Origin of the sequence: Variovorax guangxiensis (assembly GCF_003952165.1) — a bacterium.
GTDB lineage: Bacteria > Pseudomonadota > Gammaproteobacteria > Burkholderiales > Burkholderiaceae_C > Variovorax > Variovorax guangxiensis.
Map to the genome: position 1 here is coordinate 169,770 of NZ_RXFT01000003.1, position 224,770 is coordinate 394,539.

At 66.6% G+C, this 224,770-nt stretch carries 212 protein-coding genes, 1 other RNA gene, 2 pseudogenes and 1 riboswitch (2 of these 216 only partly in view); of the genes and pseudogenes, 87 read left to right on the plus strand and 128 right to left on the minus strand.

Features of this window, described 5'->3' with window-relative positions; all coding sequences use genetic code 11:
- The 8 genes from EJP67_RS09210 to dksA all read right to left on the minus strand — a co-directional run.
- Positions 1-558: the 5' portion of a peptidoglycan D,D-transpeptidase FtsI family protein gene (locus EJP67_RS09210; RefSeq protein WP_126021416.1), read on the minus strand. 1,197 nt of this gene lie to the left of the window's left edge; 558 of the gene's 1,755 nt are visible here — the first part of the coding sequence; its start codon is at positions 556-558; its stop codon lies beyond the left edge, outside the window.
- Entirely contained in the window at positions 555-929 is a 375-nt protein-coding gene (ftsL, locus tag EJP67_RS09215) for a cell division protein FtsL (protein ID WP_126021417.1), read from the minus strand. Before ftsL ends, EJP67_RS09210 begins: the two co-directional genes overlap by 4 nt.
- Positions 930-1,023: 94 nt before the next feature.
- Entirely contained in the window at positions 1,024-1,947 is a 924-nt protein-coding gene (gene rsmH / locus EJP67_RS09220; protein WP_126021418.1) for a 16S rRNA (cytosine(1402)-N(4))-methyltransferase RsmH, read from the minus strand.
- Positions 1,948-1,955: 8 nt separating this feature from the next.
- On the minus strand, positions 1,956-2,384 hold the full coding sequence (gene mraZ, locus EJP67_RS09225) for a division/cell wall cluster transcriptional repressor MraZ (RefSeq protein WP_026346603.1): 429 nt from the start codon (positions 2,382-2,384) through the stop codon (positions 1,956-1,958).
- 272 nt (positions 2,385-2,656) lie between these two features.
- The gene (hslU, locus tag EJP67_RS09230; RefSeq protein WP_126021419.1) at positions 2,657-3,985 is read right to left on the minus strand and encodes an ATP-dependent protease ATPase subunit HslU; all 1,329 of its coding nucleotides are present in this window, start codon (positions 3,983-3,985) and stop codon (positions 2,657-2,659) included.
- Between the two features lie 2 nt (positions 3,986-3,987).
- Positions 3,988-4,533 carry an ATP-dependent protease subunit HslV gene (gene hslV, locus EJP67_RS09235; RefSeq protein ID WP_019656748.1) on the minus strand — a complete coding sequence of 182 codons (546 nt, stop codon included), beginning with the start codon at positions 4,531-4,533 and terminating at the stop codon, positions 3,988-3,990.
- 56 nt (positions 4,534-4,589) lie between these two features.
- Positions 4,590-6,272, minus strand: coding sequence for an STAS domain-containing protein (locus EJP67_RS09240; protein ID WP_126021420.1), 1,683 nt, complete (start codon positions 6,270-6,272; stop codon positions 4,590-4,592).
- 50 nt (positions 6,273-6,322) lie between these two features.
- A complete protein-coding gene (dksA, locus tag EJP67_RS09245; protein ID WP_240650570.1) occupies positions 6,323-7,285 on the minus strand; it encodes an RNA polymerase-binding protein DksA in 963 nt (320 codons plus the stop codon).
- A 405-nt stretch (positions 7,286-7,690) separates the two neighbouring features.
- Between dksA and EJP67_RS09255 the strand changes: the two genes are divergently transcribed.
- A complete protein-coding gene (locus EJP67_RS09255) occupies positions 7,691-9,199 on the plus strand; it encodes a YdgA family protein (RefSeq protein WP_240650571.1) in 1,509 nt (502 codons plus the stop codon).
- 88 nt (positions 9,200-9,287) lie between these two features.
- Here the strand turns inward: EJP67_RS09255 and EJP67_RS09260 are convergent, their stop codons facing one another.
- Positions 9,288-10,340 (minus strand): CobW family GTP-binding protein, encoded by a 1,053-nt coding sequence (locus EJP67_RS09260; protein WP_126021422.1) that lies wholly within the window; start codon positions 10,338-10,340, stop codon positions 9,288-9,290.
- A gap of 109 nt (positions 10,341-10,449) precedes the next feature.
- Positions 10,450-11,673 (minus strand): class I SAM-dependent rRNA methyltransferase, encoded by a 1,224-nt coding sequence (locus EJP67_RS09265; protein ID WP_126021423.1) that lies wholly within the window; start codon positions 11,671-11,673, stop codon positions 10,450-10,452.
- 141 nt (positions 11,674-11,814) lie between these two features.
- Here EJP67_RS09265 and EJP67_RS09270 point away from each other — a divergent pair, with 141 nt between their 5' ends.
- A complete protein-coding gene (locus EJP67_RS09270; RefSeq protein WP_126021424.1) occupies positions 11,815-13,020 on the plus strand; it encodes an AAA family ATPase in 1,206 nt (401 codons plus the stop codon).
- On the plus strand, positions 13,017-13,607 hold the full coding sequence (locus EJP67_RS09275) for a DUF4276 family protein (protein ID WP_126021425.1): 591 nt from the start codon (positions 13,017-13,019) through the stop codon (positions 13,605-13,607). Before EJP67_RS09270 ends, EJP67_RS09275 begins: the two co-directional genes overlap by 4 nt.
- A 27-nt stretch (positions 13,608-13,634) precedes the next feature.
- On the opposite strand, the gene EJP67_RS09280 is transcribed toward EJP67_RS09275, so the two are convergent.
- The 9 genes from EJP67_RS09280 to EJP67_RS09320 all read right to left on the minus strand — a co-directional run bounded on the left by EJP67_RS09280 (position 13,635) and on the right by EJP67_RS09320 (position 21,871).
- The gene (locus EJP67_RS09280) at positions 13,635-14,627 is read right to left on the minus strand and encodes a tyrosine recombinase XerC (protein WP_126021426.1); all 993 of its coding nucleotides are present in this window, start codon (positions 14,625-14,627) and stop codon (positions 13,635-13,637) included.
- Positions 14,611-15,246, minus strand: a complete 636-nt coding sequence (locus EJP67_RS09285) for a YdcF family protein (RefSeq protein ID WP_126021427.1) — start codon at positions 15,244-15,246, stop codon at positions 14,611-14,613. Before EJP67_RS09285 ends, EJP67_RS09280 begins: the two co-directional genes overlap by 17 nt.
- Positions 15,243-15,947, minus strand: coding sequence for a DUF484 family protein (locus EJP67_RS09290; protein ID WP_126021428.1), 705 nt, complete (start codon positions 15,945-15,947; stop codon positions 15,243-15,245). The genes EJP67_RS09285 and EJP67_RS09290 overlap by 4 nt, the downstream gene beginning before the upstream one ends.
- On the minus strand, positions 15,944-16,819 hold the full coding sequence (dapF, locus tag EJP67_RS09295; RefSeq protein WP_126021429.1) for a diaminopimelate epimerase: 876 nt from the start codon (positions 16,817-16,819) through the stop codon (positions 15,944-15,946). Before dapF ends, EJP67_RS09290 begins: the two co-directional genes overlap by 4 nt.
- A 72-nt stretch (positions 16,820-16,891) precedes the next feature.
- A complete protein-coding gene (locus EJP67_RS09300) occupies positions 16,892-18,493 on the minus strand; it encodes an MFS transporter (protein WP_126021430.1) in 1,602 nt (533 codons plus the stop codon).
- On the minus strand, positions 18,486-18,884 hold the full coding sequence (locus tag EJP67_RS09305; RefSeq protein WP_126021431.1) for a DoxX family protein: 399 nt from the start codon (positions 18,882-18,884) through the stop codon (positions 18,486-18,488). Before EJP67_RS09305 ends, EJP67_RS09300 begins: the two co-directional genes overlap by 8 nt.
- Before the next feature lie 11 nt (positions 18,885-18,895).
- Complete coding sequence (locus EJP67_RS09310; protein ID WP_126021704.1) at positions 18,896-20,788, minus strand: amidohydrolase; 1,893 nt, start codon at positions 20,786-20,788, stop codon at positions 18,896-18,898.
- Between the two features lie 104 nt (positions 20,789-20,892).
- On the minus strand, positions 20,893-21,192 hold the full coding sequence (locus EJP67_RS09315; RefSeq protein ID WP_126021432.1) for a DUF1427 family protein: 300 nt from the start codon (positions 21,190-21,192) through the stop codon (positions 20,893-20,895).
- Between the two features lie 25 nt (positions 21,193-21,217).
- Complete coding sequence (locus EJP67_RS09320; protein WP_126021433.1) at positions 21,218-21,871, minus strand: hydrolase; 654 nt, start codon at positions 21,869-21,871, stop codon at positions 21,218-21,220.
- Positions 21,872-22,062: 191 nt separating this feature from the next.
- Between EJP67_RS09320 and EJP67_RS09325 the strand changes: the two genes are divergently transcribed.
- Together EJP67_RS09325 and EJP67_RS09330 are read left to right on the plus strand one after the other, a co-directional pair.
- Positions 22,063-22,971 carry a LysR family transcriptional regulator gene (locus EJP67_RS09325; protein ID WP_126021434.1) on the plus strand — a complete coding sequence of 303 codons (909 nt, stop codon included), beginning with the start codon at positions 22,063-22,065 and terminating at the stop codon, positions 22,969-22,971.
- A gap of 50 nt (positions 22,972-23,021) precedes the next feature.
- Positions 23,022-24,401: a DUF4303 domain-containing protein gene (locus EJP67_RS09330; protein ID WP_126021435.1), complete on the plus strand. Its 1,380-nt coding sequence runs from the start codon at positions 23,022-23,024 to the stop codon at positions 24,399-24,401.
- A 12-nt stretch (positions 24,402-24,413) separates the two neighbouring features.
- Here the strand turns inward: EJP67_RS09330 and EJP67_RS09335 are convergent, their stop codons facing one another.
- The gene (locus tag EJP67_RS09335) at positions 24,414-25,043 is read right to left on the minus strand and encodes a 2-hydroxychromene-2-carboxylate isomerase (RefSeq protein WP_126021436.1); all 630 of its coding nucleotides are present in this window, start codon (positions 25,041-25,043) and stop codon (positions 24,414-24,416) included.
- 86 nt (positions 25,044-25,129) lie between these two features.
- Here EJP67_RS09335 and EJP67_RS09340 point away from each other — a divergent pair, with 86 nt between their 5' ends.
- Complete coding sequence (locus EJP67_RS09340; RefSeq protein WP_126021437.1) at positions 25,130-26,317, plus strand: MFS transporter; 1,188 nt, start codon at positions 25,130-25,132, stop codon at positions 26,315-26,317.
- On the opposite strand, the gene EJP67_RS09345 is transcribed toward EJP67_RS09340, so the two are convergent.
- From EJP67_RS09345 to EJP67_RS09355, 3 genes are all read right to left on the minus strand, one after another.
- Positions 26,304-27,047 carry an anti-sigma factor gene (locus EJP67_RS09345; RefSeq protein ID WP_126021438.1) on the minus strand — a complete coding sequence of 248 codons (744 nt, stop codon included), beginning with the start codon at positions 27,045-27,047 and terminating at the stop codon, positions 26,304-26,306. The two genes, EJP67_RS09340 and EJP67_RS09345, sit on opposite strands and share 14 nt — an antisense overlap.
- Complete coding sequence (locus tag EJP67_RS09350; RefSeq protein WP_240650596.1) at positions 27,044-27,568, minus strand: sigma-70 family RNA polymerase sigma factor; 525 nt, start codon at positions 27,566-27,568, stop codon at positions 27,044-27,046. The genes EJP67_RS09345 and EJP67_RS09350 overlap by 4 nt, the downstream gene beginning before the upstream one ends.
- Before the next feature lie 97 nt (positions 27,569-27,665).
- Positions 27,666-28,235: a DUF3455 domain-containing protein gene (locus EJP67_RS09355; protein ID WP_126021440.1), complete on the minus strand. Its 570-nt coding sequence runs from the start codon at positions 28,233-28,235 to the stop codon at positions 27,666-27,668.
- A 443-nt stretch (positions 28,236-28,678) separates the two neighbouring features.
- Here EJP67_RS09355 and EJP67_RS09360 point away from each other — a divergent pair, with 443 nt between their 5' ends.
- Complete coding sequence (locus EJP67_RS09360) at positions 28,679-29,224, plus strand: hypothetical protein (RefSeq protein WP_126021441.1); 546 nt, start codon at positions 28,679-28,681, stop codon at positions 29,222-29,224.
- 78 nt (positions 29,225-29,302) lie between these two features.
- On the opposite strand, the gene EJP67_RS33900 is transcribed toward EJP67_RS09360, so the two are convergent.
- Positions 29,303-30,115 carry a lysozyme inhibitor LprI family protein gene (locus EJP67_RS33900; RefSeq protein ID WP_240650573.1) on the minus strand — a complete coding sequence of 271 codons (813 nt, stop codon included), beginning with the start codon at positions 30,113-30,115 and terminating at the stop codon, positions 29,303-29,305.
- Between EJP67_RS33900 and EJP67_RS33580 the strand changes: the two genes are divergently transcribed.
- The 9 genes from EJP67_RS33580 to EJP67_RS09405 all read left to right on the plus strand — a co-directional run bounded on the left by EJP67_RS33580 (position 30,108) and on the right by EJP67_RS09405 (position 34,450).
- The gene (locus tag EJP67_RS33580) at positions 30,108-30,254 is read left to right on the plus strand and encodes a hypothetical protein (protein ID WP_165909591.1); all 147 of its coding nucleotides are present in this window, start codon (positions 30,108-30,110) and stop codon (positions 30,252-30,254) included. The two genes, EJP67_RS33900 and EJP67_RS33580, sit on opposite strands and share 8 nt — an antisense overlap.
- A 67-nt stretch (positions 30,255-30,321) precedes the next feature.
- On the plus strand, positions 30,322-31,353 hold the full coding sequence (locus tag EJP67_RS09370) for a M35 family metalloendopeptidase (RefSeq protein WP_126021442.1): 1,032 nt from the start codon (positions 30,322-30,324) through the stop codon (positions 31,351-31,353).
- A gap of 101 nt (positions 31,354-31,454) precedes the next feature.
- Complete coding sequence (locus tag EJP67_RS09375) at positions 31,455-31,826, plus strand: hypothetical protein (protein WP_126021443.1); 372 nt, start codon at positions 31,455-31,457, stop codon at positions 31,824-31,826.
- Entirely contained in the window at positions 31,823-32,260 is a 438-nt protein-coding gene (locus EJP67_RS09380) for a hypothetical protein (protein ID WP_165909592.1), read from the plus strand. The genes EJP67_RS09375 and EJP67_RS09380 overlap by 4 nt, the downstream gene beginning before the upstream one ends.
- A 13-nt stretch (positions 32,261-32,273) precedes the next feature.
- Positions 32,274-32,744 (plus strand): hypothetical protein, encoded by a 471-nt coding sequence (locus EJP67_RS09385; protein WP_126021445.1) that lies wholly within the window; start codon positions 32,274-32,276, stop codon positions 32,742-32,744.
- A gap of 28 nt (positions 32,745-32,772) precedes the next feature.
- Entirely contained in the window at positions 32,773-33,216 is a 444-nt protein-coding gene (locus tag EJP67_RS09390) for a hypothetical protein (protein WP_126021446.1), read from the plus strand.
- The gene (locus tag EJP67_RS09395) at positions 33,213-33,527 is read left to right on the plus strand and encodes a hypothetical protein (protein WP_126021447.1); all 315 of its coding nucleotides are present in this window, start codon (positions 33,213-33,215) and stop codon (positions 33,525-33,527) included. Before EJP67_RS09390 ends, EJP67_RS09395 begins: the two co-directional genes overlap by 4 nt.
- Positions 33,528-33,631: 104 nt before the next feature.
- Positions 33,632-33,997 carry a hypothetical protein gene (locus EJP67_RS09400; RefSeq protein WP_126021448.1) on the plus strand — a complete coding sequence of 122 codons (366 nt, stop codon included), beginning with the start codon at positions 33,632-33,634 and terminating at the stop codon, positions 33,995-33,997.
- Between the two features lie 15 nt (positions 33,998-34,012).
- Positions 34,013-34,450 (plus strand): hypothetical protein, encoded by a 438-nt coding sequence (locus EJP67_RS09405; protein ID WP_126021449.1) that lies wholly within the window; start codon positions 34,013-34,015, stop codon positions 34,448-34,450.
- Between the two features lie 83 nt (positions 34,451-34,533).
- Here EJP67_RS09405 and EJP67_RS09410 read toward each other — a convergent pair whose 3' ends face one another.
- From EJP67_RS09410 to EJP67_RS33795, 5 genes are all read right to left on the minus strand, one after another.
- Positions 34,534-34,824, minus strand: coding sequence for a putative quinol monooxygenase (locus EJP67_RS09410; RefSeq protein ID WP_126021450.1), 291 nt, complete (start codon positions 34,822-34,824; stop codon positions 34,534-34,536).
- Between the two features lie 155 nt (positions 34,825-34,979).
- Positions 34,980-35,918 (minus strand): AraC family transcriptional regulator, encoded by a 939-nt coding sequence (locus tag EJP67_RS09415; protein ID WP_126021451.1) that lies wholly within the window; start codon positions 35,916-35,918, stop codon positions 34,980-34,982.
- A 106-nt stretch (positions 35,919-36,024) separates the two neighbouring features.
- Entirely contained in the window at positions 36,025-36,336 is a 312-nt protein-coding gene (locus EJP67_RS09420; protein ID WP_126021452.1) for a hypothetical protein, read from the minus strand.
- Positions 36,337-36,649: 313 nt separating this feature from the next.
- Positions 36,650-37,960, minus strand: a complete 1,311-nt coding sequence (locus tag EJP67_RS09425; protein ID WP_276312243.1) for a DNA cytosine methyltransferase — start codon at positions 37,958-37,960, stop codon at positions 36,650-36,652.
- Positions 37,870-39,018, minus strand: coding sequence for a hypothetical protein (locus EJP67_RS33795; RefSeq protein ID WP_206169472.1), 1,149 nt, complete (start codon positions 39,016-39,018; stop codon positions 37,870-37,872). Before EJP67_RS33795 ends, EJP67_RS09425 begins: the two co-directional genes overlap by 91 nt.
- 345 nt (positions 39,019-39,363) lie before the next feature.
- Between EJP67_RS33795 and EJP67_RS09430 the strand changes: the two genes are divergently transcribed.
- Both EJP67_RS09430 and dkgB read left to right on the plus strand, forming a co-directional pair.
- A complete protein-coding gene (locus EJP67_RS09430; protein WP_126021454.1) occupies positions 39,364-40,566 on the plus strand; it encodes an MFS transporter in 1,203 nt (400 codons plus the stop codon).
- Positions 40,567-40,612: 46 nt separating this feature from the next.
- Positions 40,613-41,427 (plus strand): annotated as a pseudogene (gene dkgB / locus EJP67_RS09435) (2,5-didehydrogluconate reductase DkgB).
- A gap of 23 nt (positions 41,428-41,450) precedes the next feature.
- Here dkgB and EJP67_RS09440 read toward each other — a convergent pair.
- The 3 genes from EJP67_RS09440 to EJP67_RS09450 all read right to left on the minus strand — a co-directional run bounded on the left by EJP67_RS09440 (position 41,451) and on the right by EJP67_RS09450 (position 43,495).
- Positions 41,451-41,999 (minus strand): RICIN domain-containing protein, encoded by a 549-nt coding sequence (locus EJP67_RS09440; RefSeq protein WP_126021455.1) that lies wholly within the window; start codon positions 41,997-41,999, stop codon positions 41,451-41,453.
- A 56-nt stretch (positions 42,000-42,055) separates the two neighbouring features.
- Positions 42,056-43,045 (minus strand): patatin-like phospholipase family protein, encoded by a 990-nt coding sequence (locus EJP67_RS09445; RefSeq protein WP_126021456.1) that lies wholly within the window; start codon positions 43,043-43,045, stop codon positions 42,056-42,058.
- A gap of 189 nt (positions 43,046-43,234) precedes the next feature.
- Positions 43,235-43,495 (minus strand): hypothetical protein, encoded by a 261-nt coding sequence (locus EJP67_RS09450; RefSeq protein WP_126021457.1) that lies wholly within the window; start codon positions 43,493-43,495, stop codon positions 43,235-43,237.
- A 239-nt stretch (positions 43,496-43,734) separates the two neighbouring features.
- Between EJP67_RS09450 and EJP67_RS09455 the strand changes: the two genes are divergently transcribed.
- Positions 43,735-44,724, plus strand: a complete 990-nt coding sequence (locus EJP67_RS09455; RefSeq protein WP_126021458.1) for a M35 family metalloendopeptidase — start codon at positions 43,735-43,737, stop codon at positions 44,722-44,724.
- 318 nt (positions 44,725-45,042) lie between these two features.
- On the opposite strand, the gene EJP67_RS34110 is transcribed toward EJP67_RS09455, so the two are convergent.
- From EJP67_RS34110 to EJP67_RS09485, 5 genes are read right to left on the minus strand one after another with little or no spacing between them, the layout of a single operon-like run.
- On the minus strand, positions 45,043-45,741 hold the full coding sequence (locus tag EJP67_RS34110; protein ID WP_276312242.1) for a nucleoside deaminase: 699 nt from the start codon (positions 45,739-45,741) through the stop codon (positions 45,043-45,045).
- Between the two features lie 5 nt (positions 45,742-45,746).
- Positions 45,747-47,027, minus strand: a complete 1,281-nt coding sequence (locus tag EJP67_RS09470) for a cyanate transporter (RefSeq protein ID WP_126021460.1) — start codon at positions 47,025-47,027, stop codon at positions 45,747-45,749.
- Positions 47,024-48,229 (minus strand): amidohydrolase family protein, encoded by a 1,206-nt coding sequence (locus EJP67_RS09475; RefSeq protein ID WP_126021461.1) that lies wholly within the window; start codon positions 48,227-48,229, stop codon positions 47,024-47,026. Before EJP67_RS09475 ends, EJP67_RS09470 begins: the two co-directional genes overlap by 4 nt.
- A gap of 31 nt (positions 48,230-48,260) precedes the next feature.
- Entirely contained in the window at positions 48,261-49,736 is a 1,476-nt protein-coding gene (locus tag EJP67_RS09480; protein ID WP_126021462.1) for a sodium:solute symporter family protein, read from the minus strand.
- Positions 49,733-49,951 carry a DUF3311 domain-containing protein gene (locus tag EJP67_RS09485; RefSeq protein ID WP_126021463.1) on the minus strand — a complete coding sequence of 73 codons (219 nt, stop codon included), beginning with the start codon at positions 49,949-49,951 and terminating at the stop codon, positions 49,733-49,735. The genes EJP67_RS09480 and EJP67_RS09485 overlap by 4 nt, the downstream gene beginning before the upstream one ends.
- Positions 49,952-50,117: 166 nt before the next feature.
- On the opposite strand from EJP67_RS09485, the gene EJP67_RS09490 reads away from it, so the two are divergent.
- The 3 genes from EJP67_RS09490 (at position 50,118) to EJP67_RS09500 (ending at position 52,785) form a co-directional block, all read left to right on the plus strand.
- Entirely contained in the window at positions 50,118-50,891 is a 774-nt protein-coding gene (locus tag EJP67_RS09490; protein ID WP_126021464.1) for a GntR family transcriptional regulator, read from the plus strand.
- A gap of 63 nt (positions 50,892-50,954) precedes the next feature.
- Positions 50,955-51,881, plus strand: a complete 927-nt coding sequence (locus tag EJP67_RS09495) for a DMT family transporter (protein WP_126021465.1) — start codon at positions 50,955-50,957, stop codon at positions 51,879-51,881.
- 73 nt (positions 51,882-51,954) lie between these two features.
- On the plus strand, positions 51,955-52,785 hold the full coding sequence (locus tag EJP67_RS09500; RefSeq protein ID WP_126021466.1) for a TorF family putative porin: 831 nt from the start codon (positions 51,955-51,957) through the stop codon (positions 52,783-52,785).
- A 9-nt stretch (positions 52,786-52,794) separates the two neighbouring features.
- Here EJP67_RS09500 and EJP67_RS09505 read toward each other — a convergent pair whose 3' ends face one another.
- Positions 52,795-53,823: a Bug family tripartite tricarboxylate transporter substrate binding protein gene (locus EJP67_RS09505; RefSeq protein ID WP_126021467.1), complete on the minus strand. Its 1,029-nt coding sequence runs from the start codon at positions 53,821-53,823 to the stop codon at positions 52,795-52,797.
- A gap of 136 nt (positions 53,824-53,959) precedes the next feature.
- Here EJP67_RS09505 and EJP67_RS09510 point away from each other — a divergent pair, with 136 nt between their 5' ends.
- From EJP67_RS09510 to EJP67_RS09530, 5 genes are all read left to right on the plus strand, one after another.
- A complete protein-coding gene (locus EJP67_RS09510) occupies positions 53,960-55,630 on the plus strand; it encodes an MBL fold metallo-hydrolase (RefSeq protein WP_126021468.1) in 1,671 nt (556 codons plus the stop codon).
- Between the two features lie 5 nt (positions 55,631-55,635).
- Positions 55,636-56,355 carry an RNA pseudouridine synthase gene (locus EJP67_RS09515; protein ID WP_126021469.1) on the plus strand — a complete coding sequence of 240 codons (720 nt, stop codon included), beginning with the start codon at positions 55,636-55,638 and terminating at the stop codon, positions 56,353-56,355.
- Positions 56,356-56,495: 140 nt separating this feature from the next.
- Positions 56,496-57,038 carry a hypothetical protein gene (locus tag EJP67_RS09520; protein WP_126021470.1) on the plus strand — a complete coding sequence of 181 codons (543 nt, stop codon included), beginning with the start codon at positions 56,496-56,498 and terminating at the stop codon, positions 57,036-57,038.
- Positions 57,039-57,368: 330 nt separating this feature from the next.
- On the plus strand, positions 57,369-58,358 hold the full coding sequence (locus EJP67_RS09525; RefSeq protein WP_206169473.1) for a hypothetical protein: 990 nt from the start codon (positions 57,369-57,371) through the stop codon (positions 58,356-58,358).
- Complete coding sequence (locus EJP67_RS09530; RefSeq protein WP_126021472.1) at positions 58,355-58,894, plus strand: hypothetical protein; 540 nt, start codon at positions 58,355-58,357, stop codon at positions 58,892-58,894. The genes EJP67_RS09525 and EJP67_RS09530 overlap by 4 nt, the downstream gene beginning before the upstream one ends.
- A gap of 1 nt (position 58,895) precedes the next feature.
- On the opposite strand, the gene EJP67_RS09535 is transcribed toward EJP67_RS09530, so the two are convergent.
- The 8 genes from EJP67_RS09535 to EJP67_RS09570 form a co-directional block, all read right to left on the minus strand.
- Positions 58,896-60,110, minus strand: coding sequence for a multidrug effflux MFS transporter (locus tag EJP67_RS09535; protein ID WP_126021473.1), 1,215 nt, complete (start codon positions 60,108-60,110; stop codon positions 58,896-58,898).
- Complete coding sequence (locus EJP67_RS09540; protein ID WP_126021474.1) at positions 60,107-61,582, minus strand: efflux transporter outer membrane subunit; 1,476 nt, start codon at positions 61,580-61,582, stop codon at positions 60,107-60,109. The genes EJP67_RS09535 and EJP67_RS09540 overlap by 4 nt, the downstream gene beginning before the upstream one ends.
- A complete protein-coding gene (locus EJP67_RS09545) occupies positions 61,579-62,520 on the minus strand; it encodes an efflux RND transporter periplasmic adaptor subunit (protein WP_126021475.1) in 942 nt (313 codons plus the stop codon). Before EJP67_RS09545 ends, EJP67_RS09540 begins: the two co-directional genes overlap by 4 nt.
- 16 nt (positions 62,521-62,536) lie before the next feature.
- Positions 62,537-62,743 (minus strand): DUF1656 domain-containing protein, encoded by a 207-nt coding sequence (locus tag EJP67_RS09550; protein WP_019658367.1) that lies wholly within the window; start codon positions 62,741-62,743, stop codon positions 62,537-62,539.
- Positions 62,740-64,869, minus strand: coding sequence for an FUSC family protein (locus tag EJP67_RS09555; RefSeq protein ID WP_126021476.1), 2,130 nt, complete (start codon positions 64,867-64,869; stop codon positions 62,740-62,742). The genes EJP67_RS09550 and EJP67_RS09555 overlap by 4 nt, the downstream gene beginning before the upstream one ends.
- Before the next feature lie 6 nt (positions 64,870-64,875).
- A complete protein-coding gene (locus tag EJP67_RS09560; RefSeq protein WP_126021706.1) occupies positions 64,876-65,340 on the minus strand; it encodes a MarR family winged helix-turn-helix transcriptional regulator in 465 nt (154 codons plus the stop codon).
- A gap of 171 nt (positions 65,341-65,511) precedes the next feature.
- Positions 65,512-65,840, minus strand: an RNA gene (gene rnpB, locus EJP67_RS09565) — RNase P RNA component class A.
- A 34-nt stretch (positions 65,841-65,874) separates the two neighbouring features.
- On the minus strand, positions 65,875-66,402 hold the full coding sequence (locus EJP67_RS09570; protein ID WP_126021477.1) for a P-loop nucleotide/nucleoside kinase family protein: 528 nt from the start codon (positions 66,400-66,402) through the stop codon (positions 65,875-65,877).
- 122 nt (positions 66,403-66,524) lie between these two features.
- On the opposite strand from EJP67_RS09570, the gene cysK reads away from it, so the two are divergent.
- The 6 genes from cysK to EJP67_RS09600 all read left to right on the plus strand — a co-directional run bounded on the left by cysK (position 66,525) and on the right by EJP67_RS09600 (position 72,653).
- Positions 66,525-67,445 (plus strand): cysteine synthase A, encoded by a 921-nt coding sequence (gene cysK, locus EJP67_RS09575; protein ID WP_019658370.1) that lies wholly within the window; start codon positions 66,525-66,527, stop codon positions 67,443-67,445.
- A gap of 73 nt (positions 67,446-67,518) precedes the next feature.
- Complete coding sequence (locus EJP67_RS09580; RefSeq protein WP_126021478.1) at positions 67,519-69,189, plus strand: NAD(P)/FAD-dependent oxidoreductase; 1,671 nt, start codon at positions 67,519-67,521, stop codon at positions 69,187-69,189.
- A complete protein-coding gene (locus tag EJP67_RS09585) occupies positions 69,189-69,755 on the plus strand; it encodes a VUT family protein (protein WP_126021479.1) in 567 nt (188 codons plus the stop codon). The genes EJP67_RS09580 and EJP67_RS09585 overlap by 1 nt, the downstream gene beginning before the upstream one ends.
- A 120-nt stretch (positions 69,756-69,875) precedes the next feature.
- Positions 69,876-70,829, plus strand: coding sequence for a ProQ/FINO family protein (locus EJP67_RS09590; protein WP_126021480.1), 954 nt, complete (start codon positions 69,876-69,878; stop codon positions 70,827-70,829).
- A gap of 259 nt (positions 70,830-71,088) precedes the next feature.
- Positions 71,089-71,409 carry a helix-turn-helix domain-containing protein gene (locus EJP67_RS09595; RefSeq protein WP_126021481.1) on the plus strand — a complete coding sequence of 107 codons (321 nt, stop codon included), beginning with the start codon at positions 71,089-71,091 and terminating at the stop codon, positions 71,407-71,409.
- A gap of 20 nt (positions 71,410-71,429) precedes the next feature.
- Positions 71,430-72,653, plus strand: a complete 1,224-nt coding sequence (locus EJP67_RS09600; protein ID WP_126021482.1) for a type II toxin-antitoxin system HipA family toxin — start codon at positions 71,430-71,432, stop codon at positions 72,651-72,653.
- 271 nt (positions 72,654-72,924) lie between these two features.
- Here the strand turns inward: EJP67_RS09600 and htpX are convergent, their stop codons facing one another.
- The 8 genes from htpX to EJP67_RS09640 all read right to left on the minus strand — a co-directional run bounded on the left by htpX (position 72,925) and on the right by EJP67_RS09640 (position 80,164).
- Complete coding sequence (htpX, locus tag EJP67_RS09605; RefSeq protein WP_019658374.1) at positions 72,925-73,800, minus strand: protease HtpX; 876 nt, start codon at positions 73,798-73,800, stop codon at positions 72,925-72,927.
- A 161-nt stretch (positions 73,801-73,961) separates the two neighbouring features.
- Positions 73,962-74,723 carry a DUF3025 domain-containing protein gene (locus EJP67_RS09610; protein ID WP_126021483.1) on the minus strand — a complete coding sequence of 254 codons (762 nt, stop codon included), beginning with the start codon at positions 74,721-74,723 and terminating at the stop codon, positions 73,962-73,964.
- Positions 74,720-75,517, minus strand: coding sequence for an NYN domain-containing protein (locus EJP67_RS09615; RefSeq protein ID WP_126021484.1), 798 nt, complete (start codon positions 75,515-75,517; stop codon positions 74,720-74,722). Before EJP67_RS09615 ends, EJP67_RS09610 begins: the two co-directional genes overlap by 4 nt.
- Positions 75,514-76,545 (minus strand): dihydroorotase, encoded by a 1,032-nt coding sequence (pyrC, locus tag EJP67_RS09620; RefSeq protein ID WP_126021485.1) that lies wholly within the window; start codon positions 76,543-76,545, stop codon positions 75,514-75,516. The genes EJP67_RS09615 and pyrC overlap by 4 nt, the downstream gene beginning before the upstream one ends.
- Positions 76,546-76,593: 48 nt before the next feature.
- Positions 76,594-77,121 (minus strand): RNA polymerase sigma factor, encoded by a 528-nt coding sequence (locus tag EJP67_RS09625; protein WP_126021486.1) that lies wholly within the window; start codon positions 77,119-77,121, stop codon positions 76,594-76,596.
- Between the two features lie 3 nt (positions 77,122-77,124).
- On the minus strand, positions 77,125-77,343 hold the full coding sequence (locus EJP67_RS09630; RefSeq protein ID WP_126021487.1) for a YgaP family membrane protein: 219 nt from the start codon (positions 77,341-77,343) through the stop codon (positions 77,125-77,127).
- Positions 77,344-77,449: 106 nt separating this feature from the next.
- Positions 77,450-78,880, minus strand: a complete 1,431-nt coding sequence (locus tag EJP67_RS09635; RefSeq protein WP_126021488.1) for a UdgX family uracil-DNA binding protein — start codon at positions 78,878-78,880, stop codon at positions 77,450-77,452.
- A 21-nt stretch (positions 78,881-78,901) separates the two neighbouring features.
- Positions 78,902-80,164, minus strand: coding sequence for a putative DNA modification/repair radical SAM protein (locus EJP67_RS09640; RefSeq protein WP_126021489.1), 1,263 nt, complete (start codon positions 80,162-80,164; stop codon positions 78,902-78,904).
- Positions 80,165-80,599: 435 nt separating this feature from the next.
- Between EJP67_RS09640 and EJP67_RS09650 the strand changes: the two genes are divergently transcribed.
- The 8 genes from EJP67_RS09650 to EJP67_RS09685 all read left to right on the plus strand — a co-directional run bounded on the left by EJP67_RS09650 (position 80,600) and on the right by EJP67_RS09685 (position 90,709).
- On the plus strand, positions 80,600-82,912 hold the full coding sequence (locus EJP67_RS09650; protein WP_206169474.1) for a DUF6351 family protein: 2,313 nt from the start codon (positions 80,600-80,602) through the stop codon (positions 82,910-82,912).
- 83 nt (positions 82,913-82,995) lie between these two features.
- A complete protein-coding gene (locus EJP67_RS09655; RefSeq protein WP_126021491.1) occupies positions 82,996-83,997 on the plus strand; it encodes a tripartite tricarboxylate transporter substrate-binding protein in 1,002 nt (333 codons plus the stop codon).
- Between the two features lie 122 nt (positions 83,998-84,119).
- The gene (locus EJP67_RS09660; protein ID WP_126021492.1) at positions 84,120-86,159 is read left to right on the plus strand and encodes a sensor histidine kinase; all 2,040 of its coding nucleotides are present in this window, start codon (positions 84,120-84,122) and stop codon (positions 86,157-86,159) included.
- Positions 86,156-87,547: a sigma-54-dependent transcriptional regulator gene (locus tag EJP67_RS09665; protein ID WP_126021493.1), complete on the plus strand. Its 1,392-nt coding sequence runs from the start codon at positions 86,156-86,158 to the stop codon at positions 87,545-87,547. The genes EJP67_RS09660 and EJP67_RS09665 overlap by 4 nt, the downstream gene beginning before the upstream one ends.
- Before the next feature lie 23 nt (positions 87,548-87,570).
- A complete protein-coding gene (locus tag EJP67_RS09670; RefSeq protein WP_126021494.1) occupies positions 87,571-87,945 on the plus strand; it encodes a Rieske (2Fe-2S) protein in 375 nt (124 codons plus the stop codon).
- A 42-nt stretch (positions 87,946-87,987) separates the two neighbouring features.
- On the plus strand, positions 87,988-88,590 hold the full coding sequence (locus EJP67_RS09675) for a YbhB/YbcL family Raf kinase inhibitor-like protein (RefSeq protein WP_126021495.1): 603 nt from the start codon (positions 87,988-87,990) through the stop codon (positions 88,588-88,590).
- 86 nt (positions 88,591-88,676) lie between these two features.
- Entirely contained in the window at positions 88,677-90,179 is a 1,503-nt protein-coding gene (locus tag EJP67_RS09680; protein WP_206169475.1) for a sensor domain-containing diguanylate cyclase, read from the plus strand.
- Between the two features lie 20 nt (positions 90,180-90,199).
- Complete coding sequence (locus EJP67_RS09685; protein ID WP_126021496.1) at positions 90,200-90,709, plus strand: hypothetical protein; 510 nt, start codon at positions 90,200-90,202, stop codon at positions 90,707-90,709.
- Positions 90,710-90,715: 6 nt separating this feature from the next.
- Here EJP67_RS09685 and EJP67_RS09690 read toward each other — a convergent pair whose 3' ends face one another.
- Positions 90,716-91,609, minus strand: a complete 894-nt coding sequence (locus tag EJP67_RS09690; protein ID WP_126021497.1) for a LysR family transcriptional regulator — start codon at positions 91,607-91,609, stop codon at positions 90,716-90,718.
- A 139-nt stretch (positions 91,610-91,748) separates the two neighbouring features.
- On the opposite strand from EJP67_RS09690, the gene EJP67_RS09695 reads away from it, so the two are divergent.
- From EJP67_RS09695 to EJP67_RS09745, 11 genes are all read left to right on the plus strand, one after another.
- Positions 91,749-93,887 carry a 3-hydroxyacyl-CoA dehydrogenase NAD-binding domain-containing protein gene (locus EJP67_RS09695; RefSeq protein WP_126021498.1) on the plus strand — a complete coding sequence of 713 codons (2,139 nt, stop codon included), beginning with the start codon at positions 91,749-91,751 and terminating at the stop codon, positions 93,885-93,887.
- Positions 93,888-93,922: 35 nt separating this feature from the next.
- Positions 93,923-95,113 (plus strand): acetyl-CoA C-acyltransferase, encoded by a 1,191-nt coding sequence (locus EJP67_RS09700; protein WP_126021499.1) that lies wholly within the window; start codon positions 93,923-93,925, stop codon positions 95,111-95,113.
- Positions 95,114-95,126: 13 nt separating this feature from the next.
- Complete coding sequence (locus EJP67_RS09705) at positions 95,127-96,335, plus strand: acyl-CoA dehydrogenase family protein (protein ID WP_126021500.1); 1,209 nt, start codon at positions 95,127-95,129, stop codon at positions 96,333-96,335.
- A gap of 12 nt (positions 96,336-96,347) precedes the next feature.
- Positions 96,348-97,502 carry an acyl-CoA dehydrogenase family protein gene (locus EJP67_RS09710; protein WP_126021501.1) on the plus strand — a complete coding sequence of 385 codons (1,155 nt, stop codon included), beginning with the start codon at positions 96,348-96,350 and terminating at the stop codon, positions 97,500-97,502.
- Positions 97,499-98,314, plus strand: coding sequence for an oxepin-CoA hydrolase, alternative type (locus EJP67_RS09715; RefSeq protein ID WP_126021502.1), 816 nt, complete (start codon positions 97,499-97,501; stop codon positions 98,312-98,314). The genes EJP67_RS09710 and EJP67_RS09715 overlap by 4 nt, the downstream gene beginning before the upstream one ends.
- A gap of 72 nt (positions 98,315-98,386) precedes the next feature.
- Complete coding sequence (locus EJP67_RS09720) at positions 98,387-99,595, plus strand: CaiB/BaiF CoA transferase family protein (RefSeq protein ID WP_126021503.1); 1,209 nt, start codon at positions 98,387-98,389, stop codon at positions 99,593-99,595.
- 45 nt (positions 99,596-99,640) lie between these two features.
- On the plus strand, positions 99,641-100,627 hold the full coding sequence (locus EJP67_RS09725) for a Bug family tripartite tricarboxylate transporter substrate binding protein (protein WP_126021504.1): 987 nt from the start codon (positions 99,641-99,643) through the stop codon (positions 100,625-100,627).
- A gap of 43 nt (positions 100,628-100,670) precedes the next feature.
- Positions 100,671-102,623: an acyl-CoA synthetase gene (locus EJP67_RS09730; protein WP_126021505.1), complete on the plus strand. Its 1,953-nt coding sequence runs from the start codon at positions 100,671-100,673 to the stop codon at positions 102,621-102,623.
- 58 nt (positions 102,624-102,681) lie between these two features.
- Positions 102,682-103,683 carry a Bug family tripartite tricarboxylate transporter substrate binding protein gene (locus EJP67_RS09735; RefSeq protein ID WP_126021506.1) on the plus strand — a complete coding sequence of 334 codons (1,002 nt, stop codon included), beginning with the start codon at positions 102,682-102,684 and terminating at the stop codon, positions 103,681-103,683.
- 46 nt (positions 103,684-103,729) lie between these two features.
- Complete coding sequence (locus EJP67_RS09740; protein WP_126021507.1) at positions 103,730-104,479, plus strand: electron transfer flavoprotein subunit beta/FixA family protein; 750 nt, start codon at positions 103,730-103,732, stop codon at positions 104,477-104,479.
- Between the two features lie 2 nt (positions 104,480-104,481).
- Positions 104,482-105,414 carry an electron transfer flavoprotein subunit alpha/FixB family protein gene (locus EJP67_RS09745; RefSeq protein WP_126021508.1) on the plus strand — a complete coding sequence of 311 codons (933 nt, stop codon included), beginning with the start codon at positions 104,482-104,484 and terminating at the stop codon, positions 105,412-105,414.
- Here the strand turns inward: EJP67_RS09745 and EJP67_RS09750 are convergent.
- The 3 genes and pseudogenes from EJP67_RS09750 to EJP67_RS09760 all read right to left on the minus strand — a co-directional run.
- Complete coding sequence (locus EJP67_RS09750) at positions 105,380-105,856, minus strand: OmpA family protein (RefSeq protein ID WP_165909593.1); 477 nt, start codon at positions 105,854-105,856, stop codon at positions 105,380-105,382. The genes EJP67_RS09745 and EJP67_RS09750 overlap by 35 nt on opposite strands.
- Positions 105,843-106,976 carry a M35 family metalloendopeptidase gene (locus EJP67_RS09755; RefSeq protein WP_240650574.1) on the minus strand — a complete coding sequence of 378 codons (1,134 nt, stop codon included), beginning with the start codon at positions 106,974-106,976 and terminating at the stop codon, positions 105,843-105,845. The genes EJP67_RS09750 and EJP67_RS09755 overlap by 14 nt, the downstream gene beginning before the upstream one ends.
- Positions 106,973-107,101 (minus strand): annotated as a pseudogene (locus tag EJP67_RS09760) (IS5/IS1182 family transposase); the annotation flags it as partial. The pseudogene EJP67_RS09760 and the gene EJP67_RS09755, both read right to left, overlap by 4 nt.
- Before the next feature lie 337 nt (positions 107,102-107,438).
- On the opposite strand from EJP67_RS09760, the gene EJP67_RS09765 reads away from it, so the two are divergent.
- Positions 107,439-107,711, plus strand: a complete 273-nt coding sequence (locus EJP67_RS09765) for a hypothetical protein (RefSeq protein WP_126021511.1) — start codon at positions 107,439-107,441, stop codon at positions 107,709-107,711.
- Between the two features lie 178 nt (positions 107,712-107,889).
- Here the strand turns inward: EJP67_RS09765 and EJP67_RS09770 are convergent, their stop codons facing one another.
- The 5 genes from EJP67_RS09770 to EJP67_RS09790 form a co-directional block, all read right to left on the minus strand.
- Complete coding sequence (locus tag EJP67_RS09770) at positions 107,890-108,849, minus strand: hypothetical protein (protein ID WP_126021512.1); 960 nt, start codon at positions 108,847-108,849, stop codon at positions 107,890-107,892.
- Entirely contained in the window at positions 108,849-109,679 is an 831-nt protein-coding gene (locus EJP67_RS09775) for a hypothetical protein (protein WP_126021513.1), read from the minus strand. Before EJP67_RS09775 ends, EJP67_RS09770 begins: the two co-directional genes overlap by 1 nt.
- A complete protein-coding gene (locus EJP67_RS09780) occupies positions 109,679-110,077 on the minus strand; it encodes a hypothetical protein (protein ID WP_126021514.1) in 399 nt (132 codons plus the stop codon). The genes EJP67_RS09775 and EJP67_RS09780 overlap by 1 nt, the downstream gene beginning before the upstream one ends.
- Before the next feature lie 545 nt (positions 110,078-110,622).
- Positions 110,623-111,276, minus strand: a complete 654-nt coding sequence (locus EJP67_RS09785) for a hypothetical protein (protein WP_206169476.1) — start codon at positions 111,274-111,276, stop codon at positions 110,623-110,625.
- A gap of 99 nt (positions 111,277-111,375) precedes the next feature.
- The gene (locus tag EJP67_RS09790) at positions 111,376-112,590 is read right to left on the minus strand and encodes a PDDEXK family nuclease (RefSeq protein ID WP_126021515.1); all 1,215 of its coding nucleotides are present in this window, start codon (positions 112,588-112,590) and stop codon (positions 111,376-111,378) included.
- A 494-nt stretch (positions 112,591-113,084) separates the two neighbouring features.
- Here EJP67_RS09790 and EJP67_RS09795 point away from each other — a divergent pair, with 494 nt between their 5' ends.
- The 3 genes from EJP67_RS09795 to EJP67_RS09805 all read left to right on the plus strand — a co-directional run bounded on the left by EJP67_RS09795 (position 113,085) and on the right by EJP67_RS09805 (position 116,148).
- Positions 113,085-113,657, plus strand: a complete 573-nt coding sequence (locus EJP67_RS09795; RefSeq protein ID WP_126021516.1) for a TRAP transporter small permease — start codon at positions 113,085-113,087, stop codon at positions 113,655-113,657.
- Entirely contained in the window at positions 113,654-114,952 is a 1,299-nt protein-coding gene (locus EJP67_RS09800) for a TRAP transporter large permease (protein WP_126021517.1), read from the plus strand. Before EJP67_RS09795 ends, EJP67_RS09800 begins: the two co-directional genes overlap by 4 nt.
- A 158-nt stretch (positions 114,953-115,110) precedes the next feature.
- Positions 115,111-116,148 (plus strand): DctP family TRAP transporter solute-binding subunit, encoded by a 1,038-nt coding sequence (locus tag EJP67_RS09805; RefSeq protein ID WP_126021518.1) that lies wholly within the window; start codon positions 115,111-115,113, stop codon positions 116,146-116,148.
- A gap of 34 nt (positions 116,149-116,182) precedes the next feature.
- Here the strand turns inward: EJP67_RS09805 and EJP67_RS09810 are convergent, their stop codons facing one another.
- Positions 116,183-117,148, minus strand: a complete 966-nt coding sequence (locus EJP67_RS09810; RefSeq protein WP_126021519.1) for a GlxA family transcriptional regulator — start codon at positions 117,146-117,148, stop codon at positions 116,183-116,185.
- Positions 117,149-117,267: 119 nt separating this feature from the next.
- On the opposite strand from EJP67_RS09810, the gene EJP67_RS09815 reads away from it, so the two are divergent.
- Together EJP67_RS09815 and EJP67_RS09820 are read left to right on the plus strand one after the other, a co-directional pair.
- The gene (locus EJP67_RS09815; protein WP_126021520.1) at positions 117,268-118,104 is read left to right on the plus strand and encodes a dienelactone hydrolase family protein; all 837 of its coding nucleotides are present in this window, start codon (positions 117,268-117,270) and stop codon (positions 118,102-118,104) included.
- A gap of 246 nt (positions 118,105-118,350) precedes the next feature.
- Positions 118,351-119,445: a nucleoside hydrolase gene (locus EJP67_RS09820; protein ID WP_240650576.1), complete on the plus strand. Its 1,095-nt coding sequence runs from the start codon at positions 118,351-118,353 to the stop codon at positions 119,443-119,445.
- A gap of 42 nt (positions 119,446-119,487) precedes the next feature.
- Here EJP67_RS09820 and EJP67_RS09825 read toward each other — a convergent pair whose 3' ends face one another.
- The 7 genes from EJP67_RS09825 to EJP67_RS09855 all read right to left on the minus strand — a co-directional run bounded on the left by EJP67_RS09825 (position 119,488) and on the right by EJP67_RS09855 (position 126,111).
- A complete protein-coding gene (locus EJP67_RS09825; RefSeq protein WP_126021521.1) occupies positions 119,488-119,934 on the minus strand; it encodes an SRPBCC family protein in 447 nt (148 codons plus the stop codon).
- A 186-nt stretch (positions 119,935-120,120) separates the two neighbouring features.
- Positions 120,121-120,858 (minus strand): amino acid ABC transporter ATP-binding protein, encoded by a 738-nt coding sequence (locus tag EJP67_RS09830; RefSeq protein WP_126021710.1) that lies wholly within the window; start codon positions 120,856-120,858, stop codon positions 120,121-120,123.
- Positions 120,859-120,898: 40 nt separating this feature from the next.
- Positions 120,899-121,567, minus strand: a complete 669-nt coding sequence (locus tag EJP67_RS09835; protein WP_184634543.1) for an amino acid ABC transporter permease — start codon at positions 121,565-121,567, stop codon at positions 120,899-120,901.
- 1 nt (position 121,568) lies between these two features.
- Positions 121,569-122,327 carry an amino acid ABC transporter permease gene (locus tag EJP67_RS09840; protein WP_375792069.1) on the minus strand — a complete coding sequence of 253 codons (759 nt, stop codon included), beginning with the start codon at positions 122,325-122,327 and terminating at the stop codon, positions 121,569-121,571.
- 98 nt (positions 122,328-122,425) lie between these two features.
- Positions 122,426-123,322, minus strand: a complete 897-nt coding sequence (locus EJP67_RS09845; RefSeq protein ID WP_126021523.1) for a transporter substrate-binding domain-containing protein — start codon at positions 123,320-123,322, stop codon at positions 122,426-122,428.
- 146 nt (positions 123,323-123,468) lie between these two features.
- Complete coding sequence (locus EJP67_RS09850) at positions 123,469-124,941, minus strand: aspartate ammonia-lyase (RefSeq protein WP_126021524.1); 1,473 nt, start codon at positions 124,939-124,941, stop codon at positions 123,469-123,471.
- Positions 124,942-125,127: 186 nt separating this feature from the next.
- Entirely contained in the window at positions 125,128-126,111 is a 984-nt protein-coding gene (locus tag EJP67_RS09855) for a LysR substrate-binding domain-containing protein (RefSeq protein WP_126021525.1), read from the minus strand.
- Between the two features lie 61 nt (positions 126,112-126,172).
- Here EJP67_RS09855 and EJP67_RS09860 point away from each other — a divergent pair, with 61 nt between their 5' ends.
- On the plus strand, positions 126,173-127,615 hold the full coding sequence (locus tag EJP67_RS09860) for an amidase (protein ID WP_126021526.1): 1,443 nt from the start codon (positions 126,173-126,175) through the stop codon (positions 127,613-127,615).
- A gap of 33 nt (positions 127,616-127,648) precedes the next feature.
- On the opposite strand, the gene EJP67_RS09865 is transcribed toward EJP67_RS09860, so the two are convergent.
- Both EJP67_RS09865 and EJP67_RS09870 read right to left on the minus strand, forming a co-directional pair.
- On the minus strand, positions 127,649-128,587 hold the full coding sequence (locus EJP67_RS09865; protein ID WP_126021527.1) for a 2-hydroxyacid dehydrogenase: 939 nt from the start codon (positions 128,585-128,587) through the stop codon (positions 127,649-127,651).
- A 46-nt stretch (positions 128,588-128,633) separates the two neighbouring features.
- On the minus strand, positions 128,634-130,478 hold the full coding sequence (locus EJP67_RS09870) for an ABCB family ABC transporter ATP-binding protein/permease (protein WP_126021528.1): 1,845 nt from the start codon (positions 130,476-130,478) through the stop codon (positions 128,634-128,636).
- Positions 130,479-130,519: 41 nt separating this feature from the next.
- On the opposite strand from EJP67_RS09870, the gene EJP67_RS09875 reads away from it, so the two are divergent.
- A complete protein-coding gene (locus tag EJP67_RS09875) occupies positions 130,520-130,954 on the plus strand; it encodes an acyl-CoA thioesterase (RefSeq protein WP_126021529.1) in 435 nt (144 codons plus the stop codon).
- A gap of 161 nt (positions 130,955-131,115) precedes the next feature.
- Here EJP67_RS09875 and EJP67_RS09880 read toward each other — a convergent pair whose 3' ends face one another.
- From EJP67_RS09880 to EJP67_RS09940, 13 genes are all read right to left on the minus strand, one after another.
- A complete protein-coding gene (locus EJP67_RS09880; RefSeq protein WP_126021712.1) occupies positions 131,116-132,222 on the minus strand; it encodes an ABC transporter substrate-binding protein in 1,107 nt (368 codons plus the stop codon).
- A gap of 195 nt (positions 132,223-132,417) precedes the next feature.
- The gene (locus EJP67_RS09885) at positions 132,418-133,182 is read right to left on the minus strand and encodes an enoyl-CoA hydratase (RefSeq protein ID WP_126021530.1); all 765 of its coding nucleotides are present in this window, start codon (positions 133,180-133,182) and stop codon (positions 132,418-132,420) included.
- Between the two features lie 35 nt (positions 133,183-133,217).
- The gene (locus tag EJP67_RS09890; RefSeq protein ID WP_126021531.1) at positions 133,218-133,814 is read right to left on the minus strand and encodes a 2-hydroxychromene-2-carboxylate isomerase; all 597 of its coding nucleotides are present in this window, start codon (positions 133,812-133,814) and stop codon (positions 133,218-133,220) included.
- Positions 133,815-133,840: 26 nt separating this feature from the next.
- On the minus strand, positions 133,841-134,590 hold the full coding sequence (locus EJP67_RS09895) for an SDR family oxidoreductase (protein WP_126021532.1): 750 nt from the start codon (positions 134,588-134,590) through the stop codon (positions 133,841-133,843).
- Positions 134,591-134,594: 4 nt separating this feature from the next.
- Positions 134,595-135,431 carry an acyl-CoA thioesterase gene (locus EJP67_RS09900; RefSeq protein ID WP_126021533.1) on the minus strand — a complete coding sequence of 279 codons (837 nt, stop codon included), beginning with the start codon at positions 135,429-135,431 and terminating at the stop codon, positions 134,595-134,597.
- Positions 135,432-135,460: 29 nt separating this feature from the next.
- Positions 135,461-136,369, minus strand: a complete 909-nt coding sequence (locus EJP67_RS09905) for an alpha/beta hydrolase family protein (protein ID WP_126021534.1) — start codon at positions 136,367-136,369, stop codon at positions 135,461-135,463.
- 55 nt (positions 136,370-136,424) lie between these two features.
- Positions 136,425-137,621 (minus strand): acetyl-CoA C-acyltransferase, encoded by a 1,197-nt coding sequence (locus tag EJP67_RS09910; protein WP_126021535.1) that lies wholly within the window; start codon positions 137,619-137,621, stop codon positions 136,425-136,427.
- The gene (locus EJP67_RS09915) at positions 137,618-138,103 is read right to left on the minus strand and encodes an endonuclease domain-containing protein (RefSeq protein WP_126021536.1); all 486 of its coding nucleotides are present in this window, start codon (positions 138,101-138,103) and stop codon (positions 137,618-137,620) included. The genes EJP67_RS09910 and EJP67_RS09915 overlap by 4 nt, the downstream gene beginning before the upstream one ends.
- 13 nt (positions 138,104-138,116) lie before the next feature.
- Entirely contained in the window at positions 138,117-140,516 is a 2,400-nt protein-coding gene (locus EJP67_RS09920; RefSeq protein WP_126021537.1) for a 3-hydroxyacyl-CoA dehydrogenase/enoyl-CoA hydratase family protein, read from the minus strand.
- 36 nt (positions 140,517-140,552) lie between these two features.
- On the minus strand, positions 140,553-140,996 hold the full coding sequence (locus EJP67_RS09925; RefSeq protein WP_126021538.1) for a DUF2147 domain-containing protein: 444 nt from the start codon (positions 140,994-140,996) through the stop codon (positions 140,553-140,555).
- Between the two features lie 44 nt (positions 140,997-141,040).
- Positions 141,041-142,837 carry an acyl-CoA dehydrogenase C-terminal domain-containing protein gene (locus tag EJP67_RS09930; protein ID WP_126021539.1) on the minus strand — a complete coding sequence of 599 codons (1,797 nt, stop codon included), beginning with the start codon at positions 142,835-142,837 and terminating at the stop codon, positions 141,041-141,043.
- A 69-nt stretch (positions 142,838-142,906) separates the two neighbouring features.
- Complete coding sequence (locus tag EJP67_RS09935; RefSeq protein WP_126021540.1) at positions 142,907-143,590, minus strand: TetR/AcrR family transcriptional regulator; 684 nt, start codon at positions 143,588-143,590, stop codon at positions 142,907-142,909.
- A 153-nt stretch (positions 143,591-143,743) separates the two neighbouring features.
- A complete protein-coding gene (locus EJP67_RS09940; protein ID WP_126021541.1) occupies positions 143,744-144,502 on the minus strand; it encodes an SDR family oxidoreductase in 759 nt (252 codons plus the stop codon).
- Positions 144,503-144,613: 111 nt separating this feature from the next.
- On the opposite strand from EJP67_RS09940, the gene EJP67_RS09945 reads away from it, so the two are divergent.
- Complete coding sequence (locus EJP67_RS09945; RefSeq protein WP_126021542.1) at positions 144,614-145,501, plus strand: LysR family transcriptional regulator; 888 nt, start codon at positions 144,614-144,616, stop codon at positions 145,499-145,501.
- A 12-nt stretch (positions 145,502-145,513) separates the two neighbouring features.
- On the opposite strand, the gene EJP67_RS09950 is transcribed toward EJP67_RS09945, so the two are convergent.
- The 16 genes from EJP67_RS09950 to EJP67_RS10025 form a co-directional block, all read right to left on the minus strand.
- On the minus strand, positions 145,514-146,377 hold the full coding sequence (locus EJP67_RS09950) for an isocitrate lyase/PEP mutase family protein (RefSeq protein ID WP_126021543.1): 864 nt from the start codon (positions 146,375-146,377) through the stop codon (positions 145,514-145,516).
- Positions 146,374-147,783, minus strand: coding sequence for an FAD-dependent oxidoreductase (locus EJP67_RS09955; RefSeq protein ID WP_126021544.1), 1,410 nt, complete (start codon positions 147,781-147,783; stop codon positions 146,374-146,376). The genes EJP67_RS09950 and EJP67_RS09955 overlap by 4 nt, the downstream gene beginning before the upstream one ends.
- Entirely contained in the window at positions 147,780-148,394 is a 615-nt protein-coding gene (locus tag EJP67_RS09960) for a cysteine hydrolase family protein (protein ID WP_126021545.1), read from the minus strand. Before EJP67_RS09960 ends, EJP67_RS09955 begins: the two co-directional genes overlap by 4 nt.
- Positions 148,391-150,445: a hydantoinase/oxoprolinase family protein gene (locus tag EJP67_RS09965; protein ID WP_126021546.1), complete on the minus strand. Its 2,055-nt coding sequence runs from the start codon at positions 150,443-150,445 to the stop codon at positions 148,391-148,393. Before EJP67_RS09965 ends, EJP67_RS09960 begins: the two co-directional genes overlap by 4 nt.
- Complete coding sequence (locus tag EJP67_RS09970) at positions 150,442-152,139, minus strand: hydantoinase B/oxoprolinase family protein (RefSeq protein ID WP_126021547.1); 1,698 nt, start codon at positions 152,137-152,139, stop codon at positions 150,442-150,444. The genes EJP67_RS09965 and EJP67_RS09970 overlap by 4 nt, the downstream gene beginning before the upstream one ends.
- Positions 152,132-152,680, minus strand: a complete 549-nt coding sequence (locus EJP67_RS09975) for a LeuD/DmdB family oxidoreductase small subunit (RefSeq protein ID WP_126021548.1) — start codon at positions 152,678-152,680, stop codon at positions 152,132-152,134. Before EJP67_RS09975 ends, EJP67_RS09970 begins: the two co-directional genes overlap by 8 nt.
- Positions 152,677-153,993, minus strand: a complete 1,317-nt coding sequence (locus EJP67_RS09980) for a 3-isopropylmalate dehydratase large subunit (protein ID WP_165909594.1) — start codon at positions 153,991-153,993, stop codon at positions 152,677-152,679. The genes EJP67_RS09975 and EJP67_RS09980 overlap by 4 nt, the downstream gene beginning before the upstream one ends.
- A complete protein-coding gene (locus EJP67_RS09985) occupies positions 153,990-154,865 on the minus strand; it encodes a tripartite tricarboxylate transporter substrate binding protein (RefSeq protein WP_126021714.1) in 876 nt (291 codons plus the stop codon). The genes EJP67_RS09980 and EJP67_RS09985 overlap by 4 nt, the downstream gene beginning before the upstream one ends.
- A 38-nt stretch (positions 154,866-154,903) precedes the next feature.
- Positions 154,904-155,614, minus strand: a complete 711-nt coding sequence (locus EJP67_RS09990; protein ID WP_126021549.1) for an ABC transporter ATP-binding protein — start codon at positions 155,612-155,614, stop codon at positions 154,904-154,906.
- Positions 155,611-156,372 carry an ABC transporter ATP-binding protein gene (locus tag EJP67_RS09995; protein ID WP_126021550.1) on the minus strand — a complete coding sequence of 254 codons (762 nt, stop codon included), beginning with the start codon at positions 156,370-156,372 and terminating at the stop codon, positions 155,611-155,613. The genes EJP67_RS09990 and EJP67_RS09995 overlap by 4 nt, the downstream gene beginning before the upstream one ends.
- Positions 156,365-157,345 carry a branched-chain amino acid ABC transporter permease gene (locus EJP67_RS10000; protein ID WP_206169477.1) on the minus strand — a complete coding sequence of 327 codons (981 nt, stop codon included), beginning with the start codon at positions 157,343-157,345 and terminating at the stop codon, positions 156,365-156,367. The genes EJP67_RS09995 and EJP67_RS10000 overlap by 8 nt, the downstream gene beginning before the upstream one ends.
- Complete coding sequence (locus EJP67_RS10005) at positions 157,342-158,214, minus strand: branched-chain amino acid ABC transporter permease (RefSeq protein WP_126021551.1); 873 nt, start codon at positions 158,212-158,214, stop codon at positions 157,342-157,344. Before EJP67_RS10005 ends, EJP67_RS10000 begins: the two co-directional genes overlap by 4 nt.
- A gap of 127 nt (positions 158,215-158,341) precedes the next feature.
- The gene (locus EJP67_RS10010; protein ID WP_126021552.1) at positions 158,342-159,544 is read right to left on the minus strand and encodes an ABC transporter substrate-binding protein; all 1,203 of its coding nucleotides are present in this window, start codon (positions 159,542-159,544) and stop codon (positions 158,342-158,344) included.
- A gap of 20 nt (positions 159,545-159,564) precedes the next feature.
- The gene (locus EJP67_RS10015) at positions 159,565-160,344 is read right to left on the minus strand and encodes a GntR family transcriptional regulator (RefSeq protein WP_126021553.1); all 780 of its coding nucleotides are present in this window, start codon (positions 160,342-160,344) and stop codon (positions 159,565-159,567) included.
- A 109-nt stretch (positions 160,345-160,453) separates the two neighbouring features.
- Entirely contained in the window at positions 160,454-161,302 is an 849-nt protein-coding gene (locus tag EJP67_RS10020) for a fumarylacetoacetate hydrolase family protein (RefSeq protein ID WP_126021554.1), read from the minus strand.
- A gap of 25 nt (positions 161,303-161,327) precedes the next feature.
- A complete protein-coding gene (locus EJP67_RS10025) occupies positions 161,328-162,083 on the minus strand; it encodes an SDR family NAD(P)-dependent oxidoreductase (protein ID WP_126021555.1) in 756 nt (251 codons plus the stop codon).
- 150 nt (positions 162,084-162,233) lie between these two features.
- Between EJP67_RS10025 and EJP67_RS10030 the strand changes: the two genes are divergently transcribed.
- From EJP67_RS10030 to EJP67_RS10045, 4 genes are read left to right on the plus strand one after another with little or no spacing between them, the layout of a single operon-like run.
- Positions 162,234-162,950, plus strand: coding sequence for a FadR/GntR family transcriptional regulator (locus tag EJP67_RS10030; protein ID WP_126021556.1), 717 nt, complete (start codon positions 162,234-162,236; stop codon positions 162,948-162,950).
- A 29-nt stretch (positions 162,951-162,979) separates the two neighbouring features.
- Positions 162,980-164,506: a UxaA family hydrolase gene (locus tag EJP67_RS10035; RefSeq protein ID WP_126021557.1), complete on the plus strand. Its 1,527-nt coding sequence runs from the start codon at positions 162,980-162,982 to the stop codon at positions 164,504-164,506.
- A 32-nt stretch (positions 164,507-164,538) separates the two neighbouring features.
- Positions 164,539-165,471 carry an SMP-30/gluconolactonase/LRE family protein gene (locus EJP67_RS10040; RefSeq protein ID WP_126021558.1) on the plus strand — a complete coding sequence of 311 codons (933 nt, stop codon included), beginning with the start codon at positions 164,539-164,541 and terminating at the stop codon, positions 165,469-165,471.
- 3 nt (positions 165,472-165,474) lie between these two features.
- A complete protein-coding gene (locus EJP67_RS10045) occupies positions 165,475-166,533 on the plus strand; it encodes a malate/lactate/ureidoglycolate dehydrogenase (RefSeq protein WP_126021559.1) in 1,059 nt (352 codons plus the stop codon).
- 20 nt (positions 166,534-166,553) lie between these two features.
- Here the strand turns inward: EJP67_RS10045 and EJP67_RS10050 are convergent, their stop codons facing one another.
- From EJP67_RS10050 to EJP67_RS10065, 4 genes are all read right to left on the minus strand, one after another.
- Complete coding sequence (locus EJP67_RS10050; protein WP_126021560.1) at positions 166,554-167,435, minus strand: DMT family transporter; 882 nt, start codon at positions 167,433-167,435, stop codon at positions 166,554-166,556.
- Positions 167,436-167,617: 182 nt separating this feature from the next.
- On the minus strand, positions 167,618-168,268 hold the full coding sequence (gene slmA, locus EJP67_RS10055) for a nucleoid occlusion factor SlmA (protein ID WP_126021561.1): 651 nt from the start codon (positions 168,266-168,268) through the stop codon (positions 167,618-167,620).
- Positions 168,269-168,336: 68 nt separating this feature from the next.
- Positions 168,337-169,230, minus strand: a complete 894-nt coding sequence (gene argB, locus EJP67_RS10060; protein WP_093207312.1) for an acetylglutamate kinase — start codon at positions 169,228-169,230, stop codon at positions 168,337-168,339.
- Between the two features lie 182 nt (positions 169,231-169,412).
- Positions 169,413-170,510 carry a glycosyltransferase family 4 protein gene (locus tag EJP67_RS10065; protein WP_126021562.1) on the minus strand — a complete coding sequence of 366 codons (1,098 nt, stop codon included), beginning with the start codon at positions 170,508-170,510 and terminating at the stop codon, positions 169,413-169,415.
- Between the two features lie 45 nt (positions 170,511-170,555).
- On the opposite strand from EJP67_RS10065, the gene EJP67_RS10070 reads away from it, so the two are divergent.
- Positions 170,556-171,305, plus strand: a complete 750-nt coding sequence (locus EJP67_RS10070; RefSeq protein ID WP_126021563.1) for a glycosyltransferase — start codon at positions 170,556-170,558, stop codon at positions 171,303-171,305.
- A gap of 21 nt (positions 171,306-171,326) precedes the next feature.
- Here the strand turns inward: EJP67_RS10070 and EJP67_RS10075 are convergent, their stop codons facing one another.
- Both EJP67_RS10075 and EJP67_RS10080 read right to left on the minus strand, forming a co-directional pair.
- Positions 171,327-172,310 carry a glycosyltransferase family 2 protein gene (locus EJP67_RS10075; protein WP_126021564.1) on the minus strand — a complete coding sequence of 328 codons (984 nt, stop codon included), beginning with the start codon at positions 172,308-172,310 and terminating at the stop codon, positions 171,327-171,329.
- Complete coding sequence (locus tag EJP67_RS10080; protein ID WP_240650579.1) at positions 172,310-174,181, minus strand: glycosyltransferase family 2 protein; 1,872 nt, start codon at positions 174,179-174,181, stop codon at positions 172,310-172,312. Before EJP67_RS10080 ends, EJP67_RS10075 begins: the two co-directional genes overlap by 1 nt.
- 315 nt (positions 174,182-174,496) lie before the next feature.
- On the opposite strand from EJP67_RS10080, the gene EJP67_RS10085 reads away from it, so the two are divergent.
- Together EJP67_RS10085 and EJP67_RS10090 are read left to right on the plus strand one after the other, a co-directional pair.
- Entirely contained in the window at positions 174,497-175,300 is an 804-nt protein-coding gene (locus EJP67_RS10085; protein ID WP_126021565.1) for an ABC transporter permease, read from the plus strand.
- A 6-nt stretch (positions 175,301-175,306) separates the two neighbouring features.
- Complete coding sequence (locus EJP67_RS10090) at positions 175,307-176,011, plus strand: ABC transporter ATP-binding protein (protein WP_126021566.1); 705 nt, start codon at positions 175,307-175,309, stop codon at positions 176,009-176,011.
- 155 nt (positions 176,012-176,166) lie between these two features.
- On the opposite strand, the gene EJP67_RS10095 is transcribed toward EJP67_RS10090, so the two are convergent.
- The 8 genes from EJP67_RS10095 to rfbB form a co-directional block, all read right to left on the minus strand.
- A complete protein-coding gene (locus tag EJP67_RS10095) occupies positions 176,167-176,856 on the minus strand; it encodes a class I SAM-dependent methyltransferase (protein ID WP_165909595.1) in 690 nt (229 codons plus the stop codon).
- Positions 176,857-177,150: 294 nt separating this feature from the next.
- Positions 177,151-181,428: a rhamnosyltransferase WsaF family glycosyltransferase gene (locus tag EJP67_RS10100; protein WP_165909596.1), complete on the minus strand. Its 4,278-nt coding sequence runs from the start codon at positions 181,426-181,428 to the stop codon at positions 177,151-177,153.
- A 462-nt stretch (positions 181,429-181,890) separates the two neighbouring features.
- Complete coding sequence (locus EJP67_RS10105; protein ID WP_126021569.1) at positions 181,891-182,976, minus strand: glycosyltransferase; 1,086 nt, start codon at positions 182,974-182,976, stop codon at positions 181,891-181,893.
- A complete protein-coding gene (locus EJP67_RS10110; RefSeq protein ID WP_126021570.1) occupies positions 182,973-186,224 on the minus strand; it encodes a class I SAM-dependent methyltransferase in 3,252 nt (1,083 codons plus the stop codon). The genes EJP67_RS10105 and EJP67_RS10110 overlap by 4 nt, the downstream gene beginning before the upstream one ends.
- Before the next feature lie 77 nt (positions 186,225-186,301).
- Positions 186,302-186,853 (minus strand): dTDP-4-dehydrorhamnose 3,5-epimerase, encoded by a 552-nt coding sequence (rfbC, locus tag EJP67_RS10115; protein WP_126021571.1) that lies wholly within the window; start codon positions 186,851-186,853, stop codon positions 186,302-186,304.
- Entirely contained in the window at positions 186,850-187,746 is an 897-nt protein-coding gene (rfbA, locus tag EJP67_RS10120; RefSeq protein WP_126021572.1) for a glucose-1-phosphate thymidylyltransferase RfbA, read from the minus strand. Before rfbA ends, rfbC begins: the two co-directional genes overlap by 4 nt.
- Before the next feature lie 23 nt (positions 187,747-187,769).
- Positions 187,770-188,660: a dTDP-4-dehydrorhamnose reductase gene (gene rfbD / locus EJP67_RS10125; RefSeq protein WP_240650580.1), complete on the minus strand. Its 891-nt coding sequence runs from the start codon at positions 188,658-188,660 to the stop codon at positions 187,770-187,772.
- On the minus strand, positions 188,657-189,733 hold the full coding sequence (gene rfbB, locus EJP67_RS10130; RefSeq protein WP_126021574.1) for a dTDP-glucose 4,6-dehydratase: 1,077 nt from the start codon (positions 189,731-189,733) through the stop codon (positions 188,657-188,659). The genes rfbD and rfbB overlap by 4 nt, the downstream gene beginning before the upstream one ends.
- Positions 189,734-189,985: 252 nt before the next feature.
- Positions 189,986-190,093: riboswitch (glycine riboswitch) on the plus strand.
- Between the two features lie 92 nt (positions 190,094-190,185).
- Here rfbB and EJP67_RS10135 point away from each other — a divergent pair.
- Entirely contained in the window at positions 190,186-191,493 is a 1,308-nt protein-coding gene (locus EJP67_RS10135; protein WP_126021575.1) for a D-amino acid dehydrogenase, read from the plus strand.
- 19 nt (positions 191,494-191,512) lie between these two features.
- Here the strand turns inward: EJP67_RS10135 and EJP67_RS10140 are convergent, their stop codons facing one another.
- The 4 genes from EJP67_RS10140 to EJP67_RS10155 all read right to left on the minus strand — a co-directional run bounded on the left by EJP67_RS10140 (position 191,513) and on the right by EJP67_RS10155 (position 196,745).
- A complete protein-coding gene (locus EJP67_RS10140) occupies positions 191,513-192,919 on the minus strand; it encodes an RtcB family protein (RefSeq protein WP_126021576.1) in 1,407 nt (468 codons plus the stop codon).
- A 209-nt stretch (positions 192,920-193,128) separates the two neighbouring features.
- Positions 193,129-194,409, minus strand: a complete 1,281-nt coding sequence (locus EJP67_RS10145; RefSeq protein WP_126021577.1) for an FIST signal transduction protein — start codon at positions 194,407-194,409, stop codon at positions 193,129-193,131.
- 45 nt (positions 194,410-194,454) lie between these two features.
- A complete protein-coding gene (locus EJP67_RS10150; protein WP_126021578.1) occupies positions 194,455-195,219 on the minus strand; it encodes a PhaM family polyhydroxyalkanoate granule multifunctional regulatory protein in 765 nt (254 codons plus the stop codon).
- Positions 195,220-195,299: 80 nt separating this feature from the next.
- Entirely contained in the window at positions 195,300-196,745 is a 1,446-nt protein-coding gene (locus EJP67_RS10155; protein ID WP_126021579.1) for an aminotransferase-like domain-containing protein, read from the minus strand.
- 122 nt (positions 196,746-196,867) lie between these two features.
- Between EJP67_RS10155 and EJP67_RS10160 the strand changes: the two genes are divergently transcribed.
- The 9 genes from EJP67_RS10160 (at position 196,868) to EJP67_RS10200 (ending at position 204,315) form a co-directional block, all read left to right on the plus strand.
- Positions 196,868-197,467, plus strand: a complete 600-nt coding sequence (locus EJP67_RS10160; RefSeq protein WP_126021580.1) for a LysE family translocator — start codon at positions 196,868-196,870, stop codon at positions 197,465-197,467.
- Entirely contained in the window at positions 197,464-198,429 is a 966-nt protein-coding gene (locus EJP67_RS10165) for a DMT family transporter (protein WP_126021581.1), read from the plus strand. The genes EJP67_RS10160 and EJP67_RS10165 overlap by 4 nt, the downstream gene beginning before the upstream one ends.
- Positions 198,430-198,491: 62 nt before the next feature.
- Entirely contained in the window at positions 198,492-199,694 is a 1,203-nt protein-coding gene (locus EJP67_RS10170; RefSeq protein ID WP_126021582.1) for an aminotransferase-like domain-containing protein, read from the plus strand.
- Between the two features lie 39 nt (positions 199,695-199,733).
- Positions 199,734-200,375 carry a LysE family translocator gene (locus EJP67_RS10175; RefSeq protein WP_126021583.1) on the plus strand — a complete coding sequence of 214 codons (642 nt, stop codon included), beginning with the start codon at positions 199,734-199,736 and terminating at the stop codon, positions 200,373-200,375.
- Positions 200,376-200,413: 38 nt separating this feature from the next.
- On the plus strand, positions 200,414-201,055 hold the full coding sequence (locus tag EJP67_RS10180; protein WP_126021584.1) for a glutathione S-transferase family protein: 642 nt from the start codon (positions 200,414-200,416) through the stop codon (positions 201,053-201,055).
- A gap of 5 nt (positions 201,056-201,060) precedes the next feature.
- Positions 201,061-201,984 (plus strand): PhzF family phenazine biosynthesis protein, encoded by a 924-nt coding sequence (locus EJP67_RS10185; RefSeq protein WP_206169478.1) that lies wholly within the window; start codon positions 201,061-201,063, stop codon positions 201,982-201,984.
- A gap of 14 nt (positions 201,985-201,998) precedes the next feature.
- Complete coding sequence (locus tag EJP67_RS10190; RefSeq protein WP_126021586.1) at positions 201,999-202,691, plus strand: VOC family protein; 693 nt, start codon at positions 201,999-202,001, stop codon at positions 202,689-202,691.
- 1 nt (position 202,692) lies between these two features.
- Positions 202,693-203,325, plus strand: a complete 633-nt coding sequence (locus EJP67_RS10195) for a LysE family translocator (protein WP_126021587.1) — start codon at positions 202,693-202,695, stop codon at positions 203,323-203,325.
- Between the two features lie 27 nt (positions 203,326-203,352).
- A complete protein-coding gene (locus EJP67_RS10200; RefSeq protein WP_126021588.1) occupies positions 203,353-204,315 on the plus strand; it encodes a threonine dehydratase in 963 nt (320 codons plus the stop codon).
- Positions 204,316-204,322: 7 nt separating this feature from the next.
- On the opposite strand, the gene EJP67_RS10205 is transcribed toward EJP67_RS10200, so the two are convergent.
- The gene (locus EJP67_RS10205) at positions 204,323-205,171 is read right to left on the minus strand and encodes a creatininase family protein (protein WP_126021589.1); all 849 of its coding nucleotides are present in this window, start codon (positions 205,169-205,171) and stop codon (positions 204,323-204,325) included.
- A gap of 383 nt (positions 205,172-205,554) precedes the next feature.
- Between EJP67_RS10205 and pgaA the strand changes: the two genes are divergently transcribed.
- The 5 genes from pgaA (at position 205,555) to EJP67_RS10230 (ending at position 212,899) form a co-directional block, all read left to right on the plus strand.
- The gene (gene pgaA, locus EJP67_RS10210; protein WP_206169479.1) at positions 205,555-208,089 is read left to right on the plus strand and encodes a poly-beta-1,6 N-acetyl-D-glucosamine export porin PgaA; all 2,535 of its coding nucleotides are present in this window, start codon (positions 205,555-205,557) and stop codon (positions 208,087-208,089) included.
- Complete coding sequence (gene pgaB, locus EJP67_RS10215) at positions 208,089-210,179, plus strand: poly-beta-1,6-N-acetyl-D-glucosamine N-deacetylase PgaB (protein ID WP_126021591.1); 2,091 nt, start codon at positions 208,089-208,091, stop codon at positions 210,177-210,179. Before pgaA ends, pgaB begins: the two co-directional genes overlap by 1 nt.
- Positions 210,176-211,456: a poly-beta-1,6-N-acetyl-D-glucosamine synthase gene (gene pgaC / locus EJP67_RS10220; protein ID WP_126021592.1), complete on the plus strand. Its 1,281-nt coding sequence runs from the start codon at positions 210,176-210,178 to the stop codon at positions 211,454-211,456. The genes pgaB and pgaC overlap by 4 nt, the downstream gene beginning before the upstream one ends.
- A complete protein-coding gene (gene pgaD / locus EJP67_RS10225) occupies positions 211,446-212,027 on the plus strand; it encodes a poly-beta-1,6-N-acetyl-D-glucosamine biosynthesis protein PgaD (RefSeq protein WP_240650581.1) in 582 nt (193 codons plus the stop codon). Before pgaC ends, pgaD begins: the two co-directional genes overlap by 11 nt.
- Positions 212,028-212,101: 74 nt before the next feature.
- Positions 212,102-212,899, plus strand: a complete 798-nt coding sequence (locus EJP67_RS10230; protein WP_126021593.1) for an SDR family oxidoreductase — start codon at positions 212,102-212,104, stop codon at positions 212,897-212,899.
- 341 nt (positions 212,900-213,240) lie between these two features.
- Here EJP67_RS10230 and EJP67_RS10240 read toward each other — a convergent pair whose 3' ends face one another.
- The gene (locus tag EJP67_RS10240) at positions 213,241-214,149 is read right to left on the minus strand and encodes a LysR family transcriptional regulator (protein ID WP_126021594.1); all 909 of its coding nucleotides are present in this window, start codon (positions 214,147-214,149) and stop codon (positions 213,241-213,243) included.
- 85 nt (positions 214,150-214,234) lie between these two features.
- Between EJP67_RS10240 and EJP67_RS10245 the strand changes: the two genes are divergently transcribed.
- Positions 214,235-215,245 carry a zinc-binding alcohol dehydrogenase family protein gene (locus EJP67_RS10245; RefSeq protein ID WP_126021595.1) on the plus strand — a complete coding sequence of 337 codons (1,011 nt, stop codon included), beginning with the start codon at positions 214,235-214,237 and terminating at the stop codon, positions 215,243-215,245.
- A 4-nt stretch (positions 215,246-215,249) separates the two neighbouring features.
- On the opposite strand, the gene EJP67_RS10250 is transcribed toward EJP67_RS10245, so the two are convergent.
- Both EJP67_RS10250 and EJP67_RS10255 read right to left on the minus strand, forming a co-directional pair.
- Positions 215,250-217,013, minus strand: coding sequence for a chloride channel protein (locus EJP67_RS10250; RefSeq protein ID WP_126021596.1), 1,764 nt, complete (start codon positions 217,011-217,013; stop codon positions 215,250-215,252).
- Positions 217,010-217,435, minus strand: coding sequence for a MarR family winged helix-turn-helix transcriptional regulator (locus EJP67_RS10255; RefSeq protein WP_126021597.1), 426 nt, complete (start codon positions 217,433-217,435; stop codon positions 217,010-217,012). The genes EJP67_RS10250 and EJP67_RS10255 overlap by 4 nt, the downstream gene beginning before the upstream one ends.
- A gap of 73 nt (positions 217,436-217,508) precedes the next feature.
- On the opposite strand from EJP67_RS10255, the gene EJP67_RS10260 reads away from it, so the two are divergent.
- Complete coding sequence (locus EJP67_RS10260; protein ID WP_126021598.1) at positions 217,509-218,087, plus strand: GNAT family N-acetyltransferase; 579 nt, start codon at positions 217,509-217,511, stop codon at positions 218,085-218,087.
- Here the strand turns inward: EJP67_RS10260 and EJP67_RS10265 are convergent.
- The 3 genes from EJP67_RS10265 to EJP67_RS10275 are packed head-to-tail and all read right to left on the minus strand — an operon-like array spanning position 218,079 to position 221,598.
- On the minus strand, positions 218,079-218,792 hold the full coding sequence (locus EJP67_RS10265; protein ID WP_126021599.1) for a sulfite exporter TauE/SafE family protein: 714 nt from the start codon (positions 218,790-218,792) through the stop codon (positions 218,079-218,081). The two genes, EJP67_RS10260 and EJP67_RS10265, sit on opposite strands and share 9 nt — an antisense overlap.
- Positions 218,789-220,222, minus strand: a complete 1,434-nt coding sequence (locus EJP67_RS10270) for an amidohydrolase family protein (protein WP_126021600.1) — start codon at positions 220,220-220,222, stop codon at positions 218,789-218,791. The genes EJP67_RS10265 and EJP67_RS10270 overlap by 4 nt, the downstream gene beginning before the upstream one ends.
- A gap of 41 nt (positions 220,223-220,263) precedes the next feature.
- Positions 220,264-221,598: a uracil-xanthine permease family protein gene (locus EJP67_RS10275; protein ID WP_126021601.1), complete on the minus strand. Its 1,335-nt coding sequence runs from the start codon at positions 221,596-221,598 to the stop codon at positions 220,264-220,266.
- 146 nt (positions 221,599-221,744) lie between these two features.
- Here EJP67_RS10275 and EJP67_RS10280 point away from each other — a divergent pair, with 146 nt between their 5' ends.
- A complete protein-coding gene (locus EJP67_RS10280; protein WP_126021602.1) occupies positions 221,745-222,794 on the plus strand; it encodes a LacI family DNA-binding transcriptional regulator in 1,050 nt (349 codons plus the stop codon).
- 9 nt (positions 222,795-222,803) lie between these two features.
- Here the strand turns inward: EJP67_RS10280 and EJP67_RS10285 are convergent, their stop codons facing one another.
- Positions 222,804-224,177, minus strand: a complete 1,374-nt coding sequence (locus EJP67_RS10285) for a PQQ-dependent sugar dehydrogenase (RefSeq protein WP_420824262.1) — start codon at positions 224,175-224,177, stop codon at positions 222,804-222,806.
- Between the two features lie 130 nt (positions 224,178-224,307).
- Between EJP67_RS10285 and EJP67_RS10290 the strand changes: the two genes are divergently transcribed.
- Positions 224,308-224,770, plus strand: partial view of an alanyl-tRNA editing protein gene (locus EJP67_RS10290; RefSeq protein ID WP_126021719.1) — the 5' portion only. Its footprint extends 311 nt past the window's final position; the window shows 463 of its 774 coding nt (coding positions 1-463); it begins with the start codon at positions 224,308-224,310; its stop codon lies off the right edge, out of view.

Sequence of the window (224,770 nt, forward strand, 5' to 3'; positions counted from 1 at the left end):
GTTGTCTTCCACGTTGGTGAAGCCCACCACGTGCGCGGCGGCCTCGCCCTCGGGGTACTGGCGCTTGTATTCCTTGCGCTGGTAGATGCCCTTGAGGTTCATCGCGGCGATCTGCTTGGCGATGGGCTCGTCGACCTGGCGCTTGATCCAGACGAAGGTCTTGTCCTCGTCTTCCAGTTTCTTGTCGAAGTCCTTCTGCGGCATCTCCAGCAGCTTGGCCACCTGCTTGAGCTTGGCGCGCACCTCGGGGTCGTCGCGCTCGATGTCTTCCGGGATGGCCCAGATGCTGGGCGCGACCACGCTCGATGCGAGGATGAGCCCGTTGCGGTCGAGGATGCGGCCGCGGTTGGCCGGCAGCTCCAGCGTGCGCGCGAAGCGCACCTCGCCCTGCCGCTGGAAGAAGCTGTTGCCGATGACCTGCACGTAGGCAGCCCGGCCGGCCAGCACCAGGAAGCCGAAGGCGATGCCGGCGACGATGAGCTTGCTGCGCCACACCGGCGTCTTGCTCGCAAGCAGGGGGCTGGTGGTGTAGCGGACGCTGCGGTTGCCCCGGGTCATCGCGCGGCCCTCGCTGCGGTTGCGGCCGGCCTGGCCGCAGGCTTGGCTGCCGGCTTGCCTGTGGTGGGGGGCGTCGCCGCCACCGGTGCGACGGCGGGAATCACGGAGCCGTCAGGGCGCACGTACTGCGTGATCGCCGGGGAGGTGGTGCGCATCTGCAGCTGCTCCTTGGCGAGCTTCTCCACGCGCAGCGGCGTGGCCTGCGCGCGCTTCTCGACCTGCAGGCGGTCGCGCTCGGTCTCGAGGCGGCGGGCATCCTGCTGCACGCGGTCGAGCTCGGTATAGAGCTGGCGCGACAGATACTGGGTGTGCACAAGGTACAAAGCCGTCGCAATGACGGCCATCAGCAGGAGCAGGTTGATCCGGGCCATGGCTAGCGAACCTCCCCCAGGCTGCACCACTGCGTGGCTCCGCCAACCCCCTCGCGAGCGGGGGGGCGAGCGCCTTCGGGCGGCCGGGCGGCGCTCATGCGGCCTCCGTGCGTTCTGCCACGCGAAGAATGGCACTGCGCGCCCGCGGGTTCCCGCTCACCTCGGCCTCCGAGGGCTTGATGCGCTCCAGCGCGCGCAGCTTCATGACCTTGGGCGCGGCAAACGGCGCGCGGCGGTCGTAGACCTCCTTGGAGTGCTTCGCTATGAACTGCTTGACGATGCGGTCTTCCAGCGAGTGGAAGCTGATGACCGCCAGCCGCCCCCCGGGCTTCAGGATGGACAGGCTGGCTTCTAGCGCCTGTTGCAGCTCTTCAAGCTCGGCGTTGATGAAAATCCGAAAAGCCTGAAATGTGCGCGTTGCAGGGTTCTGGCCCGGCTCGCGGGTTTTGACCGTGCCAGCCACGAGCTCGGCCAGTTCGGTGGTGGTTGAAACTGGGCCCCGTTCTTGTCGGCGAGCAACAATCGCCTTTGCAATCTGAACAGCAAACCGTTCTTCGCCATAGTCACGGATCACCTCTGCAATCTGCTGTAGTTCGGCCGTTGCCAGCCACTCGGCCACGCTCTCGCCGCGCGTGGTGTCCATGCGCATGTCGAGCGGGCCATCGAAACGGAAACTGAAACCGCGCACCGGGTTGTCGATCTGCGGCGAGCTCACGCCCAGGTCCATGAGCAGGCCGGCGACGCTCGCGTCGGGCAGCTCGCCGATCGAGCGGAATCCCTGGTGGCGGATGGAAAAACGCGCATCCGAGATGCGCGCTGCTTCGGCCACTGCTTCCGCATCCTTGTCGAATGCGATGAGCCTGCCTTCCGGCGCCAGCCGCGCGAGGATCGCGCGCGCGTGCCCTCCTCTTCCGAAGGTGGCGTCCACGTAGGTGCCGGCAGCCGCGGAGCTGCCGGATAGAAGAGCTTCCACCGCCTCGCCGAGCAAGACGGTCGTGTGGGTCCAGGGCGTGTTCACGGTGCCCCTCAGAACGCGAAGTCCTGGAATACGTCCGGCATCTCGCCCTGGGTGGCCTCGGCCTCCTTGGCCTCGTAGGTGGCCTTGTCCCAGAGTTCGAAGTGGTTGCCCATGCCCAGCAGCAGCGTCTCGCGCGTGATGCCGGTGGCCGCGCGCAACTCGGGGGAGACGAGGACGCGGCCGGTGCCGTCCATCTCGACGTCCATGGCATTGCCCAGGAAGACGCGCTTCCACCACTGCGCCGACATCGGCAGCGCGGCGATGCGCTCGCGGAACTTCTCCCATTCGGGACGGGGGAACACCATCAGGCATCCGTGCGGATGCTTGGTGATCGTGAGCTGGCCGCCTGCCGTCGCGCTCAGGACGTCACGATGCCGGGTCGGCACGGAGAGCCGCCCCTTGGCATCCAGACTGAGCGATGAAGCGCCTTGAAACACGACCACGAAACCCCTGTGTTGGGAGTGCTGCGGCACCCGAAAGGGGCACTACCCGCACTTTTTCCCACTTAACTGCACTTTTTTGCACTGTAGCAGGAAACACTTCGGAAGCAACTGGCCGTTTGGGCTATTTTTTGTAATGGAATCAACGACTTAGCGCCGATTCCAAATCCTTGGAATCGGCGAATTTCGTTGAAAATGAAGTACTTAGCTCACGCAGTGAAAGTGATGCGTGAAGGATTCCCCCGTTACAGGGGAAGAGAGAAGCGGCTTCAGAGGATGAAGCGCGAAAGGTCTTCGTCGTGACTTAGTGCCGCAAGGCGCTGGTCGACATAGGCGGCATCGATGCGGATCGATTGCCCTTCGAGGCGGGTCGCGTCGAAGCTTACCTCATCCAGCAGGCGCTCCATCACGGTCGACAGACGGCGCGCGCCGATGTTCTCCGTGCGCTCGTTCACCTCGAAGGCGATGGTGGCCAGCCGGTTCACGCCCTCGGGCGTGAATTCGAGCGTCACGCCCTCGGTGGCGAGCAGCGCCTGGTACTGCTTCACCAGCGAGGCGCGCGTCTGCGTGAGGATGCTCTCGAAGTCCGCCACCGAGAGCGACTGCAGCTCCACGCGGATCGGAAAGCGCCCCTGCAGCTCGGGAATGAGGTCGCTGGGCTTGCTCAGGTGGAAGGCACCGCTCGCGATGAACAGCATGTGGTCGGTGCGCACCACGCCGTACTTGGTGCTGACGGCTGTGCCCTCCACCAGCGGCAGCAGGTCGCGCTGCACGCCCTGGCGCGACACGTCGGAGCCCTGGGCTTCGCTGCGGGTGGCGACCTTGTCGATCTCGTCGATGAAGACGATGCCGTTCTGCTCTGCGTTGGCGATCGCCTGCGTGCGGATCTCGTCCTCGTTGACCAGCTTGGCGGCTTCCTCGTCGGTCAGGAGGCGCAGCGCCTCGGCGATCTTGAGCTTGCGCATCTTGCGCTTGCCGCCGCCGATCTGGCCGAACATGCCGCGCAGCTGCTCGGTCATTTCCTCCATGCCGGCCGGGCCCATGATCTCCAGCGGCGCGCGGGTTTCGGCGAGGTCGAGTTCGATCTCCTTGTCGTCGAGCTGGTGCTCGCGCAGCTTCTTGCGGAAGGCCTGCCGGGTGGCGTTGCTGGTGTCGGTCGCGGTGGAGGTGCCGTCGGCGCTGCGCGCTTGCGGCAGCAGCACGTCGAGGATGCGCTCCTCGGCGGCATCCTCGGCGCGCGCGCGAACCTTCACGCTCTCCGCCTCGCGCGTCTGCTTGACGGCGATCTCTGCCAGGTCGCGGATGATCGAATCGACGTCCTTGCCCACGTAGCCCACCTCGGTGAACTTGGTGGCCTCGACCTTGATGAAGGGCGCATCGGCCAGTCGCGCGAGGCGACGGGCGATCTCGGTCTTGCCCACGCCCGTGGGGCCGATCATGAGGATGTTCTTCGGCGTGATCTCGTGGCGCAGCTTGTCGTCGACCTGCTGGCGGCGCCAGCGGTTGCGCAGGGCGATGGCCACGGCGCGCTTGGCTGCCGGCTGGCCGACGATGTGGTTGTCGAGCTCGGAGACGATCTCCTGGGGGGTCATGGACATGGTCAGAGCGCTTCCACCGTGTGGTTCATGTTCGTGTAAATGCAGATTTCTCCGGCGATCGCCAGCGATTTGCGCACGATCTGCTCGGCCGAAAGCTCGGTGTTCTCGATCAGCGCCTTGGCCGCCGACTGGGCGTACGCGCCGCCCGAGCCGATGGCGATCACGCCGTCCTCGGGCTCCAGCACGTCGCCGTTGCCGGTGATGATGAGGGAGGTGGTGGCGTCGGCCACCGCGAGCATGGCTTCGAGCTTGCGCAGCACGCGGTCGGTGCGCCAGTCCTTGGTGAGCTCGACCGCGGCGCGGGTCAGGTGCCCCTGGTGCTTCTCGAGCTTGGCCTCGAAGCGCTCGAAGAGCGTGAAGGCGTCCGCGGTTGCGCCCGCGAAGCCGGCAAGCACCTTGCCGTGATACAGCCGGCGCACCTTGCGCGCCGAGCCCTTGATGACGATGTTGCCGAGAGTGACCTGCCCGTCCCCGCCGATGGCGACCTGGTCGCCCTGGGGGGTCTTGCGGCGCACGCTCACGATGGTGGTGCCGTGAAACTGTTCCATCGCAGCCATCTGGGGGTGCGCGGCGGCAATGCAACCGCCGCAAGGCGGTGCGGGTTTCAGTTTTTCCTAACGGCCACCGTGGCGTGATCGGCGATGCCTACCAGATTGAACAGCGCGGCAACCAGCCGGTGCACGTCGACGAACTGCACGCGCTCGCCGTTGGCGTCGCGCGTGCGCACCCAGCTCAGCAGCGTGCCTGCGGCGGCGAGGTCCATGCGCAGCAGCGCCGCGCACGAGATGACCGGCGCCGTGGTGTGGCGCAGGTCGTGGTCCAGCCGCTGCCAGTTCGACAGCGACTCGCCCCGCAGGTCGCCCGCCAGCGCGGCAAAACCGCTGTCGGTGGAAGGAAAACTCTCCGAATCGCCGCCGACCGACAGCAGCGACCACACCGAGCTGGGCCGGCTGGCAGGCGGCGCGGCCAACGTGGTGCACTCGCCCTTCGGGTCTGCCCAGGCGGGCGGCGACACCTCGTAGGTGATGCAGTAGTTGAGCGCCACCAGCTCGAAGTCGTCGGGCAGGTGCATCATGCGCAGCGCCGCGAGGTGCAGTTGCCACCAGACGTCGTCGGTGCCGCGCTCGTTGTTGGGCGCGGCCTCGGACAGCACGGCCAGCAGCTGCGACGAGCCCATGAAACGCAGCTGCACCGGCGAATCGGCCCAGTGGGTGAAGAGCACGCGCAGCGGCGCGGCGGCCTCGGGTTCGATGGCATGCAGGCCACGCCAGTCGAGCGTCCACACCGAGCCCGCCTTCGACAGCGCGCGGGTGAGGTCCATGAGGCCTTCGCGCGCGAGGCGCGTGGGGCAGGTCCAGTCGGCGGGAGCGCCGCTTTCGGCGATGCCGGCAGCCTCCTCGCTCGCCGTGACGGCCTTGACGCTGCGCGCCAGCTCTTCCAGCGAGACCCAGTCGGGTCCCATGCGCCGCATGCGCTGCGCATAGCGCATGCGGGCGGCGGCGAACTTGGCGGCGTCGCCGGTGGCGCGGTACAGGTCGAAGAGAGCCCGCCAGCGGTTGTCGTCGCGCTCGGAGGCTGCGTCGGTCGCGCTTTCGACCGGCGACACGCTGTCGGGGGGCGAAGCCAGCGCCTGCAGCAGGATCGCTTCGGCGCCGGTGTCGTCGCCGTGGGCGAAACGGATCACCGCTTCCTCGAGCGCGCCATCGTGCGCCAGGCGCGACGACAGCAGCGGCACGCTGGCCGCGACGGCCGGCGCTGCGCCGGCCTCGCCGGCGACCTGTGCCGCCTCCACCGCCAGGGACGGCGGAGCCGGCTCCGACAGCAGTTCGTCGGTGTCCACCGGCGGCAGGGTCTCGGCGCCGGCTTCGGGCGGCGGATTGACCAGCACCTCGCCGTTCGGCCCGCGCCCCTTCCACCACTGCTGCGACATCTGCTGCTCGATCTCGTCGATCTTCTTGAGCGTGAGCGCGCGGCCTTCCGATCTCTCGGAGGAGCTGTTGACGTTGAACGAAGACGGCGTGACCGTCGCCTCGAAGGCGTGCGCCGCGGCCTCGCGCTGGCGCAGCTTGCGCAGCATGTCGAACTCGCGCCGGCGAACGAAATCGTTGCGCTGGCGCCGCTCGATCATCTCCTTGAGCATCTCCCGGCTGTAGGTCTGCGCGGGCAGCGAGGAATCGGAGGCCGAACTGGCGGAGGAAGGCGCGTCCAGCTCCGACCAATCCTTCAGGGGATTGCGGACAAACTTGGCCACCTTTGAAAGAAGGCGGCCCGAATCTTCCTTTGGCATTCGGAGGAGGCTATCGAAGACGCTGGCTTTTATCTACCTTGTGCTGGCTTTCAGTCCCCGAACATCTTCTGCTTGAGTTCGCGGCGCTGCTGCGCCTCGAGCGAAAGCGTCGCGGTCGGGCGGGCCAGCAGGCGGCCGACGCCGATGGGCTCGCCGGTCTCGTCGCAGTAGCCATAGTCGCCGGCGTCGATGCGCTGGATCGACTGCTCGATCTTCTTGAGCAGCTTGCGCTCACGGTCGCGGGTGCGCAGCTCGAGGGCATGTTCTTCCTCGATGGTGGCGCGGTCGGCCGGGTCGGGCACGACTACCGTGTCTTCACGCAGGTGCTCGGTGGTCTCGCCGGCGTTCTCGAGGATGCCGCGCTTGAGTTCTTCGAGCTTCAGGCGGAAGAACGCCATCTGCTTCTCGTTCATGTACTCGTCGTCGGGCATGGCGATGACTTCGGCATCGCTCAGTTCCGCGGGCGACTTGGTTTTCCAGTTGTTGGCCAGTTTCGGGTCTTTCTTGATGGCGAGGGGCGGCGGAGGCACCAGCGCGTTGGAATGGCTTTGGGAGAAGGTGGACTTGGCGGCCGTCGACGCCACCGATTGCGGCATCGAGGGGACGGTCAGTTGCGACAGCCGGGACACGCGGCCACCACGCGCGGCGGGAGCGGGCGTGGCTGTTTGAGCGGGCATCGAGGGTGTCGCCGGGGCGGAAGTGGAGGCGGCAGCCGTTTTTTTCATGGGGATCGGGGGGACAGAGGAAACAGCCGCAGGACGGCCGACGGGTTTGGATGACGATGAGCCGGCGTCCGCGGTCTTCGTGGCGGCAGTTGCAGGCTTGGCGGACTTCTTGGTCGCAGCGCTCGCGGCCTTGGCCGGTGGTGCTGCGGGCTTCTTGGACGGTGCGCTCTTCTCCTTGGTCGCGGGACCGGAAACCTTCCTGGCCGCGGGTACAGCCTGCTTCGCAGCCGGCGCCTTCTTGGCGGCGGGCTTGGTTGCTGGCGTGGCCTTGGCGGCGGGTTTCTTCACGGTGACTGGCTCCTTTGACGAACTGGAACGCGCTTTCACTGGGTGTCTCCTCCCATGGGAGCCTCTTGCAGCCTCCAGGCCGCGCAGGCTCCCGTTGTCGGGGTGCCCGCCAAGTGGCGAACCCCGGGGTTATACCCCCGAAAGCCCGCCAGAAACGTACGGCGCCCCGTGCCGGAAGTCACATCTTGTCCTTGGGAGCAGGACGTGGCTTGCGAAACAGGCGCGCGATTGTATAGAGAACTCGAAGCCGCGGGACATGTTCCGGCGCGTCGTCCGACTCCGTTAGCATCGCCCGGCGCCGCCGGAGGGGGCGGCGCGCGGGCCCCGGCCCTTGTCCATATGGCGCAGGGGGCCTATCCGATCATTCCGATCAATCGCAAGACAGACACAAGAAAGCAACAAGCCTTGAACAAGAAAGCAGTTTTGGGAGTCCTGGCCGCGGCCATCGCCGCCGCCTACGGCGGCAGCACCTGGTGGGCCGGTTCGCAGATCAAGTCGCGCTACGACACCGCGCTGGACGAGCTGCCCAAGCAGACCGCGCTGGTGCGCGTGACCGAGCGCAAGTACGAACGCGGCTTCCTGGGCGCCGTCAGCACCGTCACGCTGGAAATCGGCTGCTCGGCCGACGCGGCCGCGCCGGCAGCCAGCCAGCCCACCGCTGGCCAGGACGAAGAGGAAAAGGAAGACGGCGAGGAAGACGATACCCCCGCCATCAAGCCGCCGAAGCAGCTGCGCCTGACCATCCGCGACACCATCCACCACGGCCCGCTGGCCGGCGGCACGCTGGCGGCCGCCACCATCGACAGCGAACTGGTGCTCGATCCCAAGACCCAGGCCGAGCTGAAGAAGCTGTTCGGCGAGGCCAAGCCCCTGTCGGCGCGCACCAAGGTCGGCTTCGACGGAGCCTTCACCACCGACCTGACGGTCGCCCCCGCCAGGCTGTCCGAGGAAGGCAAGGGCCGTCTCGACTGGCAGGGCCTGCAGGCCCGCGTGAACGTGAACGCCGCGCGCACCCAGGCACGGTACGACCTGAACATGCCCGGCCTCGACTTCAGCGACGTGAAGAGCGGCGTGACCATGAAGATGGGCAAGCTCACCGCCAAGGCCGACATGGACAGCAGCGCCGGCTGGTTCCTGGCCACCGGCAAGACCGAGGGCCGGCTCGACACGCTGGAGTTCGCCGTCAGGAAGAAAGCGGCAGAGGACGGCTCGGAGCCGCCGAAGGCGCTGCCGGCAGTCGTGCTGCAGAACATCGACCTCGTGGGCGACGCGACCATGAAGGACGGCCTCTACGCCTCCACCGGCACCCTCAAGGGCACCGGCAAGATCGGCGAGACGAAGATCGACAAGTTCGAGCTGACCAGCGGCGCCCGCCGCATCCACGGCGCCGGCTACAGGAAGCTGGCCGATGCCTGGATGCAGTCCAGCGCCGCCAGCGGCTGCGGCAAGGGCGGCAGCAAGGCTTCCCAGGCGGCCATGCAGGCGCTGGCCGAGCAACTCACGCCCGACCTCAAGGCCATGGCCAAGTACGCGCCCGAGGCCGGCATCGACAAGCTCGTGGTCGAGATCGACGGCAAGCGCGCCGAACTCGGCTACTCGGCCGGCATGGCCGGTGTGACCGACGAAGACCTGCAACTGCCGGGCACGGCGCTGATGATGAAGCGCGGCGTGCTCAAGGCCCACGCGCGGCTGCCCATGAAGTGGCTGGAGAAGCTGGCCGAGACCGGTGCCGAGAGCGGCCAGACGCCGCCGCCCGAAATGGTGGCCGGCCTGGTCGAACAGGGCGAGCAGAGCGGCTTCGTGAAGCGCGACGGTGACGACGTCACCACCCAGGTCGAGTTCAGCGAGGGCAACCTGAAGGTCAACGGCCAGCCGCTGGGCGGAGCGCCCGGCATGAACGGCTCAGGCAAGTAAGCCGCCCTGCCCCAACGGAAAACGGCGCTGGCCTCGCGGGCCAGCGCCGTTTTTGTTTGCTTCAGGAAGCCTTCAGCGGCTCTTCAGGTCAGACCAGGCACTGCTCCAGCCCCTGCTCCAGGATCTCCCGCGGCAGCTCGATGCCGATGAACACCATGCGGCTCTGGCGCGCCTCGTCCTTGCCCCATTCCGGGCCCAGGTCGCTGCCCATCAGCTGGTGCACGCCCTGGAAGATCACCTTGCGCTCGGTGCCCTTCATGTTCAGCACGCCCTTGTAGCGCAGCATGCGCGGGCCGTAGATGTTGACGATCGCGCCCAGGAAGTCTTCCAGCTTGGCCGGATCGAACGGGCGGTCGGCCTTGTAGACGAAGCTCTTGACGTCGTCGTCCACGTGGTGATGGTGGCCATGGCCTTCATGCTTGTGCGAGGGATGGTCGCAGTGCTCGCCATGCGCGTGGTCATGGTCGTGATGGTCGTGGTCGTCTTCCTTGAGGAAGTCGGGGTCGATGTCGAGCTTGGCGTTCAGGTTGAAGCCGCGCAGGTCGAAGATGTCCTTGAGCGGCACCTCGCCGAAATGCGCCTTCTGCTGCGGCGCGCGCGGATTCATGTGCTTCAGGCGGTGGATCAGCGCGTCGGTCTCCTCGGCGGAGACCAGGTCGCTCTTGCTGATGAAGATCTGGTCGGCGAAGCCCACCTGGCGGCGCGCTTCCTGGCGGTCGTTGAGCTGCTGCGGCGCGTGCTTGGCGTCCACCAGCGTGAGGATCGAGTCGAGCAGGTAGCTCTCCGCGATCTCGTCGTCCATGAAGAAGGTCTGCGCCACTGGGCCGGGGTCGGCCAGGCCGGTGGTCTCGATCACCACGCGGTCGAAGTCGAGCAGGCCCTGGCGCTTCTTGGCGGCCAGCAGCTGCAGCGCCTCGCGCAGGTCTTCGCGGATGGTGCAGCAGACGCAGCCGTTGCTCATCTGCACGATCTGCTCCTTCGACTCGGTCACGAGGATGTCGCTGTCGATGTTCTCCTCGCCGAACTCGTTCTCGATGACCGCGATCTTCTGGCCGTGGGCCTCGGTCAGGATACGTTTGAGCAGCGTGGTCTTGCCCGAGCCGAGAAAGCCGGTGAGGATGGTCGCGGGAATGAGGGCCATGGGGAAAGTGCTCCGGATGCGGAAAACGGGAAATGGGGGCCGTGGAAGGCGCGGCCCGGCAGTTTAGCCAATGCCACTGAGTTGCGTTGGCGGCAGGGTCAAGCCTGCTTCAGGCCGGCTTCCTGACCACCACCAGCCCCTTCAGGTACTCGCCTTCAGGGAATTCGATGGTCATCGGGTGGTCCGGCGCCGCGCCCAGCCGCTCGGCGATGTAGCCGTCCACGCCCGCGTCGAGCCCCGCCGAGGCCACGATCTTGTGGAACAGGTCGGCGCTGATGCCGCCCGAGCACGAGAAGGTCAGCAGCACCCCGCCCGGCTCCAGGAGCTTGAGCGCCAGCCGGTTGATGTCCTTGTAGGCGCGCGACGCACGCTCGGCATGCGCCACGGTGGGTGCGAACTTGGGCGGATCGAGCACGATGGCGTCGAAGGTGCGGCCCTGGTCGATGAACTCGCGCAGCACGGTGTTGACGTTGGCGTCGAGGAACTCGGCCTCGATGCCCTGCCCGCCGGCGGCATCGAAGCCGTTGAGCGCCAGATGCCCCCTCGCCCGTTCCAGCGCCGGCAGCGACGAATCGACCGACACCAACTGCGCGCCCTCGAGCGCGCCCGCGGCCTTCAGCCCCGCCAGCGCCGCGACGGTGAACCCGCCCGTGTAGCAGAAGCAGTTCAGCACGCGCCTGAATCGACGGTGCTGCGCCAGCTCGGCAAAACGCTGGCGGCTGTCGCGCTGGTCGAGGTAGAAGCCGGTCTTGTGGCCGGTGGCGATGTCCAGCGACAGTTTCCAGCCGTGCTCGCGAATGACGATCTCGGTCGGCCCTTCGCCGCGCAGCCAGCCCGTGACCGGCTTCAGCCCCTCGCGCTCGCGGCCGCTGGCATCGGAGCGCTCGTAGAGCTTCGAAAGGCCCGTGGCCTTCAGCAGCGCATCGGCCAGCGCGCCCTTCCAGCGCTCCACGCCGGCCGAAAGGAACTGCGCCACCAGCGTGTCGCCGTAGCGGTCGACGATCAGCCCCGGCAGGCCGTCGGCCTCGCCATGCACCAGCCGCACGCCGTCGCTCTGCAGATCGAACAGGCCCCGCGCGGCCACGGCGCGTGCGCACAGCGAGGCGAGGAAGGCGGCGTCGATGCGCTGCGTCTCGGTGAAGCTCCAGGCCCGCGCGCGGATCTTGGAAGCGGGGCTGAACGCAGCCCACGCGAGAAAAGCGCCGTCGTGCGACTCGACGCGCACCGTCTCGCCGGAATCGGCGCCGCCGCGCGCGATGGCGGATTCGAACACCCACGGGTGGCGGCGCTGCAGCGAGCGCTCCTTGCCGGGTTTGAGGCGAAGGGTTTTCATTGTTTAGTGAATCAGAAGGAGAGACATCGCCTGCGAAAGCGCTGACAACCGGCGCCGCATGCGAAACTACATCAGCTGCACAGCGCTGAATATTCATCGGCTGATATTTTCAGCGACATCCGATCCCGAAAGGCCCTCAAGGTGAGCGCTCCCATTTTCCTCAGGCGCGTCGTTCTTAGAAACTACCGAAGCATCGGTAGCTGCGACGTCGAACTCGGCCCTCTGACGTATCTCGTCGGAGCGAACGGCTCCGGCAAGAGTAATTTCCTCGATGCACTCCATCTTGTCGGCGACGCCTTGACCGGTTCTCTCGATAACGCACTGAATAAGAGAGGAGGCCTTTCCGAGGTACGTCGGAGATCAAATGGGCACCCAACTCATTTCGGTATTCGACTGGAATTCTTCCTGAACGATGGCACGCTAGGCCACTATGCGTTCGAAGTGGGAACCCGCCAAGGACTCGGGCACGAGGTGCAAACCGAGGAATGTGCGATCGGTGGCGTCGGGAAGGGCCCATTCTTTCGTATTGAACGCGGCTCATTGATAAGAACCAGCGAGCCGACCTTCCCCGCCATCACTTCGGACCGACTCGCGCTCGTGAGTCTCTCCGGCCTCACAGCGTTCAGACCTGTCTTTGATGCACTAACGGCGATGGGCTTCTACAACTTGAATCCCAAACTGATGCGAGAAATGCAGAATCCTCAGGACGGTCGGCTGCTTAAGCCCGTAGGAGAAAACATCGCCAGCGTGATTGGGCATCTCGAGCGATTCGCACCCGAGGCAATGGTCGTGATTCAAGAGTATCTGCAGACCGTAGCACCCATGGTGCATGGCGTTGAAAGAAAAAAAATCGGTCCGATGGAAACATTGGAGTTTCGCCAAGACATGGCAGGCTCGAAACACCCTTGGCGCTTCTTGGCCCAGAACATGTCCGATGGTACCTTGCGAGCGCTCGGGGTCTTGACTGCGCTCTTTCAAAGTAATCGGGACTACGCTCCATCTTTGATCGGCGTTGAAGAGCCAGAGACGGCACTTCACCCTGCTGCCAGTGCAGCGCTGCGTGAAGCTCTTGTACGCGCTTCTAAAAAGACCCAAATCATCGTGACAAGCCATAGTCCAGATCTGCTGGACGACCAAAGTCTGGATGCAAGCTCCCTTCTCGCTGTAGTTTCAGAAGGAGGCGAGACGATGATCGGCCCCTTGGACCTCGCGTCACGCGAGTCGATGCGGGATCATCTTTTCTCAGCTGGCGAGCTCTTGCGCATGAATCAATTGGTCCCCGATCGGGAAATCTTGAATGCACAAAGCCAAAAACAAGTAGAACTTTTTGGGCGAGTTGCATCTTGATCAACGTTGCCTGCATCGTCGAGGGAGATGGTGAAGTAGCAGCCCTGCCGGTTTTGCTTCGCCGAATATGTGAATGGCAAACACCGGATTCACCCGCTCGATTACCCGTCCCCATCCGTGTCTATAAAGATCGCTTTCTGAATCGCGAGGCCGAATTTCGAAGGCACTTGTTGCTTGCAGCTGCAAAATGCGAAAACAACGGCTGGGTCCTTGTTTTGCTGGACGCAGACGACGACTGTCCCGCGACTCGCGGCGCAGAAATTCTGCGCCGTGCGCGCGAAATCGTTCCTCACCGCAATGTTTCCGTGGTGCTCGCAAATCGTGAATACGAAGCTTGGTTCATTGCTGCAGCAAGTTCCCTGCATGGATCGAGAAACTTCGTGCTCGACAATCCTCTCGACGCAGCTACACCTGAAACCCCGCGGAATGCCAAGGGTTGGCTCAGCAAAAGGATGGGGGGAGCCGGCTACAACGAAACAACTGATCAGCCCGCCTTCTCTGCCCGGATGGATCTTCAACAAGCTTTTGACTCAAGTCGCTCGTTTCGAAAACTATGCAGCGAATGGCTCAAGCACCATCGCGACTAGCGAATCAAAATCTGGAAACCGCCCAACTCAGTCTTCTTTTTTTGCCTTCGCACGCGGATGCGCCGCGTCGTACACCTTGGCCAGGTGCTGGAAATCCAGCCGCGTATAGACCTGCGTGGTCGCGATGTTGGCGTGGCCCAGCAGCTCCTGCACCGCGCGCAGGTCGCTGCTGGACTGCAGCACGTGGCTCGCGAAGGAATGGCGCAGCATGTGCGGATGCACCGGCGCCGCGAGGCCGGCCTTGAGGCTGCGCTCGCGCAGCAGCTTCCACACCGCCTGCGACGACATCCGCATGCCCTTGGCGCTGATGAAGAGCGCGGCCGCCGCCTGCGGATCGCGCAGCCGGGCCGTCGTCAGCCCGGGGCAATCGCCGCGCACCGCGAGCCAGTCGCGCAGCGCCTCGGCCGCCTTGCTGCCCATGGGCACGATGCGGCGCTTGCTGCCCTTGCCGAGCACGCTGGCCTCCATCGCGTCCAGGTCGACCCAGCCGCGCGCCGTGCCGCTGGCCTGCGCATCGAGCCCCGTGAGCTCGCTCACGCGCAGGCCGCAGCCATAGAGCACTTCGACGATGGCGCCGTCGCGCGCCTCGGTCCATGGGTCGGCCTCGGGGTCGTACAGCTCGGCGAGCCGCACCGCGTCGTCCACGCCCAGCGCCTTGGGCAGCGGCCGGCCGGCCTTGGGCGCGTGCACGTCCTGCACCGGGTTGAAGCCGATCAGCCCTTCATGCCCCAGCCAGCGATAGAAGCTGCGCCAGCACGACAGCACCAGCGCGATGCCGCGCGGCTCGCGCCCGGCGCTGTGCAGTTGCGCCATCCAGCGGCGGATGTGGGCGGTCTGCACGCGGTCCAGCGGCAGCTTGGCCTCGGCGGCGTGCTCGCGCAGGGACTGCAGGTGGAAGGCGTAGAGCTCGACCGTGCGCGCCGCGAGCTGGCGTTCGACGCGCACGTGCTCCAGGTATTTCTCGATCCAGTCCGTAGGAGTTGGCGGAACGGATGCGACCGGCTCAGAAGAGATAGCCATGAGCCGCATTGTTGATGATGGCCGCCGGCTCGCGCAACGCGCCCTTGGAGAAGGGGCCGAGCGCCTGCCAGCAGGAAGTGGGCGCCGCGGCGTACTGCACGTCGAAGCTCCTGTCGAAGCCGCTCATCTTCACGAGACGCTCGACGCGCCACAGATGAAAGGGCTCCGACACGATGACCACGCTGCGCACCCCCGCCGCCAGCAGCAGCGGGCGCGACAGCGACAGGTTCAGCCGCGTGGAGGTCGATGCGGGCTCCAGCAGCATCGACCCGGTGAAACCCGAGGCGATCGCGTGTTCGCCCATCGTGATGGCCTCGATGCGGCTGTCCTCGGAATCCACGCCGCCCGAGAAGGCCAGCTGCCGCACGAGCCCGGCCTTCGCCAGCGCCAGGGCCGTGTCGACCCGGCCGGTCAGGCACGGGTGCGGCTTGCCGTCGAGGTACGCCCGGCTGCCGAGCACCAGCGCCGCGTCGGCCTGCCGCCGGGGCGGATTCGCGAGCAAGTCCTCGGAATGCCGCCAGATGAATGCACCGATGGCCGCGTACACGAGGGCCACAGCCGCCAGCCCAAAGGCCAGCACGACCTGCCAGGGCCGCCGCAACCAGCGCGGACGTTTCAAGGACGCAGCCGCGAGAGCGCGCCCGAGGCCAGCTCGGCGATGCGCTCCAGGAAATCGGTGCCCATCTCGGCGTTGAAGCGCTGCGCGTCGGGCGAGGCCAGCACCAGCAGGCCGAAGGCCGGCGACTCGGGGCCGGGGCGCAGCGGAATCAGCGCGATCGACATCGCTGACTGCGGCTCCGGCAGCCAGCTGGAGGCCTCGAAACCCGAATTGAGCCCGCAGTAGGGCGAGGTCAGCGAGGTGGCCAGCGCCTTCACGTCGTCGCTCACCCACTGGGCGTAGGCCTCGTTGAGGTATTCGCTGCCGCAGTCCCACACCTTGATGGCCGTCTGCGGCACCAGGAAGAGCGACTGCAGGTCGACCGCGATGCGGTACGGCAGGCTGCGCGGGTCGCGCGTGGTCAGCAGGCCCGTGGTCCAGCGCTGCAGGCGGTCGGCGATCACGACGTTCTCGGTGCCATGGCGCATCATGTCCATCAGGCGATGCTCCAGCGCCTTGATCTTCTCGCGCAGCATCTCGGCCTGGCGCTCCTGCAGGCTCACGGCGCGGTTGCCGTGCGGGCTGGTGAGCTGCACCTGCGCCAGCAGCTGGGCATGGCGCTCGAAGAAGTCGGGCGTGTTCGCCAGGTAGTTGGCGATGTCGTCTTCGGTGATCGGGTTCATGGCGTTGGCGTCGTTGTTGTTGCTCGTGAAGTGGGTCATGGCAGCTCCGGCACCTCGATGTCTCCCTCGAAGACCGTGACGGCCGGTCCGGTCATCAGCACCGGCTGGCCCTCCCCCTGCCACTCGATCGTGAGAACGCCGCCGTGCGTCTGCACGTCCACGCGGCGCTCCAGCAGCCCGAGGCGGATGCCCGCCACCACCGCCGCGCAGGCGCCGGTGCCGCAGGCCAGCGTTTCGCCGGCGCCGCGCTCGAACACCCGCAGCCTGATGCTGGATCGGTCGACCACCTGCATGAACCCGGCATTCACCCGTTGCGGAAAGCGCGGGTGGTGCTCGATCTGCGGGCCCTGCTCCGCCACCGGGGCGGTGTCGACGTCATCCACCACCTGCACCGCGTGCGGGTTGCCCATCGAGAGCACAGCTACGGAAACGATAGCGCTGCCGGCGTGGGTGCCCAGGGCCAGATGCCACTTGTGCCACCCGCCCTCGGCCTGCGGGTCGAGCCCGGCGGGGTCGAAGGGCACGCGGGCGGGTTCGAAGATGGGGGCGCCCATGTCGACCGTGACGCGGCCGTCGGCGCCCATGCGGGGTTCGATCACGCCGGAGAGGGTCTGAACGCGCACCTGCTTCTTCTCTGTCAGGTGGTGTTCGCTGACGAAGCGCATGAAGCAGCGCGCGCCGTTGCCGCACTGCTCCACCTCGCCGCCGTCGGAGTTGTGGATCACGTACTGGAAGTCGATACCTTCGCCCGGCGAGGGCCGCACGGTGAGGATCTGGTCGGCGCCGACGCCGAAGTGGCGGTCGGCCAGAAAGCGGTATTGCGCGGCGCTGAGGCCCAGCGTGCCGCGCGTTTCGTCCAGCACGACGAAATCGTTGCCGGCTCCCTGCATCTTGGTAAAGCGGATTCGCATCCCGGGATTATCGCCACGGGCATCGCCCCTGGCGACCGAGGGCCCAAGCCCCCGCCCCGGCCGCTTCCAGCCCTACAGCGCCAGGAAGTGGTGCACCTCCGGCCTGCCGGGCCCGATATGGAAGCGCAGCGCCTCGCTCTGCAGGTCCGCGTCGGCATGCGACACGCGATGGTGCTGGCGCAGGTGCTCCGCCCAGGACTCGACCAGGAACCACTCCATCACCCGCTCCGGGTCGGCCGTGTGCTCGTGCACGCCCCAGGCATAGGCGCCGTCGCGGCGGCGTTCGAGCGACAGGCGCTTCATCGCCTGCAGGAAAGGCTCGCGGTCCTCCTTGCGGATGCGGTACTCGACCTGGATCATCACCGGCCCGCGGTCGTGCGCCACCGGCTCGGCCAGCAGCGGCTCTGGCCAGTGGTGCGAGGCCTGCAGGTCGGCCTCGCCGGCCGGCAGCCGCACGCGATGGAAGACGAGGCCCGCCACCACCAGCCCGACGGCGCCGGCCACCAGCGTCATCGGCACCCCGATCTGCTGCGCCACCAGGCCCCAGCCAAGGCTGCCGGCGGCCATCGCGCCGTTGAACACCGTCAGGTACACGGCCAGGCCGCGACCGCGCACCCAGTTCGGCAGGATCGACTGGGCCACGCTGTTGAGCGTGGTCAGCGCCACGATCCAGCCCAGGCCCAGCACCAGCAGCAGCGCCACCGCCAGCCACTTGGGCGGCGCGAAGACCAGGGCGCCCATCACCGCGGCGGTGAGCAGCGAGGCCAGCAGCATCATGCCGTCGGCGTCGAGCCGGGCGCGCAGCCGGGGCATCACCAGCGCGCCGCCGATGGCGCCGGCACCCACCGAGCCGAGCAGCACGCCGTAGAAGCCGGCCGAGCCGCCCAGCATCTGCCGCGCCACCAGCGGCAGCAGCGCCCACACTGAGCTCGCGAACAGGAAGAACACCGCCGCGCGCAGCAGCACCACGTGCAGCTCCTTGCTGGCGCGGGTGTAGCGCAGGCCGGCGCGGAAGGCACCGAGGAAGTTCTCCGAGAGCGCCGTGTCTTCCGCCGGCGGGCGCTTCCACCACAGCAGCGCCGCGATCACGAAGACGTAGCTCAGCACGTCCACGCCGTAGGTGGCGGCCGCGCCGAAGCTCGCGAGGATGAGCCCGCCCGCCGCCGGCCCGATGGAACGCGCGATGTTGATGCCCAGCGAGTTCAGCGCCACGGCGCCCTTCAGGTCGGAACGCGGCACCAGCTCGGGCACGATCGACTGCCAGGTCGGCCCCATCAACGCCGCGCCGATACCGCCCACGAAGGTCAGCGCGATCAGGTATTGCACGGTGAGCGCGCCGATGTGCGAGAGCACCAGCAGCGTGCCGCTGACCGCGGCGAGCACCAGTTGCACGAAGATCAGAAAGCGCCGCCGGTCGAGGATGTCCGACAGCACCCCCGCCGGAATCGCCAGCAGGAAGACCGGCAGCGTCGCCGCCGTCTGAATCAGCGCCACCGCCGTCGGGCTGGCCGACAGGTCGGTCACCAGCCACGAGCTGGCCACGTCGCGCATGAAGCTGCCGATGTTGCCGAGCACCGTGGCGGCCCAGAGCACCGCGAAGACCGGCTGGCGCAGCGGCGCGAAAGCGCCGGATTGCGCCGCGGGCGCGGTCGTGCCTTGCGAGGTTTCAGACATGTGCACGCTCCTTCAGGTCGTGCCAGGCGACGAGCAGGAAGCCGCCGACCAGGCCCAGATGCTCGAAGAAGGAGTTTGCCGCCATGAAGCGCTCCTGCCCCACCGGCATCTGCCAGAAGCGCAGCGCCACGAAGGTCGCCATCAGCGTGAATCCGCCGAGCGCCAGCGCGCCGAGCCAGCGCAGCCGGCCGGTGAGGATGAGCGCCGAGGCGCCCAGCTCCAGCACGATCACCGCCAGGGCCAGCGGCCCCGCGGGCGACAGGCCGAAGTGGTTCATTTCGGCCAGGGCCGCGTCGAAGTCCATCGCCTTGTTCAGGCCGCCCTGCAGGTAGGCGGCGCACAGCAGCAGCAAGGCGATCCAGCGCAGCAGGGGTGCGGTTGTCCAGCGCATCGTCATCTTCCTCACACCGCCCAGCAGGCGCAGCCGAGCGCGCCCCAGAAGCTCTTCAGGTCGCCAACGGGCAGCTTGCTGCTCCAGGCCGTGGCGTGGCTGTGGCCGTGCACGTTGCAGTTGTTGGCGCAGGCGCAGGACATCGCGGCGTTGCGCATTACTTTCTGCAGCGGCGCGCCCTCCTTCTTGTCGGCCCAGCCGGCATAGCCGCCGAAGGTGCGCGCGGGCGACCAGTCGGGCATGGCGGGCGGCACCGAGCCCTCGTCGTGCGACGCGAAGGGGCCGGCGCCCCAGACCACTTTGCCGCCCACCATGGTCAGCAGCGCGGTGGTGTCGGCGATGTCCGATTCGGGGCAGGCGAAGAAGTCGCGGTCGGGCACCACCAGGTCGGCGAGTTGGCCGGCCTGGATGCGGCCCTTCTTGCCCTCCTCGTTCGAGAACCAGGTGACGTTCTCGGTCCACATGCGCAGCGCCTGTTCGCGGTCGAGCAGGTTGCGCTGCGGCGTGATCTGCAGGCCGCCCACCGTCTTGCCCGTGACCAGCCAGGACAGCGACACCCACGGGTTGTACGAAGCCACCCGCGTCGCGTCGGTGCCGGCCGAGACCTTCAGGCCGCGCTCCAGCATGCGCTTGACCGGCGGCGTGGCCTCGGCTGCGGCGGCGCCGTAGCGCTCGACGAAGTATTCGCCCTGGTAGGCCATGCGGTGCTGCACGGCCACGCCGCCGCCGAGCGCAGCAATGCGGTCCATCGACTTCTCGGAAATGGTCTCGGCATGGTCGAAGAACCAGTTCAGGCCGGCCAGCGGGGTGTCCTTGTTGACCTTCTCGAACACGTCGAGCGAGCGGCTGATGGTTTCGTCGTAGGTGGCATGCATGCGCCAGGGCCAGCGGTTCTGCGCCAGGATGCGCACCACGCCTTCGAGGTCGCCTTCCATCTCGGGCGCCATCTCGGGACGCGGCTGGCGGAAGTCCTCGAAGTCGGCGGCCGAGAACACCAGCATCTCGCCCGCGCCGTTGTGGCGGAAGTAGTCGTCGCCCTGCTTGTATCTGGAGTTGGCGGTCCAGTTCAGGAAGTCGTCCTTCTCCTGCTTGGGCTTCTGCGTGAACAGGTTGTAGGCCAGGCGGATGGTGAGCTGGCCGTCGTCGGCCAGCTTGCGGATGACTTCGTAGTCGTCGGGGTAGTTCTGGTTGCCGCCGCCCGCGTCGATGGCGCCGGTCACGCCCAGGCGGTTGAGCTCGCGCATGAAGTGGCGCGTGGAGTTGAGCTGATAGTCGAAAGGCAGCTTCGGGCCCTTGGCCAGCGTGGCGTAGAGGATGGCCGCGTTGGGCTTGGCCAGCAGCAGGCCGGTGGGGTTGCCGGCGCTGTCGCGCACGATCTCGCCGCCGGGCGGCGCGGGCGTGTCCTTGGTGTAGCCCACGGCGCGCAGCGCGGCGCCGTTGAGCAGCGCGCGGTCGTACAGATGCAGGATGAACACCGGCGTGTCGGGCGCCACGGCGTTCAGCTCTTCGATGGTCGGCAGGCGCTTCTCGGTGAACTGGTGCTCGGTGAAGCCGCCCACCACGCGCACCCACTGCGGCGCGGGCGTGACTGCCACCTGCCGCTTGAGCATGCCCATGGCGTCGGCGAGGCTCCTCACGCCGTCCCAGCGCAGCTCCATGTTGTAGTTCAGGCCGCCGCGGATGATGTGCAGGTGGTTGTCGATCAGCCCCGGCAGCACGCGCTTGCCCTGCAGGTCGATCACGCAGGTGGCGCCGCCGGCCAGCGGCAGCACCTCTTCGGCGCGGCCGACGCGGGTGAAGCGGCCGTCCTTGATGGCTACGGCCTCGGCCACCGGGTTGGCGCGGTCCAGCGTGGTGAAGCGGCCGTTGTGCAGGATCAGGTCGGGGGTTTCGGTGTTGGTCATGTTGCTGGAAAGAGAGGCGACCGCGAGGCCGGGGGCTGCGAGGGTGGCGCCGATTGCTCCGAGGGAGCCGAGGACACGGCGGCGGCTGGGGTCTGCGGATGAGTTCATGCGTCGTGCCTGCCGGAGGACTGAGTTTCGGCGGTATTCACTACCGGTGACTGGGGTTGCACGCACTTCGGCAGATCGCCGAACACATGCGGCTTGACCTGGTGATGCAGCCACGAGGTGGCCGCCGCCTCGGGCTTGATCACGCTCTTGATGAGCGGCGGGATCTGCTCGCCGAGCAGGATTCCCAGAAGCCCCACCAGGGCGATGACCGGCGGCGCCGGCGAGCGCACCTGGAAGAGTGCGTAGATCACGCCGACCAGGAGGCCGAGCGCGAGCGAGAGGACATAGGGCTTCATGATCTCGTCGGCCTCGTGTCGTCGATCAACCCTCGTGGGCGCCGAACATGGTCTTGGCGTAGTTGATGCCGATACCGTAGGCGCCGCCCACCTTCTTCGCGATGCCGGTGGTCAGCTCGTAGGTTTCGCCGCGGGCCCAGTCGCGCTGCAGCTCGAGCAGATATTGCAGCGAGGTCATCGGCTGCGCGCCGGCCTGCACCATGCGCTCCATCGCGCGGTTGTGCGCCTCGGCCGACACGTCGCCGCAGGCGTCGGCGATCACGTACACCTCGAAGCCCTGGTCGAGTGCCGACAGCGCCGGGCCAACGATGCACACGCTGGTCCACAGGCCCGCCAGCACGATGCGCGGCTTGCCGATCTGGTTCACGCGCTCGATCACGGCGGCGTCTTCCCAGGTGTTCATCGAGGTGCGGTCCAGCATCTTCTGGCCCGGGAAGGCATCGGTGATCTCGCTGAACATCGGGCCCGAGAAGCTCTTCTCGGCCACCGTCGTGAGGATGGTCGACACGCCGAAGCCGGCCGCCGCCTGCGCCACCAGCGCGGCGTTGTTGCGCAGGTTCACGGCGTCGATCGAGTGCGTGGCGAAGGCCATCTGCGACTGGAAGTCGATCATCACCAGCGTGTGGTCGGAGGGGGTCAGCAGCTTGGAACCGGCGGTGGGGGTGGCTTTGATGGACATGTGAAAAACTCCTGCGGGTTGGTTGAATGTTCGATCTGATTCACAATTGCTTCCGGAGAGAAATCTCCTTGGCATGGAACGAATCATCGAGGCCATTGCGGTCGTCATCGACGAAACTTTTCATCGTCAATGATCGAATTTTTCGAACATTGCTTTTCCACCCTTTCTTCTTCACCCTCGCAGGCCACCGCATGCTCAAACTCAGCCTGGAAGCCATCGAGATCGTCGACGCCATCGCGCGCCACGGCTCCTTTGCCGCAGCCGCCTCGCATCTCAACAAGGTGCCCTCCACCATCTCCTACGCCGTGGGCAAGCTGGAAGAGCAGTTGGGCATGCTCCTCTTCGAGCGCAACGGCCCGCGCGTGAGCCTCACCGCCGCCGGCGAGGAAATGCTCAAGGAAGGCCGCTGGCTGCTCGGCGCCGCGAGCGACCTCGAATCGCGCATGCGCCAGATCGCCACCGGCTACGAGTCGGAGATCCGCCTGGTGCACGACTCGTTGATTCCCACGCAGGCCCTCATCGACGACATCCGCGCCTTCGAAGACCTGCGCTGCGGCACGCGGCTGCGCATCGGCTGCGAGGCGCTCACCGGCAGCTGGGAGGCGCTGCGCGAAGGCCGCGCCGACATCGTCATCGCCGCCGGCGATGGCCCGGCCGGCGGCGGCTACCAGGCCGTGACCGTGGGCAGCCTCGACTTCGCCTTCTGCGTCGCGCCCACGCACCCGCTCACGCGCCTGGGCCGGCCGCTGCAACGCGGCGACCTGCTGGAATGCAACGCCATCGTGGTGGGCGACAGCGCGCGCACGCTCTCGGAGCGCACCGTCGGCCTGCTGGCCGGCCAGCCGCGCATCACCGTCCCTTCGATGCCCGCGAAGATCGCCTGCCAGGTCGCCGGCCTCGGCCACGGCTTCCTGCCGCGCGCCTGCATCGTGAACGAGCTCAAGCGAGGCACGCTGGTCGAGCTGCCGACAGAAGAGCCACGCCCGCCCGAGGCCTTCTGGCTGGCGTGGAAGACCGGCGCGCAGGGGCAGGCGCTGCGCTGGTGGCGCGAGCGGATGAACCGCAAGCTGATACCGGCGCTGCTGCCGCGGTCGAGCTGAGACTTGGCCGACCTTAGGATTGCGCGATTCAAGGAAGAAAAGACGCCCGCATGAGCCACTGGAAAGCGCTGGAGCCGCTGATCGTCGAAGACGCCACGCGTGCACTGCGCGAACTGCTGAACCAGAACCCCGGCGAGCGGTTGTATGCGGTCGCCTTCAGCGGCATGTACCGTGAACTCGACGGCCCGATCTATCTGCCTGCACTCTCCGCCAACAGCGTGAGCGCCCGCGAGGACGAGGGCAGCGGCGACTTCTGGTCGGCCGAGTGGAACCCGGCCGACTGGCGCTGGGACGAGATCCAGTTCTCCAGCCCGGCCCTGGATGCGGCCGCCGACGCTGCCTGCGAGCTCACCCGCAACGAAACCCGCGAAGGCTGGCTGCTCGCCGAGCGGGAATGCATCGACATGCTCGTCTCGGCCGCGCGGAAACTCCGGGCCGCGCTGGGCGATGCGCCCCAGCTCACGCCGGACTTCGTGCTCTTCCTGCACGACGACGAGAACGGCCTCGACCTGGCGCGCCGCTGCATCGGCGATGCCGCGTTCCAGGCCCTTTTTCCGAAGGAAGCGATCGCGCAGCGGGAGCGCATGCGCGTCGCGTCCCTGCCCGTCGAAGAGCGGGTGGCCTGGCTTGTCGGGCGTCTCGGCCGCTTCGATGGCAAGCCGGTCGATGCCGAGGACGCGGAGCAATGGCTGATCGACATCGGCGCACCCGCCGTGCCGGCACTCGTCGAGCAACTGGCCCGACCGCGCGGCAGGTTCGGCAGCGAAGCCGCCAGGATGCTCGGGCGCATCGGTCTGGCGACGCCCGAGGTGCTGGACACGCTGCGCAAGAGGCTGCTCGCGCGCGGCGACAAGCCCACGCACGCCTGGTGCGCCGCGACGCTGGCGTACCTGGGCGACAGCGAATGGCTCTTCGGGCGGCTCGCCGAGTGGCGCGGCGAGCCCGAGCGGGCGGCAGTCGCCATCCGCGGGCTCTGCGCCCCGTATTCGTCCTTTCGCGACCCGACGCCCGCGGCCCTCGACTACCGGCAACTGGAAACCTTGCTCTCGGGCTCCGCGGCCGAAGTCGCCGTCGTGCACGACAAGCTCAAGCCCGGCAGCAGCTACTGCACGCTGCGCGCCGGGGAACTCGACGAGGCTCTGCGCGGCCTGGCTTCCCCGCACGCCTTAGTCCGCCGGCATGCGGCCAGCCTGCTGGACGAACGGGGACTGGGCGCCGAAGCCGGGGAGCGCATCCTGCCGGCGCTGGCCGATCGCCTCGCGCACGACGACGACGCCGACGTGCGCTGGCAAGCCGTTCGCGGCCTCATGGCGTGGAAGCGTGCGGCACTTCCGTGGCAGGCGCAGGTGCGGCACGCCGGCCTGCACGACGCCGACGAGCGCGTGCGCGAAGCCGCCCGGCAGTGCCTTGCCGATCAGGGCAGCGCCTGAAGGCGGGTGCGCTCAGCCCGCAGCGCGCAGCTTGTCCAGTGCCCGGTCGAGGAAAGCGAGCCGGTCCTGTCCCCAGAAGCGCTCGCCGTTCAGGATGAAGGTCGGCGCGCCGAACACGCCGGCCTCCACCGCCTCGGCGCTGTTGGCGCGGTAAATCGCCAGCACTTCGGCCGACTGCTCCATCGCCTGCAGCGAGGCGCCGTCGTAGCCGTTCTCGTCGGCCACGCAGATGCGCACCTCGGCCCTGGAGGTGTCGCGCTCCTCGGCCCACAGGGCGCGCAGCAGCGCGTGCGAGAGCGGCTGGGCATCGAGGCCCTGCAACTGGGCGGCGATCACCATCCAGCCGGGGTACTTGTTCCAGTTCGGATCGGTCGGCGCGCCCTTCGGGTAGTGCGCGGGCTCCAGGTTCATGGGCATGCCGAGGTAGTCACTCCAGCGCGCGAGTTCGAGCGCATGGTACGTGCGGCGCGGCTCGGGCCGGGTCTTCAGCGGGATGCCGCCGGTCTGCGGCACCACGGCCTGGAAGTCGTAGGGCTTGAGCGCGAGCCGCACGTGGTGGCGGCGCACGATGTCCTGGAGTTGCGGGCCGCCGAGGTAGGCCCAGGGAGAGGAGAGGCTGTAGTAGCAGTCGAGCGCGATCATGGCTTCGATTATCTTCAGCGCATGCCCGCCGATGCTGCAACTCTCCCCCTTCTCCCCTTGGGGTCGGCACAGGCAGCGGCGAAGCGATGAAGTTCCCGGCCTTTCTCTTCTCGCTGTTCCTCTCCAGGCTCGCCGACCAGATCCTGCTGTTCCTCGTGCCGCTGGTCGTGTTCCAGGTGACGCAGGACGTGGCGTGGTCGGGCTATGCCTTCGCGGCGGAGACGCTGCCGCGGTTCCTGTCGTTCCCGATCTGCGGCGCGCTGTGCGACAGGGTGTCGCCGCTCAAGCTGCTGCGCGGCAGCCAGATTCTTCGCGCGCTGGTCTGCGTGCTCGGCGTGCTGGCCAACGAGGCCATGGGCGGCATCGGCTGGCTGGTGGGCCTCTCGGCGGTGTGCGGCGTGCTCACCACCCAGGGCGTGATGGCGCGCGAAGTGATCCTGCCGCAGATCGCCAACGGCAACCGCTTCGACAAGGTGCTGGCGTATGCCCAGACCGCCGAGCAGACCGGCACCGTGCTCGGCCCGCTGGTGGCCGCGGCGCTGTTCGCGCTGTGGCCATGGCAGGCGGTGGTCGGCGCGGCGGCCGGTTTCTTCCTGCTGGCCGACGTCGCGACTTCGCACTGGCGCCGCGGCAACCCCATGCAGCTGCACGAACCGCAAGGCGAGGCGGGCCACATCCTGCGCCCCATCGCGACCGCGCTCGGCCACGTGCTGCGGCTGCCGGGCCTGCTGCGGCTGACCATGCTCACCTCGGGCGTGAACCTGATGCTCGGCACCACCCTCGCCTCATCCGCCGCGATGGTCACCGGGCTGCACCAGCGCTCGGCCACCTACTACGCGACGCTGCAGACCCTCGGGGCCGTGGCCAGCATCGCGATCCTGCTGGCGATCATCCGCGGATCGATCCCGCTCAAGCGCATGGGCGTCACCGCGTACGCGCTGGTCTTCGGCGGCGGCCTGCTCACCGCCGCGAGCACCAGCCACTGGGGCTATGCGGCCGGCTTCCTGCTCGTGGTCGGGTTCGACAAGATGTTCAGCATCTACATCCGCATCCACAGGCAGCGGATCATTCCGGCGCAGGACTACGGCAAGACCACCGGGGTGATCGTGCTGCTGAACAACCTGACGCAGCCGCTGGCGGGGCTGCTCGTGGGGGCATTTGCGGACTCGGTGCACGCGCGTGGGGTGATCTTTGCGCTGTGCATGGTGGTGGGAGGCATTGGCCTCGCCGCCGCCGTGGCGGCCAGCAGGAAGACCGACGCTACAACACCTTGACCGCGCGCCCGATGAACTGGATCGGCCCGGTCGGCCTGTCGATCGGCGAGCCGTTCTCGGGCTCCAGCGTGAGTTCGAACAGCTGGTTCGGCTCCAGCGGCGGCAGCTTGTCGATGGGAATGCGCAGCGTCTGGCCCTGCTTGACCAGCCCCAGCGACACCGGGCCGCGCCATTGATCGGCCTTGGTCCAGAACTGCAGCGTCTTCTGCGGCGGCACCTCGATCGTGCCCAGCGGCACCAGGCTCAGCTGGCGCGACGACGTGGTCTGGATCACCCAGCCGGGCGACTTGTCCTGCGGGGCGACCAGCACCACCATGTACTGCGGCGTGGGCAGCGGCCGGGTGACGAGCACCGCCACCATCAGCGCAGCGGCCGCAAAACCGCCCGCAGCCAGGCCGCGCCAGAGCTGAAGGTTGTTCCACCAGCTCGCGAAGCCCGATGCACGCGCCGGCTGCCCGGCCTTCGGTGCGGTGGCGGCAGCGCTGCCCAGCGTACGCTCGATGCGTGACCACAGTGCGGGTGAAGGATCGACCGGCGCCGCGAGCGAAGCCAGCGGCAGCAGGCGTGCCTCCCATGCCTGCACCGCCTCTCGCAGCGCGGGCTCGTCGCCCATGCGCGCTTCGACCGCCGCGCGTGCATTGGCCGACAGCGTGCCCAGCACGTACTCGCCGGCCAGCGCGTCGATTTCATCGAAGTTGCCGAGGCTGGAGGAAGCGGTGCCGCTGCTCATGCCATGCACTCCCGCAGCGCGCGCATGCCGCGCTGGATCCAGGCCTTGACCGTGCCCAGCGGCGTCTGCAGTCGCTCGGCGATTTCGCCGTGCGAGCAGCCTTCCACATACGCATAGAGGATGCAGTCGCGCCGCGCCGGCTCCAGCCCGCCCAGGCAGCTCTCGAGCCTGCCAAGGTCCGCGCGCAGCTCGAACGGATCGGCGGAGGTGGCGTAGGCCGCGAGCGCGGCCTGGTCGTCGATGGCCTCTGCCGCGTCTTCGCTCACGTCCACCTGGCGTGCGCCGCTGCGCACCATGTTCAGCGCGGCATTGCGCACCACGCTGTAGATCCAGCCCCGGCCCTCGCCGCGCGCCGGGTTGAAGGTTTCCGCGCGCTGCCAGATGCTGATGAAGGCGTCGTGCAGCACGTCTTCGGCCTGCTGGCGCTGGCGAACGATGCGCAGCGCCACGCCCAGCAGGTAGCGGCTCTCGCGCTGGTAGAGCTGCTGCAGGGCCTGACGGTCACCGCGTGCGCAGGCCATGAGAGCAGCGTCGTAGTCGAAGGGCGAAATGGGTGGCGGGTTCTGCACGGCCCGATGGTAGTGGAGCCCGCGGCCCCGCCGCCGAATCGCCCCCCGATCAGGACGCCTTCCAGAAGATGTAGTCGGCCTGGTACTGCACGATCTGCTTCTGGCCCTTGTTGGCCGGCGTGCAGGCCACCGTCGTGGGCGCCACGCCGCCCTGCAGCGCCACGCGCTGGATGTACGTGACGCCCGTCATCGCGCCATTGCCCATGGCCGGGTTGGCCTTCACCAGCTGGTATGGCAGGCTGGTCGGGCCCGAGGGCGCGACCGCCAGCTGCGTGGCCGTGAGCTTGGAGCCGTCGTTCGACTCCCAGGTGGCCGGCGGGCCGTAGTACTTGCCGACCTGCTTGCCGCTGCGGTCCAGCAGCTTGGCGTCGGGGCCGACGAACACCCACTCGGTCTGGCCCGGGGCATTGGCCTTGTCGCGGCATTCGTAGGTGATGTCGCCCTTGCCCACGGTTTCCATCGCGACCTTGTTGCCGGCCGGCACCTGGATGGTGGGGGGCAGGCTGGACTGGTTGAAGGCGGGAGTCATCGACATCGAGCCGCAGGCGGTGAGCACCGCGGCAGCGGCGGAAACAGCGCCGAGAACGGCGAGCGAACGGGCGGGACGGGAGGTGTGCATGGAATTTCTCCTGGGTTGTAGAAGGTCAGCAGCTCCTCGCTGCTGAGGGGTCTACACGGCAGGGGCGGGTTTGGATGCAGGGGGTGCGAAATTTTTTTCGAGGCGCACGTCTTTCATCGAATCAGAGCCGGATCGTGAAATGCGAGCAGTCGATTGACGATAGACAACAGTGTTTTCTATCTCTTCCACGTACACCTCCCGGGTCATCAACTCAGGGGGTATTGAATGGGCCGAGAAATTCGCAGCCTGCATCGAACGCACCGCACGGCGAGCTCATGTACTTGCTCCTTCCTCGGTAACGAATCTGAGAGGGGAGAGGCCGCCAGGCGTTCTTGGCGTGGACATCGAATTCTTGCCTGCATGTCCCCACGAATGCCCTTGTCAAAGAGACGATCCACTTTACAAACTACCGGCACCGCGGTGACGAAGCTCTTTGGGACCGCATGACTTCCCTCGATCGCGAGCTGACCAGCCGTAGTTCATCGGGAGCATTGCTGCGCGAACTCAGGTCCGGGGTGAAGTTTTCTATCCGAGCCAAGCGGCTTCTCATACTGACCCTGCTCACCGCTTGCGGCCACGTCGCTGCATGCCAGCGAATCATTCAGATCACTTTGACGTTTGCAGATGGTTCTGCCGAGCTCGACCAAGCCCAGATCGAGCGGCTGGCGGATTGGGTCAGTCGTGCCGACGCGATATTTGCAGTTTATGAAAGCGCCGGCGTAGAAGCAGGCGCGACTGTCAAGTTGCCGGGCAGAACACCGGAGGACGCGATGCGGCTCGCAAGAATGCGAGCCGAAAACACGACGCGTGCGTTGAAAGACCTCTTTCCCGGGCCCATCGAAGCCGAGCAGTTTTCGCATAGCTACCGAGAGAGAAAGAGTACGAACCTTGAAGTCAACGACTTCGCGGCAATACAGCTTTACCCGAACCCCAAGACCTCGAAGCTGCCTGGATGCAATCCCGGCCGGCCGGATGGTTTGGAGCGTTGATTCAAGGCGATTCGACCTGCCCTGCAGGCGACACCCCCCGGTTTGAAGCACGCCCCTGCGTGAAGGTGCCAGAAGTACTTAGCGATCGCAGCTGCGCTGGTGCTCAATCTTCTTCGCCATGCGCTCGTTCTCATGCTGCACGCACATGGACATGACCATCGGCTCGAGCGATCCGCCACCATAGGCCTTGGCGGCGCTGCGTTTGCAACCTCGATCGCGCTCGGCAGCCCAGCGGGCAATCCTGGCTTCAAGCCGGTCCTTGCAGGCCGGCACCTGCTCTACCTTGTTGGCGATAGCGTGTTGAAGAATCAGGTCCGCCTCGACAGCATCGCGGTACGCACAGATGTTCATTGCAGATTGACTGGCATCGCAGTTGGAGAGGAGGCCACGCAGTGCGTCTTCGGCCAGCCCGGAGCGATGCGCCGATGCAGCCACCACCTCTTCGGGGCTGGGGTGGTACTTCACCGGGGACGGAGATGCGGCCGCACCTTCAAAGGCGATCGGAACCGGCCTGCAATAGGGAAGGTCGACCTGCAAGGGGACGAGATCGATCGCAGCATAGTTGCCGCCCTTGAATGTCGATGAAGGCGGGCTGAGATGGGAGGCGACATGAATCGACTCTTTATTCAGAAGCGTGCGGAGCGCACGTTCCGTTTCCAAGGCTCTGCGACGCGCAAGCGCCTTGGCTCCATCGGCGGTCTCAGGAGCGATCCCATCGACCCTGACGCTCTCAAATTGCGGGAACTCCCTGCGCCATTTGTCGAGCCAACTGACCAACTTCAAGATCTCAGACCTCCCGAGGGTCGCGGAGTCCGCGGCAAACTCGAGGTCGATGGCAAATGCACGGGAGCATGCGTGGGCGGTATTCGCCAGCGACATGGCGATGAACAAGAAAAAGATTGATGCCCTCAACCGCATAGCTCACTCCCAAAGCGCCATAGCTTGCTGTGCCTTCGGTGTTCTTCAGTGCTCGCAGCGCATCTTCGAAATCGAAAACTCCAGCCAGCGTGAAAAATATGTAGCCGGTTGACGTTCGTCCACAGTGTCAACACGCGCATCCTTCTACAACTCCCCGACTCAACAAGGGAGGTTTCAGGATGATGCGCAGAGTTGTCTTGGTCGGTGATCCACCGGCTGCTGGTGGAAGGGTACTGCCCTACGACGGCCCGATGGTCGATTTCTTCGGGCATCGGCCCGCGCTGATTGGTGGGAGGGCCTACTGCGAAGGATGCAACAGTGTGGGCATCATCGCGAAGGCGGGAGGGCCACGGCGGCCGCAGTTCATATCGGAAATGGCATTGGAGGGAGATGTAGTGGTTTGCCACTGCCTCGAGCCGCAGCCGCTACTTTCCGTGTTGCGGCAGTCGGCGGAATATGACGATGAGGACTGGCGTGCGAGCGGAACCATGCCCAGCCTGGCAGCGCTGGGGGTCATGGAGTCCACGACCTCCGACTTGGAGACGGCTGCGTTTAAGAAAATTGTCGATGAGGGTGTCACGCATCCGCCTGAGGCCGAGCAGACAGAGAACATCTGCCCAAACATGACCAACAAGGCATTCGCCACATTGATGATGAAGTTGCGAGACATGGCAGTCGACTACATCGCAAAGCAACGCCTCCCCGAACTGGAGCGGTGGGACGAGAAAGCCCAGGCCCGCGTGATGACATGGTTTGGAATTGCTGACCAGGGCACACGTGAACACCTGCACAAAGGCTTGATTGCATGCGTTCGCGTACTGCGAGGATTGGAGCCGAAGAATTTTGTGCGCTTTACGGCAGGTGGCAAGCTACTCACCTGCGTTTTGGACAACGGGGTGGGTACCGTAGCCGCGGTATGCAAGCCAGACGTCGCGACTCACACCATTGCGATTGCGCTGCCGTTCTGCGAATTCGAGAGCGACCACCGAATCATCTTCGGTACGGACAAAGTCCGCGATGGCGACTCCCGACTCCTGACCCTGATTCACGAAGTCACGCACTTCGACGACACCTTCAGCTCGAACGACACTTGGTACGGAACTGCCAAATCAAGAGCGCAAGTCAACAGCCAGAATCTCGACGCACTTCGGGTCAATGCGGACAGCATTGCCGCTTACATTCTCGGCGTGGATTCGAAGGCTTCGAAATGAAAAGATACCGGCAAACCTTTCCGAGATACCTCCTTGCATCTCTTGCCGTCCTGCTTGTGCCAGCCACATGGGCTTGCAGCCCGAGCCGAAGCATCGGCGTCGTGTTCGAGCGGAACTCGGCAACCGTTCCGGCCAAGGAGGTTCTCAAGCTTGCCAATTGGACGGCCATGCTCCGATTGCAGTATCCAAATCGCGAATCGCTTTTTCTTTCCACGCAAGCGGCATTCGGCGAGCACGACGCGAGCAATCTAGGGGTGAAACGCGCCAGGAATGTCGCAAGAGTTCTCAAGGAAGACTTGCAATTTGACGTGCGGGAAGTCGAACTCCCCACCAAGGGGTATGTCGCCGCCATACCGGCCCCTGAAGGAAGCGACATGGTGAAGCGCGTCGACATCGACTTCCTTCCAGCCTGCCCGCACGAATGCCCATGCCAGAAGGGTGACCCTCTCTACAAACCGCAGGTTCCGCAATGACAAGGGCAGAGGCGATGCCCTTCAGGAAGTCCAGGTACAGCCTAATACTCATCGTACTCGCCGCGCTCTTCTCAGCTACAACGCCGGCCCGGGCCGATGGCACTGTCAGTTTCGAACAGGACGTGCTACCTCTGATCAAAGCCAGGCCAGCATTCGAGAAGTTTCTTCTCGGGACACTCAAGGTCACGGATGCCGGCTCGGGTACACGCATCTCCGAACAAGCGATGCCGCACCTGGGAGGTGCCCGCATGGGGCCTTACGAGTTCAAGGCGACTTGGCATGGACCCGATGGCGACGTTCCGGTCACGCTCATCATCGACACCAACACCAAATTTTTCGACAGGGCCGGCCGCGAGATCAGGAACGGCAGCCTGAAGCAGGCAGTCAGCGTGAAAGAAACGTTCGACTCCATCGAGATCGAGCAACCTCGTTGAGCACCGCAGCCGCATGAAATACCTCAACGCCATCATCCCTCTTGCCTGCGCCCTGGTGCCCACATGGACCCTCGCTTGCTCATTCGGCGGCCTCGAACAAGACGTTCAGTTCGCCCCCGCAAGCACGCATCTCGAATCGCGGCAGGTCGTCGCGCTGACGAACTGGTTTGTCGAGCAGCAGAACCCGAAAAGGGCGACCGGAGGCATCTACCGTGCCGACATCTATGCCGGCGCCATCAAGGACGATGCCGCTTCGTTGAAGAAAGCGAACCTCCGGCTTGCCGAGATCGCCGATCTATTGAAAACCTTGAGCACCACGGCCTCCGTCGAAGTGCAAGGGCACATCGATGAGTTCGAAAGCCAGGCGATAAGGCACCCGGAGCGTCTGGATGTTCTGAACGCAACCGTTCAACCCGCGTGCGCCAAAACAGTCTCGTGCTGCAAATGGTCAGAAGGACCTGCAGCGTCGCCCAAGCAGCAGTAAGCCGATGCACCGACGAATTCTCTGGGCTTTGGCCGCCATCCTCGCTGCGGGGCAAGCAACGGCATGCAGCTACATCGTGGCAACTCAGATCAGCTTTGAGAGCGGCTCTGCGGATCTGGACCGATCGCAGATCATCAAGCTCTCGGAGTGGCTGAACCGTTCCTACGCAGTCTTTCCCACGTACACGGGCGCAGGAGTAGAAACCGGGGCTTTCGGAGCCGTTCCCAGCGAGGCTAAGGCGTTGGCTGAACTGCGTGCGGCCAACACAGTGAGAGCGCTGCGCGCGTTGCTGCGCGCCGACCTTCCTGTGGAGACGCACTCCCAGGCATACCGCTCTCCAAAGAGCCCATTCGGCGAGAGCAACGATTTCGCTTCAATTCACCTCTATCCCGACGTTGAGGGACTGACGCTACTGAACTGCCGTCCGGCCCAAGCCCCGACGCCGAGCGTTGACGCAAAGGCCTCACCGTGAACAACCATCGGCGCAACGTGCTTGGATGCCTGAGCGTGCTGGCATGGTTCCTGACGATGCCGGCTGTATTCGTAGCCGTTGGGGCCTTGGACCAGCGCAAGTTCCAGTCGATCTCTGACAACATCGCGCCGATCATCGCCACGATTCTCTTTGCGTGGGCGATCTGGATTTACTGGCGCTTCGTTCCGGGCGCTCCCCGGATCTGGCAGCGAATCGGCTATCTGGCTGCTTTCCTGATGGGGATGTGTCTGCTGGGGGTGAGCGCAATGTGGGTGACCTTCTGGGTCATGATGGCGATCCACGGTGCTTAGCGGACGTACACCTGCACCAGACCGCCGAGGTATTCAGGACGGGGAGCAATTTCGGAAGCCATCTGGAACATCAACATGCAAGATCGATTAGCCGCAAGGACGATATGCACGAACTGATTGAGCGGTGGCACAAATTTGCCGGGCAGTCCAAAGAGGAAATTGCCGCCCAGTTCAATGACGAGACCCGCGCGCTCTTCGCGGAGTTTTTTACGAAGAGCTTCCATGACACCGGCCCTCAAGGTGCCCGATGGGCCTCGGCTGATGAATTTGCACAGTACGTTCTTGAACTCAGAGCCAACGAGAGGGCTTGGTCACGATACCTGGGTGACACCATCCTTCGAGCGCACGATCTCATGGAGGAAGGCCGGCTGGACGAGGCCAAGCAGGAATTGCGCACCTTCCAGGATATTTGTCCGTGGATCTTCTTTGCAGGCGTCGCCGAAACACAGTTGCAGAGCTTGCCCGACTAACCTATGCCCCTTCTCTTGCGCTACTCCCGCCTTCCGCTTTTCTGCCTGATGGCGCTCAGTTCTCTGGTGCACGCTGGAGATAAAAATTGCGATCTGGCAGCCCCGCCAAAAAGCGCCGCCATCAACAGCGTCCACGGGTACTTCATATTCATGTTCCCCCGGAGCATCGCCTCGAACTACACCGGCTGCCGAACCATCTGGGGTGAGCGAGGAGAGGTGTTCATGACGGTGAAGTACGAGAACGGCCTCCCCTACACCCTGACGCAGTTCAATCCTGAAGATCGCAAGCCCGTACTTGAGTGCCGGTACAACAACAAGACGTTGAAGACAGCGCGGAAAGGTTGCCCGTCCTATGCGCGGATGGTTGAAGACGCCGCAAGAGAATGGCCATCCGTGGAAGAGAGCCAGCTGCTGCCTCTGCCAAGACCGGAGCAAGATCCGCGCAGAGATTGAGCCGGAGGCGTTGGCCTCAAGAGCACCTCACCCCACGGGACAAGGCATCGCCAACTGCGTCTCCGGCGCAACCGCCGCCCCCATCAAAGCTCATTGCAATAGCAACTGACAGGCGCCCCAGCCAGCTCACCCGCCATCGTGTCCCAAGCACCGGACGCCACCACGCCCGCGATATGAGCCTCATGCTTGCTCCGTGACTCCCACGACTCGACCAGCGTGAACACGCAGTCGTTGTCGGCGCGCCCGAACAGTTGCACGCCACGGCACCCATCCGCCGATGGCAGCGACTGCTTGACCTGCTGCATGAGTTCGGCGAACGCGGATGCGCGCTCGGGCTTGGCTTCGAAAGTGATGATGACGTTGATCGGGTTCATGAGAATTTCTTTGTCGTTTGCTTGAAGAAAAAGGCAGACGGCAGGTTAGCCAGCGCCCTCCCCCGCGCCAAGGCGCGAAGCTGCGAAGAAATTGACCATGGCTGCGAAAGACGCAGCCGCCCCCACGTCGGTGAGTCAATCAGTCAGTCAAGCAATCAGCCCGACTGAACGCGCCGCACGTACTCGGCCGGCGTTGCCTCGAAGCGCCTGCGAAACGCGCGATTGAAATGCGCCGCGCTCTCGAACCCCACCTTCGCAGCCGCATCGCCGGGCCGCAGCCCCTCGCCCAGCATCAGCGTGCGCGCCTCTTCCAGGCGCAGGTCGCGAATGCAGCGCATCGGCGTGACTCCGGCCACCTCGCGAAAACTGTGCGCGAAGTGCGAAGGGCTCATATGCACGTGGCTGGCAATCTCGGCCACCGACAGTGGCCGGCCCAGATGGCGGCGCATGAAGGCGATGGCCGTCTGTATGCGTGCACCGGCCTTGGTAACAGCGCCCGCACTGCGAATGGCGGCCGCGGCCTCGGAGCGCAGCAGCCGCAGCACGATTTCTTCGACCGTCAGCGGCGCGAGCGTGCGGCGATCGACCGGGTCGTCGGCCGACAGCAGCAGGCGGGCGAAGGCTTCAACCACCTCCTGCCCCACCGCAGCCGTGAAGTTCTCGGTCACACGGGCGGGCTCGGCCAGCGTGCCGCTTTCTGCCAGCGCGACAAAAGACTTCACCAGCATGTCGGGCGGCAGGTCGAGATGAATCGCGAGGTACGGATGCTCGGCGCTCGCCTCAACGACCGTGCCGAGGCATGCGACCTCGGCCCCGAGCACCAGGCACTGCGTGGCGCCGTAGTCGAGCGAACGACCGTCGCCACCGAGGTGCGCGGTCTTGCGGCCCTGCAAGACCACCACCACGCCCGGCGTGAGGCGCTGGGTTTTCTCGTAGCGCACCGGACGCGAGAACCGGTAGCAGCGCAGCCCCGGATACAGCGCGTCGATGCGGCCGTCCGCAGGGGTTCGCGCCGCGACCATGTCGCGCAGACGGGCCCAGGCGGCGCTGGCAATGGCCTCGGGCTTGTTGTCGGCGACGGGCGCGGCTGGCATCGGCTTTGTTGTGGGGAGAAGAAGAGAAAGAAGAAAACAAGCGCGATGCGCAGCGTTGCCGGTCGGCCGGCGCGTGCCCGTTGCCGGGGTGCGCGGCTGGCGCTATTTATTGAGTGCTGTCGACGTTCTGTCGCAGCGCTTCGCGCACTGCGCTGGTGGCGCCGTTGACGGTATCGATGCGCGCCGTCAGCGCATCGTTGAGCACACCGAGCAAGGCGCTCAGCTCGGTGCGGCTGGGGGTGAGCTCCTCGCTGTCGTTCAGGGCGCTGGTGTCGACGAGCTTCCTGAGCGCGGCGTAGGCGCGCATTACGTCGTTGAGGGTGTCGGCGTCGTCGCAGGCTTGTAGGGCGAGGTCGTCGAGGGTGGAGGATGTGGATCGAGCGCTCGACTGCGCTGACGCGGATGCAGATTCAGCCATGTATGGCCTCCCAGAACTTCGGTTTTGCAACAACCGCCGCAACCGCTTCCAAACGATGGCGGCAGCTCGAACGGGTTGGAAGACCGGGAAGCTCTGACGAGAACCGGCAAGGCTCGCGCCTTCCCGTTCGAGCCGCCAAAACTGGAGGCGCAAACAGAAAAGCCGCAGACCATGTGCGGTGTTGCGGCTTTCGTCGCAGAACTTCGACGGGCTTCCAAACCCGGTCGCGCCTTTTGGCACGACAAAGCAGTATATCTAGCAGCGATCTCGATAACCTAGTGGTTCGAGCAAATAGCGTGCAGGAATTTCCGCACTACGCCAATTCCATAGGGGCCGAAGCATAGAGAAAGCCCCTCCCAGTGCCGGGATGCGGCACGTGATCTCCAGCAAGTGCCAAGTACTTAGTGGGCACTGGTGCGACCACTTCTGAGACTGGACATCCACGGCGACGTCGAACAGCCAGACGAGGTGTTTCGCGTACCGGCTTATCAAAGAATTGCTCTCGCATAGCACGGGCCAGAATTTCCCCAAGAAGGCTAGGTACGGCATTACCTATTTGACGTTGCACCTCGGTACGGCCGCCAGTAATCACGATGTCTTTCGGGAAGGTCTGCAGCCGCGCCAATTCTTGAGCACTCAGCTTCCTATTTGTCCAATGAAAAGGGCCCGTTGCAGGGCCTGGTTGAGCCTGAATCGTCCAAGCGGGTCGATCCTTAGCGAGTTTCAATAGGAAATTCCAGTAGCGACGTCGCCAACCAAAAAGCGGCTCACCGCCCATGCGGTCGGTATGCCAGAGATAATTCATACCCTCCGGGATTGATGGCAGAAGATCCGCCCATTTCCCTGAGATTGCCAAATCCTCATCAGTTCGAGGCACCGATCCTCCAATCGCATCCCACGCCGTCATCCATCGTTCCACCCCTGCTGCCTTGTTGCCAACTTCAGCATGAGTCGGGGATGGCGTCACAAAGCGTCTCCCATCCCGCGAGGCAATCACAAACACACGCGTGCGAGTCTGAGGAACGCCATAGTCAGCAGCGTTGAGCGTAATGACTACCGGTCGGTATCTTGATTTTGTGGAAGCATTAATTCGCTCTACCGCCGCCAACAACAGCTTCAGCCCTTCATCTTTTCCACTAAAGCCTAGGCCCTCAACATTCTCAAGAAGAAATGCCTTTGGCCGAACTTCCTCCAGCACACGCAGGTACCCAGATAAGGTACTGGCGCGAGGGTCATCCAGGCGAAGACTACTACCGTTCTTCCACCAGCCGCTCTTTGAAAATGGCTGGCATGGCGGCCCTCCGATGAGAACGTCCACGGCACCTGCGCGGAGGCCTCCAGCCTTGAGAATCTCTTTAGTTGGAGTGTCCAAGAGATCTGCTTCTAGGACGGGCCAGTTGCGGCTAGCACGCAAACTCTTGCAGCACTGATGATCAAACTCGAGCGCGACTCGAGTCTCGAAACCGGCGGCTTCGAAGCCATAGTCCAAGCCCCCGACTCCGGTAAATAAACTAAGGACTGACAGTTGAGTTGTCACTGTTTTGCTACCGCTCGAAAAACATCTACGGGATCCATTGCCCACCCTGTACCAACCTTCAAGTTGTTCTGAATACGACCGACACACTTCCCATGAGCAGGAAGACTTGATGTCAGCGCGAACCGAAATTCCCATCGCTCAGTGATTGAATGAAGGCAGGCAGCCAAGATATTGAAATCGTCAGGGCGGTAGTACCGGGAACACGGATCACTCTTCGAGGCTCGAGTCCTCTGGAAATCAACCCTTGGTGTTCCATCACTGGTAGTAGTACGCAGCGCGTTCTTGCATTCAATGAGCATCGGCTCGCTTCCCCTATACCGAAGAGTGATATCTGGCTTGCCTTCTTCATCGAGCCTTTTGCAGTCCTCCACACCCGGCACGCTGGAGAGCAAGCGCTCCAGATGGTGCTCCGCGACCCAACCTCTCACCGCCATCTTTAGCCGACGGGCTCCTTGGATTAGGTCAAGAATGGCTTCACCGGAAAGTTCGAGTTCAGTGGCAAGCGTGTGAGGCGTCACAGCAGCACGAAGTACTGGGTTTCCCAGAAATTGCTCCGCCAAGAGCTGACGATGCCCGGGGTCAAGTCCAAGTGCGAGTCGTTCGAATCGCACAAGATCTGCCACCCTACGCTTAGTCACGCCGACGAGCACTTCAACCGGCTCGCCGTCCCTCTTCGAGCTATCACGTTCCCAAGCATGCCAAGCATTCCTCTGCACAGCTTCGACATGACTTCGCTTGAATTCGAGACTGATGAACATCTTCGTCCCGTCATGCAGAACGGGGTCCGCAGCCACCACGACTTCTCGCTCTAAGTCGACACCAACAAAAATCGTTGTTATCAATCGCGAAGGATCGCGTTCAAGAGGCAAGATGGCTTTGGGGTCACTCCCATACTTGATCTGAAAACGATGCTCGTCCTGAGGGCGATTCAGGGTCTCCTTGGAGTTCGCAAGGAACGCATAAACAAGCACGCCATGCCGCTCGCCGAGTTCGGTCTCATAGACGATCAAGAAAGGAGCGTGGTCTGGCTCGCTTGCCCAAAGCACTGCACATCCGCCGAGAGTTAGCCCCTCTATCAAGAAGTTCAGCAACTTTGCCTTTGAGGCTCGTTGAACACCCCACTTTTTGTAATCGAACTCAAGCATGGGCGAAGTAAGACTGGCAGAGTTTTCGGAGGAAGAAACTGGATGAATTTACAGTATAGAGGTAAGTGCCTGCCGTATTTTTTCACACGCTCAGTCGCCCTAAGAAATATGTGCCAGAGCAGCAACACGAACCAAAGCCGGGCGCAATCCATGGGATGAGCCAGCATTTGTCATTGCACCAGCATTTAACAAACCTCATCTGCTGGATTGGCGCACCTGCTGCTTTAGAACACTACTCGCATCTTGCGATATTTGCATTCCGAGCAACTATCTTCTGCCCCATCCCCCATTTATCCGCAAAGATAACCGCAAGACACTCCTCCCCATCCAAGAAGGAGTGCCCTCATGCCCATCGCCCTACTAGCGCTAACCCTCAGCGCCTTCGCCATCGGAACGACAGAGTTCGTCATCGTTGGCCTCATCCCCACAGTCGCTGCCGACCTCAACATCGGCTTCCCCTCCGCCGGCCTGCTGGTCAGCCTCTATGCACTGGGCGTCGCCATCGGCGCGCCGGTGCTCACCGCGCTCACGGGCAAGCTGCCACGCAAGGCGCTGCTGCTCGGGCTGATGGCGCTGTTCACGCTCGGCAATCTGCTGGCGTGGCAGGCGCCGAGCTATGAGTCGCTGATTGCCGCCCGCGTGCTCACGGGGCTGGCGCACGGGGTGTTCTTCTCCATCGGCTCGACGATTGCCACCGGCCTGGTGCCGAAGGAAAAGGCGGCGAGCGCCATCGCGATCATGTTCACGGGCCTCACGGTGGCGCTGGTCACGGGCGTGCCGCTGGGTACGTTCATCGGGCAGCACTTCGGCTGGCGCGAGACTTTCCTGGCGGTGTCTGCCCTGGGCGTGATCGCGTTCATCGGCAGCTGGGTCTTCGTGCCCGGCAACATCCGCCACACGCCGCCGGCCTCGCTGGCGCAGCAGGCGAAGGTGCTGGCCGAGCCGCGTCTGCTGCTGGTGTATGCGAAGACGGCCATCGGCTATGGCGGCTCGTTCATTCCGTTCACGTTTCTCGCGCCGATCCTCACGGAGGTGTCGGGCTTCAGCGCCGGCGCCGTGGGCTGGGTGATGCTGGTTTACGGCGTTTCGGTGGCGGTGGGCAACATCTGGGGCGGCAAGCTGGCCGACCGCAAGGGCCCGATTCCGGCGCTGAAGATCATCTTCGCGCTGCTGGCCGCGGTGCTGCTGCTGTTCAACTTCGCGGCGCCGCACAAGTGGCTGGCGCTGCTGGCGGTGCTGATGTGGGGCGCGGTGGCGTTCGGCAACGTGCCTGGCCTGCAGGTGTACGTGGTGAAGCAGGCCGAACGCTTCACGCCGCAGGCGGTCGACGTGGCCTCGGGCCTGAACATCGCGGCCTTCAACCTGGGCATTGCCGGTGCGGCCTGGGCCGGGGGGCTGATCGTGACGCACCTGGGGCTGATGCACACGCCGTGGATCGGTGCGCTGGTGGTGCTGGTGTCGCTGGCCCTCACGCAATGGAGCGGCACGCTCGACCGCCGCGCAGGCATTCCGGTGCGCGCCTCGGGGCCCGTGCCGGTCGGGCACTGAACTTCTTTCCTCCTCTCTTTCCTTTCTGAACTCACAAGGACAAACCATGAACACGAACAATCCCATTCCCGCCTTCGGCCTCGGCACCTTCCGCCTGAAGGGCCAGGTGGTCATCGACTCGGTGAAGAACGGCCTCGACGTGGGCTACCGCGCCATCGACACGGCGCAGATCTACGGCAACGAGGCCGAGGTGGGCCAGGCGATCGCCGAAAGCGGCGTGGCCCGCGAGAGCCTCTTCATCACCACCAAGATCTGGACCGACAACTACGCCAAGAGCAAGCTGGTGCCCAGCCTGAAGGAAAGCCTCGCGAAGCTGCGCACAAACCAAGTCGACCTGACGCTGATCCACTGGCCCTCGCCCGGCAACGCGGTGCCGGTGGCCGAGTTCATGGGCGCGCTGGCCGAGGCCAAGGCGCAGGGGCTCACCAGGCACATCGGCGTGTCGAACTTCAACATCGCGCTGATGAAGGAAGCCATCGCGGCCGTGGGCGCGCAGAACATCGCCACCAACCAGATCGAGCTGCACCCCTATCTGCAGAACCGGAAGGTGGCCGAGTTCGCGAAGAGCGCGGGCATCCACATCACGTCTTACATGACGCTGGCCTACGGCAAGGTGCTCAACGCCCGGTCGTCGAGGCGATTGCCAAGGCGCGCAACGCCACCGCCGCACAGGTGGTGCTGGCGTGGGCGATGCAGCTGGGCTACGCGGTGATTCCGTCGTCCACCAGGCGCGCGAACCTCGAAGGCAACCTGAAGGCGCTGCAGCTGAAGCTGACGGACGCTGAGATGGCGCAGATCGCGGCGCTCGACCGCAATGAGCGGCTCACAGACCCGGCCGGTCTGTCGCCGGCCTGGGACTGAACTCCCTTCACGCTTGCTTCCCGTCAGCCTGCGTTGCCTACGGGCCTGAACCCCCAGGCCTGCGCCCGGAACCCGGTGAAGCTGATGGGCCCGGCCACGGCGCTGGCTTCCACCTTGTTGTCGGTGAGCCCGATGACCAGCGGCGCGTTCGAGTTGCTCGCCCCGAGCTTGCTCTGGATGTACCAGTAGCCGGGCTCCTCGGTGGACAGCAGGCTCCAGAGTTGCCTGTCGGCATTGGCCAGGTCGACGGACGTCATCACGACGGGCGTGGGGACGACCGTGGAGCCGGGCTGCAGCGTCAGGACGAACCTGGTGTCCATCAGCGTCTGCAGGTACCACCAGCCCGGCGCATCGGGCGAGGGAACGAACAGCCATTGCTGGTTGCCGGCCTGCGGCACCTTGAGCGTGTAGCCGATGACGCCAGCGCCCTTGGCGGGGTTGTTGCCGCTCACGTCCAGCACATAGTGGCCGTCGGGCAGGTACTGGATGTTGTACGGACCGAGGTCCAGCTTCTCGATGGGAATCGCGGGTGAGGATGCTGGCGCTGCAGCACCTTTTGAGGTGATCGACATCGTCGTTTCTCCTTTCCTGGAATGCGTTTGCTTTCTTGCCTGCTTGCAGGTGGTGCTCAGCCGAGCGCGTGTTCGACCCAGTACTTCTGCACCAGGGCTTCGGCATACGCGGTGTCCGCGTTCGCGCCCTTGTCCTGCAGCAGCTGCAGGGCCTGCGGGTAGACCGTGTTCTCCGGCACGAAGAAGGGCAGCGTCGGGTTGATGTTGGTGTAGCGGTCGCCCAGCAGCATCTTGGCGAGCATCGGCATGAGCTCGGTCGAAGTGCCGTTCAGGCTCATGTCGAGCACCGGCGACGACTTCACCTGGTTCATGAGGAACGGCGGCGAATTGTTGAATGGGTTCGCAGTGCCGTTCATCCACTGGTCGGCGCCCCAGTTGTGGGTGTCGCTGGCGATCCAGTCGGGCATGTAGCCGGTGCCAAAGGTGATGGCCGTGATGTCTTCCAGCGCATGGCCCGCCTTCACCGCAAGCGCGATCGCCGCGACTGTCGGGTCGTGGTTGAAGAAGCAGCCGTCGACGTTGCCTTCGAACGAGCCCAGCTGCCCGGGCATCGCGCCGCTCGAAGTGGCCGCCTTCGCGATCTCCACGTCGCCATGGTCGGGGATCATGTTCGTGTACATGACCGGCTGCCACGGTATGGCCGTCTGCACCGAGTTCTGCACTTCGAGCCCGCCGACGTTGAAGGTGACGAAGAGCACCTTCTTCGTGACGATGTCCTGGACCTTCGTGGTGCCATGCAGCGCGAACTGCGAGGCGTAGACCTCGTCGATCGAATACGCGGGCTGCTTCGGATCGGTGTTCATCTTTTGGTAGAACCCGATCTCCCCGTTCTGGGAGGTGAAGAGATCGATGATGTCCTGAGGCGACTTGCCCGCCAACAGCTCGCTCGTGATGATCGAACCCGTCGAACAGCCCGCGATGAGGTCGGTGTTGTCGATGATCTGGGGGTACTTCGCGTACAGCTTGTTCAGCACCGATACAGGCATCAGCCCTCGTATGCCGCCGCCTACGAACGAGAGGATGGTGAATTTCTGCGTTTCCGCCATAGCCAACTCCTTTCAAGAGAAATGACTTCCATGAAATGAATTCCCGGCCGGGGAAGCGGAGTCTGGGCGTTCGCGATGTTTGCCGCTACGAGTGGAATCCCGTTCAATCCAACTCTGTAATTCCGCAAGCCGCGCAAGCTTTCGGAATGAAACCTGGAGCGGCTGAAATTGCCGCGAAGGTTCTCTTCTTCATGCGGCGCGATCGCAAAGCGCGTCGAGCGCGTACCTAAGTTCGCGCTCTTCGGTCGCGGTCATTGCGAGCACGAGGGTGCGGAATTCGGCCTTGTAGCAGGGCAGCATCAGGGCTGCTGTGAGTGCGTGAGTGCTGTTGCGGTCGAGTGCGACGTGCGCGTTGCACGCCATCACGCTTCGATGGATTTCGAGTGCACGCGCGACGCGGGTGGAAGGCGGCTTCGTCGTACTGCTGCCGCTGCCTCTGGTGATGAACATTGCGAGCTCCTCTTGGCGCGCTTCGAATGGCGCCGTGAGGTCACTCTATTGAGCGGCTGGCGAAGTGGTGAGTAACAACATCGTCGTGAATCCGGAAGGCGAACTCCAAGGCCGCCAAGGATCGCGCCAAGTCGCAATTCCAGCCTTTCGTGAGAAATTACTGAGCGATTGACGATAGACAACAGTGTTAGCACAGCCGGCCCCATACAACTCCCCGTCACTCAACGGGAGCGTATTGAATGGAACGAAAGATTCTTGTCGTCGGAGATCCGCCTGTGCCTGGCGGCCGGGTACTGCCCTATGACGGACCCTTGCTCGATATGCATGGGCACCGCGTAGCCCTGATTGGCGGGAGAGCCTACTGCGAAGGCTGCAACAGCGTGGGCATCATCGCCAAGGCCGGAGGCCCGCGACGGCCGCAGTTCATCTCGGAGGCCGCACTGGAGGGAGACGTCGTACTCTGCCATTGCCCTCTTCCCCAACCCCTTCTCGCCACACTTCAGCACACGGCTACATACGACGACGGGATGCACCATTCAGTTGCGATGACGATGACGTCCTTCATCTCGTCCGCTGAAGAAACGACCGCATTGAAGAAGACAGTCGACGAGCATGTCTCGCACCCGCCGGAAGCCGAGCAGACGGAAAGAATCTGCTCGAACATGACAAACAAGGAATTCGCCACCTTGGTGATGAAGCTACGCGACATGGCAGTTGACTACATCGTGAAGAAACGGCTCCCCGAATTGCAGCGCTGGGACAGGGAAGCGCAGGCGCGAGCCCTCGGTTGGTTTGGCAAAGCCGATCAGGACACCCGGGAGTATCTGCAGAAAGGCTTGGACGCGTCCGCTCGCGTGCTTCAGGCACTGGAGCCGAGGAACTTCATTCGATACACGGAAGGCGGGAAGATCGCGACCTGTGTACTACCAAGCATGAACGGTGCAGCCGCAGCGGTATGCAAGCCGGATATGGCTACCCGCACCATCGCGATTGCGCCGATCTTCTGCAATTTCAGTTTCGACAACAAGACCAACTTCGATACAGGCGCCGTCATGGATGGCGACTCCAGGCTATTGACACTGGTGCATGAGGTGACGCACTTCGACGACACCTTTTCTTCGAATGACACTTGGTACGGAACCACTCAGTCGAGGGAGCACGCGCAAGATCCTCGGGCTCGCTCCAACGCAGACAGTCTCGCGTCCTATATCCTCGGCGTCACCGGTTGAGGCACATCTTGAACAAGCATCTTCGATTCCTGGGCACTTTGTCTCTCGCCCTTGCAATGCTCAGCCCGATGGCCGCGCTTGCATGCAGCCCCATCAAGGTCTTCTATGTGTACTTCGAGCGCGACTCGGCGACGGTATCCCCCGATCAGATCCTGAAGCTCGACGCCTGGATGCAGGAGCTTCGAACTCGGTACGTCAACCACGAAGCGATCTATATCGGAGCGTCGGTAAACCCGGAAGAGCGAGACCACGACCCCAAGGGCCTGAGCTTGGAGCGGGCACGCAACGTGGCTCGCGTTCTTCGAGAAGAACTGCGCTTCAGCGCCAGGATCGCCCTTCCCAAGAGCGGCTACGTTGCCGACCCTGCGTCTCTTTCGAACGGCCCCACCGAAGACTCACGAGTTCTTGGGGTGCAGCTCGACTTCCTGCCGGCTTGCCCGCATGAATGCACCTGCCAGTTGGGCGATCCGCTCCATACGCAGCAGACTCCTCGCTGACCGCGCAGCGATCGGTCCAAGAGGCTAAGCAAGCCCTGCGCGTCGCAGCCCAGTCCGAAAGAATCCGCACCGCCTCTCGATCCATCTTCTGCTCCGCAGGCAAGCTGCGCTGCACCAGCGTCGCGCCAGCCTCGGCCCGCAATGCCTCCACATCGATCGGATGCCGCGCCTCCACCGTCACCCCATCGAAAGCCTTGCCCGACTGCGCCAGCGAAGCCGCGTAGTAGAGCTTCGCGATCCCCGCAATGTGCATCGCCGCTACGCACATCGCGCACGGTTCGCACGAGGAGTAGAGCTCGCAGCCCGACAGGTTCACAGTGCCGAGCTTGCGGCATGCATCGCGGATGGCTTCGACTTCGCCGTGCGAGGTGGGGTCGTGATGCGCGACGGAGTGGTTGAAGCCTTCACCGACTATCACGCCGTCCTTCACGACGACCGCGCCGAAGGGCTCGGTGCCAGGCTCGCTCAGCGCTTGTGCAGAAAGGGCGATCGCCCGTTGCATGAATTGTTCCTGGTACATGGTGTTCAGACCTTTCTGGTGGCCGCGCCGTCGAGCGCGGCAAGAGATGGAGCACCGGGCAGCGCGCCGCGCACATCGAACAGACCGGCCGTGGAGGCAGCATAGCGGCGCGGATCGAAGCACAGCATGAGCGGCAGCAGCACCACAACGACGGCAGCAAGATAAGCCCATGCGAGCGTGAAGCCGCCGGTGTGCTCGCGCACCCAGCCGGTGACGAAGGGCGCGAGCGCGGCGATCATGAAGCCCACGCCCTGCATGAAGCCCGCGAGGGCGCCGGCCTGTGCGGGGTCGGGCAGGTGGTCGAGGGCGAGCACCATGCACAGCGAGAACGCGCCGCCGAGGCCGAAGCCCAGCACGATGGCGATGGCGACTGCCGGCGCGGGTGCGTCGAAGGTCAGCGCGCAAAAGCCGGCGAGTTGCGCGGCGAGCGTGAGCGCCAGCCAGGGCCGCAGGTCACGGCCGCGGCTTCGTGCGATGGCGGGCATGGCGAGTGCTGAAACCACCTGCGCGGCCGTCATCAACGCGAGCACCGAGCCGCCCTGCTGCGCGGTCCAGCCCTGCTGTGCATAGAAGTGCGGCAGCCATGCGACGAGGCTGGTATAGCCACCGTTGATGAGGCCGAAGCACGCAGCCAGCAGCCATGCGCGGCGGCTGGCGAAGCAGCGCAGCCATGAGAGGCCTTGTCTTGGCGCGTCGGTGGTGAATTCCATGCGCCGCATGTTGAGCCAGTACAGCAGAGCGAAGACGGCGAGCAGCGACCAGATCGACAGGCCCGCGTGCCAGTCGGGCTGCGCGCCGCCGAATGCATGCGCCACCCATGGGCTGGCCATGGCGCCGAGGCCGCCGCCGCCCATGATGGCCGCGGAGTACAGCCCCGTCATCACGCCAATGCGCGCCGGGTAGGCCTGCTTCACCACGCCGGGCATCAGCGCCTGCACCAGGCCCACGCCTGCGCCGGCGAGTGCGGCGCTCCACAGCAGTGCCGCCGCGCCGCCAGCCACGTACCGGCTCGCGCAAGCCAGGGCGATGGCCGTCAGCCCGAGCCCGACACCGCCGCGCGCGCCGATGCGCTGGCCGACCGCCGCGCCGAAGAGCGAGGTGGCGCCCATCGCGAACATCGGCAGCACGGTGAGCAGCGCCACCGCATGGAAGCCGATGCCGGTCGCGAGGCGGATGGGTTCGAGCAGCGGGCTGCTCGACGTGAGAAAGGCGCGCAGGTTCAGCGCCACCAGCACGATGACGATCGCGAAGGCGATGCCTCCGTCACGACTGCGCCCTGCCCTCACAGAAGAGACGCCACATCCGCCTGCAGCACGCCGTTGCGCGCCACGACGCAGCCACCCGCCACCACCAGCTTGCGCACGGGGCGCGAGACCACGGCGTGCGCGACGGTCTGCGCATCGGCCAGCACCAGGTCGGCGCGGCAGCCCGCTTCGAGCCCATAGGCTTCGAAGCCGCAGCCGCGTGCACCCGAGTGGGTGACGGTGTCGAGCGCCACTTCGATCTCGTCGTCGCGGCGCAGGTTGTAGCGCAGGCCGATGATCATGGCGCGCTCCAGCATGTCGGGGTTGCCGTAGGGCGACCAGGTGTCGCGGATGCCGTCGTTGCCGCCGAGCACGGTCACGCCGGCCTGCCTGCAGGCCATGAGCGGCGGCACGGTGCGCGAAGGCGGTGCGCTGGTGACGAGCACCACGCCGAGCTTGGCCATGCGCGCGAGCAATGCCTCGCGCTCGCGTTCGCTCACGTCGCCAAGGCAGAAGCCATGGCTGATCGCGACCTTGCCCTGCATGCCCAGCGCCGCGGTGCGCTGCAGGATCAGGTCGAGCGAGAAGGCCCCCATGGCGCCGGGCTCATGCAGGTGGATGTCGACCGGGCGCTGGTGCTTGTGGGCGATGCCGAAGAGCACGTCGAGCGATTTCACCGGGTCGCCGTCGATGGCGCAGGGGTCGAGGCCGCCGAGCACGTCGGCGCCCATCGCCAGCGACTGGTCGAGCAGTTCGGCCGTGCCAGGCCGGCCCAGCAGGCCCGATTGCGGGAAGGCGACGATCTGGATTTGCTGCAGCTTGCTCAGCGCCTCGCGCGTGCGGATGGTTCCTTCGAGGTGGCGCAGGCCGGCCTGGGTGTCGACGTCGACGTGCGTGCGCAGCCGCGTGGTGCCGAGCGCGAGAAAAGCCTTGGCCAGCACGAGCGACTGCGCGGCCGCGTCGTGCCCGCTGGCGTGGCGGAAGGCGCGCTCGTTCTCGATCTTGTCGATGAGGTTCACGCCGACTTCGTTGCGGTACCAGTCCATGCCCCACATCGTCTTGTCGAGGTGCGTGTGGCCTTCGACGAGGCCGGGCAGCAGCAAGGCGCCGTGGCCTTCCTCGACGGTAGTGCCGGCCGGCGCGGCAAGCGCCGGGCCGATAGCGGCAATGCGGTCGTCCTGCACCAGCACATCGACGGAGGAGGCGCCCATGGGGCGCACGTTGCGGATCAGGAGCGATGGCATGTGGGGCGGTCCGTTTCTCTATCCATGGCTGTCAGGCAGGCTGGGCGGCGATGGCGCGGCGGGTCGTGTTCGGGGTGAGCAGCGCCACCACGACGAACACCAGCGCATTCGTCGCCAGCGCCACGAGCCCGGTGTTGAGCGACTTGAACACGACCGGCGCTGCCGGGAACAGCGTACCCAGGTTGGAGCCGGTGGTCATCATGAAGCCCAGTACCGAGCCGCCCGCCAGGATGCCGGCGAAGGCCGCGTGCCTGTTGCCGAAGGGCTTCTTCATGAGGCTGAAGAGCAGCGAGGGCAGCAGCTGCGTGAGCAGGCTCGAGGCGAAGATGGCCACCGACACGATGGTGGTGCCACCGCGCAGCACGAAGTACACCGCCACCAGCGCGAACACCGGCAGCACCCAGCGTGCGACGCGCGAGACCTGCTTGTCGGTGGCGTGGGGCGCGAAGCCTTCCTTGTAGACGTTCTTGCCGATGACGGTGGAGGCGGTGAGCAGGATCATCGAGCCCGGCACCAGGGCCGTGAGCACGCCGGTGCCGCCGATCACGCCGACGAACCACGGGTCGAAGGTGTGCTTCACGAGGCCGAAGAGGGCCAGGTCGACGTCGGAGCCCTTGAGCCCCGGCACCTGCAGGATGGCCGCGAAGCCGACCAGGAACAGGAAGGCGATGACCACCTGGTACAGCGGCATCAGGATGGTGTTGCGGCGCACCGCGCTCGCGCTCTTGGCGGCGTACACCGAGGTGAGGTTGAACGGGTAGAGGTAGTAGCCCAGCGCCGTCAGCAGGATGGTCGAGTTGTACCAGGTGAGGTTCAGGCCCTCCTTCGGAAATTCGAAGAAGCCGGGGTTTGCCGCACGGATGGCGGTGAACATCGGCGTGACGCCGCCGTAGTAGTGCCACGGCAGGTAGATGCCGAGGAACACGGCGAGCGCGAGGATGAGGATGTCCTTCACGATGGCGATGCTGGCCGAGCCGTGGATGCCCGAGAACAGGATGTAGCTGACCATGACCAGCGTGCCGATCCAGATCGCCACCTGCGGCGCGATGGAGCCGTACGAGGCCTCCGACACGATGATGCCGAGCCCGCGCAGCTGGATGGTGAGCAGCGCGACCATGCCCATGAGCGCCACGATGGACACCAGCACGCCCAGCGCGCGGCTGTCGTACTTGTGGGCGAAGAAGTCGGAGAACGACACCAGCTTGTTCGCGGCGGCGTAGCGCCAGATGGCCGGCAGCATCCAGAAGGCCATGAGGTAGGCCAGCCCGCCGTAGGCCAGGATGTAGAAGGCCGGCGTGCCCTTGCTGTAGGACCAGCCGCTCGCGCCCAGGAAGGTGAAGGTGGAGAACGATTCGCCCGCCATCAGCAGGAACACCATGATGGCGCCGAGCCCGCGCCCGCCGAGCGCCCATTGCTCCAGGCTCATGGTGCGGCCGCGCCGCGCGAGCACGGCGAGGGCCAGCGCGCCGACGACGAACAGGGCGATGACGCCGAGTGCCGCGTTCATCGCGCGTCTCCGGTGGAGGAAGAAGAAGGCGCGTCGATGTCGCCTTCGGCACGGTCGATGACCACCATGATCAGCGAGGTCAGCACCAGCCAGCTGACGTTCCACACCATCAGGAAGGGCATGCCGAGCACGAAGGTGGGGGCGACGGAGGACAGCCATCCCCCGCTGAAGAAGGCGGCGACCGGCAGTGCGGCAAGCCATTTGGCGGATTTCATGGAGGCCTCGATTCTTGTCTCGGGTTGGGATTTTCTCGAATTTTGGTTAACCATACATTTTTATTTGGTTAACCAAACGGAGGCGGATGGTACGGAGCGCGGGGTGCCGAGTCAATCCGGGGGCTTTCCCTGAGGCTGCCGGACGCAGGCAATAATCCGGCTGCCTATGCCCTCCGCCGCCCGCAAATCCCCAGCGACAGCCCCCTCCCCCGAACTCACGGAAGCCGACGACGCGAACGTGGACGAACGCGTCTACGGCGCCGTCTCCAAGGCCTTGCTGAGCGGCAAGCTGCGCCCCGGCACGCCGCTGCGCGAGCGCGCGCTGGCCGAAGCGCTGGGCTGCACGCGCGGCGCGGTGCGCAAGGCGCTGGCGCGGCTGGGCTCCGAAAAGCGGCTGGTGCTGGAGCACAACCGCGGCGCCTTCGTGCCCAACCCCTCGATCGACGACATGCGCGGCATCTATCGTGCGCGCCGCATCGTGGAAGCGGGGCTGGTGACCACGCTGTTCGGCAACCTTTCGCGCGACCAGGTAGCCGCGCTGCGCAAGCACGTGCAGGCGGAGCAAAAGGCCTTCAAGGAAGGCCGGCGCGAAGACGCGGTCCGGCTGGCCGGCGACTTCCACCTGCTGCTTGCGGAGATGGCGCAGAGCGAAGAGCTGCTGTCGTACATCAAGCGGCTCATCTCGAATACCGAACTCTACAAGGCGCTCTACGACTCGGCAGAGGCCGCGAGCTGCGCGCCGCGCGAGCATGAGCAGATCATCGATGCACTGGCCACGGGCAAGTCGCTCGACAAGGCGCTGGCGGTGGCGCTGGAGCATCTCAACGAGCTGGAACAGCGGGTGATCGCGGGGGCGGCAGCGGAGCAGGAAGTCGACCTGGCGACGCTGCTGAATGGCGGCGGCACCGGCGGCAGCAAACCGCACGCGCACGACCACTGAGGCATCCACGCTTCGCTCGCGGCCGAAGTGTGGCCGCGCCGGTGAGGGAATGATCGGCGCACCATGCACGCATCCACACCCTCCTCCATCGACACGCCCCGCGCCAACCTCGCCTTCGAATGGGTGCTGCTCGCGGTGCTCGCCACCTGCTGGGGCGCCTCGTACACCTTCATCAAGATCGGCGTGGCGACGATCCCGCCGGTCACGCTGATCGCGGCGCGCACGCTCGTCGCCGGCCTGCTGCTGCTTGCGGTGCTTCACATGCGCGGCGTGAGGCTGCCGACGGAGCCCGCGACGTGGGGCCGCTTCGTGCTGCAGGCCTGCCTGAACAGCGTGCTGCCCTTCACGCTCATCGCATGGGCGGAACGCAGCGTCGACGCGGGGCTGGCGACCATCCTCAACTCGACCTCGCCGATCTTCATCTTCCTGCTGGGGCTGGGCCTTGGCGGCGCCGACAGGCCCACGCTGCGCCGCCTGTTCGGCGTGGGCGCGGGCCTCGCGGGCATCTGCCTCATCGTGGGCTTCGAGGCGCTGAACGGGCTCGGGCATTCGCTGCTCGCGCAGCTCGCCCTGGTGGCCGCCGCCGTCTGCTACGGCTGCGCCGCGATGTTCGGCCGCGTGTTCAAGGGGCTGGACCCGATGGTGCCGGCGGCTGGATCGCTGGTCAGCGGCGCGGCGATGCTGCTGCCAGCGAGCATCCTCATCGACCGGCCCTGGACGCTCTCGCCGTCGGCCACATCGATGGCAGCGGTGCTCGCGCTCGCGGTGCTCTCCACGGCGCTTGCCTTCACGATCTACTTCCGGCTCATCAAGACGCTCGGGCCGATGTCCACCGCCGCCCAGGCCTACCTGCGCGTACCCATCGGCGTGACGATCGGTGTGGTGTTGCTCGGCGAGACGCTGGCGCCCACAGCATGGATAGGACTGGCCTGCGTGGTGACCGGCGTGGTCGCGATGACGATGCCCGAGACGAAACTTTTGCGCCGCTGAGCGCAGTTTTTACACGGCGTTTAGATGGCCGCCCCTACGCTGCCGGCTCCTCCATTCGTCAGCGATTTCTTCGATGAAAAACCTTCTGCGCATCGCACTGCCGATGCTCGTTCTTCCCACCCTCGGCGCCCTGCCGGTGCTCGCGAGCGCACAGCTCAGCGGCAATGTGTCGCTCACCACCGACTACAAGTTCCGCGGCCAGGACCAGGACATGCTCGGCAAGAACGACTACGCCAAGACCAGCGCCTTCAAGCCCGCCATCCAGGGCGGCTTCGACTACGCCTTCGGCGACAGCGGCTTCTACGTGGGCAACTGGAATTCGAGCGTCAACTGGCTCAAGGGCAACAGCATCGAAAGCGACATCTACGGTGGCTACAAGTTCAAGGCCGGCCCCTTCGACATGGACGTGGGCGCGCTCACGTACATTTACCCGGGCAACTCCTCGGGCAACACCACCGAGCTCTATGGCAGCGCGGGCTACACCGACGAGACCATCGGCTCTTTCACGCTGAAGTACTCGCACACGGTGTCGAAGGACTACTTCGGCTATGCGGGCAACAAGGCCGGCTCGGGCCTCAAGGGCACCAACACCGGCTACCTGAACCTGGCCTACAGCAAGGAGATCGCGCCCAAGCTCACGCTGAAGGCGGCCGTGGGCTACACGAACATGTCGAGCGGCATCCGCAGCCTGGGCTACAAGAGCTACGTCGACTACAACGTGGGCGCAAGCTACGACTTCGGCAACGGGCTCTCGCTGGCAGGCTCGGTGCAGGGGGCCAACAGGCAGAGCGCGTATCTGTCCGTGAGCGATCCGGGCATCGACCTGGGCTTCGGGCCGTTGGGCAGGCAGACCTACTCGCCGAACAAGGCGCGCTTCATCCTCACGCTGACGAAGACGCTCTGAGCACCAGCATCAGTCGATGCTGATGTTCGCCGCCTTCGCGACCTCGGCCCACTTCACACGGTTGTCGTGCACGGTCTTCTTGAACTGTGCCGGCGACTCGATGCGCACGGTGTTGCCCTGGCTCTCGAAGTGCTCTCGGATCTCGGGGGTTTCCAGCACCGCCTTCACGGCGGCGTTGAGCTTGTCGACGATCTGCGGGTCGGTGCCCTTGGGCGCGAAGATGCCGAACCAGATCGAGCTGTCGAAGCCCTTGGTGCCGGGCAAGCCGCTCGACGCGATGGTGGGCACCTCCTTCACCGCGGGCACCGCCGCCGCGGTGGTCACGCCCAGCAGGCGCACCTTGCCGGCCTTGTAGTGCGGCAGCACGGTCTGCACCTGGTTCATGATGCAGCAGGTCTCGCCGCGCACCACCGAGGTGATGGCCTCGGGGCCGCCCTTGTAGGGCACGTGCACCATGTTCAGGCCCAGGCGCGAGTTGAACTCGGCAAAGGCCATGTGCGTGCCGGCGCCGTTGCCTGTAGACGCATAGTTGTACTTGCCGGGGTTGGCCTTGACCAGCTCGACGAATTCCTTCAAGGTCTTGACGTTGATCACGTCGGGATTGATGGTGAGCACGTTCGACACGTCGAGCACCGGCGCCACCGGCACGAAGTCGGCCTCCACGTCGAAGGGCAGCTTCTTGTAGAGCGCGGCGTTGCTGCCGTGCGTGGCGGCGGTGCCGAAGGAGAGCGTGTAGCCGTCGGCCTTCGAATGCGCCACGTAGTCGCTGGCGATGTTGCCCGCGGCGCCCGACTTGTAGTCGATGATGACCGGCTTGCCCAGCTGCTTCGCCAGCGGCTCCTGGATGGTGCGGGCCACCACGTCCACGCCCGAGCCGGCCGGGAATCCCATGATCAGCGTGACGGGTTGCTGCGGCCAGTCGTGCGCCGCGTGCTGGGCGAAGGCGGCGGTTGTCGCCAGCGAGGCGGCGGCCAGCAGCACGGTGCGACGGGCGGGTCGGGCGAATCTGGCAAGACGGGTGAATGGAGAATGAGCCATGGCAGTCTTTCGGTCGTTCAGTCTTTTGTCTTCAATACAGACGGTGCACGCGCATTGTGGCGCGCGGCTGATGCCCGATTCCATATGAGCTTATGCGCGACATGCAGGTATCGCGCCTGCTCCCGATAATCGCCCCATGGTCCGCTCCACCCAACAACTACACGCCCCACGCGAGCCCGCGCCCCTGCGCCCGGCCGCCACGGTGCTGCTGCTGCGCGACAGCGCCGCCGGCATCGAAGTGCTCATGACCCGCCGTTCCGCCACCGCCAGCTTCGCGCCCGGTGCCTACGTGTTTCCCGGCGGCCACATCGACGAGGCCGACGAGGCCGCCAAGCGCATCGCCACGCGCCGCCCCACGCAAAGCCGCGTGCAGCGCACGCAGGCCATCGCGGCCATCCGCGAGGCCTTCGAGGAGCTGGGCATCCTGCTCGCGCACCGCCAGGCCGACGGCCAGCCGGTGAGCGCCGACGAGGTCGCCTCGATGGACCGCGGCAACACGGCCGGCACTGCCTTCGCCGACCAGTGCGCCGCGCGCGGCCTGGTGCTCGATTCCGACCGCGTCTTCACCTTCGCTCACTGGATGACCGACCGCGACCTGCCGCGCCGCTTCGACGTGCCCTTCCTGGTGGCGCGCATGCCCGAGGGCCAGGTGCCCACCGCCGACGAGAGCGAGCAGTTCGAGCCCTGCTGGGTACGCCCCGCCGATGCGCTCGCGCGCCACGAGGCCGGCAGCTTCTTCATGATCTTCCCGACCGTGCGCACGCTGCAGCGCATGGCCACCTACGCCACGGTCGACGGCCTGCTTGCGGCCTGCGCAGGCGAGGTGCCGCTGTGGACCAGCTGCCCGCGCGCCGGCCTGCTCAAGGGCGAGGACGCGCGCTACATGGAGCACGAATCGCCCTACGGCGAACTCGCGATGGTGTGCCCCGACGGCCAGATCGCGCATGCGCTCGACTGGCAAAGCGAAACCCCGGTGCCGCTGCTGAAGAACGTGACGCGCCTGACCGCGCCCAACGCCAGCATCATGACCGGCCCCGGCACCAACAGCTACATCGTGGGCGACGCGGCCACCGGCTACATCGTGATCGACCCGGGTCCGAACGACTTCGACCACATCGGCCGCCTGTGGCGCGCCACGCATGGCGACATCCGCATGATCGTCTGCACGCACTCGCATGCCGACCACTCGCCGGGCGCGGCGCCGCTGCAGGCGCTGTGCAAGAACGCAAGCAAGCCGCCGATCCTCGGGCTGGCCTCGAAGCCGACGGCACGCTCCACCGCGCGCTTCACGCCCGAGCGCGAACTGGCCGACGGCGAGCGCCTGGTGCTCTCGGGCACCACCGAAGCGGGCGAGGCCGTCTCGCACACGCTGCGCGTGATCCACACGCCCGGCCACGCGGCCAACCACCTGTGCCTGGTGCTGGAGGAAGACGGCCTGCTGTTCTCGGGCGACCACATCCTCAATGGCAGCACCACGGTGATCGATCCGCCCGACGGCGACATGGGCGCGTACCTCGATTCGCTGGACACGCTCGACAAGGCCTGCGAGGCGGGCGGCATCGACTTCATCCTGCCCGCGCACGGCTACGTGATCGGCTTCGCCCGCACCGCCATCGGCATGCTGAAGGCGCACCGGCTCAAGCGCGAGGCCAAGATCGCGGCGGCCATGCAGAAGCTGCCCGAGGGCACGCCCGACGACTGGCTGCCGCTGGCTTACGACGACGTGCCCGAACGCATGTGGCCGGTGGCCGCGCGCTCGCTGGCTGCGCATGTGGCGCACATCCGGCAACTGGCCGCGCATCGATGAGCGGCATGGCGACTACCTCGCCCGTCGACGGCGAAGGCATCCGCCTTGCCAAGCGCGTGGCCGCGCAGGCCGGCGTGTCGCGGCGCGATGCGGAGCTGCTGATAGAGAACGGCGCGGTGCGCGTCGACGGCGTGCAGCAGACGCTGCCGCAGTCGCGCGTGCTGCCGCACCAGCGGGTGGAGATCGAGGCCGGCGTGAAGCCGCAGCCTGTGGAGCCCGTCACGCTGCTGCTGTACAAGCCTGCCGGCATGCCCATCGACACCGCGCACGAACTGCTCGTTGCCGCCAACCACCACGAGCCCGAGCGCGCCGGGCGACGTTTCCTGCCGGCGCATGCGAGGGGGCAGCGCTGCATGACGCCGCTGGAGACCGGCGCGAGCGGGCTGGTGGCGTTCACGCAGGAATGGCGCGTGGAGCGCAAGCTGCACGAGGATGCAGCCTTCCTCGAACACGAAGTGATGGTGGACGTGGCCGGCCCGGTGAGCCCCGAGGTGCTCGCGCGGCTCGAACGCTCGCCGGCGCGAGTGAGCATCGGCCGGCAGGCCGAGGAGCAGACAGGCCTGCGCTTCGCGCTCAAGGGCGCGCGGCCGGGGCAGATCGCCCACATCTGCGACGGGGTGAACCTGCGGATACTGGCGATGCGGCGCATCCGCATCGGCCGCGTGCCGCTGGCGGGGCTGCAGCCAGGCCAGTGGCGCTACCTTGCACCCCACGAACGCTTCTGACAACAACAGCAAGAACAAAAAAGAAGAAAAACCGTCGAGAAGAGAAGACAGAGGACGACAACGACGATGCACCGCATTCGCGCGGCCCGCAATTTTCAGCCCGCGGCCTCCAGGGGCCGCCCTCAGGGAGAGACTGAGTCATGAAGTTCGCTACACCGGGCGCCGCCCTCGCCTGCACCGTGCCGCTGGCACTGGTGGCGGGGTGCTCCTACCTCACGCCCGCGCCGCCGCCCCCGCCGCCGGCACCGCCGCCGCCCGTGGTGTCGAAGGACGGCCTCGCGCCCATCACCGAGCAGCAGGTCGAGCGCATCCGCGAGGCCATCGCCAGCAAGCCGCCGAGCCCGGCCGTGGGCAAGGTGGTGCGCAGCGCCTCGCCGACCATCGAGTCCTTCGTTCGCACCGAGGGCTGCATCACGGCGCGCAACGGCGCGGTGCTCAACCCCTTCGCCGCGCCCGGGCGCCTGTTCGACGGCACCGGCTTCCAGGGCGGCCCGATGGCCGAGATGCAGTACCACGACAAGACCGCCTGCGTGACGGTGAAGCGCATCCAGAACTGGAAGATGGTCTCGCCCAAGCTGCTGCGCTTCGAGGTGGTCTACGTGGGCGACGACGGCGAAGAGCGCGCCGTCAAGCGCCACGAACTGGTGCGCCAGCCCAAGGGCGGGTGGCTGTTCACGCGCTGAAGTCTCTCTCCTGCTCGCGCGAAGGCCGGGACAAACCCCAGGAGCAGCGCCTTTTTGCACACTCGCGAAGGCTCGCGCGTGCAACATTTGTTGCGCCAAACGTAACGGCATGTACGATTCGCGCCGGCCTGAAGGTCCAGACCTTGGCCGAAGCCCCGTTGCCAAAGCCTCCTGCACATATCTAGAGAGGTGCGGCGACACATTCGAATCACATGTCCGAGGGAGAAACCCATGTTCGCTATCCGCAGCGCCGTCATACCGGTGTTGGCATCGTTCCTGTTCGCCGGTTGCACGCATCTGCCGGCTACCCAGCCGGTCAAGCCTGAAGTCTTGAGCGCTCTCCAACCGGTCGAGGTGAAGGTCGGGATCAATCAGCCCGAGCTGTACGCGGCGTTCGTCCGCTCGACTGCGGGAGCCTCCGGCGCCGCGGCCTGTGCGGCTGTGCCAGGATTCGGAATCCTGCTGGCTGCGGCCTGCGGCGGCGCGTTCGGCGCGGTGGACGCGAGCGTCAACGCAGCGCGGGCCAAGGCTGCCGAGGAAAGCGTCCGCCCGCTGAAGGACGAGCTGGTCGACGTGAGCTTCGACCAGCTCATGCGCGAGTCGATCACGCAATCGCTGCAGACGGTGCCGGGCATGCAGCTCGAGAGCGTGGCCATCACCAAGACCGTCACCACGGATGCCTACGAAAAGACGTTCAAGGCCTCGAAGTCGAATTCGGTGATGTTCATCAACCTCGACTACCACCTGTCGACCGATTTCTCTACGCTGGAAGTCTCGGCACGAGGGCTGATCTATCCGCGCGGTGCCACGGCGCGCAAGGCCGCCAAGTTGCCGACTTCGATTTCGACGACACCCTCGGAGCCCGCGCTCGCACTGCAGAACGCGACCTACCGCAGCAACATCATCTATCGTGCGAAGCACCCGGCGGCGGGCGACGACGCCACGAAGAACATCGCCGCCTGGAAGGCGGACAACGCCCGCTTCCTGAAGATGGCGCTGCAGGACGGCATTGCGCAATCGACGGCACTCCTGGCCGCCGATCTCCAGAGCAAGCATCCCGTCTATGCGCCGGCAACGGCCAAGGTCGATGTGCCCCCTGGCCTGAAAGCCAACTTGGTGTCGCAAGGCAACACGGGCAAGCTGCTTCGCTATCCCGATGGATCGCTGTACTTCGACGCGGCGCTGGCCAACGTCGTGGCCGCGGCGCCGCCGGCAGTAGCCGCTGCTCCCGCTGCGCCCGCAACGGTCGCAGCCGCCGATACCGCATCGGCCGCCGCGGTGCCCACCGCACAGCCCGCTACGGACACGGCGGCGAAGTGACGCGCGAGGACTGGCGCCGCGCCGCCTGCTGGGTGCTGGCGGTGCCGCTGTTCGTGGCGGGCTGTGCGTCGGAAAGGGTGACAGGTCTGCAGCGCCGGACTGCGGCTGCGCAACCGGGTGCTTCGGTGCCTGCCTGCCCCTTCTCTCTCGGTGCCATCGACGACCGGCGGGACGCGCAGAGCCTTGGACAGATGGGCCGCACGCATATCGACGGCGTTGGCTTCGACGAGTGGTTCAGGGCCGGCATTGCATCGATTCCCGGCTACACGCGCGATGCTGCCGCGCCAACCCTGCGCATCACGGTGCTCAAAGCCTACGTGCACGGCCTCATCACATTGAAATCCGCCAACCTCGTCGTGCGCGTTCAGCTTCCGCCGGATGGCTCCAGTGCCGCGGCCACGAAGACCTATCGCGGCTTCGACGACTCGATCAATTGGTCCACGTCCGAGAGCGAGATCCAGCAGGCATTCGACGCCGCGCTTGACAATCTCACGGCGCAGATCGGCGCGGACCTGAAGAAACGCTGCGGGGCCTGAATCAGGCCTTGGAGGTCCGGGCTCTCTGCGTGCGCAGCGCGACCGCGAACGACAGCTGCGCCACGATGCCCGCTCCCGCGAGCACGATGGCCGAAGCCAGCGCCGGGTTCGCGTGCCCCATGCCCGCGAGCGCGGTGCACAGCGCACCCACGGCCATCTGCGTGAAGCCGTAGAGGCCCGAAGCCGAGCCGATGACCTGCGGGTTGACGCTGATCGCCTGCGTGAGCGCCGGCGGCGAGGCCATGCCCACGCCGACGGTGAAGAGGAACATGCACGCGACGATCAGCGGCACCGAGAGATGGCCGCTGAGCGCCGCGCCGAGCAGCACGAAGGCCGCCACCACGCTCAGCGCATTCGAGCGCGTCATCAGGCGATCCACGCGCACGCGCGAGATCAGGTGGCTGGTGAGGAAGCTGCCGAGCCACACGCCCGACACCAGGATCGCGAGGTAGATGCCCGCCTCGTGCGCCGGCCGGTGCAGCTGGTCGACGAAGATGAAGGGCGCCGATGCGATGAAGGCGTACATCGACGTGGTGGCGCAGCCGCCGCCGATCGAGAAGCCCAGGAAGGCCGGCGAGGCCAGCAGCCTGCGGTAGTTGCGCCCGAGCTCTCGCGCGTTCACGGCGGCGCCGGGCGCGCCGGTCTCGGGCAGCATGCGCCAGGTGAAGAGAAAGCCCACCACGCCGAGCCCGAAGAGCGCGTAGAAGATCGAGCGCCAGCCCAGCGCAGTAGCGAGCGCCCCGCCGATCAGCGGCGCGAGACTGGGGCCGACGGTGACCATCAGGTTCATCAGCGCGAGGCGGCGCGTGGCCTCCTGTGGCTCGGCCGTGTCGCGCACGATGCTGCGACCCAGCACGAGCCCCGCGCAGCCGCCCACCGCCTGGAAGAGCCGTGCCGCGATGAGCGAGTGCACCTCGGGCGCGAGTGCCGCGGCGAGGCCCGCCACGCAGTAGATGCCCAGCCCGCCCAGCAGCACCGGACGACGCCCGAAGCGGTCGGCCAGCGGGCCGTACACCAGCTGGCCCAGCGCGAGGCCGAGAATGTAGAGGCTCACCGTCATCTGCATCTGCCCGATGCCGGCGCCCAGGCCCTTCGCGGCGATGGGCAGCGCGGGCACGAAGATGTGCATGGCCAGCGTGCCGCTGAAGGTGACCAGAGCGAGCAGCCACAGCGGCGCGTGCGGGCGGCGCGGCGGCTGAGCGGATGTCGGCGTCATTGCTTGATGCTGGCCGGCGTCGAGCCCTGCGCAAGATGGGCTTCGTCAGGCTCCCAGCCGCCGCCCAGCGCCATGAACAGCACCACCTGGTCGTCGGCCAGCTGCGCCTCGCTGGCCGCGAGCGCGGCTTCGCTGGCGGCCAGCGAGCGTTCGGCGTCGAGCGAATCGAGGTAGCCGGTGCGGCCGTTCTGGTAGAGCTGGCGCGCCTGCGCCGCGACCTTGGCGCTCTCGTCGCGCGAGGCCTGCAATGCGGCGCGGCGGTCGAGCTCGCGTGCGTAGGTGGCGAGCGCGGTCTCGGTCTCGCGCAGCGCGGTGAGCACGGTGCCGTCGAACTTGGCGAGCGCGGCGCGCGTGCCGGCTTCTGCCTGCGCGATGCGCGCCTGCGCGACGCCGGTGTTCGGAATGGTCCAAGAGATCAGCGGACCGAGGCTCCAGGCGAAGGTGTCCTTGCGGCCGAAGCCGTCGGCATGGCCCGCGGAAGAGCCCGAAAGCCCCAGCGTGACCTTCGGATAGAGCTCTGCGGTCGCCACGCCGATGCGCGCGGTCGATGCGGCGAGGCTGCGTTCGGCCTGGCGGATGTCGGGGCGGCGGCGCAGCAGCGCGGCGCCGTCGCCCACCGGCAGCACGCCGGCCACGCGCGGCGGCACGGTGCAGTCGGCCACCTCGCGCGGAAAGTCCTGCGGCAGCGCGCCGGTGAGCGTGGCGAGACGGTAGAGCGCGCCCTGGCGCTCGGCCTTCAGCGGCGGCAGCGCGGCATTGAGCTGCTGCAGCTGCGCGCGTGCGCGGTTCGCGTCGATGGCGCCGGCGCGGCCCGCGCGCTGCAGGCGGTCGGTGACATTCACCGCGTCCTGCTGCAGCGAAACCGACTTCTGCGCGATCTGCAGCCGCAGGCCGGTCGAGCAGGCTTCGGCGTACGCGCGCGCGGTGCCGGCCGCGACGTTCACGCGCACGAGGTCCAGCGCGGCTTCGGCGGCCTGGGTGCTGGCTTGCGAGGCCTCGATGGCGCGGCGGATCTGGCCGAACAGGTCGACCTGGTAGGAGAGCGAGGCGCCCACGCTGTAGTTGAAGGTGCTCGGCGGCTCGTAGCCCTTCTGCAGCAGCGACAGGCCCGAGACGTGGCCGTACGAAGGGCCGCCGTTCACGCCGATGGTGGGGTACCTGGCGCCGGCGGTTTCGTCCTCGATGGCGCGTTCGCGCTCGAGGTTCGCCACGGCCTGGCGCAGGTCGGTGTTGTGCGCGAGGGCCTGCTCGACCAGCTTGTCGAGCAGCGGGTCGTGGTACAGGCGCCACCAGTGCGCGGGCAACGGCGCAGCGTTGGCGGGCGCCTCGGCGAAGGGCTTGCCCGCGGCGCTCTGGCTGGCCAGCGCCTCGGGCGGCTGCCTGTAGTCGGGGCCGACCGCCGCGCAGGCCGCGAGCGCGGCTGCGGCGGCCAGCGATGCGATGCGGAATGCGAAGCTGGTCATGTCGTTCATCCCTTCTGCGGCGCGGCAGCCGTTGCCGCCGTCTTCTGCGCCGGCTTGTTCTCCAGCACCTGCACCGTGACCGTCTGGCCCGCGACGAGGCGCGCGCCCTGCGGCAGCGGATCGAGCTTGACGCGCACCGGAATGCGCTGCGCGAGCCGCACCCAGTTGAAGGTGGGGTTCACGCTGGGCAGCAGGTTGGCGCTGGTGGAGCGGTCGTGGTCGGCGATGCCGGCGGCCACGCTCTCGACCGAGCCTTCGAGCACAGCGCCGCCGCCCATGGGCGTGACGCGCACGCGGTCGCCGAGGTGGATGCGCGGCAGCTTGGTTTCCTCGAAATAGCCTTCGACGTAGAACGACTGCGCATCGACCAGCGCGAGCACCGGCCGGCCCGCCGCGGCATAGCTGCCCTGGCGCAGGTCGAGGTTGGTGACCAGGCCGTCGGCCGGCGCGCGCACCTGGGCGCGCTGCAGGTTGAGGCGGGCCGAGTCGAGCGCCACTTCGGCCTGCGCGACCGCAGCCTGCATCTGCTCGACGCGCGAGCGGGTCTGTTCGCGCGATTCCTTCGACACCAGCTCGTCGAGGCCGGCATTGCGCGCGTTCTCGCGCTGGGCCTGCGCGCTCACGGCGCGCTGCGCCGCGAGCGCGGCCTGCGCCTGGCGCACGGCGAGGTCGTAGCGCGCGCGGTCCACTTCGAAGAGCAGCGCGCCGGCGGCCACCGGCTGGTTGTCGTGGATGGGCACTGCCGTGACCAGGCCCGAGACGTCGGGCGCGATCTGCACGACGTTGGCGCGCACGCGGCCGTCGCGCGTCCACGGCGCGAGTTCGTAGTGGTCCCACAGGCGCAGGCCGGCCCACACGGCGGCGGCGACCACGGCCAGGGTGAAGAGAACGCGGCCCAGGCGCTGGGCCCACGGATTGCTGTCGTCGGAAGTTCGGGCGGCTTTCATTGGAATCTCGTTGTTGTCATTGGAGGTAGGCGCTGGCGCGGCTGAGCGCGTAGAGCAGCAGCAGGTAGAGCGCCATGTCGAAGAGGGCCGGGTGCCACACCCAGCGATAGGCGCCGGTGGCCGCGAGCAGGCGGCGCACGCCCCACAGCACGAGCAGCGCCGCGAGCGCGAGCACCATGATCCAGGGCAGGTACAGGCCGTAGAAGCTGGCTTCGCCGATCATGCGGAAGCTCCTTGCGAAGTGAGGGACGTGCCCGCGAGCGAGGGCGGCGCGTCGGGAAAGAGATTGCGGCGCAGGCCCACCAGTGCGGTGACGGCCGAGCGCGAGGCTGAAGAAGAAGAAGACGACGACGCGGTGTCGCGCGCATCGAGCACGGCGCCGAGCGCCTCGTCGATCTGCGGCAGCAGGCCCGGCGGGCGCGGGTTCATGCGGCCCTCCGCGCGCTGTCGGAAGAAGCGCGAGATGCCGCCCAGCAGTGCGGCCGAAGTGGCCAGCGGCAGCTGGCCGCGCACACGCTGCAGCACCGCGATGTCGGCGCCCATGCGCAGGTCGCGCAGTGCGTCGTTGGCGGCCACGCCCTCCACGGTGCCGCCGGCCTGTGCGATGCGCGGCGCGAGCAGGCCGATGCGGTCGAGCATGCGCACGGCGTAGGCGTCGCTCTGCGCGTACTGCGGATGAGACGAGGCGGCCATGTCGCCCAGCTCGCGCCAGGTGGCGCGCTGGATGCGCCGCGCGCTCCAGTCGGCGCCCACCGAGCGCACGAGACGCGTCACGCGCGCGGCGACGACCACGCCGACGATCTGGCCGATCATGCTGTTGAGAAAGCTCACGAGATCGGCACTGGCGGTGTCGTGCATCGCGAGCGTGCCGGCCACGCCGAAGATCAGCGCCATCGCGGGCATGAAGTGCGTGGGGCGCGGCAGGTAGAAACCCAGCAGCAGGAAGAGCGGCGCACAGATGACCACCAGCATGCCGAAGTCCTGCACCGTGGGCATGAGCACCAGCACGTAGACGGCCGAGATCGGGATGGACCACAGCGTCCACTTCAGGAAGCCGTGGATCGCCGGCACCGGGTCGTCCATCGTCGCGAAGAAGCAGCAGAAGACGGCGGCCATCATGGTCGCGGCCGAGCCCATGGGCCAGCCGGTGACGATCCAGAACGCGCCGCACAGGCAGATGGCGATGACTGCCGCCAGGGCCGACAGCAGCGCCATGCCGTAGTCGCGGTGCAGCACGCGGCTGCCGAGCGCGGCCGTGCGGCGCAGCGGCGCGGCGCCCTTCAGACCCTCGTCTATGTCCTGGCGCAACTGGGCGCAGGCGTTCCAGCCGTCGACGAGCTCTTCGAGGCGGCCCTCGAGGCCGATGCGCAGCGCGCTGCCCCAGCGGGCCTGCGGATCGGCGTCGGGCGGCGTGGAGCCCAGGGCGTCGATGGCGCGGCGCAACTCCTGCAGGCGCGCGGCACGGGCCGCGGCGTCGCCGGGGGCGTCGGCCTCTTCACGCAACCACTGAGCGGCCTTCGCGAGCACGACGGCCACGTCGGGAGCGATGACGCCTTCGGCCTGCTCCAGCGCCAGCAGGCGGTCTTCGACGGCGGAGAGCGCGGGCGTGAGCGCGGCGACGCGGTCCTGCATCGCGCGGATGGCGCCGGCCGTCCAGCGCAGGTGAGTGGTGTCGAAGGGAACGTGGGTGGAGAGAAGGCGCAGCTGCGTGATGTCGCCGGCGAGGCGGCGGCGGTCGTCGTCGAGGCGCCGTGGCTCGGCACTGCTTCGGCCGGCGGGCTGGAAGAGATCGCCCAGCCACTTGCGCGCGTCCTGCAGCGTGCGGTCGAGCAGGCCCAGCACGGTCGGCGCGAGCCCCGCGGGCAGCACGAGGCTGTGGATGAGCGTGGCGCAGAAGATGCCCAGGCCGATTTCTTCCACGCGGGCCACGGCGGTGTCGAACAGCGCGAGCGGCGTCTGCACCGACGGAAAGCCGATCAGCGCCGCCGTGTAGCCCGCGAGCATGAACACATAGGAGCGCGGCGTGCGGTCGAAGAGCGAAATGCACAGGCACAGCCCCACCCACAGCGCGAGCACCAGCGTGAGCAGCTCGGGCGCGTTGGACAGCGCCGGCACCAGCAGCACGGTGGCGGTGCTGCCGATGAGCGTGCCGAGGAAACGGTAGACCGCCTTGGAGCGCACCGCGCCGGCCAGCGGATGAGCGACGACGTAGGTCGTCATGAGCGCCCAGAACGGACGCGGCAGGCCGGCGCGGCTGGCGAGGTACATCGCCAGCATGGCCGCGGCGAAGCTCTTGCCGGAAAAGAGAATCTCCGCGCGGCTGAAGCGCGGCAGGCTGAACGAGGCCATCTGCTGCTACCTGCGCCCTTCCTGCGTCGGCGCGAGCGGCGGCAGGCTCTGCACGGCACGCACGCCCATGCGCTCCTCGAGCACGCTGAACACGCGCAGGCAGGCGGCGACGTCCTCGTCGGACACGCCGTCGAACAGCGACACCCGCATCAGCGTCAGCGCCGCCTCGATGGGTTCGCAGACGGCCTTGCCGGCCTCGGTGAGGTGCAGGGTCTTGGCGCGGCGGTCGGCCGGGTCTTCGCGGCGCTCGACGAGGCCGGCTTCCACCAGCTGGTCGACCGAGCGCACCAGCGACGGGCCCTCGATGCCCAGCGCCTCGGCCAGCACGCCCTGGCGCACATCGCCGTTCATGCGCCCGAGCATCACGATCGGATAGGCCAGCGTCTGCGACACGCCCACATGCGCCACCGCCTTGTCCGCCGCGGCGCGGTAGCCGCGCTGCAGCACCGCCAGCGACGTGCCGAGGCGCATCAGTGCCTGTTCGCGCGTCGGTTGGATGTTGGCTTGGTCGCTCACGATAGCCGCCTATTAATTAGCATGCTATCGATTATACGGGTAACTACCAATCCTTGCAGGCGGCAAGGCTCGCACCCGCCTTCAGGGCCGAAGGACGTGGAAAAACGGAAAGGGAGAGAAAGAAAAGTGTGAAGCCCGCCGATAAGCCGGATTCTGTGCACCGCGAGCCCCTTGCGGAACCCGCGGCGTGACCGCCATTACTCTGGGCCGCCTGTCACCAGACGGCTCGATGCCACCTACCCGCCAGCTCAGCGGAACCACCTCGATACTGGCCTACTTGGTGTTGCTGCGCGCAGAGATTGCCCGTTTCACCCGAACTGAATCGGCTCGTCTCTGTTGCTCTGATCCTCACCTCACGGTGGAGAGTCGTTAACTCCTGCGCTGTCCTGTGCAGTCCGGACGTTCCTCCAGTGCGGCCTTTCGGCACTTGCACCAGCGGCGGTCTGGCGTGCTTCACGGGGTGGATTATCGCCCGGCGCGCCGCCGGGCCTACAGCACCAGCACGCGGGCGATCTCGCGCGCCGCATCCTGCGGCTGCATCACGGCGGTGTCGATGACCACCTCGCCGGGCGGCATCGCACGCTCGCAGGCCTCGAACTGGTCGCGCAGCTGCCGCAGCAGTTCGAGGGAGCGCAGCTTTCCGAATTCGGCCCGGCTCGCGGCATCGATGCGCTTCTCCTGCTCGTCGCGCGAGAGCTTCAGCTGGACGAACATCGTGCTGCCACCCTCGGCCGCCACGGTCTCGACCACGCGCTGCGGAAAATCGGCAGCCACCGAAGGCTCCGGCGCGAAGGTGAAGATCAGCGAGCGCCCGGTTCGCGCGGCCTCGCGCATGGTGGCGAGCCACATCTGCTCGCGCAGCTTCACGAAGCTCTCGCAGCCGAAGGGAAACACCGCCGCGACGGCGTCGACGACCAGGTGGTTGTGGAAGACCGCGAAGCCGCTGAGCTGCCCCAGCGCCCGCGCGATCGTCAGCTTGCCGGAAGCGACCGGCCCATGGATGAGCACCAGTTTCATCCGGCCATTCTGCCAAGGCACTCCGCGGCCGATCAGGGAGATCGGGGCCGAAGGCACACGGGCTGGTCTCACAATGCGCGTTGTCCGTCCGACAAACGCATCGATCCAAGGAGATTGCATCCATGAAGGCCCAGAACATCCTCCAGACCATCGGCAACACGCCGCACATCCGCATCAACCGCCTGTTCGGCAATGCGAAGCAGCAGGTGTGGATCAAGTCCGAGCGCGCCAACCCCGGCGGCTCGATCAAGGACCGCATCGCGCTCGCGATGGTGGAAGACGCCGAGAAGAGCGGCGCGCTCAAGCCCGGCGGCACCATCGTCGAGCCCACTTCGGGCAACACCGGCATCGGCCTGGCGATGGTGGCGGCCGTCAAGGGCTACAAGCTGATCCTGGTGATGCCCGACAGCATGTCGGTGGAGCGCCGCCGCCTGATGCTGGCCTACGGCGCCACCTTCGACCTCACGCCGCGCGCCAACGGCATGAAGGGCTCCATCGCCCGCGCGGAAGAGATCGTGGCCGGCACGCCCGGCGCATGGATGCCCCAGCAGTTCAACAACCCCGCCAACATCGACGTGCACGTGCGCACCACGGCCGAGGAAATCGCGGCCGACTTTCCCGACGGCATCGACGTGCTGATCACCGGCGTGGGCACGGGCGGCCACATCACCGGCGTGGCGAAGGTGCTCAAGAAGAAGTGGCCCAAGCTGCAGGTATTCGCGGTGGAGCCCGTGGCATCGCCGGTCATCTCGGGCGGCCAGCCTTCGCCGCACCCCATCCAGGGCATCGGCGCGGGCTTCATCCCGAAGAACCTCGACACCTCGCTGCTCGACGGCGTGCTGCAGGTCGACGCGGAGCCCGCGCGCGAAATGGCCCGCCGCTGCGCGCGCGAGGAAGGCATCCTGGTGGGCATCTCCTCGGGCGCGACGCTCGCGGCCATCGCGCAGAAGCTGCCGTCGCTCGCGCCCGATGCGGTGGTGCTGGGCTTCAACTACGACACGGGCGAGCGCTACTTGTCGGTAGAGGGCTTCCTGCCGGCCTGAACCAGCTATCGCTTTCATAGCGCCCCTGGCGCTTAAAATCCGTGGTCTGCTTGATAACTACAAGCCCCACGTCATGTTGAGAATCTCCGAACTCAAACTCCCGCTCGACCACGCGCCAGAGGCGCTGGCCTCGCTGATCGTCAGGACGCTCGGCGTCCCCCTCGAAGCGATCGCTTCCCATACCGTCTACAAGCGCAGCTTCGACGCCCGCAAGGCCGAGCTGCTCACCGTCTACATCTGCGACGTGCAGCTGTCGGACGCGAAGCTCGAAGCCGCCCTGCTCGCCAGGCACGCGGGCCATCCGCACATCCAGCCGGCGCCCGACATGCGCTACACGCCCCCGGCCAGCGCGCCCGAGGGCCTGTCGACGCGGCCCGTGGTGATCGGCTTCGGCCCCTGCGGCATCTTCGCGGCGCTGATGCTCGCGAAGATGGGCTTCCGCCCCATCGTGCTCGAACGCGGCAAGACCGTGCGCCAACGCACCCGCGACACCTGGGGCCTGTGGCGCAGGAGCGAGCTCAACCCCGAGTCGAACGTGCAGTTCGGCGAAGGCGGCGCCGGCACTTTCTCCGACGGCAAGCTCTACAGCCAGATCAAGGACCCGCGCTTCCTCGGCCGCAAGGTGATGGAGGAGTTCGTGAAGGCCGGCGCGCCGCCCGAAATTCTTTACGTCGCGCATCCGCACATCGGCACCTTCAAGCTGGTGAAGGTGGTGGAGAACATCCGCGAGCAGATCGTGGCGCTGGGCGGCGAGATCCGCTTCGAGCAGCGCGTGACCGACGTGCGCATCGAGAACGGCCACCTTCGCGGCCTCACCGTGCTCGACCAGGCCACCGGCCAGAGCAGCGAGCTTCGCGCCGACCACGTCGTGATGGCGCTGGGCCACAGCTCGCGCGACACCTTCGCGATGCTGCATGCGCGCGGCGTGCACATCGAGGCCAAGCCCTTTTCCATCGGCTTCCGCGTGGAACACCCGCAGGGCCTCATCGACCGCGCGCGCTGGGGCCGCCACGCAGGCCATCCGCTGCTGGGCGCGGCCGACTACAAGCTGGTGCACCACGCGAGCAACGGCCGCTCGGTCTACAGCTTCTGCATGTGCCCGGGCGGCACCGTGGTCGCGGCCACCAGCGAGCCGGGCCGCGTGGTCACCAACGGCATGAGCCAGTACTCGCGCAACGAGCGCAACGCCAACGCGGGCATCGTGGTGGGCATCGACCCGCGCGATTTCCCAGGATGGGAATCGAATTCCCCGGGCGATGCGCTCGCAGGCATCGCGCTGCAGCGCGAGCTGGAAAGCAACGCCTTCGTGCTCGGCGGCGGCGACTACCGCGCGCCCGGCCAGCTGGTGGGCGACTTCATCGCCGGCAAGCCTTCCACCGCGCTCGGCAGCGTGATCCCCTCGTACAAGCCGGGCGTGACGCCGACCGACCTGCACAAGGCGCTGCCCGCCTACGCCATCGAGGCGATGCGCGAGGCCTTCCCCGCCTTCGGCCGCAAGATCAAGGGCTTCGACACGCACGACGCGGTACTCACCGGCGTCGAGACGCGCACTTCGTCGCCGATCAAGATCACGCGCGGCGACGACTTCCAGAGCCTCAACGTGCGCGGCCTGTACCCCGCGGGCGAAGGCGCGAGCTACGCGGGCGGCATCCTGTCGGCCGGCGTGGACGGCATCAAGGTGGCCGAGGCCGTGGCGCGCAGCGTGCTGGCCGAATCGGAGCGCGAACGCACCGCGAGCGTCTGATGCGGCAGCAGTCTTCCATCCGCTTCGAACGCCCCACCCTGGGCCACCTGATCGTCGCCACGCTGGCGATGGCGGCGGTGGTGCTCGCCTCCAACATCCTCGTGCAGTTCGCCATCAACGACTGGCTGACCTGGGGCGCCTTCACCTACCCGGTGGCCTACCTCGTGAGCGACCTCGTCAACCGGCGCTTCGGCCCCGGCATGGCGCGGCGCGTGGCGTGGGTGGGCTTCGCCGTGGCGGTGGGCGTGTCGCTGCTGCTGGCGCCGGTGCGCATCGCGGCGGCCTCGGGGCTGGCCTTCATCGCCTCGCAGCTGCTCGACATCGGCGTCTTCGACCGCCTGCGCCGCGGCCTCTGGTGGCGCGCGCCGCTGGTGGCCACGGTGATCGCCGCGGTGCTCGACAGCATCGTGTTCTGGGGCATCGCCTTCGCGGGCACCGAGGGCCCGTGGCTCACCTGGGCGCTCGGCGACCTCGCGGTGAAGCTGGCCGTCGGCGTGCTGATGCTGCTGCCCTTCAGGCTGCTGATCGGCCGCCAGGCCGCGCGCGCCTCGGCCGCCATGGGCTGACACCGGCCATGGAAACGACAATGCACCGAGCACCCCATCCACTGCACCGCGCCGAACGCGCGAGCGCATTCCACTGAACCACTTCCTGCTTTCTTCGCGCCTTCGCGCCGGATTTCCAGAATGACCGAAGCAACCACCGCCAACCCGAACAACAAGTCGCGCCGCCCCCGTGGCGAACGCATGGACATGGCGCAGCAGCTGCAGGCCCTGCGTGCCGGCACGGACGGCGCGACGACCGCGCCCGAAGCCGATCAAGCCCCCACGCAGGCCGGCAGGCAGCGTCCGCAGCATCAGCAGCAGCGCAAGAAGCCGCAGAAGGCGCAGGGCCGCCAGCAGCCTTCGCAACAGAAGCAGCAACAACAGCCTCAGCAGTCCGCTCGCCCGCAGCGCAAGGTGCACCCGGCGCTCGAGCGCCTGTTCGAGCTGTACCCGAACCTCTTCGGCGCGCGCTTCCTGCCGCTGAAGCTCGGCGTGTACGAAGAGCTGATCGCCCGCCACCCCGACGACTTCAAGGCCGAAGACCTGAAGGTGGCGATGGGCCTGCACGCGCGCTCCACCCGCTATCTCGAAAGCGTGGCTGCCGGCCATCCGCGCCATGACCTCGACGGCAACGTCGCCGAGCCGGTCGCGCCCGAGCACGTGCACCACGCCATCCTCGAACTGCACCGCCGCCGCTCGCAGCGCACCGGCGAAGACCTGCGCCCTCAGCTGGTGGCGCGCCTGGCCCGTGCAGTCGAAGCCTCGGGCCTCGACCGCGAGGCCTACGCCGTGCTGGTGCGCTCGCGCGACGCGAACAACAACGCCGTGCTCGACGAAGCCCTGGCCCTGCTCGCGGAACAGGCCGCCAAGCGCGAGGCCCTGCTGCGCGCCTTCGAGGCCAGCGGGCGCAGCGAGAAGGAGTTTGCGGAGATGTACGGCATGACGCAGGGCGAGGTCACGCGCACGCTGCAACGTGCGCGGGCCGACCGGACGGCGGCTGCCGCCGCGCCGCAAGCAGCGGAGGCGCCGCAGGCCGCGGCTGCGCCCGAAGCAGCGGAACCCACGGCGGCTCCCGAAACCCCGGCGGCCGACTGAGCCGGTCCAAGCGCTGGATCGGCCGTGGGCCGGGAGTCTTCCCACTGCAGTCAGCAGCCAGCCTGGGCGTGTCATTCGGCGTTTTTTGCGCCATGGCATCTGGATCATCTGGGACGGCCCTGAACGACAACAGGTGCTGGCGTCGAACAGGCGCAGTCACCGGCATCGCATCAAATCATAATGGATGTTTTTCAGCCCTTAAAATGGATAAATTTAGCATTTGAGCTACAATTCAATCCTTTAAATAGCAGGACATCCGATGCTCGATGTCGCGTTCGCCACCGTCCCGGAACTCGTGGAGACCCTCGGACAGCGCTTGCGCGCGCAACGCATCGCGCAGTCGCTGACCCAGGCCGAGCTGGCCCAGCGCGCCGGCGTCTCGGGTAGCGCCATCAAGACGCTGGAGTCCACCGGCATGACGACGCTGGAAACCTTCGTGCGCGTCATACAGGCGCTGGGCCTGGTCGATGAACTCGCCGACCTGCTGACCCTGCGGCCGACCACCAGCATCGCCGCCATGGAACAGGCGCAGGCCGCGCAGCGTCAGCGCGTTCGCCATTCGCGCAAGCCCCTGCCGTAGGGCCGCCGACAAGACCGCCAATGAAGAAGCTCACCGTCCTCTACGAAGGCTGGGGCCAGCACTGGCCCCTGGGCACCCTGGCCGACGACGGGCGCCAGATCATCTTCGAGTATTCGGCCGACGCGCTTGCCAACGGCATCGAGCTGTCGCCGCGCCACCTGAAGCTGCGGCCCGCGGCCTACGGCCCGTTCCCAAAAGAGATGGGCTACCTGCCGGGCCTCATCTACGACAGCCTGCCCGATGGCTGGGGGATGCTGCTGATGGACCGGCTGTTCCGCAAGGCGGGGCGTGACCCGGCGCGCGTCTCGCCCCTCGACCGGCTGGCCTTCATCGGCGCACGCGCCATGGGTGCGCTCTCCTTCATCCCGCCGCAGGACGATGGCACGCAAACGGCCGACTGGAGCCTGCTGCAACTGGCGCAGGCGGCACGGAACGTGTCCGACGACGACGTGACGGCGCTGCGCATGCTGGCCCAGGCCGGCGGTTCACCGCACGGGGCCCGTCCCAAGGCATTGGTCCGGTTCGACGCCGCGACCCGCACTGTGAGCACCGTCGACGATGCCGCAGGCGAGCCCTGGCTCGTGAAGTTCCCGGCCCAATCGGAACACCCCGAGGTCTGCGCCATCGAGCACGTCTATGCGCAGATGGCGCGCGCATGCGGCATCGTCATGGGGCCGACCGAATATTTCGACCTGGGCGCGAACCTCGCCGCCTTCGGCACCCAGCGGTTCGACCGCGTGGGACACGTGCGCGTACCCGTCCACTCCCTGGCCGGCGCCCTGCATGCCGACTTCCGGGTGCCCTGCCTGGACTACGAAACCGTGCTGCGCGCCACCGGCTTCTTCACCCAGAACGCGCACGAGGTCATGGCCGCCTTCCGGCTGTGCGTGTTCAACGTGGTGTTCAACAACCGGGACGACCACGCGAAGAATTTCTCGCTGCGCATGAACGAGGCACACCGCTGGGACTTCGCGCCTGGCTACGACCTCACCTTCAACCCCGGCCCGGGCGGAAACCACCAGACCTCTGTGATGGGCGAGGCGCTCGCGCCCGGCAGACCTCACCTGCTGGCCCTGGCGGCCAAGCTGGGCCTGCGCGCCCGCGACGTGCAGCAAGTCATCAACCAAACCTGCTCGATGGCGGCAGACCTGGAAAGCGCCTTGCGCGATGCCCCGGTGCGACGCGAGACAGTGGCCGTCATCGCAGACGCGGTCGCCAGCAACGTGCGGCGCTGCAGCGCCTAGTTATGCCCGCCTGCTTCGCCGCCGAGGCTTTTCGGCCAATGCTGCTGGCGCAGGCATCGAAGTCATCGAAGCAGAGTCGGGTATAGGGGCGCCCTCATCGATGCGGCAGTGAAAGAGTCTCAGACGCTGGACCTGCTTCTGGCCGATCCGCAACCTGCACTGCGAGAAATAGGATCTGGCTCTGCCCGATGGACTTCTGCACAAGACGTAGAAAGCCGCCCGGCGGCTTTTTCCTTGTCGAACCGCGGGCCGGATGGCCCGTCTGTCCCGCTCAGCGCTGCGCGTTCTGCAGCGCGGCGATGCGCTCCTCGATCGGCGGGTGCGTCGCGAACAGCTTGCCGATGCTGCCGGTGATGCCCATGGCTTCAACCGCCTTCGGCAGTTCACCGGCGGGCAGGCCGCCCAGACGGGCGAGCGCGTTGATCATCGGCTGCTTCTGGCCCATCAGCGCGGCGGCGCCGGCGTCGGCGCGGAACTCGCGCTGGCGCGAGAACCAGGCCACCACCATCGCGGCGGCGAAGCCGAGCACGATGTCGAGCACGATGGTGCTCACGTAGTAGCCGATGCCGGGGCCCGAGGAGCGGTCGTCGCCACGGCGCAGGAAGCTGTCGACGGCATAGCCGATCACGCGCGACAGGAACACGACGAAGGTGTTCATCACGCCCTGGATCAACGTCATGGTGACCATGTCGCCGTTGGCGATGTGCGCCACCTCGTGGCCGATGACGGCCTCGACCTCTTCGCGCGTCATGTTCTGCAGCAGGCCGGTGGACACCGCCACCAGCGACGAGTTCTTGAACGCGCCCGTCGCGAAGGCGTTGGGCTCGCCTTCGAAGATACCGACCTCGGGCATGCCGATGCCGGCCTTGTCGGCGAACTTGCGCACCGTGCCGACGATCCAGGCTTCGTCGGGCGTCTGGGGGTTGTCGATCATGTGCAGCCCGGTGGTCCACTTGGCCATGGGCTTGCTGATGAGCAGCGAGATGATCGCGCCGCCGAAACCCATCACCAGCGCGAAGCCGAGCAGCGCCGTGAGGTTGAGCCCGTTGGCCGTGAGGAAGCGATTGACGCCGAGCAGGCTGGCGACCACGCCGAGCACCGCGACGACCATCACGTTGGTCAGGACGAACAGAAGGATACGTTTCAAGTTGAATTCTCCGTGGGGAAATCTGCCATCCAGATGAGGGCCCCGGGGCTCTCTTCAAGCCGCATTCAAGCGGTTCGCGGCATGGAAGCCCTGGGTGTTGTGTGTGTTCTTGGAGCTCCGGTCGGCGGCAGCCGGGTGGAGCCATGATAGGAGCAAAAGTTCTAGGCCCCCGGTATTCCCCGACCGGCCAAGGGCCTGAACACCTTCGGATCGTCATAGAACTGTGCGGCCTCGTTGCCGGCGCACCAGCCGGGCACGCCGAGCACCGGCAGCGGCACGAAGGGCTTGCGCCCGAGCCGTTGCGCATCGAGCATGCCCGCCACCGAGACGTCGTCGAGCGCCGCCGGGCCGTTTTCTCCATCCGCCGGCAGCAGGACGTGCGCGGTGATTGGCTTTCGCGGCGTCACCAACTTCTCGAGCAGCGCATGGCCGAAGAGCACCAGCCGTGCCTCGCTCCACAGCCCGCGCCCGCTGACGAAGAGTGTGTGCCAATCACGCGCGACCAGCGCCCGCCACAGCGCGGGCGGCGCATCCAGCAGCGCGCCGTTCTCGTCGAAGAGCGTGAGCGCGTCGCGCAGCGCACCGCGCGTGGCACCGACGCCGTCGCGCGCGATCTCGCCGGCCTGCAGTTCATTGAGGCGGCGCTTGGTCCGTGGAAAGGCGAGCCAGACCAGGCCGTTGAAGAAGTCGTGCAGGTTGTCGCGGGTCGGCACCGTTCGGGTCCGGAAGATGTGGGCCTCGTACGCCTGCCCGGCGGGAAGCTCGTACTGCCTCACGAAAGCGGGCGCTGATGTGGACCCGATGTCCTGCAGGCCGGCCGCCACGCAGCCGTCGTTGCGCGCGACAGCCTGCGCTACCGCCTCGCCATCGGCGCGATAGGGCGCGAGCCATGGCTGCGCCCAGTCGATCGCCGGCAGGTTCAAGGCGCGGGGGCGCCGGTCCAGCGGATGCGGTCCGGGTGCTGCATCAGCGCGAACTCGGCCGTGAGCTTCTCGAAGAGCTTGAGCGAGCTGCTGTTCTTGCCGAGCAGGCCCGCGGTGCGCAGGGCCTTGGCGACGTCGTTGAGCGGCACGTCCTTGCCGCTGCGCAGGGCCGGGGCGGCCTGCAGGATGAATTCGGCTGCTTCCGACGGAGGCGGCGGCTGCTGCGGCTGCGGCTTGGCGGCGGCCTTCGCCTTCGTCGTCTTGCGTGCCGCGGCCTTCTTCGCGGCCGGCTCGGCCTTGGCGCGCGGAGCCTTCGCAGCGGCCGTCTTCTTCGCGGCCACCGTGCGCGCGGCCGGCTTGGCGATGGCGTTGTGCGCGATGTCGGTGAAGGCGTCGTAGATGCCGATGGTTTCCTCGCCCGTCTTGCCCTGCTGGCCGATGCCGCAGACGCGGCAGCCCTTCTCGCGCAGGCGGATCACCAGCGGCGCGAAGTCGGAGTCGGAGGACACCAGCACCACCACGTCGGGCCGCTCGGCGATGGCGAGGTCGATGGCATCGACCGCGAGCGCGATGTCGGTGCTGTTCTTGCCGGTCGACAGATTCACCATCGGCCGCACCGAGAGGCGCTTGAAGAGCGCCTGCCGGTTCACCGCCATCTCGGCGTTGCAGTAGGCGCGGCGCACGTGGATGGCGCCGTATTCGTCCATGGTGCGCTGCACCGCCTGCTCGATGACTTCGGCCGACACGTTGTCGGCGTCGATCAGCAGCATCACGCGCAGCGAGGGAACCGTCATGCGAGCTTCCAGTTGACGGTCTCGCCGCCGCGCAGCGGCTTGAGCGTGGCGTCGCCGTAGGGCACGGTCTCGGGCACGGTCCAGCTCTCGCGCTTGAGCGTGATGGTGTCGGTGTGGCGCGGCAGGCCGTAGAAGTCGGGGCCGTGGAAGCTCGCGAAGCCCTCGAGCTTGTCGAGCGCGCCCGCGTTGTCGAAGGCCTCGGCGTAGAGCTCGATGGCAGTGAGCGCCGTGTAGCAGCCGGCGCAGCCCAGCGCGTGCTCCTTCAGGTGCGCCGGGTGCGGCGCGCTGTCGGTGCCCAGGAAGAAACGGTCGCTGCCGCTGGTGGCCGCCTCGACCAGCGCCACGCGGTGCGTCTCGCGCTTGAGCACCGGCAGGCAGTAGTAGTGCGGGCGGATGCCGCCGGTGAAGATGGCGTTGCGGTTGTACAGCAGGTGGTGCGCGGTGATGGTGGCGGCCGTGAAGCGGCCGGCGTCGCGCACGTAGTGGGCGCCTTCCTTCGTGGTGAGGTGCTCGAACACCACCTTGAGCTCGGGGAAGTCGCGGCGCAGCGGGATCATCACGCGGTCGACGAACACGGCCTCGCGGTCGAACAGGTCGATGGCCGGGTCGGCCACCTCGCCGTGCACCAGCAGCAGCAGGCCGTGCTTCTGCATGGCTTCGAGCGTCTTGTAGGTCTTGCGGATATCGGTCACGCCGGCATCGCTGTTGGTGGTGGCGCCGGCCGGATACAGCTTGAGCGCGCGCACGCCTGCTTCGGCGGCCAACGCGATCTCCTCGGGCGGCAGCTTGTCGGTGAGATAGAGCGACATCACCGGCTCGAAGCCCGTGCCCGCGGGCACTGCGGCGCGGATGCGGTCGCGGTACGCCACGGCCTGCGCGGCGGTGGTCACAGGGGGGCGCAAGTTCGGCATGATCAGCGCGCGGCCGAACTGGCGGGCGCTGTGGGGGACGACGGCTTCGAGTGCGGCGCCGTCGCGCACGTGCAGGTGCCAGTCGTCGGGGCGGGTGATCGTGAGGGTGTCTGTCATGGCGGGCCGATTGTCGCATCGGCCTCCTCCCGGCCGCGCAGGCCGGGATCACGCCAGCAGGTACTCGCGCACCAGCGAACGCGCGCGGTGCAGCCGGCTCTTGACGGCGCCCGCCGGCTCGCCGAGCCGTTCGGCGATTTCCGCGATGGTCAGCTCCTCGAAATCGCGCAGCAGCACCACTTCGAGGTAGTGCGCGGGCAGCGATTCGAGCGCGTGGGTCAGGTCCAGCCGCAACGCGGCGTCGCCCCGGCTGGCCAGCTGCCGCTCGGCCACCTCATCGCCATCGTCGTCCAGCGGGTCGTGGCGGAACATCGCGCGCTGCAGCCTCAGGCATTCGCGCCGGATGACGGTGAAAAGCCACGACGAGAACGCCGCCGCGGCCTTCAGCCCCCGCACCTTGCGCGCGACGACCAGCAGCGACTCCTGCACCGCGTCGTCCACGTCGCTGGCCTGGCAGTGCCGCCAGGCGTAGCGGCGCGCGTCGGCCTGGCAGACCGCGAGCAGACTGGCGATGGCGGCCGGGTCGCCGATCTGCGCGGCGTGGATCAGGCCGGTGCGGTCGGTGCCGGAGGCCACGGTTCAGCGCCCTTTTCCATCGAGCTTGCGCCCGACCATCGCGCACATCGGACAGAAGCCGAACAGGCCCGTCAGCGCCAGGATGGCGCCCATGAGGGCGACAGCCACGGCAAGCCCGAAGCCGGCGGTACTCCAGCCGATGGCGGTGAAAGCGAGGCCGGCGAGGCCCATGGCGATGCGCAGCGCGCGTTCCCAGCCGGGTAGGTTCTTGGCGTAGAGCATGGCGATTCCTTCGATCCTTCTTGAGTGCTGAGGAAGACCCTCGGACACGAAGAGGCGCCGAGCCCGCGAAACGGTTCGCGGGATGCGCGGATTTTCCTTTTTTCTTCTACGCGGGCGCCACCATCGCCAGCGCGAGGTCGTCCAGCCAGCGCGCCTGCGCCTCGGCACGCTCCTCGGGCGGCAGCCGCAGCAGCGCCGAAGGATGCAGCGTGACGAGCACGGGCCGGCCGTCCCCGCGCTCGCGCAGCCAGGCGCCGCGCTCGGCCTGCACCGCCACCGGCCGCCCGAGCAGGGCGCGCGCGGCGGTGGCGCCCAAGGCCACCAGCGCCTTGGGCCGCACCAGCGCGATCTCGCTGTCCAGCCAGTGGGCGCAGGCCTCGGCTTCGCGCTGGCCGGCGGTCTTGTGGATGCGGCGCTTGCCGCGCAGCTCGTACTTGAAGTGCTTGACGGCATTGGCCAGGTAGACGCTCTCCCGCGCCCAGCCCAGCTGCGCCATCGCGCGGTCGAGCAACTGGCCCGCCGGCCCGACGAAGGGCCGGCCCGCCAGGTCCTCCTGGTCGCCGGGCTGTTCGCCGACGAGCATGTGATGCGCGCCGGCCGGGCCCTCGCCGCACACGGCCTGGGTGGCGAGCGCGCCGATCGGGCAGGCGCGGCAGGCATGCGCCGCGGCGCGCAGCGCGTCCAGGTCGGCGGGCGCCGCGCCTTCGGCCGGGCGCGGATGCATCAGCAGCGGCGGGCGGATGCGGCGCGCGGGCGTGGCCGGCGCTTCGATCATCGACTGGCTGCGCGCCTCGGCCGCATCGGCCAGCGGCTGGATCAGCGCGGCCTCGGGCAGGTTGTGCCAGTAGCGGCGCGGCATCTCGCGCCGCATCGTCGCGAGCTTGAGCCGCGCGGGGTTGAAGATGTTCTCGTAGTAGGTGAGCCAGAGCTGCTCGCCCTCGTCGGGCGCGGGCTTCTGGCGGCGGTCCGCGCCCTCGCGGAACGACAGCGCCTGCCCGTCCCATTCCACGCACCGCCGCGGCGTGAGGATGGCCCAGCGCATCTGCGCGAAGCGGCGCGCGAAGAAAGGCGCGTTGGCCTCGACGATGCGGTGCTCGGGCTCGAACCACGCGACGTGGCGCTCGGCGCCCTGCGCGTCCACGACGCGGGTGAAGCGCACGAAGGCGCGCATCTTGTGGATGTCGCGGCGCACCGAGCGGGCCATGAGCTGCGCCTGCATCATGTCGGCGTCCAGCGGGTCGTGGCGCAGCGCCGGCTCGTGCACCAGGCGCCACAGCAGGCGGTAGAGCAAGGCCAGGCGCTGCGCGTCGCGGTGCAGGATCACGTCGGCGCACAGTTCGACGAAGGATGCGGGCACGGCCTGCCGGGCTACCGCCGGTTGCACCTGCACGGGCGGCAGGTCCGGCGCTTCGCCGAACAGATCGTTGCCACCTTCGCTCCATTCGATCTGCTCCGGCGGCACGCCGGCAGCCAGCAGCCGCCGCGCATGGCCGCGGAAGGCATCGAGATCGACCGGGTCTTCGAGACACACGCGCATGCCGATGCCAGGCTGGCGCCCTCAGAACAGCGCCGCCTGCGCCGGCTTTGCCGCCGCGGCAGCAGAGCCGGACATCGCCATCGCGTTGGCCGCCGGCCGGTGCCCGTCCGCCACCACGAAGGGCAGAACCTTGCGCGCCGGCACGTGCAGGCGCCGCAGGTCGTCGGCACGCACCCGTCGAACGCGCCGCGCCTGCAGCAGCCGCTCCACGGCCTTCACCCCGAGGCCGGGCACGCGCAGCAGCATCTCGCGCGGGGCGTGGTTCAGGTCGACCGGGAAGCGCTCCGCATGCGCCAGCGCCCAGGCCAGCTTGGGGTCGACGTCCAGCCGCAGCAGGCCGTCGGGCGAGGCCACGATCTCCTGGTGCTCGAAGCCGTAGAAGCGCATGAGCCAGTCGGCCTGGTAGAGCCGGTGCTCGCGCATCAGCGGCGGCGCGGCCAGCGGCAGCGCGCGGGCCGCGTCGGGAATGGGGCTGAAGGCCGAGTAGTACACGCGCCGCAGCTTGTAGGCGCCGTAGAGCGTGGCGCTGGAGGCCAGGATGTGCCGGTCGTCGGTGGCATCGGCGCCCACGATCATCTGCGTGCTCTGGCCGGCGGGCGCGAAGGGCGGCGGCTTCGCGGCGGCCGGCGCGGCGCCCGGCAGCGCACGGATCGGCACCACGCGGCGCGTCTCCTCGCGGGTGTCGTCGATGCGAAGCCGCAGCCGCGCCATCGAGCGGCGGATGGCGCTCTCGTCCTTCTCGGGCGCCAGCGCGCGCAGGCCCTCGGCGGTGGGCAGCTCGACGTTGATGCTGAGCCGGTCGGCATAGCGGCCGGCGCGCGCCAGCAGTTCGTCGCTGGCGTCGGGAATGGTCTTGAGGTGGATGTAGCCGCGGAAGTCGTGCTCCTCGCGCAGCTGGCGCGCGACCTCGACCACCTGCTCCATCGTGTGGTCGGGCGACTTGACGATGCCGCTGGAGAGGAACAGGCCCTCGATGCAATTGCGCCGGTAGAAGTCGAGCGTGAGCTGCACCACCTCCTCGACCCGGAAGCGCGCCCGCGGCACGTTGCTCGATGCGCGGTTCACGCAGTAGAGGCAGTCGTACTGGCAGTGGTTGGTCAGCAGCACCTTCAGCAGCGAGATGCAGCGGCCGTCGGGCGCATAGCTGTGGCAGATGCCGGCGCCCTCGGTGGAGCCGATGCCGCGCCCGCCGAGCGAGTCGCGCGGCTGGGAGCCGCTCGACGCGCAGGAGGCGTCGTACTTGGCGGCGTCGGCCAGGATGGCGAGTTTGCGCTGGATTTCCATGGGGTCGGTCGGATACTGTATGAATATACAGTTTTAAGCTGATTGTGTCCTGCCCCTGGCGTGCGGTTTTCCGGCCGCGCGACGCCGGCGATGGCTGGTTTTTCAGCCGCCGATTTGCGGGAAAACCGCAGGTCTTCCGAAAAAACTCCAATGGAATCAGTCACTTGGGTTTGACGGCCTGCGTGGCACATGCGTTGCTATCCATGCGGCACACCCGACAGAGGATGGAGACACGCCAATGACCGACCTGCCCGCACTCGCCGCCGCGCCGCCACCGCCGGCCGGCCTCCCACTCACCACCTCGCACTGACGCGCCGCGCGTCGCGCTTCGATCCGGCCCGCGCCGGGTCGCGCCGCCGCATGGCCGTGCCGGCCAGGGGGAGCCGCTTTTCCCCTATCGCTTGTTCAACCAGAACCACAACGGAGACAGAGAAGATGATCAGAACCCAGAAGAAGAGCACCCGCCTTCGCCCGCCCCCCGTGCGCATCGGCACGCTGCTGGCCGTGCTGGCGCTCACCGCCTGCGGCGGCGGCAGCGGCGGAGGTGGAGGCGGCTTCAGCTTCATTCCGCCCGCGGCCGGCGGAGGCGGAGGCGGTGGCGGGGGAGGAGGTGGCGGCACCACGCCCACCGACCCGTCCGGCCCCGGCAACCCGCCGCCGGTCGATGCCACGCTGCGCATCGGCGTGCTGTCCTCGTCGCCGCAGCTGGTGACCGGCGACGACGCGCTGGTCGAGCTGGAGCTGCTGCGCGAGAAGGCCGACGGCGGCCTCGCGGTGTCGGTCGACGGGCGGGACGTGACGGCGGCGTTCTCGCGCGACCCCGCCAGCGGCCGCCTGATGGGCAAGGTCACGGGGCTCAAGCTGGGCTCCAACGAGCTGGTCGCGAGCTACGGCGGCTACAGCGCGAAGCTGCAGCTGACGGCCTACCCGATCACCGGCCCGGTGATCTCCGGCCCGCACGAGGAGCCCTTCGTGTGCGGCTACGCCACCTTCACCCGCATGGGCGGCCAGGTGCTCAAGCCGCTGGACGACGGCAAGTGCTCGGTGGAGACGCGCGTCGACTACTACTACCGCACCACCGCCGGCAGCAACGTGCGCTTCGTGCCGGAATCGATCACCACCTACCCGGCCAACATGGCCTGGCTCACCATCAACGGCAAGCAGGTGCCTTACGTGGTGCGGCTGGAAAGCGGCACCATCAACCGCGGGCTGTACCAGTCGGCGATCCTGCACGACGTGCTCAACGAGCCCGCGCCCTCGCCCACCTCGCGCCCGGCCGGCTGGAACGGCACGCTGCTCTACCCGCTGGGCGGCGGCTGCCAGGGCGGCTGGTTCCAGCAGGGCAACGACTTCGCCACGCTCATCAACCCGACCTACCAGAGCCGCGGCTTCGCCGTGACCACCTCCACGCTCAACGTCTTCGGCACCAACTGCAACGACCAGCTTTCCTCGGAAACCATCGCGATGGTGAAGGAGCGCTTCATCGAGAACTTCGGCGTGCCCGCCCACACCATCGGCACCGGCGGCTCGGGCGGCTCCTACCAGAGCCACCAGACCAGCGACAACTACCCCGGCCTCTTCGACGGCGTGGTGGTGAGCCAGGTGTTCGCCGACGTCACCTCCTCCACCATCTTCAAGCTGCACGACTCGCGCGTGCTCAACAACTACTTCAACGACCCTGCCACCGCGGCGCTGGCCTACACCACGGCCGAGAAGCAGGCGATCTCGGGCTACCTGCAGATCGGCAACATCCCCAACATGAGCAACAGCGCGGGTCGCCTGGACCCCACTGTTTCGTTCCCCGCAGGCGTGCCCACCGAGCAGCGCTACAACGCGCTGACCAACCCCACGGGCGCACGCGCGACGGTGTTCGACCACACGGTGAACGTCTACGGCAAGACCGAGGCCGAGGGCTTCGCGCTGCGCCCGATCGACAACGTGGGCATCCAGTACGGCCTGAACGCGCTCAACGAGGGCAAGCTCGGCATCGAGAAGTTCCTCGACCTGAACGAGCGCGTGGGCGGAGTCGACCGCGACATGAAGCGCACCGCCGCGCGCACCGTGGGCGACACCGACGCGCTGCGCCGGGCCTACCAGTCGGGCCGCATCGTCAACGGCGCGGGCGGGCTCGCCTCCACCGCCATCATCGACCTGCGCGACTACAACGACGGCGCCACCGGCGGCGACATCCACACCAAGATCCACTCGTTCTCGATGCGCGAGCGCCTGCGCCGCGCCAACGGCAACATCGACAACCACGTGATGTGGACCATGGGCGGCGGCAGCGCGGCCGCCTTCGACGAGATGGTGAAGTGGCTCAGCGCGGTGAAGGCCGACACCTCCGAGCGCACCAAGGCTCGGAAGATCGCCGCCAACCGCCCGGCCGACCTGCAGGACGCCTGCTGGAACGCGGGCCTGAAGTACACCGAGGAGCAGACCGCCTTCGGCACCGGCGCGTGCAACACCTTCTACCCGGCCGGCACCACGCCGCGCATGGCAGCGGGCGGCCCGCTCACCGACGACATCGCCAAGTGCCAGCTGAAGCCGCTAAACCCGTCGGACTACAGCGTGAGCTTCAACCCTACGCAATGGGCGCGCCTGAGCGCCGCCTTCCCCGAGGGCGTGTGCGACTGGACCAAGCCCGGCGTCGGCCAGCAGCCGCTCGCCGGCACCTGGCTGTCGTTCGGGCCGTCGCCCGTGAACCTGCTTTTCGACATCACGAAGAAGCTGATGTCGAGCTTCCTGTAAGCCAAGCCGCGGGCGGCCTGCACGCGCGACCGCACATGCAGGCCCGCCCGCCTTTTCCCCTGGAGTGAACCTTGAAAGCATCCATGAAGAAGACCCCCGTGTCCGCCTTCCATTTCGCCCTGACGCTGGCCTTCGGCCTCGCTGCAGCCACCGGCGCGCACGCGCAGGACTTTCCCGCCGGCAAGCCCATCACCATCGTCGTGCCCTTCGCGGCCGGCGGCCCCACCGACCGGGTGGCGCGCGACCTGGCCGAGGCCATGCGCAAGCCGCTGGACGGCACCAGCATCGTGATCGACAACGCCGCCGGTGCCGGCAGCACCATCGGCAACGCCAAGGTGGCGCGCGCCAGGCCCGACGGCTACACGCTGCTGCTCACCCACGTGGGCATGGCCACCACGCCGGTGCTCTACCGCAAGCTGCCCTACGACTACGAGACCGACTTCGAGTACCTGGGCATGATCAACGACGTGCCCATGACCGTCATCGGCAAGCCCCAGCTGGAGGCCGGCAGTTTCAAGGAACTGCGCGAGTGGATCGCGAAGAACCCCGGCAAGACCAACCTCGGCAACGCGGGCATCGGCTCGGCCTCGCACCTGTGCGGGCTGCTGCTGCAAAGCGAGCTCAAGGCCGAGATGACCACCGTGCCCTACAAGGGCACTGCCCCCGCCATTGCCGACCTGCTCGGCGGGCAGATCGACCTGCTGTGCGACCAGACCACCAACACCACTTCGCAGATCGAGGCCAGGAAGGTCAAGGCCTACGGCGTGACCACGCTCAAGCGGCTGGGCACGCCCGCCTTGAAGGACCTGCCCACGCTGGACGAGTCGGGGCTGAAGAACTTCCAGGTGACCATCTGGCACGGCCTTTACGCGCCCAAGGGCACGCCCGCGCCGGTGCTCAGGAAGCTCAACGACGCGCTCAAGGTCGCGCTGAAGGACCCCGACTTCATCAGGAAGGAGGAAGGCCTGGGCGCGGTGGTGGTGGCCGACCGGCGCGTCGAGCCGGCCGAGCACAGGAAGTTCGTGCAGCAGGAGGTGGCGCGCTTCGGCCCGGTCATCAAGGCTGCCGGCGTGTACGCCGACTGAGGCACGCACATGGTGCGACGCATCGGCGACAGCGAGGGTAATTCCGCCTCGGCGCGGCAGGGAGTGCTGCATACCATCAGGGCCCTTTGCTGCCCGACGGCGGACTCCCGCTTCCCGCTCCCGTGTCGTCACTGCTCCTATCGGCCGGCCGCGCCGTGCTGAAGCTTTCCGCGCCTTACCGGGCCGGCTTTGCCGGATCGCCCGACGACCTGCGCGACAAGGCCGTGCTGGCGCGCTTCCACGGCGACGCCCCCACCCTCGCGGCTGGGGCGCCGCCTCTCGCACGCTGGCGCCTGTGGGCCGCCGTCTGCGTGTGGCTGTGCCTCATCGCGGCCGGCGGCGCGCTGGCCTACCTGCTGGGCGAGCGCGCGGGCATCCGCTCGCTGCAGCAGGGCACGCTGCACCGGCTCGACATCTACGCCACCAGCCTGCGCAGCGAGCTCAGCCGCTACGAATACCTGCCGCAGGTGGTGTCGCTGAGCCCCGACGTGCTCGACCTGCTGCGCAAGCCCCGCGACGCAGGCCAGCAGCTGGACGCCAACGTCTACCTCGAGACCGTCAACGCGCACGCCCAGGCCTCGGCCATCTACGTGATGGACGAGACCGGCCTCACGCTGGCCGCCAGCAACTGGAACCAGCCGGGCAGCTTCGTGGACATGAACTTCTCCTACCGCCCCTACTTCCAGGACGCGCTGCGCGGCGTGCCGGGGCGCTTCTACGGCATCGGCACGGTCAGCCGCGAGCCGGGCTACTACTTCTCCTTCGGCATCATCGACGGCGCGCGCCGGCTGGGCGTGGCGACGGTGAAGGTCAACCTCGACAAGCTCGACGCGGCCTGGTCGCATTCGGCCGACCGCGTGTTCGCCATCGACGGCAACGGCGTGGTGTTCCTCTCGTCCGACCCCGGCTGGAAATTCCGCGCGCTGCGCCCGCTGTCGAGCGAGACGCTCCGGCAGCTCGCGCAGACGCGCCAGTACACCGAGGCCGGCGCGCTCACGCCCATCGACATGCGCGAGCACCGGCCGCTGTCGGGCGGCGAAGGCACCGTAGTGCAGCTGCGCGCGAACGAGGAGGCGCCGCAGCGCCCCGGCGCCACGCCTTTCGGCCCCGACTACCTGCTCGACAGCCGCCCGGTCGACGGCACCGACTGGAAGCTCATCATGCTGTCGGACATGAAGCCGGCGCACGCGCTCGCCCGCACCAGCGCGCTGGCCACGATGTTCGCGCTGGTGTTTCTCACGCTGCTGGTGATGTACCTGCAGCAGCGCCGGCGCATCGTGCACCAGCGGCTGGCAGCGCGCGAGGCGCTGCAGGGCGCCTACGACGAGCTGGAGCACAAGGTCGAGCTGCGCACCGAGGCGCTGAGCGAGGCCAACCAGCACCTGCAGACCGAGATCGCCGAGCGCAAGCGCGCCGAGGAGATGCTGAAGAACACGCTCGACGACCTGGTGCAGACCGGCAAGATGGCCGTGCTGGGCCAGATGTCGGCCGGCATCACGCACGAGCTCAACCAGCCGCTGGCCGCGCTGCGCACGCTCTCGGCCAACGCGGTGGTGTTCCTGGAGCGCGGGCAGTCCGAGCAGGTCGACCTGAACCTGCGCACCATCTGCGAGCTGACCGACCGCATGGGCCAGATCACCGCGCAACTCAAGAAATTCGCGCGCCGCTCGGCGGTGGAGCTGCAGTCGGTGGCGCTGGCCGACGTGATCGCCGATGCGCTCTTCCTGCTGGGCCAGCGCATCCGCCAGGAGCGCATCGAGCTCGAGCAGTTCATCGAACCGGGCCTCTTCGCGCGCTGCGAGGGCAACCGGCTCGAGCAGGTGCTGGTGAACCTGCTGGTCAACGCCTTCGACGCGGTCGCGGCCGCCGGTGCCAGCCCGCGCCGCGTGCGCATCGTGGCGCGCCGCAGCGCCGAGGGCGTGGCGCTGGAGGTGCACGACAACGGCACCGGCATCGCGCCCGAGGTGATGCCGCGCCTCTTCGAGCCCTTCTTCACCACCAAGGAACAGGGCCTGGGCCTGGGCCTGGGGCTGGCCATCTCGGCCGGCATCGTGCGCGACTTCGGCGGGCTGCTGCGCGCCGGCGAGGGCGAACTCGGCGGCGCGGCCTTCGTGGTCACGCTGCGCGATGGCGGCACACGCAATGCGGGGAACATTTCATGACTGAACACGAACTCGAGGTTCTCTTCGTCGAGGACGACCCGGCCGTGCGGCTGGGCAGCACGCAGGCGCTGCAGCTGGCGGGGCTGCGCGTGACGGGCTTCGGCTCGGCCGAGCAGGTGCTGCCGCGCGTGGCGCCGGGCTTCGGCGGCGTACTGGTCACCGACGTGAGGCTGCCCGGCATGGACGGGCTGGCGCTGCTGTCGCGAGCGCTGCAGATCGACCCGACGCTGCCCGTCATCCTCGTCACCGGCCACGGCGACATCACCATGGCGGTGCAGGCCATGCGCCTGGGCGCCTACGATTTCCTGGAGAAACCCTTCTCGCCCGACCAGCTCACCGAAGTGGTCCAGCGGGCGCTGGAGAAGCGCGCGCTGAGCCTCGAGGTCGACCAGTTGCGCCGCAAGCTTGCGGGCTACGAGTCGATCGAGGCGCGGCTGATCGGGCGCTCCTCTGCCATGCAGCGGCTTCGCCGGCTGGTGCTGGACGTGGCCAGCTCCGACGCCGACGTGCTGATCCTCGGCGAGACCGGCACCGGCAAGGAGCTGGTGGCGCGCTGCCTGCACGACTGCGGGCGCCGGCGCGAGGGCAACTTCGCGGCCATCAACTGCGGCGGCATGCCCGAGGCGCTGTTCGAGAGCGAGATGTTCGGCCACGAGGCCGGCGCCTTCACCGGCGCGGCGCGCAGGCGCATCGGCAAGATCGAACATGCGCGCGGCGGCACGCTGTTCCTCGACGAGATCGAGACCATGCCGATGACCCTGCAGGTCAAGATGCTGCGCGCCCTGCAGGAGCGGCAGTTCGAGCGGCTGGGCTCCAACGAGCTGCGCCCGATGGACAGCCGCGTGGTCGCCGCCACCAAGGCCGACCTGCTGCAGGCCGCGCAGGCGCAGAAGTTCCGCGACGACCTCTACTACCGCCTCAGCGTGGTGGTGCTGCACCTGCCGCCGCTGCGCGAGCGGCGCGAGGACATCCCGCTGCTGTTCACCCACTTCGCGATGCAGGCGGCGCTGCGCCACGGGCGCGAGCAGCCCGCCGTCGCGCCGCGCCACCTGCAGGCGCTGATGGCGCATGCCTGGCCCGGCAACGTGCGCGAGCTGCGCAACATCGCCGACCGCTTCGTGCTCGGGCTGTGGGACGGCGAAGAGGGCTTCCGCAGCCTCGCGCAGGAACCGCGCTCGCTCGACGAGCAGATGGCGCAGTTCGAGCGCTACCTGATCCGCGAGGCGCTGGAGGCCTGCAACGGCAGCGCCGCCGCCGCGGCCGAACGCCTGGGCGTGCCGCGCAAGACGCTGTACGACAAGATGCGACGGCTCGGCCCACTGGACGCGGCCCCGTCCGACGAGACGATGGCCCCTGCCCCGCCACGGCGCGCGTTGCGCAGCGCCTGAACCTTGGCTAGGCTCGCGGTCAGATGACCGAAGCCGCCACGACCGCCCCACAGCCTGATCCATCCGCCGCATCGGCCCTGCCGCTGGCCACGAGCCTCGCCGAAGGCGGCCTGGCCGCCAGGTTCAACACCCCCGAGGGCGTACCGGCCTTCGCGGTGCGCTGGCAGGGCGCGGTGCACGCCTACCTCAACCAGTGCCCGCATGCCGGCGGGCCGCTCGACTTCGAGGGCCAGGTGCTGGAGAGTTCAGGCCGCTTCCTGATGTGCGCGCGGCACGGCGCCATCTTCGAGCCCGACACCGGCAAGTGCGTCGGCGGCCCGTGCCGGGGCGCGCGGCTCACGCCGGTGGCCGTGCACGAGAAGGCCGACGGCAGCGTTTGGCCCGGCGCGGGCGGCTGAAAGCAAGCCAGGACAAGACAACAACCATCCAGGAGCAACGACATGCGCAACTGCAACACCCGATTTCGCACTCTCCCGCATGCGGCCCTGCCGGCCGCGGCGCTCGCGCTGGCCGGCCTGCTGGCGGGCTGCGCGGGCATGTCCTCGCCGGTGGGCAAGGGCTCCACGGGCATGAAGGTCAGCTCCAGCGCCTTCGCGGACGGCGGCACGATTCCGGCCGAGCACGCGGGCGTTGGCGACTGCGGCGGCAAGAACATCTCGCCGCCGGTGGCCTGGAGCAACCTGCCGGCCAAGACGAAGTCGGTCGCGGTGCTGGTGTTCGACCCGGACGGGGCGGCCGGCCTGGGCGTTTCGCACTGGGTGGCCTACAACATCGCGGCCGAGCGCGGCGAGCTCAAGGCGGGCGAAGGGGCCGCGGGTTCGAACTTCGACTTCACCATGGGCCCGAACGTGGCCGGCACGCCCTCCTACCGCGGCATGTGCCCGCCGGCGGGCGACCGGCCGCACCACTACGTCATGACAGTGATCGCCACCGAGCTCGCGCCGGGCAGCCTGCCCGCCGGCCTGGGCCGCGACGCGCTGCTGGCCGCGCTCAAGGGCCGTGCGCTCGGCGGCCAGAGCGTGGTGGGCCTCTACAGCCGCTGAGCCGGGTTGGCCGCAGTTAATAATTAAGACCTCCTCACGCCAGCCCGCCAGCATTGGCTGCAGCCGCTTCCACGAAAGCTTCATCGATGGCCCTGCCCGCCGCCACCTCCGGCTCCACGCCGGTTTCGCCTTCCGCCGCCGGCGACCTCGACGCCATGTTCGACCTGGCGCCGGTCTCCCTCTGGATCGAGGACTACGGCGACCTCAAGCGCAAGCTCGATGGCTGGCGCGCCGAGGGCATCACCGACCTGGTGGCGCACCTGCAGGCCGAACCGCAGCGGATCAGCGACTGCATGGCGCTGCTGAAGGTGCTGCGGGTCAACCAGCACACGCTGAAGCTCTTCGGCGCCGACAGCGAGCAGACCCTGCTGGGCGCGCTCGACCGCGTGTTCCGCGGCGACATGTCGGCCACCGTGGTGCACGAGCTCGACCAGCTCTGGCGCGGCCAGCTCAGCTTCGAGAGCGAAACGGTCAACTACGCGCTCGACGGCCGCCGGCTCGACGTGCGCGTGCGCGCCCGCGTGCTGCCGGGCTACGAAGACAGCTGGAGCCGCGTGCTCGTGGCGCTCGACGACGTCACCGAGCGCGTGGCCGCGCAGCGCCTGCGCGACGAGAGCGCGATGTACGCGCGCAGCCTGTTCGACCGCTCGCCGGTGTCGCTGTGGGTGGAAGACTTCAGCGCGGTGCGCTCGCTGATGGAGACGCTGCGCTCGCGCGGCATCACCGACTTCGCCACCTTCATTAAGGTGCACCCCGACTTCGTCACGCGCTGCATGCAGGAGATCCGCGTCATCGACGTCAACCACGAAACGCTGCGCATGTTCGGCGCGCCCGACCTGCAGACGCTGCTGGGCAACCTGCCGCGCATCTTCCGCGACGAGATGCGCGAATCATTCGCCGAGCAGCTGCAGGACCTCTGGAACGGCAAGACCGTGCAGCACCGCGAAGTGCTCAACTACTCGCTGTCGGGCGAAGTGCTCAACATCCACATGCAGTTCGCGGTGCAGGACGACCGGCTCGACACCTGGGACCTGGTGCTGGTCTCGCTGGTCGACATCACCGCGCGCAAGAAGGCCGAGGCGTATCTCGAATACCTCGGCAAGCACGACGTGCTCACGCAGCTGTGCAACCGCACCTACTACACCGAGGAGCTCAACCGCCTCTCGCGCAAGGGCCCGTGGCCGGTGTCGATCGTGGCCATCGACCTCAACGGCCTGAAGCAGGTCAACGACCAGGAAGGCCACGCCGCCGGCGACACCCTGCTGCGCCGCATGGGCGAGGTGCTCGACAAGGCCGTCGACCTGCCCGCCTGGCCCGCGCGCATCGGCGGCGACGAGTTCGCGGTGCTGCTGCCCATGACCGACGAACGCGGCGCCGAAGCGATGCGCGAGCGCATCCTCACGCTGCTGGAAATGAACAACCAGTTCCACGCCGGCCAGAGCGGCCACGCGCTGAGCCTGGCCATCGGCCTCGCGACCTGCCACGGCGACGAGCCACTGGAAGCCGCGCTGCAGCGGGCCGACCGGGCGATGTACGAGGACAAGTCGCGGTATTACCAGACCACACAGGCCGACCGGCGAGCCTCGTAGCCAAGTCCTGCAAATTCGCCGTGCTTCCCTTCTTCCGCAAACACCCTGTAAAGCTGCATCTCAGCGAGGTGCGAGTCCTGCCACGCAAGGACTTCCTGCGTCATCTGGAAGGCGGCTTCTTCGGTAAAACGCCAGACAACCGGCTCGCCGCCGAATTGAAGGACGTCTTCGCTTACCCGCCCGCTGCCAATGTGTCTGTGCCGGGCGATCAGGACGTTGCGATCGATGTGGCCGTCGAAGGCCATAGTCGTGGCGGATGGGGCGACTTCTCGGGCGGCGATCTTGCTTTTCCCATCGTCTGGCGACCGAAGGTCCGCATCAGTGCGCGGGTCTACAACATGAAAAGTGGACAAAGCCGGACGCTCCTTCGTGTCGTGGAACGGATGAGCTGGAACGAGTACTTCTCGCTGCTCGGCAGTTGGCGGGTGCAACTCGGCTTGGGAGCACCTGCGAACCAGCAGCGAATGCTGAAACTGGTGCAGACGGCCGGGCACAAGCTCAAGTCGAAGATCGAGGCCAAGCTCCTCTGAAGTCCTTCACTCCGCCCCCCTCACCCGCTCCAGCACGAAATCGATGAAGGTCCGGATCGCCCGCGTGTGCTGGCGGTTGGGCATGTAGAGCATGAACATCTGCGTGCCGAAGATCGAGAGGCGCCAGTCGTCGAGCGTGGTCACCACGTCGCCGCGGCGCACGTCTTCCTGCACCACGTAGTCGGGCACGAGGCCGATGCCCAGGCCGGCGAGGATGGCCTGGCGCAGGAACAGGAAGTTCTCGGAGATCAGCGTCGGCTCCAGGATCACCTCCCTGCGTGTCTCTCCCTGGTAGGCCGACACGCGCAGCTGCCGGCCGATGACGGCGGCCGTGACCACCGGCGCGCCCTGCAGCGCGTCGAGCTGCACCGGCAGCGGGTTCTTCGCGGCGTATTCGGTGGAAGCGCAGGCCACGTAGCGCACCGGCCCCATCGCGCGCGCCACCAGGTTCTGCGGGGGCTCGGGAATCACGCGGATGGCGATGTCGACTTCGTCGCGCAGCAGGTCCTCGATGCGGTTCTCGAACACCACGTCGAGCACGATGCCGGGGTACTGGCGCTTGAAGTCGATCAGCCAGTCGGCCATGACCAGCTGTCCGTAGCCGCTGGGCACGCTCAGCCGCACGCGGCCCTGCAGGCCCTGGCCCAGCGTGGTGACGGATTCACGCGCCGCCAGCAGCTCGGCCTGGATGGCGATGCCGTGCTGGTACAGGCGCAGGCCGATCTCGGTCGGCTCGGCGCGCCGGGTGGTGCGCCGCACGAGCTGCGCGCCCACCGAGCGCTCGAGCTGGTTCAGGTGGTAGCTGACGTTGGCGCGGGTCATCTTGAGCCGCCGCGCGGCCGCGCTCAGGTTGCCGGCGTCGAGGATTTCCACCAACAGGGTGAGCGACTGGAGGTCCATGGGCCGATTGTGTCAAAAATGCTTTGACAGTCTGTCAACCGGCTATGCAATTGTCAAAGCAGGGATACCGGCCAAGAATGCTTGGTTCATCCCAGAGCCTCGGACCCGCACGGTCCGCAACGCGAGAGACAAGCAGCACATGGCCACCAACGACACCTCCAGCCCCTCCACGTCCACCGGTCCCGTCACCTTCGAGCGTCAAGGCGACGTGTTCGTGGTGACCATCGACAACCCGCCCGTCAACGCCCTGGGCGTGGACGTGCGCCGCGGCCTCGTGGCCGCCATCGACGCGGCCGAGGCCGACGGCGCGGCCAAGGCGGTGCTGATCGTCGGCGCGGGCCGCAACTTCATCGCGGGTGCCGACATCCGCGAGTTCGGCAAGACGCCGCAGCCGCCCTCGCTGCCCGAGGCCTGCCTGAAGATCGAGAACTGCACCAAGCCGGTGGTCGCGGCCATCCACGGCGCCGCGCTCGGCGGTGGGCTGGAAGTGGCCCTGTCGGCGCACTACCGCATCGCCTCGCCGACCGCCAAGCTGGGCCTGCCCGAAGTGGCGCTGGGCCTCCTGCCCGGCTCGGGCGGCACGCAGCGCGCGCCGCGCCTCATCGGCGTGAAGCCCGCCATCGAACTCATGCTCAGCGGCCGCCATGCGGGCGCGAAGGAAGCGCTGTCGCTCGGCCTCGTCGACCGCCTCGCCACCGAAGCCGACGCGCGCGCCGAAGGCCTCGCCTACGCGAATGAACTGATCGCCGCCAACGCCCCCGTGCGCCGCACCCGCGACGCCGGCGCGCTGGCCGACAAGGAAGCCGCCCGCGCCGCCCTCGAAGCCGCGCGCGCCGACACCGCGAAGAAGAGCCGCGGCCTGTTCTCGCCGATGAAGATCGTCGAGGCCGTCGAAGCCGCGCTCACGCTGCCCTTCGACGAAGGCATGGCGCTGGAGCGCAAGCTGTTCCTGCAGTGCATCGACAGCCCGCAGCGCGCCGGCCTGATCCACGCCTTCTTCGCCGAGCGCGAAGTGCTGAAGGCGCCCGAGACCAAGTCGGCCAGCCCGCGCGCGCTGGAGTCGGCCGGCATCGTCGGCGGCGGCACCATGGGCGCGGGCATTGCGGTGGCGATGCTCGACGCGGGCATGCCCGTCACCATGATCGAGCGCGACGACACGCAGCTCGCGCGCGGCCGCGCCAACGTCGAGAAGGTGTACGACGGCCTCATCGCCAAGGGCCGCATGACGCCCGAGGCCAAGGGCAGCGTCATGGCGCGCTTCTCGGGCTCCACCAGCTACGACGCGCTCGCCAACGTCGACATCGTGGTGGAAGCCGTGTTCGAGGACATGGCCGTGAAGAAGGCCGTGTTCGCCGAGCTCGACCGCGTGTGCAAGCGCGGCGCGGTGCTGGCCACCAACACCTCGTACCTCGACATCGACGAGATCGCCGCCAGCATCTCGCGCCCGCAGGACGTGGTGGGCCTGCACTTCTTCTCGCCCGCCAACATCATGAAGCTGCTGGAGATCGTGGTGCCCGCCAAGGTGAGCGCCGACGTGGTCGCCACCGGCTTCGAGCTCGCGAAGAAGCTCAAGAAGGTGCCGGTGCGCGCCGGCGTATGCGACGGCTTCATCGGCAACCGCATCCTCGCCGTGTACCGCCAGGCCGCCGACCACATGATGGAAGACGGCGCATCGCCCTACGACATCGACGCCGCCGTGCGCAACTTCGGCTACCCGATGGGCCCCTTCCAGGTGTCGGACCTCGCGGGCGGCGACATCGGCTGGGCCACGCGCAAGCGCAAGGCCGCCACGCGCGACCCGAAGGCGCGCTACGTGCAGATCGCCGACCGCATCTGCGAGCGCGGCTGGTTCGGCCAGAAGACGCAGCGCGGCTACTACCTCTACCCCGAAGGTGCCCGCACCGGCCAGCCCGACCCCGAGGTGCTGGCCACCATCGACGCCGAGCGCGAGCGCGCCGGCATCAAGCCGCGCGCCTTCACGGAAGAAGAAATCATGCGCCGCTACATGGCCGCGATGATCAACGAGGGCGCCAACGTCGTGCTGCAGCGCATCGCGCTGCGCCCGCTCGACGTGGACGTGACCTTCCTCTACGGCTACGGCTTCCCGCGCCACCGCGGCGGCCCGATGAAGTACGCCGACACCGTGGGCCTGCCCAAGGTGCTGGCGGACATCCAGGAGTTCGCGAAGGAAGACCCGGTCTTCTGGAAGCCCTCGCCGCTGCTGGTGCAGCTGGTCGAGCGCGGCGCCGACTTCGCGAGCCTCAACCAATCCGAGTAATCACAGACAGAGCCAGCCGTCCAGGAGACACCCCCATGCGTGAAGCCGTCATCGTTTCCACCGCCCGCACCCCGCTCACCAAGGCGCACCGCGGCGAATTCAACATCACCCCCGGCCCCACGCTGGCGGCCTTCGCCGTGAAGGCGGCGGTGGAGCGCTCGGGCCTCGATGCGGCGCAGATCGAGGACGCCATCCTCGGCTGCGGTTACCCCGAGGGCACCACCGGCCGCAACATCGCGCGCCAGGCCATCATCCGCGCGGGCCTGCCGATCTCCATCGCCGGCACCACGGTCAACCGCTTCTGCGCCTCGGGCCTGCAGGCCATCGCCATGGCCGCGGGCCGCATCGTGGTGGACGGCGCGCCGGCCATGATCGCGGGCGGCGTCGAAAGCATCTCGCAGATCCGCAGCCGCAGCGCCACCGACAGCGGCGACAGCGGCATGGACCCGTGGATCGTCGAGCACAAGCCCGAGCTGTACATGGCGATGATCGAGACCGCCGACATCGTCGCCAAGCGCTACAACATCAGCCGCGAGGCGCAGGACCGCTTCTCGGCAGAGAGCCAGCGCCGCACCGAAGAAGCGCAGATCGCCGGCCGCTACAAGGACGAGATCGTCGCCTGCACCACCACCATGGCCGTCACCGACAAGGAGACGAAGGAAGTCACCTACCGCGAAGTGACCGCCACCGAAGACAACTGCAACCGCCGCGGCACCACCTACGAGGCGCTGGCCAAGCTCAAGCCCGTGATGGGCGAGGACAAGTTCATCACCGCCGGCAACGCCTCGCAGCTGTCGGACGGCGCATCGGCCTGCGTGCTGATGGAGGCAAAGGAAGCCGAGCGCGCCAACATCAAGCCGCTGGGCGCCTTCCGCGGCCTCGCGGTGGCCGGCTGCGAGCCCGACGAGATGGGCATCGGCCCGGTGTTCGCGGTGCCCAAGCTGCTCGCGCGCCACGGCCTCAAGGTGCAGGACATCGGCCTGTGGGAGCTCAACGAGGCCTTCGCCTCGCAGTCGATCTACTGCCAGGACAAGCTGGGCATTCCCACGGAGCTGCTCAACGTGAACGGCGGCGCGATCTCCATCGGCCACCCCTTCGGCATGACCGGCGCGCGCCTGGCTGGCCACGTGCTCATCGAAGGCAAGCGCCGCGGCGCGAAGTACGCGGTGGTCACGATGTGCATCGCCGGCGGCATGGGCGCCGCCGGTCTCTTTGAAATCTACTGAAGAGGAGCCAGCGATGGACCTGAACTTCACCCCCGAAGAAGAAGCCTTCCGCAGCGAGGTGCGCGCCTTCCTGGCCGCGAAGCTGCCGGTGCGGCTGTCCGAGAAAGTGCGCAGCGGCAAGATCCTCGAGAAGGCCGACATGCAGGAATGGCACGCCATCCTCAACGAGCGCGGCTGGCTCGCCAACCACTGGCCCGAGCAGTACGGCGGCCCGGGCTGGACGGCGGTGGAGAAGTTCATCTTCGAGAACGAATGCGCACTGGCCTTCGCGCCGCGCATCGTGCCCTTCGGCGTGAACATGCTCGGCCCGGTGCTCATCAAGTACGGCAACGAGGCGCAGAAGAAGCACTGGCTGCCACGCATCCTCAATGGCGCCGACTGGTGGTGCCAGGGCTATTCGGAACCCGGCGCGGGCTCCGACCTTGCTGCGGTGAAGACCACCGCCGTGCGCGGCATCGACGCGCAGGGTGACCACTTCATCGTGAACGGCCAGAAGACCTGGACCACGCTGGGCCAGCACGCCAACATGATCTTCTGCCTGGTGCGCACCAACCGCGAGGCGAAGAAGCAGGAAGGCATCAGCTTCCTGCTGATCGACATGACCTTGCCCGGCGTGGAAGTGCGCCCGATCATCACGCTCGACGGCGAGCACGAGGTCAACGAGGTGTTCTTCTCCGACGTGCGCGTGCCCGCCGAAAACCTCGTGGGCGAGGAGAACAAGGGCTGGACCTGCGCCAAGTACCTGCTGACCTACGAGCGCACCAACATCGCGGGCGTGGGCTTCTCGGTGGCCGCGCTCGAACAGCTCAAGGGCATCGCGGCCACGCAGACCAAGAACGGCAAGCCGCTGGCGGAAGACCCTGCCTTCGCCGCGCGCATGGCACGGGTGGAGATCGACCTGGAGAACATGAAGACCACCAACCTGCGCGTGATCGCGGCTGTGGCAGGCGGCGGCGTGCCGGGCGCTGAAAGCTCGATGCTGAAGATCCGCGGCACCGAGATCCGCCAGGAGATTTCTTCTCTGGCCCGCCGCGCGATGGGTGTCTATGGCCGCCCCTTCATCGCGGAAGCACTGAAGGACGGCTACACCGGAGAGACCTTCGGCCCCGATTACGCATCGGCCGCCGCCTCGCGCTACTTCAACAACCGCAAGCTGTCCATCTTCGGCGGCTCCAATGAGATCCAGAAAAACATCATCTCCAAGATGATCCTCGGCCTGTAAAGGAGACATGCAATGAACTTCGAACACACCGAAGACCGGCGCATGCTCGCCGACAGCCTGAACCGCTTCATCAGCGAGCAGTACGCCTTCGACGCGCGCGACCGCATCGCGAAGTCGGAGCACGGCTTCAGCAAGGAAATCTTCCAGCAGTTCGCAGAGCTGGGCGTGATCGGTGCCCTCTTCAGCGAGGCCGATGGCGGCTTCGGCGGCGGCGGCTTCGACATCGCCGTGGTCTTCGAGGCGCTGGGCCGCGGCCTCGTGGTCGAGCCGCTGCTGGGCGCGGTGATGGTCGGCGAGGCGATCAGCGCCGCCGGCAGCGACCCGCAGAAGGAAAAGCTCGGCGACATCATCAACGGCGCCATCGTCGCGGCCTTCGCGCACGACGAGGCCGACACACACTATGAGCGCACCCGCGTGCAGACCAAGGCCGAGCGCAATGGCGACGGCTGGGTGCTGCACGGCACCAAGGCTGTCGTGCCGCAAGGCGAGCAGGCCGACCTGTTCCTCGTCTCGGCCCGCACCTCGGGCAACGTGGACGACGAAGCGGGCATCTCGCTCTTTCTCGTGCCCGCGAAGACGGCCGGCCTCACGGTGCGCGGCTGCCCCGCCATCGACGGCGGCCGCGTCGCCGAACTCTCCTTCGACGGCGTGAAGCTGGGCGCCGACGCGCTGCTGGGCGCCGAAGGCCAGGGCCATGACACGCTGGAGCGCGCCATCGGCCGCGGCGTGCTCGCGCTGTGCGCCGAGGCGCTGGGCGCGATGGAAGCCTCCAAGACCGCGACGCTCGACTACCTGCGCACGCGCAAGCAGTTCGGCACGCTGATCGGCAGCTTCCAGGCGCTGCAGCACCGCATGGCCGACCTGCTGCTCGAAATCGAACAGGCCCGCTCGGCCGTCATCAACGCGGCAGCCGCCATCGACACCGGCGACCGCCTGACGCGCGAGCGCGCGCTGTCGGCCGCCAAGTTCAGCATCGGCCGCATCGGCGCGCTGGTGGCGCAAGAGAGCATCCAGATGCACGGCGGCATCGGCATGACATGGGAGCTGCCGCTGCCCCACTACGCCAAGCGCCTCGTGATGATCGACCACCAGCTGGGCGATGAAGACCATCACCTGCAGCGCTACATCGCCTTGGGCAAAGAAGCAGGCAAGGAGGTAGCGCAATGAGCGACAACAAGACGATCCTGATCTCGCAGGAGGGTGCGGTCCGCATCCTCACCAACAGCAACCCCGCCTCGCGCAACGCGATCACGCCGACGCTGTACGCCGAGCTGTCGGCCGCGCTGGCCGACGCGCAGAACGCCCCCGAGGTCGGCGCCATCGTCTTCACCGGCGCGGGCGACTTCTTCTGCTCGGGCGGTGACCTCAACCTGCTGGCCAAGCGCCGCGAGCTGCCGGCATCGGAACGCCGCCAGATCCTCGAAGGCCTCAACAACCTGATCCGCGCGCTGCGCGACTGCAGCAAGCCGGTGATCGCGGCCGTCGAGGGCGGCGCCGCGGGCGCGGGCCTGTCGATGGCGCTGGCCTGCGACATGCTGGTGTCGGCGCGCGACGCGTTCTTCACCGTGGCCTACGTCAAGGTCGGCCTCACGCCCGACGGCGGCGCCACGGCCTTCCTCTCGGAGTTCGTCTCGCGCCAGGTGCTCACCGAGATGTGCCTCACCGGCGACCGCATGCCGGCCGAGCGCCTGCACGCCCTGGGCGCGGTCAACCGCCTCACCGACAAGGGCGCCGCGCTGGCCGAGGCCATCGCGCTCGCCGCCAAGGTGGCGAACGGGCCGCAGCGCGCCAGCGCCCGCATCAAGACACTGTGCCGCCAGGCGCACCGCGTCACGCTGGAACAGCAGCTCGACGCCGAGGCCGTGTTCATGGTCGAGTCGCAGGCGGATGCCGAGGCGGCCGAAGGCATCGGCGCCTTCCTCGGCAAGCGCAAGGCCGACTTCGCGGCGCTGCGCCGCCAGAAGCCGAGCGCGTCCTGACGCGGGCTGCGAACTCCGCCTTCCTGCCTCGCACGCGGTGCGGGGCTTTCTCGTTTCCAGGGAACTGATCTCATGCCTCTGCCCCATTCATCGCTGCCGCTTGCCGGCGTGCGCGTTCTCGATCTGTCCCGCATCCTCGCGGGCCCCTGGTGCGGCATGGTGCTGGCCGACATGGGCGCCGAAGTCATCAAGGTGGAGCACCCGGGCCGCGGCGACGACACCCGCGACTGGGGCCTGCGCGTCGGCAAGACCGAGACCGCCTACTTCAACAGCGTGAACCGCAACAAGCGGTCCGTCACGCTCGACCTGCAGACGCCCGAGGGCCAGCAGCTCGCGCGCGATCTCGCGAAGCAGTGCGACGTGGTGATCCAGAACTTCAAGTTCGGCGGCATCGACAAGCTGGGCCTGGGCTACGAGCAGCTCAGCAAGGAGAACCCGCGCCTCGTCTACTGCTCGATCTCGGGCTACGACCGCACCGGCCCCGAGGCCGCACGCCCCGGCTACGACCTGGTGGTGCAGGGCGAGGCCGGCCTGATGGCGCTCAACGGCGAGGCGAACCAGCCGCCGCTGAAGTTCGGCGTGGCCGCCGTCGACCTGTTCACCGGCATGTACTCGGCGCAGGCCATTCTTGCCGCGCTCTACCAGCGCGAGAAGACCGGCAAGGGCCGGCACGTGGAGATGGCGCTCTTCGACTGCGGCCTGATGATCACCGCCTACTACGGCCTCGAAGCGCTGCTCATGGGCGAAGACCCGCCGCGCTACGGCAACTCGCATCCGTCGATCGTTCCCTACGGCGTGTTCGACGCGGCCGACGGCCCGCTGGTCATCACCGTGGGCAACAACGCGCAGTTCGCGCGCTTCTGCACCGAGGTGATCGAGCGGCCCGACCTCGCGGCCGACGAGCGCTTCAAGACCAACATCCTGCGCTCGGCCAACCGCGCCGCGCTGCTGCCCGAGCTGCATGCCGAGCTGGCGAAGCGCCAGCGCGCCGACCTGCTCGCGAAGCTCACCGCCGCGGGCATCCCCTGCGGCGAGGTGCTGGGCCTGCTCGAAGCGCTGAACTCCAAGCGCGCCACCGAGGCCGGCCTCGTGACCACGCAGCCGCACCCCGTGGCCGGCACGGTCAACGTGCTCGCGCCGCCCTACCGCTTCGACGGCGAGCGCCTGCCGGTGCGCAGCGCGCCGCCCACGCTGGGCGAAGGCACGCACGACGTGCTGCAGTCGCTGCTGGGGCTGTCGGACGAGAAGCTGGCCGCGCTGAAGGCCGGCGGCGTCGTCTGAACGCACGCATGAATGAACGAACCGAATCCTGAAGAAATGAAGTCCATGGCCTCTCCCGCTTTCCGCCCCCTGCGCCGCGCGCTCCTCGCACTCGCCCTGCCCCTCGTCTCCGGCGCGGCCTTCGCCCAGGCCTGGCCCGCCAAGCCGATCACGCTGATCGTGCCCTTCCCGCCCGGCGGCCCCACTGACGTGGCTTCGCGCATCGTGGCGCAGAAGATGTCGGCCTCGCTCGGCCAGAGCATCGTGATCGACAACCGCAGCGGCGCCTCGGGCACCGTGGGTGCGGCCACCGCGGCGCGCGCGCCGGCCGACGGCTACACCTTCGTGACGCTGGCCACGCCGACGCTTCTGGCCTCGCACCTCTACGGCCCCACCGGCTACGACATCTTCAAGAACTTCACGCCCGTGGGCAGCATTTACGATCTGCCGATCGTGCTGGTGGTCAACCCTAAGTCGTTGCCCGACGTGACCGGCGTACAGGGCCTGATCGCCAAGGCCAAAGCCGAGGGCGGCAAGCTCAACTACACCAGCGCGGGCGCCGGCAGCTTCGGCCACCTGACGACCGAGCAGCTCAAGACCATCGGCAAGTTCGACATGCAGCACGTGCCCTACCGCGGCAGCGCGCCGGCCGTGACCGACCTGATCGGCGGCCAGGTGCCCGCGATGTTCTCCGACCTCGTGGGCGTGCTGCCGCACGTCAAGGCCGGCAAGCTGCGCGCCATCGCGGTCGGCTCCGGCCAGCGCGTGAGCCTGCTGCCCGACGTGAAGACGGTGGCCGAACAGGGCTTCCCCGGCTTCGACGCCACCTCGTGGGGCGGCCTGCTGGCACCGGCCGGCACGCCCAAGGACATCGTCGAACGCATGAGCGCCGAGCTGAAGAAGGCACTGGCCGACAAGGAAGTGCAGGACAAGCTGCAGAGCGTCGGCACCTTCGCGGCCTACCGCACGCCGGAGCAGACGGGCGTGCGCATGCGCGAGGACTTCGAGCGCTGGGGCAAGGTCATTCGCGACAACCACATCACGAACCAGTAGAACCACCGGGCCGGCAGGGCGACGACATCAAGGAGACAAAGACATGACGCAGAAGTACGAGAACAACTACAGCACCCCGGTCGGCGCGCCATTTCGCCCCGCCCTTCCCGTTCGCAGCCTCGCCGACATCCGCAAGCTCGAGGAAACGCCGCTTGAACAGGCGCTCACGGTGCGCAGCACCTACGAGATCTTCCGCAACGCCGGCCATGCCTTCGGCGACAAGACCGCGCTGACCTTCCTGCGCACCGGCAACCCGGCCGACGAGCCGATCCGCTGGTCTTATGCCGAGCTGCTCGCGCGCATCCACCAGACCGCAAACATGCTGCACACGCTGGGCGTGGGGCCGGACGACGCCGTGGCCGTGCTGCTGCCGGGCTGCCTGGAGTACCACCTGGCGCTCTGGGGCGGCGAGGCCGCCGGCATCGTGCAGCCGCTGAACCCGCTGCTCACCGACGAGAAGCTGGTCGCGCTGATGACCGCCGGCCGCGCCAAGGTGCTGATCGCCTACGGCTCCGATGCGGAGTCGGGCATGTGGTCGAAGGCGATGCGCCTGCGCGGCCAGGTGCCCACGCTAACCACCGTGCTGCGCGTGGCGCCGCACGACGAGGCGCCGGGTGCGGCAGGCACACTGCCCGATGGAGTGGCCGAATTCGACGTGCTGCGCGCCGCGCAGCCCGACGACCGCCTGGTGAGCGGCCGCGACATCGCGCCTTCGGACATCGCCGCCTACTTCCACACCGGGGGCACCACCGGCGCACCCAAGCTGGCGCGCCACAGCCACGGCGCGCAGGTGTTCACCGCCTGGGCCAGCGTGCAGGTCGCGGGCATGAACGAGAACGGCATCTCCATCAACGGCTATCCGCTGTTCCATGTGGCGGGCGTGCTGCCGGCGTCGCTGTCGTCGCTGTCGGCTGGCGTGGAGGTGATCATTCCAACGCCCTCGCTGCTGCGCAACAAGGAGGTGCTGGCCAACTACTGGAAGCTGGTGGCGAAGTACCGCCCCACGTCGCTGTCGGCCGTGCCCACCGTGCTCGCGGCGCTGGCCAACGTGCCGCTGGACGGCGCGGACATCTCGTCGATCACCTACTGCCGCACCGGCGCCGCCGTGCTCGCGCCCGAGCTGGCCGCGCGCTTCGAGCGCCTGTTCGGCCTGCACGTGCACGAGAGCCTGGGCATGACCGAGATGGCCGGCATCTCGACCATCACACCGCCCGGCGTGAACGGGCCCGCGGGCTGCGTGGGCTTTCGGCTGCCCTACATGCAGATGCGCGTGGTGGCGCTCGACGAGAACGGCAACGCGACCGACCGCGAGATGCCGCGCGGCCAGCAGGGCATGGTGCTGTTCAAGTCGCCCAACGTGTTCTCGGGCTTCGTCGACCCTGCCGACAACGCCAAGGCCTTCACCGCCGACGGCTGGCTCGCCACCGGCGACCTGGGCTGGATCGACGACGAGGAGCGGCTCAACCTCACCGGCCGCTCGAAGGACCTCATCATCCGCAGCGGCCACAACATCGACCCCAAGACGATCGAGGACGCGCTTGGCGCGCACCCCGCCGTGCAACTGTGCGCCGCAGTGGGCGCGCCCGATGCCTACGCGGGCGAACTGCCCGTGATCTTCGCGACGCTGGTGCCCGGCGCCTCGGCGACCGAAGAAGAGCTGCTCGCCTTCACCTCGGCGCGCGTGGACGAGGCGCCCGCACGGCCCAAGTGGGTGTCGGTGATCGCGACCATGCCGATGACCAACGTCGGCAAGATCTACAAGCCCGAGCTGCGCGCGATGGCCGCGCTGCAGGTGGTGAACGCCGCCGTCGCCGAAGCCTGCACCGAGCTGGGCGTGCCCGAGGCCGCACGGCCCGTGGTGAAGACCGAGGGCGAGAGCCTCGTGGTCGTACAGATCGACGGCGCTGCGGCGGGCACGCTGGCCGCGCCGCTGCAGGAGCAGCTGCACAAGGCGCTGGAGCCCCTGCCCTTCAAGACGCGCATCGCAACGCAGTGACGGAGTAACGGCGAGCCGACGATTTTTTGAAACCAAGACCGAGAGACAGAGACAAGCCATGACGACCTTCCGCCTTCCGAACCGCCGCGCCCTGCTGTGCGCCGCCGCTTCCGCCGCCACGCTGTGCGGACTGCCCGCCGCGCAGGCGCAGGCCCCCTACCCCAACAAGCCCATCCGCATGGTCGTGCCCTTCGCAGCAGGCGGCGCCACCGATGTGCTCGCACGCGTGATCGGCCAGAAGATGTCGGCCGGCATGGGCCAGCCCGTCATCATCGACAACAAGCCCGGCGCGGCCGGCATCATCGGCACCGACGCGGTCGCCAAGGCTGCACCCGACGGCTACACCATCGTGCTGGGCCTGAGCAATTCGCTCATGACCAACGAGTTCCTCTACGAGAAGCTGCCCTACGACACCGCGCGCGACCTCACGCTGGTCTACCAGATCGCGGCGGCGCCGCTGGTGCTGGTGGTGCACCCGAGCGTGTCGGCCAAGACCGGGCCGGAGCTTCTGAAGTACGTCGTCGCCAACAAGGGCAAGGTGGCCTACGGCTCCTACGGCATCGGCGCGTATCCGCACCTGGCCGGCGCGCACATGAGCCTGGCCACGCAGTCGGACATGAGCCACGTCGCCTACAAGGGCGAGGCGCCGATGATGCAGGACCTGATCGGCGGCCAGATCCAGATGGCCTACGCCAGCGCGCTGGTGGCCAAGCCGCACATCGATTCCGGAAAGATCCGCGCCATCGGCGTGAGCGGCGAGCGCCGCATGAGCACGCTGCCCAACGTGCCCACGCTCGCCGAGCAAGGCCTGAAGGACGAGGCCTACCGCGTGACCGGCTGGCTCGCCATCGCGGCGCCCGCGAAGACGCCCAAGCCCATCGTGGACCGCATCGCCGACGAAGTGCGCAAGGCCACGCAGCAGCCCGACGTGCGCGAGCGCATCGCGGCCATGGGCTTCGAGATCAAGGAAAGCTCGCCCGAACTCTTCGCCACCGCCTGGAAGGCGGAGCGCCCCGTGTGGGAGCGCCTCATCAAGCAGTCGGGCGCCAAGCTCGAGTGAGCCCTGCGCTCGCCCATTCATTTCTTCTTCATTCAAAGGAACAGCCATGAAGGTTCTGGTGCCCGTCAAACGGGTCGTCGATTACAACGTGAAGGTGCGCGTGAAGAGCGACGGCACCGGAGTGGACATTGCCAACGTCAAGATGAGCATGAACCCCTTCGACGAGATCGCCGTTGAAGAAGCGGTTCGGCTGAAGGAAAAGGGCGTGGTCACCGAAGTGATCGCCGTCTCCTGCGGCGACGCCAAGTGCCAGGAGACCCTGCGCACCGCCATGGCCATCGGCGCCGACCGCGGCATCCTGGTGGAAACCGCCGAAGAACTACAGCCCTTGGCCGTCGCCAAGCTGCTGAAGGCGCTGGTCGACAAGGAACAGCCTTCCCTCATCATCCTCGGCAAGCAAGCCATCGACGACGACGCCAACCAGACCGGCCAGATGCTGGCCGCGCTGGCTGATCTCCCCCAGGCCACCTTCGCCTCCAAGGTCGAAGTCGCAGGCGACAAGGCTACCGTGACCCGCGAAGTCGACGGCGGCCTGGAAACCATCTCCCTGAGCCTGCCCGCAGTCATCACCACCGACCTGCGCCTGAACGAGCCGCGCTACGTGACGCTGCCGAACATCATGAAGGCCAAGAAGAAGCAGCTCGACACGGTCAAGCCCGAAGAGCTGGGCGTGGACGTGAAGCCGCGCCTGAAGACCCTGAAGGTCGCCGAGCCGCCCAAGCGCGGTGCCGGCATCAAGGTGCCCGACGTTGCGACGCTGGTGGACAAACTGAAGAACGAAGCGAAGGTGATCTGAACATGACCGCACTTGTTATTGCCGAACACGACCACGCCAGCATCAAGCCGGCCACCCTCAACACCGTGACCGCAGCGCTGGCCTGCGGAGGCGACGTCCACGTGCTCGTGGCCGGTGCCAATGCAGCCGAAGCGGCCAAGGCAGCGGCACAGATCGCAGGCGTTTCGAAGGTCATTGCGGCCGACAGCCCGAGCCTTGCTGAAAACCTCGCCGAGAACGTCGCAGCTCAAGTCCTGGCCATCGCTGGCAACTACAGCCACATCCTGTTCCCCTCGACCGCCAACGGCAAGAACGTCGCTCCGCGCGTGGCCGCCAAGCTCGATGTGGCGCAGGTCAGCGACATCACGGCCGTGGTGAGCGCGGACACCTTCGAGCGTCCGATCTACGCCGGCAACGCCATCGCCACCGTGCAGAGCAGCGACGCGACCAAGGTGATCACCGTTCGCACGACCGGTTTCGATGCGGCAGCCGCCACGGGTGGCAGCGCAGCCGTCGAATCGGCAGCAGGCGTGGCCGACAGCGGCAAGAGCAGCTTCGTGGGCCGCGAGGTCACGAAGAGCGAGCGCCCTGAACTGACGGCAGCCAAGATCATCGTCTCGGGCGGCCGTGCGCTGGGCAGCGCAGAGAAGTTCACCGAGGTGATGGCGCCCCTGGCCGACAAGCTCAACGCCGGCCTCGGCGCCAGCCGTGCAGCCGTCGACGCGGGCTACGCCCCGAACGACTGGCAGGTGGGCCAGACGGGCAAGATCGTCGCGCCGCAGCTGTACATCGCAGCGGGCATCTCGGGCGCGATCCAGCACTTGGCCGGCATGAAGGACTCCAAGGTGATCGTGGCGATCAACAAGGACGAAGAGGCCCCGATCTTCTCGGTGGCCGACTACGGCCTCGTCGCCGATCTGTTCACGGCCGTGCCGGAACTGGTGAAGGCGCTGTAGGAGCCGCCGAAAGCGGGTCGCCTTTCTGACAAGGGCACTCGTGCGGGCAAGCGGGCAGGAAGTCGATTTCTGCCCGCCTCAGTTTTTCGCCCTTCAGGCTCGCGCGCGGGTCGTATGCATATCCTTTCGACGACAGTTCGACGCGCGCTGGGCTGAGCTGAAGCTCCTGGAATATTCTTGCTGCAGCTTTGGCTCGGTCGATTGCCAGCGCTTTCGCGTGCCGCTCGCCAATTTCAGCAGCGCCTCCGATGAAGAACTTCTCGTGATTCGGGTAGCGCTTTCGGAGCATGTCGATCCACTCTACAAGCCGAACTACCTGTTCGGTCGTCACCGCCGCCGAGTCGGTCGGGAAGTAGAGGTCGATCGATTTGACAGGACTGCAGGCGAGCGCGGGCAGCATGGGAAGCGCCATCAGCGCCGCGAGGAATTTATAGGCGGCCAAAGATTTCTCCAAAGACGACGTAGCCCGCAAGACTGTCCGCATTGGTTTTCATGCCTGCCGGGTTTGTCTTCACTGCCTCCAAAGACTGGGACAAATGATAGATGGTGTCGACGCTGTCAAAGCAGTCCGTGAAGTGCGTCACCTCGTGAATCAGCGTGCTCAGTTGCGAGTCCTTTTCAGATGACTTGGGTCGCAGGTCGCAAAATTCGAGCGCAATTGCAATCGTGTGGGTTGCGGTTTCGGGCTTGCAGACGGCAGCAACGACGCCGGGCGAAGTATCGAGCGTGCAGGAAAGAAACTTCCCCGTCTCTTTCGACATACGCACGAAGTTCTTTTCTTCCAGCCCTCGCAAAACCTGCACACAGGCAGCCAAGCCTTTTTGCAGATACTCGCGCATCGATGAATCGGCGACGCCAAACCAGAGCTTGACGCGAGATTGTGCTTCCTTGTCCCAGCGGGCCAGTTCCGGCAACCGTCTTTTTGATATCAGTGCGACGGCCAGATCGCGCAGTTCAAGCATCCGCTCGGCGAACTCCTTGTTTGTCATGCTGGGGCAGATGTTTTCAGTTTGCTCCGCCTCGGCGGGATGCGCGACAACCTCGTCCACGATCTTCTTCGATGCGGCAATCTCCTGGTCATGTGCAACCGCGTGAGTCGATGCCATCGATGCCACGCTCGACTCTGCTCCCACGGCGTACCACGCGCCGTCGTCGTATGTGGCTGTCTGCTGCAATGTAGAAAGGATCGGCTGCGGCACCGGGCAATGGCAGATCACTACGTCGCCCTCCAGCGCCGCCTCGGAGATGAATTCAGGCCGACGCGGGCCGCCAGCCTTGGCAATGATGCCCACGCTGTTACAGCCCTCGCAATACGCCCTGCCGCCGATCAGCGCAACGCGATGTCCATACAAGTCGAGCATCGGGCCGTCGTAAGGCAACACCCGCCCGCCAGCGGCCGGCGGATCGCCGACCACGAGAATTTTTCGCTCCATCGACACGTTCCCTGAGTGATTGGAACGCTGGTTGTATTTCGCCCGCAGAGACAACACTGTTGTCAATCGCAAGCTGAGCGGACCTAAGTCACGGTGTCGTGCACGTTCACGATCCAAGAACGTGTTCAACGTTTTCTGAGCAGAACGAGCAGGAATGCCAGGGGAACGAACTGCAGGCTGGTGTTGAGCAGCAGCTCGCAGTTCTTCCACGGCCGCCCGCGCCTTTCCAGCCACGCAAAGCCGCGTTCAACGACCTGATAAAGCGCTGGGCCGGCCAGGTCCGCTTGCGACGCATTGTGGAAGCTGCATTTTTTGGCAGTCTCCGCGAGTTCGTGCTGTAGCAGCGGCTTCTTCGCCGGCTTCTTCTCTAGAGTGAATGCCCCTGTCACTCGATGCCCCGCCAAGGGGAGCAGAAAGGCCCGCACACCAATCCACCACCCAGATGTTTGAAGGCTGCTTGCCTCGCGGCAGGTTGTCGGTGCGAAAGCGCTGATGCAGATGCGAGGTATCAAAAGGCGACGGCCAGGGTGTTACGAGCACCCCGGCCGTCTAACCAAGTTCGTGCAACACCTACGAGAGGACCGCACAAAAATGGCTACCAAGACTATAGCCCGGCCAACTACGCCGGTAGCTTCCGCAGAAACCGCCCAACAAGACCCGGCGGATCTTCTTGAGAACACCCTTACCCAGCTTGAAGCTCTACTGTGGGTCTGCCACGGGGAAGAGATTGATTGGTGCAGCGGTGATGGGCCTCGGCAACTGAACAATCTGCTTTGGCTTGCGGCTGAGATGGCGCGTAAGGCCGGGGAGTTGTTTCAGATGAACGAGAAGGCGCGATGTGAGGTGCCTGAGACCGGCGGTTAGTGGCTGGTCTGCGGGCCGCGAATTCGCGGCCCGCCTGGGAATGGGAGCGAAGTTGAGGGAATACCGCACTTGGGCTGTCTCAAAGCCAGTCGCAGTCGGCCACTTTCTGACGTATGCAGGCGTTCAGCTCACGAGCGCGTCTGAGGTGGTCGTGAGATAGGTCGTGGCGATCATGCTCTCAGTCCTTCGCGGCCTCTTCTGCCAACTCTTTCTGCACTTGAGCAATGGCAGCGCTCACGCGTCGCTTGAATTGCGCGGTCTGCGCCTCAAGCAGAGTCGTGTCGCCTTCTACCTGTAGCTCTTTGCGGGCCAACGTCATGATCCGTGCAAGGCGATCCATCAGTACGGCGCTTCGTGCAACAACAAAGGTGAGGTACGCGCTCCGCAGCCTGCCTTCCTCCGCCAACTCGTTGTTTCGCTCGACCCGGCCCTGGTTGATGCCCGCATTGGCACTAGCAAGCAAGTTGGAGATCATGCGCTGCTTCTGGTCTTGGCTGGGTTCAGGGTACGGCACGAAAGTTCTCGCGGCGACTAGGTACTGCTCGCGCTCCGACTCAAGCTGCTGCAGCTTGGTTTCGATGCGAGTAACCCTCTTCCTTGCGAGCCAGATCGGACGGCACTGCATCATTGCCTGGAAGAAGTGCTCGTTGATTTCTGCCTGCAACTCGCGCACTTCAAGGACGGTGCCGACCTCCGCCCACAGCCAGATCTTGTTAACCGTCGCGTTCATGCTCGAAAGCTCTTCGATGTCGGGACCGGCCTCGCTCATGTCCCTGCTTGGGAGGTCACCGATGAGGGATGCCGTCTTCTTATAGTCGTCAATGAACGTGTCGAAAAGGTCTTTGCGTGACTCAAGAGTGCGGTCAAGGCGCGCTTGCTCGCGATCACTCTCAACCTGCCTCGCGGCGGCTTCTCGCGCTTCCTTGAGTTGCCTGTTCGTGTTCCAGACTTGGTAAGCGGTCGTCACGAGGAGAGCGAGGCCCGTGAGGACGGGCCCCCACATCGCAGGTTCAAGGCCGAGGTACATGTTGTCCTGTGACTTCGGCGGCAGTTGGATGGTGATAGCTTGCGTTGCGGGGATCAGTGACGTAATTGAGTACGAAGACACGGCCGGCACAGGTTGGGTTGCTACATCCATCAAGTCTTCTCCCGAGCCTTCGCGAGGCCCTTCTCAAGTCGGCTCAACAAGTCCATAAATGCAGCCGTCTCCTCCTCGATCTGCTTATCGATCCCCAGGATACGCATGCGCTCTCCAACGACCGAGAACATGAGCCCGCTCACTAAGTTCATGACCTTCGCCAGTTCCATGATCGCCAGAATGACCGCCTCGGGACCATGCATGAAGATGGCTGAAACTTCGAACTTGTCGTCTCCCTTAGGTATCACCTCCGAGCTAAGCTGGATGCCCTCGACGTTCGGATGGGCACCGAGGTCGATGGACTTCTCATACGCCTCACTCAGCGCGGGGCCAACGCTGGGATGCTCCGCGACAACTTCTTGAATGAGAGGCCCCCATGCAAACAGCTTCCGTGAAGCCTTACGGCCGGCCTCATCATCGGCGCGACCAAGCCACGCCACTCTGTGCTCGTCCGACGTCGCGCACTTCCAAGCGTACACCGAAGACTCGATGATGCTGCGGAGCAGAACAGTGCTTTCAAATAGCTGGCCGCTCATCGCAAGGCGGCAAGCGCCGCGGAAGGTACCGAACGCCCGCATGAAGAGTTGCGCAGACGGGCGGCGAGTCGCGTCGACCTCGTGGAATAGGTCGGTTGATCGCATGACAAGTGCATGATCAATGCGAATAAGCACCTCAACCCACTCTGGAATAGCCGCAAACGACGCAAGAAGCTGCTCCTCGGTGAGCGCCAAGAAGTCGGTCAGCGCGTCGCGCCTCCATCGCTCAGGTACTGCTCGCCGATCTTCGTAGCGACTCAGCGCATTAACGCTGCCAACGGTCGTCGTAACCATCACGCTTCCTTCCCTGCCAATGCGTCGCGGACCTCACGGAGGCGGCGAAGCAGGAAGTACCACAAGTACGGGATAGCGAACACCATGAGGAAGAAGACGGCCACGACATACCAAAGGTATGGTGCTCGCCTTCGGGCCTCTTCCAGCAAGTCTGAGATTTCCTGCTGCACCCCCACAAGCGGCTTGCGTTGCTCGCGCAGCTCGTCAATCTCCAAAACGTTGCAGAACAGGCGGATGTCGAGGCCGGAACGCTGCCGCTCACGCGCACCTTCAGCTTCGCATCGCTCGATGGCCTGCATTGTCTGCCGCGTGAGTTGCCAGTCCCGGAAGTAGCCGAAGCCACACAAGACGATTGCGCCGATCAGACCCACGATAAGCGCACGGATTCCCTTGACCATGCCTCGCTCCTCGCTGTTTTGTCAATTTTACGAGGTCGGGGTCAGGTCGAGCACATTCTGCGTCGCTTACTTGGGCCGTTGCTTCTTGAATTCGTTGCTTCCGCGGCGGGCTTTGGCCGCCATCTGTCTTTCCTCGGAGGTCTTGTGCATCGGAGGGGTCAGAACGGCTTGGCTCGTCGCATGCTGCCTGTGGAATAGGGGAGCAGCTAGATCAAGGACACCGTAGCGACGCATCGCGTTCACGAATGACCGTTTTGAAGAGATCAATGTCTGCTTTGGGCCGAGGCTGCGTGAAAACAACACGGTCTAACCCCGACGTCGATCTCTCAGACCGCCCTAGGATCGATGATCGCGATATCAAGAATGGCTTGAGGCCCCTCGAAAACTTCATCTTCACGAGTTTTCACAAAGCCTCGGCCCTTTGCAGTCTCTACTGCTTCTCCGAAACGGTCGAAAGGGATTCTTCACAAGGACGTTCTTGACACCGCCATCGCGGATAGTCGGACTATTCGCAGCCGAGCAATGGACATGTACCTTTTAAAGCTCTAAGTGCTCGGTAAACTGAGATGTGAAAACGGATCGCCATAGCTCCAAAAAGTGCCACCCTTGTAGGTGTCCGGCATTTTTGGGCCAAAGAGAGCACTACGCATAGAAAGATCGACCGACACATGCTCATTGTGAGCTGCATAGTGGTAGAGCTGCAGGGCCAAGAACTGCGCTCCAATCGCGTTCAGCGCAGCCTCAAGCGTGGCATTCGAAAAATTCGCAGAGCGCTCGTGCTTCAACTTGTTATAGCTCTTGCTCCACCAATCGGGCCGTTGGCTAGTTGTCCATCCTTGCCAAGGCTTTAGAGCTAGTTGGTAACGAGCTATGGCTACCTCACACTGTGTGAGCAGCGGGTACGCGTTCATCAAAATCGGAAAGTAATCGGTGATCTTCTCCGCCTTGGAAGAGGGGGCTAGTCGCTTGCAAAGTTCCTGAAAGATCGAATCGACCTCTGCGGAAGCAAGGACGATTAACTTCGCAAATTCGTTTGAATAACACAAAAAATTATTTGGTGAAAACTCTACATACCGCGAGCAGGCGACGAGTTCGGCCTCGACCGCCAGAAAATAGTTCCAGTGCTTAGGTGTTGTTGGCACGTCCAAACTCCAAGTCGTATCTAACACCTGATTGTTCCACTCTCGCTTCGAACTCATGCAAACGGGTTGAGACTTCAGACAAGGTTGGTCACGTCCGACGTAGAAGATGGTCACATCTGATAGGTGGGGACCACTAGCAACCTGTCGAAGTCGTACCTACAGCGTGTACTTCCACAGATTCAAGTCCAAGTACCCGGCAAGCTGCATCTGGCTCAAAGACTTTTGATCTTCTTGCATAACGCGAATGATGCGCCGAACAATCGCGGGAATCGCGTACGCACACCGGACAGTCACGGGCAGTTCAGAAACGACCCGCGCAATTTTGTTTCCGTTGTACTTTTTCGGAAAGTCGCGCTCAGCCTCCCAGATTTTGCGAAGCTCCTCGGAAGGCATATGCACTGGGATATCGTCTGCCCAAACGCTACTTGAAGTACGAGGTCCCTCCAATAAATGCGGAGAAGGTGGGGATAACCTGATTTTCTCCGTTTGGTGGGTGTGATCGCCCAAATGCAGCTCATCCTCGATGAGTGCTCTCAGTATCTCGCGCGCGTCGACTCCACTCTCATCAAGGTCCAGCATGTAGAACCTCAGGCGCTCGTTGGAGTAAAGCATGCGAATGAGCGTTTGGATGCGTTGCTCCCGGCTCTTCTTGTAACGCAGTTCGCGCCGCAAACGCATCCTTTTGGTCCGAGCGGCGATCGACATGGAGGACGAACGCAACAACTCTTGCAGTTCTTTCTCCATCGCATCTGTTTCGCGCTGGCGAACGATCACGCGACCGGTGGGCCAATCATGAAGGTCCTCACCGAGTTCGGCAACGGCAAAGTGCCAGTCATTTCCAGTGAGTTCAAGCTTGCCGTCATTCGCGTACCAAGTCGCGAGTAATGGGGAAAACTCATCTTGACCTCCCCGGATCGGAAAGTGCTTTTTTGCGACTTGCTCAAAACGAGCAACCCTGCGAACGAGCTCGGGCCAAAAAAGGACTTCAACGATAAATCCCCCGCGTTTTCTCCTAGCTTCATTGAGCATCCGGACGTGCGCTTGCAACGCTTCGTCTGGAATCGCAGTCGTCAGAAGGTAAAACTCTTTCAGCGCGGGAGTGAAATTCTCGGCTTCGTCGATCTCATGGTCGATTTCCTTGATGGTGAGTTTCTTCACCGGCCAGCGGGACTTCTTCTTGCACTGCAGGCCTACAGGGTAGATGCTCCCGCGTGACGCGACGATGTCCACACCATGCTGAACTTGCCCAGCTCTCCCATGTCGCACAAGGCGCGGGTCACCCCACATGGCCTCGAAGAGGTCGGCACATAGCTCTTCAAACTGCTCCCAGAAGCGGGGCGGCGGATACTCATACGCGACTAGGTCGGACATAAAACTTCGCTGGATCTGGTGCTTAGGGCAGAGAACTGCCAAATTCAGACTGCGTTGTGATTAGCTCCCACACAGCCTCGGTCGATAGTACGCTTTGACCGGTGCCGCCGAGCATCCGCGCCCCGTCTAAAGCAAGCATCAAATGCGGTCACCCCCAGAGCCAACCGAGGCCAACAACACCCCTCGAATCTCTGCTTATCCATCGCCGGTGTCTCATGGAAGCTCAGTAGTACGCCTCCACGTGCCCATCTGCAATCCACCGCGGCGCTCGAACCGCCAACCCCACAGCCGCACTCCCCGGCGCCCTGTGCACACGCCCCGAAAGCCGCTCCCAAAGCCCCGCCCCAGGCCGAGCGGCTAAGGAAACCCCCGATACATGAATGGTCATGGACCCCCTAGCATCGGTAACAGTTTCCCTGTCGAGGTGTACGGCACGCGTCCCGGCGTCCGCCCGGTGACATGGCGTTCGTGCGTGCCTCACTGACCATCCTGCGATGACAACTCCACCCGAGTCCGGCCCAACGCTGGACGCCGCCAGCCCCCTTCCCCCCGACATCGAAGCCGCAGACGAACCGACCAAGGTTCCCCTTGCCATCGAGGACTGGCTCACGGTCATCATCATGGGCGCGCTGGCGCTCATCACTTTTGCCAACGTCATCGTTCGCTACTTCACCGATTCTTCCTTCGCCTGGACGGAAGAGTTCTCGGTGTTCCTCATGATCATGCTGGCGCTGGTGGCCGGCTCGGCGGCGGTGGCGCGCGACCGGCACATCCGCATCGAGTACTTCTCCGAAAGCGGCTCGATGGCGCGGCGCAAGCGGCTGGCGCAGTTCGGCGCGCTGATGATCGCGGTGCTCTTCACGCTCATCGGCGCGCTCAGCATCCGCATGGTGTGGGACGACTACCGCTTCGAAGAGACGACGCCCGGCATCGGCCTGCCCTCCTGGTGGTATTCGATCTGGCTGCCCATCGTGTCCTTCGGCATCGCGCTGCGGGCCGTGGGCCTCATGATCCGGCGCGGGCGCGAGACGAACTACGACTCGGACGGCAAGGGCGACGCATCGTGATCGCCACCCTGCTCTTCGTCGCCTTCGTCGTGATGATGCTGGTGGGCGTACCCATCGGCGCCGCGCTGGGGCTTGCGGGCGCCGCCTGCATCGCACTCGCCAACAGCGACGCCCAGTGGTTCGGCCTGCTGGCCGTGCCGCAGAACTTCTATGCGGGCCTGGGCAAATATCCGCTGCTGGCCATTCCGATGTTCGTGCTGGTCGGCTCCATCTTCGACCGCTCGGGCGTGGCGCTGCGCCTCGTGAACTTTGCCATTGCCATCGTGGGGCGCGGCCCCGGCATGCTGCCGCTGGTGGCGATTGCGGTGGCCATGTTCCTCGGCGGCATCTCGGGCTCGGGCCCGGCCAATGCGGCAGCGGTGGGCGCGGTGATGATCGCGGCCATGTCGCGCGCGGGCTACCCCGCGCCCTACTCGGCCAGCGTGGTGGGCGCTGCGGCGGCCACCGACATCCTGATTCCGCCTTCGGTCGCCTTCATCGTCTACTCGGTGCTGGTACCTGGCGCCTCAGTGCCGGCGCTGTTCGCAGCGGGCATGGTGCCCGGCGTGATGGCGGGCCTGGCGCTGATGATTCCGGCCGTGTGGCTCGCCCGCAAGCACAAGATGGGCGCGCTCGAGGCCACGCTGCCGCGCCCGCCTTTCTGGAAGAGCTTTCGCGAAGCGACCTGGGGGCTGGCTGCGCCGGTGCTCATCTTGGGCGGCATGCGCGCGGGCTGGTTCACGCCGACCGAAGCGGCCGTGGTGGCGGTGTTCTACGGCCTCTTCGTGGGCATGTGTATCCACCGGACCATCAAGGTGCGCGACCTGTTCGTCATCTTGCGCGAGTCGGGCGAGCTCTCGGCGGTGATCCTGCTGGTGGTGTCGCTGGCGGGCATCTTCGCGTACTCGCTCTCGACGCTGGGCGTGATCGATCCGGTGACGCGCGCCATCGTGAACTCGGGGCTGGGCGAATACGGCATCCTGGCGCTGCTGATCTTGCTGCTCATCACCGTGGGCATGTTCCTCGACGGCGTGTCGATCTTTTTGATCTTCGTGCCGCTGCTGCTGCCCATCGTGCAGTACTACAAGTGGGACCCGGTGTGGTTCGGCGTGATCCTCACGCTGAAGGTGGCGCTGGGCCAGTTCACGCCGCCGCTGGCGGTCAACCTCATGGTGTCGTGCCGCATCGCGAAGGTGCGCATGGAAGAAACCGTGCGCTGGGTGGGCTGGATGCTGTTCTCGATGTTCGTGGTGATGGTGCTGGTCATCGTCTTCCCCGAACTGGCTTTGTGGCTGCCGCGCAAGCTGGGGTATTGAAATGCGGGCAGCCGAACGCAGAAGGCGCAAAAGTTTCGCGAAGGTCGCAGAAGGAAGACCAAAATTCTTCAGAACTTCTGCGACTTCTGCGAGACCTTTGCGACTTCTGCGTTCGGCTGTTCCGCTGTCCGTTTTTTGACAACGAGGAGATAGATCAGATGAAATTCCGCCGCACCCTGCTCGGCCTCGCAGCCGCAGCCACCGCCCTGGGCATGTTCTCGTCCGGCGCCATGGCGCAGGCCGCCTACAAGCCCGAGTACAAGATGTCGCTGGTGCTGGGCCCGCCCACGCCGTGGGGCCAGGCCGGCAAGATCTGGGCCGACCTGGTGAAGGAGCGCACGCAGGGCCGCATCAACATCAAGCTGTACCCGGGCGTGTCGCTCATCCAGGGCGACCAGACGCGCGAGTTCAGCGCGCTGCGCCAGGGCGTGATCGACATGGCCGTGGGCTCGACCATCAACTGGTCGCCTCAAGTGAAGCAGCTCAACCTGTTCTCCATGCCCTTCCTGATGCCCGACTACGCGGCCATCGACGCGCTCACGCAGGGCGAGGTCGGCAAGGAGATGTTCAAGACGCTCGACAAGGCCGGCGTGGTGCCGCTCGCATGGGGCGAGAACGGCTTCCGCGAGATCACCAACTCGAAGAAGCCGATCAAGTCGCCGGCCGACATCAAGGGCATGAAGATCCGCGTGGTGGGCTCGCCCATCTACTCCGACATGTTTACCGCGCTGGGCGCCAACCCCACGCAGATGAGCTGGGCCGACGCGCAGCCCGCGCTGGCCAGCGGCGCGGTCGACGGCCAGGAGAACCCGCTCTTCCTGTTCACGGTGCTCAAGATGCAGACCGTGGGCCAGAAGTTCGTGACCACCTGGGGCTACGTGGCCGACCCGCTGGTGTTCGTGGTCAACAAGGAAATCTGGGCCTCGTGGACGCCGGCCGACCAGGCCATCGTGCGCCAGGCCGCCATCGACGCGGGCAAGGAAGAGATCGCCATCGCACGCAAGGGCCTGGTGGAAGCCGACAAGCCGGTGCTGAAAGACATCGCCGGCATGGGCGTGACCGTGACCAGCCTCACGCCCGCCGAGCGCGCCGAGTTCGTGAAGGCGACGCGGCCGGTGTACGACAAGTGGAAGTCGACCATCGGCGCGGACCTGGTGGCGAAGGCCGAGCAGGCGATTGCTGCGCGCAAGAAGTAATCCGGGGAGTAGCGATAGCCGCCGCGCCTGCTGCTCAGGCGCGGTAGCGGCTGGGGTTCGCGCCAGCCACCTTCTTCATGAGGCGCCGCAGTGCCGTGGCGTCCTGATAGCCCACCGCCCCCGCCACCTGCTGGACTGTCATGCGGCTGGATTCGAGCAGCGCGCGGGCGCGCCGCAGCCTCACGCTCTGCACCAGCGCCTGGGTGCTCTTGCCGGTGGCCTTGTGGATGTGCCGTGAGAGCGTGCGCTCCGACATGCAGAACTCGCGCGCCAGTTCGCTCACTGCGGGCGCCTCGGGCAAGGCCGATTCGACGCGCGCCGCGAGCCGCGCCACCAGGTCGTTGCCGCTGGCCAGCACCTCCGCCGCGATGAACGGCGCCTGCGCCTGGCGGCCGTCGATCAACAGCATGCGCGAGACCAGATCGGTGAGCGCGCTGCCGCAGCGCTCGCGCAGCAGGTGCAGCATCAGGTCGGTCTGCGCGAAGGCGGCGCCTGCGGTGACGACGGGGCCGTCGGAGCAGACCATGCGGTCGGCATCGACGGTGCAGCCGGGTGCCATGCGTGCTAGCAGCGGGGCGTACCACCATGAGACCGTCGCGCGCCGGCCCTGCAGCAGGCCGGCGGCGTTGAGCAGGAACACTGCCGAGCACGAGGCCGCGACCTGGCCTCCTGCCTTGGCGTGGCGCGCGAGGGCGGCGATGGCCTTGGCTGTGTCGTCGCTTTCGAGGCATCGACGGATCTCGCCCGGTGTGTTGAGGCCGAGCCCCGGCACCACCCAGGTGGAGCGATCGTCGCGCGGGCGCACGGGCAGGCGCGTGGTGTCGAGGCTCATGCCCGCGCGCAACTGCACCGGTCCGCCATGCACCGAGCACAGCCGCCAGCGGGGCGGCGCGACGCCTGCGCGCGAGGCCATCGCTTCGGCCGCGCCGAGGACGTCTATCGTGACCGCGACGCTGGAGTTGAAGGCGCCTGGCAGCACCAGCACGGTGAAGTCATGCATCTGGAGGGTTGGCCGATAAAGCCTCAAAGGAGTCGAATTGGACACTGCCATTGTGGTGAAGCCGAACGTCCAATACAAGCTTCGCGGCTTTCGCAAGACCTGAACGGCAAAGGAACTCCATGTCACAGCAACGCCCCCTGACCGAAGACGACCCGCTCGACGACTTCACCGCGCGCCAGATCACGCTCGACGGCGTCGAGAAGAAGGTCTACGTCATGGGCCAGGGCCCGGCCGTGATCGTGATGACCGAGATGCCTGGCATCAGCCCGCACGTGGCGCGCTTCGCACGTTGGGTGCGCGATGCGGACTTCACCGTCTACATGCCGTCGCTCTTCGGCCGCGACGGCGCCGTGCCCGGCGCGGAAGAAGGCATCGCGGTGTTCAAGCGCGCCTGCGTGAGCGCCGAGTTCCGCGCCTTCGCGGCCAACGAGTCGAGCCCGGTCACGCAGTGGCTGCGCGCGCTGGCGCGGCTCGCGCACGCGGAGTGCGGCGGGCCCGGGGTCGGCGCGATCGGCATGTGCTTCACCGGCAACTTCGCGCTCTCGATGATGCTGGAACCCGCGATGCTCGCGCCGGTGATGTGCCAGCCCTCGCTGCCGATGGACAAGCCCGAGGCGATGAACATGGCGCCCGAAGAGCTGGCCGCAGTGCGCGAACGGCTGGAGCGCGAAGACCTGACCGTGATGGCCTACCGCTTCGAGGGCGACAGGCATTGCAGGGCGCAGCGCTTCGCGGCCTTCCAGCAGGCGCTGGGCGAACGTTTCGTGGCGCGCGTGCTGCCCGACAGCGCGGCCAACACCCGGACGCCGCCCTTCTTCGCGCAGGTGGTCGCGAGCCCGCACAGCGTGGTGACGGCGCACCTGATCGACGAGGTGGGACAGCCCACGGTGGCTGCGCGCGACGAGATACTGGCTTTCTTCGCGCGGCGGCTGCGGCCTGGTTCGAACAAGGGCTGAACAAGCGGCGTTTTCGCAACAGGCGGTGCGCGGCTTCGGGCCGCCGCGGATGAAACCTCTGCGCGTGCTTTGCGCACTTTCCGATTCGGTTGCGCGCGGGCTCTAAAGCCTTGGTCTACGCAACGTTGCGGGTGCTCGCGCAGCAGCCGAAAATGCGTGCGCGATCAGGTGTCCGCGGCGCGTGTTGCTCTGGCAGACTGACTTGAAAGGCGCACTCTTCTTCAGCGCCTGCAAGGAGGTTCCTTCATGCATTCCAGGGCTGCTGCAGCGGCAACGCCGTCGTCATTGCCATCGCGCCTCGCGGCGACGATCTTCCCGATTCTTCTTCTCGGACTCGCCGCCCTCTTGACCGCCAGCCTCATCGCCCCGAAGGCCCACGCCGCCGACGCCACGCCGGCCACGACGCACACGCTCATCATCGACACCGACCCCGGCGCCGACGACGTGATCGCGCTGCTCTTCGCCATGGCCTCGCCCGAGCAGCTGAAGATCCAGGCGCTCACCACCGTGGCCGGCAACGTGCCGCTGGCCAAGACCTCGCGCAACGCACGCCTGGCGCGCGAGTGGGCGAAGCGGCCCGACATCGCCATCTACGCCGGCGCGCCGCGCCCGCTGCTGCGCACGCCGATCTACGCGGCCGACATCCACGGCAGCGAAGGCATTACCGGCGTGAAGGTGCACGAGCCCAGCCAGCCGCTGGCCGAGGGCAACGCGGTCGACTACCTGATCCGCACGCTGCGCGCCGCGCCCGAGAAAAGCGTGACCCTCGCGATGCTCGGCCCCGAGACCAACCTCGCGCTGGCGCTCACGCAGGCGCCCGACATCACGCGCGGCCTGCGCGAGCTGGTGCTCATGGGCGGCGCGCACTTCAACGGCGGCAACATCACGCCCACGGCGGAGTTCAACGTGTTCGCCGATCCGCACGCGGCCGAGATCGTGCTCAAGAGCGGCGTGCCGATCACCATGCTGCCGCTGGACCTCACGCACAAGGTGCTCACGAGCCCCGAGCGCATCGCAAAACTGCGCGGCCTGGGCAACCAGGCCGGCAAGACCGTGGCCGACATCCTCGACGCCTACGTGCAGCACGACATGCAGTACTACGGCCTGCCCGGCGGCCCGGTGCACGATGCGACAGTGGTCGCCTACCTGCTGCAGCCCTCGCTCTTCAGGGGCCGCAAGGTGAACGTGGAAGTCGACAGCCGCGAGGGGCTGGGCTTCGGGCAGACGGTGGTCGACTGGTACGGCGGGCTGAAGAAGCCGGCCAATGTGAACTGGATCGCGGAAGGCGATGCCCAGGGGTTCTTCGATCTGCTGACGCAGAGGATTTCGCGGCTGCCTTGAGGGCCCCGCTTCAGATCGCCGCTTCGCCTTCGCGCGACGCCTTCAGCCCGGAATGTTCGGCTCCACCAGCTGGGCCAGCGAGACCAGCGACTCCTGCCACCCCAGGTAGCACATCTCCGTCGGGATCATTTCGGGAATGCCTTCCTGCACGATCGAGACGTCGGTGCCGCAGGACACCTCGGTCAGGACCACGGTGGTCTTCATCGTGCCCGGAAGGTTCGCGTCGTCGAAGGCCGCGTCGTAGGCGATGCGCTTGCCCGGAACGAGTTCGAGGTACTTGCCGCCGAACGAATGGCTGTTGCCGGTACCGAAGTTGGTGAATGACATGCGCCATGCGCCGCCTACCACCGGCTCCATCGCGTGGACCTTGCCGACGAAGCCGAAGGGTGGCAGCCAGCGCTCGAAGGCGCCGGGCTGGACGAATGCGCGGTAGACCTTGTCCGGCGAGGTACGAAGGACGCGGTGCAGACGGACGGTGTTGGTAGCCATGATTGATTGCTCCTGAAGAAAATCGAGGACGACCCTCGATAGCACGTCGGATGAGCCTGATGAAAATCGACAGGCGCCGAGATCAGGGAAAACCCGTAGCCGCAAGACATGACCTGGCCGAAAGCAAGAAAGCCGCGCTGCCCGAATGACAGCGCGGCTTTTGCTTCCTGGCCTTGCGGCAGCCGATCAGTGCTGCAGGATCTTGTTGAGGAAGTCCTTGGTGCGCGGCTGGCGGTTTTCCGGGTGGCCGAAGAACTCGTCCTTCGAGCAGTCTTCCAGGATGCGGCCGCCCACGTCGATGAAGATCACGCGGCTGGCGACCTTGCGGGCGAAGCCCATTTCGTGCGTGACCACCATCATGGTCATGCCTTCCTTGGCGAGGTTCACCATCACGTCGAGCACCTCGCCGACCATCTCGGGGTCGAGCGCCGAGGTGGGCTCGTCGAACAGCATGACGATGGGGTCCATAGACAGCGCACGGGCGATGGCCACGCGCTGCTGCTGGCCGCCGGAGAGCTGGCCCGGGAACTTGTCCTTGTGCGCCATCAGGCCCACGCGGTCGAGCATCTTCAGGCCGCGGGTCTTGGCTTCGTCGGCCGAGCGGCCGAGCACCTTGATCTGGGCGATGGTGAGGTTCTCGGTCACCGACAGGTGCGGGAACAGCTCGAAGTGCTGGAACACCATGCCGACCTTGGAGCGCAGCTTGGGCAGGTTGGTCTTGGGGTCGTGCAGCGGGATGCCGTTGACGGTGATCTCGCCCTTCTGGAAGGGCTCGAGCGCGTTCACGGTCTTGATGAGCGTGGACTTGCCGGAACCCGACGGGCCGCACACCACCACCACGTCGCCCTTGGCGATGCTGACGGAGCAGTCGTTGAGCACCTGCACCGGGCCGTACCACTTCGATACGTTCTTGATTTCGATCATTTTTTCGGACATTTCTTTCTCCGGTTAGCCACTCAAACTGTCAGCGGATGATGGCGATTTTCTTGTGCAGGCGTTTAACGAGCCACGAAAGGGCGTAGCACATGACGAAGTACACGACGGCGGCCAGCAGGTAGGCCTCTTCAGGACGGCCGAAGTTCTTGCCGGCGGTCTCGAAGCCCTTGAGCAGGTCGTAGGCGCCGATGGCGTAGACCAGCGAGGTGTCCTGGAACAGGATGATGGTCTGCGTGAGCAGCACCGGCAGCATGTTCCGGAAGGCCTGGGGCAGGATGACCAGCTTCATGTTCTGGCTGTAGGTCATGCCCACGGCCATGCCGGCGAAGACCTGCCCGCGCGGGATCGACTGGATGCCGGCGCGCATGATCTCGGAGAAGTAGGCCGCCTCGAAGCAGATGAAGGTGATGACGGCCGAGGTTTCGGCCCCGATGGGGCGGCCGATCACGAAGGGCACCAGCAGGAAGAAGCCCAGAATCACCATCACCAGCGGCACGGAGCGCATGCCGTTGACGTAGGCCGCGGCGGGAAAGTCCAGCCACTTCTTGCCCGACAGGCGCATGAGCGCCAGCAGGGTGCCGAAGAAGATGCCGCCCAGCGTGGCCACGGCCGTCAGGACGACGCTGAAGTAGAAGCCTTTCAGCACATAGGTGCTGATGAGGTTCCAGTTGTAGAAGGAAAAGTCGAGATTCATCATGTCAGTGGCCCCCCGTGCCGCCGGCGGCGACGAAGCCCGGCACGCGCACCTTGCGCTCGATGAAGGTCATGATGCGGTTGATCAGCATGGCGCTGATGACGTAGAGAGCGATCACGCCGATGTAGATCGGGATCTGGGCCGAGGTCTCTTCACCGGCCTGCAGGTAGAACTGCGTGAGCTCGGGGATCGACACCGCGAAGGCCACCGACGAATTCTTGAAGATGTTCATCGATTCGCTGGTCAGCGGCGGCATGATGATCCGGTACGCCATGGGCAGCAGCACGAAGCGGTAGTACTGCGGCGTCGTGAAGCCCACGGCCATGCCCGCGTAGCGCTGGCCGCGCGGCAGCGCCTGGATGCCCGAGCGCAATTGCTCGGCGATACGCGCCGAGGTGAAGAAGCCCAGCGCGCAGACCACCAGCACGAAAGGCGGCAGGTCGCGCATCGGCGGGATCATCTTGGGCAGCACGAAGTACCAGATGAACACCTGGACCAGCAGGGGGACGTTGCGGAACAGCTCCACCCACGCGTTGCCGAACCGGACCAGCCAGGGGCTGTCGGGCAGCGTGCGCAACGTGCCGATGATCGAGCCCACGACCAGCGCCAGGAACAGGGCCGTGAGCGCCACGCTCACGGTCCAGCCCCATGCAGTCAACATCCATTGCAGATAGGTCTGGTCCGATCCGCGTGCGAAGCAGCTTGCGACCACTTCATTGGTGAGCGTGTCCTGGCAAAAGACCGACATGTCCAGGTTCAGCATCCATCCTCCTTCGCGGGTCAGGGCCCGCGCCCATTGCATCGAAAAGCCCGCGTCGGCAGGGTGCCGCGCGGGCTTGGCTTTTCAGGTCTCGCGACGCCTTACTTGGGGGCGTAGGCTTCCATGGGCTTGTCGTTCGGGTTGGCCCATGCGGCCTTGGTGCCTTCCGAAGCCGGCATGTTCAGGTTGACGTTGTTCGGGGGGATCGGCTGCATGAACCACTTGTCGTACAGCTTGGCCAGCGAGCCGTCCTTGATCTGGCGCACGATGCTGTCGTCGACGGCCTTCTTCAGCTTGGCATCGCCCTTGGGCAGCATGCAGGCGATGGGCTCGACCGACAGCACTTCGCCGACGATCTTGAAGTCCTTGGGGTTCTTCGACTTTGCGGCGTTGGCGGCCAGGATGGAGCCGTCCATCACGAAGGCATCGGCGCGGCCCGATTCGAGCAGCAGGAAGCTGTCGGCGTGGTCCTTGCCCATGACTTCCTTGAAGTCGACGCCTTCGGCGCGCTTGTTCTTGCGCAGCGTCTGGACCGAGGTGGTGCCGGTGGTGGTGGCCACGACCTTGCCCTTCAGGTCGGCGATGCCGTTGATGCCGGAATTGGCCTTGGTGAGGATACGGATTTCTTCCACGTAGGTGGTGTAGGCGAAATCGACGTCCTTCTGGCGGGCCGCGTTGTTGGTGGTGGAGCCGCACTCGAAGTCGATGGTGCCGTTCTGGACCAGGGGCACGCGGTTCTGCGAAGTGATCACCTGGTAGTTGATGGTCAGGGGCTTGCCGAGGTCCTTGCTCAGGTCCTTGATGATGTTCTCGGCCATTTCGGTGTGGAAGCCGACGTACTTGCCGCCGCCCAGGGTGTAGGCCAGGCCGGAAGAGTCACGCACGCCCAGGTTCACTGCGCCGCGCTCCTTGATCTTGGCGAGGGTATCGGTGGCCTGCGCGAACGCGCCGGTTGCCACGAACGCCGTCACTGCCAGCGCGAGCAATTGCTTTTTCATCAGAAGACTCCTTGGGAAATAGACAGAAAGAAACAAATTCTAGACACACACCGTGCTTGGGCACATCGGTAACCACCCCGGTGCACGGCACACTGAACTGTGCGGTTTCGCGCAGGGGTGGGCGCCCGTCTGGTGCGAGGGCCTCTTCATGACGCCGATGGCAGGGGGTTAGCAGCCTTCGTGCCTGTCGGCACGGCCGCGGGGGGAACGGGTGCGGCCAATCTTACAGGTTGCGTCAGGTTCTCCGGCACCAGCAGCGCGTCCATCTCGGCACGGGTCATGATGCCCAGCGACTCGGCCACCAGGTCGATCGGCCCGCCGGTGGCCAGGGCGGTCTTGGCGATGAGCGCGGCCTTCTCGTAGCCAATGAGCGGGTTCAGCGCCGTGACCAGCGTGACCGACTCGCGCACCCGCTTCGCAAGGAACTCGCGGTTGGCCTCGATGCCTTCCACGCAGTTGTGCTGCAGCGTGGTGCACGCGCGGCCCAGGTGCTGGATGCTCTTGAAGAGGCTCCAGCCCATGATCGGCTCGAAGGCGTTGAGCTGCAGCTGGCCGGCTTCGGATGCCAGCGTCACGGTGATGTCGTTGCCGATGACCTCGAACGCCACCTGGTTCATGACTTCCGGGATCACCGGGTTGACCTTGCCCGGCATGATCGAGGAGCCCGCCTGCCGCGCCGGCAGCCGGATCTCGCCGAAGCCGGCCTGGGGGCCGCTGGAGAGCAGCCGCAGGTCGTTGCAGGTCTTGCTGAGCTTGGTCGCCACGCGCTTGAGCACGCCCGACAGCTGCACGAAGGCGCCCGTGTCCTGCGTGGCCTCGACCAGGTTGGCGGCCTGCTTCAGCGGCACGCCGGTCTGCTCGGCGAGGTACTGGCAGGCCAGGTTCGCGTAGCCGTGCGGCGCGTTGATGCCGGTGCCGATGGCGGTGGCGCCGAGGTTGATTTCCTCGATGAGGGCGCGCGCCTCGCGCAGGCGGGCCTCGTCCTCCTCGATCATGACGGCGTAGGTCAGGAACTCCTGGCCCAGCGTCATCGGCACGGCGTCCTGCAGCTGGGTGCGGCCGATCTTGAGGATGTCCTTGAACTCCAGCGCCTTGGCCTCGAAGGCGCGGCGCAGCGAAGCCATCGACTCGAGCAGCCGGCCGATGGCGAACCACAGCGCCAGGCGCACCGCGGTGGGGTACACGTCGTTGGTGCTCTGCGAGGCGTTGACGTGGTCGTTGGGGTGCAGCACGTCGTAGCGCGCCTTCTCGTGGCCCAGCTTCTCCAGCGCGAGGTTGCAGATGACCTCGTTGGCGTTCATGTTGGTCGAGGTGCCGGCGCCGCCCTGGATCACGTCGACCACGAACTCGTCGAGCAGCTTGCCCTCGACGATGTCGTCGCAGGCCAGGATGATGGCCGCGGCGCGGTCGCGGTCGATGGCGCCGAGGTCGGCGTTGGCCCGGGTGGCGGCCTTCTTCACGTAGGCCAGCGCGCGCACCAGGTCGGGCATGGCCGAGATGCGGGTGCCGGAGATGGGGAAGTTCTCGACCGCTCGCGCCGTGTGCACGCCCCAGTAGGCGATGGCGGGGATCTGCTTCTCGCCGAGGAAGTCGTGTTCCGTCCTGAAATTGGAGCTCATGGGAGGTTCCTCGGCTTAAAAAAAAGCACGCGCAGGGCGCGTGCCGTGGGTTGGGATCGTGACAGCGAAAAGCAGCCGCGACTGTAGTGGCGCCGGATTCGGTGCGCCAATGCCTTTTGCGGGAGGGCCTATGCGCGGCATTTATAGATTGTGCGATGCACAAATTCCGGTGAAGCCGCCCTGCCGTCAGCGCTGCGGCTGGGTGCCGACGAGATAGGACCACAGCGCATCGGCCGTGCGCTTGGGCTGCAGGGTGTCGGCCGCCTTCAGCGCGGCGCGGCCGGCGCCGGCCTTGAGCGGAGCCGGCGTGCCGGGGCGTTCCCGGTACGCGCGGATCTCCATGGTCGCCTCCAGGCTGTCGATCTCCGGCGGCAGCGCGCTCACCAGCTTGCGCGCCTTGATCTCCTTGCGCACCGCGCTCTGCGGCAGGAAGGCGATGCCGTGCCCTTCGAGCGCCATCACCTTCAGGCCCTCGGCCATGTCGGTCTCGTAGACCCGGTCGAGGTGGATGGCGGTGCCCGATTCCTTCAGCAGCTGGTCGACCACGCGGCCCAGGTAGGCGCCCGGCGCATAGCCCAGGTACGGGAGCGGCTGGCCCGGGCGGCCCGGCAGGCGGTAGCGCGGCGCGCCCTCGGCGTCGGCCTTGACCCAGGGAGCGACGGTTTCCTGGCCGAGGCTGACCATCTCGTACTTGTTGGCGTCGAGCTGCAGCGGCTGCGAGGGGTGGTGGTAGGCGATCAGCAGGTCGCAGCTGCCTTCGACGAGGCGCAGCACCGCGTCATGCACGTTGAGCGCGATCAGCCGGCTCTTGATGGGCCCGAAATGCTCCCTGAGGCTGGTCACCCAAGAGGGAAAGAAGGTGAAGGCCAGCGTGTGCGGCACCGCGATCTCGATCACGTCCTGCCCGGCGGCCGAGTGGCCGCGCAGCATGGCGCGGGTGCTCTGCAGCGACTGCAGCATCTCGATGGCCTGGCTGTAGAGCGTCTGGCCCGCGGGCGTGAGCCGGGTCGGGTACGAGCTCCGGTCCACCAGGTCGGTGCCGGCCCAGCCTTCGAGCGCCTGGATGCGGCGGGAGAACGCCGGCTGCGTCACGTGCCTCAACTGGGCCGAGCGGCTGAAGCTGCGGGTTTCCGCAAGGCTGATGAAGTCTTCGAGCCACTTTGTTTCCATACGCGGCGATTATGCGAGCGCCGCGCCATACTGGGCGCCCCCTCCTTTTCCCTCATCCGCCATGCCTCAAGCCGACCTGCTCGACCTCAGCGCCACCGAACTCTCCCGCCGCATCGCCGCGCGCGAGGTGTCCTGCCGGGAACTGATGCAGGCCTCGCTGGCCCGCATCGAGGCGCTGAACCCGCGCTTCAACGCCATCGTGTCGCTGCGCGATCCGCAGCAGTCGCTGGCCGAGGCGGACGAGCGCGACGCCGAGCTGGCACGTGGCGAACGGCGCGGCTGGATGCACGGCTTTCCGCTGGCAGTGAAGGACCTGAGCCATGCGGCCGGCCTGCCGACCTCCATGGGCTCGCCGCTGTCGCCGCGCTCCGCCGCCCGCGCAGACAGCCTGCACGTGGCGCGCGCCAGGGTCGCCGGCGCCATCGTCATCGGCAAGACCAACACGCCCGAGTTCGGGCTCGGCTCGCACACCTACAACCCGGTGTTCGGCATCACCCGCAACGCCTACGCGCCCGAGCGCAGCGCGGGCGGCAGCAGCGGCGGTGCGGCCGTGGCGCTGGCCCTGGGCATCCTGCCCGTGGCCGACGGCAGCGACATGATGGGGTCGCTTCGCAACCCGGCCGCCTTCAACAACGTGATCGGCATGCGCCCCTCGCGCGGACGCGTGCCGGGCAACCCCGACGAGGAACTCTTCTTCCAGCAGCTGGGCTGCGAAGGTCCGATGGCGCGCACGGTGGAAGACGCGGCGCGGCTGCTGGCCGTGCAGGCGGGCTTCGACGCGCGCGTGCCGCTGTCGTCGCCGCATGCCCTGCCCTCGCCCGACGAACTGCGGCTGGAGGGCGACGGCAAGGGCCTGCGCATCGGCTGGCTCGGCAGCATCTGGCCCGACCTGCCGCTGGAAGCCGGCATCCGCGAACTCGGCGAGAAGGCACTCGGCACCTTCCGCGACATCGGCTGCGAGGTCGAGCCCTGCACGCTCGACGTGCCTCGCGAGCACAACTGGAGCGCCTGGCTGCGACTGCGGCAGCTGCTGGTGGGCGGCAAGCTGGGCGCCTACCTGAGCGATCCGAAGCTGTTCGCGCAGCTCAAGCCCGAGGCGCAATGGGAGATCGAGCAGAGCCGGCACCTCGACGCGGCCTCGCTCTACCAGGCTTCGGTGTACCGCTCGAACGTGTACCGTGCCTTTCTCAAGCTCTTCGAGCGCTTCGACTTCGTGCTGGCGCCGACGGCGCAGGTCTTTCCCTTCGACGCCGAGTTGCACTGGCCTTCCGAAGTGGCCGGCGTGAAGAGCGACACCTATCACCGCTGGATGGAGATCGTCACGCCCTTCACGCTGGCAGGGCTTCCGACGCTCAACGTGCGCGCGGGTTTCGGCGAAGGCGGGCTGCCGATGGGACTGCAGCTGGCGGGGCCGATCCATTCGGACCTCGAGGTGCTGCGGCTCGGGCATGCGTATGACCAGGCATGCAGCTGGGCGGCGCGCCGCCCCTCGGTATTGGCTTGACTCCCTCCCCCGGCGGGGGAAGGAGCAGATGCATCAGATCGGCGTGACGACGCCGCGCCCCGCGAAGTGCCCTTCGGCATTCGCGAGGAAGTGGTCCACCGACTTCTGCGTCGCCTCGGGCGACCAGCCCGCCATGTGCGGCGTGAGCAGCACGTTGTCCAGCCCGATCAGCGGCTCGGGCCGCTTCGGCTCGCTCTCGTACACGTCGAGGCCTGCACCGGCGATGCGGTTCTCGCGCAGCGCCGCGGCCAGCGCCTCGGTGTCGACCACGCTGCCGCGGCCGATGCTCACCAGGTAGCCCCGCGGCCCCAGCGCGTCGAGCACTTCGGCATTGACCAGGTGCTTCGTCGCCGGTCCGCCCGGCGCGGCCAGCACGAGGAAGTCGGCCCATGCGGCGAGCGACTTCAGGTCGTCGAAGTAGCGCTGCGCCGCGCCCTCCTTCGGCTTGCGGTTGTGATAGCCCACTTCCATGTCGAAGGCCGCGGCGCGCTTGGCGATCTTCTGGCCGATGGTGCCCATGCCCAGGATGCCCAGCTTCTTGCCCGACACGTTCGGCGGCTGCGGAATCGCTTCGCGCCACACGCCTTCGCGGCACAGCCGGTCGAGCTTGCGGAACTCACGCACGATGCCGATCAAGAGGCCGAAGGCGTGGTCGGCCACGCAGTCGTCGTTGGTGCCGGCACCGTTGGCGGTCGCGATGCCGCGGGCGCGCGTCACCTCGAGCGGCACGCCTTCGTAGCCCGCGCCCATGCAGCAGACCAGCTCCAGCGCGGGCATCGCGTCGATCTCCTCGGGCGTGATGCCGATCACGCCGATGGTCAGCACCGCGCGGAACTTCCTGCCGTGCTGGGCAATGGCAGCCGCGCGCTGCCCGGGGTCGAAGGCGTAGGTCATGTCGTAGACCTCGGCGATCTGGGCCTGGTGGGCGCTCGAGAGGCTGTTGAGCACCAGCAGGGGGATCTTGTTCGACACGTCTGAACTCCTGGAATCGATAAAAAATAAGGAACGGATGATCGCGCTACATCAGCGGTCCTGCTTCGCTCTTCTGCAAAGCCCACATCTGCGCGTAGCGCCCCTGCTTCGCGAGCAACTGCGCATGCGTGCCGCGCTCGACGATCACGCCGCTTTCGAGCACCAGGATCTCGTGCGCATCGACCACCGTCGACAGCCGGTGCGCAATGACCAGCGTGGTCTTGCCCTGCGCGGCATTCTTGAGTTCGGACTGGATGGCGCGCTCGTTGGCCGAGTCGAGTGCCGAGGTGGCCTCGTCGAAAATCACGATCGGCGGGTTCTTCAGCAGCGTGCGCGCGATGGCCACGCGCTGCTTCTCGCCGCCCGAGAGCTTCAGGCCGCGCTCGCCCACCGTCGTTTCGTAGCCCTTGGGCGTGGCCACGATGAAGTCGTGGATGCGCGCGGCGCGGGCGGCGGCTTCCACCTCTTCACGCGTGGCGCCGGGGCGGCCGTACGCGATGTTGTATTCGACGGTGTCGTTGAAGAGCACCGTGTCCTGCGGAACGATGCCGATGGCCTTGCGCACGCTCGACTGCGTCACTTCGCGGATGTCCTCGCCGCCGATGGTGATGCGACCTTGCTGCACGTCATAGAAGCGGTACAGCAGCCGCGCCAGCGTCGACTTCCCCGAGCCCGAGGGGCCGACCACAGCCACCGTCTTGCCGGCCGGGATCTCGAAGCTCACGTGCTTGAGGATGGGCCGGGCAGGCTCGTAGGCGAAGCTCACGTCCTCGAAGCGCACCGTGGCGTCGGCGCCGGCCAGCGGCTGCGAGCCGGGCGCATCGCGCACCTCGCGCTCCTTTTCCATCAGCACGAACATCTTGTCGAGGTCGGTCAGGCTCTGCTTGATCTCGCGGTAGATCACGCCCAGGAAATTGAGCGGAATGTAGAGCTGGATCATGAAGGCGTTGACCATCACCAGGTCGCCCAGCGTCATGCGCCCGTCGACCACGCCCGAGGTCGCGCGCCACAGCATCAGCACCAGGCTGATGGCGATCAGCGCCTGCTGGCCGGTGTTGAGCATGCTCAGCGTGCGCTGGCTCTTGATGGCGGCCTTGCGGTAGCGGTCGAGGCTGGCGTCGTAGCGGCCGGCCTCGAAGTCCTCGTTGTTGAAGTACTTGACGGTCTCGTAGTTCAGGAGCGAATCGACCGCGCGGCTCTGCGCCACCGAGTCGAGCTCGTTCATGGTCTTGCGGAACTTCGTGCGCCACTCGGTCACGGTGACGGTGAAGACGATGTACAGCACCAGCGCCGCCACCGTGATCCACACGAAGAAGGCGTCGAACTTCACGCCCAGGATGGTGAGCACCAGCACCAGCTCGATGATGGTGGGCACGATGCTGTAGAGCGACATCGAGATCAGCGAATGCACGCCGCGCGTGCCGCGCTCGATGTCGCGCGTCATGCCGCCGGTCTGGCGCTCCAGGTGAAAGCGCAGGCTCAGCGAATGCAGGTGGCGGAACACCTCCAGCGCGATCTGCCGGGCCGTGCCCTCGGTGGCCTTGGCGAAGATCAGCTCGCGCAGTTCGCTGAACAGCGAGGTCGAGAAGCGCAGCAGCCCGTAGGCCAGCAGCAGCCCGATGGGCACGATGAGCAGCGCCTGGGCCAAGTCCGGAGCACCGGGCTTGGGCGTCATCGTGTCGACCAGGTTCTTCAGCAGCACCGGCACGCCGACGTTGGCCACCTTGGCGCCGACCATGAAGGCCAGCGCGGCGAGCACGCGCCACTTGTACTGCCAGAGATAGGGGAACAGCCGGCGCAGGGTCGCCCAGTCGGAGCGATCGCCTGCGGGTGCCGGCGCCTGGCCGCCGGCGGCGTGGGAGGAAGGAAGGGCTTCGCCGCTGCGGCGCATGGGGGACAATCGTGGTTGCTTGTTTGTTCCAGATTGTGCCCATGTCAGATACTTCCAGTGCCGCCTCCACGGCCGCCGCCACCCTCAAGAGCCTGCCCACCGACATGGAGCTGGTGCTCAAGGTCATTCCGATGCCGGCGGACTGCAACGCCAACGGCGACATCTTCGGCGGCTGGGTCATGGCCCAGTGCGACCTGGCCGGCTCCGTCATCCCCGCGCGCTACGCCAAGGGCCGGCAGGCCACGGTGGCGGTCAACGAGTTCATCTTCAAGCAGCCGGTGCGCCTGGGCGACATCCTGTCGTTCTATTCGAAGCTGGTGCGCATCGGCCGCACGTCGGTCACGGTCATGGTCGAAGTCTTCGCCGAGCGCTTCCGCGCGCAGGGCGAGTACATCAAGGTGACGCAGGCCACCTTCACCTACGTGGCCATCGACGACAACGGCCGTCCGAGGCCGATCGAGAAACCGGACGCCTGATTCGCGGCTGAAGGGGCCGGACAGCCGAACGCAGAGGGCGCGAAGGTTTCGCGAAGGACGCGAAAGAAAAACCAGATTTCTTTGGATTTCTTTGGATTTCTTCTGCGATCTCTGCGGAACCTTCGCGCCCTCTGCGTTCGGCTGTCCGCTCCCCCGAAACCTCAAACCCCAGGGTCGCGCACCCGCTCGAAACGTTCGAACTCGCGGTTGACCCACCGCCCGTCGCGCCGCTCCACACGGCGGATGTACACCGTCTGCACGATGTCGCGGGTGTGGGCATCGATCTCGACAGGCCCGCGCGGGCTTTCGAGCTTCAGCCCGCGGAACGCATCCACCAGCCGCTCCCCGCCCGCGTTGCCGCGTGCGACGGGCGAGGCCATCGCGGCGTCGATGGCCTCCAGCGCGTCGTGCGCCGCGACCGCGAAATAGCCGGGCCGCAGATGGCTGCCGTATTCGGTCTCGAAGACGCCGGTGAAGCGCCGGTTGGCCGGCGAGTCGTGGGCGAAGGAATAGTGGTGGCTGGTGACGAGCCCGTCGGCCAGTTCGCCGATGCCTTCCAGGTAGTGGTCGTCGGTGGCGTCGCCCGTGGCCAGCAGGCGGATGCCGGTGTCGGCCATGCCCCGGTCGCGCCAGAACTTGAGGAAGGTGGCCGGCATCTGCCCCGAAGGCAGGAAGAAGAACACCGCCTGCGGCTTCAGTTCGCGCAGCCGCAGCATGTAGGCCGAGTAGTCCAGCGTGGCCAGCGGCACCCGCAGCATCGCGCCGATGCGGCCGCCGCCCGCGGTGAAGCCCGAGACGAAGGCGCTCTCGGCATCGACGCCCGAGGCGTAGTCGGCCACCACGGTGCAGACGTCGCGCAGCCCCTGCTGCAGCGCCCATCGGGCCAAAGGCATCGTGACCTGCCCGATGGTGAATGACACGCGCACCGCATACGGGCAGCGCGCCGTGATGCCCGAGGACGCCGCGTTCATCACGATCAGCGGCAGCCTGGCCTGCGTGGCGACGTTGCCGACGGCGTAGGCGTTGGAACTGAAGTCCAGGCCCGCGAGCAACTCGACGCGCTCGCTTTCCACGAGGTCGAGCGCCTGGCGGCGGGCCTGGTCGGGCGCACTGCCCGGCACGTCGCGCCGCAGCAGTTCGACCGGCCTTCCGGCGATGTGCTGGTTGTGCGCCGCGAGCCACACGGACATGCCGGCATCGAACTGCCGACCGCCGCCCGCGTAGGGGCCGGACCATGAACCGATGACGCCGATGCGCAGCGGCCGGATGCGCGCCAAGGCCAGCGAGGGGGCGGCCAGGGTGCCGGCCAGCAAACCTAAAGTACGCCTGCGAGAGATGCCGGATGCTACTTTTTCAGTAGCATCACTCGCCCGTTGGCCGGGCGTCGTGAGCGTTCTTGTCTCCTGATCTTGCACGCCGGCCAGTGTAAGCGCGCAAGCCTCCGCAGACGACGCAGACCCTTTTCAGATCTTGCTGAAATCCGGCTTGCGCTTTTCCATGAAAGCGCTGAAAGCCTCCCGCGCAGCCGGTTCGCGCAGCATGCGCCCGAAGCTCGCGCCCTCCTCGCCCATGCGCTCCAGCACGGCGGGCATCTGGCCCTTCTTCAGCAGGCGCTTGGTTTCCACCAGCGCGCTCAGTGGCTTGGCCGCCAGCTTGCGCGCCTGCGCCTGGGCGATGGCGTTCGCCTCGGTCGGCGGCACCACGCGGTTGACCAGGCCCACTTCGAGCGCGGCCTCGGCCATGAAGGGTTCGCCCAGCAGAAGCGCCTCGGCGGCGCGGTGGTAGCCCAGCATCTGCGGCACCAGCAGGCTCGAAGCCGCCTCGGGGCACAGGCCCAGGTTCACGAAGGGCATCGAGAAGGCGGCGTTGTCGCCCGCGTAGACGAGGTCGCAGTGGAACAGCATCGTGGTGCCGATGCCGACGGCCGGACCGCACACCGAAGCGACGAGCGGCTTGGGAAAGGTCGCGATGCCCCGAAGGAAGCGGAACACCGGCGATTCCTGCGTGGCCGGCGGTGCATTGAGGAAGTCGCCGATGTCGTTGCCCGCGCTGAAGATCGTCGGGTCGCCCTGGATCAGCACGCAGCGCACGGCCGCATCGGTTTCGGCTGTGGCGAGTGCGTCGGCCAGTTCGGCGTACATGCCGCTGGTGATCGAGTTCTTCTTGTCGACGCGGTTGAAGGTGATGGTCATCACACCGGCTTCGGTGTGGACGAGGATGTCGCTCATAGAAAGATCCTTGAATGAAACGGGTGGTGCCGCCCTCAGGCGGCGTCGAGTGCTTCGCGTACGAAATCGAGCCGGTCCTGGCCCCAGAACATTTCGTCGCCGACGAACATGGTGGGCGCGCCGAACACGCCTCGCTCCACGGCTTCCTGGGTGACGGCCTTGAGCCGGTCCTTGGTTTCCTGCGCACCGGCCAGCGCGAGCAGCGCGGGCGCGTCGAAGCCCGCATTCTGCAAGACGGCGCCGACGGTCGCCGGGTCGTTCATGTTCCGGGGCTCCACCCACATCGCATGGTAGACCGCGTCCACATACGCGCCGAAGCGCTCGGGCTCCTTCATCTGGATGCCGGTGGCGCCGCGCATCAGCAGCAGCGTGTTGATCGGGAAGTGCGGGTTGTGCGCGAAGGGCACGCCGTAGCGCTTCGCGAAGCGCTGGAGGTCCGTCGTCATGTACGGTCCCTTGGGCTTGATCTCGGCCGGCGAATGGTTGCCGGTGGCCTGGAACACGCCGCCGAGCAGCATGGGCTTCCACACCAGCTGCGCGCCGGTGTCGGCGCACACGTGTGGCAGCTGCGTCGCGGCCAGGTAGGCGGCGGGGCTGCCGAAGTCGAAATAGAAGTCGACGGATTTCGTCATTGCTCTTGTCTCCTTCCTGGAATTCTTCAAAACTTCTCGGACCACGGGCGCAGGTCGAGCTCGTGCGTCCAGGCGTCGCGCGGCTGCGAGTGCAGCATCCAGTAGCTGTCGGCGATGTGGTCGGGGTTCAGGATGCCGTCGCTTTCCTTCAGCGCATAGCGCTCGGGGAAATTGCTGCGGATGAACTCGGTGTCGATGGCGCCGTCGACCACCACGTGCGCGACGTGAATGCCCTGCGGCCCGAGCTCGCGCGCCATCGACTGGGCCAGCGCGCGCAGCGCCATCTTGGCGCCCGAGAAGGCGCCGAAGTTGGCGCCGCCGCGCAGCGAGGCCGTGGCGCCGGTGAAGATGATCGTGCCGCGATGGCCGGTCTTCGGCATCTCGCGCGCCACCATGCGTTTGGCCACTTCGCGCCCGTTGAGAAAGCCCGAGAAGCAGGCCATCTCCCACACCTTGAAGTACTTGCGCGCACTTTCGGTGAGGATGCTCTCGGGCACGTTGGCGCCGATGTTGAACACCATCACCTCGATGGGCCCGATGGTCGATTCGATCTGCTCGACGAGCGCGACCACTTCCTCTTCCTTGCGCGCATCGCATGCGAAGGCATGCGCGCGGCCGCCGTCGGCCTCGATCTGCGCCACCAGCGGCTGCAGCTTGTCGAGGCTGCGCCGCGTGACGCAGGTGGCATAGCCTTCGCGCGCGAAGCGGCGGGCGATGGCACCGCCGGTCGCGTCGCCAGCGCCGACGATGAGTGCGGCTTTCTGCAGGGCGGCCATGGTGCTATTCCTTGTAGTAGACGATCTGGTTCGAGGTGGCGAGCAGCACGCCCTTCTCGCTCCACAGATGCGCCGTCTGGTCGAAGAAACCGTTGAAGAACTGCTGTCCCGCGGCGCGGCCCAGCAGGTAGCCCGTGCCGACCTCTGCAAGCTGCTGCGGCCCGGCATGGAAGTAGGTGGTGATCGACACCGTGCCCGCCGGCACGTGCTTCGCGCGGCGCAGCCAGACGCGCGGATAGAACATGTCGCTCATCGCGGCGAGCGATGCGAAGTCCAGCGGCCTGGGCTCGGCATCGCGCAGCCAGATGCGCGTCTCGCTGTGTTTCAGGCTCTCGTCCCACTTGGCGGGAATGCCGCCGCTGAAGGGGCGCATCTCGTACTGCTTGATCCACGCCACGCCCGAAGGGCCGATGCTCATGCGCTCGACCGTCTCGGGCCTGGGCGATTCGGGCATCGGCATGTCGCTCTCGCCCCATGTCTCGCGGCGCGCGGCCGTTACCACGGTGGCGGTGGTCGTCATGTTGGGCGCGCCGCTGGCGCCGGCCTGCGTGATCTGCACCGTCCAGTGCTGCGTGGAGCGGTTGGTACGCACGGCCGTGGCCTGGATGTCGAAGGCGCCGGCCTCGATGGCCGCTGCGTAGTTGACCGTGATCGCGATGGGCGTGCCGAGCACGTCGGGGTGCTGCATAACCGACTGCAGCGCGAGCGCCGCGGTGGTTCCGCCGAAGGGCCCGACCATGTTCCAGTAGTCGGGGCTGGTCATGCCGGTGAAGTGCCCCACGCGGATGTCGCTGTGGTGGATCTTCAGGGCCTTGTCGAAGGGGTGCGTGCTCGTCGTCATGGCAGGCAGTGTGCCTCCGCTGGCCCGCGTCACGCAGTCGTGTGCGGGACGTTGGCGTGCTGCACCGCAGTACGGTCCGTCAATGCGGCGAGCCGGTTCAGCTTGTCCACCGTGCTCGGCCAGAGGCTCTGGCTGAACTGCTCGCGGAAGAAGCCGAAGTGGCCGATGCGGCGCGCCTGCACGTCGGCCGGCGCGATGCGCTCGACCGCGCTCGGCGCGCCGGCATAGAGGCTCACGAGGCTGTTGGTGCCCGCGAGCGTCATGAGTTCGTCGTCGGTCATCGACAGCGCGAGCACCGGAAAGCGCACGCGGTTGTAGCTGCGCGCGGCGAGTTCGCCCTCGGCGCCGACGCTGTAGCGCGGGTTGAGGCACCAGCGCCGCCATTGCAGGATCACCCCGCGCGGCAGGTCGCCCACCTTCTTGAGCTTGCGCCCCGGGAAGTAGCCGAACAGCCGCGTGACCAGTGGCACCAGCACGAACCAGAAGTACAGGATGGTGCGCTTGAGCTTCGGCGCGTTCTCGCGCCAGTAGCCGCTGCCGGCCGCGATGCTCACCAGCCCGTCGACCTGCTCGGGCCGCTGCAGGAAGCCCGGCAGCTGCGCGCCGAGGCTGTGGCCCAACAGGTAGAGCGGTTCGCTGGGCAATGCAGCCTTGGCCGCATCGATCACCGCTTCGTAGTCGTGGGCCCAGTCGAACAGGTCGGCATCGACCTCGCGCAGCGGCACATCGCCGCGCGAGTCGCCCGAGCCCCGATAGTCGAAGGTCCAGACGCGCAGGCCCTGCTGCGACAGCCACTGCGCGAAGGGCTCGTAGAAGGACTGGCGCACGCCCATCGCGCCGCCGATCACCACGCTCGCGCGAGGCGTGCCGGCGGGTTCGTAGCGGCGCACCGCCAGTTGCTGTGCGCCGCCGTCGACCGGAAGCTGCTGCGTGTGCATGAAGCTGTCTCCTTCGTTGTGCCGGCACTCGTCGCGGTGCCTTGCGCGTCGTCTATCAGACGCGTTCAAAGATCCCTGCGGCGCCCTGGCCCATGCCCACGCACATCGTGACCATGCCGTACTTCAGGTTCTCGCGGCGCAGCGCGTGCACCACGGTGGCCGAGCGGATGGCACCGGTGGCGCCCAGCGGATGGCCCAGCGCGATCGCGCCGCCCATCGGATTGACCTTCGACGCATCGAGCCCCAGCGTGTTGATGACGGCCAGCGACTGCGCGGCGAAGGCTTCGTTGAGCTCGAACCAGTCGATGTCCTCGTGCTTCAGGCCGGCATAGCGCAGCGCGGCGGGAATGGCCTCGATGGGGCCGATGCCCATGATGTGCGGCGGCACGCCCTTGCTGGCGAAGCTCACGAAGCGCGCGAGCGGCGTCAGGCCGAACTGCTTCACCGCCTTCTCGCTGGCCAGGATGAGCGCACCGGCGCCGTCCGAGGTCTGCGAGCTGTTGCCCGCCGTCACGGTGCCGCGCGCGGCGAACACGGTGCGCAGCTTGGCCAGGCCTTCGAGGCTGGTGTCGGGGCGCGCGCCTTCGTCGAGATTGACGGTGCGGGTCCTGGCGATGGACTCGCCGGTCTCCAGGTTCGGCGTGCGATCGGTCACCTCGATGGGCGTGATCTCGTCGGCGAACTTGCCGGCCTGCTGCGCGGCCAGCGCCTTCTGGTGCGAGGCGAGCGCGAACTCGTCCTGCGCCTCGCGGCTCACCTTCCACTGCTGCGCCACCTTCTCGGCCGTGAGGCCCATGCCGTAGGCGATGCCCACGTCGCCTTCGCGTTCGAAGATGGCAGGCGACAGCGACGGCGAGTTGCCCATCATCGGCACCATGCTCATGCTCTCGACACCGGCCGCGATCATCACGTCGGCCTCGCCCACGCGGATGCGGTCGGCGGCCATCTGCACGGCCGACAGGCCCGAGGCGCAGAAGCGGTTGACGGTGATGCCGCCCACGCTGGTCGGCAAGCCAGCCAGCACCGCGCCGATGCGCGCGACGTTCAGGCCCTGCTGCGATTCGGGAATCGCGCAGCCGCAGATGATGTCTTCGATGGCCTTCGGGTCGAGGCTCGGCACCGCCGCGAGGGCGGCGCGCAGCGTGGTGGCCAGCAGGTCGTCGGGGCGGTAGTTGCGGAAGTAGCCCCGGTGCGACTTGCCGATGGGGGTGCGGGTGGCGGAGACGATGTAGGCGTCTTGGACTTGCTTCATGGCTTGAGATTCCTGGTGTCTTGTCTTGCTCGTTCGCCCGATGGGACGGCGGCTTTCTGTCTTGCTCCCTCTCCCGCTTGCGGGAGAGGGTTGGGGTGAGGGCTGTCTTCCTGCAGCGCCTGCAGGATCCGCTCCCGCACCGCGTCGGTCTGCGTCAGCACTTCTTGGTTCCAGAAGCGAAGCACGCGATAACCCTGAGCTTCGATGAAGCGCGTGCGCTCCTCGTCGTACGCGACAGCCTCGGCGTGCTGCCCGCCGTCCAGCTCGACGATCAGCTTCGTTTCGATACATGCGAAGTCTGCGAAGTACGGGCCGATCGGACGTTGGCGGCGGAACTTGAAGGTGGCCATGCGGCGGTCGCGCAGGTGGTGCCAGAGCAACGCCTCGGCATCGGTCGGGGTCGCGCGAAGGCTGCGAGCCCTCACCCTAGCCCTCTCCCGCGAGCGGGAGAGGGAACCGGCCGTGTCGAGGTTTTCGCTCATGGTCCTTGCGAGATCAGTTGCGCACTGGCTTGCCGGTGCTGAGCATCCCCATGATCCGCTCCTGCGTCTTGGGATGCACGATGAGCGAGCAGAACGCCTTGCGCTCCAGCGTCATCAAATATTCCTCGGTCACGAGCGAGCCCGCGTCCACGTCGCCGCCGGTGACCACGTTGGCGATCAGGCTGGCGATGTGGAAGTCGTGCGCGCTGATGAAGCCGCCGTCGCGCATGTTCACGAGCTGGCCCTTGATGGTGGCGGCGCCGCTGCGGCCCGCAACGCGGAAGGCGCGGCGCAGCGGGGGGCGGTAGCCGGCGTCGGCCATGGCCTTGGCCTGCTGCAGGGCCACATACAGCAGCTCGTCCTTGTTCGGCACGATCACGTCGCTGTCGAGCAGGTAGCCCAGCTTCTTCGAGTCGAGCGCGCCGGTGCCCACCTTCGCCATCGCGGCGGCGGTGAAGCCTTCGGTGAGGAAGGGCAGCAGGTCGGTGCCGGTGGAGGCCGAGGCGTTCTCGGCCGCACGGCGGGCGATGTAGGTCAGGCCGCCCGCGCCGGGGATCAGGCCCACGCCCACTTCGACCAGGCCGATGTAGCTTTCCATCGCGGCAACGCGTTTGGCCGAGTGGATGGCCAGCTCGCAGCCGCCGCCCAGCGCCATGCCGCGCACGGCGGAGATCACCGGCACGTTGGCGTAGCGGATCTTGAGCATCACGTTCTGCAGCTCTTCTTCCGCGCCCTCGACCGCGCCGATGCCCGCGACCACGAAGGCCGGCAGCATCGCCTGCAGGTCGGCGCCGACCGAGAACACCTCGTCGGGCGACCAGATCACCAGGCCCTTGTACTCGGCCTCGGCCAGCTCGACCGCGGCGCCCAGCGCCTCGGCCACGTCGGGGCTGATGGCGTGCATCTTCGAATGGATGCTGGCGATGAGCACCTCGCCATCGAGCGTCCACACGCGCACGTCGCCTTCGTCGCTGATGGTGGTGCCCGCCGTGTTGGCATCGGCCGCGTTGGCGCCGAGCACGCTCTCGGGGAAGAGCTGGCGCTCGTGCACCGGCAGGCGGCGCTGCGGCACGAACTTGTTCTGCGAGGCGCTCCACGAGCCCTCTGGCGTGTGCACGCCGCCGGCCTCGGCCACCGGGCCTTCGAACACCCACCTGGGCAGCGGTGCGCTGCTCAGCGCCTTGCCGGCGTCGATGTCTTCCTGCACCCACTTGGCGACCTGCGCCCAGCCGGCTTCCTGCCAGAGCTCGAAGGGGCCCTGCTTCATGCCGAAGCCCCAGCGCATGGCGAAGTCGATGTCGCGCGCGCTCTCGGCGATGTCGCCCAGGTGCACGGCAGCGTAGTGGAAGCCGTCGCGCAGGATGGCCCAGAGGAACTGCCCCTGCGGTCCTTCGCTCTCGCGCAGCAGCTTCAGGCGCTCGCCCGCGGGCTTCTTGAGCATGCGGCCGTACACCTCGTCGGCCTTGGCGCCGGCGGGCACGTATTCGCCGCTCTCCAGGTCGAAGCGCAGGATGTCGCGGCCGGCCTTCTTGAAGAAGCCGGCCTTGGTCTTCTGGCCCAGGTTGCCCAGCTCGAGCAGCTTGGCGAGCACGGGCGGCGTCGCGAAGTTGGCGTAGAACGGATCGGTCTCGGCGTTGAGGTTGTCCTGCAGCGTCTTCACGACGTGGGCCATCGTGTCGAGCCCCACCACGTCGGCGGTGCGGAATGTGCCCGAACTGGCGCGGCCCAGCTTCTTGCCGGTCAGGTCGTCCACCACGTCGGGCGTCAAACCGAACTTCTCGACTTCCTTCAGCGTGGCCAGCATGCCGGCGATGCCGACGCGGTTGGCGATGAAGTTGGGCGTGTCGTGCGCGCGCACCACGCCCTTGCCCAGCGTGCTGGTGACGAAGGCTTCGAGGTCGTCGAGCACCTGCGGCTCGGTGGTGGGCGTGTTGATCAACTCCACCAGGAACATGTAGCGCGGCGGGTTGAAGAAGTGGATGCCGCAGAAGCGCGGCTTCAGCGCCTCGGGCAGCGCCTCGCTGAGCTTGGTGATCGACAGGCCCGAGGTGTTGGAGGCCAGGATCGCATGCCTGGCGACGTGCGGCGCGATCTTCTTGTACAGATCGAGCTTCCAGTCCATGCGCTCGGCGATGGCCTCGATGACGAGGTCGCACTCGGCGAGCTTGTCGAGGTTGTCGTCGTAGTTGGCCTGCTCGATCAGCACGGCGTCGGCCACGTCGCCCAGCGGCGCGGGCTTGAGCTTCTTGAGGTTGTCGATGGCGCGCGTGACGATGCCGTTCTTCGGGCCTTCCTTGGCCGCCAGGTCGAACAGCACGACAGGCACGCGCACGTTGACGAGGTGGGCCGCGATCTGCGCGCCCATCACGCCGGCGCCGAGCACGGCGACCTTCTTCACTTGAAATCGGGACATGTTGATTGGTGTGTGTTGTGGGAAACCGTGCGCCGCTTACTGCACGCGGTTCCAGGTTTGGGTGCGCCAGAACGGGCCAAGGTAGCCGCGCACTTCGAGCTTCTTGCCGCCATCGACGGGCGTGAAGCTCGCGCGGTATTCCTTGCCGTTCTCGGGGTCGAGGATCTTTCCGCCTTCCCAGACGTCCTTGCCCTCGGCCTTCTTGCCGCCGCGGATGATCTCCAGGCCCGCGATGGGCTTGCCCTTGCGGTCGTCGCTGCATTCCTCGCAGACCGCGTCGGGCTTGGTGTCCTTCTTCAGCGACTTCTCGATGCGCCCGAGCAGGGCACCGTTGGCTTCTGCGATGCGAATCTCGGCCTTGACCTCGCCGGTCTTGTCATCGACGTTGCGCCACAGGCCCACCGGCGTGACGCCCGCGCCTTGCGCCATGGCGGAGGCGGCGGTGACGGTGAACAGGACGGCTGCAAGCGTTGCTTTCATGAGCGGCTCCAGGTTGGGTGTCGGTTGAGGAAGGACTCTCGGCTTCAGGCCAGTGCAGCCTCGGTGTCCATCAGCACCTTGCTGCCGGCGCGCGCGGTGCGCATCAGCGTCGCGGTCTCGGGGAACAGCTTGGCGAAGTAGAAGCGCGCGGTCTGCAGCTTGCCGACGTAGAAGGGGTCGGTGTTGCCGGCGGCGATCTCGCGCAGCGCGACCTGCGCCATGCGGGCGAACAGGTAGCCGAACACGAAGTGGCCGGCCACGCGCAGGTAGTCGACGGCGGCGGCGCCCACTTCGTCGGGGTTCTGGAAACCCTTGAAGCCGATCTCGGTCGTGAACTTGGTGAGCTGGTCGCCCAGGCCGGCGATGGGGTTGATGAACTCGGCCATCTTCTCGTTCACGCCTTCTTCCTCCACCAGCTTCGCGACGAGCTTGCCGAACTTCTTGAGCGACGCGCCGTTGTTGCCCAGCACCTTGCGGCCCAGCAGGTCCAGCGACTGGATGGTGTTGGTGCCTTCATAGATCATGTTGATGCGGTTGTCGCGCACGAACTGCTCCATGCCCCATTCCTTGATGAAGCCATGGCCGCCGAACACCTGCATGCAGGCGTTGGTGGAGATGTGGCCGTTGTCGGTGATGAAGGCCTTGACGATGGGGGTCAGCAGCGCGACCAGCTCGCCGGAGTCCTTGCGCACCTTCTCGTCGGGGTGGTTGTGTTCCTTGTCGAGCAGCAGCGTGCAGAAGATCTGCAGCGCGCGGCCGCCTTCGGCATAGGCCTTGGCCGTGAGCAGCATCTTGCGCACGTCGGGGTGCACGATGATGGGGTCGGCTTCCTTGTCCTTGGCCTTCACGCCCGAGAGCGAACGCATCTGGATGCGGTCCTTGGCGTAGGCCAGCGCGTTCTGGTAGGCCACTTCCGTCAGGCCCAGCGACTGGTTGCCCACGCCCAGGCGGGCGGCGTTCATCATCACGAACATCGCGGCCAGGCCCTTGTTGGGCTCGCCAACCATGGTGCCGGTGGCGCCTTCGATCACGATCTGCGCGGTGGCGTTGCCGTGGATGCCCATCTTGTGCTCCAGGCCAGCGCAGAAGATCGGGTTGCGCTCGCCCAGCGAGCCGTCGGCCTTGACCTTGAACTTCGGCACCACGAACAGGCTGATGCCCTTGCTGCCCTTGGGCGCGTCGGGAAGACGGGCCAGCACCAGGTGGATGATGTTGCTGGTCATGTCGTGCTCGCCGGCCGAGATGAAGATCTTGTTGCCGGTGATGCGGTAGGTGCCGTCGGGCTGCGGCTCGGCCTTGGTGCGCAGCAGGCCCAGGTCGGTGCCGCAGTGCGGCTCGGTCAGGCACATGGTGCCGGTCCATTCGCCGCTGGTGAGCTTGGGCAGGTAGGTCTTCTTCTGCTCGTCGGTGCCGTGGGCGGCGAGCGCCTCGTAGGCGCCGTGCGAGAGGCCGGGGTACATGGTCCAGGCCTGGTTGGCGCTGTTGAGCATCTCGAACAGGCACTGGTTCACCACGAAGGGCAGGCCCTGGCCGCCGAAGGCCGGGTCGCACGACAGGGCGGGCCAGCCGCCTTCGACGTACTTGGCGTAGGCGTCCTTGAAGCCCTTGGGGGTCTTCACTTCATGCGTGGTCTTGTCGAGCGTGCAGCCTTCCTCGTCGCCGCTGATGTTGAGCGGGAAGGTCACTTCGGCGGCGAACTTGCCGGCTTCCTCGATCACCGCGTTGATGGTGTCGGCGTCGGTCTCGGCATGGGCCGGAAGCGCCTTGAGCTCCTCGGCGACGTTGAGCACTTCGTGCAGCACGAACTGCATGTCGCGTACGGGGGGGTTGTAGGTAGGCATCCGGAACTCTCCTGGTCGAAGCTAGATAGAAAAAAGAAAAGGGAAAACGGAACGGGCCGCGCGCGCGGGTCAGCGCACGGTCTTGAGGCGGCGCGATGCGGCGGCCGCTTCGGGCTTGGGCGCATCGGGCGTGGCGGCGCGCGCGAGGATGTTGTCGAAGCCGACGTTGGCGCGGCCGATGGAGCCGGGCACCTGCAGGAAGCGGGCCTCGTAGTGCAGCGCGAGGATCAGGCCGTGGATCTCGAACGCCAGCTGGCGTTCGTCGGCGTCGGCGCGCAGGTGGCCTTCGCTCTGCGACTGGACGATGGCGCGCAGCACGGCCGCCTGCCAGATGCTGACCGACTCGACCAGCGCATCGCGCACCGGGCCCGGGCGGTCGTCGAATTCGGAGGCGCCGCTGATGTAGATGCAGCCCGAGTCGATCTCGGTCGAGGTGCGCTTCATCCAGTTGGCGAACATGGCGCGCAGGCGCGGCAGGCCGCGCGGCGCCTTCAGTGCGGGGAAGAACACTTCCTGCTCGAAGCGCGCGTGGTATTCGCGCACCACCGAGATCTGGAGCTCCTCGCGCGAGCCGAAGTGGGCGAAGACGCCCGACTTGCTCATCTTGGTGATTTCGGCCACGGCGCCGATCGACAGCCCTTCGAGGCCGATCTGCGCGGCCAGCGCCAGCGCCGCATCGACGATGACGGCCTTGGTCTGCTGCCCTTTCTGGGCGGCGCGCGCGGGCTTGGCGGGAACGGCTGTTGCGGTCATCGTGGAATTTCCATGCAAAAACGAACGGTCGTTCTATTTTGCAGGCCTTTCCACCCGAGGCCGCGAATTGACCTTCAGTTGTTGAAGGTTAATCGAGGCGGATCGGACCGCCATCGGGTCCGTCCCGCATCTCTCTCATGCTTTCAGGCCGGCTCAAAACTCCTGCGACACGGGTCGCAGCACGACCTCGTTGATGTCCACGTCGGCCGGCTGCTCCACCGCGTAGACCACGGCGCGCGCCACCGAATCGGCCGGGATCTGGTTGGCCTCGTAGAAGGCCTTCACGCCGGCGGCGCTCTCGGCGTCGGTGCTGCCATGCTTGAGCTCCGACTCCACCGCGCCAGGCGAGACGATGGTCACGCGCACGCCGCTGTTGCCCACCTCCACGCGCAGGCCCTCGGAGATGGCGCGCACCGCGTACTTGGTCGCGCTGTAGACGGTGCCGATCGGCGTGAACACCTTCAGCCCCGCGATGGACGCCACGTTGACGATGTGCCCGCTGCCCTGCGCCTGCATGCGCGGCAGCACCGCGGCGATGCCGTAGAGCACGCCCTTGATGTTGACGTCGATGGTGCGGTCCCATTCGTCGACCTTCAGCTTGTGGATGGGCGACAGCGGCATCACGCCTGCGTTGTTGACCAGCACGTCGATGCGGCCGAAGGCCTCGACGGTGGCCTGGGCGAGCTTCTCGAGGTCGGCGCGCTTCGCCACGTCGGTGGCCACGGCGATGGCTTCGCCGCCGGCTTCGCGGATCTCGGCGACGAGCTTGTCGAGCCGCTCGGTACGGCGCGCCGCCAGCACCACCTTCGCGCCGCGCGCCGCCAGGTGGCGCGCGGTCGATTCGCCCAGCCCGCTGCTCGCGCCGGTGACGATGGCGACCTTGCCCTTGATGTTGTCTTGAACGGATGTCATGGAGAGATTCCTTTCGCGGTGTGTTGAAGAAGTGCATGCAGTGTGGAAAATCCATGCGTTCCAGTAAATGAAACTCTGGCGACTTCAGAATTCCCAACTGAGGAACACTCCATGTCCAACCGCCTCGAAGCGCTGCGCGTCTTCTTCACCGCCGCCGATGCCTCCAATTTCCGCGAGGCGGCCGTGCGACTTTCGGTGTCGCCGCAGGTGGTGACGCGCGCGGTGCGCGAGCTCGAGGAAGAACTGGGCGAGCCGCTCTTCCACCGCAGCACGCGCGGCGTGCAGCTCACCGATTTCGGGCGGCAGCTCGCGCAGCGCGCGCGTGCGGCGGTGGGCGGCGTCGACGCGCTGTTCCACCGCACCGACCGGCGCGCGCTGTCGCAGCATGCGGGCACGGTGCGCGTGACCGCACCCAACGTGTTCGGCCGCCGGCTGATCCCGCAGGCGCTGGCGCCCATGCTGGCCGGGCACCCCGGCCTGGTGCTCGACCTGCGGCTGTCGGAAAGCCATGCCGACGTGGTCGACGAGCAGATCGACATCGGCGTGCGCGCTGGCCCCATCCGAGATGCGCGCTTCGTCGCCCGCACGGTCGGCAGGATGCGCCTCTACGTGGTGGCGACGCCCGCGCTGATCGAGCGCACCGGCATTCCGGAGAGCCTCGATGCGCTGCCCGACTTTCCGCTCACTGCGCTGATGGACCGCAGCTCGGGCCGCCCATGGTCGTGGTTCTTCAGCAAGGGGCGGCAGGTACCGATCGCCGCGCCCGCCTTCCTCACCGACGACGTCGATGCCGAATGCGCGGCAGTGCGCGCGGGCCTGGGCTTCGGCCAGCTCGTGGCCCCGCTGGCCGAGCCCCTGCTGCAGTCGGGCGAGCTCGTGGAGGTGCTGGAGGCCGAGGCGCCGGAGCCCTGGCCGATCCATGTCTACCGCTCGCAGCGCGCACCGGTTCCGGCGCGCGTGCGGCTGGTGTACGACGAGCTGATCCGCGTGCTGCGCTGAGGCGGCTACCGGCTACTCGTACTTGCGGCCTTCGCGCATCAGCTCGGGCGTGCCGATCACTTCGTTGAGCGCATCGAAGTCCAGCATCTGCGCCCGCCATGGCTGCGTGGTGCGGTGCCGGTGCAGGCTCGCGTAGTAGCCCTGCAGCGTGTGCACCACCGCGCGCGCCGTGCCGCCGGGGAAGATGGCGATGCGAAAGCCGTGGCGCTGCAGCGCATCGGCGTCCTGGATGGGCGTCTTGCCGCCTTCGACCATGTTGGCCAAGAGCGGCACGCGATGCGCGAAGCGGCTGCAGGCGGCGTCCATCTGCTCGGGTGAGCGCAGCGCCTCGATGAACAGGGCGTCCACGCCGCATTCGAGGTACGCCTCGGCGCGGTCGAGCGCGGCCTCCAGGCCTTCGACCGCCACCGCGTCGGTGCGCGCGAGGATCAGGGTGTCGCTGGAAGCGCGCGCGTCCAGCGCTGCCTTGAGCTTGCCGACCATCTCGCGCTCGGGCACCACGGCCTTGCCGTCGAGGTGCCCGCAGCGCTTGGGAAAAGTCTGGTCCTCGATCTGCACCATCGCCGCGCCTGCGCGCTCGAAGCCGCGCACGGTGCGCTGCGTGTTCAGCGCGTTGCCGAAGCCGGTGTCCGCATCGACGATCACCGGCAGGTCCACCCGCTCGGTGATGCGTGCCAGCGTGTCGGCCACTTCGGTGAAGGTGGTCAGGCCGATGTCGGAGCGGCCCAGCCGGGTGTAGGCGATGGAGGCGCCCGACAGGTAGAGCGCCTCGAAGCCGGCCTGCTCGGCCACCAGCGCGCTCAGCGCGTCGTACACGCCGGGCGCCAGCACGATGTCGTTGCGCGCGAGCCGGGTCTTGAAGTCATGGGTCGTCATGCGGACGCCTCCTTGTGTCCAACGAGTGCGGCGGCGGTACGCGCCGCGATGTAGCCGCCGGCGACGGCGCTCAGCAGGCCGTTGCCGGAGAGATAGCCCCACACCGCGTCCCCCGACACGCCGCCGGCCGCACCACCTGCGGCCAGCAGGTTGGGCAGCGGCGTGCCGTCCTGGCGCAGCACGCGCATGTCGGGGGCGGTGTCGAGGCCGCCCTGGGTATGGAAGAGTGCGCCGGTCACCTTGACGGCGAAGTACGGCGCTTCGAGCCCGCGCGCGAACACGCGGCCATCGGGCGCGGCGCCGTCGCGCATCGCGTCGAGCGTGGCCTGCAGCACAGGGGCCTCGCAGCCGATGCATTCGGCCAGCGCGGCCACCGAGTCGCAGCGGCGCAGCGCGCCGGCCGCCTCGGCCTCGCAGAAATCGGGGAAGCCGCGCGCCAGGGCGAGCAACGGCGTGTCGAACACGTTCCAGGCAATGCCGCCCGGCTGCGCAAGCACGTGCACCGCGGCCTCGGAGTAGCCCTGGGTCTCGTCGTGGAAGCGGCGGCCTTCGCAGTTGAGCTGCACGCCGCCTTCCATCATCACGGCCCAGGACATCAGCGCACCCTGCGGCGTGACCCACGAGCCGTGGCCCTGGTAGCCGCCCAGGTCGCGCAGCCGTGCGCCCAGCGCGGTTCCCCAGAGGATCGCGCTGCCGTCGTTGCCCACGTGCCCGCCGAAGGCGGCCTCGCCCATCTCGGGCAGCAGCGTGCGAACCATCTTCGGGTTGCCGCCGAAGCCGTTGCATGCCAGCAGCAGCGCGTCGCAGCCCAGCGTCTCGCGCCGGCCGTCGGGGCGCAGGTAGTCGATGCCGATCACGCGGTCTTGATCGTCGAGCACCAGCGTGTCGACCACGGCCTGCGTCAGCACGGGGATGCCCGCCGCCTCCACTGCCGCCAGCAGCGCCGCCATGAGCGCGGCGCCGGTCTTCTGCGGCAGCGAATGCATGCGGTGCACGCTGTGCCCGGGATAGAGAAAGCCGTCGAGCAGCATCCACTCGAGGCCGTGGCGCGCCTGAAGCGCATCGAGCGCGGGGCCGATGGCGCCGGCATACGCCTCGACCAGCGCAGGCGCAGCGCGGCCGTGCGCCTTGGCCTGGATGTCGGCCGCGAAGCGCCCGGCGCTGTCGCCGGCCACTCCGTGCTCGCGCTGCGTGCGCGTGCCAGGTGCGGGAATGAAGCCCGACGAGAGCGCGGTCGATCCGTTCGGCAGCGCATCGCGCTCCAGCACCACGCAGTTGACACCGGTGTCGGCCAGCATCAGCGCCGCAGTGAGCCCGCAGGCTCCGCCGCCGACGATGGCCACCGGCACGTGCACCTCGGCTTCCACCTTCGCGGCACGCCGGACAGTTCTTTGAGGCTCGTTCATGCCAGCGACGCGATGAAAGCCGCGCAGTCCGTCACTTCGGCCACGTTGCGCATGTCGGCCAGCGAGGTGCTGTGGCGCTCCTCGCCGAAGGCCGCGCAGCCGTCGCCGAGCACCAGGGTGCGGTAGTCGCGCATGTGCGCATCGCGCACCGTGCTGGCCACGCCGCCGTTGGTGACGATGCCGCACACGGCCACGGTGTCGATGCCCGCGCGGCGCAGCACCCAGTCGAGCTGGGTGTTGAAGAAGGCCGAGTACGCCACCTTGCTCACGGTGACGTCGACAAGGCCCGCCAGTGCATCGACGTTGGCCTGGCCCCAACTGCCGGGCGCGAAGTCGCCCTTGGCAAGGTACGGACGCAGCGCCTTCAGGTGCGGCAAGATCATCGGCTCGCCCTTCGCGTCGGGCCACAGCGTGAACTGGCTCGCCACGACCAGTCCGCCGCCCGCCTTCAGCGCGCGCGCGACGACGGCCACGCGTTCCGGCAGCAGCAGCGCGGGCGGGTTGGCGTCGCCGCCACGCGCGTAGGCGCCATTCGGATGGAGAAAGTCGTTCTGCAGGTCGACGACGACCAGCGCCGTCTTCGACGGTTGGATCTTCGCACCGGCGCTCATGACGGCCTCACCAGCAGGTTGCCGTATGCGTCGACCTCGGCATGGAAGCCGGGCTCCAGCCACACGGTGGTGTCGGCCTGCTCGAGGATGGCCGGCCCGTCGATGCGTGCGGCCACCGGCAGTTCGAGCCGCGCGTAGCGCAGCGCGTCGTGCCACTGCCCCTGGTGGAACACGCGCTGCGTGCCCAGCGGCGCGGTGCTGCCCTCGCCTTCGGGCGCCAGCACCTTCAGGTCGAACTTGGGGCGCACGCCGATGCGCGCATAGCGCAGGTTCATCACGCGGATCGCGATGCCGTCGAGCACGCGGCCGAAGGCTGCGGTGTAGGCGGCCTCGAAAGCCGAACGGATCGACTCCGCCGTGAGCGGTGCCTGCCCCGCATCGGGCAGCACAACCGGCAGCGTGTGCGTCTGGCCGGCGTAGAGCATGTCGAGCGCAACCACCTCGCGCACCTCGTCGAAGCGCACGCCCGACGAATCGAGCCGCTGCTGGCAGCTGGCGGCCAGCTCGTCGATGCGCTGGCGAAGGTCGGCCACGTCCAGATCGGCCAGCGCCTTGTTGATGGTCTGCACCGCGTCGTGGCGCATGTCCGCGATCACGCAGCCCAGCGCCGAAGTCACGCCGGGGTAGCGCGGCACGATGCCGGTGGCCACGCCCACCTCGCGCATCATCGCGCACACGTGCAGCGCGCCGCCGCCGCCGAAGGGCATGTACGCGAAGCGGCGCGGATCGTGCCCGCGCTCGATCGACACCAGGCGGATCGCGCCGGCCATGCGCGCATTGGCCACGGTGAGGATGGCTTCGGCGGCCGCATGCACGTCGAGCCCCAGCGGACGCGCGACGTGTTCCTCGATGGCCTGGTGCGACTTCTGCGCGTCCAGCGCCGCCAGCAGGCCGCCGCCCAGCGGACGGTCCGCCGCGATGCGCCCGAGCAGCACGTTCGCATCGGTCACCGTGGGCCGCGTGTTGCCGCGCCCGTAGCAGGCGGGCCCCGGCACGCTGCCCGCCGACTCGGGACCGACCTGCAGCATGCCGCTCGCGTCCACCGACGCGATGGAGCCGCCGCCAGCGCCTATGGTCTCGATCTGGATCATCGGCGAGCGGATCACCATGCCGAACTCGATGGCGGTCTGCGCGGCCAGCGCGGCCTCGCCGTTGGCCACCAGAGAGACGTCGAAGGAAGTGCCCCCCATATCCCCGGTGATCGCGTTCGGGAAACCCGCCGCGCGCGCGATGGCCGCGCAGGCGATGACGCCGGCCGCCGGCCCCGACAGCGCGGTGCGCACCGGCAGGTCGCTCGCGGTCTGGCGCGACATCACGCCGCCGTTGCTCTGCACCACGAGCAGTTCGCCGCCGAAGCCCTGGGCGCGCAAATCGCCTTCGAGCCGGCCGAGGTAGCTGCCCACCACCGGCTGCAGCGCGGCATTGAGCGTGGCGGTGGAGCAGCGCTCGAACTCGCGGATCTCGGGCAGCACCTCGCTGGCCGAGGTGACGTGCGGGTTGGGCCACAGCTCGCGCACGGCCGCAACGGCGAGCCGTTCGTTCTCGGGGTTGGCGTAGGTGTTGATGAAGAACACGCACACGGCCTCGCAGCCGGCGTCCAGCAGCGCGCGCGCCTCGGCGCGCACCTGCTCCAGGTCGACCGCCGTGTGCAGCGTGCCGTCGGCCAGCACGCGCTCGTCCACCTCGCGGCGCAGGTCGCGCGGCACGACCGGCAGGAAGCTTCCGCGCAGGCCCCAGGTCCGGGGCCGGTCGCGGCGGCGCATCTCGAGCACGTCGCGGAAGCCCCGCGTGGTGATGATGCCGGTGCGCGCCACCTTGCGTTCGAGCAGCGCATTGGTGCCCACCGTGGTGCCGTGCACGATGGTGGCGATGGCGCCGGCCGAGTCCGCCACGCGCGCGACACCATTCATGAAGCCGCGCGCCTCCTCGCCGCGCGTGGAAGGCACCTTGACGATGCGCGCGCTGCCGTTGGCTTCGTCCAGCACGAAGAGATCGGTGAAGGTGCCGCCGACGTCGACGCCGACGACGAGGGAATTGCCAGGAGAGGTCATTCGGATACTTTCTTCGTCTTGTCGCTGCTCACATAGCCCATGGCCGCGTCGGCCTCGCGCTGCGCAGGGGTCCGCTCGGCCGCGGGGCCCCAGCCGCCGCCGCCGGGGGTTTCGAGGCGCACGCGCTCGCCGCGCGCCAGCGCGATGCCGCGCATCTTCGACACCATGGGGGGCGTGTGCCATTGGCCGGCGTTCTCGTAGCGGAACACGTTGAGCGCGCCCGCCCCTCCGCCCGCGATGCCCTTGGGCGGCGAGGTGCCGCGCTCGCCGAAGACGAACACCTCGGCGTCCTTCTCGAGCAGCTCGATCTCGTACACGGCTCCCAGTCCGCCGCGATGCCGGCCGTCGCCGCCGGAGTCGGGGCGAAGCGACCATTCGGTGAAGCGCACCGGGTACGCGGCCTCGAGGATCTCCAGCGGCGGGATCGTCGCGGTCGAGATGGGCGCGTTGCCGTGCGCGAGGCCGTCGCCGTCGGAGTGGCCGCCGTGCCCGCCGCCGAAGAAGCTGAACATCACCCAGCGCTGGCCTTCGCGGCCCTTGTCGCTGCGGTGGCCGGCGATCGACAGCGCGTTGATGGTGCCGTAGGCCTGGGCCACGGCGCGCGCGGGGTCGGCCTGCGCGGCGGCGCTGAAGATCACGTCGATCATGCGCAGGATGGTCTCGGTGTAGCCACCCACCGGGCGCGGGCGCTCGGCGCTGATCACCAGCCGCGCGGGAATGACGAAGTCCACCGCGTCGAGCACGCCGGCATTGGCCGGCACGTCGGGGAACAGGTGCTTCAGCGCCACGTAGCAGGCGGCCACCGCGGTGGCGCGCGAGATGTTCACCGGGCCCGCGCATTGCGCCGAGGTGCGGGAGAAGTCCAGCGTGAGCCGGTCGCCGGCCACCGTCATGTCGAGCGCGATGGTCAGCGGCTCGTTGACGATGCCGTCGTTGTCCAGCACGTCCTCGACGCTGTAGCGGCCGTCGGGCAGCGAGGCGATGTGCGAGCGCATCAGGCGCAGCGCGCGGCCGCGCAGCTCGCCCAGCGCATGGAGCACCAGCTCGTCGCCGTACTCGTCGAGCAGGCCGTCCAGGCGCTTCGCGCCCAGCTCCAGCGCCGCGAGCTGGCCGTTCAGGTCGCCCCACAGGCTGTCGGGCAGGCGCGTGTTGGCCTGCAGGATGGCCAGCACGTCGCCGTCGAGCACGCCGTTGCGCACGATGCGCACCGGCGGGATCTGCACCGCCTCCTGCCAGCACTCGGTGGCCGCGGGGTTGTAGTTGCCCGGCACCGCGCCGCCCACGTCGTGCCAGTGCGCGGCGGAGGCCATGTGGCAGTACAGCTTGCCGTTGCGGAAGAAGGGCTTCACCAGCTTGAAGTCGTTGGCGTGCGTGCCGCCGTCGTAGGCGTCGTTGCTGATCCAGATGTCGCCGTCCCTCATGCCGCCGCGCGGCTCGGCCGCCTTGACCGTGGCGCGCACGGCAAAGGCCATGGCGCCCACGAAGACCGGCAGGCCCGACTTGCCCTGCACCAGCGTGTCGCCGGTGGCGGCGTCGTACAGGCCGTGGCAGGCGTCGTGCGCCTCGGCAATGATGGGATTGAACGCGCTGCGGTAGAGCGTGGCGTCCATCTCGTCGGCCACCTGCTCGAGGCGGCCGCGCAGCACGGCGAGCGTGACGGGGTCGATGGTTGTGGTGGAGGAAGTCTCAGGCATCGATGGCTTTCTTCGAGGCGGGGCGGCCAGTACGCTGGCGCAGCTGGTTCAGCAGTCCGCCGGCGCGGACCATGTCCATGAGGAACCCGGGCACCGGTTCGCAGGCCAGCGGCCTGCCGTCCGGTCCGATGACTCCGGGCAGCGTGGCGTCGAGCGCTATACGGTCACCCTCGGCCAGGGTCTCGGCCTGCGCGCAGGTCAGCAGCAGCAGGCCCACGTTGAAGGCGTTGCGGAAGTACAGGCCGCTGTACGACGGCGCGATCACCGCCCTCACGCCCAGGTGGACGAGCACCGCGGCGGCCTGCTCCCGCGAGGAGCCGATGCCGAAGTTGGGGCCGGCCACGATCACGTCGCCGCGCTGCACGCCGGCGGCGAAATCGGGGCGCACGGCCTCGAGGCAGTGCCTGGCGATGATGTCGATGCCGTGCTTCATGGCGTGGCCCGGCGCGAGCAGGTCAGTGTCGATGTCGGCACCGAGCCGCCAGACGCGGTGGGTGGCGTGCGTGGCGTCCGTGGTGTGCGTGGTGTTTGGGGCGCTCATGCCAGCACCTCGCGCGGATCGGTCACGCGGCCGCGCAGCGCAGCTGCCGCCACGGTGTAGGGCGAGCCCAGGTACACCTGCGCGCTGGGCGAGCCCATGCGGCCCTTGAAGTTGCGCGCCGTGGTCGAGATGACGGTGATGTCGTCGCCCATCGGGTCGCCGTAGCCCGAGCAGGCTCCGCACGCGGTCGGGAAGAGCTCAGCACCCGCCTCCGTCAGCGCCTGCAGCACGCCCTCGGCGCGCGCGCGCTCCTGGTCCTGGATGCTCGCGGGCGCGACGATCAGCCGGATGCCTGCCGCCACCTTGTGCCCGCGCAGCACCTGCGCCGCCGCCCGCAGGTCGTCGAGCTTGGCGCCGGTGCATGCGCCGATGTAGGCCACGTCGACCGGCGTGCCGGCGTAGTGGCTCACCCCGCGCGAGTTGGCGGGGCTGTGCGGCGCGGCCACGTGCGGCTCGAGCGCGGCCGCGTCGAAGCGGTAGCGCGTGAGCTCGGCGCCGTCGTCGGTGAACCACGCCGACGTGTCGGCCGGCGGCGCGCCGGCCTCGGCGAGGAAGGCGGCGGTGGTGTCGTCCGGCGCGATCAGGCCGGCCTGCGCGCCGAGCTCCGCGCTCATGTTCGACAGCGTCATGCGCTCCTGCATCGACAGCGCAGCCACCGCGGGCCCGGCGAACTCCACCGCCTGGTAGCGCCCGCCGTTCATGCCGAAGCGGCCGATCATGTGCAGCATCATGTCCTTGGCGGTGACGCCTGCGGGCAGCGCGCCGTCCCACCACATCTGGAGGGTCTCGGGCACACGCAGCCAGATCTCGCCGGTGACCACCACGCCCAGCATCTCGGTGCTGCCCACGCCGAACATGTAGGCGCCGAAGGCACCGCCCGTGGGCGAGTGCGAGTCGCCCCCCACGCACAGCATGCCGGGGCGGATGTGCCCGTGCTGCGGCACCACCACATGGCAGATGCCCTGGCTGTCGTACACGTGCGGCAGCGCCTGGTCGCGCGCCCATTCGCGTGCGATGCGCACGATGCGGCGCGAGTCGTCGTCGCGCTCGGGCACGTAGTGGTCCATCACCAGCACGATGCGCGATGGGTCCCAGATCTGCGCGCCCAGTTCCTCGAGCATGGGCTTGAGCCGGCGCGGACCCGAGGAGTCGTGGAACATGGCCAGGTCGACGCCGCAGGTCACGATCTCGCCCACCGCCACGTGCTCGCGGCCGCTGGCGCGCGCGATGAGCTTCTGCGCGAGCGTCTGCGGCCGGGCTTGCCCGGCCCGGGTTGCGGCCACCTGTGCGCGGGTTGCTGCGGGCGTGCTCATTCGGGCTTGGCTCCGGAGAACTTCACCACCTTGGCCCAGCGCGGGATCTCGCTCTGCACGAAGGCCGTGAACTGCTCGGGCGAGTTGCCGACCGGTATGGCGCCCTCGGTGTCCAGGCGCTTGAGCATGTCGGGCTGCTGCAGCGCATGGCGAGCCGCATCGCTGAGCTTGCGCGACACGTCCGCCGGCAGGCGCGCAGGGCCGAAGAGACCGAACCATGCGCTCGATTCGTAGCCCGGCAGGGCCTCGGCGATGGCAGGCACGTCGGGGAACGCGGGCAGGCGTTTGGCCGTGGTGACGCCCAGCGCCCTGAGCTTGCCGGCCTGGATGTGCGCCTTGATGTTGCCCACAGCCGCGAACATCAACTGCACCTGGCCGGCCAGCAGGTCCTGCACCGCGGGCGCGGTTCCCTTGTACGGGATGTTCACGATGTCCACGCCCGACTGCATCTTGAAGGCCTCGCCCGCCATGTGCAGCGACGAGCCCACCGCGCCGATCGCGAAATTGAGCTGGCCCGGCCTGGCCTTGGCGAGCGCGGTGAAGTCCTTCACCGGATCGAAGGGCAGCGACGGGTACAGCGTGGCGTTGATGGCATGGCTGGTGAAGCTCATCAGCAGCGTGTTGCCATCGGGCGCGGCCTTGGCGACGGCGTCGGCGGCGATGTTGCCGCCGGCGCCGGGCTTGTTCTCGACGATCACGGTGCGGCCCAGCGCGGGGCCCATGCTGACGGCGATCGAGCGGGCCAGCGTATCGGTCGAGCCGCCCGCCGGCGCGCCGACGAGGATGCGCACCGGCGCATTGCCGAGCTGCGCCCGGGCAGCGGCGGCGAAGGCCAGCGCGGCGGGTGCGATGAGGATGTCGCGGCGATGGATCATGGAGTTTCCTTGTTGTCTCGTTGTTCTTCGGCGCTTCACAGGCCCAGGTAGGCGCGCCGCAGTTCGTCGCTTTGCAGCAGCTCGTCGGGCTTGCCCGAGAAGCGCACGCTGCCGTTCTCCAGCACGTAGGCGCGGTCTGCGATCTCCAGCGACTGGCCCACGTTCTGCTCGACCAGCAGCACTGCGAGGCCGCCGTCGCGCAGCTCGCGGATCAGCGTGAACATCTCCTCCACCAGCAGCGGAGAAAGGCCGAGCGAAGGCTCGTCGAGGATCAGCAGCACCGGCTCGGCCATGAGCCCGCGCGCGATGGCCAGCATCTGCTGCTCGCCGCCGCTCATGGTGCCGGCGTGCTGCGTCATGCGCTCGCGCAGGCGCGGGAAGATGTGGAACATCTTCTCGAGGTTGGCCGCGCGCCGCTCGCGGGCGCGGGTGAAGGAGCCGAGTTCGAGGTTCTCGAGCACGCTGAGGTTGGGGAACACCTTGCGGCCCTCGGGCACCTGGATGAGGCCGGCCTTCACCACCTCGCGGTAGTGGGCCCCGGTGAGGTCCCGCCCGTCGAAGCGCACGCTGCCGGCCCAGGTGGGTACGAGGCCGCACACCATCTTGTTGAGCGTCGACTTGCCCGCGCCGTTGCTGCCGAGCAGCGCGACCATCTCGCCGGCATCGACCTGCAGGTCGACGCCGCGCAGCACTTCCACGCGGCCGTAGCCGCCGCGCAATCCGCGGATTTCGAGCAAGGGGTTCATGCGCCCGCTCCCGCGGCGGCCTTGCGCAGGCGCGCCGCCGTGCCGTGGCCCAGGTAAGCCTCGACGACGCGCTCGTCGGAGGTCACCTGCGCCGGGTTGCCTTCGGCGATCAGCCGGCCCTGCGCCAGCACCCATACGTGTTCGGCCAGGTTCATCACGGCCTGCATGACGTGTTCGATCATCAGCACGGTCACGCCGCTGTCGGCGATGCCGCGCACCACCGGCAGCATGTCGGCGATCTCCTGAGGGTTGAGGCCTGCGAGCACTTCGTCGAGCAGCAGCAGCCGGGGCCGCGTGGCGAGCGCGCGGGCGAGTTCGAGCCGCTTGCGGCCGGCCACGGTGAGGTCGGAGGCCGGCTTGTCGAGCTGCGGCGCCAGGCCCACGCGCAGCGCCACCGCCTCGGCGCTGGCCAGCGCCTGGGCGCGGCTGCGCACGTGCAGGTGCGCGCCCACGGCGATGTTCTCGCGCACGGTCTGCGCGGCGAAGGGCTTCACGATCTGGAAGGTGCGCGTCATGCCGAGCACGGCGTTGCGGTGCGGCTCGCGGCCGGTGATGTCCTGCCCGGCAAAGCGCACGGTGCCGGCATCAGGGCGTAGGAAGCCCGACATCAGCGCGAACAGCGTCGTCTTGCCCGCGCCGTTGGGGCCGATCAGCGCGGTGAGGCTGCCCTCCTTCACCGACAGGCTCACGCCCTGCACGGCCTTCAGGCCGCCGAAGGAGCGCGAGATGCCGTCGAGCTGCAACAGGGGTTCAGTCATCGCGGCCTCCCTTCGCCTTCCACAGCTGTCGCACCGACAGCCCCAGGCCCGCCACGCCGCGCGGCAGGAAGATCACGATGAGCACCAGCACCGCGCCGTAGATGACCATGTTGATGCCCGGCAGCTCGCCGAACAGGTTGCGCGTGAAGTCCGACAGCAGGTGCAGCACCGCCGCGCCCAGCACCGGCCCCCACAGCGTGCCCATGCCGCCCACGATGGCGGCGACCAGCGCCTCCACCGAGGTGACGGGGCCGTAGGCGATGCCCGCGTCGATGTACTGGAACACCTGCACGTAGAAGGCACCGGCCGCACCCATGAAGGCCGCCGACAGCCCGATGGCCGCGAGCTTGACGCGGAACGGGTTCACGCCCACGGCGCGCGCGGCGTCCTCGTTGTCGCGCACAGCCTGCAGGTAGGCGCCGAAGCGGCCGTTGCGCAGCCACCATGTCACCAGCAGCGCGATGACCACCATCGCCAGCACCACCCACAGGTAGCCCGCGCGCGAGGCGAACTGCATGTTCGCCACCGATTCGCGCAGCGGCACCATGAGGCCCACGCCGCCGCCGGTGAACGAGACCGAGGTCGCGAGGATGCGGAACACCTCCGCGAAGGCCAGCGTGACGAGCGCGAAGTACGAGCCCTTCAGGCCGTAGCGGAAGGTCAGCGCGCCGACGAAAAGGCCCACCAGCGCGCTGCCCGCGATGGCCAGCGGCAGCGCGACCCACGCGTTGATGCCGCCCTGCAGCTGCGCGATGGCCTGGATGTACGCGCCCGTACCGAAGAACAGCGCATGCCCGAACGAGAACTGCCCGCCGAAGCCGCCGAGAATGTTCCAGGCCTGCGCGATGAGCGTGGCGTACAGCGCCATCATCACGAAGTTGAGCATCACGCCCGACTGGGTGACGAGAGGCACGCAGCCGATGACGACCGCGAAGAGGGCAATGCCCGCAAGTTGCTTCATGCCGGCGTTCATGCCTTCGCTCCGAACATGCCCTGCGGGCGGAACAGCACGACGCCGATGAAGATCGCGAAGATCCCGATCTGCCCGAGCGACTCGCCCAGGTACAGCCCGCCGAGCGACTCGACCACGCCGATCAGGAAGCCCCCGACGAGCGCCCCCACGAAGCTGCCCATGCCGCCCAGCACCACGATGGTGAAGGCCACGAGCACGAAGCCGCCGCCCACCTGCGGGTTGACGTAATAGGCTGGCAGCAGGAAACAGGCCGCGGCCCCGAGGCATGCGAGGCCGATGCCGAAGCTCATCGCGTAGACGTGGTCGACGTCGATGCCCATGAGCTTGGCGCCCTCCTTCTCCTTGGCCACCGCGCGGATGGCGCGGCCGAGGTCGGTGCGGCCCATGATCCAGAACAGGATGCCCGACACCGCCAGAGCACCGGCGAAGGCGACTAGCTTGGGCACGGCGATCATCGCGGGGCCGATGGCCACGGTGCTCAGCGAATAGGCGGTGTCGATGCTGCGCGTGTCCGACTTGAAGAACAGCAGCGCCAGGTTCTCCATGACGATGGCGATGCCGAGCGTGGCCAGCAGGATGTTCTCGTCCTTGCCATGGCCCGCACGGTTGATGACCACGCGCTGCAGCGCATAGCCGAGCGCGAACATGCCAGCAACGGCGATGGGCAGCGCCAGGTAGGGATCGATGCCCCAGCGCTCCTTCAGGAAGTACACCGCGTAGAGCGCCAGCATCAGGCTCGCGCCGTGGGCGAAGTTGATGATGTGCAGCACGCCGTAGATCAGCGTGAGCCCCACCGCGATCAGCGCGTACACGGCGCCGGTCGTGAGTCCGTTCAGGACCGACGGGAAGAGGATGTTGATGTCTGGCATTGGCTGTCGGCGGCTTGGTCGCTTTCCTGGCTGCGCGTCTTGCGTGGGCGTGCCGCTCCACCGGACTCCGTGCATGCCCGGAATCCGTCGAAGCGCTTCATGGGTGGTGCCTCGTCTCGGCCCGGCTTCAGGCCTTCAGCGGGAAGACCGGGTCGACCTCGCGGTAGTCGCGCGGGATGATGACCTTGATGTCGTTCTTCACCACCTGCGTCATGAGCGGCTGCGCGCCTTCGTTCTGGCCGTTGACGAACCGCGTGGGGCCGTACGGCATGATGTGGTTGGAGAAGGTGCTCTTCTCCAGCGCGTCGATGATGGCCGCGCGCTCGGCGGACTTCGCGCGCTCGATGGCATCGGCCAGCAGCCACATCGCGGTGTAGGTCATGAACACCTCGTAGCTGAAGAACTGGCCCTTGGCCTCCACGCGCTTGCGCAGCTCCTGCGAACGCCTGTCCTTCGGGTTGAACCAGTGGTTGCAGTCGATGATGCCGTTGGCGGCGTCCGGAAATTCCTTCACGAACTTGTAGCTCGACGCAGCGCCGCCCAGCACCGAGAAGATCGCCTTGGGCACCACCTTCTGCTGCTGCATGGTGCGCACCAGCAGCGCGTACTCGTTGTAGTAGTTGGCGGGAATCACGATGTCGGGGTTGACCGACTTCATGCGCAGCACGATGTTGTTGAAGTCGCGGGTGGGGTTGGCGTGCTTCACCACCTCCTTCACCTCGAAGCCGTAGCCCGGCAGCTCGCGCGAGAGCAGCTGCGCGGTGCCCGCGCCGAACAGCGACTCCTCGTGAATGATCATCACGGTCTTGGCAGGGCTGCCCGCGGCCTTGTTGAGCACCAGCAGGTTGGCCATGGCCACCTCGGTCGACTTCTTGTAGCCGGGCCCGAAGCGGAAGGTGTTCTTCAGGCCGCGCTCGACGATCTGGTCGGCCACGCCCACGTCGACCACGTGCGGCAGGTTGTACTTGGCCGCGGCCTGCGTGGTGGCCAGGCAGATGGCGGAAGCGAAGGCGCCCACGATGGCCGACACGCCGGCCTCGTTCATCTTCTCGACCTCGGCGGCGCCGGCCTGCGGCTGCGACTGCGCATCGCCCAGCAGGGCCTCGAGCTTCGCGCCGCCGAGCGACCTGATGCCGCCCGCGGCGTTGATGTCCTCGATGGCCATGAGCGCGCCCAGGCGGCACTGCTGGCCCGAATAGGCAAGCGCCCCGGTGACCGGGTGCAGCACGCCCACCTTGACGGTCTTGGGCTGCGCGCCGGCCACGAAGGGGAAGGCGACGGCGGTGGCCAGCGCGGCCGAGCGGGACACGAAACTGCGGCGGTTCTGCATGGGGCTTTCCTCTTTTCTCTTCAGTTGAACTGGGCTGACACGTCCTTGCTGACCCACACCTTCGCGTCGATGCTGCCCACGCGGGAGAGCTGCATCTCGTAGGTGTAGCGGTCGGGGCGGTAGAAGCCGTGCAGCCACTGCACGGGCCGCTCGTCCTCGTCGTAGATCAGGCGGCGCACCGCGAGCAGGGCCGAGCCGACGGAGACGTCGAGGTGCTGCGCGAGCACGTTGTCGGCCAGCCGGGCGGAGATGGTCTGGTGGGCGCGCCCCACCTTCACGCCCGACTCCTCCAGCAGCACCAGGATGGGCTTCTTCGACAGCTCGCGGCGGCCGAAGCGGCGCGCGATGGTGTCGGGCACGTAGGTCGTGATGTGCGAGAGCGGCCCTTCCCTGGTGGAGCGCACGCGCACGGCCTTCTGCACCGCATCGCCGAGCTGGAGCTGCAGCGCCTCGGCCACCTGCGTGGATGCCGTGATGGTGGCCACCTCGATCACCTTGACCGAGGTATGCAGGCCCATGGTGACGAGGTTCTCGAGCAGGCCGCGCAGGTTGGCGCGCTCCATGCTTCTGGTGCCGGGGCCTTCACCGCCGGCCGGTGGCACCGCGCGCGTGCGGCGCCCGGGATTGCGTTCGATGAGCCCTTCGGAGGCCAGCTGCTCGAGTGCGCGGCGCACGGTGACGCGCGCCACGTTGAACTGCCCCATCAGCGCCAGTTCGCCGGGAAGGCCCTCCGCAAAGCGGCCTTCGTGCAGTTGCTCACGCAGCACCAGATAGATCTGGTGGTATTTCGGCAAAGGCATCTGCGACATGCCGTTGATGGTTTTGCAGTTTCAATGTTCTGTCAATGGGACATTTGAAGCCGCAAAAAAAGGCGCCGGAGGCGCCTTCATCGAAACTGGCGGCAGGAGCTCAGAGCTTGAAGGGAATCACTTCCTGGCGCTGGTCGCCCAGGCCTTCGATGCCCAGCGTCATCACGTCGCCCTTCTTCAGGAAGAGCGGCGGCTTCATGCCCATGCCCACGCCGGGGGGCGTGCCGGTGGTGATGATGTCGCCCGGCATCAGCGTCATGAACTGGCTCACGTAGCTCACGATCTTGGCCACGGTGAAGATCATGGTCTTCGTGTTGCCGGTCTGCACGCGCTTGCCGTTCAGGTCGAGCCACATCGAAAGCTTCTGCGGGTTGGGCACGTCGTCGCGCGTCACCAGCCAGGGGCCGATGGGGCCGAAGGTGTCGCAGCCCTTGCCCTTGTCCCAGGTACCGCCGCGCTCGATCTGGTATTCGCGCTCGCTGATGTCGTTGATGGTGCAGTAGCCGGCCACGTAGTCGAGCGCGCTCTTCTGCGGAACGTAGCGCGCGCGGGTGCCGATGACCACGCCGAGCTCGACTTCCCAGTCAGTCTTGACCGAGCCCTTGGGCAGCATCACCGGGTCGTTCGGGCCCTGCACGCAGCTGTTGGCCTTGGTGAACACCACCGGCTCCTTGGGCACCGGCAGGCCGGATTCGGCCGCGTGGTCCGCGTAATTCAGGCCGATGGCGATGAACTTGCCCACGTTCGCCACCGGGCAGCCGAAGCGCGGCTTGCCCTTGACCAGCGGCAGCTTGTCGACCTTCTGCTTGCGCAGCTTGGCGAGCGCGGCGTCGCCGAGCTGCTCAGGGCCGATGTCCTTGACGACGGCGCTGAGGTCGCGCAGCTGGCCGTTGTCATCGATGAGGCCGGGCTTTTCCTTGCCGGGGTTGCCGTAGCGGACGAGTTTCATGCTTTCCTTTCAGTGCATTGATTGATCAGTAGGTGGAGCGGCCACCGGAGAGGTCGAAGACCGCGCCGGTGGAGAACGAGCAATCTTCCGTGCAGAGCCAGCCGACCATCGCGGCCACCTCCTCCACGGTGCCGAAGCGGCCCATGGGAATCTTCGAGAGCATGAAGGCGATGTGCTCCGGCGTCATCTGGTCGAAGATGGCCGTCTTCACCGCCGCGGGCGTCACGCAGTTCACGCGGATGCCGGTGTCGGCCAGTTCCTTGCCGAGCGACTTGGTCAGGCCGATGACGGCCGCCTTGCTCGCGCTGTAGGCGCTGGCGTTGGGGTTGCCGTCCTTGCCGGCCACCGAGGCGATGTTGACGATGCGGCCATAGCCCTGGTCGCCCTGCCTGCGCATCTGCGCCACCACCTCGCGGCAGCACAGGAACACGCCGTTGATGTTGACTTCCATCACCTGGCGCCAGTCGTCCACCGGGTACTCCCACAGCTTGGTGTTGGGGCCGGTGATGCCGGCGCTGTTGACCAGCGCGTCGATGCGCGGCGCGTGCGCCATCGTGTCGGCTACCGCCCTGGCGACCGAGGACTGCTGCGAAACGTCGACCTTCAGCGCGAAGGCCCTGTCGCCGAGCGATTCGGCGGCCTTTGCGGCGGCGGCTTCATCGCGGTCCCACAACGTGACGCTGCCGCCCGAGGCGACCAGCCGCTGCGCGATGCCGAAGCCCAGGCCCGTGGCGCCGCCGGTGACGACCGCGTGGCGGCCGTTGAAGTCGAGCTGGTTCAATTGGGTCGTCTCCTCGGCCATGTCCTCGGGTTTGGCCCGATGATGGTGCGGGCGATCTGGCGTATTCTGAATTGGCCTGACCACTTGGCCAATTCAGGACAACCCTTAACCGCTTTTTTCCTCCCCCTTCGCGTCCTTCCGCCCTCCTCCGTGCCGCTCCAGACCCTCGAACCCCAGCGCCTCTATCGCCAGATTGCCGAACAGTTGCGCGAGCTCATCGGCAAGGGCGAATTCGCGGTGGGCGCGCGCATTCCCGCCGAGCGCGACCTTGCCCGGCAGCTGGGCGTGAGCCGGCCGTCGGTGCGCGAGGCGCTGATCGCGCTGGAGGTGGAAGGCTGGGTCGAGGTGCGCACCGGCTCGGGCGTGTACGTGCTCGACCGCTCGAGCCGCACGCCTGCGCCGCCCAATGGCGCTGCGGGCATCGAATGGGGACCGCTCGAAATCATCCGCGCGCGCCGCATGGTGGAGGGCGAGACCGCCGCCACCGCAGCCCAGTACGGCAAGCGCAAGGACGTGGACGCCATGCGCCGCGCGATCCGGATGATGCGCGAGCTGGCCGCGCGCAACGAAGTGCCGCACGAGGGCGACCGCGCCTTCCACCTGGCCATCGTCAACGCCTGCGACAACGTGGTGCTGACCGAGACGGTACAAGGCTTCTGGGAGTCGCGGCACGGGCCGATCTTCGCCCGGATGATCGATTACTTCGAGACCATGGAGTCGTGGCAGGTCGCCATCGGCGAGCACGAGCTGATCCTCGAGGCCATCGCCGCGCGCGACCCGGCCGCCGCTCGAAGCGCCATGCACGAACACATGGACAAGTTCCACCAGCGCTTCAGCGCGAGCTGGCGCCGCACCAAGGCTTCCTGAACCCCGAGGACCCGAGGAAGAACACCACGATGACTCCCTACATCCGACTCCATCCCGCCGACGACGTCGTCATCGCGCGCTCGCAACTGCTCGGCGGCACCGCCGTCGAAGGCGTGGCCGTGCGCGGGCTGATCCCGCCGGGCCACAAGATCGCGATGCGCGACATCGCGCAGGGCGAGCCCGTGCGCCGCTACAACCAGATCATCGGCTTCGCGAGCCGCCCCATCGCCGCCGGCGAGCACGTGCACACGCAGAACCTCGACATGGGCCCCGACAAGGGCGACTTCGAACGCGACTACGCCTTCGGCGCCGACGTGAAGCCCGCCCCCGCAAAGCGCGAAGCCACCTTCATGGGCATCAGGCGCGCCGACGGCCGCGTGGCCACGCGCAACTACATCGGCGTGCTGACCAGCGTGAACTGCTCGGCCACGGCCGCGCGCGCCATCGCCGACCACTTCTCTCGCAAGACCAATCCGCAGGCGCTGGCGGCCTTTCCGAACGTGGACGGCGTGATCGCGCTCACGCACGGCACCGGCTGCGGCATGGACACGCAGGGCATGGGCATGCAGATCCTGGAGCGCACGCTCACGGGCTATGCCACGCACCCCAACTTCGCGGGCGTGCTGGTGGTCGGCCTCGGCTGCGAGGCCAACCAGATCAACGCCTGGCTCGCGACCGGCCACCTGGCCGAGGGCGAGAACTTCCGCACCTTCAACATCCAGGACACGGGCGGCACGCGCAAGACGGTCGAGAAGGGCGTGGCGCTCATCAACGAAATGCTGCCGCGCGCCAACGCGGTGAAGCGCGAGCCCTGCAGCGCGGCGCACATCACGATCGGGCTGCAATGCGGCGGCTCCGACGGCTACTCGGGCATCAGCGCCAACCCGGCGCTGGGCGCGGCGGTCGACCTGCTGGTGGCGCACGGCGGCACCGCCATCCTCAGCGAAACGCCCGAGGTGTATGGCGCCGAGCACCTGCTCACGCGCCGTGCGGTGAAGCGCGAAGTCGGCCAGAAGCTGGTGGACCGCATCAAGTGGTGGGAGCACTACACTGCCATCAACGAAGGCGAGATGAACAACAACCCCTCGCCGGGCAACAAGGCCGGCGGGCTCACCACCATCCTCGAGAAGTCGCTGGGCGCGGTCGCCAAGGGCGGCACCAGCAACCTCGAGGCGGTGTACGAATACGCCGAGCCCGTCACCGCGCACGGCTTCGTCTACATGGACACGCCGGGCTACGACCCGGTGAGCGCCACCGGCCAGGTCGCCGGCGGCGCCAACCTGATCTGCTTCACCACCGGGCGCGGCTCGGCCTACGGCTGCGCGCCCTCGCCTTCGCTCAAGCTCGCGACCAACTCGGCGCTGTGGCAGCGCCAGGAGGAAGACATGGACATCAACTGCGGCGAGATCGTCGACGGCACCGCGTCGATCCAGGAGATGGGCCAGCGCATCTTCGAGCTGGTGCTGGCAACCGCATCGGGCGCGCACTCGAAGAGCGAGCAGCACGGCTACGGCCAGAACGAGTTCGTGCCGTGGCAGGTCGGCGCGGTGATGTGAACCGAGCGAACCCATCGACGACGAGGAACGGCATGGCAACTCTTCCCTTCGGCTTTCTCGAAGGCACCGGCTTCGAGCAACTCGACCCGCGCTTCAAGGGCTGCATTCCCGGCCCCGAGCGCGTGCAGCGCCTGTGGACCGGCGCGCGCTGGTGCGAGGGCCCCGCGTGGTTTGCGGCGCACCGCACGCTGGTGTGGTCGGACATTCCGAACAACCGCATGCTGCGCTTCGACGAGGTCAACGGCACGGTGGGCACCTTTCGCGAGCCATCGGACAACACCAACGGCAACACGGTCGACCGCCAGGGCCGGCTGGTGAGCTGCGAGCACCTCACGCGGCGCGTGACGCGCACCGAGCACGACGGCACAGTCACCGTGCTGGCCTCGCACTGGAAGGGCAAGCGGCTCAATTCGCCCAACGACGTGGTGGTGCACTCGGACGGCGCCGTGTGGTTCACCGACCCGAGCTACGGCATCCTCTCCGACTACGAAGGCCTGAAGGCCGAAAGCGAGATCGGCGCCTGCCATGTCTACCGCATCGATCCACAAAGCGGCGAAGTGGAACTCATGGCCGACGACTTCGTGAAGCCCAACGGGCTGGCGTTCTCGCCGGACGAATCGCTGCTGTACATCGCCGACACGGGAGCCAGCCATGCGGCGGACGGTCCCCGGCACATCCGAAAATTCAAGCTCGGAGCCGATGGCCGCGCCTTGAGCGGCGGCGAGGTCTTTGCCGAGTGCACCAGCGGCCTCTTCGACGGCTTCCGGCTCGACACCGAAGGCCGCATCTGGACCAGCGCGCTCGACGGCGTGCACGCCTACCACCCCGACGGCACGCTGCTGGGCAAGATCCTGCTGCCCGAGCGCGTGGCCAACGTCTGCTTCGGCGGCCCCAAGCGCAACCGCCTCTTCATCTGCGCGACCACGTCGCTCTACGCCATCACACTGAACGCGAAAGGAGCCTGATCCATGTCCCATACGCTCAAGGCCGACCACCTGCAGGCCACCGTCGCCCGCATCCTCGAAGCCGCGGGCAGCTCGCCCGCCGAGGCCCGGCAGGTGGCGGCCAACCTGGTGCTGGCCAACCTGAGCGGGCACGACTCGCATGGCGTGGGCATGCTGCCTCGATATGTCGACGCAGTGGCCGAGGGCGGCCTGAAGCCGAACGCCGCGGTGCGCGTGAACCTCGACATTGGCACGCTGATGGGCCTGGACGGGCAGCACGGCTACGGCCAGATCGTCGGCGTGCAGGCGATGGAGCTGGGCATCGCGCGCGCGAAGCAGCACGGCAGCTGCATCTTCACGCTGGCGCATGCGCACCACCTGGGGCGCATCGGGCATTTCGCTGAGATGGCCACGGCGCAGGGGCTGGTGTCGATGCACTTCGTCAACGTGCTCTCGCGCCCGGTGGTCGCGCCCTGGGGCGGCGGCGACGGGCGCTTCGGCACCAACCCGTGCTGCATCGGCATTCCTCTTTCGGGCGCCGAGCCCTTCGTGCTCGACTACGCGACCAGCCGCGTGGCGCAGGGCAAGATGCGCGTGGCGCACAACAAGGGCGAGCGCGTGCCCGACGGCTACCTCATCGACGAGAAAGGCGCGCCCACCAACGACCCCGGCGTGGTGGTGGTGCCGCAGGGCAACGGCCTCTTCGGCGCGCTCATGACCTTCGGCGAGCACAAGGGCTACGGCATGGCCGTGGCCTGCGAGCTGCTCGGCGGCGCGCTCACCGGCGGCGGCACCTGGCATCGGCAGGCGGACACGGCACGCACGGTGCTCAACGGCATGCTTACGGTGCTGATCGATCCGGCGAAGCTGGGCACGCAGAAGTCGTTCGACGAGGAAGCACGCGAGTTCGTCGGCTGGCTGCGGCAGAGCCCGCCCGGGCAGGGCTTCGAAGAAGTGCAGATTGCGGGCGAGCCGGAGCGCAAGGCGCGCGTGGCGCGGCGCAAGGACGGGATCTGGGTGGACGATGCGACCTGGGGGGAGATCGTCGCGGCGGGTGCGAAGGTGGGCGTGCAGGTCTCGTAGCCCCCGGCCAGCCATCCAGCCTAAGGACGGGCGCTTCGCGCCTTCTGGCCGAGCACGAGCGCGATGCCGCCCAGGATTGCCACGGAGGCCGCCGCCAGTCGCGGCGTGATCGCCTCCGACAGGAACAGCACGCCGCCGAACGCCGCCAGCAGCGGCACCGACAGCTGCACGGTGGCCGCGCGCATGGCGCCGAGGCGGCTCAGGGCCGCGTACCAGACCACGTAGCCGAGCCCTGAGGTCAGCGCACCGGAGGCGACAGCGAGCACGAGGCCGGTCGCGTCCGCGCGGGCGCTGGCGGCGAACACGAGGCTCAGCGCCAGTGCGAGCGGCACCGCACGCGTGAAGTTGCGCGCGGTGGCAGCCAGCGGATCGGCCACCCCACGGCCGCGCAGCGAATACACGCCCCAGGCCACGCCAGCGACCGCCATCAGCGCGGCGCCCAGCAGCGGCGGCGCGGCAATGCCCGGCAGCACCAGGTAGACGAGCCCGCCCGCCGCCATCGCGAAACCGAGCCATGCGAGCGCCCCGAAACGCTCGGTGCCGGAGCGCAGGCCCACGCCGAACATAGTCAGCTGGACCGCGCCGAACAGGATCAGCGCACCCGTGCCCGCCGGCAGGCTGAGGTAGGCGAAGGAGAAGAAGGCGACGTAGCCGAACAGCATGACGGCCGCCAGCCAGTCCACGCGAGCCGGCGAGACCTGCGGCTGCGCCCTGAAGCGCACGATGAGCCCCAGCATGAGCGCTCCCGCCACGAGCCTGACGCTGCCGAAGCTCGCGGGGTCGATGCCCTTGTGTTGCAACGCGAGCCGGCACAGCAGGGAGTTGGCCGCGAATGCGAGCATGGCCACCGTCGTGAGGAGGATGGTCCGCAGACCTTGGGGGCCGCGCGCCGCGTCAGGCATGCTCGCACACCCGCCACAGGCGGGGCTCCATCGGACCGACCGTGCCATGGCTCATGCGCCCTCCGTCGAGGCAATCGGGGCAAACATCGGCTCGCCACCGGTGCTGGCGGCGAGGGGCTGGACGATGCTACTCCGCCCGAGAGCTCGAGGCGAGCCGGCCAGGGCCCCTGCAGGGTACCCCGTCAGACGATCAGCGCGATCGTTGCTTCCAGGTGCTCGGACGGCGCGCGGCGGAAGCCCGAGCGCGCGAAGCGCTGCAGCTGCCCCACCACGAAGGCCGTGAGCGCCGCGGCGCGCACCTGGGCGTCGACGCTGGGCGTGGCCGAGCCGTCGGCCGCGGCGGCGCCGCGCAGCACCTGGCGCAGCGTGGATTCGATCTTGTCGAAGAACTGGTTCATGCGCTGCTGCAGGCGCTCGTTCTCGTAGACCAGCGCGTCGCCCACCATGACGCGGGTCATGCCGGGGTTGCGTTCGGCGAACTGCACGAGCAGCGTGAGGATGCGGGCGGCCTGCTGGGCACCGGTGGCGCCTTCGCGCTCGAGGATCTGGTTGACCAGCGTGAAGACGCTCTGCTCGATGAAGTCGATCAGGCCCTCGAACATCTGGGCCTTGCTCGCGAAATGGCGGTAGAGCGCAGCTTCGCTCACTTCGAGCCGTGCGGCCAGCGCGGCGGTGGTGACCCGCTCTGCGCCCGGCTGCTCCAGCATGGAGGCGAGCGCCTGCAGGATCTGCACGCGCCGCTCGCCCGGCTTGGGGCGCTTGCGCGCCGGGGGAGTGGTCGTTTCCGCAGGAGTCTCTACGCCGGAAGCACTGGTCGTCTCTTCGTTCTGCATGGGAGCGCGTGCAAAGATGTAATCAATTGATTCTCGCACAGCGCAGTGAGCACGCGCCCACGCCGGGCTCAACGGGCGCGGATCATCGTCCCGTAGGCCTGGTCGGTCAGGATCTCCAGCAGCATCGCGTGCGGCACGCGGCCGTCGATGATGTGCACCGCGTTCACGCCGCTCTTGGCCGCGTCGAGCGCGCCTTCGATCTTGGGCAGCATGCCGCCGGAGATGGTGCCGTCGGCGAACAGGTCGTCGATCTCGCGGGCGCTCAGGTTGGTGAGCAGCTTGCCGTCCTTGTCGAGCACGCCGGGCGTGTTGGTCAGCAGCATGAGCTTCTCGGCCTTGAGCACGGTGGCGAGCTTGCCGGCGACGACGTCGGCGTTGATGTTGTAGCTCTCGTTCTCCTCGCCGAAGCCGATGGGGCTGACCACCGGGATGAAGGCGTCGTCCTGCAGCGCCTTGACCACGCTGGGGTCGATGGAGACGATGTCGCCGACCTGGCCCACGTCGTGGTGCAGGTTGGGATCGTTGCGGTCGGCCATCTTGAGCTTCTGCGCGCGGATCAGGCCGCCGTCGCGGCCGGTCAGGCCCACGGCCTTGCCGCCGGCCTGGTTGATCAGGCCCACGATGTCCTGCTGCACCTCGCCGGCCAGCACCCATTCGACGACTTCCATGGTCTCGGCGTCGGTCACGCGCATGCCCTGGATGAAGCTGCCCTTTTTGCCCAGGCGGTTGAGCGCCGCCTCGATCTGCGGGCCGCCGCCGTGCACCACCACCGGATTCATGCCCACCAGCTTGAGCAGCACCACGTCTTCGGCGAAGTCGGCCTGCAGCGCCGGGTCGGTCATGGCGTTGCCGCCGTACTTGATGACGATGGTCTTGCCGTGGAACTTGCGGATGTACGGCAGCGCCTGGGCCAGGATCTCGGCCTTGTCGCGCGGGGGGATGTTGAGGACGGGGTCGGTCATGGGCGGTCAGGCTCCGAAGCGGTGGACGATCAGGTGAGGCTCAAATTCTCGCGCAATCCCGGTGACAGCCGGCTGACTGCGCGGGGAACACCGTGGAACCGGTTTTGCCGGGCCACCGGTGTTGCCCCCTGCAAGGGGGAAGGCGCGCGACACTGATTGCACGAAGCCTGGGGGTTTGCCAGTCACGGCCGCAGCCAGCGCGGGACCTTGAAGCGCACGATCATCAGGTACGCACCCACGTAGGTCGTGACGAACAGCAGGCAGAAGAACATCAGCACGATCGTGTTGTTCCAGAACAGCACCGCCGGCACCACCGATAGGGCCGCGAACATCCACAGGTAGGGCGAGGTGCGGTTGTTGCGCGCCAGCAGCTGCCGGGCCTCGTCGTCCGCGAAGGCCACGCGCACGATGCGGCGGAAGATCAGCTGGTGGAAGTGCAGCGCGTCGGCCGTGCCGGGCGACTGCCCGCGCGCCAGCTTGCGGTAGATGGAGAACAGCGTCTCCCACACCGGGTAGATCAGCAACAGCATCGGGAACCAGGGCGACACCACGCGATGGCGCTGCACCAGCGTCACGCAGGCCACGGCGATCACCATGCCCCAGACGTAGGCACCGCCGTCGCCCGCGAAGATCTTGCCGCGCGGGTAGTTCCACACCAGGAAGCCGAAGGTGGCGCCGACCAGGCAGACCACCATGGCCGCCAGCTGCCGGTCGCCGACCTGCAGCGCCACGTGCGAGATCGCCAGGCAGACCAGCACGGCGACCGTGCCCGCGAGCCCGTTGTAGCCGTCGATGATGTTGAAGGCATGCGGCAGGCCGCCGATCGCCAGGGCCGCGAAGAGCACGGTGGCATAGGGAACCATCGCCAGCCAGCCGTCGACCGTCTCGAAGCCGGTGCGCGCCACGCCCAGCCCCAGCAGCCAGCAAACCAGCAGCGCCGAGCCGATGGTCAGCCCCAGCCGGTAGCGCACCTTCACGCGCTGGGTGACGTCCTCGACGATGCCGCCGAGCACCGCCGGCAGGATGCACACCAGCGTGAGCATCGAGGTCGTGACCGGCCAGGAGACGTTGAACGGGTCGGTGCCGGTGATGCCGGCAGCCAGCCAGGCCACGCCCATGCCCATCAGGATGCCCGCGCCGCCCAGGCGCGGCACGTGGCCCTTGTGGAAGCGCTGGGGCATGTCGGCGCCGTAGATGCGGGCATGCCGCCGCGCACGTCGCATGAACACCTGGACCGAGAAGGCGGCGACGAAGAAACTGATGACGATCAGAGCAATCATGTGTGGGGTTTGGGGAACCCTAGAATTCCCGGGCGAAATTAGACCATGCCCACGCCCCCCTCCTCCCGCCCTCCCATCACCATTTCGATCGTGAGCCACGGCCAGCTCGCGCTGGTGCTGCCGCTGCTGGAGCAGCTGGACAGGCACAGCCGCGCCGTCATCGACAAGGTTTTGCTTACATTGAACATCCCCGAGGCCGACGTTCTTGCCGGCCGCAGCTGGGGCTTCAGGGTGGAGCGGATCGAGAACGCGAACCCCAAGGGCTTCGGGGCCAATCACAACCAGGCCTTCGAACGCTGCGGCACCGAGTGGTTCCTGGTGCTGAACCCCGACATCCGCTTCGACAACGACGTGCTGTCGCCACTGCTCGCGCAGGCCGCGACGGACGCCGGCCTGCTGACGCCGCGCATCCTGGAGCCCGGCAAGACGGAGCCCGAACCGCACCGGGCGCTGCTGACGCCGCTGGAAATCGTCGGAAGAAAGAAGCCCGGCTACGTGCGACCGACGGTGCCGGCATGGATTCCAGGCCTGTTCATGCTCTTTCGCAGCAAGGCCTACCAGCAGGTCGGCGGCTTCGACGAGAAGTTCTTCATGTACGGCGAGGACTTCGACATCTGCGCCCGCACCCGCCTGGCGGGCTGGAAGCTGCAGGTGGGCGAGAACCTGCTGGCCCGGCACGACGCGCAACGCGAGAGCCACCGCAGCAGGAAGTACCTGTACTGGCACGTGACCAGCCTGCTGAAGGTGTGGCTGTCGGCCTCGTTCTGGCGATACCTGCGACTGCAGGGCCGCTAGCCGGCCCTTCAGCCGGGACGGTCAGCCGCGCTCGAAAACATCCTGCACGATGGCCTGCTTGCCACGGCCGAAGCGTTCATAACGGCCGCGCGCGGCCTCCAGAAGGATCGGGAGCACGCGCAGCGGACGCGCCGCCGGCAACTCGGCCCTGAACCGCTGGTGCGCAACCTTGGCGCGCTGCGCATCCAGGCAGCCCGGCCGTACCCGGTCGCCGAGCTGCTGCAGCCGCTGCAACAGCGCCTCGGCCCGCCGCAGCCGCGCCACATGCTTGTCGCCCCGCTCCACGAAAGCCTTCGCCACCTTCTCGGACAGCGTGAGCCGACGCGCGCCGATCTGGTTGTTGCCGTGCTGGCGGTAGTCGATGGTCGGCTCGGGCAGCACGTCCATGCGGCCCGTGGCAGCGGCAATAGCGGCGAGCCACTCGTCGTGCACCCAATCGGGCGAGAACGGCAGCGCCGCGTCGAGCAGGCTCCTGTGGAACACCGTCGTCGCGCCGGTCACCAGATTGCGGCGCAGCAGCACGCCAAAGGCCTCGCCGCCCGCAATGGCCTGCAACTCGGCCGGCTGCACCTCGAGCGCATGGAAGAGCGTGGAGCCCAGCGACTTCAGATCGCCGTCGACCAGGCGTGCGTCGGTATGCAGCAGCAGCAGATCGGGCCGCGCCTCGAACTGCGCCACCATGCGCGCCAGCCGCCCGGGGTGCCAGACGTCGTCCTGGTCGCACAGCGCGATGAGGTCGTGGCTGCAGGCGCGCACCGCCTGCTCGAAATTGCGCGTGACGCCCAGCGGCGGGGAGTTGCTGAACACGCGCAGCACGATGCGGTCGGCAACGCCGCACTGGGCGAGGATGTCGCGCACCACCGCCAGCGTGTCGTCGGTGGAGCCGTCGTCGGACACGACGATCTCTTGCGGCAGCGGCTCCTGCGCGCAGATGCTGCGCAGCTGCTCGGGGAGATAGCGCGCGCCGTTGCGGGTGCAGAGGGCGACGGAGACTTGGAGGGGCATCAGACCGGAGCCAGCCGAGGGGGCCAGGCGTAGCTGAAGTCTTCGCGCTCGAGCATGAGGTTGGGGCTGTAGGCCGGGTCGTTCTCCAGCACAGCCCCCCATCGGCGCTTCATGTAGTCCACGTCTTCCAGATAGGGGGCACTGGCTGGTTCGCCAGCCTTTCTTGCACGCGCGGCTGCGTCCCTGTGGTCGAGCAGCTCTGCATAAGGCGTCCAAAGGGTGCGCAGGCCGGCCTCTGCCAGGCGCAGGCAGAAATCAACATCGGCAAACGCCTCTTTCAGATGGTTTCCATCGAGGCCGCCCACCGCAAGATAACGATCCTTGCGGATAACCAGGCAGGCCGAGCTGACAGCCGAGAGCGACTGAATCAGCGCGGCGCGGCCTCCATAGCCTTCCCGCCCCGCGGGCATTCCGCGATGCGAGCACCCGGCTATGCCGTCCACCCCCAGGCCCAGGATGATGCCGGCGTGAGTCAGGATCCGGCGGCGGTCCATGAGGCGCGCACCGACCGCTCCGACGCCGGGCTGCAGCGCCAGGCTGGCCATTTCGGCCAGCCACTCGGGCGACAGGACTTCGAGGCGGTCATCGATCAGTGCGACCACCTCTCCCATTGCACCCTCGACCGCCGCATTGCACAACGCGGCCGCGCCTTGCCGCCGAGCATGCCTGAGCACGCGCACGTTCTTCATCTTTGCCAGCGTATCGAGGCAGGCCTGGGCTGCAGTATCGTCCGAGGCGTTGTCGGCCACGACGATCTCGTAGTGGGGGTAGGAGGTCTTCGCGAGGATCGAGTCCACGCATCTGCGCAAGGACGCCGCGGCATTTCGCGTGGGGATGACCAGCGACACCAACGGCGGCGCATCCGGCAACGCATAGTGCACCCGGTAGCCGAAGCCGATGTGCTCCGCCCGCGCGCGGGTCTGCGTACGCTCGAAATGCTCGTTGAGCGCGCGCTCGCCGGCCACCACGGCATAGGGCTTGGCGTCCATCGACTTCGCGGTGCTCTCTGCATGCACGCGCCAGTGGTAGAGCACCCTCGGGATGTGGCGCACCTGCCTGGGCTCGATGCGTTCCATGCATCGAATGACGAGGTCCCAGTCCTGCGAGCCTTCCAGCCCCAGCCGGAAGCCGCCCACGGCGCGAACGAGATCCGTCGAAAGCACGCCCAGGTGGCTGAACATGTTCTGCGAGCGGAAAAGATCGGGGTTCCAGTCGCACTTGAAGTACGGGCCCGAGCGGGTCAGGGACTCGTCGATCTTGTCCTCGTCGGAGTAGATCAACTGCACATCGGGATGCCTGGCGATGCAGTCGGCCACCCAGAACAGGGCATCCGCCGGCAGCAGGTCGTCATGGTCCATCAGGGCGATCCACGTGCCCGAGACCAGTTCGAGCGCGCTGTTCGAAGAGGCGGAGATATGCCCGTTCTTGGGCCGGAACACGACCTTGATGCGTGGGTCGCTGTCCGCGTAGGACTTCAGGATGGCCCGCACCTCCTGCGAGGGCGATGCATCGTCTGCGATGCACAGCTCCCAGTTCGGATAGATCTGCGCCCGCACCGACTCGATCGCCTCCCGCAACCACGCCGGGTTGGGGTTGTACGAGGGCATGAGCACGGAAATCAACGGCTTGTCGGCCATGGAGGCCACACGCTCGGCCAGCCGGGCGCTCTCCGCCGCGGTCAGCGTGTCATGCTCACGAACCCAGCGCGGATAGTCGTTGAACCCCGTGACGCGCCGCCCGAGCTCCCACTTGATGCCCCGCCAGCCCGCCTTCCGGAACATCCGCCAAGCACGCTGGAGCCGCCCGCCCACACCGGGGGTTCTCCAGAGCACAGTAAGGAAGAAGTCGAAGAGCCGAGATACAGATTTCATAGACGACTTGCCGGCAGGGCGGCAAGGAGGGAACTTTTTCGGGGAAATTGCGCCAGCACAGATGGCTCTTACAAGGAGCGAGGCTTCCGCCACGCGGCGGGCGATTATCTTCGCATCGGCCCTCCGGCGGAGGTTACAGCCATAGCCACAGCCTATTCACCCTGCCCGGTAAAATCGCACAGTTCACACAAAGGATAAGAAAAGAGGCCGCCCCGGGGTGCCCTAGCAAGTTATTTGTGCTTGCCCAGTGGCAGTCTGGAGTTGTTCAGGCGAAGACACCACTGTCAGCCCTTCCGCAGTCTCGTATCGAAGCACATGAGTCAAGTTCACTCCAATCTTCACCGCAGCGCATGGTCCGACTGGTGGGAAGGCACTCGCCGCACAGACATCTGGTGGACCCTCGCCTGGTTCGACATCGTCCTACGTTACAGGCGCTCCATGCTAGGTCCGCTCTGGCTGACATTGAGCATGGGCGCCATGATCGGAGGGATGGGGCCTCTATACAGCTCGCTGTTCGGGACCGAACTGTCCAAATTTTTTCCGCACTTGGCTCTCGGCATCATTTTTTGGGGCTTCTTCTCTAGCATGGTGACAGACTCTTGTAACGCGTTCATCGGCTCCGCTAACTACCTCAAGCAAGGCTATTTTCCAATTAGCCTCTTCGTATGGCGGAGCATGGCTCGCAACATTATTCAGTTTGCACACCAGATCGTGCTCTACATTCCCGTCGCGCTCTGGGCAGGAATTTCGCTATCTTGGTCAGCGTTGCTTTTCATTCCGGCATTCGTCTTGGGGCTGATCAACGCACACGCCTTAGGACTTGCACTTGGCCTAGTCTGTACGCGATTTCGTGATGTGACCCAGATCGTCACTAGCGTGATGCAAATGCTCATGTTTCTCACGCCTGTTTTCTGGCTGCCGTCAAGTCTTCCTGGTCGCGCCCAGTACATCCTTTGGAACCCTTTTGCTCAGATGCTGGATCTGCTTCGTACACCACTCATGGGTGGCATGGCCGAGGGCCACAACTGGTGGGGGATCTTAGGATGGACAGCAGCCAGTCTTATCTGTTCATGCATGCTGTTCGCAAAGTACCGCCGCCGCGTTGTCTACTGGCTCTAAAGAACCATGGCCTTTATTTCCCTTAAAAATGTTTCGGTCAACTTTCCCATCTATGGGGCTGGGGCCAATTCGCTGAAAAAAACTATTGCCGCCTCCGTTACCGGCGGTCGCTTTGGGCAAGAGACAGGCGTCAATGTTGTCCAGGCGCTCAGCAACATTCATCTAGAGCTGAAAAGTGGCGATCGACTCGGCTTGATTGGTCACAACGGCGCAGGCAAATCCACGCTTCTTCGCGCTCTTGCGGGCGTATATGAACCCTCTTCGGGGGAGTTCTTGCGGCAAGGCTCGGTGTCGAGCTTGATCGACCCTTCGCTGGGCATTGAGCCCGATGCTACCGGCATTGAAAATATCATGCTCCGAGGGCTGGTAATGGGAATGAGTAAAAAACAACTCGACTCCCTGACACCTGATATTTGCGAGTTCAGTGGCCTTGGAGAGTATGTGCACATGCCCGTCCGGACTTACTCCACTGGCATGCTGATGCGACTCGCATTTTCGATTTCCACGAGCGTCGAGGCAGACATTTTACTGATGGATGAATGGCTCTCAGTCGGAGACGCCGCGTTCACTGAAAAGGCCGAACAGAGGATGAAAGACGTTGTGGCCAAATCAGGAATCTTGGTATTGGCCTCTCACTCACCTGATTTGATCGCCAAAGAGTGTAATCGCGTAATTCATCTAGAGCACGGCCGGATTATCGAGCAAAGCTAAAATCGCATATCCGGCACCACATACAAAACAGCTCATCGCCACCGCATCAGAAGCCAAACATTTCGCAGCACTCCAAGCCCAATGCAATACCCGTTACTTTAAAAAGGCCTCGGGGTCAAGGCTTCACAAAAATCTTATCAATAAAAAAGCGAAGCTTACTCCTCCTTGCGAAGAACCACCCAGAATTCAATACACCCTTCATCTGCAGGAAGCGGCGGTCTTGACCAAGCCTCCTGGAGGCCTGGAAGCAAAGATTCCGACATCATCCAATCGATCATCTCCATGAAAGATTGATGGGTCCAAGTGTGATAGTGAATCGGAAAATCCTCGGCCCACTTCTCTTTCCACGTTGCGACATACGACTCAGCGGGAGTGACAAATGCTTTAGCATAAAACTCTTGAAAATGCTGCATATCACGCATCCGTTCAGGGTCAGACTCTTTGAAATCACCAATGAGATGATCTAACTCTGTAAGAGCACGATGCTTGTCAAAAGTGCGACTAATTTCAGGCACAACAAGCACCAGACTTCCACCACGCTTGATCTTATCCCAAGCGTCAGCAATTGCAGCAATTGGATCTCTCGTGTGTTCGATAACATGGCAAGCCACTACAAAATCGAGACTTTCAGGAGCAATTGGATCGAGCTTGCCTAGCATTGCCACGATGTCCGGGCGCAAAATATCTAAACTCTCTTGCCCGTCGTATCGGTGCTCTTGCAATTGAGAAACATCAAATATGTCTACGTATTTGATTTGGCAATGCAGAGGTATCGGCATTGGATTCGCGCCAGCTCCTACCTCAATGCCTGAACCTTTGAGTCTCGAGACGCTCAGTTCGCGCATGCCCCACGTAGTTAACACCCGATCTGGCATTCGCCATGTCGCTAGGTCATGGCGGAGTGGTGCGTTTTGTCCAGGAAGCAAGGCATCCAATACGTCAGCATGCACTTCGATAACATCGGAGGGCCACGCAAAGCCGTTCTCAGCTAGCCACCGCGCATCCGTGATCCAGTGACGTCGACCTCTGGCGCAGTAAAAAACCTTCTCTCCATGGCGCGACGCCAGAGATCGCAATAACACCCCTCTATATCCCTGGTTCAGAATTCCATTCTCCGTGAGCATCATTTTTATCCAACTTTAAGCTGTCTTGCAGACTCTATCGATTACGTCGAATATCTTCAAGCATGTCCCATCCCAGCTACTGTGATGCTTGTCAATGCATTGACGTGCATTTGCCACCAGCGAGTTGCGTAGGGATGGCTCCTCAATAAGTCGGCTAACTGCTTCAAAAATATCGCTTGCGGTCATTTCAAATAGCAAGCAATTTTCTTTATCTCGAAGCAACCACGCTGTTGTTGAATTTCTATTCGTGATGACGGCCGCACCAGACGCCATGAGCTCAAACGGCAAATAAGAAGGGTGACGCGTCGCCATCGCGACCAAGCCAGCGTCAGCAGCTCGATACAGCGCTCCAGTTTCTTCGTAAGAGAGAAGACCGAGGTTATTGATCAGCCCAGCCAAACCATATGGGGCAGGATCCCAGGATTGACCCGCTGTTACGATCTCCACACGCTTACCATAGCAATCCTTGATTTTTTTAAGAGCTTCTCCTAGCGCCTCGAAGCAATTGCGAGGGGTTCCTGGACGAGCGTAGCAAACCAAGACGAATGGCGAATTAGGTAATCGAGCTGGCCGCCCCTCAGAATGAAACACGGCCGAATCTATTGCGGGCATAAAATATTCCGCAACTCCACCCAACTCTGAATAGCTCGATGCAAGTGATGGCGTGTTGCATATCGCATGAAATCCAAAACGATATGTAGCCTCGACAGCCGCACTAATCGTCCCTGCGGGATAAAACAGTGGCTCCCAATCTTGAACAAAATAGAATTTGCGACGCACGCTGCGTAACTTAAGCACCAAAAATGCCGTTGTCCACAAGGTTGCAACCGCAGCATCTAACTCGCCAAGCGCAGGAAGAGGGTCAGAAACTGATCGAATGCTTAATACTACAGCTGAATTCGCAAGCTCCGGGAATGCAAGCCGAATGCGTGCTGTTATTTCTTCTACGCTCGCATCGCCTAGCACAATAAACATGGGGCGAACATCATGTCTCTGATACATGTAATCGGCAGCCCGAAGAATGGTGTAAATTCCTCCATAAAACGGTACGGTAAACGAAGGAATGAACCACGCGATGCTACGCAATGGCCCTGGCAGGGAGTTATTGCAATCTTTTATTGATTCCCGAATTTGCGCTGCTGTCGCATCAAATGCGCTAGCCACATACCTCGCCTCCGCAAAAAAATCGTGCCCCTGTGGAACTGCTTGCTCCTCGGTTGACACAGGGATCTGCGGAACCCCCGGTCGAGTTTCAATGTCCACAGCCGGACTCAAAAACGGATCGCCGAAAGGCAACTTGCTTTTGACGAATTCAGTGGAAATCGCTCGACCCGCGATTCGTTCGAAAATACTAGAGTTCGCAGCCGAATGGAACAAGGCATAGGGATTTAGCAATAGGCGTCCGCGGGTCTGGCTCTCCAGAATGGCCAAACTGAAAGCAATGTCCGGCCTTCCTTCACCTGCAAAAGCCATAAACCCTCCAACAGCCTTCCAGTCAGCGCGTCGAAAAGCGAGCGCGCCTGCGGACGATGCAGATGCATTCCGGTACCAAGAGGCACTTCCCCCAGGGATAAAATAGTGCGAGGGTTCTCCGCGGAAAGCAGGATATGCATGCCCATTGCGGATAAATGTTCCAAATTCGAGCAACGTTCCGTCAGCACTGATCACTCGCCCAGCAGTCATGGCAATTAAGGGATTGCTCATTGGCGCAATCAATTCCCTCAAACTATCCTGATGAGCAGGCTGAAAGCCTGCATCAACAAGAATGATTAGAGAAGCATTGTTTGCAGCAATCAGATCATCAATTTTCCGGTACAGCTCTTCTGTTTCTTGAAGACTTCCAACCGAAGCATTTAATCCCTCGGCAGCCGATAGGTGTTTAGATGAAATCTCACCTCCACACACCAAGAGCAAAACTGTCGCTTCATTGCTTGCATTCCATTGAATTCGAATCTGTCCGTCTTCGAATTTTGGTTCTGCATTCGGCCATCCGGCCTTTGGAAGATATTTAACAAGCGTCTTTATTTGCCCTTGAGCGGCGTACGGTTTTACGTCAAACCCTCCTGAGGAGACGGAAGTCTCGATGATGCGCCAGTGATACAAAACTTTGGGAATGTGTTTAACCCGTTCCTTCGAATCTATGACCCTGAGGAAAAGGTCCCAATCTTGAGCCCCATCAGTGCTTGGGTCCCAACCATTAATCTCGCGAAGACGGTCGCTTCTGATAGCGCAGACGTGTGTCAAATAATTGGCGTTAAGCAAAATATCAGGAGACCACCCGGGCTTAAAGAGGGGATTAAAGCGCTCACTCCCGTCCCGCGACAGCATATCTTTATCTGAGTATATAAAGTTAAGATCTGGATTTGCGTTCGCGGCCCGCGCCAACTCAAATAACGCATCGCGACTCAGTTCATCGTCATGATCGAGCAAAACGACCCAATCCCCGGCAACCAATTCGAGTGCCGCATTTGAATTTCCTGAAATTCCGAGGTTTTCCGCTAACACCTTCACACGAAATCGGGAATCTTTTTTCGCCAAATCTTCGGCGACTCTGACCAATTCTTTGCTATGCCCGCTTTCGTCTACAATGACAAGGCAGAGTTGCCATTTTTCGTAAGACTGCTCCAGTACAGATTGAATCATGGCGCAAAACACGTCGAGAGGTGTTTTAAACGCAGGAACTAAGATGCTAAAAATCGGTTGACTCTTGAATGCTCGCCCAATACGGTTTTGCAAAAATAGAGTCGAAGCTGATGCTGTATGTGTTCTCTGCCACTGCTCATACCGGTCTTGGACAGAGAGCTCCAAATTGGATGGCAGGACGGAAGGTGATCCAGATACTGCGATATCTTTTGCAGCCATGGTCGCCTCCGCCATAGTCGCCTCCGGCTTGGGATCAGCGACTTCATTTTCAGCACGACTGCGTAGCCACGTTTCTAATTTGGTGCGCACCTGCCCGGTCCAAACCCACCATGTGAGTTTGGCTGCGCGACGAATGGTTGTTCTGAGCGGCGACGGCACGCGCGGGCCAAACAGCGTCATCGCTTTCCATGTCGTACTGGTCCGTACAGCATGCAATTCTTGCTCTGCCCGAAATGCTTGTTCAAGGCTAGCCTGCCGAAACTCTTCCGCCCGAGAAACGAGCTCGATGGCAGCTCGGTGCTCATTCTCCGCATGCTCGGCGCGACCGTTGGCTGTTCGCCACCTATTCTCTATTTCAGCAACCTGTCGACGGAGATCCTCACTGATTTTTCCAGCCACTCCCAATCGAGAATTGAGCTGCCGTATTTCATTTTTGAGCCCTCTTTCCGCATCCAATGCTTCCATTTTGGCGGCAGAAAGTTCATTAACTTCGCTCGTGAGCGACCGCGCCAGCTCTTCTATTTCATTTTTCTCAAGTTCACGCTTCTTTAAACGCTCGTTCGTTTCAGTAAGTTCTTCCAGCAATCGAGAGCCAAAGACTTCTAACGCAGACGGATTCAATATAAGTGAGCGCAACTGACTTGGCGGCAGGGATTTTATTTGCCTTTCCAGCCGAGAAACATCGGCAATCTTCCCTCCCATAACACGTCGAAATTTATTCTCTCTCATCTCCTGCGCTGCCTCGATTACAGCGACGGAATCATAAAATGAAACGCGGGCTAGTTTTACACCTAGCTCCCGAACATTCATACCTATAATTTGGCTGAGCGCATCCGCCTCGACAGAATTGAGATAGTCAATATTCACTGCATCAATAAGGGCTTTCAACCATTCAACTGCCGCTTTTGGCTGATGAAATCCGCCGCCCAGGCTATCCACATAGCTTGCATGCAGATCTTCGATAATAAATGCACCACCATGGTTCAGCCTGCCAAAGCACGCTTTGAATGTGGCAATAATGTGATCCGATCGATGCGAGCCGTCGTCTACTATGATATCGAATGTCTTCTCTCCAAGTAAGCGCGTCAATTCCTCTTCAGATGAAGCGTCCCCAATATGAATTTGTATTAGATCGCCTAGAGAGAGGTTTGCGCAGGCTGGGTCGATATCGATTCCCGTGACAGTTGAACCGCTCGGCAAATATTTGGACCATATCTGCAGCGACCCCCCATTTTGCACGCCAATTTCAAGCAGATGAAGCGGCCTATTTTGCGCAACTCGCGGCGCGAGCACCATTTCATAGATGCTGAGATATTGCTCCCACTTATCAGAAAGATTGCCATCATGCGCCTGAAAGATTTCGGCAAGCGATTTTCTTTCGGGATTTAGGTCGAAAATGAATTGCGAGGCAGTAGGCTCTTTGTAGGTCATATTCATGTAATTCAAAGATTTCGATGATGAACGCGAGCAATACCTCACACCGCACAAAAGGCAGCATGTGCGCTCAACATTGAAGTGAATCAGGCCAGCAGGGCAACCAATATCATCAATTGACACGATCGCTCCGCTTTGCGACGCTCGCACAGATCCATTTGATAGCCTCTTACATGGGCTATATGTCAATCCCCAGATCGCCGATGCGCGTAAATCGACAGCTTTAGTTTATTTAGCAGAACACCCACGTCAAACTAAAAAAATCAAACCCGACAGCAAGCGATTGGTTTATTTGCTCAGCGATGCATCTTTAAGATCAGCCTACTCCCTGAGGCCAGCCACATCGATTCTCACCGCTTCCCCTCAAGAATAAAACTCAGGCAGTAGCGTCTTGCTCGTTTAAGCAGGCAAACCAACTGGCAGCACGGGCGCCGCTTAAAAGGCAGACTCAATATTAATTTAAAGGCCGCGCTTTTGGAAAATCCTGTCTATTGCATCACCCCAAAGTGGCGCATTTTTCTCCAGAGTGCGAGACTTATGGACATATGAAAATGCCTCTTTTGCCATAGCTTCTCGTATGCTTGAATTTTCCGCGATACGCATCAGCGATTCAAACCATTGTTGAGAACTGGCGGAGGCTAAAAATCCATTTTTGCCGTCAGAAATTGTTCCAACGTAGCTTTCTGTCGCACTAAATATTCCCGGAATTCCATTTATTGAATAATCAAGAAACTTCAAATCGGATTTGCAGTCGTTAAAATCAGATTGCACCAATGGCGCAATCGCAAAATCCCACGAAATCTCCTTCTGCATCCATTCCATGAACTTTGGATATTCAACCCGATCATTCGGGACTTTGACAATTGAAACTGGTAGATCGTTGAAGAGCCCCTTCACCAACGCCTCATCGCCAATACCGACAACTTCCAGTCGGATAGATTCCCTTTTCGTGTAAAGCAATTTCCTCAAGGGCTCGACCACCATGAGCAAATCTTCGAGATGCGAGTAAGTCCCCATATAGCCCATAACCAACTTGGAATCGCCTCTGTTTCTTCGATAGTCCTCCTTTTTTTTCAAGGAATCAAAATCGAACAAGCGCTCATCCAAGTTATTGGGAACAATCTCGATATTAGAATTCAAACGAGCCATGCGATTTCCGAGAGCCCGTGTGGAGACGATGATGCCCGCCGCATTTCTCGCAAATCTGACTATTATTTGCCTCTGCTCCGCGCTTGGGTAGCCGGGCGATCCTGGCAAAGAATTTAAATCGAGAAGATTGTCATCTATGCCATAGATATATGGTACGCCGAGCGTCGCGAGCCGCCCTAATAGGTGCTCTTGGTCTGCCAATGTGCTGTCATGTCGCCATCCACGTTCCACAATTACAAGATCAACAGCAATTCCGGGCAAATCTGTGCCGTAGGACAAACTAAATCTATCCTGAATGCTGGGATGAGATAGAGGTCGCAGCAAGCGGATGTGACTGGCGCCGTATGGAAGACGATCAGCGCCACATTCGAATAACACGTGAACGCGCTTTTTCATTGATGAGGCCTTTTTTCTGCACTTTCAGAGAAAAGCGTCCGCCCCATCGCGAGCGCTGGTGCATCAGGGAAAAAGAACGCAGCTCGCTCTATGCCGGCGTCTCCAAGCCTTCGCCTCAGAGCACTATCATCAACCAAGCGCAAACAGGCTTGCAAACACTGGGCCTCGTCGCGGGTGTCGACAAGAAGTCCGGTCTCCTCATGGGTCACAATTTCCGAGAGCCCTCCATTTACAGGGCCAATGATTGTCACGCCGCTCGCCATAGCCTCAAGACAACTCAACCCCATCGCCTGATATACGGATAGATCAACAAAAACATCAGCCTGCTTCATCAAGGCATCTACCTCTGCAGAGCTCAACTCTCCATAGGCCTGATGACTCGAAAGCGATCTCAGCGGATCCAAAATCGCATCATCTGGTTCGCATCCAAAAGTGCGCACCTGAACTTTATTGGGGCGCGCTATCAACAACTGGCGAAGAACGCTGACCGTCATCTGTGGCGCTCGGCGAGGAGTAGACGATCGGATCATTGCGCACACGATTACTTGTCGCGAACTTCGTTGAATTGGAGGAGGGGCAAACCTCGACCAATCCAGACTTGGCCCAAGAAGTATTGGTGACTTGCCAGTCCTCTCCGCGACCATCTTCCGATTCCATTCGGTTTTTGTCATAAGCCGCATTGGAATTTCGGTATAACTTGCGAGTGCTTGCAAGTAGTCGGCGCTTCCATCTGCAAAAAAATCTGGCTCAAAGTCCTGAATGTAATACCCCACCGTTGGCCTTCGGGAGCTTTTCTCCAAGGCTTCCTTAATCCAGAATACGGATAGGTACAGTGTCGCGACTACGGCATCATAAAAATGAATGTGTTCTGACAACTGGCTCCAATCGGAAAGCCACGTTATCGGAAGACGGCAGCCGGGATACGAAGCCTCGAAAGAAGCCCTCGCTGATTCAGAATTCGCGATGACTACATCAACTCCGCAATCTTGCAAGACAGATGCCTCGCTCAAGATGACATGAGCACCACCACCTGCATGAGCAACAGGAAGAATAATTAAAATTCGCTTGCCTTCAAAATGTTGGCGGATTTGGGCGCGAATATGCAACCTCTCGTCCATCAATTGCAGGCGGCTTCGTACCGCCCTCAATCTGAGGCTCTGACGTGTAATTTCAAGCTGATTCATGATCGGAGCACTCGAATGCTTCCGATGCAAGTTTTCGTCAGCAGCCTTCGCGAGTTTTATTCTACGCTCGGTCGAATAGCTCTTGGATTGGGCATGAAATACATATACATCATCAGCAATCGCCAGTTGCCACCCATTAGCGACCGCTCGAATGCATAAATCGTTCTCTTCCCCGTAACCCTTTCCAAAATTTTCTTCATCAAATAGACCTACATCCGATAGCTGCTCTCGGCGAATCAGTAGACAAAATCCATTGAGAAATCCAACTCGTGGATAGGTGCGGCGGGACGCCATGATTACCCGTTTCGCCATCTCCGAAACGGTCATTTCAGGCGGTAATGGATTTGAGGACCAGTCACCATGCTCGTCGAATATTTTTGGTATCGACTGCCAAGAAGCCGTATTACTCAGAGGTCCTACCATACCAATACGTGCGTCAGAGTTGGCGCATTCGACCATCCGATCGAGCCATTGAGCAGAAACGACCGTATCACTATTCAGGAGAACAACAAATTGACCGTTCGATGCTCGTAAGCCGGCATTGGCCGCGAACGTGTATCCCTGCGCAACATCATGACGGACCAGCACACCTCCCTGCTCGCGGATGAACTCATTAAGGTAGTTCTTAGTCTCCTCGTCACTGCCGTCGTCCACCACAATAATGCGATAAGGTGGCAATGTATGAGCGACTACCGAGCTAAGGCAGTTCTGAACATCAGATAAGGCGTTGTGCACGCAGACAATCACGTCTACAGTGGCACTACGCCGATCCAGGGTGTAATGAATTCGAGCCTGTCCTGGAGTAGGCACAGCAAATAGGCGCGCGGCATAACCAGATTGATCAAAAGCGACAATGCGCCGCTTCAAGCCGGAAATCCCCTCTTGCATGATGACCTTGCTCACGGTCCGCACCAAGCTCAATGGCCCCCCAGCAGCCTTGCTCGCAGGCCCAAAAAGCCTTCTAACTGAGCGAATATTTGCAACTCGGGCTCCCGCCCATCGAACTGGACGAGATACCTTCCAGCTCGTTGAAGCCAAAATCTCTCGCATCGACGCATTCAGGACAGCTTCGCGTTGCAGCGCCTGAGCAAGCTGCGAGCGAAGGATGATTTGCTCATCTTTCCATTTGGCCTGCTTTAGGCGATTCAGTTCGCCCTGATTTTCAAAGTAATTGAGGCGTCCGTACATGTCAGCTATACGGCTCTCAAAAGCAGTACGTTCCGATTCTGCTACCTCAAGCCGACGCATCACCTCAGCATTTTGTGCGAACAGTTCATTAATTTTATTATCGCGCATCGCCAGTTCATTTTTCAGCACTGCCTCCGCGTCCATATACTTGCTCATCGCTGAAGACATGTCCGCTATTTGTCGGTCCAATTCGAGTTTCCGCCCCAACACGCCGAACAAGCGTACGATATAAGTGCGGCCACTTTCTGTGCCAAAGGATTGGAATAAAGATTTCGCCGCCGGACTTTGAGCGGCGCCGTAAAACAAGACACCCAGCCCGTGCGAGTGCATGAATTCAATGGTCGGATAACTGCGCGACAGTTCTTCCCACAGTCGCCAAACGCCGAAGTCCCGCTCCCGCACGTTGATGTCATGAAACAACACAAGCCCCTGCTGCGAGAGCTTTGGCCGCCACGTCTCAAAATCGTGCTTGACGGCTTCATATGTGTGAAGTCCGTCTATATGCAATAAATCTACACTGCCGTCGGAAAAATAGCTGGCAGCATCATCAAACGTCATCCGTAGCAAGCGCGAGAACTCTTCAAACCTAGAGTTACCAGAAGTCACGCTTGCATAAACTTCTTCTCCATACAAGCCCGCATGCTCATCGCCCTTCCAGAGATCAACGGCGTAGCATTTGGTACTCAATCGAGCATGCTCTACTGCTTGGCAAAATGAAAAATATGAGTGCCCATAATGTGTCCCCAATTCCACGATCACACGCGGCTTGATCGACTCAACAATCCAAACACCAAAGGGGATATGGCCTATCCAAGCACTTGGTTGAGGAGCAATATCGATATTTTTCAGCGCAACACTGAAGTCAAGCTCCAACATATTTTCTCTTCAGTTCATTCTAGAGATATCGCGCATCATTCAGGCGCGCTCAAATGCTTACCAGGCACCGATGCTCGTTAGGCCTCAAAAACATCCGCTTGATACAAGCCTTTCCCCGCTGCATCTTTCGACGAGAGAATTGGCTCCATCCCGATGTCCGGCCAATCAATCGCGATATCCTTATCGTTCCACGCAATGCACCTTTCGTAACTTGGCGCGTAGTAATCCGTAGTTTTGTACAGGAAATCGGCGGTATCGCTGAGCACGAGAAAACCGTGCGCAAATCCGGGTGGAACCCACAATTGCCTGTGGTTGTCCTCACTGAGTTCCACACCAACCCATTTCCCAAAGGTCGGTGACGACTTGCGGATATCTACAGCCACATCGAACACCGCGCCGCGCACCACGCGCACCAGCTTGCCCTGTGGCTGCTGGATCTGGTAATGCAAGCCGCGCAGCACGCCCTTAGCCGAGCGCGAGTGGTTGTCCTGGACGAATTCGACGTGCCGACCAACGGCCTCATCGAACGCCTTGCCGTTGAAGCTCTCGTAAAAGAAGCCGCGTGCATCACCAAAAACCTTGGGCTCGATGATCAGCACCTCGGGGATTGCGGTCGGTGTCGCTTTCATGAGCGCACCTCCTCAGCCAGCAGATGGTTCAGATACTTGCCGTAGCCGTTTTTCTGCAGCGGTGCAGCCAGCTTTGCCAATTGCTCCCGATCGATAAAGCCGTTACGCCACGCGATCTCTTCTGGGCAAGCAATCTTCAAGCCTTGGCGATGCTCCAGGGTTGCGATGAACTGTCCGGCTTCGAGCAAGCTCTCATGCGTCCCCGTATCCAGCCACGCATAGCCGCGCTGCATGATTTGCACATTGAGTTGGCGCAGGTCGAGGTAGGCCTGGTTCACCGCAGTGATCTCCAACTCGCCACGCTCGCTCGGTTTCACCGACTTCGCGATGTCGACGACCTGGTTGTCGTAGAAGTACAGGCCTGTCACCGCATAGCTGCTCTTGGGCGTCGCCGGTTTTTCCTCGATGCTGCTGGCTTTGCCTGCCGCATCGAATGCGACCACGCCGTAGCGCTCCGGGTCATGCACGTGGTACGCAAAGACGGTCGCACCGTTCTGCTGTGAATCGGCGTCCGACAGCAGGTGGGCAAGGTCATGTCCGTAGAAGATGTTGTCGCCCAGCACCAGCGCGCTCGACGAATTTCCTACGAATTTGTCGCCGATGATGAACGCCTGCGCCAGCCCGTCCGGACTGGGCTGAACCGCATACTGCAGATTGATGCCCCACTGGCTGCCATCCCCCAGCAGTTGCTGGAAGCGCGGCGTGTCCTGCGGGGTGCTGATGATCAGGATGTCTCGCATGCCACCCAGCATGAGCGTGCTGAGCGGGTAGTAGATCATCGGCTTGTCATACACGGGCAGGAGTTGCTTGCTCATCGCCAGCGTGGCCGGATGCAGGCGCGTGCCCGAACCGCCGGCCAGGATGATGCCCTTGCGTTGCGTCGTCTTGGTCATGCTCTTTCTTCTCGTGGGATTCTTCAAAGGATCTCGCGCAGCATGCGCGCGACGCCTTCCTGCCATGGGGGCAGGCGCAGGCCGAACGTGGTCTGCAGCTTGCTGGTGTCGAGGCGCGAGTTGTGCGGGCGCTTCGCGGGCGTCGGGAATGCGCTGGTTGGCACGGGCTCGACGGCGTCGGGCCCGGCCTTGAGTTCGACGCCGGCCTGCTGCGCCATTTCGAGCACGAAGCGCGCGTAGCCGTACCACGTCGTTTCGCCGCCGGCGATCGCGTGATAGAGGCCGACCTTGGAGGGCTCCTGCAGCGTCGCGCGGATAGCGTGCGCCGTGACGTCGGCCAATAGCTCCGCGCCGGTGGGCGCACCGAACTGGTCGTCGATGACAGTCAGCTTGTCGCGCTCCTTCGCCAAGCGCAGCATGGTCTTGGCGAAGTTGCCGCCGCGCGCGGCGTACACCCAGCTGGTGCGGAAGATCAGGTGCCTGGCGCAGTGCCGGGCCACCAGTTGTTCGCCTTCGAGCTTGGTGCTGCCGTAGACGCTGAGCGGGCCGGTCGCATCGCCTTCCTTCCACGGCGTGGTGCCGCTGCCGTCGAAGACGTAGTCGGTCGAGTAGTGGACCATCAGCGCGCCGATCTTCTGCGCTGCCTCGGCCACGATGCCGGGCGACGTGGCGTTGAGCTTGCGCGCGAATTCGGGTTCGCTCTCGGCCTTGTCGACGGCGGTGTGCGCAGCTGCATTGACGATCACGTCGGGGCGCACCTTGAGCACCGTGTCGGCGAGTTCCTCGGGCCGGCTGAAATCCGCATGGAAATCGGTGCTGTCGAAGTCGAGCGCGACCAGTTCACCGAGTGGCGCCAGGCTGCGCTGCAGTTCCCAGCCGACCTGGCCGCCCTTGCCCAGCAGCAGCAGCTTCATGCCGCGGCCTTCGCGTTGTTGTCGTACTGCTTCTCGACCCATTCGCGGTACGCGCCGCTTTGCACGTTGCGCACCCACTCGCTGTTCGCGAGATACCACTCGACGGTCTTGCGGATGCCGGTGTCGAAGGTTTCGGCAGGCTTCCACCCGAGTTCGCGCTCGAGCTTGCGCGCGTCGATGGCGTAGCGGCGGTCGTGGCCCGGGCGGTCGGTGACGTAGGTGATCTGTTCCTTGTACGGCTTGCCGTCGGCGCGGGGGCGCAGTTCATCGAGCAGGGCGCACACGGTGTTGACGATCTCGATGTTCGGCTTCTCGTTCCAGCCGCCGACGTTGTAGGTCTCGCCGAGCTTGCCGGCTTCGAGAACGCGGCGGATGGCGCTGCAGTGGTCCTTCACGTAGAGCCAGTCGCGCACCTGCATGCCGTCGCCGTACACGGGCAGGTTCTTGCCGGCCAGCGCGTTGACGATCATCAGCGGGATCAGCTTCTCGGGGAAGTGGAACGGGCCGTAGTTGTTCGAGCAGTTGGTGGTGAGCACCGGCAGGCCGTAGGTGTGGTGCCAGGCGCGCACGAGGTGGTCGCTGGCGGCCTTGCTGGCCGAATAGGGGCTGTTGGGCTCGTACTTGTTCTCTTCGGTGAAGGCCGGGTCGGTCTTGGAGAGCGAACCGTAGACCTCGTCGGTCGAGACGTGCAGGAAGCGGAAGGCCGACTTCTGCTCGGCCGGCAGTGCGCCCCAGAAGCCGCGCACCGATTCAAGCAGGCGGAAGGTGCCGAGCACGTTGGTCTGCACGAAGTCCTCGGGGCCGTGGATCGAGCGGTCCACATGCGACTCGGCGGCGAAGTTGACCACGGCGCGGGGCTTGTGCTCGGTGAGCAGGCGGTCGATCAGGGCGCTGTCGCCGATGTCGCCCTGCACGAAGATGTGCTTGGGGTTGCCTTTGAGAGACGCGAGGGTCTCGAGGTTGCCGGCGTAGGTCAGCTTGTCGAGATTGACGACGGGCTCGTCGCTGTTCGCGATCCAGTCGAGTACGAAGTTGGCGCCGATGAAGCCGGCGCCGCCGGTAACCAAGATCATGGGGTCCCCTGAGTGTTGAAGGTGATCGCCTGACGCGATCGACGTTAACTAGGGATTATCCCATCGGGTCAAAACGCTGAAACAAATGGCTTGGTCACGCTTTCGTGCATCGTGTTTACAATTGCACCCGATTGCAGGAGAGTGGGTCACTCGTCAGAGTGCCCTTACCGAAGGCGCAAACTCCCATAAACGCTCAGGTCAGCCCAGCGAAATCCTGAAGATTTCTGCAAGGGCTCAGTACTGCATCACATCGAAACGCCGTCTGGAGAGTCGTCACCATGCGTGGCGCACCGAAGGAGCAAATTCGTTGCAAGGGCGCAACGGATGAATCTCTCAGGTACCGAGGACAGGGGGAGCGGCAACTTGGACGGCGGGCGTCCAGTTGCTTACTATTTAATGAAATAGTACACACCCTCCCGCCATTCAAGCGCTGCAACCTCAAGGTACTTGAAATGCGCGTGATCGTCCTCGGCGCCGGCCTGCTCGGCGTGACTTCGGCTTACTACCTCCAGCAACTCGGCCACGAAGTGACCGTGATCGACCGGCAGGCCACCCCGGCCGCCGAAACCAGCTTCGCCAACGGCGGGCAGATCTCCGTCAGCCATGCCGAGCCCTGGGCCAACCCCAGCGCCCCGCTGAAGGTGCTGCAATGGCTGGGCAAGGAAGACGCCCCGCTGCTCTTTCGCATGCGCGCCGACATGCGCCAGTGGCTCTGGGGACTGCAGTTCCTGCGCGAATGCACGCCGGCGCGCACCCGCCACAACATCGAACAGATCGTTCGTCTGGGCACATACAGCCGTTCGATGTTGCAACAGTTGCGCCGCGACACCGGCCTCAGGTACGACCAGCGCACCCAGGGCATCCTCCACTTCTACACGACGCAGAAGGAGTTCGACGGTGCTCTCGAGCCCGCCGAGCAGATGCGCACCCTGGGCTGCGAGCGCCGCGTCATCTCGGCCGACGAGGCAGTGAAGATCGAGCCTGCCCTCGCCCACATCCGCCCCAAGCTGGCCGGCGCCACCTACACGGCCGAAGACGAATCCGGCGACGCCAACCGCTTCGCGCGTGAACTCGTGGGGCTGGCCGCCGCCGCGGGCGTGAAGTTCCTGATGAGCCACACCGTCACCGCGTTGCGCGAGGCCGGCGGCAGCATCGACCACGTCGAGGCCACCGACAGCGAAGGCCGCTTCCAGCGCATCCGCGGCGACGCCTTCGTGCTGGCGATGGGCTCGCTGAGCCCGATCTACGCCGCGCCCCTCGGCATCCGGCTGCCGATCTACCCGGCCAAGGGCTACTCGGTGACCCTGCCCGTCAGGGACGCCTCCAAGGCCCACCAGGTCTCGCTGACGGACGACGAATTCAAGCTCGTGTTCTCGCGCTACACCTCGGCTTCGGGCGACCGCCTGCGCATCGCCGGCACCGCCGAGCTCAACGGCTACGACCGCGACCTGAACCGCGTGCGCTGCGAGGCCATCGTGCGCCGCGTCGAGGAGCTCTTCCCCGGCGCCGGCGACACCACCCAGGCCCAGTTCTGGACCGGCCTGCGCCCGGCCACGCCGAGCAATGTCCCGCTGATCGGCAAGACGAAGCTGCCGAACCTGTTCCTGAACACCGGCCACGGCACCCTGGGCTGGACGCACGCCTGCGGCTCGGGCAAGTCGATCGCGCGGATCGTGAGCGGGCTGGAGCCGGAGGTGGATTTCGCGTTCACGGGGATGCCTGCGCCCAAGCTGCGCGTTCCGCAGCCCGCCCTGGGCTGACGAGCCGGCAGGCCCCGGATCACGCCTTGAAGGTGATCCAGGGCCTGAGCCGCACCGCGCATCGAATCAGCCCGGCGCGCTCCTGTGCGTCGATCACCTCGCCGATCGGCTTGTAGGCCTGCGGAGCCTCCTCGATCCGGCGCTCCTCGCGCAAGGTCACGCATTGCCAGCTGGCCTGGGGGTCGGCGGGCGCTGGCCGCATCGCGCGCACCTGTTGCCGGCGCATCCGTCGGCCGGCACCGTGGCTGCACGACCAGAGCCAGTCCTCGTGGCCGAGCCCGGAGGCCAGATAAGAGTAGTCGCCCATCGAGCCCGGAATGAGCGCCAAGTCGCCCGCGTTCGCCGGCGTCGCTCCCTTGCGGTGGATGTTCATGCCGTGTTCCCGCAGCACGACGTTGTGCGGCACGTCCACCACCAGCTTCGACGACGCGGCGCCGAGCAGTTCGGCGAAATCCTTCCGCACCAACTCGGCCAGCACGACCCGGTTGGCCCACGCGTAGCGCGCCGCCACGCCCATGGCCTCCAGGTATTCGTCGGCCAGCGGCCCCGCCAGACCGTAGAGACCGCTCTTCGGATGGCGCAGGCCCTTGGGCCATTCGTCGCGGGCACGGTCCATCCAGCGGCCACCCACATGGAACCCGATGTCGCGCGAGCCGCTGTGGATCATCACGACCACATCTCCCGTCTTCAGGCCCGCACGGTAGGCCTCGTGGCGGTCCAGGACATGGTCGACCACCTGCAGCTCCACGAAATGGTTGCCGCTGCCCGGTGTGCCGAGGCAGGGGTCGCGGAACACCTCGTGGCGGCCGCCGGTGTAGGCCTCGGGTGCGTGCCGCGCACTGCCGCCGAAGCTTGCGAGGCCGATGCAGGCATCGAGCTCGGCCTGCATCCGGTCGCGGTCGCACGACGACCACAGCCCGCCGCTGCGCACCGCCTCCAGGAAGGCCGAGGGGCCCACGTCGAACAGCGCCCTGAACGCCGCCGTGTGCACCGGCACGTCGCGGCCGTTGTCGAGCAGGCTGCGCGTGAGCCGCTCGACCAGCCGCGTCTTGTGCGGAGCCACCTGGTCGAGCGTGAGCCCGGTGGTCAGCAGCCGCATGCCGCAGTTGATGTCGGTGCCCACCGCCGCCGGAATGACGAAGTCGGGATCGGTCGCGACGACGCTGCCGACGGGCGCGACGGAGCCCGGGTGGAAGTCGGGCGTCGCGCAGGCCTTGCACACGCCCTTCCCACCGTTGGGCGAGCGCACGCTGGCGAATGCCAGCAACTGGTTCACCGCCTTCTCTTCCAGCGGAAGGCTGGGCGGCAGGAGCACCGTGGCCTGCGAGGCCTCATGGTGCAGGTGATAGACGCCGTCGCGGTAGTCGACGGCAATGCCGGCGCGCGAGAAGGCACGCTGGAGTCTCGAGAAACGAGGATCGCTCATGGCTGCTGTTCCATTCGGGAAACCATGTCGGTTTCCTGCCTCGTCGCACTTTGCGTGGCGAGGCGAAAAAGATCGGCCGCGCTCGCGGGAGACGCGATGCGCGGCTGGCTCTTTCTTGCAGCAGCAGAGATTCAAGAAAGCGGGCGGATTCTAGCGACGCATCCTCCCGCCGAAAACCCGCCCGTCGCTTTTTCGCGTCGGGCGCCGGGTCAGTCGGGCGCAGTGAACACCGTCAACACCCCCGTATACCCATACAGATGGTGCCGCGCGATCTCCCCCGCGGCGAAGAAGCCCACCAGCGGCACATCGCCCAGCGCATGCCGCACGATCTGCAGCTCCGCCCCCGGCGCGCCGAAGTGCGGGCCGCCGCGGCCGGAGCAGCTCACGTACACGGCCCCAGCGATGCGGCGCGCCGGATGCGGCGCGGCTTCGGCCTCGCCCGCCGCCACGGCGCGTGCGGTGGCGAGCGTCTGCTCCTCGGGTTCCAGTTCTTCACGGATTTCCGCGCAGATGCGCATCAGGTCGGCGCGCGCGGCCTGGGCGTTGCGTCGGCAGAAGGTCAGGCGCATGCCGGCTTCCGCGGTATCGGCGATGGCGATGCCGCGCCGCGTGGGGTCGAGTCCGATGATGTGGCGCACGAGCACGTCGGCGCCCAGGTCACCGGTGCGGCGGATGCCGTCGCTTCCGGCGTCAGCCAGGCCGACCAGCGTGTTGCGCACCGCGTCGATGGCCTCCTGCGGGCGTTCGAGCGACACCTGCAGGTCGGCCAGCAGCACGTCGAGGGCCGGCTCGCCATCGAGCTTGAGCAGCAGGTTGCCGTCGGCCTCGGTGATCTCGCGTTCGCGCACCGCGCCCGAGCGCAGCGGCTGGCAGCCCTGGGTGACGCGCGACACCAGCCGCACGCCTTCGCCGAACACCACGCCCGATAGCCCGCCCGAGAACACTCCGCCGGCGGCACCGTGGCCGCGGATGTTGCCGTTGCCGCCGATGGCGAACTGCAGCGCGCCGCCGCGTCCCGACGAGAGTCCGCCGAACAGGTAGCCCGTGTCGGTGCGCCCGGCCATCTCGCCGATCAGCTCGGCCAGGTCGGGCGTGGCGGGGTCGGCGTGCACCAGCGCCGTGTGCGCCTCGAAGCCGCTCATTTCCGAGTTGCCCAGCGGCGCGACGCCGGAGAACACGCGGTACTGGTCGCTCGGCAGGGCGCAGAGCATCAGGGTCATGCCGGGTTCGTCGAAGTACTCGGCGTTGTTGGCCGACACGCCGATACCGACCGTGCCGGACCAGTCGGTCACCTCGGGCAGTTCGGCGCTCAGGTGGTCGAGGATGTCCTGCGCGTCGTTCGCGTAGTGGTCGGTGATGTAGAGCAGCCCGAGCGTGGGCGCGGAGGCGTAGTCGGGCAGCGCCATCTGCGCCCGCAGCTGGGCGAGCACGAGGCCCGCCGCCATTCGCCATTGCGGATGGGTGGCATGGCCGGAGGGAAACAATTTCATGATGCGTGCCAACCCGTTCTGAAATAGATGGATGTGTGCAGGACGTCAGCGTCGCGCGGAGGTTCGCTTGCGCGCGGCGGTCGACGCCTTCTTCTTCGCGGCCGGTGCCACAGCCTTCTTTGCTGCAGGGGCGGGCTTGCGGGCCGCCGCCGGCTTGCTGCCGATGACCGAGCCGACCGCATCGGCCAGCGGCTGGGCCATGGCCGGCACCTTCAGCTGGGCCGCATCCTGCAGCGCCGTGCTGGCGATCTGCTGGAACTGCTCGGTGAGCGAGCCCCACCACTGCATCGGGTCGACCACGCCAGCGCCCTCGGCGGCCGCGGCTTTCGCCCTGGAGGCGGCCGGCTTGCGGCTGGCCTTCTTGGGCGGGGGAGCCGCTTCTTCGACTTCCTCCTCGGGCGCCTCCTCGTCCTCGATGTCCTCGGGTTCGGGCTCCGGCGCGGCCTTGGCGGGAGCGGGCGTTACGACAGCCGCCGCCGCGGTCGCCTGCCGGGTGAAGGCGCTGGCGATGTCTTCCATGCGCACATTCATGCCGCGCAAGGTCGACAGCGTCATCTTCTGCACTTCCAGCGCCTGGATGGTGGCCTTCAGCGCGTGGCCGTTCTGCTCCAGCCAGTACTGCACCGTCTTGAGCTCCTGGATGCGCTTGTCGACCTCCTCCACGCTCAGCGTGGGCGCCACCCAGCTCGCCAGGCTCGGGATGCCCGGCACCGAACCGCTGCCCGAGGCCGCGCCGCCGGCGAGGTTTTTCAGGAAATCGAATCCGGGAACGAACTGGCTGAAGTCGAAGGGCTTGCTGGCGTTGCTCATGCGGGAGGTCTCCTGGGAGGCGGGGTATGGGTTTTCTTGTGCTGCCAGCTTACTCCAAGCCTCCGGGCTTTTAGCGTCCGTCAGAGCTCGCTTCTGACCTTGCTGAAGACTTTCCAGAAGGCGGCGTCCTGCGAGGTCGCGAAGTTGATCCGCATCATGGTGCTGGGCGGCCGGCGCGCGTGGAAGAGCGAGCCCGGCGCCAGCAGGTAGCCCTGGTCGAGCATGCGCTGGGTGAGCGCGTCGGTGTCCACGCCGGTGTCGACCCAGCCGAAGAGCCCCGCGGGCTCCGAGGCGAAGGTGCAGCCGTGCGCCATCGCCAGCTTCACCGCCCGGCCCCGCGCCCCGTCGAGCCGGATGCGCACGCGCTCGGAGTGCCGGCGCAACTGCCCCTGGTCGATGCACCACGACAAGGCCCGCTCGAAGAGCGTCGGCGAGGTCAGCGTGGCCAGCAGCTTGGTCTCGAGCAGCCGCTCCTTCAACTCGGGCGGCGCGGCCAGGAAGCCGATGCGCCAGTTGGGCGCCAGGATCTTCGCGAAGCCGCTGACGTAGATGGTGCGCTGCAGCCCGTCGAGCGCGCTCAGCCGGGTGGCGTGCTCGGGGGCGAGGTGGCTGTAGGTGTCGTCCTCGACGATGTGGAAGCCGTGCTCGTTGGCCAGCTTGAGCACGCGGTGCGCGCTGCCCGGCGTGAGGCTGTAGCCGGTGGGGTTGTGCAGCACGCTCACGCTGACGAAGAGCTTGGGGCTGTGCAGCTTGCAGTACTGCGCCATCACCTCCAGGTCGGGCCCGTCGGCGCGGCGCGGCACCGGCAGGATGCGCATGCCCAGCGCCTCCAGCCGCGCGAACTCCAGCGCCCAGCCCGGCTCCTCGACCATCACCGGGTCACCCGGGCGCAGCAGGGTGCGGCTCACGATGTCCAGCGCGTGGGTAGCGCCGACGGTGGTGACGATCTGGTCGGGCGAGGCCGGCACGTTGATGCCCACCAGCTTCTGCGAGAGGCTGCGCCGCAGGCTCATGTCGCCGGCGGGCTCGCCGTACTGGAGCGACAGCTCCTGCAGCGCGGCTGTATTGGTCATGCGCCGCACGGCCGTGGGCATGAAGGTGGAGGCCATCCAGTCGGGCGGGAACACGCCCATGCCCGGCTGCGGCTTGTCGCTCGGGCGGTGGAACATGCTGCGGATCAGCGAGCTGGCGTCGGCCGGCACGCGCGAGGCCATCATCTGCACCGCGATCGCCGCGGGCACGCCCATCGCGCCGTTGGCGTCCGCGCCGTTCGCCGATCGGGCGTCCTGCGCGGGAGCGGAATCGCGCACGTAGAAGCCGCGCTGCCGCCTGGCCTCTACCAACCCCTGCGCCAGCAGCTGGTCGTACGCGGCGACCACGGTGTACGGGCTCACGCCCTGCTGCCGCGCGCATTCGCGCACAGAGGGCAGCCGCGCGCCCGGCGGCAGCAGCCGCGTGCGGATGCGCTCGGCCAGGCGGTCGGCGAGTTGCCCCGTCAGCGACTGTGTGGAGGTGCGTGTGAGCATGCGTCGTCCGGGCTGTGCCGGTTTCCCTGGCTTCTGTGTCGAAGGGATGACCAATACAGATTGCCTGATTGTTCGATCATCTGTACTGGAACTGTAATGGTCGCAAGTTTAGAGTGTGTGTCATGAACTGGCAAGAATTCACCGCGCTGCTGGTGCTGGCCACGGCGATGAGCTTCTCGCCCGGCCCCAACACCACGCTTTCCACCGCCCTGGCGGCCAATGGCGGCCTGCCGCGCGCCATGCGCTTCGTGGTCGCGGTGCCGGTCGGCTGGACCCTGCTGCTGGCGCTGTGCGCCGCCGGCATCGGCGCGCTGGTGGTGGCAATGCCCTCGCTGCGGCTGGCCATCAAGGCGGTGGGCATCGGCTACCTGCTGTGGCTGGCTTGGAAGCTCAGCGGCAGCGCCACGCTCGGCAAGGCCGATGGCAAGAGCCTCTCGGTGGGCTTCGGCCAGGGCGTGATGCTGCAGTTCGTGAACATCAAGGCCTGGCTGCTGGCGCTCACGCTGGTGGCCGGCTGGATCGCCGGGCAGCCCGACGCGCTGCACCGCTTCGCGATCGTGGCGCCGGTGATGCTGGCCTATGCCTTCGTCAGCAACTTCGCGTATGCGCTGGTCGGCGCCATGCTGCGCGACTGGCTGGCCAAGGGCTCGCGCCTGCTGTGGTTCAACCGTGCAATGGGCCTGGTACTGGTGCTCACCGCCTGGTGGATGGTGGGCGTATGAGGAGCATCAAGGACGAGACGCTCGGCATGTGGCTGGGCGTGCTGGGCGTTGCGATGTTCGCCGTCACGCTGCCGATGACGCGCCTGGCCACCGGCCCGCAGGAGGCGCCGCAGCTCTCGCCGTGGTTCGTCACCCTCGGGCGCGCGGCGCTGGCGGGCGTGCTGTCGGCCGTCTTCCTGCTGGTCACGCGCTCGCCGCGCCCGGCCCCGCACCAGTGGAAGCCGCTGGGCATGGCGGTGCTGGGCAACGCCATCGGGTTCCCGCTGCTGCTGGCTTATGCGCTGCGCGTGGTCACGGCCAGCCATGCGGCGGTGGTGACGGCGCTGCTGCCGCTGGTCACGGCCGCCGTCGCGGCCTGGGTGCTGCATCAGCGCGCGCGGCTGGGCTTCTGGCTCTGCGCCATCGCGGGCAGCCTGCTGGTGGTGGTGTTCTCGGTGCTGCGCGCCAGCCAGAGCGGACACGGCTTCGGCTTCGAATGGGCCGACCTGCTGCTGGTGGGCGCGGTCATCGCGGCCTCGCTGGGCTACATCTACGGCGCGCAGGTCACACCCTCGCTGGGCGCCGAGCGCGTGATCTGCTGGGTGTGCGTGATGGCGCTGCCCGTCACCCTGCCGGCCACGCTGATGCTGTGGCCCACGCAGCCGGTCGCCACCGCCTCCTGGCTGGGCTTCGTCTACGTCGGCACTTTCTCGATGTGGATCGGCTTCTTCGCCTGGTACCGCGGCCTGGCCCTTGGCGGCGCGCTGCGCGTGAGCCAGACGCAGCTGCTGCAGCCTTTCCTGTCGATCCTCGCGTCGATCCCGATCCTGGGCGAGCCGCTGGACGTGGTCACGCTGGCCTTCGCGGTCGCCGTGGTTGCCACGGTGGTCATCGGCAAGCGGCTGTCGCAGCCGGCGGCGCCTGCCCCGGCGCCCACACGCGGCCTGGACGACAAGCGGGCCCATGTCGTGTACCGTGACTGATCCGCGCCGTTGCGCCCTCCCGAACATCCGAATCTCACCTCACCGCCTGAAAGAAGAAAGCCATGAACTGGAAACTCGCCGCCCGCGCCGCCAAGATGAATCCCTCGGTGCTGCGTGAAATCCTCAAGGTCACCGAGCGCCCCGGCATCATCAGCCTGGCCGGCGGCCTGCCCTCGCCCAAGACCTTCCCGATCCAGGCCTTCGCCGACGCCTGCGCCGAGGTGCTGCACAACGACGGCCAGGCCGCGCTGCAGTACGCCGCGAGCGAAGGCTACGCGCCGCTGCGCCAGGCGGTGGCCGACATGCTGCCGTGGGACGTCGATGCCTCGCAGGTGCTCATCACCACCGGCTCGCAGCAGGGCCTGGACCTCGTGGCCAAGGTGCTGATCGATCCGGGCAGCAAGGTGCTGGTGGAAACGCCCACCTACCTCGGCGCGCTGCAGGCCTTCGGCCCGATGGAGCCGCACCCCGTGGGCGTGGCCAGCGACGACGACGGCGTGATCGTCGACGACCTCGTGGCCAAGGCCAAGGACGCGCGCTTCATCTACCTGCTGCCCAACTTCCAGAACCCCACCGGCCGCACCATGACGGAAGAGCGCCGCGCCGCCGTCTCGGCAGCCGCTGCCGCCGCCGGCCTGCCCATCGTGGAGGACAACCCCTACGGCGAACTCTGGTTCGACGAAGCCCCGCCGCTGCCGCTGGCCGCGCGCAACCCCGAGGGCGTGATCTACCTGGGCTCGTTCTCGAAGGTGCTGGCCCCAGGCCTGCGCCTGGGCTTCCTGGTGGCGCCCAAGTCCATCTACCCGAAGCTGCTGCAGGCCAAGCAGGCCGTCGACCTGCACACACCCATCTTCACGCAGCGCATGGTCTCGGCGGTGATGAAGGACAGGTTCCTCGACACCCACGTGCCCACCATCCGCGCGCTCTACAAGCGCCAGCGCGACGCGATGATGGCCGCGCTCACGCGCGAGATGGCCGGCCTGGACGTGAAGTTCAACGCACCCAAGGGCGGCATGTTCCTGTGGGCGCGCCTGCCCGAGGGCGTGGACACCGTGAAGCTGCTGCCCAAGGCGGTGGAGCGCAACGTGGCCTTCGTGCCCGGCGCGCCCTTCTACGCCGGCGAAGGCGATCCGCGCACGCTGCGCCTGTCGTTCGTGACGGCCAGCGTGGAAGAGATCGACACCGCCATCGCCGCGCTCGCGCAGACGCTGCGCGAGGAACTCGTGCTGCTGGGCGACAGGAAGCTGGCCGCCACGCCGGCCTGAGGCCGGCCGCGCCAGCACCCGAGCCCGAAGGAGCCCGCGTTGATCGGCCTCGCGACACTTTCGCTCTTCATGCTCGCGGTGCTGGCGCTGTTCCTGTCGCCGGGCCCGAACATGGCCTTCGTGCTTTCGCACGGCGTGGCCCACGGCCCCCGCGGCGGCTTCGCCGCGGCGCTGGGCATCTCGGCGGCCGACCTGGTGCACACGCTCTCGGCGGCCACCGGCGTCACCGCGCTGGTGGCGGCATGGCCGCCTTCGTTCGACCTGCTGCGCTACGCGGGCGCGCTCTACCTGGTGTGGCTCGCGGTGCAGGCGCTGCGCAACGGCGGCATCGGGCTTCGCATGGGTGCCCGGGCCAGGCCCGCCGGCTTCGGCCGCATCGTGCGCATGGCGCTGCTGAACAACCTCGTCAATCCGAAGGCGCTGCTGTTCTTCATGGTGTTCCTGCCGCAGTTCGTCGACCCGGCACGCGGCAGCGTGACGCTGCAGCTGCTGCAGCTCGGCGTGCTGCTGTCGGCGGCCGCGCTGGCCTTCAACACGCTGCTGGGCGCTTGCAGCGGCCAGATCGGACGCTGGCTGCAAAAGCGCCCCGGCGCGGCGCGCATCCAGAACAGCCTGCTGGCGGCCGTGATGCTGGGGCTGGCGGTGCGGCTGCTTTTTCTCGATCGTCCTTCGCCGCGCTGAATGGCGGGCAAAAAAACGACAACCAGGAAAGAAAAGACATGCTCAACATCTGGGGCCGCATCAGCTCGATCAATGTCCGCAAGGTGGTGTGGTGCGCGCAGGAGCTCGGGCTCGACTTCCAGCGCACAGAGGCCGGCGGCAGGTTCGGCGTGGTGCAGACGCCCGAGTACCTCGCGCTCAATCCGAACGCGATGGTGCCCACCATCGACGACGGCGAGGGCGCCGAGCGCGTGACGCTGTGGGAATCGAACGTGATCGTGCGCTACCTCTGCGCGAAGCACTCGCACGGCAACCTCTATCCGGCCGAGCTGCCCGCGCGCTTCGACGCCGAGCGCTGGATGGACTGGCAGCAGACCACGCTCAACCGCGCGAGCCGCGACGCCTTCGTCCAGTGGGTGCGCACGCCGCCCTCGGAGCGCCAGCCGGCGCTCATCGAGGCCTCGGTGCGCGCGAGCGAAGCGCTCTTCGCGATGCTCGACGCGCACCTCGCGCGCCAGCCCTACATGGCCGGCCAGCGCTTCACCATGGCCGACATCCCGGTGGGCTGCGAGGCGCACCGCTGGTTCGGCCTGCCCGCCGCCGAATACCGCCGGCCGAGCTGGCCGAACGTGGAGCGCTGGTACTCCGAACTGCTTTCCCGCCCGGGCACGCGCGGCGTGCTCGATTTATCCCTCGAATGAACCCGATGAAATCCCGCCCCTTCAAGCAAGTCGACGTCTTCACCGCCACCGCCTACTACGGCAACCCGCTCGCGGTGGTGATCGACGGCCAGGACCTCGACGACACCGCCATGCAGCGCTTCGCGCAGTGGACGAACTTGTCCGAAACCACCTTCCTGCTGCCGCCCACCGACCCGGCGGCCGATTACCGCGTGCGCATCTTCACCCCCGGCGGCGAGCTGCCCTTCGCCGGCCACCCGACCATCGGCAGCTGCCATGCGTGGCTGGAGGCCGGCGGCAAGCCCAAGGCGGCGGGCATGGTGGTGCAGCAGTGCGGCGCCGGCTTGGTGCCGCTGCGCCGCGACGGCAGCCGCCTGGCCTTCGCCGCCCCGCCGCTCAGGCGCAGCGCGCCCAGCCCCGCGCTGCTGGCCAAGGTGGCGGGCGCGCTGGGCCTGAAGGCGCAGCAGGTGGTGGCGGCGCAGGTGCTGGACAACGGCCCCGTCTGGTTCGGCCTGCTGGTCAACGACGCCGACGCGGTGCTGGCGCTGCAGCCCGACCACCGCGCGCTGAAGGAGCTGGGCGTGAAGGCCGGCGTGGCGGGCGTGCCCGCGGCGCACGACACCTCGCTGCTCATCGGCCGCTCCAACCGCGAGGCGCGTGCCTTCGGCAACCGGCCCGCGGTTCCCAACGCGGACGGCGCGAAGATCGACCTCGAGGTGCGCGCCTTCGCCGAGCCCATCGGCGTGCAGGAAGACCCGGTCACCGGCAGCCTCAACGCGAGCCTGGCCGAATGGCTGATCGCCGACGGCCACATGCCCGAGCGCTACCTTGCCGCCCAAGGCCAGTGTCTGGGCCGCGCGGGCCGCGTCCACATCGAGCGCGACGCCGAAGGCCGGATCTGGGTCGGCGGCGACGCCGTGACCTGCGTGGACGGCAGCGTCTCGCTCTGAACGGGCCGCCCGCCATGCACGCGCAACTCGACCACCTGGTGATCGCCGCAGCCTCGCTCGCCGAGGGCGTGGCGTGGTGCGAGGCCACGCTCGGCGTCACGCCGGCGCCCGGCGGCTCGCATCCGCTGATGGGCACGCACAACCGGCTGCTGAACGTCTCGGGCGATGCCTTTCCGGCGGCGTATGCGGAGATCATCGCGATCGAGCCCGGCAAGCATCCCTCGCGGCCCAGGACGCGCCGCTGGTTCGACCTCGACGACGCGGCACTGCAGGCCGGTCTCGCGCGCCATGGCCCGAGGCTGATCCACTTCGCCGCGCGCGTACCCGACGCGCATGCGGCGACACGCGCGCTGGCGCGCGAGGAGCACGCGCACATCGACCGCGGCCAGCTTCTCGAAGCCTCGCGCGATACGCCCGCCGGCCGGCTCGAATGGCAGATCACCGTGCGCGACGACGGCCAGCGGCTGTTCTACGGCGCGCTGCCCACGCTGATCCAGTGGGGCGCCGTGCATCCCACCGACGCCATGCCGGCGTCGGGCCTCGTGCTGCGCTCGCTGCGCGCCACGCATCCGCGCGCCCCCGCGCTGGCCGCGGCGCTCGCAGCCATCGGCATGACGGGCATCGACATCGATGCCGGCGCGCCCAACCTGGTTGCCGTGCTCGACACGCCGCGCGGCAGCGTCACCCTCGAATCACAAGGACTCTGACATGCTGAGCCTCGCCGAGATCGCCCTCTTCGCCTTCGCCTCGCTGCTGCTGGCGCTCACGCCGGGGCCGAACATGATCTATTGCGTCTCGCGCACGCTGGTGCAGGGCCGGCGCGCGGGGCTCATCTCGCTGGGCGGCGTGCTGCTGGCCTTCCTGGTGCACCTGTTCGCGGCGGCGCTCGGGCTCACCGCGCTGCTGCTGGCAGTGCCGCTCGCGTTCGATGCGATCCGCATCGCGGGCGCGGCCTACCTGCTGTGGCTCGCATGGCAAGCGGTGAAGCCGGGCGGCAGCGCGCCCTTCGAGGCACGCGCGCTGCCGGCCGATCCGCCGGGCAAGCTGTTTCGCATGGGCTTTCTCACGAACCTGCTGAACCCGAAGGTGGCGATGTTCTATCTCTCGTTCTTCCCGCAGTTCATCCACCCCGAGCGCGGCTCGGTGCTGCTGCAGAGCATGCAGCTGGGCATCGCGCAGATGACGGCCAGCGCGCTGGTCAACACCGTGATGATCGTCGGCGCCGCCGGCATCACCGCCGTGCTGTCGCAGAGCGCCGGCTGGCTGCGCGCGCAGCGCTACATCATGGGCAGCGTGCTCGCCGCGCTGGCCGTGCGCGTGGCGCTGACCGAACGCAAATAAGAAACAAGGAAAGAGCCAGGAGACCCGATGAGATTCACCCGAGAAGAGATCGAAGCCGCGCGGCGCACCGTGCGCGCGGCCATGCCGCCCACGCCGCAGTACGCCTGGCCGCTGCTGTCGCAGCGCCTGGGCGCCACCGTGTGGGCCAAGCACGAGAACCACACGCCGGCCGGCGCCTTCAAGATCCGCGGCGGCCTGACCTACTTCGAGACCCTGGCGCGCGAGCAGCCGGCGGTGCGCCACGCCATCAGCGCCACGCGCGGCAACCACGGCCAGTCGGTCGGCTTCGCGGCGCGGCGCCACGGGCTGGGCGCGACCATCGTGGTGCCGCACGGCAACTCGACCGAGAAGAACGCCGCGATGCGCGCGCTGGGCGTCACGCTGGTGGAGCACGGCGACGACTTCCAGGCAGCCTCCGAGCATGCGGCCGCGCTGGCCGAGCGCGACGGCCTGCACCGCGTGCCCTCGTTCCATCGCGAGCTGGTGCGCGGCGTCTCGACGGCGTATGTCGAATTCTTCGAGGCGCTCTCAGCCGAGCCGCCCGACGTGCTGTTCGTGCCCATCGGCCTGGGCTCGGGCTTCGCGGCCGCTGCGGCGGCACGCGCGCATTGCGGCGTGTCGACGAAGCTCATCGGCGTGGTGTCGGCGCATGCCACGGCGTACCGCGACTCCTTCCGGGCCGGCAAGCCGATCGAGTCGCCCGTGACCACGCGGCTGGCCGACGGCATGGCCTGCCGCACGCCGGTGCCCGAATCGGTGGAAGTGATATTGCGCGAGGCCGACGACGTGGTGACGGTCACCGACGACGAGATCGCGCAGTCCATGCGCATCCTCTTCAGCGACACGCACAACGTGGCCGAGGGTGCCGGCGCGGCCGCGCTGGCCGCGGCGCTCCAGCAGCAGGAACGCTGGCGCGGCAAGACGGTGGGCGTGTGCGTGAGCGGCGGCAATGTCGACTCCGGCATGTTCGCCGGGGTACTGGCCGCCTGATCGTCAATCAGGGAAGAGGCCCCGTGTTGGCCGTGTCCAGCGGCAGCCGCGACACCTCTTCCAGCAGCAGCGCGAGCTGACGAGCTGCCTCGTCGACCACCGCCTGCCCGTGCGCTGCCGTGGCGGCTGCCGCGTTGCCGGCGGCGCCGTGAGGGTTGTAGTCCTCGATGGCCCAGCCGAGCTTGGCGCTCCTGCCGTTGCCAAGGATCGCGTAGTCGGCGGCGCGCTGGCGCGAGGTGGAATCGAAATCCCGCGCCTCGCCCATGCGCACCAGCTGCGGTGAGAGCGCCAGCATCATCGAAGTCTCGATCTCGCCCGCGTGCACGCCGAAGCGGTGCTCCTGCGCGCTGAACTGCGCGCCCGCGTCGCCCAGCGGCAGGTTGAACCAGCTCACGCTGTAGACGATGAGGCCGTGCTCGGCGCGCAACTCGCGCGCCACGATGTCCATCGCGCCCACGTGGCCGCCGTGCGCGTTGAAGAGCACCAGCTTCTTCACCCCGGCACGCGCCACGCCCGCGCCGATTTCCTTCCACATGCGGATCAGCGTTTCGGCCGACAGCGTGAGCGTGCCCGCGAAGCGCGCGTGCTCCGGGCTCAGGCCGATCTGCTGGGTCGGCAGGAAGAGCACCGGCAGCGCGGCCGGCAGCAGCGGCAGCGAGGCGGCGACGATGCCGTCGGCAAGCACGGTGTCCACGCCCAGCGGCAGGTGCGGTCCGTGCTGCTCGGTCGCGCCCAGCGGCAGCACCGCGACGGTGGCCGCCGCGCCGAGCGCGGCGAAGTCGCGCGTGGTGAGCTGCGACCAGAAGCGAGGGAGCGGCGGCAGCGGAGTCGCCGGGGAGGCCTGAGGTGCGTTCATCACGCGATCTTAGGCCGGGGCGGAGCCTGGCGCCCGTCGGTCGCTTGGGAGTCCGTCCGACAAAAGCGATAGCCGCGAACGCCCAAAACGCGAATCTGTTCACACATATAACCAATTCCTCGGTCTTTTGTTTGCGCCTGTTAACAATGATGTCTAAAGTGATTCCAGATCTGAATTCCTGATCGGGGCTGCCGGCCTGTCACATCGGCAACCCCGGTCCTTGCGGCGCCGTCATGGGTGCCGGGGTTTCTTTTCCGGATTTCCAAGGGAGCAAGGTGTTCATCCAGAAAAAAACTGGAGGCACGGCCATGGTCACGCGCAGCCCCGCGCCGACCTGTTCGTTGCTTCGTCGATTCGCGCAGACCGCGCAGAGATTTCCCCCTTTGCCTCTGGCGTGCACGCTGGCCTTCGCTGCACCGGTGGCGCTTGCACAGCCGCATCCGGCACCTGCCTTGCCGGTCGCAGCCGGCCAGAGCGCGTCGCCCTACGACGCGCGCCAGCACGACGCGCTGATCGTCGCGCGCCGCGAAGGCCGCGTCACCGGCGCCGAGGCGCTGCGCCGGCTGAAGGCATGGCTCGCCTCGCCGATCGACGACGGCGAGGCCCGCCGGCGCGTGGCCTCCGACGCCATCGCGATCGCATCCGCCGATGGCCAGTACGCCGAGGCCGTGGCGCTGGGCCGACAGTTCGCGCCCTCGACGCTGGGCACCTATGCCCTGGGCCCGCTCGCGGTGGCCGCGAGGCGCGCCCATGACTCCGACCTGCGGGGCGAAGTCATCGGCGTCTGGCGCGCGCGGCAGCCCGCTGCGCGCGAACCGCGCGTCCACGAAGCCTGGTGGCGCCTCGAAGGCGGCGACCTTGCCGCCGCACAGGCGCTGTACGGCGAACTGTCGCAGCCGGCCCCGACGCGGATCGAGGACCGCGTCGCGCTGCTCGAACTGCGCGGCGCCCTCGCGCGCGCCCGTAAAGACACGCTGCAGGCGCTCGGCGCCTACACCGAGGCCGGCGCGCTGCGGCCCGGGCGCGTGGACCTGCGCCGCGAGGCCGACTTCCTGCTCGCGGCCAGCGGCGCCGCGTCGAGCGCCCTCGAGAGCGCGGAGGCCGCGCAGCGCGCCGATCCCGGCAGCTTCTCGCCGCTGGCGCTCTCCACCCTGCAGCAGGAGGCGCTGGCGCAGCGGCTGCGCTGGGCGATACGCGCACGCGACCAGCGCCTTGGCATGGAGCGCGTCGCCGCGCTCGACCGCGTGCTGGCCGACCAGGAAGCCGCGCTCGCCCGCGTCGACGCCGCCGCCCCGCAGGCCGAGCCCGTGGACGCCGACGCATGGCGCACCGTGCGGGCGAGGCTGCAGTCCGACCGCCTGCTGGCGCTGGTCGAACGCGGCCGCCCGGCCGAGGCCATCGCGCTCTACGACACGCTGCGCGCCACCGACACGAACATCCCCGCCTATGGGCTGGCAGCCGTGGGCCGCGCGCTCGCGCAGGAGCGCCGCTCCATCGAGGCCGTGCCGGTCTACGAAGCGGCCCTCGCCTGGCGCGGCGCCGACATGCCGATGCCCGACGAGACCTGGCTCGGGCTGGTCTACGCCTACCTGGACGTGGGTCGCTTCGCGGACGCCGATGCGCTGCTGCAGCGCATCGAGGCCGCCACCCCCGCGCATCTGCGGCTCGCGCCCGAGGCCGGCCGCCCGAACGGCGAGTACAGCGATGTCAGCGGGTTGCGCGGCCTGGTGCAGCTTTACTCCGACCGCCCGGCGCTCGCGCAGCAGAGCTTCTCGGTGCTGACGCGGGAAGCGCCGCTCAACGCCGGCTATGTGCACGGCGCGGCCCTCACCGAGCGGCTGCGCGAGCACCCCGAGGCTTCGCTGGCGCGTTACGAGGCGCTGGCCGCCGATTCGCCCTACGACAGCGGCGCGCGCATCGGCCACGTCGAGGCGCTGCTCGATGCGTCCGAGTTCGCGCAGGCCCGCCGGCGCGCCGAATCGCTTTACGCCGACATGCCCGACTCGGTGCCGGTACGCGAGATGGAACGCAAGCGGCGCGCCCTGGTCGACCCCAGGCTCGACGTGGACGCCGAAGCCTCCTCCGGCGGCGCGGCCATCGCCAACCACGAATGGCGCATCGACAGCCGCCTCAGCTCGGGCCTCATCGACGATCGCTGGCGCGTGTTCTACGAGCAGACGCTGGGACGCGGCAGCACCGACATCGGCAACGCGAACTGGGCGCGCGGCGGCATCGGCATCGGCTGGGAGCAGGGCCGCTGGCTGGCCGAGGGCATCGTGCAGCACGCGAACACCGGCCCCTACCGCAACAGCGTGGCCGGCCGGCTCGACTACCGAGCGGGCGATGCGTGGCGGCTGTCGGCCACCTACGACGGCGACAGCCGGGAGCTGCCGTGGAAGGCACGCGCGGCCGGTATCGGCGCGCACGAGTTCGGCGCGAGCGCGGGCTACGTGGTCGACGAATCGCGCCGCTTCGACCTGAAGTGGCAGCGGCTGGACTTCAGCGACGGCAACCGGCGCGACGGGGTCGACATCGGCTGGCGCGAGCGCTGGATCAGCACGCCGGCCTTCCAGCTCGAGACCCGGCTCGGCGCCGACGCGAGCCGCGGCCGTGCCATCGACGCGCCCTACTTCAACCCGTCGAGCGACTCCAGCGTGCAGTTCAGCGTGCGCGCGCAGTGGCTCAACTGGAAGCGCGACGACCGGCAGTTCTTCCAGGTCGTCGAGCTCGGCGGAGGCAGCTACCGGCAGGCCGGCTTCGGCAGCGGCCCGACCTGGAGCCTGCGCTACGAGCACCGCTGGAACCTCGGGCCGAAGCTCACGCTGCGCTACGGGCTGCTGGTCGGCGGCCATCCCTACGACGGCGTGCGCGAGCGACATCGCGGCGTCTTCCTGAACCTCTCGACTCCCCTGCCGTGATGAGAAGAACGACGACGAAGCCTCCTCCCCTCGCCTTCCTGCGCGCGGCGCTGCCCTGGCTGCTGGCGCTGCTGGCGCTGCTGGCGACCTGCTCGCTGCCGGCCGTCGCGCAGCCGCTGCCGCCCGCCGATCCCGACGACGGCCTGAGCTTCCGGGTGATCTCCTTCCACGACGTGCGCGCCAACGTGCGCGAGAGCTTCGAGGCATCGCCCGACGAGACCGCGGTGGACGAGCGCACCTTCGCCGGCACCCTCGCCTGGCTGCAGTACAGCGGCTACCACCCGGTGAGCCTGCAGCAGATCGTCGACGCGCGCGCGGGTGGCAAGCCGCTGCCGCCCAAGCCGGTGCTGCTGACCTTCGACGACGGCTATCGCAGCGCCTACACCAAGGTCTTCCCGCTGCTCAGGCGCTACAACTATCCGGCGGTGATGGCGCTGGTCACGAGCTGGCTCGAAGTGCCCGAAGGACAGCAGGTGCACTGGGGCGACAGGCCCGCGCCGCGCGAGAACTTCTTGCTGTGGAGCGAAGCCGCCGAGATGGCGCGCTCGGGCCTGGTCGAATTCGCGAGCCACAGCGACGCGATGCACACCGGTATCCTCGCCAACCCGCAGGGCAACCTGCTGCCGGCCGCGGCCACGCACCGCTACGACCCGAAGACCGGCCGCTACGAGGACGACGATGCCTACGTGCAGCGCGTCGAGGCCGACCTGCGCCGCAGCCGCGAGATCATCGAGCAGCGCACCGGCGCGAAGGTGCGATCGATGGTGTGGCCCTACGGCGCCTACAACAGCGCGGCCATCGAGGCATCGAAGCGCGCGGGCATGCCCTTCACCTTCACGCTCGACGACGGCCCCAACGCGCCCGCCGTGCCGCTGGCGCGCATCCGCCGCGCACTGGCCGCCTACGACAACGAGGCACCGGCTTTCGACCGCATGCTGCGCAGCCCCGTGGGCGGCGAGGTGCGGCCGGTCAATCGCGTGATGCACGTGGACCTCGACTACGTGTACGACCCCGATCCCGCCCAGCAGGAGCGCAACCTCTCGATGCTGATCGACCGCGTGGCCGCCGTGCGTCCGCGCGCGGTGTTCCTGCAGGCGTACGCCGACCCCGACGGCGACGGCGTGGCCGACGCGCTGTACTTTCCCAACCGCCACCTGCCGGTGCGCGCCGACCTGTTCGGGCGCGCGGCCTGGCAGCTGCGCAGCCGCGCCGGCGTGAAGGTCTACGCCTGGATGCCGGTCATGGCCTTCAGGCTGCCTGCGTCGAACCCGCTCGCCACGCACACGGTGACGGCGCAGGACGGCGCGACGCACGTCGACCGCTACCACCGCCTCACGCCCTTCGACCCCGCGGTGCGCGCGCTGGTCGGCGACATCTACGAGGACCTGGGCCGCCACGCCTTCTTCGAGGGGCTGCTGTTCCACGACGACGCGATGCTCTCCGACGACGAGGACGCGAGCCCCGCCGCGCTGGCCGCGTATGCCGGTTGGGGCCTGCCTGCCGACGTGGCCGCGATCCGCGCGAGCCCGGAGCTGATGGCGCGCTGGACCGCGGCCAGGACGCGCTACCTGATCGATTTCACGCAGGAGCTCGCCGCGCGCACCGGCGCCTGGCGGCCCATGCTGGAGACCGCGCGCAACCTCTACGCCCGGCCGGTGCTCGAGCCCCAGGCCGAGCAGTGGTTCGCGCAGAACTACGAGGCCTCGCTCGCCGCCTACGACTACGTCGCGCTCATGGCCATGCCGCGCATGGAGCGAGAGGCCGATGCGCAGGGTTGGCTCGCGCGCCTGGCCAAACGCGCCGCCGACACGCCTCGCGGCCTCGACGGCACGGTCTTCGAACTGCAGGCGCGCGACTGGCGCACCGGCAAGCCCGTGCCCGATGCCGAACTCGCGCGCCAGTGGACGCTGCTGCAGCGCGCCGGCGTGCGCCACCTGGGCTACTACCCCGACGACTTCCTCAACGACCAGCCGGGGCTGGACACCGTGCGCCGCGCGATCTCGGTGCGCACCCTGCTGCCGCGCGCGCTGCGCACGCCGGCCGAGACCGAAACCCCGCCGCGTCCGGCGCAAAGAGAGCGTTCGCCATGAGCCCCGCCATGCAGTTCCTCGCGCAGACGCTGCCCTCGCTGCTGTTCGGCTTCGTCTTCTACTACCCGTTCTTCATGGCCTATGTCTGGATGGCCGGCGGCCTCTCGCATGCGTGGGTGTTCGAGCGCAGGCAGGACGTGGACGTCAACCCGCTCGACCTGCTGCCCTCGCGCCCGCTGGTCACGGTGGTGGTGCCCTGCTTCAACGAGGCACCGCACCTGCGCGAGGTGATCGAGCAGCTGATGCGCACGCGCTACCCGTACTGCGAAGTCATCGCGGTGAACGACGGCAGCACCGACAGCACCGGCGAGCTGCTCGACGAGATGACCAAGGAATACGGCCGCCTGCGCGTGATCCACAACGCCAGCAACCAGGGCAAGGCCGTGGGCCTGAACACCGCCTGCCAGCTCGCGCGCGGAGAGTACATCCTGGGCATCGACGGCGACGCGCTGATCGACGAGGACGCCATTGCGTGGATGCTGCTGCCGATGCTGGCCTCCGAGCGCATCGGTGCCGTCACCGGCAACCCGCGCATCCGCACCCGCACCACGCTGCTGGGGCGCATGCAGGTGGGCGAGTTCTCCTCGATCATCGGCCTCATCAAGCGCTCGCAGCAGCTGGTGGGAACGCTCTTCACGGTGTCGGGCGTGATCGCCATGTTCCGGCGCCGCGCGGTGATCGACGTGGGCTTCTGGAGCCCCGACGTGCTCACCGAGGACATCGACATGAGCTGGAAGCTGCAGATCGCCGGCTGGCAGCTGCGCTTCGAGCCGCGCGCGCTGTGCTGGATCCTGATGCCCGAGACCTTGCGCGGTCTCTGGAAGCAGCGCCTGCGCTGGGCCATGGGCGGCATCCAGACCATGCTGCGCTGCAGCTCGCACATCCTGCGGCCGCGCCACTGGCGCATGTGGCCCGTCTACATCGAGTACATGACGAGCATCTTCTGGGCCTACGCCATGGCCCTGGTGCTCGTCGTCAGCCTGGTGCGGCCCTTCCTGCCGTCCGACTCCTCCTGGCACTCGGCGCTGCTGCCGCACTGGCAGGGCACGCTGCTGGCGATGACCTGCATCCTGCAGATGCTGCTGAGCCTGTGGATCGACCGCCGTTACGACCGCGACCTGATGCGCTACTTCGCCGGAACGATCTGGTACCCGATCGCCTTCTGGACCATCACGATGGCCACCACCGTGATCGCCTTTCCCAAAGCCCTGATACGCCGCCGGGGCAAACGCGCGGTGTGGACAAGCCCCGACCGAGGAGTTTCCGATGTCCCATGAGTCCGTGTTCCCCTCCAGCTATCCGCCAGACATGCACACCGACGCGGCGCCGCCCAGCCGCCGCCGCTCCTGGGGGCAGCCCGCGGTGGAGGAGCCCATCATCGACGCCGCGCGCATCCCGCTGCGCGCCTTCGGCAGCGGCCGCTCCCCGCAGCGCGCGCTGGCCATGTACCTGTGGCTGCGCCTGCTGCGCCCCGCCGTCACCATCGCGATCTGGTTCTGCGCGCTCTGGTACGCATGGCCCTACGTGCTGGGCGCGCGCTCGCAGCCCGAGGTGATGCACCTGCTGAGCCTGTACGGCCTGGTGATCTGCGGCATCCTGCTGTCGATGCTGGTGATCGCGCCGTGGCGCCGCCGGCAGCATCGCCGCGAACCGGCTCCGGTGAAGGAGAAGTCCTCCCTCTCCGCCCTGGCCACCTACATCGAGGTGCCCCCCGCGCGCCTGTCGACCTGGCAGCGCACGCGCCAGCTGCTGGTGCACCACGACAACAACGGCCACCTGCGCGAAGCCATCGATACCACGCCGGCCGCCCTAGAACCCGAGCCACGTCCAGCAAGGAAGAAGCGCTGAGCGCGTGCAGGGGTTTCGCGGTGGTGATTGAATCGCCGCACCCATCCTGCAATCTCCCACCAAGGACCCGTTTCATGGACCTCCAGCTCCAGGACCAGCACGTACTCGTCACCGGCGGCAGCAAGGGCATCGGCCTGGCCTGCGCGCTCGGCTTCCTGCGCGAAGGCGCGCGCGTGAGCCTCGTCTCGCGCGACCTCGCCAACCTCGAACAGGGCCGCAGGACGCTGGCCGAGTCGTTCCCGCAGGCCGAAGGCCGCGTGTCCGTCCACGCAGCCGACCTCAAGGACCCGGCCGGCGCGCTCGCCGCGCTCGATGCCGCCGAACAGGTCTTCGGCCCCGTCGACGTGCTCGTCAACTCCGCCGGCGCCGCGCGCCGCACCCCGCCCGACGATCTCACGCCCGCGTCATGGCACGACGCGATGGACGCCAAGTACTTCACCTACATCCACATGATCGACCCCGTCGTGAAGCGCATGGGCCAGCGCGGCCGCGGCGCCATCGTCAACGTCATCGGCCAGGGCGGCAAGGTCGCCAGCCCCGTGCACATGGCAGGCGGCGCCGCCAACGCCGCCCTCATGCTCGTGAGCGCCGGCATGGCCGCCGCCTACGCCGCCAAGGGCGTGCGCGTGAACGCCGTGAACCCCGGCCTCACCCTCACCGAACGCCTGCAGGAAGGCATGAAGGCCGACGCCAGGCTGCAGGGCATCGGCACCGACGAGGCCCTGGAGCGAGCCAAGGCAAGGCTGCCGCTGGGCCGCATCGCGACGCCGGAGGAAGTGGCGAACACGGTGCTGTTCCTGGCGTCGCCGAAGGCGAGTTATGTGACGGGCGCGATCGTGGCGATGGATGGTGCGGTGACGCCGATGATCTGAGGGGAACGAGAAAGCACGGCAACATAAGCGCCGCTGCCCTCACCCCGGCCCTCTCCCGCAAGCGGGAGAGGGAGCCAATCCGAAGGCCGAGCGAAGCAATGGCTCGGGTCGCTCCCCTCTGGCTGCGCCGAGGAGCGCAGCGTTTCGCGGATCAGGGCTCGCCCTTGTCTGAGCGAAGCGAGTTTGGGCGAGACCCCGCGAAACGCGAGCACCGCAGGTTGCCCGCAGCGAAGCGGAGGGTCGCAGACAGTGGGGTCGCCTTTCTTTTGCCTACGTTTCTTTGGCGAAGCAAAGAAAAGTAGGTCGCCCGCCGGGGCGAGTCCCGGCCCCGGGAAACAACCTCAAGACAAAGCCAACAAAGCCTCGAACTTCCCAGCAAGAAATTCGACAAAAGCCCGAACCCGAGCCGGCACAAACCTCCCACTAGGCAACAACGCATGCAACGGATAAGGCTCAGTCTCCCAATCCGCCAGCAACCGAACGAGCCGCCCCTCGCGAATGTCATCGCGCACATCCAGCGCAGACTTCAGAGAAATCCCATACCCCGCCACAGTCCACTCCCGCGCCAGCGAAGCATCGTCCACGCTGCGGTTCCCATTCACCCGCACCTCCGTCCACTGCCCGTTCTGCGCAAACCGCCAGACCCTGTGCCGACGTCCGGAGCGATTGAAGATCAGGCAGTTGTGATGCACCAGATCCTGCGGCACCCGAGGCGCCGGATGCCTGCGCAGGTAGTCGGGTGAAGCCGTGAGCAGCGGATTGGTGAGCGCGAACGGCCGCGCCACCAGCCGCGAATCCGCCAGCGCCCCGTACCGCAGCGCCACGTCGACCTCGTCGCGCATCACATCCAGCGGCCGATCGCCCACCGACAGCGACAGCTGCACGCCCGGATGCAGCGCCAGGAATTCGTCGAACCAAGGCAGCAGCGTGCTGCGCGTCAGGTCCGAAGGCGAAGCCACGCGCAGGGTGCCGACCAGCTCCCCGCGATCGGCCGTGACCAGCGATTCCCCCTCGTCGAGCAGCTCGAAGGCCCGAACCGCGTAGTCGAGCAGCGTCTGCCCTTGAGGCGTGAGCCGCATCGCCCGCGTCGACCGCTCGAACAGCCGCGCCCCGAGCTGCGCCTCCAGCCGCTTGAGCGTCGCGCTGGCCGCTGCCGGCGTGATCCCCAGCGCATGCGCGGCAGCCGTGAGCGTGCCCGCCCGCGCCGTATGCACCAGCACCTGCAGATCGGAGATATTTTCAATCTTCATTTGAAACTGTTGCTGATTTCAGCCTACTTATCAAACCAGCCTTGCGATCCTACAGTTCGATCATCGTCACAGAAAGGCCCCTCCCATGAAAGCCATCGGCTACTACCAGTCCCTCCCCATCGAGAACCCCGAATCGCTGCAGGACATCGAACTGCCCGCACCCGTGCCCGGCGCGCGCGACCTGCTGGTGCGCGTGAAGGCGGTGTCGGTCAACCCCGTGGACACCAAGGTCCGCAAGAACGCCGCGCCCGAGGCCGGCCAGGCCAAGGTGCTGGGCTGGGATGCGGTCGGCACGGTCGAGGCCGTCGGTGCCGGCGTGAAGAACTTCAAGCCCGGCGACCGCGTGTACTACTCGGGCTCGATCATCCGCCCCGGCACCAATGCCGAACTGCACGCGGTGGACGAGCGCATCGCCGCCCTCGCCCCAAAGAGCCTCGACGACGCGCAAGCCGCCGCGCTGCCGCTGACCACCATCACCGCGTACGAACTGCTGTTCGACCGCCTGCGCGTACCCAAGGGCGGCGGCGAAGGCCAGACGCTGCTGGTCACCGGCGGTGCGGGCGGCGTGGGCTCCATCCTCATCCAGCTCGCGCGCCAGCTGACGAAGCTGCGCGTCGTCGCCACCGCCTCGCGCGCCGAGACGCGGGCCTGGTGCCTGGAGCTGGGCGCGCACGCGGTCATCGACCACTCGAAGCCGCTGGCCGCCGAGCTGAAGGCCGCCGGCATCGGCGAGGTCGACATGGTCGCCAGCCTTACGCAGACCGACCAGCACTACGCGCAGATCATCGAAAGCCTCAAGCCCCAGGGCCAGCTCGCGGTGATCGACGACATGAAGGTGCTCGACGCGATGCCGCTGAAGACCAAGTGCATCTCGCTGCACTGGGAGATGATGTTCGCGCGCTCGCGCTTCGAGACGCCCGACATCGCCGAGCAGGGCGCGCTGCTGGCCGAGGTGGCCGCGCTGGTGGACGCCGGCCGCATCCGCACCACGGCCAACGCGAGCTTCGGCACCATCAACGCAGCCAACCTGCGCCGCGCCCACGCGCTCATCGAGAGCGGCAAGGCGCAGGGCAAGGTGGTGCTGGCGGGGTTCTGATGAACTAGGACTGCCAGGGCAGCCCGCGCATGCGCTCGCGCTTTTCCTCTTCGTCGAAGTGCGCGAGCGACGGCTTGATGAGGTCGCTGCGCGCCACGATGCCCACCAGCGCGAACGACTGCGCGTCCTTCACCACCGGCAGGCGCTCCAGCCTGTGGCGCGCGAGCCGCGTGGCGACGGCCCGACAGTTCTCGCCGGGCAGCGCGAAATAAAGCGGCACGTCGGCGCAGGCGTCGCCCACCGTGGCGATGGGGTCGCGCGTGCCGCGCGCGGCGAGCATGGCGCGATCGGCCACGCCGATCACCGCGCCATTGCGCAGCACCGGGAAGGCGCGGTGCGCCTGCCCCTCGCCGAAGTATTCGAACATCGCCTGCGCCACCGGCATGGCGGCGTCGATGCTGCGCACCTCGCGCGTCATCACCTCTTCCACCGAATGCCGCTCCAGCGGATCGATGCCGTACTCGCGGTAGATGTGATAGCCGCGGCGCGCGATCTTCTCGGTGAGGATCGAGCGGCGCATCGTCAGCACGGTGAAGCCGTAGGCCACGGCCGAAGTGGCCAGCAGCGGCAGCAGCGCGTTGCTGTCGTGCGTGAGCCCGAAGGTGAAGATGGTGGCGGTGAGCGGCGCGCGCATCACGCCACCCAGCGTGGCCGCCATGCAGACCAGCGGCCACAGCATCGGGTCGTTGCCGGGCAGCACGTGCGACAGCACCACGCCGAGGCCCGCGCCCATCATCAGCAGCGGCGCGAGCACGCCGCCCGAGGTGCCCGAGCCCAGCGAGATGACCCAGATCACGGCCTTCACCGCCAGCAGCGCGACCACCACGCCGAGCGCGAGGTGGTTGTGCAGCAGGTCGCCGATCACGTCGTAGCCCACGCCCAGCGCGCGCGGCTGCAAGTAGCCGCCGATGCCCACCGCGAGGCCGCCGATGGCGGGCCACCACATCCAGTGCACCGGCAGCTTGCCGAACCAGTCTTCCACCTTGTAGAGCGAGATCGAGAGCGACGCCGCGAGCGCGCCGCACAGCACGCCCGCGATCACGCACGACAGCATGGCGAGCGGGCCGGGCGCGGCCGTCTGCAGCGGAAAGAGCGGGCCCGGGTCCATCAGCAGCGGCCGCGCGAAGCCCGCCACCGCGCAGGCCACGGCCACCGGCAGCAGGCTGCGCGGGCGCAGTTCGAAGAGCAGCAGTTCCACGGCCAGCAGCACGGCCGCCACCGGCGTGCCGAACACCGCCGTCATGCCCGCGGTGGCGCCCGCCACCAGCAGCGCCTTGCGCTCGGCCGCGGTGAGGTGGAAGTGCTGCGCGATCAGCGAGCCGATGGCGCCGCCGGTCATGATGATCGGCCCCTCCGCGCCGAAGGGCCCGCCGCTGCCGATGACGATGCCCGAAGAAAGCGGCTTGAGCAGCGCCACCTTCGGCGACATGCGGCTCTTGCCGAACAGGATCGCCTCGATGGCCTCGGGAATGCCATGGCCGCGGATCTTGTCGGAGCCGTAGCGCGCCACCAGCCCGACGATGAGCCCGCCGATCACCGGCACCACGATGACCCAGGCGCCCAGCGTGTGCGTGGCCGGCGAGCGCTCGGCCAGCGAGAAGGTCTGGAAGAAGAACAGGTTGGTGAAGAAGCGGATCAGGTCGAGCAGCACGCGCGCGGCCACCGTGCTCACGGCACCGATGACGGCGGCCATGACGGTGATGCGCATCAGGCGCGTGTTGAGCGCGAAGTCGCCGCGCGGCGGATGGGAGGTGGCCTTGGAGCTCATGGATTTTCCGGAAGATCGATCTGCGGCACGTCGAACACGCCTTTCAGCGAGCGCAACTCCGCGCGGTGGAGTTCGGCCAGCCTCGACAGCAGCTTCTCGCCCTTGGCGAGGAGATGCACTTCCACCTGCCGGCGATCGGTTTCGCTGGGCCTGCGCTGCACCAGTTCGAGCGCCTCGCAGCGCGTGACCAGCGCGACCGCGCCGTGCGGCTGCAGTTGCAGGCGCTCGGCGATTTCGCCCACCGAGGCCCAGTCGCGCCCCGGCACGCCCTTGATGTGCAGCAGCACCAGGTACTGCTGCGGCGTGAGGCCCTCGGCCTGCGCGGCCCGTTCGGAGAAGCGCTCGAAACGGCGCATCTGGTAGCGGAACTGGGAAAGCGCCTCGAAGTCCTTCTTGGCGAGCTTGCGGGGTGTGGGAGCCATGGCGGTGCGGTTGGCGGAACGGCCGCTAATATATCACGTCATGACATAAATGCCGTGCGACACAATCGGCCGCATGACCACCCGCATCATCGAAACCGACACGCCCCGCCTGCGTCTGCGCCAATGGCGCGACAGCGACCTGTCCCCCTTCTTCGAACTCGCGGGCGACCCGCTGGTGATGGAGTTCCTTCTGCCGCTGCCCACGCGCGCCGACAGCGACGCGGCGGTCGCGCGCACGCGCTCGCGCATCGACGAGAACGGCTGGGGCTTCTGGGCGGTGGAGCACAGGGAATCGGGCGAGTTCATGGGCTTCACCGGGCTCAACTCGCCGTCGGCCGAGCTGCCCTTCTCGCCCTGCGTGGAAATCGGCTGGCGCTTCGCGCGCAGGTGGTGGGGCCACGGCTACGCGAGCGAGGCGGCGCGCGCCGCGCTGCAGGTGGGCTTCGAGCGGCTCGGGCTGGACGAGATCGTCGCCTTCACCGCCTGGAACAACACCCGCTCGGCGGCGTTGATGCAGCGCGTCGGCATGACGGAGGACGCGGACGGCGCCTTCGACCATCCGCTGGTGCCCGAGGGGCACGCGCTGCGGCGGCACAGGCTCTACAGGCTGGGCCGCGCAGCCTGGCGGGCCGCGCACGGCGATTCAGAATGAATGCAGCAGCAGGGCCGCGCCCGACACGATCGCGAACACCTGCACGAAGACGCGCAGCACCCGCCCGTTGATGTGCCGGTGCACCACACGGCTGAGCACGGCGCCCACCACCAGTGCGGGCAGCAGTTGCGCGGCAGCCTGCAGTTGGGAGCCGTCGATGCGTCCCGCTGCCATCAGTGTGACCAGCGACACCAGCTCGCCGACGAGAAAGCACAGCGCGATGGTCGAGCGCATGGAGGGCGCCGGCTGGTGCTGGTAGACCAGCGCTAGCGGCGGACCGCCGATGCCGGTCGCGGTTTCGGTGACGCCGGTGACGAGGCCGGCCGCCACGAAGGCGCCGCGCCCCGGCGAGAAGGCCGGCATCAGCAGCGTCACCAGCGCCGCCGCGATGGTCGATGCGCCGACGAACAGCGACAGATGGCTCGCGCTCAACGCCGCCAGCACCCAGAGCCCGCCGGCGGTGCCAAGCAGGCGCCCCCCGCTGATCCAGCCGGCGCCGACACGGTCGATCGCGCCGCGTTCGCGCCACATCACGTAGAAATTCAGCGGAAGCATCAGCACCAGCACGCACACCGGCAGCAGGTCGGGGCGCACGATGCCGATCACCGGCGCGGCGATCAGCGCGAAGCCGACACCGGTCGCGCCCTGCACGAAGGCGGCGAACAGCACGGCTGCGGAGACGAGAAGAAGGTGCTGCGCGCTCACTGCGGACCCAGCCCCAGCCCGCCTTCGGCGCGCGCGCGGCAAAGGCGCCGATGCTCGGCCGCCGTCGGATGCAGGCGCAGGATGGGCGCGCGGTCCATCGCCGCATGCGCGATCTCCGCGAGCCGGCGCTGCAGCGCCCGGGCGTCCCAGTCGGGCGGCCATCCCTCCCACAGGCGCAGGCGGCCGGCCACGAATACGGCGCTGATCTGGTCGCGGTTGCCCAGGCGCACCAGGTCCCAGGTGAGATCGACGGAAGTGCACATTTCGGGCGTGTCGACGTCGACGATCAGGAAGTCGGCGTGCTTGCCCGCGGCGATCTCGCCGGTCAGGTGGTCCAGGCCCACGGCGCGCGCGCCTTCGTGCGTGGCGTGGTCGAACCAGGTCCAGCCGCCCCCGCTCGACGCATCGCCGATGGCCAGGCCGAAGGCCAGCTTCTGCGCGGCCTCGGCAGCGTCCATCAGGCGGAAGGCGTCGCTGCGCGTGGCGTCGGTGCCCAGGCCGAAGCGGATGCCCATGGCCGCCATCAGGTTCGCGGGCGCCACGGCGTTGCCCTTCCACTGGCTGGCGACGGGGTTGTAGCTCACGGCGGTGTCGGTGTCGCGCAGCAGCACGAGTTCGGACGGCGTGACGAGCGTGCCGTGTGCGATGAGCACCTGCGGGCCCAGCGCGCCCAGCCGGGCCAGCAACTCGAGCGGCCGGCAGCCGCGCTGGACCACCGAGCGCTCGACCGACGCGAGGTGCTCGTTGACGTGCGTCTGGAAGATGGCGCGCGCTTCGGCGCACAGGGACGAGACGCCGGCGAGCATCTCGTCGGAGGCGGCCTCGGGCACCGAGATGGCGAGCGACGGATGGACCAGTCCCTCGCGCGGCCAGCGGCCCAGGAAGTGTCCGGCCTGGGCCAGGATCTCCCGGCGCTCGCCGGCGCTGCTGTCGTTGCCGCCGTCGTTGCAGATCAGGCCGAGCACGCAGCGCAGCCCCGCTTCCTGCACGGCGGCCGCGATCGCGCCGATGTCGCCCGGCGCACGCGTGCCCGCGTCGCAGACGGTGGTGAAGCCGCCGCGCAGCGATTCGAGCGCCGCGAGCTTGGAGGCCAGGTAGACGAACTCGTCGTCCAGGCTGGATTCGAGCGGCACCCACACGCGGCGGAAGATCTCGGACGGCTCGCCATAGGCCAGCGACTTGCCGAAGGACTGCGTCAGGTGATGGTGCGCGTCGATCATGCCGGGCATGAGCAGCTTGCCGGGAAGGGCCAGCGGCGTGAGATGAGGGTGGCGCGCGGCAAGGACGCCGGCGGGGCCGACATCGCGGAACAGTCCGCCGGCCACCAGCACGGCATGGCCGGTGGCCGGGCCGTCGCGCAGCATCAGGTGGTCGGGAACGAGCAGCAGCTCGTCGGCCGCGAGCATCGCGGCATCGAGTTCAGGAGACATGGTGAAGAGAGGAGAAAGAGAAAGAGGAAACGTGGCCCGGCTCATGCCTGCGAAGCAGGCGCCATCTCGGCGCGCTCCGCGTGGACGCGGTTGAAGACCATGTTGAGCACCACCGCCGTGAGCGAGCCCATCGCCAGGCCGTTGCCCAGCACCAGCTGCAGCGTGTCGGGAAAGCGGCTGTAGAGCCCCGGCACGACGATGGGCAGCAGGCCCATGGTCAACGCGCCGGCCAGCACGAACATATTGCCGCGCTCGTGCAGGTCGACCTTGCGCAGCATGTCGATGCCCATCGTGCCGATGATCGCGAACACCACCATCGCGGTGCCGCCCACCACGGCCGAGGGAATGGCGCTGGCCAGCCGGCCCAGCGGCGCCGACAGCGCGATGAGGATCAGGATCGCACCCGCCGTGGCAGTGACGTAGCGCGAGCGCACATTGGTGGCGCGCACGATGCCGATGTTCTCGCCGCTGGTGATGATCATCGACGTGCCGAACAGTCCGCCCGCCAGCGACACCAGCGCATCGCCGCGGATGGTGCGCGGCACGGCTTCGCGCGGATCGATCCTGCGGCCGACCACCTCGGCCACCGCCACCGTCTGGCCCGTGGCCTCGACCATCGAGATCACGCTGAAGATCAGCAGCGGCACGGCCGCCACCACGTCGAAATGCGGCATGCCGAAGGGCAGCAGCGTCGGCGCGCTCCAGAGCGGGCCGGCCGCGACGGAGCCGAAATCCATCAGCCCGCAGGCCGCCGCCAGCAAGGTGCCCGCCAGCAGCCCCAGCAGCACCGCCAGTTGGCCGAGCATGCCCTTGAAAAGCCGCGCGAACAGCACCGTGAAGCCGATGGTCGCCAAGGCCAGCCCGATGTTCGCGGGATCGGCGAAAGTGGGCGAGCCGGCCTTGCCCGCGATGATGCCGCCGTACACCTTCACCAGGTTGATGGACACCAGCAGCAGCAAGGTGCCGATGACGATCTTCGGAAAGTAGCGCAGGCAGCGCGCGAACACCGGCAGCACCAGGAAATAGAACAGGGCGGTGAGGATCACCGCGCCGGAGGCGGTCTGCAGGTCGCGCTGCTGCGCGATGGTCACGAACATCACGATGGGCGCCCCGCCCGGCACCATGACGAAGGGCAGCCGCGCCCCGAACTTCCACGGCCCGAAGGATTGCAGCAGCGTGCCCACGCCGCACAGCAGAAAGGTGGCGCTGATCAGGTTGACCGTAAGGGCGGCGGGCAGGCCCAACGCCTTGGCCACCAGGAAAACGGAGGTGATGGGCACGGCAGCCATCACCAGCACATGCTGCAGGCCGAACAGGAGCAGTTGCGAAACGGGCAGCACGGCGTCGACGGCAGGGGCGTCGGATACACGGGACATGATCGAATCCTTTGACCGGATTGGCGCCCAAATCGATTTGGGCGTGCTCGCAAAAAAATCCGCCGAGGCGGGTGAAGTACATTCCGGGACAACGCGCCCAAAACGATTTGGGAATTGAAGCACCGGTTTTTGAAAAGGTCAACGGGATGAGTACCGAGCCATCGCCGCGAGCGAACATCAAGGACGTGGCGCGTGAAGCGGGCGTATCGCCCACCACCGTCTCGCATGCGCTCAACGCCCGCGGCCAGGTGGACGCCGAAACCCGCGCGCGCGTCGAGAAGGCCGCCCTGAAGCTCGGCTACCGGCCCAACCGCAACGCGCAGCGGCTGCGCACGGGCGAGGCGCACATGATCGTGCTGTTGTCGTCGATGCCGTTTGCCGTGGCGGGCGGCCCTTCGAGGCTCGGCTTCCTCATGGAAGTGGCGGCCGTGGCCGCCTCGGCCGCGCTCGACCGGAACCTGGCGCTGGTGCTGGCGCCACCCATGGAAACGGGGCGCGTGCCGATGGAACTGCTCGACGTGGACGGAGCGCTGGTCATCGAGCCCTCCGCCGGAGACCCGAACATGGACTACCTGCTGCGGCGCGGCCTGCCGGTGGTCGCGATCGGCAAGCCCGCCGAGGCGGCCGGAGGCGCCGAAAGCGGGACGGCCCTGCCGCCCTACGTCGACATCCATTCGGGCGACACCACCCGGCTGCTGCTGGAGCATCTGCACACGCAGGGCGCGCGCAGGATCGCGATGATCCTGGGCTCGGCGCAGCGCAACTCCTACGTGGAAGGCCAGGCCGCCTACCTCGCGTTCGCCGCCGCGCACCGGCAGGCGCCGCTGCTGTCGCTGGTCGACGAGGCGAAGGGCGAAAGCGGCGGCCGCGACGCCGCGCTGGCGCTGCTGGCGGCCCACCCCGACATCGACGCCTTCTGCGTGCCGGTGGATGCATTCGCCACGGGCGCGGTCGCGGCGGTTCTGGAGACCGGCCGGCGCATTCCCGAGGACGTGATGGTCGCCACCCGCTACGACGGCCTGCGCGCCCGCACCAGCGTGCCGCCGCTCACTGCCGTGGACCTGCACCTGGACGAGGTGGCGCAGCAGGCCATCGCGCTGCTCTTCGACCACCTGCGCGGCGACACGGCGACGCGCAAGGTCGACGGGCCGGCGGCGCAGATCGTGCCGCGGCTGTCGTCGGCCCGCCGGGGGTGAACTTGAAGGCTACTTGGCCTTCGACACCCGCCACACGGTGTTGCCCACGTCGTCCGCCACGATCAGCGCGCCGGCCTTGTCGAGCGCCACCCCCACCGGCCGGCCGTGCGCCTTCTCGTCGGCGCTCAGGAAACCGGTCAGCACATCGATCGGCGGCCCGCTGGGCTTGCCGCCGATGAAGGGCACGAACACCACCTTGTAGCCCGACTTGGGCTTGCGGTTCCACGAGCCGTGCTCGCCGATGAAGGCGCCGCTGGCGAACTGCTCGGGCATGCCGCCCGGACGCGAGAAGGCCATGCCCAGCGGTGCGACGTGCGAGCCCAGCGCGTAGTCGGGTGCGATGGCCTTGGCGACCATCTGCGGGTTCTGCGGCTGCACGCGCGCGTCGACCACGCCGCCGTAGTAGCTCCAGGGCCAGCCATAGAAAGCGCCGTCCTTCACCGAGGTGAGGTAGTCGGGCACGAGGTCGCTGCCGATCTCGTCGCGCTCGTTCACCACGGTCCACAGTACCTGGGTGTCGGGCTCCCAGCCCATGCCGTTGGGGTTGCGCAGGCCGCTGGCGAAGAGGCGTTTCTCGCCGCTCTTCGTGTCAACCTCCCAGATGGCGGCGCGGCCCTCCTCGGCCGGCAGGCCGTTCTCGCCGATGTTGCTGTTGGAGCCGACCGTCACGTAGAGCTTGCTGCCGTCGGCATTGGCGATGACGTTCTTGGTCCAGTGGTGGTTGATGCCGGCGGGCAGCTGCGTCACCAATGTCGGGCTGGCGGTGATGGAGGTCTGGCCCTCGGTGTAGGGCACCTTCACCAGCGAATCGGCGTTGGCGACGAAGAGTTCGTTGCCCACCAGCACCATGCCGTAGGGGGAGCGGAGGTTGGCCATGAACACCTGCTTCACCTCGGCGACGCCGTCACCATCGGCGTCGCGCAGCAGGGTGATGCGGTTGGCGCTGGGCACGCCCGCGCCGGCGCGGCCCATGACCTTGCCCATGACCCAGTTGCGGATCTTGGCGATGGGGCCGCTGCCGCCGTCGTTGCTGTCGGCGGGCTTGGGCGGCTTGTTGCTCTCGGCCACGAGGATGTCGCCGTTGGGCAGCGTGTAGACCCAGCGCGGGTGGTCGAGGCCGCGCGCCAGCGCCGTCACCTTCAGGCCTTCGGCGGGAACGGGCGTCGCGGTGTCGGTCCAGCCGACTGCGGGGGCGACGTTGACGGTGGGAATCAGGGTCTTGTTCGGCTCGGCCAGTTGCGGGCGGGGGCCGGTCGTCAGCTCGGGCGAGAGCTTGGCGGCCTCGCCGCAGCCGGCCACGAGCAACGCGGCCGCCAGGGCCAGGGCGCCCGCCTGCGGCCATGAAGACGGCATGCGGGTGGGTGCTTGCTGCTGTTTTTCCATGCGTGATCCTTCGCGCGACGGCATGCCGCACATCGCCATCTTCTCCAGCCCGGCGGGCGCGGGAGTGTCGGCCGTGGGCGCTTTCTGGCGTGGGCGCACCTCATTCGCGCATCGCCGCTACCATCGCCGGATGACCGACGACCTGTTCCGCGCCGACGCCTACCTGCGCAGCTGCGACGCCCGCATCGTGCGAATCGACGACACCGGCATCGTGCTGGACCGCACCGTGTTCTACCCGCTGGGCGGCGGACAGGCCGGAGACAGCGGCGTGCTGGCCCTGGCCGACGGGCGCGAAGTCGTCGTCGCCGACACCCGCAAGGCCAAGGACGCGGAAGGCCAGCCCACCGACGAGTTCATCCACGTGCCGGCCCCGGGGCAGGACGAACTGCTGGCCGCGCTGAAGCCCGGCGACGCGCTCACCGCCCGCATCGACTGGGAGCGCCGCCACCGCCTGATGCGCTTCCACACCGCCACCCACCTGCTGTGCCACCTGGTGCCGCAGCCGGTGAACGGTTGCTCCATCACGCCCGAGTACGCGCGGCTCGACTTCCACATGACCGATCCGCTCGACAAGGACTCGCTGACGGCCGGCC

What these genes read in the sequence shown, in the direction of transcription:
- EJP67_RS09765 (WP_126021511.1), top strand. Translation starts at nt 107,439, where the DNA reads ATGGCTACCAAGACTATAGCCCGGCCAACTACGCCGGTAGCTTCCGCA.
- EJP67_RS09665 (WP_126021493.1), top strand. Translation starts at nt 86,156, where the DNA reads ATGACTGAACACGAACTCGAGGTTCTCTTCGTCGAGGACGACCCGGCC.
- EJP67_RS09520 (WP_126021470.1), top strand. Translation starts at nt 56,496, where the DNA reads ATGAAGTTCGCTACACCGGGCGCCGCCCTCGCCTGCACCGTGCCGCTG.
- EJP67_RS09635 (WP_126021488.1), bottom strand. Translation starts at nt 78,880, where the DNA reads ATGCGCGTGTGTCTCGAAGACCCGGTCGATCTCGATGCCTTCCGCGGC.
- EJP67_RS09710 (WP_126021501.1), top strand. Translation starts at nt 96,348, where the DNA reads ATGAACTTCGAACACACCGAAGACCGGCGCATGCTCGCCGACAGCCTG.
- EJP67_RS09595 (WP_126021481.1), top strand. Translation starts at nt 71,089, where the DNA reads ATGCTCGATGTCGCGTTCGCCACCGTCCCGGAACTCGTGGAGACCCTC.
- EJP67_RS09780 (WP_126021514.1), bottom strand. Translation starts at nt 110,077, where the DNA reads ATGGTCAAGGGAATCCGTGCGCTTATCGTGGGTCTGATCGGCGCAATC.
- EJP67_RS09845 (WP_126021523.1), bottom strand. Translation starts at nt 123,322, where the DNA reads ATGAAAAAGCAATTGCTCGCGCTGGCAGTGACGGCGTTCGTGGCAACC.
- EJP67_RS10095 (WP_165909595.1), bottom strand. Translation starts at nt 176,856, where the DNA reads ATGCGCGAACTGAGCGTCTCGAGACTCAAAGGTTCAGGCATTGAGGTA.
- EJP67_RS10010 (WP_126021552.1), bottom strand. Translation starts at nt 159,544, where the DNA reads ATGCAGAACCGCCGCAGTTTCGTGTCCCGCTCGGCCGCGCTGGCCACC.
- EJP67_RS09600 (WP_126021482.1), top strand. Translation starts at nt 71,430, where the DNA reads ATGAAGAAGCTCACCGTCCTCTACGAAGGCTGGGGCCAGCACTGGCCC.
- EJP67_RS09335 (WP_126021436.1), bottom strand. Translation starts at nt 25,043, where the DNA reads ATGATCGCGCTCGACTGCTACTACAGCCTCTCCTCTCCCTGGGCCTAC.
- EJP67_RS10170 (WP_126021582.1), top strand. Translation starts at nt 198,492, where the DNA reads ATGAACTGGAAACTCGCCGCCCGCGCCGCCAAGATGAATCCCTCGGTG.
- EJP67_RS09735 (WP_126021506.1), top strand. Translation starts at nt 102,682, where the DNA reads ATGACGACCTTCCGCCTTCCGAACCGCCGCGCCCTGCTGTGCGCCGCC.
- EJP67_RS09900 (WP_126021533.1), bottom strand. Translation starts at nt 135,431, where the DNA reads ATGACGACGAGCACGCACCCCTTCGACAAGGCCCTGAAGATCCACCAC.
- EJP67_RS09770 (WP_126021512.1), bottom strand. Translation starts at nt 108,849, where the DNA reads ATGGATGTAGCAACCCAACCTGTGCCGGCCGTGTCTTCGTACTCAATT.
- EJP67_RS09560 (WP_126021706.1), bottom strand. Translation starts at nt 65,340, where the DNA reads ATGCGCCTCGGCACGTCGCTGGCGGTGCTGCAGCGCGGCTACCGCGCC.
- EJP67_RS10085 (WP_126021565.1), top strand. Translation starts at nt 174,497, where the DNA reads ATGAGTCAAGTTCACTCCAATCTTCACCGCAGCGCATGGTCCGACTGG.
- EJP67_RS09955 (WP_126021544.1), bottom strand. Translation starts at nt 147,783, where the DNA reads ATGAACGAGCCTCAAAGAACTGTCCGGCGTGCCGCGAAGGTGGAAGCC.
- EJP67_RS10135 (WP_126021575.1), top strand. Translation starts at nt 190,186, where the DNA reads ATGCGCGTGATCGTCCTCGGCGCCGGCCTGCTCGGCGTGACTTCGGCT.
- EJP67_RS10190 (WP_126021586.1), top strand. Translation starts at nt 201,999, where the DNA reads ATGCACGCGCAACTCGACCACCTGGTGATCGCCGCAGCCTCGCTCGCC.
- EJP67_RS09345 (WP_126021438.1), bottom strand. Translation starts at nt 27,047, where the DNA reads ATGAGCAGCGGCACCGCTTCCTCCAGCCTCGGCAACTTCGATGAAATC.
- argB (WP_093207312.1), bottom strand. Translation starts at nt 169,230, where the DNA reads ATGACCGACCCCGTCCTCAACATCCCCCCGCGCGACAAGGCCGAGATC.
- EJP67_RS09445 (WP_126021456.1), bottom strand. Translation starts at nt 43,045, where the DNA reads ATGGCGGAAACGCAGAAATTCACCATCCTCTCGTTCGTAGGCGGCGGC.
- EJP67_RS09310 (WP_126021704.1), bottom strand. Translation starts at nt 20,788, where the DNA reads ATGACCAACACCGAAACCCCCGACCTGATCCTGCACAACGGCCGCTTC.
- EJP67_RS09820 (WP_240650576.1), top strand. Translation starts at nt 118,351, where the DNA reads ATGCATTCCAGGGCTGCTGCAGCGGCAACGCCGTCGTCATTGCCATCG.
- EJP67_RS10065 (WP_126021562.1), bottom strand. Translation starts at nt 170,510, where the DNA reads ATGATTGCTCTGATCGTCATCAGTTTCTTCGTCGCCGCCTTCTCGGTC.
- EJP67_RS10080 (WP_240650579.1), bottom strand. Translation starts at nt 174,181, where the DNA reads ATGAAATCTGTATCTCGGCTCTTCGACTTCTTCCTTACTGTGCTCTGG.
- EJP67_RS10200 (WP_126021588.1), top strand. Translation starts at nt 203,353, where the DNA reads ATGAGATTCACCCGAGAAGAGATCGAAGCCGCGCGGCGCACCGTGCGC.
- EJP67_RS09720 (WP_126021503.1), top strand. Translation starts at nt 98,387, where the DNA reads ATGCCTCTGCCCCATTCATCGCTGCCGCTTGCCGGCGTGCGCGTTCTC.
- EJP67_RS09325 (WP_126021434.1), top strand. Translation starts at nt 22,063, where the DNA reads ATGCTCAAACTCAGCCTGGAAGCCATCGAGATCGTCGACGCCATCGCG.
- EJP67_RS09585 (WP_126021479.1), top strand. Translation starts at nt 69,189, where the DNA reads ATGCGGCAGCAGTCTTCCATCCGCTTCGAACGCCCCACCCTGGGCCAC.
- dapF (WP_126021429.1), bottom strand. Translation starts at nt 16,819, where the DNA reads ATGCGAATCCGCTTTACCAAGATGCAGGGAGCCGGCAACGATTTCGTC.
- EJP67_RS09265 (WP_126021423.1), bottom strand. Translation starts at nt 11,673, where the DNA reads ATGAAAACCCTTCGCCTCAAACCCGGCAAGGAGCGCTCGCTGCAGCGC.
- EJP67_RS09670 (WP_126021494.1), top strand. Translation starts at nt 87,571, where the DNA reads ATGACCGAAGCCGCCACGACCGCCCCACAGCCTGATCCATCCGCCGCA.
- EJP67_RS09895 (WP_126021532.1), bottom strand. Translation starts at nt 134,590, where the DNA reads ATGGCCGCCCTGCAGAAAGCCGCACTCATCGTCGGCGCTGGCGACGCG.
- EJP67_RS09640 (WP_126021489.1), bottom strand. Translation starts at nt 80,164, where the DNA reads ATGGAAATCCAGCGCAAACTCGCCATCCTGGCCGACGCCGCCAAGTAC.
- EJP67_RS09590 (WP_126021480.1), top strand. Translation starts at nt 69,876, where the DNA reads ATGACCGAAGCAACCACCGCCAACCCGAACAACAAGTCGCGCCGCCCC.
- EJP67_RS09850 (WP_126021524.1), bottom strand. Translation starts at nt 124,941, where the DNA reads ATGAGCTCCAATTTCAGGACGGAACACGACTTCCTCGGCGAGAAGCAG.
- EJP67_RS10160 (WP_126021580.1), top strand. Translation starts at nt 196,868, where the DNA reads ATGAACTGGCAAGAATTCACCGCGCTGCTGGTGCTGGCCACGGCGATG.
- EJP67_RS10075 (WP_126021564.1), bottom strand. Translation starts at nt 172,310, where the DNA reads ATGCCCCTCCAAGTCTCCGTCGCCCTCTGCACCCGCAACGGCGCGCGC.
- EJP67_RS09830 (WP_126021710.1), bottom strand. Translation starts at nt 120,858, where the DNA reads ATGATCGAAATCAAGAACGTATCGAAGTGGTACGGCCCGGTGCAGGTG.
- EJP67_RS09240 (WP_126021420.1), bottom strand. Translation starts at nt 6,272, where the DNA reads ATGCCAAAGGAAGATTCGGGCCGCCTTCTTTCAAAGGTGGCCAAGTTT.
- EJP67_RS10000 (WP_206169477.1), bottom strand. Translation starts at nt 157,345, where the DNA reads ATGAACGCCGGCATGAAGCAACTTGCGGGCATTGCCCTCTTCGCGGTC.
- EJP67_RS09475 (WP_126021461.1), bottom strand. Translation starts at nt 48,229, where the DNA reads ATGCCATCGCTCCTGATCCGCAACGTGCGCCCCATGGGCGCCTCCTCC.
- EJP67_RS09515 (WP_126021469.1), top strand. Translation starts at nt 55,636, where the DNA reads ATGGCGACTACCTCGCCCGTCGACGGCGAAGGCATCCGCCTTGCCAAG.
- EJP67_RS09615 (WP_126021484.1), bottom strand. Translation starts at nt 75,517, where the DNA reads ATGACGGTTCCCTCGCTGCGCGTGATGCTGCTGATCGACGCCGACAAC.
- EJP67_RS09570 (WP_126021477.1), bottom strand. Translation starts at nt 66,402, where the DNA reads ATGAAACTGGTGCTCATCCATGGGCCGGTCGCTTCCGGCAAGCTGACG.
- EJP67_RS09540 (WP_126021474.1), bottom strand. Translation starts at nt 61,582, where the DNA reads ATGAACGACATGACCAGCTTCGCATTCCGCATCGCATCGCTGGCCGCC.
- EJP67_RS10110 (WP_126021570.1), bottom strand. Translation starts at nt 186,224, where the DNA reads ATGTTGGAGCTTGACTTCAGTGTTGCGCTGAAAAATATCGATATTGCT.
- EJP67_RS10140 (WP_126021576.1), bottom strand. Translation starts at nt 192,919, where the DNA reads ATGAGCGATCCTCGTTTCTCGAGACTCCAGCGTGCCTTCTCGCGCGCC.
- EJP67_RS09280 (WP_126021426.1), bottom strand. Translation starts at nt 14,627, where the DNA reads ATGGCTATCTCTTCTGAGCCGGTCGCATCCGTTCCGCCAACTCCTACG.
- EJP67_RS09455 (WP_126021458.1), top strand. Translation starts at nt 43,735, where the DNA reads ATGGAACGAAAGATTCTTGTCGTCGGAGATCCGCCTGTGCCTGGCGGC.
- EJP67_RS09930 (WP_126021539.1), bottom strand. Translation starts at nt 142,837, where the DNA reads ATGCCTACCTACAACCCCCCCGTACGCGACATGCAGTTCGTGCTGCAC.
- cysK (WP_019658370.1), top strand. Translation starts at nt 66,525, where the DNA reads ATGAAGGCCCAGAACATCCTCCAGACCATCGGCAACACGCCGCACATC.
- EJP67_RS09840 (WP_375792069.1), bottom strand. Translation starts at nt 122,327, where the DNA reads ATGCTGAACCTGGACATGTCGGTCTTTTGCCAGGACACGCTCACCAAT.
- EJP67_RS09715 (WP_126021502.1), top strand. Translation starts at nt 97,499, where the DNA reads ATGAGCGACAACAAGACGATCCTGATCTCGCAGGAGGGTGCGGTCCGC.
- EJP67_RS09920 (WP_126021537.1), bottom strand. Translation starts at nt 140,516, where the DNA reads ATGTCCCGATTTCAAGTGAAGAAGGTCGCCGTGCTCGGCGCCGGCGTG.
- EJP67_RS09915 (WP_126021536.1), bottom strand. Translation starts at nt 138,103, where the DNA reads ATGAGCGAAAACCTCGACACGGCCGGTTCCCTCTCCCGCTCGCGGGAG.
- EJP67_RS09835 (WP_184634543.1), bottom strand. Translation starts at nt 121,567, where the DNA reads ATGATGAATCTCGACTTTTCCTTCTACAACTGGAACCTCATCAGCACC.
- EJP67_RS09980 (WP_165909594.1), bottom strand. Translation starts at nt 153,993, where the DNA reads ATGAGCACGCCCGCAGCAACCCGCGCACAGGTGGCCGCAACCCGGGCC.
- EJP67_RS09545 (WP_126021475.1), bottom strand. Translation starts at nt 62,520, where the DNA reads ATGAAAGCCGCCCGAACTTCCGACGACAGCAATCCGTGGGCCCAGCGC.
- EJP67_RS09860 (WP_126021526.1), top strand. Translation starts at nt 126,173, where the DNA reads ATGCCTCAAGCCGACCTGCTCGACCTCAGCGCCACCGAACTCTCCCGC.
- EJP67_RS09380 (WP_165909592.1), top strand. Translation starts at nt 31,823, where the DNA reads ATGACAAGGGCAGAGGCGATGCCCTTCAGGAAGTCCAGGTACAGCCTA.
- EJP67_RS09925 (WP_126021538.1), bottom strand. Translation starts at nt 140,996, where the DNA reads ATGAAAGCAACGCTTGCAGCCGTCCTGTTCACCGTCACCGCCGCCTCC.
- EJP67_RS10185 (WP_206169478.1), top strand. Translation starts at nt 201,061, where the DNA reads ATGAAATCCCGCCCCTTCAAGCAAGTCGACGTCTTCACCGCCACCGCC.
- EJP67_RS10165 (WP_126021581.1), top strand. Translation starts at nt 197,464, where the DNA reads ATGAGGAGCATCAAGGACGAGACGCTCGGCATGTGGCTGGGCGTGCTG.
- EJP67_RS09815 (WP_126021520.1), top strand. Translation starts at nt 117,268, where the DNA reads ATGTCACAGCAACGCCCCCTGACCGAAGACGACCCGCTCGACGACTTC.
- EJP67_RS10270 (WP_126021600.1), bottom strand. Translation starts at nt 220,222, where the DNA reads ATGTCTCCTGAACTCGATGCCGCGATGCTCGCGGCCGACGAGCTGCTG.
- EJP67_RS09795 (WP_126021516.1), top strand. Translation starts at nt 113,085, where the DNA reads ATGACAACTCCACCCGAGTCCGGCCCAACGCTGGACGCCGCCAGCCCC.
- EJP67_RS09945 (WP_126021542.1), top strand. Translation starts at nt 144,614, where the DNA reads ATGTCCAACCGCCTCGAAGCGCTGCGCGTCTTCTTCACCGCCGCCGAT.
- EJP67_RS09905 (WP_126021534.1), bottom strand. Translation starts at nt 136,369, where the DNA reads ATGCACACGCAGCAGCTTCCGGTCGACGGCGGCGCACAGCAACTGGCG.
- EJP67_RS10155 (WP_126021579.1), bottom strand. Translation starts at nt 196,745, where the DNA reads ATGCTCACACGCACCTCCACACAGTCGCTGACGGGGCAACTCGCCGAC.
- EJP67_RS34110 (WP_276312242.1), bottom strand. Translation starts at nt 45,741, where the DNA reads ATGTACCAGGAACAATTCATGCAACGGGCGATCGCCCTTTCTGCACAA.
- EJP67_RS09655 (WP_126021491.1), top strand. Translation starts at nt 82,996, where the DNA reads ATGAAGAAGACCCCCGTGTCCGCCTTCCATTTCGCCCTGACGCTGGCC.
- EJP67_RS09975 (WP_126021548.1), bottom strand. Translation starts at nt 152,680, where the DNA reads ATGAGCGCCCCAAACACCACGCACACCACGGACGCCACGCACGCCACC.
- EJP67_RS09725 (WP_126021504.1), top strand. Translation starts at nt 99,641, where the DNA reads ATGGCCTCTCCCGCTTTCCGCCCCCTGCGCCGCGCGCTCCTCGCACTC.
- EJP67_RS09890 (WP_126021531.1), bottom strand. Translation starts at nt 133,814, where the DNA reads ATGACGAAATCCGTCGACTTCTATTTCGACTTCGGCAGCCCCGCCGCC.
- ftsL (WP_126021417.1), bottom strand. Translation starts at nt 929, where the DNA reads ATGGCCCGGATCAACCTGCTCCTGCTGATGGCCGTCATTGCGACGGCT.
- EJP67_RS09360 (WP_126021441.1), top strand. Translation starts at nt 28,679, where the DNA reads ATGACTTCCCTCGATCGCGAGCTGACCAGCCGTAGTTCATCGGGAGCA.
- EJP67_RS09400 (WP_126021448.1), top strand. Translation starts at nt 33,632, where the DNA reads ATGCACGAACTGATTGAGCGGTGGCACAAATTTGCCGGGCAGTCCAAA.
- rfbA (WP_126021572.1), bottom strand. Translation starts at nt 187,746, where the DNA reads ATGACCAAGACGACGCAACGCAAGGGCATCATCCTGGCCGGCGGTTCG.
- pgaD (WP_240650581.1), top strand. Translation starts at nt 211,446, where the DNA reads ATGTCCCATGAGTCCGTGTTCCCCTCCAGCTATCCGCCAGACATGCAC.
- EJP67_RS09650 (WP_206169474.1), top strand. Translation starts at nt 80,600, where the DNA reads ATGATCAGAACCCAGAAGAAGAGCACCCGCCTTCGCCCGCCCCCCGTG.
- EJP67_RS09775 (WP_126021513.1), bottom strand. Translation starts at nt 109,679, where the DNA reads ATGGTTACGACGACCGTTGGCAGCGTTAATGCGCTGAGTCGCTACGAA.
- EJP67_RS33795 (WP_206169472.1), bottom strand. Translation starts at nt 39,018, where the DNA reads ATGCTTGAGTTCGATTACAAAAAGTGGGGTGTTCAACGAGCCTCAAAG.
- EJP67_RS10250 (WP_126021596.1), bottom strand. Translation starts at nt 217,013, where the DNA reads ATGAGCTCCAAGGCCACCTCCCATCCGCCGCGCGGCGACTTCGCGCTC.
- EJP67_RS09315 (WP_126021432.1), bottom strand. Translation starts at nt 21,192, where the DNA reads ATGAAGCCCTATGTCCTCTCGCTCGCGCTCGGCCTCCTGGTCGGCGTG.
- EJP67_RS10145 (WP_126021577.1), bottom strand. Translation starts at nt 194,409, where the DNA reads ATGAAATTGTTTCCCTCCGGCCATGCCACCCATCCGCAATGGCGAATG.
- EJP67_RS09505 (WP_126021467.1), bottom strand. Translation starts at nt 53,823, where the DNA reads ATGGCTCATTCTCCATTCACCCGTCTTGCCAGATTCGCCCGACCCGCC.
- EJP67_RS10275 (WP_126021601.1), bottom strand. Translation starts at nt 221,598, where the DNA reads ATGTCCCGTGTATCCGACGCCCCTGCCGTCGACGCCGTGCTGCCCGTT.
- EJP67_RS09680 (WP_206169475.1), top strand. Translation starts at nt 88,677, where the DNA reads ATGGCCCTGCCCGCCGCCACCTCCGGCTCCACGCCGGTTTCGCCTTCC.
- EJP67_RS09700 (WP_126021499.1), top strand. Translation starts at nt 93,923, where the DNA reads ATGCGTGAAGCCGTCATCGTTTCCACCGCCCGCACCCCGCTCACCAAG.
- EJP67_RS10285 (WP_420824262.1), bottom strand. Translation starts at nt 224,177, where the DNA reads ATGGAAAAACAGCAGCAAGCACCCACCCGCATGCCGTCTTCATGGCCG.
- hslU (WP_126021419.1), bottom strand. Translation starts at nt 3,985, where the DNA reads ATGTCCATGACCCCCCAGGAGATCGTCTCCGAGCTCGACAACCACATC.
- EJP67_RS09740 (WP_126021507.1), top strand. Translation starts at nt 103,730, where the DNA reads ATGAAGGTTCTGGTGCCCGTCAAACGGGTCGTCGATTACAACGTGAAG.
- pgaC (WP_126021592.1), top strand. Translation starts at nt 210,176, where the DNA reads ATGAGCCCCGCCATGCAGTTCCTCGCGCAGACGCTGCCCTCGCTGCTG.
- EJP67_RS09350 (WP_240650596.1), bottom strand. Translation starts at nt 27,568, where the DNA reads ATGGCCTGCGCACGCGGTGACCGTCAGGCCCTGCAGCAGCTCTACCAG.
- pgaB (WP_126021591.1), top strand. Translation starts at nt 208,089, where the DNA reads ATGAGAAGAACGACGACGAAGCCTCCTCCCCTCGCCTTCCTGCGCGCG.
- EJP67_RS09300 (WP_126021430.1), bottom strand. Translation starts at nt 18,493, where the DNA reads ATGTCTGAAACCTCGCAAGGCACGACCGCGCCCGCGGCGCAATCCGGC.
- EJP67_RS09855 (WP_126021525.1), bottom strand. Translation starts at nt 126,111, where the DNA reads ATGGAAACAAAGTGGCTCGAAGACTTCATCAGCCTTGCGGAAACCCGC.
- EJP67_RS10150 (WP_126021578.1), bottom strand. Translation starts at nt 195,219, where the DNA reads ATGAGCAACGCCAGCAAGCCCTTCGACTTCAGCCAGTTCGTTCCCGGA.
- EJP67_RS09370 (WP_126021442.1), top strand. Translation starts at nt 30,322, where the DNA reads ATGATGCGCAGAGTTGTCTTGGTCGGTGATCCACCGGCTGCTGGTGGA.
- EJP67_RS09705 (WP_126021500.1), top strand. Translation starts at nt 95,127, where the DNA reads ATGGACCTGAACTTCACCCCCGAAGAAGAAGCCTTCCGCAGCGAGGTG.
- EJP67_RS09415 (WP_126021451.1), bottom strand. Translation starts at nt 35,918, where the DNA reads ATGCCAGCCGCGCCCGTCGCCGACAACAAGCCCGAGGCCATTGCCAGC.
- EJP67_RS10005 (WP_126021551.1), bottom strand. Translation starts at nt 158,214, where the DNA reads ATGCCAGACATCAACATCCTCTTCCCGTCGGTCCTGAACGGACTCACG.
- EJP67_RS09630 (WP_126021487.1), bottom strand. Translation starts at nt 77,343, where the DNA reads ATGCTCTACGCCAAGAACCTACCCGGCTGGGAACGCGCGCTGCGCATC.
- EJP67_RS09805 (WP_126021518.1), top strand. Translation starts at nt 115,111, where the DNA reads ATGAAATTCCGCCGCACCCTGCTCGGCCTCGCAGCCGCAGCCACCGCC.
- EJP67_RS09875 (WP_126021529.1), top strand. Translation starts at nt 130,520, where the DNA reads ATGTCAGATACTTCCAGTGCCGCCTCCACGGCCGCCGCCACCCTCAAG.
- EJP67_RS09340 (WP_126021437.1), top strand. Translation starts at nt 25,130, where the DNA reads ATGAAGTTCCCGGCCTTTCTCTTCTCGCTGTTCCTCTCCAGGCTCGCC.
- EJP67_RS09555 (WP_126021476.1), bottom strand. Translation starts at nt 64,869, where the DNA reads ATGGCCTCGTTCAGCCTGCCGCGCTTCAGCCGCGCGGAGATTCTCTTT.
- EJP67_RS09355 (WP_126021440.1), bottom strand. Translation starts at nt 28,235, where the DNA reads ATGCACACCTCCCGTCCCGCCCGTTCGCTCGCCGTTCTCGGCGCTGTT.
- EJP67_RS09490 (WP_126021464.1), top strand. Translation starts at nt 50,118, where the DNA reads ATGCCCTCCGCCGCCCGCAAATCCCCAGCGACAGCCCCCTCCCCCGAA.
- EJP67_RS10050 (WP_126021560.1), bottom strand. Translation starts at nt 167,435, where the DNA reads ATGCCTGACGCGGCGCGCGGCCCCCAAGGTCTGCGGACCATCCTCCTC.
- EJP67_RS09385 (WP_126021445.1), top strand. Translation starts at nt 32,274, where the DNA reads ATGAAATACCTCAACGCCATCATCCCTCTTGCCTGCGCCCTGGTGCCC.
- EJP67_RS09825 (WP_126021521.1), bottom strand. Translation starts at nt 119,934, where the DNA reads ATGGCTACCAACACCGTCCGTCTGCACCGCGTCCTTCGTACCTCGCCG.
- EJP67_RS10090 (WP_126021566.1), top strand. Translation starts at nt 175,307, where the DNA reads ATGGCCTTTATTTCCCTTAAAAATGTTTCGGTCAACTTTCCCATCTAT.
- EJP67_RS09990 (WP_126021549.1), bottom strand. Translation starts at nt 155,614, where the DNA reads ATGAACCCCTTGCTCGAAATCCGCGGATTGCGCGGCGGCTACGGCCGC.
- EJP67_RS09675 (WP_126021495.1), top strand. Translation starts at nt 87,988, where the DNA reads ATGCGCAACTGCAACACCCGATTTCGCACTCTCCCGCATGCGGCCCTG.
- EJP67_RS10195 (WP_126021587.1), top strand. Translation starts at nt 202,693, where the DNA reads ATGCTGAGCCTCGCCGAGATCGCCCTCTTCGCCTTCGCCTCGCTGCTG.
- EJP67_RS09290 (WP_126021428.1), bottom strand. Translation starts at nt 15,947, where the DNA reads ATGACCCACTTCACGAGCAACAACAACGACGCCAACGCCATGAACCCG.
- EJP67_RS10260 (WP_126021598.1), top strand. Translation starts at nt 217,509, where the DNA reads ATGACCACCCGCATCATCGAAACCGACACGCCCCGCCTGCGTCTGCGC.
- EJP67_RS09535 (WP_126021473.1), bottom strand. Translation starts at nt 60,110, where the DNA reads ATGACGCCGACATCCGCTCAGCCGCCGCGCCGCCCGCACGCGCCGCTG.
- EJP67_RS09410 (WP_126021450.1), bottom strand. Translation starts at nt 34,824, where the DNA reads ATGAACCCGATCAACGTCATCATCACTTTCGAAGCCAAGCCCGAGCGC.
- rfbB (WP_126021574.1), bottom strand. Translation starts at nt 189,733, where the DNA reads ATGATCTTGGTTACCGGCGGCGCCGGCTTCATCGGCGCCAACTTCGTA.
- EJP67_RS09995 (WP_126021550.1), bottom strand. Translation starts at nt 156,372, where the DNA reads ATGACTGAACCCCTGTTGCAGCTCGACGGCATCTCGCGCTCCTTCGGC.
- EJP67_RS09910 (WP_126021535.1), bottom strand. Translation starts at nt 137,621, where the DNA reads ATGAAGCAAGTCCAAGACGCCTACATCGTCTCCGCCACCCGCACCCCC.
- EJP67_RS09690 (WP_126021497.1), bottom strand. Translation starts at nt 91,609, where the DNA reads ATGGACCTCCAGTCGCTCACCCTGTTGGTGGAAATCCTCGACGCCGGC.
- EJP67_RS33580 (WP_165909591.1), top strand. Translation starts at nt 30,108, where the DNA reads ATGAACAAGAAAAAGATTGATGCCCTCAACCGCATAGCTCACTCCCAA.
- EJP67_RS09510 (WP_126021468.1), top strand. Translation starts at nt 53,960, where the DNA reads ATGGTCCGCTCCACCCAACAACTACACGCCCCACGCGAGCCCGCGCCC.
- EJP67_RS09320 (WP_126021433.1), bottom strand. Translation starts at nt 21,871, where the DNA reads ATGTCCATCAAAGCCACCCCCACCGCCGGTTCCAAGCTGCTGACCCCC.
- EJP67_RS10105 (WP_126021569.1), bottom strand. Translation starts at nt 182,976, where the DNA reads ATGAAAAAGCGCGTTCACGTGTTATTCGAATGTGGCGCTGATCGTCTT.
- EJP67_RS09580 (WP_126021478.1), top strand. Translation starts at nt 67,519, where the DNA reads ATGTTGAGAATCTCCGAACTCAAACTCCCGCTCGACCACGCGCCAGAG.
- EJP67_RS10180 (WP_126021584.1), top strand. Translation starts at nt 200,414, where the DNA reads ATGCTCAACATCTGGGGCCGCATCAGCTCGATCAATGTCCGCAAGGTG.
- EJP67_RS10020 (WP_126021554.1), bottom strand. Translation starts at nt 161,302, where the DNA reads ATGAAACTCGTCCGCTACGGCAACCCCGGCAAGGAAAAGCCCGGCCTC.
- EJP67_RS09790 (WP_126021515.1), bottom strand. Translation starts at nt 112,590, where the DNA reads ATGTCCGACCTAGTCGCGTATGAGTATCCGCCGCCCCGCTTCTGGGAG.
- EJP67_RS09885 (WP_126021530.1), bottom strand. Translation starts at nt 133,182, where the DNA reads ATGAGCGACATCCTCGTCCACACCGAAGCCGGTGTGATGACCATCACC.
- rfbD (WP_240650580.1), bottom strand. Translation starts at nt 188,660, where the DNA reads ATGAAGCTGCTGCTGCTGGGCAAGGGCGGCCAGGTCGGCTGGGAACTG.
- EJP67_RS10040 (WP_126021558.1), top strand. Translation starts at nt 164,539, where the DNA reads ATGGCAACTCTTCCCTTCGGCTTTCTCGAAGGCACCGGCTTCGAGCAA.
- EJP67_RS10280 (WP_126021602.1), top strand. Translation starts at nt 221,745, where the DNA reads ATGAGTACCGAGCCATCGCCGCGAGCGAACATCAAGGACGTGGCGCGT.
- EJP67_RS09420 (WP_126021452.1), bottom strand. Translation starts at nt 36,336, where the DNA reads ATGGCTGAATCTGCATCCGCGTCAGCGCAGTCGAGCGCTCGATCCACA.
- pyrC (WP_126021485.1), bottom strand. Translation starts at nt 76,545, where the DNA reads ATGACAGACACCCTCACGATCACCCGCCCCGACGACTGGCACCTGCAC.
- EJP67_RS09960 (WP_126021545.1), bottom strand. Translation starts at nt 148,394, where the DNA reads ATGAGCGCCGGTGCGAAGATCCAACCGTCGAAGACGGCGCTGGTCGTC.
- EJP67_RS09950 (WP_126021543.1), bottom strand. Translation starts at nt 146,377, where the DNA reads ATGACGACCCATGACTTCAAGACCCGGCTCGCGCGCAACGACATCGTG.
- EJP67_RS10255 (WP_126021597.1), bottom strand. Translation starts at nt 217,435, where the DNA reads ATGGCTCCCACACCCCGCAAGCTCGCCAAGAAGGACTTCGAGGCGCTT.
- EJP67_RS09695 (WP_126021498.1), top strand. Translation starts at nt 91,749, where the DNA reads ATGGCCACCAACGACACCTCCAGCCCCTCCACGTCCACCGGTCCCGTC.
- EJP67_RS09730 (WP_126021505.1), top strand. Translation starts at nt 100,671, where the DNA reads ATGACGCAGAAGTACGAGAACAACTACAGCACCCCGGTCGGCGCGCCA.
- EJP67_RS10230 (WP_126021593.1), top strand. Translation starts at nt 212,102, where the DNA reads ATGGACCTCCAGCTCCAGGACCAGCACGTACTCGTCACCGGCGGCAGC.
- slmA (WP_126021561.1), bottom strand. Translation starts at nt 168,268, where the DNA reads ATGCAGAACGAAGAGACGACCAGTGCTTCCGGCGTAGAGACTCCTGCG.
- EJP67_RS10035 (WP_126021557.1), top strand. Translation starts at nt 162,980, where the DNA reads ATGACTCCCTACATCCGACTCCATCCCGCCGACGACGTCGTCATCGCG.
- EJP67_RS09260 (WP_126021422.1), bottom strand. Translation starts at nt 10,340, where the DNA reads ATGGCCCTCATTCCCGCGACCATCCTCACCGGCTTTCTCGGCTCGGGC.
- EJP67_RS09305 (WP_126021431.1), bottom strand. Translation starts at nt 18,884, where the DNA reads ATGCGCTGGACAACCGCACCCCTGCTGCGCTGGATCGCCTTGCTGCTG.
- EJP67_RS09970 (WP_126021547.1), bottom strand. Translation starts at nt 152,139, where the DNA reads ATGCCTGAGACTTCCTCCACCACAACCATCGACCCCGTCACGCTCGCC.
- EJP67_RS09870 (WP_126021528.1), bottom strand. Translation starts at nt 130,478, where the DNA reads ATGCGCCGCAGCGGCGAAGCCCTTCCTTCCTCCCACGCCGCCGGCGGC.
- EJP67_RS09940 (WP_126021541.1), bottom strand. Translation starts at nt 144,502, where the DNA reads ATGACATCCGTTCAAGACAACATCAAGGGCAAGGTCGCCATCGTCACC.
- EJP67_RS09810 (WP_126021519.1), bottom strand. Translation starts at nt 117,148, where the DNA reads ATGCATGACTTCACCGTGCTGGTGCTGCCAGGCGCCTTCAACTCCAGC.
- EJP67_RS10070 (WP_126021563.1), top strand. Translation starts at nt 170,556, where the DNA reads ATGCCCACGCCCCCCTCCTCCCGCCCTCCCATCACCATTTCGATCGTG.
- EJP67_RS10015 (WP_126021553.1), bottom strand. Translation starts at nt 160,344, where the DNA reads ATGCCTTTGCCGAAATACCACCAGATCTATCTGGTGCTGCGTGAGCAA.
- EJP67_RS09480 (WP_126021462.1), bottom strand. Translation starts at nt 49,736, where the DNA reads ATGAACGCGGCACTCGGCGTCATCGCCCTGTTCGTCGTCGGCGCGCTG.
- EJP67_RS10205 (WP_126021589.1), bottom strand. Translation starts at nt 205,171, where the DNA reads ATGAACGCACCTCAGGCCTCCCCGGCGACTCCGCTGCCGCCGCTCCCT.
- EJP67_RS10045 (WP_126021559.1), top strand. Translation starts at nt 165,475, where the DNA reads ATGTCCCATACGCTCAAGGCCGACCACCTGCAGGCCACCGTCGCCCGC.
- EJP67_RS09330 (WP_126021435.1), top strand. Translation starts at nt 23,022, where the DNA reads ATGAGCCACTGGAAAGCGCTGGAGCCGCTGATCGTCGAAGACGCCACG.
- EJP67_RS09430 (WP_126021454.1), top strand. Translation starts at nt 39,364, where the DNA reads ATGCCCATCGCCCTACTAGCGCTAACCCTCAGCGCCTTCGCCATCGGA.
- EJP67_RS10240 (WP_126021594.1), bottom strand. Translation starts at nt 214,149, where the DNA reads ATGAAGATTGAAAATATCTCCGATCTGCAGGTGCTGGTGCATACGGCG.
- EJP67_RS09485 (WP_126021463.1), bottom strand. Translation starts at nt 49,951, where the DNA reads ATGAAATCCGCCAAATGGCTTGCCGCACTGCCGGTCGCCGCCTTCTTC.
- EJP67_RS09965 (WP_126021546.1), bottom strand. Translation starts at nt 150,445, where the DNA reads ATGACCTCTCCTGGCAATTCCCTCGTCGTCGGCGTCGACGTCGGCGGC.
- hslV (WP_019656748.1), bottom strand. Translation starts at nt 4,533, where the DNA reads ATGGAACAGTTTCACGGCACCACCATCGTGAGCGTGCGCCGCAAGACC.
- EJP67_RS09745 (WP_126021508.1), top strand. Translation starts at nt 104,482, where the DNA reads ATGACCGCACTTGTTATTGCCGAACACGACCACGCCAGCATCAAGCCG.
- EJP67_RS10100 (WP_165909596.1), bottom strand. Translation starts at nt 181,428, where the DNA reads ATGACCTACAAAGAGCCTACTGCCTCGCAATTCATTTTCGACCTAAAT.
- EJP67_RS09500 (WP_126021466.1), top strand. Translation starts at nt 51,955, where the DNA reads ATGAAAAACCTTCTGCGCATCGCACTGCCGATGCTCGTTCTTCCCACC.
- EJP67_RS09440 (WP_126021455.1), bottom strand. Translation starts at nt 41,999, where the DNA reads ATGTCGATCACCTCAAAAGGTGCTGCAGCGCCAGCATCCTCACCCGCG.
- EJP67_RS09450 (WP_126021457.1), bottom strand. Translation starts at nt 43,495, where the DNA reads ATGTTCATCACCAGAGGCAGCGGCAGCAGTACGACGAAGCCGCCTTCC.
- EJP67_RS09550 (WP_019658367.1), bottom strand. Translation starts at nt 62,743, where the DNA reads ATGATCGGCGAAGCCAGCTTCTACGGCCTGTACCTGCCCTGGATCATG.
- EJP67_RS10245 (WP_126021595.1), top strand. Translation starts at nt 214,235, where the DNA reads ATGAAAGCCATCGGCTACTACCAGTCCCTCCCCATCGAGAACCCCGAA.
- EJP67_RS09495 (WP_126021465.1), top strand. Translation starts at nt 50,955, where the DNA reads ATGCACGCATCCACACCCTCCTCCATCGACACGCCCCGCGCCAACCTC.
- rfbC (WP_126021571.1), bottom strand. Translation starts at nt 186,853, where the DNA reads ATGAAAGCGACACCGACCGCAATCCCCGAGGTGCTGATCATCGAGCCC.
- EJP67_RS09785 (WP_206169476.1), bottom strand. Translation starts at nt 111,276, where the DNA reads ATGAGTTCGAAGCGAGAGTGGAACAATCAGGTGTTAGATACGACTTGG.
- EJP67_RS09935 (WP_126021540.1), bottom strand. Translation starts at nt 143,590, where the DNA reads ATGACCGCAACAGCCGTTCCCGCCAAGCCCGCGCGCGCCGCCCAGAAA.